A 230686-nucleotide genomic window follows, 5' to 3' on the forward strand; every position below is an offset into this window, starting at 1 on the left:
CGTAGTACTCCAGGGCGCTGCCGATCCAGGCGGCCGTGGCGGCCTTCTTGGGCTGGCCGGGCGGCGCGGCGGCGTGGTCGGGAACTGACACGGGTGCTCCTTCGAGGGGACTCCAACGTAAGCGGAGTGAGCGGAGAGGGGGAGGGAGGAGCCGGAGCCCTGGGGTGACGGGTCGGCCGCGCCGGGTGCCGCCCCGTACAAGACGGGCGTCGCGGTCCGGTTAATTAACCCACTGGATAGTTAGTAGCGGTTGCCCAGGGATGTTGCGCTCACGTTTCCCCGCTGTCAAGAGGTCGCGCGGAGCGGTTGCCGAGAACGGGAGGGGAGCGGCAGGGGATCGGGAGAGGATCGGGCGAGGATTCGGCGGGGTTCCGGCCGGTCTCAGTCCGTCGCCCGGTCCGCCGTGAGGTACGCGATGACCATGTCGCCCAGCATCTGGCGGTAGTGCTCCCGCTGGTCCGGGGCGACCAGGTCGCGGCCGAACAGCACACCGAACGTGTGCCGGTTGGCGACCCGGAAGAAGCAGAACGAGCTGATCATCGCGTGCAGGTCCACGGCGTCGACATCGGCCGTGAACAGGCCCGAGGCGCGGCCCGCCTCCAGGATGCGGCGGATCACGTCCAGCGCGGGCGAGCCGATCTTGGCCAGTACCTCGGAGGCCGCGATGTGCTCCGCCTCGTGGATGTTCTCGATGCTCACCAGGCGGATGAAGTCGGGGTGCGCCTCATGGTGGTCGAACGTCAGCTCGCACAGCCGGCGGATCGCCGCCACCGGGTCCAGATGCTCGACGTCCAGTTCCTGCTCGGCCTCCCGAATCACCGAGTACGCGCGCTCCAGCACGGCCGTGAACAGCTGTTCCTTGCCGCCGAAGTAGTAGTAGATCATCCGCTTGGTGGTGCGGGTGCGGGCGGCGATCTCGTCGACCCGGGCCCCGGCGAACCCGGAGCGGGCGAACTCCCTGGTGGCGACGTCGAGGATCTCCGCCTTGGTGCGGACGGCGTCGCGGACCCGTCCGTTCCCGTTCCCGCTCGCGTTCCCGTGCGCACGGGCCGGTTCTTCGACGCTGGTCATCGGGTTCCTCGGGATGGGTTCGGGCATGGGTGTCGGTGCCCGCGATTGTAGAAGCTCTTCCGTCCGAGGAGTCGGGGGAGGCTTCCTGAGGCCCTTCCCAAGGGCCCGGCTTTCCTGCTATGAGTAACTCACTAGTTCGTACATTACTGTGATCGTTGAGCGCTCAGGAGGCCCGTCGTGCCCAAGGACTCATATCTCGTCGGGCTCATCGGCTCCGGAATCGGGCCCTCGCTCAGCCCCGCGCTGCATGAGCGGGAGGCCGATCGGCAGGGCCTGCGCTATCTGTACCGGCTGATCGACCTCGACACCCTCGGGGCCGGGCCGGAGGCCGTCGGCGATCTGGTGCGCGCCGCCCGTGACCTGGGCTTCGACGGGCTGAACATCACCCATCCCTGCAAGCAGCTCGTCATCGACCACCTCGACGGACTCGCGCCGCAGGCCGCCGCGCTCGGCGCGGTCAACACCGTCGTCTTCGAGGAGGACGGTCGGGCCGTCGGCCACAACACCGACGTCACCGGGTTCGCCGCGTCCTTCGCCCGGGGGCTGCCGGACGCTCCGCTGGAGAAGGTGGTGCAGCTCGGGGCCGGGGGAGCGGGGGCGGCGGTCGCCCACGCCATGCTCACGCTGGGGGCCGAGCGGATCACCGTGGTCGACGCGGTGCCGGAGCGGGCGGGCGGCTTGGCCGCCGGGCTCAACCGGCATTTCGGCGCGGGGCGTGCTGTTGCCGCGACGCCGGACTCTCTTCCGGGACTGCTGGCCGAGGCCGACGGCGTCGTCCACGCCACGCCTACCGGGATGGCGGCGCATCCGGGGTTGCCGTTTGCCGCGGAGCTGTTGCATGGCGGGTTGTGGGTGGCCGAGGTGGTGTATCGGCCGTTGGAGACGGAGTTGTTGCGGGTGGCTCGGGCGGTCGGCTGTGCCACGTTGGATGGGGGTGGGATGGCTGTGTTCCAGGCTGTGGATGCGTTTCGGTTGTTCACCGGGTGTGAGCCGGATGTTGCGGCGATGTTGGCGGATATTGGTGAGTTGGCTGGGGTGGTGGGGGTGCGGAACTAGGCGCCGTGGGGGGTGCGCGGTTTGTCGGCTGCGGCGCCGTCGTGGCTGGTCGCGCAGTTCCCCGCGCCCCTTTGATGAGGGCTTCGCCCCATCAAAGGGCCGCCCCCCGGTAGTACCTGGTAGCCCCATAGATCCGTAGGAGAAAGTCATGCGTACCTCCATCGCCACCGTCTCCCTCAGTGGGTCTCTCACCGAGAAGCTCAGTGCTGCCGCTCGGGCCGGCTTCGACGGGGTAGAGATCTTTGAGAATGATCTGTTGGCCAGTCCGCTCTCGCCGGAGGACATTCGTGCTCGGTGTGCGGATCTGGGGCTGAGTATCGATCTGTATCAGCCGATGCGGGACATCGAGGCCGTGCCGGCGGAGGAGTTCGCGCGCAATCTGCGGCGGGCCCGGCACAAGTTCGAGCTGATGCGGCGGCTGGGGGCCGACACCGTGCTGGTGTGTTCCAGCGTGCATCCGCTCGCCGAGGACGATGACGCCCTGGCCGCCTACCACTTGCGGCAACTCGCCGATCTGGCCCAGGACTTCGGGATCAGGGTGGCGTACGAGGCGTTGGCCTGGGGGCGGCATGTCAGTACGTACCGGCATGCCTGGCGGATCGTCGAGGCGGCCGATCATCCGGCGCTCGGGACGTGCCTCGACAGTTTTCACATCCTCGCCCGGGGGTCCGATCCGAAGGGGATCGAGGACATTCCGGGGGAGAAGATCTTCTTTCTGCAGCTGGCCGACGCGCCGTTGATGGCCATGGATGTGCTGCAGTGGAGTCGGCACTACCGGTGTTTCCCCGGGCAGGGCGGCTTCGATGTCGCGGGGCTGGTGAAGCATGTGATCGCCGCCGGGTACGACGGGCCGCTCTCCCTGGAGGTCTTCAACGATGTGTTCCGGCAGGCCGAGGCGGGGCCCACCGCCGTCGACGCGCATCGGTCGCTGCTGACGCTTCAGGAGGCCGCCGGGATCGCCGCTCTGCCGGAGGCGGTCGTGCCCACGGGTGTCGCCTTCGCCGAGGTGGTGACGCCGGACGCCGAACCGGTGGGCGCGCTGCTCGGGGCGCTCGGGTTCACCCGGGCCGCCCGGCACCGCGGCAAGCCGGTGGACCTGTGGCAGCAGGGCGACGCCCGGGTGCTGGTCAACACCGGTCCGGCCGCCCGGCGCGACGGCACCCAACTCGCCGCGATCGGGCTGGAGTCCCCGGACCCGGCCGGCGCCGCCCGCCGCGCCGAGGCCCTGCTCGCCCCGGTGCTGCCCCGCCGGCGCGGCCCCGAGGACGTCGCCCTCGACGCCGTGGCCGCCCCCGACGGCACCGAACTCTTCTTCTGCGCCCCCACCGACACCTCCAACGCGCCTGGCGCCTCCTACCGGCCCGCCCCTCCCCCCGTCGACAGCTCGAACGCGCCCGGCGCCTCCGCCGGCCCACGGCCTCCCCACTGGACCCATGACTTCCAGCCACTGAGCCACGCCGAACCCGGCCGGGGGCATGTCCACCGCGTCGACCATCTCGCCCTCACCCAGCCCTGGCACCAGTTCGACGAGGCGGCGCTCTTCCACCGCACGGTGCTCGGGCTCGACGCCCGGGAGAGCGTGGATGTCGCCGACCCCTACGGACTGTTCCGCAGCCGCCCCGTGTGCAACGCCGACGGCAGTGTCCGTATCGCCCTCAGCGTGGGGCCCGCCCCGACCGACGACATCGCACGCTCCCAGCACATCGCGTTCGCCACGGACGACGTGGTCGCCGCCGCGCGTGCCTTCCGTGACGCCGGGGGCCGTCTGCTCGCCGTGCCCGCGAACTACTACGACGACCTCGCCGCCCGATTCGAGTTCGACGACGGCGAGTTGGACACCTACCGCGAACTCGGCGTCCTCTACGACCGTGACGCCGACGGCGCGTTCCGCCACTGCTACACCGAGACCGTGGGGCGGGTGTTCTTCGAGCTGGTGCAGAGGGACGGCGGCTACCGGGGCTACGGGGCCCAGAACGCGCCCGTGCGCCTCGCCGCCCAGCATGGGCGACGACCGCTCAGGTGACACGACTTCCCGTACGGCGGACGACGGACCGCCGACGCACGGTCACTGACGGCTGACCGTGCGCGTCACACCCGTGACCACCGTCGTCGCCAGAATCCAGCCGGTGATGACGAGGACGTACGACAGCCACTGCGCCCAGCCCTCGGGCGCGTAGGCGCGCTCCTGGCCGAAGTCGATGACGGGCAGCAGCAGATCGAGGGTGTAGAAGACGGGGTTGAAGTCCGGGGCCTCGTCGGCCTTGAGCGGGCTCGGCTCGTGCAGGGCGTAGGCGAGTGAGCCGATCACCATCAGGGAGAGCAGCCACACAGCGGCGCGCAGGGGGCGGAAGCCGTAGCCGACGGTGGCGTCCTGGACATAGCCCCAGATCCGGCCGTACCAGGCGAGGGTGGTCCGGTGGCGGCGCTGCTTGGCGAGTTGGACGCGGCGGGCCTCGGCGTCGTCGCCCGTGCGGCGGTACGCCTCGGTCAACTGCTCGTAGGAGTAGGGGACATAGCCGTCGCCGTCGCGCTCCACCATGGGCAGCCGGGCGTCGGCCGGCTCATGGGGCATGAGCGTGGTGTAGGTGAGGTTGTTCAGGAGGACCTTGTCGGGCAGGACGTCCGGCTCGACGAACAGGACCTCTATCTGTGAGCGGCGCAGATTGAGAGTGCCGTCGATCTTCGGGCCCGCGCGCAGCCAGAGTTCACCGATCGTGCCACTGCTCACCCGCAGGGCCGTGCCACCGGGGTGGGAGAACTGGGCGTACGACATCTCCAGCCGGCCCTCGACACGCGCGCCGCGCAGATCGATCCGGCCCCGGGTCCTCGCGTGCCGCATCAGGACGTCGGAACCCGCGCTCAGCCGCTCGGCCTTGAGCACCGTGCCGCCGGGACGGCTGAGGTGGGCGTGCGCGAGGTCGATCATGCCGTTGACGGTGGCGTCGTTCAGCCGTATCTCGCCCCGCGCGCGCAGCCCGGGGGCGCACAGGTCGTCGTTGATCTCGGCCTGGTTGAGCTGGAGCACGGCCTCGCCGTCGGGCGACTCGTCGAAGTACGCCCGTTGGAGATACAGGGCCCCGGAGATCTGCGCCCCGCCCAGCCGCAGCGGGCCCCGGAACCGGCACTCGGTCATCCTGAGACTGCCGTCGATCCGGATGCGCGGCAGCCGCAGGCCGGGGAAGACCGAGTTGTTGAGCTTGACGTAGTGGAGCTGGGCGCCCGACCAGTCGGGGACGGTGTCGAAGTGGCAGTGGCTCAGCCGGATGACACAGTCGGTCGTCGCGTACCGCAGGTCCAGCGCTCCGGTGACACGGGCGCCGGAGACCTTCAACGCGGCGATCTCGCCCTCTTCCTGAGGCTCCGTCAGCAGCAGCGCACGCAGCACACTCGCCCGTACCGTGCGCTCCGGACCCCAGGTGTGCCCCTCGGTCGCCTCCTCGTCCGCGGCGGTACGGAAGTCCACGGCGACACCCTTGGGGAACGCCTCCCACACGCGCCGCTCGGCCTCGGTCAGCTCGTCGATGATCATCACTGGGGAGTCTCACCCGGAACGGTGTAGCGGTCAACCGTCCGGGTGAGCCCCCGAGTTGCCGGAGGCCATCGCCCTGGTGACCCCGGCCCTTCCCCGTGACTAGTGACCCCAGACCTCCGCGTGGGCGCGATGGGCGTCCGTCAGGCCGTTCACGAAGAACTTCTCGTAGTACTCGTCGTCCACATGGTGGACCTGGAGCCAGACGCCGGGGACATGGATGGCGTCGGTGTGGGCCGGGAAGCGGCCGTGGGTGCGCAGGATGTACTCACAGATGTCCTGGGCGCAGTCGATGACCCGCTGGTCGTACTCGCTGGCCTCCGTGAGGTACCGCTGGCCGTAGTCCTCCCGGTAGATCCGCGCGAACACATCCCGGTCGGTGTAGACACCGCCCCGGCCGAACTTCTTCTCGATGGTCCTGTCCACCACCTCCGACATGCTCCTGTGGACGGGCGGGCACGCGGCGGCGATGAGGTCCTCGCCGGTGTCGGGCGCCCGCAGCCGCACCGGGTGCGAGCGTATGTTCGTGTACTTCGGCAGCGGGATGTGCCAGCGCACGATGTCGGCGAGGCGCCAGCGCGGGGTGACGAACTCGAAGCCGAGCATCCTGCCGTACTTCCGGGAGAACTTGGGGTCGCCGAGGGCGATCTGCGGGTTGATGGTGGCGTGAATCCAGGCGCCCAGGCCCATCGCCTCGGCGGTGAGCATCAGGTTCTGCAGCAGCAGATCGGCCTCGATCTGGGTGCGCATGGGGCCGAGGGCGCCGAGCGGCAGCTTGATGTCCTTGTTGAGGAAGCCGTTCCGCACCCACTTCCTCACCCCCGCGGAGCGGTAGAAGTTGCGGTCGTCCACGAAGGTGGGACGGGCCCCGTCCGGCTGCGTCAGCAGATACATCAGCGCGTTGACGTACTGGTGGGAGAGGTCCACCACCGGGAACAGCAGCGTCGTCCCGGGGAGGTTGGACAGGAAGCGGTTGGAGTCGAGGTACGCCGGGAAGTCCCGGCTGCCCGGTACGTCCAGCCGGTGGTCCAGAACCTTCACCTTGGCCGCCTGCGCCCGCGCCAGCAGGGTCTCGGCGTCGAACGGCTCGTGCGGCGCCGGCTCCAGCTTCCGCAGGAAGTAGGTGCCCGAGTCGTTGACCAGGAAGAAGTGGGTGCCCTGGGCGTTGTCGGGGCTCCCGGCGGTGCGGCCCGTCATCGTCAGGTTCGGCTTGGACATGATGGGCGTGCCGTTGGTCGGGTCCTCGAAGGGCCGGTCCGGCATGGTCAGCCCCGTGGAGCCGGTGATCGCGATCAGCACCGCCTCCTCCAACTCGCTGAGGGGCCGCGCCTTCTGGGCGGACTTGTAGGTCATGGTCCCGGCGGACACCAGGGCACCCCGGCTCACCCGGTGCGTACGCCGCCGCCACACCGTACGCAGCAAGGGGCGCGCGAAGAGATCGGCGAGCCCGGAGTGAGCGGAAGTGGCCGTACCGGCGAGGCCCGACGGCTGGTCGGGTCCGGCGAGGGCCGGGTGCTGCTCGGGTGCGGCCGTGCCGAGCGGCTCCTCGGCCGCGGGCACGCCGGACGTGTTGTCGGTGAAGGTCATGCTGTTCCCCCGTTGTGTTCCGGGCCCGGGGTGTCCCCCACCCCGGGCCGTCTGTCACGGCGTCATGGTGAACCGCCGCTGTCGCTCGTGCCGTTGGTGTCGTCGGCCCTGCCGGTGCGGCCCGTGCCGTTGGTGTCGCTCGGCGGCCGTACCGTCCGCCACGGTGCGAAGGCGCTCGCCCCGCGTGGCAGCAGCGGCGCCAGCTCCGGGCAGTGCCGCAGGACGACGGAGTTCATCCCGTTCCTCTCGACCCAGTCGATACCGAGCGGGGTGTAGATCTCCGGCCGGTAGTCCACGGTCAGGAAGCGGTCGCTCTGCAGCCGCCGGCTGGCCATCAGGACGAAGATCCGGAACGCGGTGTCGCTGAACCCGAAGCCCTCCGGCGGGTTCTCCGCGAACAGCCCCACCACGGTGTCGATCTCGTCGACATCGCGATAGACGTCCTTCAACCGGGCCAGCGTCTCCGCGTTCCCCGTCAGCTCCTCGAAGGACCTGATGCGCGGCATGTGCAGCCCCGCCCGGAAGTCGTTGTAGCGCGGCACCCCGCGCCGTCGCGTCCGTACCAGGTCGACCACCGACAGATCGACGATCTCCCCGTCGCGCTCGAACCGCTGGAGCGAGCGCGGGAAGTTGTGCAGGGTGATCGCGCCCGGGTGGGCGATCCCGAACGAGTACAGCGAGTTGGCCAGCCCCGTCTTGCGGATCTGCGTCTCCGCCGCCCCGCCCTGGATGTCGAGGAAGTCCACCGTCTCCAGCCGCCGCCCGAACTGGTGCTCGCGCAACTCGTAGTCGTCCGGGATCAGCGGATGCATCCGGTACACGGTCACGAAGTCCTCGGTGAGCGAGTACGGCGCCGCGTGATGGTCCGGCAGGGTCTTCGGGATACCCGTGAGCGAGTGCGACTCGAACAGCCACAGGCCCAGCTCGTTGAGCCAACTCTTCGGCGGCCCCTGCCAGTTGGTCTTCAGGGCGATGTCGATGGCCTTGGTGGCGAGGATCGCCGGGGTCCACTCCACGGTGTGGATCTTCGCGATCAGCGCGGAGACCACCAGCCGTGCCGTGTGGTAGATCCGCTCCTCGCTCATCGTCGGATACTCGGCGCGCAGCGCCTTGCAGACGGCGTTGTGCTCGCGGGCGAACAGCGTGTGCATCGCGCTGAGCCCCATCCACCAGCTCTCGTTGAACCCGGTGAGCGGAATCCCGTTGCCGCTCATCGGCAAGTGGCCGTCCTCCAGACGCAGTTCGGCACCCCCGTCCGGCGCCCGCAGAAAACGCGCGGTCTGCTCGTCGGCGCCGTACACCTCGGAGCCGTCCCACCAGTGCGAGGCGCTGTTGGCGAACAGGATCGGCGGCTGCCCCGGCCGCTCGATGCCCTCGTTCTCCGCGAACCGCATCACGCGCTCGGTCGGCCCGCCCGGTACGTTCTGCCAGTTCTCGTCGAAGCCGGGCGGCAGCGGCACCTCCACACTGCGCTCACCGGGCTTGTACCGCCGGTGGTTCACCCAGTCGTGCACCTGGAACTGAATCCACGCCGCCGCGAGCACGTTCAGCGAGGTCGCCGGCACGAAGCTCTCGCGGTACAGCAGCTGCCGGCTGACGGTCACCGGATTCGGCGTGTCGAAGAGGTCGGGCCGGTGGTCGGGCTTGAGGTTCCGCCCGAAGGCCGCCCCGACCGCCCCCATCGCCGGCTCCGACAGATCGTTGTACGTCCCGTCGTACGACCGCTCCGTGCGCAGCCGCTCCGGGATCGGCTCGGGTACGGGCTGGGCCCTGGGGGGTGCCTCGCGCACCTCGGTGTCGATCAGGTTGAGCCGCCTCAGCACCCGCCGCAGGAACACCAGGTTCAGCAGGCTCAGCGACACCGGCAGCCGATGCCAGGGGACGTACCGGTTGAGCAGCGCGAAGAGGGCACCGGCGAAGCGGCCGAGGACCTTGTTGCGCAAGGGTTCCTCGGTGACGAAGCGAAGTCCCAGCCGATGGGCGCCGCTCGCCTGGTACCCGGACTTCCGCGCCCGGTTGATGTTCCCCAGTGGCCGGAACTCATCGGTCGTGTACCACGGGTTGAAGACGAGTTCCTCGATCCGCCGCGCCGCCGCGAGCGCCTCGGCACCGTCCAGCTCCTGGCGCGGGAGGGTGAGCCGCGCGACGGGTACCGCCGGCGCCACCTCGTCCCGCCACTCCACCGCCGCGTCCTCCACCGGCGTACGCCGCTCGTCCACGAACCGCTGTACGCACAGGTCGTACGCCACGTCGGCCCGCGCGAGCCGCCGCGCGAACTCCCGGTGCAGGAAGTCGGGGTCACGTCGGTCCGGGGCGGGCGCGGACGGTGTGCCGGGAGCGGGCCGCAGTACGTAGCGCACGGGCCCGGCGTCTCCCCACAGAAGGGCGCCGCGACTCCAATAGGTCTCCGTGGCAAGGGAGTTGACCGTACGCCGGGTGGCGTCCCGGACGTTCCGCCGCATCCGGGCGGCGGTCTTGAAACCCACGGCCAACGGCAGTTTCACCAACAGTCCGAACGCCTTCTGCCAGCGGCTGCGCGCCCCCGCCATGGCCTTGGCGAACGCCACGAACTCCCGCGCGTCACTCGCGTGCGACACCGGATGACTGGTGGCCAGCAGATCATGGCTCTCGTCCGCCGACACCCGCACCCGTACGGCCGCGCCCCGCAGGTCGGGGGAGCCGTCGCCCTGGCGGATACCGCTGGCGTTGGAGAGCCGGACCGTCGCCGGGTACTCGGCGCCGGGCTGGGCGAAACCGACCCGCAGGGCCTCGGGCAGATCGTCGTGGAACCGCAGCTTCGCGTTCTCGACCGCCACCGGGGCCTTCGCGTGGAACGTCCGCGCGAGCGAGCCGCCCCCGGCCCGCCGGTTCCTGATCTGGACGTCCATCAACTCACGCGCCAACCGCGCGAAGACAAGCCGCTCGGCCTCCGGGCTGCCGCCCTCATACCGTTCGAATCGCTGATTGTGCTGCCCGGTCTCGGCCATCGGTTGTTTCCTTCGTACGGACGCTGATGGACATGCGTACGGGATGCATACGGGACAGGGGCCGCACGCTACCGGCGACAGGGTTCCGGCCACAGCGACAGTTCACGCCATGTACACATCTGACAATAATGCGGATGACTTTCGCATTCTGGCACGTCGTCCGGTGGCGCGATTCCCACCGCTGCGCCACATGAGTGGCGGCGTTCCGGCGTTCCGGCGATACGGGCGAACGACGCCGGGGGTGTGCCCGTCGCGGGCTCGGCGCTAGCGTGATCGGCGTGACGGCGGACAGCGCGAGTGGGAGCAGGGGCGGGGCCGGAGAAGCCGAACAGGCCGACGAAGCGGCGGCCGGAGGCCGTGGCGAGGCGCTGGTCGGTGGCGAGGCGCTGGTCGGTGGTGTGGCGAACAGCGGGGCGGTGTTCCGACGGGGCACGGTGGTCGACCGCCCGGCACCACGGTCCGCACCCGCCCTCCACACCCACCTCCGCGCACTGCGACGCCATGGCTTCGACGGGGCGCCGCTGCCCGTGGAACTCACTCCGGACGGCCGTGAGCGGCTGACGTACCTCCCCGGCGAAGTGGCCCTGCCGCCCTTCCCGCGCTGGGTGTTGACGGACGAGGCGCTCATGTCGGTGGGCCGGCTGCTGCGGCGGCTGCACGACGCGAGCGCGGCCGCCCCACCGGACCCGAGGGCCGACTGGCCGAGCGACATGGCCGACCCGGAGGGCGGCCCGATCCTCTGCCACAACGACGTCTGCCCCGAGAACGTCGTCTTCCGTGACGGCCGCGCCACCGCCCTCATCGACTTCGACCTCGCCGCCCCGGGCCGCCCGATCTGGGACCTGGCGATGACGGCCCGCTACTGGGTCCCGATGCTCGACCCCGAATCGGCGGCGCCGCTCTATCCGAGCGACGCCCTGGACGCGCCCCGGCGCCTACGCGTCCTCGCCGACGGCTACGGACTCCCCTCCCGGGAACGCGCCGAACTCCCCGAGGCCGTGGAGCGGGCCACGGCGGTCTGCCGCGCCTTCGTCGAGACACGTGTGGCCCAGAAGGACCCCACCTTCGTGAAACTGTTCTCCGACCGTGGCGGCCGAGCCCGCTGGGACCGCGTCCAGACGTGGCTGACCACCCACCGCGACGACTTCACGGCCGCCCTCGGACAAAGACAGTGACCCTCGCCCGGCCCCTACTGCTTGGTCGACTCCACCGCATGCCCCCCGAACTGGTTGCGCAGGGCGGCGATCATCTTCATCTGGGGGGAGTCGTCCTGGCGGGAGGCGAAGCGGGCGAAGAGGGACGCGGTGATCGTGGGCAGGGGGACGGCGTTGTCGACGGCCGCCTCGACCGTCCAGCGGCCCTCACCGGAGTCCTGGGCATAGCCCTTCAGCTTGTCCAGGTGCTCGTCCTCGTCCAGCGCGTTGACGGCGAGGTCGAGAAGCCAGGAGCGGATGACGGTCCCCTCCTGCCAGGAGCGGAACACCTCCCGCACGCTCTCCACCGAGTCGACCTTCTCCAGCAGCTCCCAGCCCTCGGCGTACGCCTGCATCATGGCGTACTCGATGCCGTTGTGGACCATCTTCGAGAAGTGCCCGGCGCCCACCTTCCCGGCGTGGACGTATCCGTACGGCCCCTCCGGCTTGAGCGCCTCGAAGATCGGGTGGAGCCGGTCCACATGCTCCTTGTCGCCGCCGACCATGAGCGCGTAACCGTTCTCCAGGCCCCACACACCACCGGAGACACCGGCGTCGACGAAGCCGACGCCCTTCGCAGCCAACTGCTCCGCGTGCTCCTCGTCGTCCGTCCAGCGGGAGTTGCCGCCGTCGACGACCGTGTCGCCGGACGAGAGCAGGTCACCGAGTTCGTCGATGACGGACTGGGTGGCGGCACCGGCCGGGACCATCACCCACACCGTGCGCGGGGCTTCGAGGCCCTGGACCAGTTCGGCCAGGCTGCCCACGTCGGAGACCTCGGGGTTGCGGTCGTAGCCGATGACGGTGTGGCCCGCGCGGCGAATCCGCTCGCGCATGTTGCCACCCATCTTGCCGAGACCGATGAGTCCGAGCTGCATGTCAGTTCACTGCTCCCTTGGAGTCGAAAGCGTCATGGCCGTTGTGCCCGCCGCGCAGCGCCACCGCGTACATCTCGTCCGCGTCCAGCCGGCGCAGCTCCTCGGCGATCAGCTCCGAGGTGGGGCGGACCTTCAGAGCCAGCGTCCGGGACGGCTGACCCGGGAGGGTGAGCGTGGCGAGGGGCCCCTCGGGGCGGTCGATGACGACCTCGCCCTTGGCCGTGCCGAGGCGTACACCCGTCACCACCGGCCCGGCGGTGGTGATCCGCTCCACGGTGACGCGCAGCCGCGCCTCCAGCCAGCGGGCCAGCAGTTCGGCGCTCGGGTTCTCCGCCTCGCTCTCCACGGCCGCCGAGGTGATGGTCTCCTTGGCCTGGTCGAGGGCGGCGGCCAGCATCGAACGCCAGGGCGTCAGCCGGGTCCAGGCGAGGTCGGTGTCACCCGGCGTGTACGACTTCACCCGCTGCTCCAGCGAGGTCAGCGGCGCCTCAACCGCGTACATGTCGGTGATCCGGCGCTGGGCGAGCGCCCCCAGCGGGTCCTTGGAGGGGATTTCCGGCGCGTTCACCGGCCACCACACCACCACCGGCGCGTCCGGCAGCAGCAGCGGCAGGACCACCGAGTCCGCGTGGCCGGAGACCTCGCCGTACGTCCTGAGGATCACCGTCTCGCCGGTGCCCGCGTCCGCGCCGACCCGTACCTCGGCGTCCAGATGCGACTTGGTGCGGTCCTTCGGGGTGCGGGCGTGCCGCTTGATGACGACCAGGGTGCGCGAGGGGTGCTCGTGCGAGGCATCCTCGGCGGCCTTGATCGAGTCGTAGGCGTTCTCCTCGTCCGTGACGATGACCATCGTCAGGACCATGCCCACGGCCGGTGTGCCGATGGCCCGGCGGCCCTGCACCAGGGCCTTGTTGATCTTGCTTGCCGTGGTGTCGGTCAGGTCGATCTTCATGGCCTGCGCCAGCTCCGTCCGTCTCGTGCGAGCATCTCGTCGGCTTCCTCGGGGCCCCAACTGCCCGAGTCGTACTGCGCGGGCCTGCCGTTCTCGGCCCAGTACTCCTCGATCGGGTCCAGGATTCTCCAGGACTCCTCCACCTCCTGATGACGGGGGAAGAGATTGGCGTCACCGAGCAGCACATCAAGGATCAGCCGTTCGTACGCCTCCGGGCTGGACTCCGTGAACGACTCGCCGTACGCGAAGTCCATGGTGACGTCCCGGATCTCCATCGAGGTACCCGGCACCTTCGAGCCGAAGCGCACGGTCATCCCCTCGTCGGGCTGCACCCGGATGACGACCGCGTTCTGGCCGAGTTCCTCGGTGGCGGTGGAGTCGAACGGGGAGTGCGGAGCACGTTGGAAGACCACCGCGATCTCCGTGACCCGGCGGCCGAGACGCTTGCCGGTGCGCAGATAGAAGGGGACGCCCGCCCAGCGGCGGTTGTCCACGCCCAGCTTGATCGCCGCGTAGGTGTCGGTCGTCGAGGACGCGTCGATGCCCTCCTCCTCCAGATAGCCCCGCACCCGCTCGCCGCCCTGCCAGCCGGCCGCGTACTGACCGCGCACGGTGTGCCTGCCCAGCTCCTCCGGCAGCCGAACGGCCCTGAGCACCTTCAGCTTCTCGGTGAGCAGCGACTCGGCGTCGAAGGCGGCCGGTTCCTCCATCGCGGTCAGCGCCATCAGTTGCAGAAGGTGGTTCTGGATGACGTCACGGGCCGAGCCGATGCCGTCGTAGTAGCCCGCGCGACCGCCGATGCCGATGTCCTCGGCCATGGTGATCTGTACATGGTCGACGAAGGACCGGTTCCAGATGGGCTCGTACATCTGGTTGGCGAAGCGGAGCGCCAGGATGTTCTGGACGGTCTCCTTGCCCAGGTAGTGGTCGATACGGAAGACCTGCTCCGGGTCGAAGACCTCGTGGACGACCTGGTTGAGGTCCATCGCGGACGCCAGGTCGTGTCCGAAGGGTTTCTCGATCACCGCGCGCCGCCAGGAACCCTCCGGCGGGTCCGCGAGACCGTGCTTCTTCAACTGCCGGACGACCAGCGGGAAGAACTTCGGCGGCACCGAGAGGTAGAACGCGAAGTTGCCGCTCGTACCCCGCGAGGCGTTCAACTCCTCGACGGCCTTGTGGAGTTTCCGGAACGCCTCGTCGTCGCCGAAGTCACCCGGGATGAACCGCATCCCCTCGGCGAGCTGCTGCCACACCTCCTCGCGGAACTCGGTACGCGCGTGCTCACGGACCGAGTCGTGCACGATCTGCGCGAAGTCCTCGTCCTCCCAGTCCCGTCGGGCGAACCCGAGGAGCGAGAAGCCCGGCGGCAGCAGACCCCGGTTGGCCAGGTCGTACACGGCCGGCATCAGCTTCTTGCGGGACAGGTCGCCGGTAACCCCGAAGATGACCAGCCCGGAGGGGCCCGCGATCCGGGGGAGCCGTCGGTCACCGGGGTCGCGCAGCGGGTTGTCCCAGTCGGAGACGTCCTCGCTGGTCAGGAGCTTCTGGGGCTCTGAGGTCGTTGTCGTTTCAGTGGTCACGGTGATCATCTTCCTTCAGCCGCTGGCGTCAACCACGGACGACGGCCGGTGATTCCCCCGCGCCGGTGACGACACGATGACCGTTCGAGAGCACGGCGGAGGGGCCCCACGCGGATGCGCGGAGCCCCTCTTCGTACGGGTGACGGGGCCGTCGCCGTGGACGGCCGGTCAGGGCGACGGCTCAGCGGCCGAAGTTGAACCAGTTCACGTTCACGAAGTCCTGGGACTGGCCGCTGGTGAAGGTCAGATAGACGTCATGCGTGCCGGTGACGCCGCTGATGTTCGCCGGGACCGTTCTCCAGGACTGCCAGCCGCCGGTGTTGGCGATGGCGAAGCTGCCGACGGGGGTGTTGGAGCGGCTGTCGAGGCGGACCTCGACCAGGCCGCTGACGCCGGTGTTCGCGCCGCTCGCGACGCGGGCGACGAACTGGGTGGCCGCCGTGGTACCGAAGGCGACGTCCTCGAAGAGGGCCCAGTCACCGTTGGCGAGGGAACCGATGTTCTGGCCGCCCCCGGTGTCGGTGGTCGTCTCGGTGCTGACACCGCTCTGGCTGTTGTACGACTCGGCCTCGATCGCGCTGTACGCGTCACGCGTGCCGGTCGGCGGGGGAGTGGTGCCGCTACCGGTGGACAGGACCTGGACATAGTCGACGAGCATGGGCACACCGGACTGGGTGCCACTGTCGAGGCCGCCGCCGAACGCGTCCGGGAAGGCGCCGCCCATGGCCACGTTCAGGATGATGAAGAACCCGTGGTTGGTGGCGTTGGACCAGGTCGTCGCGTCCATCTGGCTCGCGTTGACCGAGTGGAACTGGGTGCCGTCGACAAGGAAGCGGATCGTCTCCGGGGTCACCGAGCGGTCCCACTCCATGGTGTAGGTGTGGAAGGCCGACTGGCAGGTCGAGCCGGGACAGGCGGTGTAGCTGCCGAGGCCCGTCGTCTCGTTGCACGGGCCGCCGGGGTTGACGCCGCAGTGCATGGTGGCCCAGACGCGGTTGAGGCCCTGGACGTTCTCCATGATGTCCAGCTCGCCGACGCTCGGCCAGTTCTGGTAGTTGCCCCGGTAGGGGGCGCCCAGCATCCAGAACGCCGGCCAGTAGCCCTCGGCGGCCGTGCCGGTGACGTTCGGCATCTGGATACGGCCCTCGACGCGCAGCTTGCCGCCCGCCGGGGGCTGGAAGTCGGTGCGGTTGGTCTCGATACGGCCCGACGTCCAGTTGCCCGCCGAGTCCCGCAGCGGGGTGATCCGCAGATTGCCGTTGCCGTCCAGCGAGACGTTACTGGTGCTGTTCGTCATCGTCTCGACCTCGCCGGTGCCCCAGTTCGCGGGGCCGCCCGGATACGAGGTGCCGGTGGCGTACTGCCAGTTGGAGGTGTTGACGCCGGTGCCGGCCGTGCCGTCGAAGTCGTCGACGAAGACCTGCGTCCAGCCGGTGGGCGGGGTGGGCGCGGCCCCCTGCGCGGCGCTCGCCCCCGCCGCGGCCAGCGCCAACGCGCTGACGAGGGCGAGGAGTACGCGCCGGAGCGGACGGCGACGACGACCGTCGACGGGTATGCCGGAGGGTTCACTCATAGCGGCCTCTTCAGGTGTACGGAGTGAAGTGCGCGGGTGGGGGGCGCTCTGAGGGGGAGTCCGTCCTGAGAGCGCTCTCACGGAACGGTGTGCGTGACAATGTGCGCCCCGGCGCTGGGGTCGTCAAGAGTTAAAGCGGAGAAAGTCCGGGCGGGAGGGGTGAGTTCACGATGTGAAGACGCCTAGGGGCGGGGCGTCGCACTCGGCTCGTCCGGGCTCACGGAGAACACCGTGTCGCCGGCCATCGCCACGATCGCGTCCTCGACCAGCAGCACACTCGGCGGGACCTGGGTCGCGAGGGAACCGGGGTCGCCCACGGACTCCGTACGCCACAACTCGTCGCCCGTGGCGGAGTCCAGGGCCAGCAGCCGACCGAAGCGGTTGGCGAAGTACACCCGGTCGTGCTCCGTCGACACCGCGGGCACCGACAGGCTCTCGATGTCGGACGACGTCTCCCACCGCTCCTCCCCGTCGGTCGCCGACACGGCCGTCACGCTCCCGTCGGCCCGTACGAAGTAGACGACGTCGCCGACGAGCGAGATGGAGCCGCGCAGCTCCCGCTCCAGCGGAATCCGGGTGATCTTCCCGCTGTCGGGGTCCACCCGCAGCAGCGCGTCGTAGGGCCGCTCGTAGCCGCCCTCGAACACGTTCTCGGTGATCGCCGCCCCGAGGAAGAGGGGGTGATCGTCGAGGATTCCGAGGGAGAGGGACTTCGAGGGCAGGGTGGCGACCTCGCGCGCGGTGCCGTCGGCGGGGTCGAGTCGTACGAGGGTGACGGGTGCGAGGGAGGTCAGTTCGTCGCCCTGGTAGCACAGCCCGTACGGCACTCCGTCCAGGACGAGGGGTGTGCAGTCCTTTCCGTCCGGCATGGGCGTCCGCCACAGCCGCTCGCCCGACGCGGAGTAGGCCACGAACCGTGTGTTGCCCGGGCCCACGGCCAGCACACCGCCGTCGAAGAGATGGGCCGACCGGGTCGCGGACACGGATCTCGCCCAGCTCCGCTTCCCGGTCGCCGAGTCCAGGGCCGTCAGCAGGCGGCTGGAGGCGAGGTCATCGGGCTCCTCGAAGGCGTAGACCAGCCCGTCCCGGGCGCCGACCGGGCGCGAGGTCTGCGGCTGGGTTCCGTGCCACCAGCGCACGGTGCCGGTGGCGGCGTCCACCTTGGCGACGACGAAGCCCGTACCGCCGCAGTACAGATCGGTCCCGTCCGCTACGCACCCCGGTTCCATGTAACCGCTGGAGGTGGAGTCCAGGGGGGTGTCGAGGTCGTGCCTCAGCGCCGTCCGCCACGGGAGCCAGCCGGTGGGCAGGGACAGCCCGGGTGTGCCCCTGTCGAGGTCGCGGGACGCCGTGGACTCGGGCTCGGCGGAGGCGAACAGCAGGGCGCCGGTGAGCGCGGTGACGGTCAGGGCGGCGCCGAGGCCGATGAGGACCAACTGCCGCTTGGTGCGGCGCCGTTTGGCCGTCCGGTTCGATGCCGCACCGGCGGGGATGGGGGTGGGGGCGGGTGCGCGCAGGGAGGCGTTGTCGTAGGAGTCGGGCAACTCCCAGAGCAGGTGGTGCAGTTCGGTGAGGTCGGGGCGGGCCGCCGGGTCCTTCTGCAGACAGCGCTCGGCGACGGCCCGCAGCGGCTGGGGAACCGCGTCCAGCTCCGGCGCCTCGTACATCACCTGATAGCCCGCCATGTACGGGCTCTCCGCCTCGAACGGGCTGTTGCCGCTGACCGCGAACACCAGCAGCGAGCCCAGCGAGAACACGTCCGAGGCGCCGGTCACGTCACGGGGCGAGCGCAGTTGCTCCGGCGACATGAAGGGCGGGGTGCCGACGACCCGGCCGGTCCGGGTCAGCTGCTGGTTGTCGGCGGCGCGCGAGATGCCGAAGTCGATGACGCGCGGACCGTCCTCGGCGATCAGCACGTTCGCCGGTTTGAGGTCCCGGTGGACGACGCCCGCCGGTGGGGGTGCCCCCGCGCGAGCGAAGCCGAGCGTGGGGGAGGATGTCCCGCAGCGCCTCGGTCAGGCCGAGCGCCAGGGAGCGCAGCCGGGCCGCGTCCAACGGCCCTTCCTTGCGGACGAGTTCGAAGAGCGTGGGCCCGGGCACGTACAGGGTCGCCATCCACGGCCGTTCGGCCTCCGTGTCGGCGTCGACGACGGGCGCGGTGAACGCCCCGCTGACCCTGCGCGCCGCCGCGACCTCCTGCCGGAACCGCGAACGGAACTCCTCGTCCTCGCTGTACTGCGCGTGCACCAGCTTCACCGCGACCAGCCGCCCCGACGCGGACCGGCCGAGAAAGACGACACCCATACCGCCGGACCCGAGCCGGTCCAGCAGTTCGTACCCGCCCATGACGGTGGGGTCGTCGTCCCTCAGTGGCATTTCCCACCATGCTCATTCGTAGCTCAGACGTACGGCAGCTGCGGCACGTCAGCCTAGGCGATGCGAATGTGTGCGCGGTGACAAGGGGCGGGCGCCGGCCGGAACGGAACGGGGGAGTCCGGTGCGGCGGTCCGGGGGTCAGCCGGTGAGAGCGCTCCCCGCCTTCCAGTCCGCCCAGGAAAGGTTCCAGCCGTTGAGCCCGTTGGCGGGGTCCACGGTCTCCTCGCCGGAGTTCTTGACGACGACCACGTCCCCGAGCATCGAGCTGTCGTAGAACTGGTAGCCCGCGACCGAGCTGTCGTTCGCGCCTTTGCTGTCGTGCAGACCGACACAGCCGTGGCTGACGTTGGAGCCGCCGAAGACGGACTCGGCGGCCCAGTAGTTGCCGTGGACGAAGGTGCCGGAGGTGGTGAGACGCTGGGCGTGCGGTACGTCCTTGATGTCGTACTCGTCGCCGAGCCCGACCGTGGACGACTCCATCCGGGTCTCCTTGAACCGCTCGCTGATCACCATGATCCCGGACCAGGTGGTGTGCTCGGCGTCGCCGCCGGTGACGGGGTAGGTGGCGAGGGTCGCCCCGTCCCGTACGACGGTCATCTGTTTCGTCGCCAGGTCGACGGTGCTGATCTGCTCGCGGCCGATGTGGAAGGTGACGTCCTTGGACTGCGTCCCGTAGACGCCGTCCGCGCCCTCGACGTCCTTCAGCCGCAGCCCGAGCGTGATCGTCGTACCGGCCGCCCAGTAGGTCTCCGGCCGGAAGTCCAGCCGGGTGTCACCGAACCAGTGGCCGACCACCTCCACGGCGGGCTCGGCGGTCACCGTGATCGCCTTCTCCACGGCGGCCTTGTCGGTGACGGCCTGGGTGAAGTTGATCGAGACGGGCATGCCGACGCCGGAGGTGGAGCCGGCCTCCGGAGTGAAGTAGCCGACGAACGTGGCGGCCGGGGCGGCGGTGGTGAACGTCGCGGTCTCGGCGTCGCCGCCCTCGGGGGTGGCCGTGACGGTGTAGGTGGTGCCCGAGGAGGGGTGGGCGGAGGACGTCCACTTGGTGCCGGCGTCGTCGAGGGCGCCGGCGAGTTCGGTGCCGTCGGCGGCCGTGACCTTCACGCTCGCCAGCGTGCCGTTGGTCACCGTCACCTCGACCGGTTCGGTGAACGCCGCGTCCCGCGTACCGTCGGCGGGCGACACGGTGACCGCCGCCTCGGCCGCCTTGGCCGACGCGCTCGCCCCCGCGTCCCCGCTACGCGCCGAGGCGTCCGCCGACCCGCTGCACCCGGACAGCACGGCGACGGCGGGCACGGCCCCGAGCGCGGCCAGCACCCCGCGCCGCGACCACCGGCCGGACGACCCGGCCGCCTCGGCCCGCGCCGGAGCCTCCGGCCCGCGCGCCCCCTCCGGTGTCACCGACCTCGGTGACTCCTCCGGCCGCCGTCCGAAACGGTTTGATATCTGCGGGACGTCCACTGCGCGCCTTTCCTCTGTGATCAGGTCGATGTGTCTGCATCGTGCGCCGCGTTCCTGGGGCTGAGCTATGAGAAGGGGGTCCGTCGGCTGAGATTGCGCGGGCCCGATATTCGGTGGTCCCCGCCCGAGCCGACCCCGTAGCTTCGTCCCCATGGCGGACATTCACGGCACATGCGCGGAGCGCTTCGCCCCGGTGCGCGAAGCGCTCATCGCCTCGCTGGGCGGCAAGGACGTCGGCGCCTCGGTGGCGGTCTTCGTGGACGGGGAGCCGGTGGTCGACCTGTGGGGCGGGTACGCCGACGCGGACCGCACGACCCCCTGGGAGCGGGACACCATCTCCAACGTCTGGTCCACCACCAAGCCGATGGCCGCGCTCTGCGCACTGGTCCTGGCCGACCGGGGCGACCTCGACCTGGACGCCCCGGTGGCCGCGTACTGGCCCGAGTTCGCGGCGGCCGGCAAGGAGGGCGTACTCGTTCGCCATGTGCTGTCGCACACATCCGGACTGCATGTGTTCGACGCGCCGACGACGATCGACGACCTCTACGACTGGCCGACGATCACCGCCCGGCTCGCCGCGCAGACCCCGGCCTGGGAGCCGGGCACCGAGGGCGGCTATCACGCGGTGACGCAGGGCTATCTGATCGGCGAGATCGTGCGCCGTGTCACCGGACGCAGCCTGGGCGCCTTCTTCGCCGAGGAGATCGCGGGCCCGCTGGGCGCCGACTTCCACATCGGTCTCGCCGAAGAGCACGACCACCGGGTCGCGCCGATCATCCCGCCGCCCTCCTCCCCGCCTCGGGGGGACCGCAGGCCCAACCCGGCCATCTCGGGAGAGACGGCCAACACCCTCGCCTGGCGGCGCGCGGAGATCCCGGCCGCGAACGGTCACGGCAACGCCCGCTCGGTCGCCGCCGTCCAGTCGGTGCTTGCCTGCGGCGGCGCGGCACGCGGCGTACGACTGCTGTCGGAGAAGGGGTGCGAGCGGGCACTGGAGGAGCAGTTCCTCGGCACCGACCGCGTCCTCGGCGTACCGATGCGCTACGGCATGGGCTATGGCCTGCACACCGGCCAACTCCCCCACCCCCGCACCTGCTTCTGGGGTGGCTGGGGCGGCTCGATCGTCCTCGTCGACTTCGACGCCCGGATGAGCATGGCCTACACGATGAACCAGATGATCGACGAGGGCGGTCTCGGCGACGACCGGTCCTTCCTGCTCCTGGCGGCCCTCTACCAGAACCTCTGAGGCGACTGAGGCACCTGAGGCACCATCGGGCGGCTCCTCACGGGGCCGCCCGTTCGTGTGCCAGTGCGATGGGGTGAACCCCGATTTCTGATGTGTCGTAGGCGGCTGGCAAGATCGATTCAACCGCGGGGAACCAGAACGCCGAATTCCCCCTCTCTAGGGTCGGGGGGCACGCAGTTGATCACCGCGGCCCCTCATGACCAGCCGCAACAAGGTGTTCATGCCCTGTGCATGGTTGTGCCCCGTGGGCCCCATTCACCATCGGAGCACGACCGACCGCCGACGATCACCAGGAGTCCGTATGCCCAGCCGCCGTCGCTTTCTCGCCGGGACCGCCGCCGTCGGCGTGACCGGGGCGGCGACCGGATGTGTCGCCCACGAGGCACGCAAGGCGGCCGAACAGACCACGATGGAAGCGAGCCATCGTCCGGAGGTGTCGATCGTGCCGGCAGCCCAGGCCCCGGCCCAGCGGCTGAACTTCGTGGTGGTCCTCGCCGACGACCTCGGCTACGGCGAACTCGGCTCCTACGGCCAGAAGTTGATCAGCACCCCGCGCCTTGACGCCCTCGCCGCCGAGGGGCTGCGCTTCACCGACGCCTACTCGCCCGCCCCGGTCTGCGCCCCCGCCCGCTGCTCCCTGCTCACCGGCCTGCACAGCGGCCACGCCACCGTCCGTACCAACCCCTGGGGTCCCGGCGGCCAGAGCGGCCTCACCGAGGACGACTTCACCTTCGCCGAGGCCCTGCGCGCCCTCGGCTACCGCACCGGACTCATCGGCAAGTGGGGCTTCGGCCCCGAGCAGCCCAACCAGCCGAGCCATCCCAACGCCCGGGGCTTCGAGGAGTTCTACGGCTATCTGACGCACAAGCACGCCCACCAGTACTACCCGACGTACCTGTGGGACAACGACAGGAAGGAGCACATCCCCGAGAACGAGGGCGGCGCCAGGCACGTCTACGCGCCCGACCTCATCGAGGACCGCGCCCTCGGCTTCGTCGACGCCCACAAGGACGAGCCGTTCCTGCTGTTCCTCGCCCCGACCGTGCCGCACGCCCCCAGCCAGGACCCGGACCTCGGCCAGTACGCCGACAGGCCCTGGCCCCACCCCGACCAGGCGCACGCCGCCCAGGTCACCGGTCTGGACACCCTGGTCGGCAATGTCGTGGACCGGCTCAAGGCGCACGGCATCCACCGACGCACCGTCGTCCTCGTCACCAGCGACAACGGCCCCCACGAGGAGGGCGGTACGAACCCCGACCTCTTCGACGCGAACGGCCCGCTGCGCGGCTACAAGCGCAACCTCTACGAGGGCGGCATCCGCGTCCCGCTCATCGCCTGGTCCCCGCAGCGCGTCCCGGTCGGCACCACCGACCGGCCGACCCCGCTGATCGACCTGCTGCCCACGCTCGCCGAACTCGCGGGCGCTCCCGCCCCGTCCGACATCGACGGCCTCTCCGTGGCGCCCCTCCTGCGCGGCGCCCAGGGCCGCGCCGCCGAGCACGACCACCTGTACTTCTACCGCAACCACAACGGCGTCACCCCGCGTGCCGACCGCGTCGACCAGGGCCGGGCGAAGCGGGCCGCCGAGGCGCTGCGGCGCGGCGACATGAAGGCGGTCCGGTTCGCGCCGGGGCAGAACCGTGACGTGCCCGACAACCAGTGGCAGGTCGAGTTGTACGACCTCTCCCGGGACCCCGGCGAGAGCAACGACCTCGCGGCCGCGCGGCCCCGGCAGGCCGACGCGCTGGTGGCCCTGATGGGCATCTCGTGGGTGGAGAACTACCGGCGCAGGCCGTTCGGGGTGGACCTCCAAGTGACCCGGAAGAACGGCAAGTTCCTGGTGACGGCCACCTTCGCCAATGGCTCCGCCCGCCCGTGGACGGCCGCCCGGGTCGTCCTCACCGCCCCGAACCACTGGCAGGTACGGTCCCTCGGCCCGACGGCCACGGACCGTATCCGCTCCGGCGGCCGCCTGGTCACCCGCTGGGAGGTCACCCCGTCCGCCGACGCCACCCAGGGCTGGCTCACGGCCCGGGGCACCGCCACGCACACGGGTTCGACTGTGACGTACGCGTCGCAGAGGCTGGCGAAGAAGTAGCCGAGCGGCTCGGGAGGCCCGCGCGCCGGTGAAGTGGGGTCCGCCCCCGGCCCGCGTGTCCTTGGCCGGCGGCCGAGCAGCGGCACCGCGAGCCTCGGCCACCAACGCCACCGCTCATGTCCCCACGCTCAGCAGGCCGACGAGCCCCGCCCCGGGATCGCAGACCCTCGCCCCGGGATCGCCGAGCCCCGGCCGGGCTCGTCCGGCTGCCAGCCAAGGGCCCGGGAGATTCCGCGCGCGGCCACCCGTACCGCCGGTGTCAACACCGGGACCTGGGCGTTCAGTCGGGGCACCACCACCGAGACGGCGGCGACCACCGCACCGCCGGGCCCGCGTACCGGCGCCGCCACTGATAGGGCGTCCTCGGTGACCTGACGGCTGCTCACGGCCACGCCTGTACGCCGTACTTCGGCGAGCTCGCGCCGCAGCCGGGCGCCGTCGGTGATGGTGTACGGGGTGAAGGAGGCCAACTCGCCCCGGCAGTACTCCTCCTGCGACGCGGCATCACCGTGTGCGAGGAGTGCCAGACCGACCCCGGTGGCGTGCAGCGGCCAGCGGGCGCCCACCCGGATGTGGACGCCGACCGCCGAGCGCCCGGAGAGCCATTCGATGTAGACGACCTCGTCGCCGTCGCGCACCGCCAGCTGCACGTTCTCGTGCGTGGCCTCGTAGAGGTCCTCCAGGTAGGGCAGGGCGATCTGGCGGAGCGGGAGTCCGCGCGGGGCGAGCGCCGCGATCTCCCAGAGTCTGAGCCCCACGTGGTAGACGCCGGAGGCGTCCCGCTCCAGGGCGCCCCACTCGGTGAGCGCGCCGACCAGGCGGTGGGCCGTGGTGAGGGTGAGCCCGGCGCGGCGGCTGATGTCGGTGAGGGAGAGCGCGGGGTGGTCGTGGTCGAAGGCGGCCAGCACGGCGAGCAGCCGGTCGGGGGCCGAGCGGGCGTTCCCGGGCAGCGGCGGCGCGGCGTCGGCGGTCATCGGCATGGCGTCACCCCAGTCCGGCCTCGGCGACCTTCTGCAGCAGCGCGTGGAGCGTCTCGCGCTCGGTGGCGTCGAGGGGCCCCAGCAGTTCGTCGGTGACGCGCTGCCCGGCCGCGTCGGTGTCCCGCAGGAAGGAGCGGCCGTCCTCGGTGAGCACGATGATCCGGCTGCGGCGGTCGTCGGGGGAGGGACGGCGCTCGGCGAAGCCCAGCTTCTCCAGGTCGTCCACCAGGCCGACGATCGCGCTCGGGTCGTAGCCGAGGGACGCGCTCAGCTCCCGCTGGAGGGCGCCCGGCGTGGTGGCGAGGAGGCGGAGCAGGGCGTAGTGGCGCAGTCTGAGGCCCGACTCCTGGAGCGAGGCGTTGAACAACTGCCCGGAGCGCAGGCCCAGGCGGTACAGCAGATAGCCCGTGTCCGCGTGCAGCCCCCGCATCCACGGCTCACGCGCGTCGATCGAGGCGGAGTTCTGCGTCTGCTGGCCGGCGATGGCGGGCTCCCTGGTCTCTCGGGCCTGTTCTTTCGGATCAGGCCTGGCCGGGCCCCGAAGGGGGCGGCGCGTACGTACAGGCCCAGCATGCAGCAAAGCCCGAGTTCCAACAACTATTGACGTCAACAACTATTGCTCTTAACTTCGATTTCGAAGCCGCACTCCCATTCCGAAGACACGCGGACCCGAAGAACCGAAGGGACCCACTCGTGCCCAGCATCGATCTCACCGGCAAGGTCGCCGTCGTCACCGGCAGCGGTCGTGGCCTCGGACTGGCCTACGCCCAGGCGCTGGCCGCCGCCGGTGCCTCCGTGGTCGTCAACGACATCGACGAGGCCGTGGCCGAAGCGGCCGTGAAGTCCATCACCGAGGCGGGCGGCAGGGCCGTCGCCGAGGTCGTCGCGGTCGGCACCACCGAGGCCGCCGACCGGCTGGTGGGCCGCGCGGTGGAGGAGTTCGGGCGGCTGGACATCCTGGTCACCAACGCGGGCATCCTGCGCGACAAGGTGCTGTGGAAGATGTCCGACGACGACTTCGACGCGGTGATCACCACCCACCTCAAGGGCACCTTCACCTGCGCCCGGGCCGCCGCGATCCGCATGCGCGAGCAGGGCGAGGGCGGCTCGCTGATCCTCGTCGGCTCCCCGGCCGGCCAGCGCGGCAACTTCGGTCAGACCAACTACGCCGCCGCCAAGGCCGGTATCGCCGCCTTCGCCCGCACCTGGTCCATGGAGCTGGGCCGCGCCGGGATCACCGTCAACGCGATCATCCCGGTGGCCGCCACCGCCATGACCGAGACCATCCCGGTCTTCGCCCCGTACGTGGAGGCGCTGCGCGAGGGCAGGCCGTTCCCCGACTTCCTGCGCAAGGGCGAGGGCTTCGGCACCCCCGAGGACTGCGCGGCCCTGATCCCGTTCCTCGCCTCCGACGCCGCCCGAGGCGTCACCGGCCAGGCCATCGGCATCGGCGGCGACAAGGTGGCACTCTGGTCGCATCCGCAGGAGATCAGGACGGCGTACGCCAACGGCGGCTGGACCCCCGAGGCGCTCGCCGACGTCTGGCCGACCTCGCTGGGCGCCGAGCCCGAGACCGTGGGCATCCCCGCCCCGAAGATCCCGGAGGCGTGATGACCACCGCCAGGTACGAGCCCGCGATGAACGTCGAGGACCTCGTCGCGATCGACGTCCACACCCACGCCGAGGTCTCCTCCAAGGGCCATGCCTCGCTGGACGACGACCTCCACGACGCCTCCTCCGCCTACTTCAAGGTCGAGGGCAACCGGAAGCCGACCCTGGAGGAGACGGCCGCGTACTACCGCGAGCGGAGGATGGCCGCCGTGATCTTCACGGTGGACTCCGAGTCCGCGACCGGCACCGAGCCCGTCCCCAACGAGGAGGTCGCCGAGGCCGCCGCCGCCAACGCCGACGTCCTCATCCCCTTCGCGTCCATCGACCCCTTCCGGGGCAAGGCCGGTGTGAAGCGGGCCCGGCGGCTGGTCGAGGAGTACGGGGTGCGGGGCTTCAAGTTCCACCCCAGCGTCCAGGGCTTCTTCCCCAACGACCGCTCGGTGGCGTACGCCCTCTACGAGGTCATCGAGGAGACCGGCGCGATCGCCCTCTTCCACACCGGCCAGACGGGCATCGGCGCCGGCGTCCCCGGCGGGGGCGGCATCCGCCTCAAGTACTCGAACCCACTCCATGTGGACGACGTGGCGGCCGACTTCCCCCATCTGAAGATCATCCTGGCGCATCCGTCCTTCCCCTGGCAGGACGAGGCGCTGGCGGTGGCCACCCACAAGCCCGGCGTCCACATCGATCTGTCCGGCTGGTCGCCCAAGTACTTCCCGCCGCAGCTCGTGCAGTACGCCAACACCCTGCTCAAGGACAAGGTCCTGTTCGGCTCCGACTACCCGGTGCTGACCCCGGACCGCTGGCTCGCCGACTTCGAGAAGCTGACCATCAAGGACGAGGTCAAGCCGAAGATCCTCAAGGAGAACGCCGCCCGGCTGCTCGGCCTGACGAAGCCATGACGACACTGTGAGGGACACACCCCATGTGCAATGAGGGACAGGGGCACGGACATGCGCAATGAGGGACTGGGATCATGGCCCGCCCGCCGGGCCCGCAAGACCCCCGGACGTACCGCCCTGATCCACGGCGACACGAGCATCACCTACGGCGAGCTGTACGAGCGCACCACACGCCTCGCCCACGCCCTGCGCGCCTTTGGCGTACGTCGCGGCGACCGCATCGCCTACCTGGGGCCCAACCACCCCTCGTACCTGGAGACGCTGTTCGCCGCCGGCACCCTCGGCGCCGTCTTCGTCCCGCTCAACACCCGCCTCGCCGGACCCGAGATCGCCTACCAGCTCGCCGACTCCGGAGCCAAGGCCCTCGTCTACGGGCCCGGGTTCACCGGGCTCGTCGCGGGACTCCCGGGCGACACCGACGTCCGTACGTACGTCGAGGTCGGCGCCGAATACGAGGCGCTGCTCGCCGAGGCCGAGAACGAGCCGATCGACCAGCCCGTCGGACCCGACGACACCTGCATCATCATGTACACCTCGGGCACGACCGGCCGCCCCAAGGGCGCGATGCTCACCCACGGCAACATCATCTGGAACGCCGTCAACGTGCTGGTCGACCAGGACATCGTCACCGACGAACGCGCCCTGGTCTCGGCCCCGTTGTTCCACACCGCCGGGCTGAACATGCTCACCCTGCCCGTGCTCCTCAAGGGCGGACTGTGCGTCCTGGTCGAGGCGTTCGCCCCGGAGGCCACCTTCGACCTGATCGAACGGCATCGGATCACCTTCATGTTCGGGGTGCCGACGATGTTCGACCAGGTGGCACGGCACCCGCGCTGGGCCGGGGCGGACCTCTCCTCGCTCCGGATGCTCTCGTGCGGCGGCTCGCCCGTGCCCACCCCGCTCATCGCCGAGTACCAGGAGCGCGGCCTCACCTTCCTCCAGGGCTACGGCATGACGGAGGCGGCCCCCGGCACGCTCTTCCTCGACGCGGAGCACGCCGTGAGCAAGGCCGGCTCGGCGGGCGTACCGCACTTCTTCAGCGATGTGCGGGTCGTACGGCCGGACATGACACCCGTGGATGTGGACGAGCCCGGTGAGATCGTGGTCCGGGGGCCGCATGTCATGCCCGGGTACTGGGGGCTGCCGGAGGAGACCGCCGCCGTGTTCGCCGACGGGTGGTTCCGCAGCGGGGACGCGGCCCGGGTCGACGAGGACGGGTACGTCTTCATCGTCGACCGCATCAAGGACATGATCATCTCCGGTGGGGAGAACATCTATCCCGCCGAGATCGAGGACCAGCTCCTCGCCCACCCGGACATCGTCGAGTGCGCGGTCATCGGCGTGCCGGACGAGAAGTGGGGCGAGGTGCCGCGCGCGGTCGTCGTTCCCCGTGAGGGCACTTCGCCGGACCCCGACGAGGTGCTGGCCTCGTTGGCCGGGCGACTCGCCAAGTACAAGATCCCGAAGTCGGTGGTGCTGGCGGACGAACTGCCGCGCACCGCCTCCGGAAAGCTCCTCAAGGCCCGGGTGCGCAAGCGCTACGGCACCGATTCCTAGTGAAGGACAGTCATATGAGCATCACCGTCAATGGCATCGATGAGCTGAAGAAGCTCGCCGGTAGTGATCTGGGCGCCAGTGAGTGGATCGAGGTCACCCAGGAGCGGATCAATACGTTCGCCGATGCCACGGGGGACCACCAGTGGATTCATGTCGACCCCGAGAAGGCGGCCGCAGGCCCCTTTGGGGCGCCTATCGCCCATGGGTATCTGACGCTTTCGTTGTTCATTCCGCTGTTCACCGAGTTGTTGGATGTCGAGGGGGTCTCGACCAAGGTCAACTACGGGCTGAACAAGGTGCGTTTCCCGTCGCCGGTGAAGGTGGGGTCGAAGATTCGGCTGGTGGGAAAGCTGGCCTCTGTCGAGGACGTGCCGGGTGGGGTGCAGATCACTGTTGACGGGACCATTGAGATCGAGGGTGGGGCTAAGCCTGCGGCTGTGCTTCAGAGTTTGTCTCGGTTTTATGCCTGAGCGCCGTAGGGGCTGAGGAGCGCGGGGGACTGCTGCGCCGTCGTGGCTGGTCGCGCAGTTCCCCGCGCCCCTTAAGCCCTGCTGCTGCTCAACTCACGTCCACGAACAGCGGGTTCGTGTAGAACCAGGTGTCCTCCCATGGGTCCCCGTCACCCGGCGCATGAGGGATCGGGCCGTGCGGGTCAATCGCCGCACCCAAATACCCCGCCCCGTTCCTCTTGCCGTCGCTGCCCCGCAAGCGGAGGTAGAAGGACTCGTCGCCCGCCGTGATCGGGATGCTCAAGGTGTACGTGCCCTTGCGGCCCGTCACGTCCTTCGTGTGGACGACCTTCGTGTCCGGGGCCTTCCAGGCGTCGCGGTCGGTCGCCGGGCCGTGTACCGCGCCCCGGATGACGTCCACGTGGGCCAACTCCGGGAGGATTCCCTGGGCGTTGGGGCGGGTCGCGGAGGTGACCGTGATGTTCAGGGTGAGGCGCTCGCCCTTGCGGACCCGGAGGCGGCCGCCCAGGGTGACGCCCCGGCCGTGGTCGTGGGCGCGCTTCACTCGGACGTCGAGGCCGTCCAGGAGATGGCCGTGGTCCAGCCAGACGCGGCCCGCGCGCAGGCCCGCCATGACCGAGCGGTAGCCGTAGCGGGTGACGCCCACGTGGGTGCGGCTGAACTGGCCGGGCCAGAAGTCGCTGCCGGGCTGCGGGGTGGTGGTGTTCACCGGGTCGGGCAGCTTGCCGGTGGTGTCGAAGTTCTGGCCGGTGGGCCAGTCGCCGTTCTTCCAGGTGTCGAAGACGATGCGGTGGGCGTCCGAGTTGGTGGTGATCGAGAACAGCCTGCCCTCGGCCAGGAGGGAGTCCCACAGGCCGCCGACCGTCGCCGTCGACCAGTCGAAGCCGCCGTACGTCAGATACGCCTCCGCCGGGTAGCCGGGCCAGGACTGGGCCGACGGCTTGTTCTCGTACTCGCCGCGGATCGAGGTCGTGCCGCGCCAGCCGGGGATCGCCGCGCCCTGGGCGCCGGGCGCGCCCTCCATGCCGATCATGATCTCGGGGGCGGCGTCCCGCCAGTTCCGCATCTCGTGCGGGGAGTCGATGCCCAGGCGCAGCGGGTGGTTGGCGAGGACGAGGACGTCGTCGACGTAGCCCGTGCGGCGCTGCTCGGCCAGCCACTGGATCGCCTTGACGGCGTGCGCCTCGTTGCGGGCCCGGTCCGCGTCGGCGGGGCCGCCCTTGTCGTAGCCGAGCAGCTTGCCGTCGTAGGCGCGCTCGAACCGGGTGAGGACGTCGACCTCGTTCGGGCCGGGCGCGGTGAAGACCGTGCAGTGCTCGGCGGCCGGGATGTACCACTCCAGGCCCTGGAAGATCAGCTGACGGGGGTTCTCGGCGCGGGCCTTGAGGATCTCCTCGTGCTCCAGCGCGGCACCGAAGTCGGCGTGCCCGAAGTTGGAGTGCTCGGTGAACACCATCCAGTCCAGGCCGTACTTGGCGCCCGCCGCGGCCAGCTGCGAGAACGTGTACTTGGCGTCGTGGCTGTAGACGGTGTGGATGTGGTGGTCGCCGACGAGGTAGGCGAGCTTGGGGTCCTCGCCGCCGTGGGGGCGGGAGCCGGCGCTCGCGGGAGTCGCGAGGGAGCCCAGGGCGAAGGCGGTGCCGAAGAGGCCCGCACCGCGCAGGAGGCCACGGCGGGACAGACCCTGCGGGTCCAGTTCGTCGGCGGGGACGGACGGGTCGGCCCAGACGGGCAGTTGCTGCTCGGATGTCTCGTACATCTCAGGCATCGTGGGAGGAAGCCCCTTCCGGGATCTCAGTGGTTCATGAACGACGTGACGGGCAGCGCGCGTTCGACGATGCGGACGTCGCCGAGCCGGCCGTGGAGGATCTGGTCGATCTCGCCGCCGTACTCGTAGCCGCCGAGCAGCCAGGGCAGGCCCACGGACGTGAGGCCGACGGCCGTGGCCCTGGGGTTGCGGACGACCGGGCAGCCCTGGACGTAGAGCGTGGTGTGCTCGCCGTCGTTGACGACGGCCACGTGCCACCAGGTCTCCAGCGGGGTCTCCTGGCCCCAGTTGGTGGCGATGCCCTGCTGGTTGAGCGGGCGCACGGCCCACTGCGGCTCACGGTCGTTCGACAGGGAGAGCGTGGCCAGCGGCTCGTCGGGGTCGTCCTGCGTCTTGCCCGCCGCACCGCCCGTGCCGGTACGGCCGAGGATGCCCGCCCAGGCGTGGTTCGACGGGTTCCAGTCGGCGGGGAGCCGGTAGAACGCCTCGATGGTGTAACCGTTCCCGAACGTCGCCGAGTTCAGCGGCGCCCCGTCCACCGTCCGCAGATACGCCCCCTTCAGCGGGGGCTTGCCTCCGTGGAACTCCAGGCTGCCGTGGCCCGGCTGGTCCGGGTGATGGTCGGCGGAGTAGGTGAGCGTGCCGCCGCCGACCGTGACCAGGGAGAGGTCGTTGCCGTGCCCGGAGCGGTCCTTGACCGTACCGCCGACGGCGGCCCCGTCCTGCTGCCCGTCGAACCGCCAGTACGCCACGGTCCCCGGCACCAGCAGCTTCGACACCGGCCGCGACGGACGCACCGGCACCGGGGCGAAGCCCGCGAAGCGCCGCTCGAAGTCGATGTCGACGGAGAACCGGTCGACGTCACCGGAGAGTTCGATCTCCTGCCGTTCCAGCTCGTTGACGCCCTTCGCCGCCCGGCCCAGAATCCACGGGGAGATCGTCTCCACGTCGATGGTGTTCCGGTCGAGGTCGAAGCGGTAGAGGCGGATCATCGCGGCACCGCCGAAGTACCGGTTCTGGTAGTTCGTGAGGTGCAGATGGACCTCGTTGCCCGCCTTGTTCTCACGGACGGCGCGGCCCGCCGGCCAGTAGTGGCCGTTGAGGGTGAGGAAGATCTGGTCGTGGTCCGCGATCAGCTGGTCCCACAGCTTCTGGCCGTAGGTGGACAGGGTGTCGTCCTCGGCGACCAGTTCGTGGGTGGTGAGGACGACCGGCGTCTTCGGATGCTGGGCCAGGACCTCCTCGGCCCAGGCGAAGCCCTTCGCCGACAGCCGCCAGTCCAGGGCCAGCACCATCCACTCCCGGCCGCCCGCCTGGAAGAGGTGGAAGGAGTTGTAGCCGTCCGGGGAGGAACCCCCGTAGGTCTTCCGGCCCTTGAAGCGGTCGGGGCCGAAGACGTCCAGGTACGGGGTGGAGCCGCGCTGGTCGTCGGTGGAGGACCGTACGTCGTGGTTGCCCGCGAGGACGCTGTAGCCGACGCCCCGCCGGTCGAGCAGCCGGAACGCCTCGCCGATCGCCGCGCACTCCTCCTCGGCGCCGTTCTGCGTGAGATCGCCCAGATGGGAGAGGAAGACGATGTTCTCCTCCCGCCCGTGCTCCAGCAGATAGCGCAGCGACGCCTCTACGGGCGCCTTGTCGATGCTCGGCCCGTCGAACAGGTACTGCGTGTCGGGCATCACCGCCAGTGTGAACCGGCGGCTGTCCGGGTCCGGCCGCCACCGCGCGGTGGTCGCGGACTCGGCGGGGGTCGCGGCCTGCGCGGTGCCCGCCGACAGGGCGGTGGCGGCCGTGGCCACCGCACCCATCAGCGCGGTGGCCCGCAGGAACTGGCGTCTGCCCGCCCCTGCCTGGGCGGCCTCGCCCTGCTCGTGCTCATGCTCATGCGAAGTGCACACGTGTGCTCCGTGGAAGTTCCGGGGTCATGAGTGGTACAGCGGGAGGGGGGTGGGGTCAGAGGGCGCGCAGGGTCCAGGACCAGCGGTGGACTCCGGGCGGGACGAGATATCCGGGCGAGGTGTCGGGGCCGCACGACGCCGTGCCCACACCTCGGTGCGCCGCGTCGATGTGCACCACACAGCCCGGCCGGGGCGTCAGTTCGTCATGGTGCGCCACGGCCGCCAGATCCTCGGCGCGATACCGGGTGACCGACACCTGCCGGGGCCGGTCCAGCCGTACCGTCAGCGCGTGATCGTCGCCGGAGAGCGTTCCGGAAGGCTCTCCGGAAGGCGTTCCGGAGAGCGTGAAGTGCCGTACGCCGTGCCGGCCCCCGCTCTCCTGCGGGCGCAGATACGGGGTGAACAGGTCGTCGACGGACGCCGAGTGGTGGCCGACGGGCGCCCCGGCGGCACGGTCCGGGTAGCTCTCCCAGGGGCCCTGCCCGTACCAGGCCAGACGGTCGAACCCGGCGGCCGTCTCGAACACCGTGCCGACGCGGGCCACATCCGTCAGCCCCTCGGGCAGTACGGCCGTCTCGTCGACGAGGACGCGGCCGTCGGCCAGCGCCGTGAACGTCTGCTCGTGTTCGACCGGCCCCGCGCCCGTCGCCCAGCGCGCACGCACCCGGACCGTCGAACCCTCGCGCTCCACGGAGACCGTCTCGCGCTTCGGCCGGTCCAGCCCCAGCTCGCTCCAGCGCCCGGCCATACCGCCGAGGACGTCGTTGTCGGTGGGGGCCCGCCACAGGCTCAGCATGGGCGGGGAGGTGAGCAGGGGGTGCCGGAGCAGTCCGTCGTCGTCCGTCTCCGGGGGCGTTAGCCGGCCAAGGGACTCCTCGGAGCCCACCACCGGCTCGCCCGCCTCCGCTTCGTACCAGAGCACCCGCGGGACGCACACCTCGGTGCCGCGCGGCGCCCAGGGCTCGTCGGCGGCCGTGGTCACCCGCAGGGTCAGCCAGATCTCGCCGGCCCCGGCCGGCACCTCGGGCCGGTCGATCACGGCCGAGCCGCCGGGCGGAACGGCGGGCAGCCGGGCCGGGACCGTCCAGGTGCCGCCGTCGGCCGCCGCGAACTCCCATTCGGCCGCCAGCCAGGAAAGATCCCGGAAGTGCTGCCTGTTGTGGACGCGCAGCACCCGCCAGGTGCCCTCGCCCTCGACGGAGAGCCGCACGGGCGCGGCGATCTCCCGGTGCTCGAACATCACCGGCTTCGGAGTGCGGTCGGGGAAGACCACCCCGTCGGCGATGAACGCGCCGTCGTGGATCGTCTCGCCGAAGTCGCCGCCGTACGCCCAGCGCAGTCCGGGTGCGGCGACACCGTTGTCGTACAGCCCGGCGCCCCCACGCCCGGCCGGTCGTCCGTCGTTCACACGCTGGAGGATGCCGTGGTCCCAGAACTCCCAGATGAACCCGCCCTGAAGACCTGGGGTTGCCTCGATGGCCGCCCACGTGTCGGCGAGCGTGCCGTTGCTGTTGCCCATGGCGTGCGAGTACTCGCACTGGATCAGGGGCCGGGTCTGCTCGCCGGAGAGCGCGTGGGCGACGCAGTCCTCGATGGGCGCGTACATCGGGCACGCGATGTCGGAGGCGTCGTCCGTGGCCGCCCAGTCCAGCTTCGCGGCGCCCTCGTACTGCACGGGCCGCGTCGGATCGTGGCGGCGCAGCCAGCCCGCCGCCGCGTCGTGATTCGCCCCGTAGTCGGACTCGTTGCCCAGCGACCAGACGATCACCGAGGGGTGGTTCTTGTCCCGCAGGGCCATACGGGAGACCCGGTCCACGAAGGCGTTGAGGTAACGGGGGTCGTCGGCGATCTCGTGGGCGTGGTCGTGTGACTCGATGTTCGCCTCGTCCACGACATAGAAGCCCAGCTCGTCGGCGAGGTCGTACAGCGCCGGGTCGCTCGGGTAGTGGGAGGCGCGGATCGCGTTGAAGCCGAAGCGCTTGAGGACGACCAGGTCGGCGCGTGTGTCGTCGTACGAGACGGTACGGCCGGTCAGCGGGTGGAACTCGTGCCGGTTGACGCCCCGGATGTAGACGCGCTCCCCGTTGATCAGCAGGTCCCGGCCCCGGATCTCCACGTCCCGGAAGCCGATCCGGTGGTGGGAGGTGTCCGCCACCGTGCCGTCGGCGCGGTGCAGCCGGACGGTGAGGCCGTACAGCTCGGGTGTCTCGGCGCTCCAGGGCCGTACACCGGGGACGGCCGCGCCCATCCGGGCCTCGCCGAGGAAGTCGGAGACCCGCTCGTCGGCGGCGTTGATCCGGTCGAACTCGGTGTCCTGGCCGAGCGTCAGGCCGTCGAGTTCCCCGCTGATGTACCACCCGGCGGGCAGCGCGCCACGTGAGTCCCGCACCCGGCAGTCCACGCGCAGCTCCCCGTCGCGCCGGGCCCGTACGGTGACGTCCGCGAGATGGAGCGGGTCGGTGGCGTACAGCAGGATCGAGCGGGTGATGCCGCCGAGCCACCACTGGTCCTGGTCCTCGATGTGGGAGGCGTCGGACCACTTGACGACCGTGAGCCGTACGGTCGCTTGCGCGCCGGGGCGGACATGGCCCGTCAGGTCGAAGTCGGCGGCGAGGTGGGAGTCCTTGGAGACGCCGACCGGGCGGCCGTCCACATGGACGAGGAGCACGCTCTCCGCCGCGCCGACCTGGAGGATGATCCGGTGGTCGGTCCAGTCGGCGGGGATGTCGATCTCCCGCTCGTACACACCGGTCGGGTTGGCGGCGGGGGAGTCCGGGGGGAACTGGGGGCACGGCATACGGACGTTGGTGTACTGCGGGGGGTCCTCCGCCGCCTCCAGGGCCCAGGAGCCGGGGAGCGGGGACCAGGACCAGGTGGGGCCGGGGGCGGTGTCGGGGGAGGGGAGCAGTTGGAAGCGCCACCGGCCGTCGAGGGAGAGGGACTGAGCGCGGCGGTCGACCGCGTTCATGGGCAGCCGCCCCCAGGAGGTCACCTCGGGGGACTCCCAGGGGCGGAGGGCGATCAGGGGGTCGAGTGCGTCGGTCATGACCGTTCCGGGGTCGGTGGTGACAAAGGGGATGCGGGTGCTGACGAGGGGGAGGGGGTGGGCCGGGGCAGGACACGGCCCCGCAGGCCCCAGGCGGGGTCGACGGGGATGCCGAGACGGTTCAGGACGGTGGGGGCGATGTCGATGAGGCGGGGCGTGTCCAGCCGGGTGCCACCGGACGAACCGCCGGGCGTCCCGGGCTCGGCCAGCACGACGAACACCTCGCGCTCGGCCCGGGTGTCGCCGCCGTGGCCGCCGGCGTCGAGATGGCCGTGGTCCGTGGTGACCAGGACAGTCCAGTGCTCGTCGGCGCGGGCGGGGTCGGAGCGCTGGGCCTCGACGGCCGTCAACAGGCGTGCGAGATGGGCGTCCTGGGCGAGCAGGGCGCGGTCGTAGGCGGGGCTGAGGGGGCCGGTGGCGTGGCCGGCCTCGTCGGTGGCGCCGAAGTACACGAACAGCACGTCCGGGTCGTCCTCGGTGAGCAGGCGCACGGCGGTGTCGGCGACGCGGCGGTCCGCGCTCTCGTAGCCGTCGCTCTCGCCGTCGTGGTGCACGCGCGAACCGATCGCGGGGCCGAGGGTGCCACGGTGGACCAGCTCCGGCCACGACACCACGGCGGCGGTGCGCAGTCCGGGGCGCGCGGTGGCGGCCCGGGTGAGGAAGTCGGGGTAGCGGGCGTAGTCGGCGCCGAGGAAGTCGTTGCCGGTGACGCCGTGCCGGTCGGGCCACACCCCGGTCAGCACGCTCGACCAACCGGGGCCCGAATCGGTGTACGCCATGCTGGTGGACGGCCCGTTCTCGGCCTGGCCGTCCACCTCGCCGTACGGCAGCAGGCTGGTGCCATGGGCGCCCGCCGCCATCAGACCGTGCAGCACGGGTGCCGTGGACGGCGACCGCGTCAGTCGGTCGTGGCGCACCCCGTCCATCCCGACCACGAGCACCCTGCCGCGCCCTCCGCCGGTGGCGTCCACCACGGCGAACCCCTCTCCTCATACGGGCTCAGGTGCCCTGGACCGCGCCCTCGGTGGCGCCCGCGATGAAGCCGCGCGCGAAGATGCTGAAGACGATGACCAGCGGCAGGGACGCCATCAGCACACCGGCCATGACCATGCTGTAGTCGGTGTTGTGGCCGACGTTGAGCTGGGCCAGCTCCACCTGGAGCGTGACGTGGGCGGGATCGGTGAGCACGATCAGCGGCCAGACGTAGTCGTTCCAGGCGTTGACGAAGGCGTAGATGGCGAGGAACGACAGCGCGGGCTTGATCATCGGCAGGGCGACGTTCCAGTACTGGCGGAAGAACCCGGCGCCGTCGATGCGTGCCGCGTCGAGGAGTTCGTCGGGCACACCGTTCTCGATGTACTGGCGCAGCCAGAAGATGCCGAAGGCGTTGGACAGGGCGGGCCAGACCAGCGCCTTGAGCATGCCGACCCAGCCGAGTTCGGACATCAGGATGAACTGCGGCAGGACGGCCAGCTGGAGCGGCAGCATCATGAACACCAGCAGCGTGCCGAAGAGCACCCTGCGCCCGGGGAAGTCGAACTTGGCGAAGGCGAAGGCCGCCAGCGAGTCGACGAACAGCACCAGGACTGTGGTGACGCTCGCGATGATGACCGTGTTGAGCATCGACCCGAAGAAGTCGATGGTGTCGAGCACGTTGCGGATGTTCTCCAGCAGATGCGAGCCGAACGTCAGCTTCGGCGGGCTCTGGTAGATGTCCTTGGTGGTGTTGGTCGCCATCACGATCGTCCACACGAACGGGAAGACCGAGATCAGGACGGCCAGCACGAGGAAGACATGCGCGGTCAGGCCCTTGGGGCGCCGCAGCCGCCGCCTCGCGCCCGCACCCGTGCCCTTGCCCGTGGCCGGCGATGGGGTGGCGGCTGTCGTCATGACTTCCTCCCTCGTTGCACGATGCGCCAGTTGACGACGACGAGCACGATGATCAGTACGAAGAAGGCCCACACGATGGCCGCGCCATAGCCGTAGTCGTTGTCGAGGAAGGCCGACTGGTAGAAGTACAGCAGCGTGGTCAGGCCCGCCTGGCCGGGGCCGCCGAGGTTGGCGTTGGCGGCGTTGCTGGCGAAGAGCACCTGGGGTTCGCTGAAGCTCTGCAGACCGTTGATGGTCGAGATGACGACGGTGAACAGGATGATCGGCCGCATGATCGGAATGGTGATCTTGAAGAAGGTGCGGATGGGGCCGGCGCCGTCCATCTTGGCCGCCTCATAGATCGACTGGGGGATCGCCTGGAGGCCGGCCAGATAGATGATCATGTTGTAGCCGGTCCACATCCAGGTCATCAGCGCCGCGATCACCACCTTGATCAGCCAGGGATTGCTCAGCCAGGGGACGGGGTCGATGCCGACCGTGCCCAGGATCGCGTTGACCAGACCGAAGTTGTTGCTGAACACCGCGCCGAAGAAGATCGCCACGGCGACGATCGAGGTGACGTTCGGTACGTACAGGGCGATGCGGTAGAAGCCCTTGAAGCGGCGCACCGAGTGCAGCAGCGTCGCCAGCACGAGGGCGCCGAACAGCGTGGGCACCGTGGACAGCACCCAGATCACCAGGGTGTTGCGGATCGACAGCCAGAAGACCGGGTCGTTCCAGAGGAACTCGTACTGCTCCAGACCCACGAACTGCTTGGTGCCCAGACCGTCGTAGCGCTGGAAGGACAGATACAGCGAGTAGAAGACCGGGACGAAGGAGAAGGCGGCGAAGACCAGATAGAAGGGCGAGATCGCCAGGTACTGCCGCCAGTACGACAGCACACCGCGACGCCTGGGCCGAACGGCGCCCGCGGGCGGGGTGCGCCGCGGGCGGAAACGGGCCGGGCCGGGCCCGCCACGGCGCTCGCGCACCGTGGCGGTACCGGTGACCGGAGGTGACGACACCTCAGTTCACCCCCTGTCGCCGGGCTATCTGCTTGGCCTGGTCGACCGCGTCGTTCCAGGCGTCGTCGGGCTTCTTGCCCTTCGCCTCGACGCTGGTCAGCTCGGCCATGAAGGGAGCCATGACGGCGGAGTCGGCGGGTGCCTCGTAGCTCACCGGGATGGCCTCGGCGGCCGGGCCGAAGACCTCGATGATCTTCTGTCCACCGAAGAACTCGTCCCCGCCCGTCATGGCGTCCATCTCGTACGTCGCCGGGGAGGCGGGGAAGATCGCGGCGTCGGTGAAGCTCTTGGCGTTGTTCTCCGGGCTGAGTATCCAGCTGATGATCTTGAACGCCTCTTCGGGGTTCCGGCACTGCGAGGGCAGGGCCAGATAGGAGCCGCCCTGGTTGGCCGGGCCGCCGGGCGTGGCGCAGACCCGCCACTGGCCCTTGGTGCCCGGAGCGGCCGACTCGATGTCCAGGGCGTGCCAGGCGGCGCCGAGTTCGGTGGCCAGGTTCTTGCCGATGGCGGCGTTCCACGTCTGGTCGTTGATCTTGGCGTCGATGCCGAGTGTGTAGGGGCGGATCGCCGTTTCCCACGCGGTGCGGATGTGGTCCTGGTCGCCGATGAAGTGGTTGTCCTCGTCGATGAACCGCTTGGTGCCCTGGCCGACCGCGATGTTGAACACCGAGCTGATGTTGTTGACCAGGAAGACGCCGGACTGCGCCTTCTTCAGCTCGGTGCCGAGCGCGAAGTAGTCGTCCCAGGTCTTGGCCTCGGCCGCGACCTTCGCCGGGTCGGTGGGCAGCCCGGCCTTGTCGAAGAGGTCCGCGCGGTAGAAGAGCGCGGTGGGGCCGATGTCGATCGGGAACCCGATCTGCTTGCCGTCCTTGGTCTGGGCGAGCTTGGTCTTCCACTCCAGGTACTGCGACGAGAGCTTCTTGAAGCCCAGGTCGTTCAGGTCGAGGAAGCGGTCGGCGTTGGGCAGGAAGGACGCGATGTCCTCGCCCTTGATGCCGGTGATGTCCGGCACGGAGGAGCCGCCGGCCGCGAGGGTGGTGGTGAGCTTCTGCTTGAAGTCGCCGCCGATGGAGGCGGTGGTCAGCTTGATCGTGCTGCTGAAGTGGGTCTTCGACTCGGCGACCACCTTGTCGCTGAGGGCGCCGCCCCAGTACCACATGGTCAGGTTCTTGCCGTTCTTGGTACCGCCGGATTCCGAGCCGCCGCCACAGGCGACGGTCAGGCCGGAGGCTGCCGCGGTGAAGACGGCGGCCTGGAGGAAGCCTCTACGAGAAAGGTCCACGGGTCACTCCTGTTGTTCCTGTTCGTGGTACGGAGGGGCGTGTTGCTGGGGGGCTCGGTGGGGCTTTTCTGGGGGGCTCAGGGGAGCGGTGCGGGCGGGGTGACCGGGGCGTGGCGCACCGGGGGCCCGACCTCCGCCGGGATGCGGTCGGCGAGGAAGCCGTAGGCCTTCCTCAGCTCGGGGTCGGTGACGGACCGCCACCACTGCCGGACGCCGTACCAGCCGGGAGCCGCGAGGGCCCCGCCATGATGACCGACGGACAATCCGGCGGAAAGCACCGCGAAGCGCAGCCTCTCCGGCAGGGGCCAGCCGTCGAGGGAGGCCGCGACGAAGCTCGCGCCGAAGACGTCCCCGGCACCCGTCGCGTCCAGGACGTCGACGTCGAGGGCCGGGACCTCCGCGTACTCCCCGGTCGTCTGGTCCACCGCGATCGCGCCCTCGCCGCCACGGGTCACCACCGCCACCGGAACCAGCTCGCTCAGCGTGCCGAGCGCGGCCACCGCGCTGTCGGTGCGCGTGTACGCCATCGCCTCGGTCTCGTTGGGGAGGAAGGCATGGCACAGGGCCAACTGGTCGAGCAGGTCGCGCGACCACTCCTGGGCGGGGTCCCAGCCGACGTCCGCGTAGATGTGCGTCCCGTTCGCGGCGGCCTTGGCGAGCCACTCGCGCGGCTCGGCCTCGATGTGCACGAGCGCCGTGCGCGCCTCGGGGAGCGCGCGCATCAGTTCGTCCTGGGAGTACGGCGGTTCCTGGCCGTGGGTCACCAGGGCGCGGTCGTTGCCGTGCGCAAGGGAGACGGTGACCGGGGTGTGCCAGCCGCCTGCGGTGCGGGAGAGCGAGAGGTCCACTCCCTCCTGCCCGGCGAGGACCTCACGGCAGTACGCGCCGTAGTAGTCGTCGCCGAAGACCGTGGCCAGAGAGGTGCGCAGGCCGAAACGGGCGGCGGCCACCGCCAGGTTGGCGATACCGCCCGGACCGCAGCCCATGCCGTCGGTCCAGATCTCCTCGCCGGGTGTCGGCGGCCTTCCCAGCCCCGTGAGCACGAGGTCGTAGAAGAGCAGCCCGGTCAGCAGCACATCGGGCCGGTCGTCGTCCACGTGTGCACCTCTCGTCAGAACTCTTCAAATTCAATGCCGGGAATCGTGCGCCGATCCGAGAGATTGGTCAATACCCGAGCAGAAGTGAGCATGGAAATGATTGAGGATGACGAGTACTGTTCAGCGCGTGCTGGCAGAGAGACGACACCAACTCATCCTGCGGGCCCTGCGATCAGGCGGCCCCGCGGCCGTCACCGACCTGTCCGAACAGCTCGGTGTGAGCCCCGCCACCATCCGGCGCGACCTCGTCAAGCTGGAGGAGGAGGGGCTGCTCACCCGTGTGCACGGCGGCGCCGTCGTCGACGAGGGCGACCAGCCCTTCGCCGAGGTCGCCGAGGTCCGCGTGGCCGAGAAGGACGCGATAGCGGCGAAGGCCGCCTCCATGGTCCGCGACGGCCAGTCCGTCCTGCTCGACATCGGGACCACCGCCTTCCGCCTGGCCCGGCAGCTGCACGGCCGCCGGCTCACCGTGATCACCAGCAATCTGGTGGTCTACGAGGAGTTGGCGGACGACGAGGGCATCGAACTGGTCCTGCTCGGCGGCATGCTCCGCCGCGAGTACCGGTCCCTGGTCGGCTTCCTCACCGAGGACAACCTCCGTCAACTCCACGCCGACTGGCTCTTCCTCGGCACCAGCGGGGTACGGCCCGGCGGCCAGGTGATGGACACCACGGTCGTCGAGGTCCCCGTCAAGCGCGCGATGATCAGGGCGAGCGACAAGGTCGTCCTGCTCGCCGACTCCGCCAAGTTCCCCGGCACCGGCATGGCAAGGGTCTGCGGTCCCAGGGAACTCGACGTGGTCGTGACCAACGCGCCCGTGGACCAGGCGACATGTTCCTCGTTGGAGGAGGCGGGGGTCGAGGTCGTGACGACGTGAACCGCGGCGACGACCGGGCCCGCGCCCTCACCGGGATGGCACGTGTCCGCGAGGGCGCGGACCACGCCGGTGCAAGGGACGGCCCCTCGGGCGAGGGAACGGACCGCGCCCGTCACGGCATGGCCCGCACACGTGCCGGGATGGCCCGCACGACATGCACGATTCGCAAAGGTGGTAGCTGAGTGAAGCTGACGATTCTGGGCGGCGGAGGATTCCGGGTGCCCCTCGTGTACGGGGCGCTCCTCGGGGACCGCGCCGAGGGCCGGGTCACCCGTGTCGTCCTGCACGACCTGGACGCCGAGCGGCTCTCCGCCGTCACCCGCGTCCTCGCCGAGCAGGCCGCCGATGTCCCCGACGCCCCCGAGGTGACCGCCACCACCGATCTCGACGAGGCCCTCACCGGCGCGGACTTCGTCTTCTCCGCGATCCGCGTCGGCGGCCTCCAGGGCCGGGCGGACGACGAGCGCGTGGCCCTCGCCGAAGGCGTCCTCGGCCAGGAGACCGTCGGCGCCGGCGGTATCGCCTACGGCCTGCGCACCGTCCCCGTGGCCGTCGACATCGCGCGGCGGGTGGCCCGGCTCGCCCCCGACGCCTGGGTCATCAACTTCACCAACCCGGCCGGACTCGTCACCGAGGCCATGTCCCGCCACCTCGGCGACCGCGTCATCGGCATCTGCGACTCACCCGTCGGCCTCGGCCGCCGTATCGCCCGCGTCCTCGGCGTCACCAACCCCGCCGAGGCCTGGATCGACTACGTCGGCCTCAACCACCTCGGCTGGGTCCGGGGTCTGCGTGTCGCCGGCCGCGACGAACTCCCGCGCCTGCTCGCCGACCGCGACCTCCTCGGCTCCTTCGAGGAGGGCAAGCTCTTCGGCGTCGACTGGCTCCAGTCCCTCGGCGCCATCCCCAACGAATACCTGCACTACTACTACTTCAACCGCGAGGCCGTACGCGCCTACCAGCAGGCCGAGAAGACCCGCGGCGCGTTCCTCAAGGACCAGCAGGCCCACTTCTACGAGGAGATGCGGCGCCCCGACGCCCACGCCCTGAAGGCCTGGGACCGCACCCGCGCCGAGCGCGAGGCCACCTACATGTCGGAGAACCGGGAGACCGCCGGCGCCGGTGAACGCGACGAGGACGATCTCTCCGGCGGCTACGAGAAGGTCGCCCTCGCCCTGATGCGGGCCATCGCCCGCGACGAGCGCACCACCCTGATCCTCAACGTCCGCAACCAGAACACCCTCTCCGTCCTGGACACCGACGCCGTCATCGAGGTGCCCTGCCTGGTCGACGCCAACGGCGCCCACCCGGTCTCCGTCGCCCCGCTGCCCGACCACGCCACCGGGCTGGTCTGCGCGGTCAAGGCCGTCGAGCGTGAGGTGCTGGCCGCCGCCGAGTCGGGCTCCCGTACGACGGCGGTCAAGGCATTCGCCCTGCACCCGCTGGTCGACTCGGTCAACGTGGCCCGGCGGCTGGTGGAGGGATACACGGCCGTACACCCCGGACTCGGCTATCTGAGATAAGGCCCACGTTTCCGAAATGGCCTCCCGGGGCTGACCTGGGCAGCCTCCTCATGCTTGTCTGAAGCCGCACCCCACTCTTAGGAGACCCACGGCCATGCACGACGAACGCCGCCGCATCGAGGAACGCGTCGAGCGCGTCCACACCCAGCGCATCAAGCCCGCGATCTACGCGGCCTCCGTACCCTTCGAGGTCGAGGCCTGGCAGGCACCCGGAGAGCCGGTCCCCTTCGAGGAGGCCGCGGCCGCCTCGTACACCCCGTTCGCCATGGACACCCCCTGGGGTCCGCCCTGGGGGACGACCTGGTTCCGGATGCGCGGCCAGGTACCCGCGGAGTGGGCCGGCCGCCGGGTCGAGGCGGTCATCGACCTCGGCTTCGTCGGCGACTGGCCCGGCAACCAGGCCGAGGCCCTCGTCCACCTCACCGACGGCACCCCGCTCAAGGCCGTCAACCCGCTCAACCATTACGTCTCCATCGGCAACCCGGTGCGCGGCGGCGAGACCATCGACTACCTGGTCGAGGCGGCCTCCAACCCCGACATCCTCGCCGACAACTTCTCCAAGATCACCCCTATGGGTGACATCCTCACCGCCGGTGACAAGCCCCTCTACACCTTCCGGCGCGCCGACATCGCCATCCTCGACGAGGAGGTCTTCCACCTCGACCTGGACCTCCAGGTGCTGCGCGAGCTGATGGTCCACCTCGGCGAGCACGAGCCCCGCCGCCACGAGATCCTGCACGCCCTGGACCGCGCCATGGACGCCGTCGACCTCGACGACGTCTCCGGCAGCGCCACCGCCGTCCGCGAGATCCTCGCCCCGGTCCTCGCCAAGCCCGCCCACGCGAGCGCGCACACGGTCTCGGGCGTCGGCCATGCCCACATCGACTCGGCGTGGCTGTGGCCGATCCGCGAGACCAAGCGCAAGACGTCCCGCACGTTCTCGAACGTGACATCGTTGGCGGACGAGTACGAGGACTTCATCTTCGCCTGCTCCCAGGCCGTGCAGTACGAGTGGGTGCGCGACAACTACCCGCTGGTGTGGGAGCGCATCAAGAAGGCCGTCGACAAGGGCCAGTGGGTACCGGTCGGCGGTATGTGGGTCGAGTCCGACGGCAATCTGCCGGGCGGTGAGGCCATCGCCCGCCAGCTGATCCACGGCAAGCGGTTCTTCATCGAGCACTTCGGCATCGAGACCAAGGGCGTCTGGCTGCCGGACTCCTTCGGCTACAACGCCGCCTACCCGCAGCTCGCCAAGCTGGCCGGCAACGAGTGGTTCCTCACCCAGAAGATCTCCTGGAACCAGACCAACAAGTTCCCCCACCACACCTTCTGGTGGGAGGGCATCGACGGCACCCGCATCTTCACCCACTTCCCGCCCGTCGACACCTACAACGCCCGCTTCAGCGGCGAGGAGATGGACCGCGCCGTCCGCAACTACCAGGAGAAGGGCGCCGGCACCCGCTCCCTGGCCCCCTTCGGCTGGGGCGACGGCGGAGGCGGCCCCACCCGCGAGATCATGGAACGGGCCCGCCGCCTCGCCGACCTCGAAGGCTCGGCGAAGGTCGTCGTGGAACACCCCGACGAGTTCTTCGCCAAGGCCCGCGCCGAGTACGAGGACGCCCCCGTCTGGAACGGCGAGCTGTACCTCGAACTCCACCGCGCCACCTACACCTCCCAGGCCCGCACCAAGCAGGGCAACCGCCGCAGCGAACACAGGCTCCGCGAGGCGGAGCTGTGGGCGACCACGGCAGCCCTCCACGCGCCGGACTACGCGTACCCGTACGAAAAGCTGGACCGCCTCTGGAAGACGGTCCTCCTCCACCAGTTCCACGACATCCTGCCCGGTTCCTCGATCGCCTGGGTCCACCGCGAGGCAGAGGCGGAGTACGCGAGGGTGGCGAAGGAACTGGAGGAACTGACGACGGAGGCGGTGGCAGCGCTGGCAGCCGCAGGCGCGGCCGCTGCCGCAGATACCGCCGCTGGCACCACTGTGCCCACCCGTTCCGCAGGGCGGAACGGGTGGGCACAGCCTGCAGCGCCGGGAGCCCATGTCTTCAACACCAGCCCCAGCGACCGTACGGAGGTCGTACGCACACCGGATGGCGCCCTCGCCTACACCAAGGCCCCCGCGAACGGCATCGCCCCCCTCACCCCCACCGACCCCCCACACCCCGTAACGGTCTCAGGCCGAGTCCTCGACAACGGCCTGGTCCGAGTCGAGATCGCCGCAGACGGCACCCTCGCCTCCGTACGCGACCTCAAGGCAGACCGCGAAGTCCTCGGCGACAAGGGCAACCTCCTCCGCCTCCACACCGACCTCCCCAACTACTGGGACGCCTGGGACGTCGACAAGCACTACAAGAACCGCTACACGGACCTGCTGGAGACGGACTCCGTCACCGTGGTCGAAGAGGACCCCCTCCTCGGCGCCATCCGCGTAGAGCGATCGTTCGGCAAGGGCTCCCGCATCACCCAGACCATCACCCTCCGCGCCGGCAGCCCGCGTATCGACTTCGAGACGGACATCGACTGGCACGAGGCTGAGAAGTTCCTCAAGGCCGGCTTCCCCATCGACGTCCGCGCCGCGCACTCCTCCGCCGAGATCCAGTTCGGCCACATCCAGCGCCCCACCCACACCAACACCAGCTGGGAGTCGGCCCGCTTCGAGGTCTCCGGCCACCGCTGGGTCCACGTCGGCGAGCCCGGCTACGGCGTCGCCGTCATCAACGACTCGACATACGGCCACGACGTCTCCCGTACGGTCCGTGAGGACGGCGGTACGACCACCACGGTCCGCCTCAGCCTGGTCCGCGCCCCGCGCATCCCGGACCCGGAGGCCGACCAGGGCAAGCACCGTCTGACGTACTCCCTCCTCCCGGGCGCGACCATCGACGACGCGGTGGCCGAGGGCTACGCCCTCAACCTGCCGCTGCGTGTGGCGGACGCGGCGGGAGCGCCGGAACCGGTCGTCTCGGTGGACGGCGAGGGCGTGACGGTCGAGGCGGTCAAGCTCGCCGACGACGCCTCCGGCGATGTCGTGGTCCGTCTCTACGAGTCGCGCGGCGGCCGGGCCCGGGGCACGCTCCGCACCGGCTTCCCGCTCGCCGGGGCCCACATCACCGACCTGTTGGAACGCCCGCTGGAGGAGACGGCCACGGACGGCGACGGCGTCCCGGTCACTTTGCGCCCCTTCGAGGTGAAGACGGTGCGACTGGCGGTCGGGTTGCCTGGGAAGTAGCGGCCACCGCGTTCCCATCAAGAATTAAGAAACGCGTAAAATCGCAGGTCGCGGCGGGTGCATTGCCCGTCGCGACCGTCTTTCGTCGTCTCGGGGACATCTACAGTTCTCCTATCGACCGTGTGATACGGGACAACGCGAGTGAGAGTTATGAGGTGTCATCGTGCGAGACCCGCGAATGTCAGCGATCGGCAAGGGGCTGAGGCGCCGCGGCAGACTGATCGCCGAGGCGGTGAGCCCGCCGAAGAAGCCCCTGAACGCCGTACCGGCGCCCCGTCGTGAGGCCCCGGCCGCCGCCCAGGAACCCAAGTACGAGGCCCCGCTGGCCCCCCGGCTGGTGGACTCGCCGGTGTTCGTGCTCTCCTCGGTGCGCTCCGGCTCGACGCTGCTGAGGGTCATCCTCAACAGCCACAGCCAGATCCGCGCCCCGCACGAGATGCATCTGCGCACGGTCCACGTGCATCTCGCCCGTGACTTCACCGCGCCCGCGATGCAGGCGCTGGAACTGGACAAGAAGGAGCTGGAGCACGTCCTCTGGGACCGCATCCTCCACCTGGAACTGTCCCGCAGCGGCAAGAAGATCATCGTCGACAAGACCCCGCCGAACACGCTGATCTGGCCGCGGCTGGAGCGATGTTGGCCGAACGCCCGCTACATCCTGCTGCTGCGCCACCCCGGTGCGATCGTCCAGTCCCTGACGAGCCGCCGCACCGACCCCGACCACGAGGCCATCCGCGCCGAGGTCCTCTCCTACACCGAGAAGCTCGAAGAGGCCCGCCAGAACCTCCCGGTCCACATCATCAAGTACGAGGAGCTCACCGCCGAGCCGGAGAAGATCACCCAGGGCATCTGCGACTACCTGGACATCCCCTGGGAGTCGGCCATGCTCGACTACGGCACCAAGGACCACGGCACCTTCCGCCCCCAGCTCGGCGACTGGTCCTCCACCATCAAGTCCGGCCGCATCCAGCAGGCCCGCCAGGCCGACCCCAGCGCCGAACTCCCGGACCGCCTGAAGGAACTGGCGAAGGCCTGGGGCTACGACGCGTAGGTCCACCCGGAGCGGTGCCGCTGTCAGGGAGAGCGCGGAGAGCGCGGAGAGCGCTGGGTGGCGAAGGCGTGGAGGAGGCGGTGGTAGCGGTACCGGCCGGGCTCGGGTGAGTCCAGCAGGGCGGCGTCCACCAGTGTCTCCAGCAGGCTCTCCGCCGTCGCCTCGTCCACCCCGAGTACGGCGGCGGCACGGGCCGGGCCGATGGTGTGGCCACCGGCTGCGGCGAGCAGCCGGAACGCCCGGCCCTGCGCCGGCGACAGCCGCCGGCACCCCGCCTCGAAGACGCTCTCCACGGCCAGGTCTCCGACGCGCAGTTCGGCCAGCAGCCGCCGTTCGTCGGTGAGCCGCGAGGCCAGCGCCTCGAAGGTCCAGCCGGGACGCTCCTCCAGCCGGCCGGCCGCGATCCGTACGGCCAGCGGCAGCGCCCCGCAGGCCGTCACCAGCCGCAGGGCGGCGGCACGCTCCCGGGCGAGCCGGTCGTGACCGAGGGCCGTGCCGAGCAGCGCGAGCGCCTCGTCCGGTGCGAAGACCTCCAGACGGAGGTGGTCGGTCAACGGCAGCCCGGCCAACGGCGATCGGCCGGTGACGACCACCCCGCAACCGGCCGAACCGGGCAGGAGATCCCTGACCTGGGTGGCGCCGCGCACATCGTCGAGAACGAGCAGCATCCGTCTGCCGCCGAGCAGGGACCGCAGGAGGCCGCTGCGCTCCGCCGGGGACCGGGGAACCGAGTCGCCGGGCACGCCCAGAGCGACCAGGAACGCGGCGAGGACCCTCCCGGGCTGCCGGGGTTCGGGCGCGGTGCCGCCGAGGTCCGCGTACAACTGCCCGTCGGGATACGCCGACCGGACATGATGGGCGAGCCGCAACGCCAGCGCCGTCTTGCCGACGCCGCCCATACCGGTCACGGCCACGATCGCGGCCGTCCGCCGCCCCACCGCCGTCAACCGCTGCCCGAGCCGCGCCAACTCGGCGGTACGCCCACTGAAATCGGGCAGATCGGGCGGCAACTGCCCCGGCACGGGAAGCGACACCCCCACCTTCGGCCGAGCCTCGACTCCCAACACGGTCCACCCCCACCCACCCCCCACCCGCCTTCCACCCCCGACCGACGCTCTGCCGCCCGCCGAGCCGTCGTCCCGTGCCCACTGGCCGTCCGCCGCCCGTTCCTTGTCCCGGGTTGGCGTTCTTCGGTCTGCCGGGTTGTCGTCCTGTGCCTGCTGGTTGTCCGCCGCCCGTCTCCTGTCCCGGGTTGGCGTTCTGCCGCCCGCCGAGCCGTCGTCCCGCGCCGTCCGGCCGTCCGCTGCCCATTCCCCGTGCCCGGTCGGTGTTCTTCCGCCCGCCGAGCCGTCGTCCCGTGCCCAGCGGTCGTCACCCGCACGCCTTCCCGGGGCCGTCGATGTCCCACACCGTGCCGATGCCTCGCCACCGACAGGTGGTGCCGAGCCTCCCGCTCGTCCTTCACCGTGAGCGGTGATGGTGCCGCCGACCGACGGCGCTCCCACGCTGCCGTCGCCGACCGGGCTCCGTCGGGCTTCGTCCGTCGTCGGCCTCCCACCGCCTCCGAGTTCTCGGCCGTCGGTGTCCGTCGGTCTCCTGCCACCGGTCCCCCCTCCTCCCCGCGCCCCCCTCTCCTCATACGTCCCGCGGTCGCCCTCCAGGATCATGCGGTGTACGGCGTTGAGGGCCGCGCCGGGGTCGATGCCCTGCTCCCGGGCCAGGCGGGTGCGGTAGGTGGTGAAGACCGTGAGGGCGTCGGCCTGTCTGCCGGCGGCGTGGAGGGCGCGCATCAACAGGCCGTAGGGGCGTTCGCGGAGCGGATGCGCGGCGGTGAGTTCGGTGAGCCCGGGGATGGCGAAGTGGTGGCGGCCCAGGGCGAGTTCGTGGTCGTAGCGTTCCTCCAGGGCCGCCGTGCGCAGCTCCTCCAGACGGTCCCGCTGGCGTTGGGCGAAGGGGCCGGGGACGCCGGTGAGGGAGTCGCCGCGCCACAGGGACAGGGCGGCGGTGAGCAGTTCACCGGCCTGTTCCCGGTGGCCCCGGTCGCGCGCCCGGGCCGCCTGGTCGATCAGCGACTCGGCCTGCCGGGCGTCGAGCGCGGCCGTGGGTGCCGCCAGCCGGTAGCCGTTCCCGGCGGAGACCAGCACGGTCGGCGCCGAGGGGACCCTCTCCAGCAGGCGGCGCAACTGCCAGGCGTAGGTGCGGATCGTGGTGATCGCCTTCGCCGGTGGCGCGTCCCCCCACAGGGCGTCGACCAGTTGCGCGGCCGACACCGTATGGCCCAGCCGGAGCAACAGCACGGCCAGCATGGCCTGTTGCTGGGGCGGACCCACCCTGATCTCGGTGTCGCCCCGCAGAACACGTACCGTGCCCAGCACGAGGAAGCGTAACCGGTCCGGCATCCGTCGCTCGTCTCCTTCACCCCGCCCGGCGGATCACCGGACAACTGACGCGGGAACCAAGGCAGTTGGTGCCGTCGAAACGCACCCACACTCTTGAGCACGGTGTTGCGGCGGGTCCGGTTGCCTGCGGGTTGATCCGACATGGATCGCGTATTGATCGCCACCGCTTAGCGTCTGGCACACAGCCATGCGCACCGAACGGAAGGCGGATCGATGCGAAACAGGACGGCTCTGCTGGCCGCTGCCGCGGCCCTCGCGGCGACCACGCTCGTCGGTACCACCGCGACCGGCGCCACCGCCCAGGGTCCCGAGAGGAATGTCGTACCGATCTCCGAGGTCGTGCCCGAGGCGGACCTCGCGAAGATGACCGAGCAGCGGCCCCTAGTGGAAGCGGCCGACAAGATCAGATGGGCCCAGGAGCGCGGCGGGTTCGCCGGCTTCACGGGGATCGGTCTGGAGGAGGACGGGGTCGCGCTGTGGTGGAAGGGCGAGCTTCCCGCCAAGGTCGAGAAGGCGATCGCCGAGGCCCGGGAGACCGCGCCCGTACGGGTCGTCGAGGCGACGTACTCCCTGAGTGAGCTGAAGGCCGCCTCCGCGCGCCTGCAGACGAAGCTGGCCGAGGAGCCGTCGCTGGGCCACACCGTGAACATCCCCACCGACGGCAGCGGCCTCCTCCTGGCGACGGACGAGGCGGGCGGCGACCAGCGTGCCGCCGCCGCGTCGCAGACGGCGTCCGAGGTGGCCGGGGTACCGGTCCGCACGGTCGAGGAGCCGCGTCTCGAACCCGTCTCCCGCGACAACGACTGGTCCCCGTGGTGGGGCGGCGCCCGCATCTGGCAGCCCAGCGCCGGCTGCACCTCCGGCTTCGGCGTCACCGACAACACCGGAGCGGAGTACCTCCTGACGGCCGGCCACTGCGGCAACTTCGGCGACCCCTTCACCAGCGGGGGCGGCACCTACATCGGCACCCCGTCGAAGATCGACAAACCGCATGACGTGATGCTCATCCAGACCAACGACGTCACCAACTTCATCTACACCGGCACCCCGACCGACAACGTGGGCGTACGGGTCGACGGCTGGGACTGGGTCTACCCGGGCGAGTACCTCTGCCAGTCCGGCGCCACCAGCGCCGGTGTCGTCGGCGGCGCGATCTGCAACATCAAGGTCCTGTTCTTCTACAACGACTCCGAGGACCTGGTCGAGGCCGAGCAGATGGACGGCCAGCAGTCCGCCCGGCCCGGTGACAGCGGCGGCCCGATCTACACCGGCTCCGCCAGCGGCGGCGCGATAGCCAAGGGCACCACGACCCGCTCCGCCGGCGCCCGCCTCGGCTTCCAGGACTTCGGCACCGCCTGGCGCGACTTCGGCGTCTGGATCGCCTCCTGATCCGACAGTCGGATCAGCTGAGGCGCATCTGAAGGCGCATCTGAAGGCGTACCTGGAGGCGCGTCTTGGGGCGCACCTTCGAGCGCACCTGAGATCCGAGGGTGGCTGCCGGACCCGGCAGCCGCCCTTCGCTCACATCGCCCACATCGCTCACACCGCCAGGGGCCGATCGGCGGCGGACGTGCACACCGCCGATGCCGCCGGGGCGAGTGGGGGAGCGTCCGCGGGCCCGACAGCGACGGGACGCGCCTCCACCGGCGCCTCCGCAGCCTCCGGTACGGCCATCGCCACCGGCACCTCGGCGACGACGGGCGCCTTCGCGGCCACCGCCACCTCCGTCAGGTCCCCCACTTGGTGCGGCAACGACACCGGTCGTACGGCGCGCGGCCCCGACACCACCGTGTAGTCGTGCCCGAGCCGCTCCGGCTCGATGTCACCGGTCTCCTCGCCCAGAGCCAACCGCACGGCCGCCCAAGGGGCGTTGACCCCGCACAGGGTCAGCTGATGCAGACCGCCGGCCGGACGGGTGTTGACGTCCATGAGGACCGGGTCCTCGCCGAACATCCGGAATTGAATGTTCGTCAGATAGTGCAGTCCGAAGGACTCGGCGATCCGGCGGGCGGGCTCGATCCACGCGGGGTGGAGGGTGAAGCCCCGGCGGCGGCCGTTCTTGGTGCGGCCCACCGCCATCCGGACCCGGCCGTCCGGGCCGGTCAGACAGTCGACGGACACCTCGGGCTGCTCCAGTCGGGGCATCACCAGCCAGTCGACCGGCTCATCGGCCGCCCGCAGCGCGCCGACGACCATGTCGAGGGGGACATACGGGCTCGGGAAGCCGTTGAGGTGAACGAGCGAGAAGGGGGCGCGCGTCACGACGCGGAAGCCCACACCGCCCGCCCCGGCCGCCGGCTTGAAGCACGCCTTGTGCCCGGCGTCCTCCAACTCCTCGACGGCGGCGATCAGTTGATCGACATTCGTCACCCGGAACCACGGCGGCACCGGCACCCCGTGCGCCTGCACGGCCTCGTACGCGGTGACCTTGTCCTCGAAGACCTCGATCGCCTCGGCCGGCGGCGCCAGCAGGGCCGTACCGAGGGCCGTGAACTCCTCGCGGTGCGCGGCGATCGCGGCCTGGTACAGCCGGGGCACGAAGACATCGATACGGCGCTTGGCGCACTGGTCCAGCGCGTACTCCACATACGCGGCGGGGGAGAGCCCCTCGGGCTCCAGATCGGCGGTGTCGGCGGCGGCCAGGACGGGGGAGTCGGCGTCGCCATGGGTGGCATGGATGTCCACATGTCGGCCGTGCGGATTACTCCGCAGCTGATCCATGAAGAAGACGTTCTCCGCGTACGTGCGGTTGAGCCAGACGCGTACGCGAGAGACCATGCAGGCCGCCTTTCTACGGTTCACGGGCACGGCGGAGCAGGCCGTGCCCGGCCAGGGGAGGTGGAGGTACGCCGAACCGCCGTACGCGAAGGAGGGGGCGTGGCGGTGGTGTTGGGGCCGATCATAAGGCCACCGGGGCCCATGTTTTTGTCACGCGCAGGTTAATCCTCGCGCGGCGGGGCGCACGGGGAGCGCGGTCGGGGGGCGCACCGGGGAGGTGGTGAAGGCCTCGGCAGGTCACTCTTGTCCGCCGGCGCGCACATGTGTTCTTGTTTTCCATGAGCGTTCCGGAGGGGAGTGAGGGTGGAGTCGACGGTCGGCCGACAGGGGAATCTGCTGGCCATCAGCGATCTGCACATCGGCTATCCCGAGAACCGCGCCCTGGTCGAGAAGATGCGCCCCGAGTCCGACGCCGACTGGCTGCTCGTCGCCGGTGACGTCGCCGAGACCGTCGCCGACATCCGCTGGGCCCTCGGCACCCTCGCCGACCGTTTCGCCAAGGTGATCTGGGTGCCGGGCAACCACGAGCTGTGGACCCACCCGAGGGAGACCGTCCCGCTGCGCGGCGTCCCGCGCTACGAGTACCTGGTCGAGGTCTGTCGCGAACTGGGCGTGCTCACCCCGGAGGACCCGTACCCCGTGTGGGAGGGCCCGGGCGGCCCGGTCGTCGTAGCCCCGCTGTTCCTGTTGTACGACTACTCGTTCCTGCCCAAGGGCTGCGTCACGAAGGAACAGGGGCTGGAGTACGCGTACGGCACGGGCGTGGTGTGCACCGACGAGCGGGTGCTGTACCCCGACCCGTACGACAGCCGCGACGACTGGTGCCGCGCCCGGGTCGCCGAGACCGAGCGCCGGCTCGCCGGACTCCCGGACGACCTGCCGACGGTGCTGGTCAACCACTACCCCCTCGACCGGCATCCGACCGACGTCCTGACCTACCCCGAGTTCGCCATGTGGTGCGGCACGGAACTGACCGCCGACTGGCATCGGCGCTTCCGTGTCGAGGTGATGGTCTACGGCCATCTGCACATCCCCCGGACCACGTGGCTGGACGGGGTCCGCTTCGAAGAGGTGTCCGTGGGTTACCCCCGCGAGTGGCGTCCGCGCCCGGGCCCGCCGGGACGGCTGCGCCGCATTCTGCCGATGGAGGTAGGAGCCGGTGATCGAGGAACTGCTCCCGGAGTCGGTCGTGGCCGTGGAGGCGCACACCGATGACATGACCGGCGCCGAGGGGATCGAACTGTTCCCCGAGGAGGAGGCGGTCGTGGCGCGCGCGGTGGCCAAGCGCCGCCGGGAGTTCACCGTCGTACGCGCCTGCGCCCGACGCGCCATGGAGAAGCTCGGCGTCGCCGCCCGGCCGATCCTGCCCGGGGAACGCGGAGCACCGGGCTGGCCACCGGGGCTGGCCGGCAGCATGACCCACTGCGAGGGGTACGCCGCCGCCGCGCTGGTCCGGGCCGGCGATCTCGCCTCGCTCGGCATCGACGCCGAACCGCACAGCGTCCTGCCCGAAGGGGTCCTCGAAACGATCGCCCTGCCCTCGGAGGAGGCCAGGCTGCGCGGTCTGACCGCCGGGCATCCGGCGGTGCACTGGGACCGGCTGCTGTTCAGCGCCAAGGAGTCCGTGTACAAGGCGTGGTTCCCGCTCACCGGCAAATGGCTCGACTTCGCGGAGGCCGACATCGAGGTGTCCGTCGACCCCGACGGCCGACAGGGCGGGCTGCGGGCCGAACTCCTCGTCCCCGGACCGGTGGTGAGGGGCGAGAGGATCTCCGTGTTCCAGGGACGCTGGATCGTCCGCGGGGGACTTGTGGCGACGGCGGTCACGATTCCCTTTTCCGCGGTGACCGAATCGGCGATCGAATCGGCCACCGAATCGGCCACCGAGGTGGCGACCGAAGACGGGGGCGCCAGATGAATTCCCTGACCTATGTGGATCTGCATCGGCAGGTCTCGGCGGAGATAGACGCGGAGATACGGGCGGCCCTGGAGCATCTGGGTCCCGAGTCACCGGCGGTGCGAGCGGCGATATCCGGACTGCTCGACCACCAGCAGATGAAATACCCCTTGTCGGTCCTTCCCCTGCTGGTGCACGCGGCCGAGAAGGGCACTCCCGGACCGGCGATGCCACTGGCCGCCGTGCATCTGCTGTGGTGGACCTCCGCCTGTTATCTCGACGATCTGGCCGACGGCCACGGTGCGTCGAGCCCCGCAGGACTCGACCCGGGCGAGGCCCTGTTGGCGTCCATCGTCGCCAACCAGGCCCTGCCGATCAGAGTGATACAGGCCCAAGCCCTCCCGGACGCGGTGCGGGTCGCGCTGACCGGAGAGATCGTCAACTGCTCGATCGACGCCGCGGAAGGGCAGTTGAGCGATTTGCGCGGCGATACGGAGAACGCCACCCGGGACACCGTTCTCGCGGCCTATCGCGGGAAATCCGGCGCCCCTTACCGAATGATCACGGCCATGGCGGCGATCCTCTCCGGAGCCGACCGCGAACGCGTCGAACTGTGGCGGATGTTCGGTGACGTGTTCGGCATTCTCTGGCAGCTTTTCAACGACCAGGAGGACATTCTCTCCGGTCGCAACGAGGACCTGCTGAACGGCACGGTGACCTATCTCCTCGCCTGCGCCCTCGACGAATCCGCACCCGCATCCAGAGCCAGAATCGTGAAACTCGGCGCGGCCGCCCGGAATTCCGAGGACGCCCGCACGGAACTCGCCGCACACCTGCTTTCCCCAGCCGTCCTCGGACGCTTCGAGAAGGACCTGACCGGCTTCCGTGACGAGGCCCACCGCCTCCTCGACACGCTGGGCGGCGACGCGATGTATGTGCCGGCGCTGCGGCACCTCGTCGACCAGTCCGCCGGGATGTATCTGACACCGATCAGGTGACAGCCCCCGGCGGACCGACGCTTCAGGGCACCCTCGGAACTCCGGTGTCCCTCGGAACGGCGGGCACCCTTAGAACTCCGGGCGCCCTCAGAATTCCGGGCGCCCTCAGAATTCCGGGCGCCCTCAGAATTCCGGGCGCCCTCAGAATTCCGGGCGCCCTCAGAATTCCGGGCACCAGCTCCTCAACAGCCGGAAGAACTCCTCCTCGTTCCCCGCGAGTCCGGCCGCCGCCAGCGCCTGCTCCGCCTCGGCGAGCACGGCGGTCGGCACCACGGGTGGCCGGCCGCCCTCCGGCGGCCCGTCGAAGGCCGCCCGCACGGTCCCCAGCAGCCGCAGATAGGCCTGTACGGCGGAGCGCTCACGGTCGGTCAGTACGGCGGTCGGCATCGAACGACTCTCCCCGGTTCGGCGATTCGGTGCGCGCCACGGAAGTGGCACGACACCAGCTTGCCGTCCGCCACTGACAATCCCGTTGTCCCGCAAGCGGGTTCGCCCGGCCGGCGGACGGCCGGCAACCCCCGGGGAGCGGGTGCCGAGCCGGGTACGGCGGCTACTCGGTGGTGCGGCCCAGCACCGTCCGGCGTTCCTGGTCCGTCAGTGGTGGCCCGGTCAACGGCGGCTTGACCGGGCCGCGCAGCACCGCCAGGACGACCTCCGGTCTGACGAGCGCGGTGATCGGGGCGCAGAGGGTGACCACGTCGAGATACGCGCTGAAGACGAGGGGCCGTCCCAGCGCGGTGCGCGCCAGCCGCTCGACATAGCGGCCGAGGAGTCTTTGAACGGCGCCCGGCTGCTTCCCGATCGCCTCGGGATAGCGGATGTCGACACCGGTGGCCAACCGCCAGGCGACCCCCACCGGCGCCGCCACGTCCCGCTGCACACGGCGTGCCAGCCCCGGTGCCGTGACGCCGTGCGCCGTGACCCGCTCGCGCAGGGCGAGGGCGCACTGTGCGGCGACGGACATGCCGAAGCCGTAGAGCGGGTTGTAGGTGGCGACCGCGTCGCCGACCGCGACGAACCCCTCGGGCCAGGCCGACACCTTCTCGAAGAAGCGCCGGCGGTTGCTGGTGCTGCGGGTGAGCACGACGTCCGTCAGCGGCTCCGCCCGGGACACCAGCTCGCCGATGACGGGGTGCCGCATCGCGCGGGCGAACGACGCGAACTCCTCGTTGGCGGCCGTCGGTTGGCCCCCTCGGGTGCCGGACAGCGTCACCAGCCAGCGTCCGCCCTCGATCGGTACGAGGGTCGCGAACCGTCCCGGCACCGCGTCCGCCGCGTTCGCCTGGACGTTGACCACCGGGTACTCCTCGGTGCCCTCGGGCGCCCGGAAGATACGGGTGGCGTAGACGAGACCGGAGTCGACCTCGTCGATCGGGGCCGGCGGCACCCCCAGCGCGTCGAGCCAGACGGTGCCCCGGGAACCCCGGCCCGCGGCGTCCACGACCAGGTCGGCGGTCAGCACCCGCTCCTCGCCCTCGGCCGAGCGGACCCTCACCCCCGTCACCCGGGAGGCGTCGCCCTCCAGGCCCAGGATCTCGGTGCGTTCCAGGACGGTGACGCGGGGGCCGGCGAGCAGCTGGGCGCGGACGACGGACTCCAGCAGGTCCCGGCTGCACGCGATCATGAACTGCATTTCGGGCCAACGACGCACCCAGCCCTGCGCGGACAGCGAGACCAGACCGGTCGGCAGCGGAATACGCCGGGCACCGGCGGCCAGCCAGGCCTCCGTGACGCCGGGCAGCAACTCCTCCATCGCCCGCGCCCCACCGGACCACAGCAGATGCGCGTGCTGCGCCTGCGGCACGCCCTTGCGGGGCTCGGGCCCCTCGGGCAGGGCGTCCCGTTCGACGAGGGTCACCTCGGCGTGCTCCCGCAGCGCGGCAGCGGCCAACAGCCCACCCAGCCCCGCCCCGAGCACAACGGCCCGCCGGCCCGCGGAGACCGACGGTCCGCGCGCGCCGCCATGGGATGCGCCGCTGTCGCGCGCGGCGTCATGGGATGCGCCGCTGCCGCCTGCGCCGCCGGTCGGTTGGCCGCCGTCGCTCTCCGGCGGGCCGGAGTCGGCTGATCCGCTGTCCGACCGGCGGCTGCGGCCCGCGTCGTTGTCGGGTCGGCGGCTGTCGGCCGTGTCTCCGCCTGCCGTGTCTCCTTCGGCGGTGCCTCCTTCGGCGGTGCCCTCGTCCGACCGGTGGCTGCGGTCGGCGTCGTTGTCGGGTCGGCCGCTGTCGGCCGTGTCTCCGCCTGCCGTGTCTCCGCCGGCGGTGCCTCCTTCGGCGGTGCTCTCGTCCGACCGGTGGCTGCGGTCGGCGTCGTTGTCGGGTCGGCGGCTGTCGGCCGTGTCTCCGCCGGCGGTGCCTCCTTCGGCCGTGTCTCCTTCGGCGGTGCCCTCGTCCGACCGGTGGCTGCGGTCGGCGTCGCTGTCCGGTCGGCGGCTGTCGGCCGTGCCTCCGCCTGCCGTGCCTCCGTCGGGTCGGCCGCCGTCGCCTGTGCCGTTATCGGGTTCTCTCATGGCAGTCGCTCTCTGACCTGGTCGCGGTGGCCCATTCGCGGGCGGCCGCTACGACGGGGGACTGGCGCAGGGCGATGGACATCCGTACGAGGTCGCGGGGGTTCTCGGCGGGTGCGGTCGGGGCGTCGGCCGCCGCCGAGTCGAGGACCCGGCCCTCGGGGTCGTCCGCCCTTGCCCGTACCGCCGCAGTCACCATCGCCGCGTCGGCCTCGGCCCGTGCCTGCACCGGTTCGGAACCGGCGGCGACGGCCGCGTCGTAGGCCTTGGCGCGCACATCGGAGTCGAAGTACGGGTAGAGGCTGAGCATGCCGTCGTGGATGGCGGACTCCCGCTGGGTCATCTGCAACTGGGCGGGCGCCCACCAGGAGATCCGTACATCATGGCTCGCATGGCCCCACACGGGCCTCAGCTCCCGCCACAGCGGGCCGAGGGTGCGGTAGGTGGACCAGGTGGTCCAGGCGTCGCCGATGCGCTGTCCGGCCCACGGCAGACAGAGGCCGAGCGCGCTGATCTGGGCGCCGACGGAGGCCATCGCGGGGGCGACGTGCGTGCTCAGATCGTCCAGGTTCCCGCCCTGCCAGCGGGCGGCCAGCGCGATGAACTTGGCCCCGGCGAAGGTGAGGTTGACCAGATAACCGAACGCGATGATCAGCAGTCCGGCGCGCAGCCAGCCGCGCACCTGCAGCGCCCAGCGCCAGCACATCACGTTCATCACGACACAGGCGACGGTGTAGGCGAGGAGGTACAGCACGATCATCTCCCGCAGGAACGGGGAGTCGGCGTAGTACGTGTCGAAGTCCCGCACCCGCTGCGCCGGCGCGTCCCCGAGCACGAACAGCACCACGATCGTCGCGCACACCACCCCGTACCCGGCGATCCACCGCCGCGCCAGCCGTCGGGTCGACCCGGGAGGGCCGCCGCGCCAGTTGATGATCAGCACCAGACAGGAGCTGCTGAAGGCGCTCATCAGGACGTAGACCAGGGTCGCCGAGAAGTTGGTGATGCCGGTGACCCGGTTGACCAGGACGATGGTCGGCGGCGCGGCGAAGCAGAACGACAGCGACGCCAGCGCCATCAGCGCGCACACCGACCTCAGCAGGGGGTCGCGCCAGTGGCGCAGCAGCGCCGGGGTCTTCAGGGCGAGCGCCACCGCCATCGCGACGGCCGGTACGTAATAGCTGATCCCGTCCATTCCCGACGGCTCAGCCCCGAGGCCCGCGGTACCCCAGCGAGGCCCCGATACGACCCGCCAGATGTTCGCGTCCCATGGGCCCGCGCTGCGCCGAACCGGCGAGCCAGGTGCGGCACTTGCTGGCCAGCAGCAGCCCGAAGCTCTCCGCGTCCTGCTCGTCCGCGAGGTCGAACCGGGTCCGGGCGGCGACCTTCAGGACGGTCGCTCCGAGGTCGGCGTCGGCGCTCAATAAACGCGCGGCGACGGCGGCGCCCACATCGCCCTCGGCTCCCGGCACATGCTGACCGTGGTGCCCCGCCTGCATGTGCCACAGCTCATGGCCGAGGATCACCAACTGGTGGTCGGGCGCGGTGCGCTCCTCGATGACGACGAGGTCCTGCTCGGCCATGTCCAGCCACAGCCCGCTGGCCGTACCGGGTGGGAAGGCGGCCGTACGGTACTGGACGGGGCGGCCCCGGCGTCTGCTCATCGCGTCGCACAGCGCGCCGTAGAGGTCGGCGGGGTCCGCCGGGGCCGGGAGTGTCAGCTCGCCGACCAACTCGCCGCACAGACGGCGCATTTCCTTTCCGATGCCCACAGATCTCCCCCGGTCAGGACTCGGGCCGCTTGACGCTCTCCAGCAGCATGTCCAGCCACTCCGCGACCTTGTCGCGGTGCTGGTCGGTGGGCAACTGGGCTGCCCGCCAGGCGATGGAGCGGACCCCGTGGTTCTGCAGCAGCCGCCGCAGCGGGTCGTCGGCGGCCTCGGCGGCCGCCCGCTCACGGTCGGCGAGCTGCTGGAGGAGGTCCTGCTCGGTGCGCATCAGGGCGCTCGCCAGTGCCTCGGGGTCCTCGGCGGTCAGGAAGCCCGCGTGCACTCTGAAGAAGCGCTGGATGGCGTCGCAGTGCTCCATGGTGGGGCGTCGGTCGCCGTTGATGAGGGCCCCCGCCTGCTGGCGCGACATCCCCGCGCCGTCGGCGATCTCCTGCTGGGTGTATTTGCGGCCGTTCGGCTTGAGTCGGGTGCGGCGCAGCAGGTCGAGGCGCTGCAGGAAGCGGGTCTGGATGTCCGGCTCTCCGGCGCGCTGCCCGCTGAGCAGGGCCTTCACCACCGGCTCCGGCACACCGGACGCGATCGAGAGCCGTCTGGTGTCGAAGACCACCGTGTGCGCCACGCCGAGCCTGTCGGTGAGCGCGGTGACACGGGCCACGACGGCCGGCAGCAGAACCGTCGCCGCGGCGTCCGGAACCTCGAAGCCATCCGTCACCGACAGATCTCCTACGTCTCTCTCAGGCCAATTTCGCGGTACTGCGGAATCCGTGGAACCAAGCCTGGCGCGAGACCCTGGTCCCGGCAAGTACACCGTGAACTGCGGGGAGAGTAACGGGTCGGCCGAACCCACATCCAGGTCTCGCCACAACTGTGGCGAGATTCAGCCGTCAACCGGCGTCGAATGCCACGATAGTTGACACGACTGAGTGCAGGGCAGGAGGATCAAGGCGCCGCGTGAAGGCCGCATAGGCAAGAGGGGTGACCTCCCGATGGCATCTCAGGCAGGAGGGCAGCGGTCGGTACCGCGGCCCGTCCCCGACAGTCTCGAAGCCCAGGAAGCACAGGCGTATCTCCAGGACTACGCCGCGCTGCTGGAGTCCGTCCCCTTCCCGTCCGTCGTGCTCGACCACCGCTGGGACGTCGTCCTCGCCAACTCCGCGTTCCGGTCGCTCTTCCACGCCGTGGGACCGCATCCGACGGCCATGCCGGGCGACAACTTCCTCCGCTTCGTGCTGTTCCACCCCGACGCGGCCACCGTCCTCGGTGAGCACGAGTCCAGTTGGTGTCTGCCGATGCTCGCCCACTTCTCCGCCGCCGTGGAGCGCCACGCCCAGGACCGGGGGCTGCAGTCCATCCGCCGGGACATCGCCCAGGACCCCATCATGGACGCCGCCTACCGCCACGGCCTGCCGCACTGGCTGCGCGAGGTAGGCCCCTCCGCCGTCCGCCACGACGGGGTCGTCCGCCCCCTGATCCACCCCGATCCGCGCTGGGGCGCCACCGACTGCCGCGTCGTCGACGAGACCCCGGACACCCTGCGCGACCTGGGCTACACCCGGATGACCCTGGTCCTGCGGGAATCGGCCCGTTCGACCGACGCCCCGCGCCGCGCCCGCCGTACGCGCAGAACCACGTCGACCCATTTGAGCGTGGTGCCGTAGCCCCGACTCCGAGCCCTTCGATCTGCTGAGCCCTTCGATCTGCTGAGTCCTTCGAGCGCGAGGTCCGTCGTTCGCGGACTCCGAGCCCTTCGACCGCGAGTTCCGCCGTCCGTGGACGGGCGCCGAACCCGCGAGCCGCCGGGCCGTGAAGCCGTCGATTGCAAGGCCCCCCAGTGGTGAGGCCGCCCCGCCTCCGGCACCGCCGGCGTTCAGGTCGCCGACGGCGCCGGAGGCTGTCGCCCAGGGCCGGTCTCAGTCCCGCTTGTCGATCGACACCCCTGGCTTCCCCGGACCACCCCGCTTCGCCGCCTGGATCTGCTCGTACACATGGGTGCGCAACTCGGCGAAGCGCGGGGCCACCCGGGTGTGGAGCTGGTCGCGGTCGGCGGGGAGGTCGATCTTGAGCTGCTCCTGCACGACCGTGGGGGAGGCGGAGAGCACCAGGACGCGTTCGCCCAGGTAGACGGCCTCGTCGATGTCATGGGTGACGAAGAGGATGGTGATGCCCCGCTGCCGCCACAGCCCCCGGACCAGGTCCTCCAGATCGGCGCGGGTCTGGGCGTCGACCGCCGCGAACGGCTCGTCCATCAGCAGCACGTCCGGTTCGTAGGCGAGGGCACGGGCGATGGCCACCCGCTGCTGCATCCCACCGGAGAGCTGCCAGGGGTACGCGCCCGCCGCGTCGGAGAGCCCGACCGAGGCGAGGGCGTCGGTCACCAGCCCGAATCGCTGCGGCCTGGTCAACCGCTTGTGCTTCAGCGGCAGTTCCACATTGTCCCGAACCCGCATCCACGGGAACAGGCTCCGCCCGTACTCCTGGAAGACCACCGCCATCCCCGGCGGCGGCCCGCTCACCGGCCGCCCCTCCAGCCGGACTTCACCGGCGGTGGGTTCGAGCAGCCCGGCCACGCACTTCAGCAGTGTCGTCTTGCCGCAGCCCGACGGCCCCACCAGACACACCAGTTCACCGGCGTCCACGGTGAAGGTGAGGTCCCGTACCGCCTCCACCCGGCGGCCGGACCCCTCGTAGACCTTGTTCAGGCCCGACACCTGAAGCAATCCGCGCATCGGCTGCCGCCCCTTCTGAAGTTTCACCTACGACCGCCGGGAGGAGGCGCGCAGACCGTGGTACCAGCCGAGCACACGCCGCTCGACCAGCCGGAAGACGACCGAGAGAAGGAACCCGAGCAGACCGAGGACGAGGATGCCGGTCCACATGTCGGGGATCGCGAAACCGCGCTGGAACTGCACGATGGTGAAGCCCAGTCCGTTGCTGGCCGCGAACATCTCGCTGATGACCATGAGGATGATGCCGATCGACAGCGCCTGGCGCAGCCCCGCGAAGATCTGCGGGCTCGCCGAACGCAGCACGACATCGCGCAGCCGGGCCACGCCCGTGATGCCGTAGGAGCGGGCCGTCTCGGCCATCACCGAGTCCACCGCGCGGACGCCCTCGACCGTGTTGAGCAGGATCGGCCAGACACAGCCGCTGGCGATCACCGCGATCTTCATCGTGTCGCCGATCCCCGCGAACAGCATGATCACCGGGACCAGCACCGGCGGCGGCACCGCCCGCAGGAACTCCAGCACCGGCTCGCACACCGCCCGCACCCGCCGGTAGGAGCCGATGACCGTACCGAGCGCCACCCCGACGACCGCCGCCGAGCCGTAACCCGCCAACAGCCGCAGCACACTGGGCAGGACGTCGGCCCGCAGCCGCTCGGCGGTCCACACGTCGGGGAAGGTGGTGAGGATCGTGCGCAGCGGCGGCCAGTACACATCGGTGCTGTCGTCCGACGCCAGCCACCACACGGCGACCAGCACCAGCGGCAGCGCCACGACGAACACCAGCCGCAAGACGGCGCGTTTCACACCGCCACCTCCCCGCGCACCGACTGATGCCAGGCCAGCGCCCGCCGCTCCACCGTCCGCGCGCACACATTGATCAGCAGCCCCAGCACCCCGGTGACCACCACCAGCGCGTACATCTCCGGCACCGCCTGCGAGGCCTGGGCGACGGCGATCCGGGCGCCGAGCCCCGGGGCCCCGATGACGAGTTCGGCGGTCACGGCCAGGATGAGCGCGACGGCCGCGGCGAGGCGGATTCCGGTCATGACGTACGGCAGCGCCGTGGGCCACAGCACATACCGGACCCGGGCCAACGGGCCGAGGCCGTAGGAGCGGGCGGTCTCCTCGGCGACCGGGTCGACGTCCTGGACGCCGTACAGGGTCTGGATGAGGATCTGCCAGAACGAGGCGTAGACGACCAGGAGGAGGACCGACTGGAGTTCCGTGCCGAACAGGAGTACGGCGAGGGGGATCAGGGCGACGGACGGGATCGGGCGGAGGAACTCGATCGTGGAGGCCGTGGCCTCGCGCAGATACGGGACGACCGCGATGACGACTCCGGTCAGGATTCCGGCCGTCACGGCGATCAGCAGGCCGACCGCCCAGCCGGTGAGGGTGTCACCGAGGGCGGTCCAGAAGGCCTCGTCGGACAGTTCGTCGACCAGGGCACCGAGGACACGGCTGACCGGTGGGAAGTAGGCGTCCTTGACGAGACCGAGTCGCGGGACGACCTCCCACAGGGCGAGGAATCCCGCGAACCCGGCGGCGCCGAGCACGACTTGGGGCGGGGCCGACCTGTTCACGGCAGCAGCTTGTCCAGATCCGGCGTGGACTTGAACAGCCCGTCCTCCTCGCCGAGCTTCATCAGCGCCTCGATCGAGGCGCGGTTGGGCTCGGTGGGCCACTTCGGGAGGGTCACCTGCTCCAGCGTCGCCGCGGGGATCTTGGTGTACGTGGTGATGATCTCGCGGGCCTCGTCCGGGTGGTCGTTCGCGTAGGCCAGGGACTGGGCCGTGGCCTCCTGGAACTTCTTCACCAGCTCCGGGTTCTCCTGCGCGTACCGCGTGGAGGTGAAGTACATCGCGACGGTGAGGTCCTTCGCGACATCGACGAGGGGCGAGGCGATCACGGTGCCGCCCTGGCTCCTGACGGTGGCGAGCGCGGGCTCGACCACCATGGCCGCGTCCACCTGCCCGCCGTCGAGGGCGGCCGGCATCTGGTCGAAGGCCAGCTCGACGAAGTTCACCCTGTCCGGGTCGCCGCCCGCCTTGCGCACCGACTCGCGCACCGCCGTCTCGTTGATGTTCTTGAGCGTGTTGATGGCGACCTTCTTGCCCTCCAACTCCTTCGCCGACTTGATGGCGCTGCCCTTCTTCACGGTGAGGGCGCCGAAGTCCTCGCCCTCGACACCGGTGGAGTTGATGCCGTTGGCGACGGCCTCCACGGGCACGTTGTTCGTCTGGGCGATCATCAGCGATGTCACATTGCTGAAGCCGAACTGGAACTGCCCGCTGGCGACGCCCGGCACGATCGCCGCGCCGCCCTGAGCGGCCGTCAGTTCCAGCTCGATGCCCCGCTCCTTGAAGAAGCCCTTCTTCTCCCCGAGGTAGAGCGGGGCGACATCGACGATCGGGATGATGCCGACCTTGAGCGTGGTGGTGCCGCCGGACGCGCCGTCCCCGGTGTCCGACCCGGAGGAGTCGGACGAACCGCAGGCCGTCGCGGCGACGATCAAGGTACCGGCCGTGAGGCCGATGAGCAGACGACGCATGACTCCCCCTGTAGGGACCGTTTCGAGAGGCTGTGCGCACACCGCACAGAAGTGCTCAGCGGGAACGTAGAACGCCATCGGTGACGGGTCAATGCCCCAGATGCGCAAGGTAGTTGACAGTTGTAGAGGTGTGTTCACAGCGTGCGCACAGCGCACCATCGTGCGTACCGAGGGCATTGCCGCCATACTGAGCGCACTGCCCCGCGCGTCTTCCCGCGCCTTCGTGCGTCCTGTGTTCGTGGTCCTCGTGGAGGCGACGATGCCAGAACGAGCCCGGTTCGGCTCAGTCCGCGAACCCCACTTCGTCCGCTCCTTCGAGCGCGGTCTCGCCGTGATCCGCGCGTTCGACGCCGAGCACCCCTCGCTGACGCTCAGCGAGGTCGCCCGCACCTGCGAACTGACCCGCGCCGCCGCCCGCCGCTTTCTGCTCACCCTCGTCGACCTCGGGTACGTCCACACCGACGGCCGGCTCTTCCGGCTCACCCCGCGCGTGCTCGAACTCGGCTACGCGTATCTGTCGAGTTTCACCCTGCCCGACCTGGCCGAGCCGCACCTTGAGCGGCTGGTCGCACAGGTCGGGGAGTCGTCGTCGCTGTGCGTCCTCGACGACGACGCGATCGTGTACGTGGCCCGCGTCCCCACCAGCCGCATCATGACCGCGACGATCACCGTCGGCACCCGCTTCCCGGCGCATGTCACCTCGGTCGGCCGGGTGATCCTCGCCCATCTGCCGGACGAGGAGATCGAGGCCCGCCTCGCCCGCGCCGACCTCAGGCCCCTCACCGACCGCACGATCGTCTCCGCCGGCCAACTCCGCGCCGAGCTACGGCGGGTACGGCGCCAGGGGTACGCCGTCGTCGACCAGGAACTGGAGAAGGGGCTCAGGTCGGTCGCCGCCCCGGTACGCGACCGGGACGGCGAGGTGGTGGCCGCCGTGAACATCCCCGTCCACGCCGGCCGCAACTCCGTGGAGTCCGTACGCCGTGACCTGCTGCCGCATCTGCTGGCCACGGTCGCCCTGATAGAGGCCGACCTCGCCGCTACAGGTCGAGGACGAGCCGGGGCCCTCGGCAGCGGGAGACACAGATGAGCATGGTCTCCCCGGACTCGCGTTCCTCGTCGGTCAGCACCGAGTCCCGATGGTCCGGGGTGCCGTCGAGGACATCCGTCTCACAGGTCCCGCAGGTCCCCTCCTCGCAGGAGGAGAGCACATCGGCCCCGGCCGCCCGCACGGCGTCGAGCACCGAGACCCCGACGGGAACGGTGAGGGTCTTGCCCGACTGCTCCAACACCACCTCGAACTCGCTGTCGGGGCCGGTCTCCTGCTCCTTCGGCTGGAACCGCTCCACCCTCAGCGACCGCCCCGGACACCGCTGTTCGACCGCGTCCAGCAGCGGCCCGGGGCCACAGCAGTAGACGAGGGTGCCCTCGGGGAGGTCGTCAAGCACCGAGCCGAGGTCCAGCAGCCCGGTCTCGTCCTGCGGGGCGACGGTGACCTTGTCGCCGTAGGACCACAACTCGCCCTGGAACGCCATGGACCGACGACTGCGCCCGCCGTAGAGCAACGACCACTCGGCACCCGCGGCCTCCGCGGCGGCGAGCATCGGCAGGATGGGAGTGACCCCGATGCCACCGGCGATGAACTGATAGCGCGGGGCAGACTCCAGGGCGAAGTTGTTGCGCGGGCCGCGCACCCGGACCTTGTCGCCCTGGCTCAACTCCGTGTGCACATACGCCGATCCGCCGCGCCCATCGGGCTCGCGCAGCACACCGATCCGCCAGGAGTGCCGGTCCGCCGGGTCACCGCACAGCGAGTACTGCCGCTCCAGGCCGGGGCCGAGCAGCACATCGATGTGCGCGCCCGGCTCCCAGAGCGGAAGCTCCTCGCCCACCGGGTGGCGAAGGGTGAGGGCGAGTACGCCGTCGGCGGCGAACTCCCGCTCCTCGACGACGAGTTCGGCTTCATAGGGGGATGAGGTCATGAGTCGTTTCCTCGCGGCTCGTGGCCCTGTGGGTGGGCGAGCATCCATTCCCACATCTCGATCGGGTCATGCGCGGTGTGCTCGCGGCCACAGTGGCAGGTGCCGTGCAGGACGTCCGTGCCCGGCAGCCAGTCGATGCGGTAGATCTCGCCGGTCCTGAACGGTGCGCTCACTGGACCTTCTCCACGGGCTTGGCGCCCTCCTCGACCAGCCGGGCGAGGATACGGCGGGCGGCCAGACCACCGGTGTCGATGTTGATGCTCAGCTCCTGGTAGCCGGTGCGCTCGGTGCCGAGGGTCTCCTGGAGCAGGTTGAGGGCGTCGACGTCCTGCATGACCACCGTGTGGTTGTTCTTCCGCAGGAACTCGGTGACCTCGTCGTCCTCGATCGCCCAGTCCCGCGAGACCATCCAGAAGTCGTACACCTTGCCGTCGGCGGACGGAGTGATGGCGTAGGTGACCTCGGTGTGGAAGCCGCCCGGGTCGCTGCCGTCCGCCTCCGGCACCACACCGACCGGGGCGACCCGGCTGTGCAGCAGATACAGGCAGGGGGCGTGGTACTCGATGTCCTGCCAGCGGGTGATCCGGCCCGTGATACCGGTCGACTTGGCGTAGAACGGCGGGCACTCGGCGTCGTCCATGTGCCGGCTGACCCGGACGATACCGGCGCCCTCGTCGACCTCCGTGGTGATCGGCGTCTCGGCGACCTCGGGGGTGCCGATGTAGCCGCCGTGCAGGTAGGTCTCGTGGGAGAGATCGAGGAGGTTGTCGACGAGGAGACCGTAGTCGGCGTCGATGGGCTCCATACCGCGCACGGTCACCCAGCCGGGGGAGTCGAGGTGCCTGGCGCGCGGGATGGTCTGCGGGTCGGCGAGCGCCGGGTCGCCGATCCACACCCAGATCAGGGAGTCCTGCTCGACCACCGGGTACGAGGACACACGCGCCGTGCGCGGCACCCGCTTCTGCCCCGGCACATACACACAGGCGCCCGTCGTGTCGTACGTGAAGCCGTGGTAGCCGCAGACGACCCGGTCGCCGTCGAGGCGGGTCGGCGCCTTCGACAGCGGATACCGGCGGTGCACACACCGGTCGTGCAGCGCGACCGGCGTCCCGTCCTCCTCGGTCCGGTAGAACACGAGCGGCTCACCGAGGATCGTCCGCCCGAGCAACTCCCGCCCCACTTCATTGGCGTAGGCGGCGACGTACCACTGGTTCCTGGCGAAGGCGGTCATGTGCGGCATCGTTGCGGCTCCCGTCTGTCTGCGTTGGCGACATCTTCCGAAAGGGCGTCACGGGGGCGCAATACGGCTTCCGCCTCACGGAAGGTCCGATGTAAACGGCCTGGTCAGAGGCTTGATTCGCCAATGGCTCGGGGAGGGGGCGAATGCCTCGGGGGCGGAAAACGGCCCCGCCCACGCGCGGTCCATCCGGTCGACGCGTGGGCGGTGCTGTGGCTCATGCCCGGCCGGCCGGCGCGATCAGGCGAGCGTGGTGACGTCGTCGATCGGGCTGACCAGGGTGTCGCGGATGGGCGAGCGGTTCTCTACGAGGGTGACGAGTTCCTCCAGCTGCTCGCGGGGGTGTCCGGGGCGTCGATGCGCGGGCGGACACGCACCTGCCGCAGTCCCGGACGGACCGAGGGGCCGATGGACACGGCGGTGTCGGAGCCCAGAAGGGCGACGGGCTCGTCGCTGCTCATCGTGTACTGGGCGACACGCTGTCGTCGCGCTCACCGCCCGCTATCAGCGCGCCGGTCTGCGCGGTGAGCCGGCAGCCGCCCTGCCAGGAACCGGTGACCGAGAACTTGGCCTCGCCGAGCGCGGGGTCGGCCCGGACGGCTTCCCCGGTGGCCCGCAGGGGGCCTGGCTGACAGTCAGTTGCGGCCGGCCATGACGCCGCCGTCGATGTCCCAGACGGCGCCGGTGACCCAGTCCGTCTGGTTCGACAGGAGGAAGGCGACGGTGGCGGCGATGTCGTCGGGGGTGCCGGTGCGGCCGAGCGGGTGGAAGCCGTTGAAGCCGTCGAGGGCGGAGTCGACGTCCGACTTGGGGATGAACTCCTCGTAGATCGGAGTGCGAACGACCGCCGGGGCGACCGCGTTGACGCGGATGCCGTGCGAGGCGAGCTCCATCGCGAGGTGCTGGGTGAGCGAGTGCAGACCGGCCTTGGCCATCGAGTACGCCGACGAGGGCGTGGCGGCGATGGCCTGGTGCGCCCACATGGAGCCGATGTTGACGATGGAGCCCTTGGCGCCGCGGTCGATCATGTTGCCGACGACGGTCTGGGTGAGGAAGAAGAAGGCGCGGTTGATGGCCTGGTAGCGGTCGTAGTCCGCGCCGGTGTGCTCCAGGAAGGACTTCGGGGCGAAGACACCGGCCGCGTTGACCAGGAGGGTGGCGTCGGCGTGGTCCTGGGTGAGCGTCTCGCGCAGGCGGTCGAGGGCGGCGGGGTCGGTCAGATCGGCCGCGAGGCCGACGGCCTTGCCGTGGGTGGCGTGGGTGGACAGTGCGGCGGCCGCCTCGTCGGCGCCTGCCTGCGAGCGGCCGGTGACGACGGCGGTGCCGCCGGCGTCGAGGACATGGCGGGCGACGGCGTAGCCCATGCCGCTGGTGCCGCCGATGACGACGACCTTCTGGCCGGTGAAGTCGAGGGAGGTGGTGCCGGACATTTCGTGCTCCTGTGTGTGGTGGTCAGGCGTAGGGGGTGAGGACGAGGCAGCCGTCGACACGGCTGAGGCCGCGTCCGTCGGAGGCGGGGTCGGGCGGCGGCGCGTGGCCGAGGTTCGCGGCACGGACTTCGCTGATCCACTGGTCGTGCTGGTCCACCCGCAGGGTGAACTGAAGATATGCCATGGTTATGTCTCGCTCGATCGGCAGAGGTGGGGCTGTGCGGTAGGTTCCGCGATGTGCCTGCCAAGTTAGGCATTCCTTGCGGCGCCCGGTAGGGGATCTGGTTGAATCAGGCTATAAGCGATGCGTATGGTTACCACTGGTCGGCCGGGTGGCCGCAGGAGAGGTGATTCGGCCTGCCGAGTGGCTCCCACCCCCGCCCTCGCGCCTACCCTGGAGATGTGGCTCGGTCCAACGACGAGGTCGCCGCGCTGTTCCAGGAATACGCGGATCTGATCTCGATCACCGGAGGAGACGCGTACCGGACACGCGTCTACGAGAAGGCCGCCCGGTCGATCGGCGGCTACCACGCCGATGTCTCCACACTCGACGCCAAGGACCTCCAACGGATTCCGCAGGTCGGCAAGTCGATCGCCGGCAAGGTCCTGGAGTACTTCGCCACCGGCAGGGTGTCCGCCGTCGACGAACTGCGGGCGAGAATCCCCGCCGGTGTCCGACGGCTCACGGCCATCCCCACGCTCGGCCCGAAGAAGGCCCTGACGCTCTACGAGGAACTGGGCATCACCACCGTCGACGAACTGGTCGACGCCATCCGCGCCGAGCGACTGAGCGACCTGAAGGGCTTCGGCCCCAGGACGGAGGAGAACATCCTCCACGGCATCGAACTGCTGCGGTCCTCCGGGGACCGGGTGCTGCTCGACGCCGCCACGGACATCGCCGAGAACATCGTCGCCGCGCTCTCCGAGGTGCGCGGCTGCCGGCGCTGCGTCTACGCCGGGTCACTGCGCCGGATGCGCGAGACGGTCGGCGACCTCGACATCCTCGCCGCCGCGAAACGCTCCGGGCCCGTCATGCGGGCGTTCACCGAACTCCCGCACGTCACCGAGGTCATCGCCCACGGCGAGACCAAGACCTCGATCCGCACGGACAAGGGCCTGTCGGTCGATCTGCGCGTCGTCCCCCCGGACTCCTGGGGAGCTGCCCTGCTGTACTTCACCGGCTCGAAGGCGCACAACATCCGCATCCGCGAACTGGCCGTGCGCAAGGGCTTCAAGCTCTCCGAATACGGACTGTTCGACGTCGAGAGCGGCGAGAAGATCGTCTCCGAGACGGAGGAAGAGGTGTACGCCCGCCTCGGCCTGCCATGGATCGCGCCGACCCTGAGGGAGGACCGCGGCGAGATCGAGGCCGCCCTGGACGACGAACTGCCCGACCTGGTGACAGAGAAGGACATCCGGGGCGACCTCCACACCCACACCGACCTCACCGACGGCCTCGCCCCGCTGGAGGAGATGATCGAGGCCGCCGCCGACCGCGGTTACGCCTACTACGCGATCACCGACCACGGCCCGAACCTGTACATGCAGCGGATGACCGACGAGCGGATGCTGGCCCAGCGCGACCGCGTACGCGCACTCGACGGGGCGTACAGCACCCGCGGCAGGCGCGGCGGGATGCGGTTGCTGCACGGGGCGGAGCTGAACATCGACCTCGACGGCGGCGTGGACTGGCCCGAGGAGTTCCTCGACGGCTTCGACCTGTGCGTGGCCTCGGTCCACTCGCACTTCAACCAGGACCGCGCGGCCCTCACCCGCCGACTCGTACGGGCCTGCGAGAACCCGTACGTCAACATCATCGGCCACCCCACCACCCGCCTCATCGGCAAACGGCCCGGCATCGACGCCGACCTCGACGAGGTCTTCGCCGCCTGCGCGCGCACCGGCACGGCACTGGAGATCAACGCCCATCCGGACCGACTCGACCTGCGCGACGAGGACATCCTGCGCGCCGGGCGGCACGGCGTGAAGTTCGCGATCGACAGCGACTCCCACGCCACGATCCATCTGACCGACATGCGCTACGGCGTCGCCACGGCACAACGGGGCTGGCTCACCAAGCACGACGTGATCAACACCTGGCCGGAGACCCGCCTGCGCCGCTTCCTCCGCAAGGGCAAGTGAAGGGCGCTTCTTTTCCGGTCCATGGGGAGCCCGACCGGTGCTGTTCGTACGGCGGACTCCCCTGTGTCACAACCGCGCCACGACCTCTTCCCCGACATTCGCTGCGCTAGGACCATTCCCTGCGCGCAGGTCACTTCCACCGCACACGTCAGGACAAGAGGTCACTCACCCATGCCTGAAGTCAATCGGCGCCGATTCCTCCAACTCGCGGGCGGCACCGCCGCGTTCACCGCGCTGTCGAGCAGCATCGAGCGCGCCGCGGCACTGCCCGCGCACCACCGGACCGGCACCATCGAGGACGTCGAGCACATCGTCGTCCTCATGCAGGAGAACCGGTCCTTCGACCACTACTTCGGCGCGCTCAGAGGCGTCCGGGGCTTCGGCGACCCGCACCCGGTCACCCTGGACAACGGCAAACCGGTGTGGCACCAGGCCGACGCCACCGGCAAGGACCTCCTGCCCTTCCACCCCGAGGCCGACGACCTCGGCATGCAGTTCCTGGAGGGCCTGCCGCACAGCTGGCCCGACGGACAGGCCGCCTACAACGGCGGCAAGTACGACACGTGGGTGCCCGCGAAGGGCACCACGACCATGACGTACCTCACCCGCGAGGACATCCCCTTCCACTACGCCCTCGCCGACACCTTCACCGTCTGCGACGCCTACTACTGCTCGTTCATCGGCTCCACCGACCCCAACCGCTACTACATGTGGACCGGCCACACCGGCAACGACGGCAAGGGCGGCGGCCCGGTCCTCGGCAACGACGAACTGGGCTACGACTGGACGACCTACCCCGAGCGCCTGGAAGAGGCCGGGATCTCCTGGAAGATCTACCAGGACATCGGCGACGGACTGGACGCGGCGGGCAGTTGGGGCTGGATATCCGACGCCTACCGGGGCAACTACGGCGACAACTCGCTCCTCTACTTCAACAAGTACCGGAACGCCCGGCCCGGCGACCCCTGGTACGACAAGGCCCGCACCGGTACCAACGCCAAGGCGGGCGACGGATACTTCGACATCCTCAAGGCCGACGTCAAGGCGGGCACGCTGCCGCAGATCTCCTGGATCGCCGCCCCCGAGGCGTTCTCCGAGCACTCCAACTGGCCCTCGAACTACGGCGCCTGGTACATCTCCCAGGTCCTCGACGCGCTCACCTCCAACCCGGCGGTCTGGGCGAAGACGGCCCTGTTCATCACCTACGACGAGAACGACGGCTTCTTCGACCACCTCGTCCCGCCGCTGCCGCCCCGCGACGCCGCCCACGGCAGGTCCACGGTGGATGTGTCCCTGGACCTCTACCCGGGCGACGCCAACCGCGTCGCCGGACCGTACGGCCTCGGCCCGCGCGTACCGATGCTCGTCGTCTCCCCGTGGAGCAAGGGCGGTTACGTCTGCTCCGAGACCCTCGACCACACCTCGATCCTGCGGTTCATGGAGCGCCGGTTCGGGGTGAAGGAGCCCAATATCTCGCCGTGGCGGCGGGCCATCTGCGGCGACCTCACCTCCGCGTTCGACTTCTCCCGCAAGGACAGCAGGCCCGCCGCGCTGCCGGACACCGACGAGTACGAGCCGCAGGACCGGGAGCGGCACCCCGACTACCGGCCGACGGTGCCGGCGGACCCGAGCATGCCGACGCAGGAACGGGGACTGCGGCGCGCCCGGCCGCTGAAGTACGCGCCGAAGGTGGACGGTTCGGCGGACACCGCCGCCGGGACCTTCAGTCTGACGTTCGCCTCGGGTGCCGAGGCGGGTGCCGCGTTCCTGGTCACGTCCGGGAACCGTACGGACGGTCCGTGGACCTACACGACGGAGGCGGGCAGGACGGTCTCGGACACGTGGGACTCGGCGTCGTCGGGCGGCACGTACGACCTCACGGTGCATGGCCCCAACGGCTTTCTGCGTGTCTTCAAGGGGCCGGGTGGGAAGGCGGGGCCCGAGGTGACCGCGCGGCATGTCGGCGACGATGTGCGGCTGTCGCTGGCGAACGGGGGTACGGGGGCGGTCACCCTGAGGCTGACCGACGCCTATGGGGGCCGCACCCGTACGTTCAAGGTGCGCGCCGGTGACACGGTGCGCCATACCGTGGACCTCGGTTCCAGCCGCCGCTGGTACGACCTGACGGTCACGGTCGATGGCGACGAGACCTTCGTACGTCGCTTCGCGGGGCATGTGGAGAACGGCCGAGTCGGTGTGAGCGACCCGGCGTTCGGCGCCCAATAGCTCGGGGGGAACTGTGATCGAGCGACTGCGACACCACCGTGGTTGCTCGCGCAGTTCCCCGCGCCCCTTACGGGGCGCGGGCCTGCTTACTTGTTCGCGCAGCTGCGGGCAGGCGTGCCGCTAGGGGCGGCACCCATCCCAAAGAGAGCGGCACCCTGCGAGCGCCGGTGAGCGAAACCCCGGCCCGGCCCACATCAAAGGGGGGTCAGGTGTCCAGGTGTGGGGGCGCCCGGTTGGCGTGGGAGCAGCGACGGCTCGGTGGGGGCGTGGGCGGGCTCCAGGGCCAGTACCGCCGCCACCGGGTGCTCCTCGTCGACCTCCTCCACAACCGGCGCCGCCACAGGAACCCGCGTGAGCAACACCACCCCCCGCCCCGCCACAACCGCTCCGGCCACCGCCAGCAATACCCCGGCCACCCCACCCCGCAACCCCTCACCCAACAGCGACAGCCCGATCACGGCGGCAGCCATGGGGTTGGACAACGTCACCATGGCCAACGGGGCGCCAAGACCCCCCTGGTACGCGGTCTGGGAGAGGAACAACCCGCCCACGGCGAACGCGGCGACGAGCACGGCGACCACCACCACCTGAACGCTCAAGCGCGAGCCCGAGCCGTCCGTTGCGGCCACGGTGACCGTCTGGGTGAGCGCGGAGGCCACCCCCGACGCCATCCCCGACGCGGTGGCATGGCGCAACCCCGGCTTGGTCCCGGGACGGGACAACACCCCCACCAGGGCCGCCGTCACCCCGGCCACCCCCAGCGCCTCCGGCACGCTCAGTACGTCGTCCGGCGCCGGCCCCGACGCGGCGACGAGTATCGCGGCGAGCCCCACCAGGGTGAGAGCCGTACCGCGCCACTCCACCGCGCTCACCCGCCGCCCGGCGACCCGCGCGCCCAGCGGAACGGCGGCCACCAGCGTGAGCGCCCCGAGCGGCTGGACCACGGTGAGCGGCCCGTACCTGAGGGCCACGACGTGGAGGAGTGCGGCACCGGCGTTGAGTGCCACCGAACTCCACCACGCGCCGCTGGCCAGCATGCGCCGTACGCCGGTGCCGCCCCTGCGGGAGGCGAGCCGTTCCTGGGCGACGGCCGCGGCGGCGTAGGCGACGGCGGAGACGAGCGAGAGGGCGACGGCGACCAGCGTGACGTTCATCGGCCCGCTCCGATTTTCGATCCGAGGCCCGCTCCTACCAGGGCGGGTTCCTCGATGGGAGCCAGTTCCCGGGGGCGCCCGGCGGCCGTCGCGGTCGTGGTCGACCGGTGCGGTACCTCGATGACCACCAGGGCGACGGACAGCAGCGCGCCCGCGACGATCGCGTCCAGCCAGTAGTGGTTCGCGGTGCCGACGATCACCAGCAGGGTCACCAGCGGGTGCAGCAGCCAGAGCCAGCGCCAGCGGGAGCGGGTCGCGGCGATCAGTCCGACGGCGACCATCAGGGCCCAGCCGAAGTGCAGGGACGGCATCGCGGCGAACTGGTTCGCCAGGGAGTCGGTCGCCGGGGTCGACGAGTACACCGTCGGCCCGTACACCTGCCCCGTGTCGACGAGCCCGGTGATCTCCAGCAGCCGCGGCGGGGCCAGCGGGAACGCCAGGTGCAGCAGCAGGGCGGCGGCGGTGAGGGCGGCCAGGACCCGGCGTGCCCATAGGTAGTGCGCCGGTCGCCGCAGATAGAGCCAGATCAGGAAGGCCGCGGTCGCCGGGAAGTGGACGGTCGCGTAGTAGACGTTCGCGAGGTGGATCAGGGTGTCGCCGTGCAGCAGCGCCGACTGCACGGAACCCTCGCCGGGCAGGCCCAGGGCGCGTTCCCAGTCCCACACCTGGTGCGCGTTGCTGAAGGCCTCGGCGGTGTGGCCGCCCGCCAGCAACCGGCCGAACTTGTAGAGGAGGAAGAGCCCTGCGACGAGCAGAAGCTCACGGACGAGGGGCGGTCGCGGTATCGCGGCGGCCCGCTCTTCTCCAGGCTGGGTGCGGCATTCCATCCCCCGGCCCTTTCCTTGACGCGCTGTCGTTGCCGGCGGCGCTGCTTTCCATGGCGGTACAGCGGTACAGCCCTTCGATACATGCGCTACGGCACCGCGTGCGATACGCACTCGTTCCGATACGTTGATGTACCGATACGGGAGTGTACCGATACGGCGCTGTACCGAAACGGCGGGGTACCGAAACGATTAGGTATCGATACGGCACTGTACCGATACGGCCGCGTTCCGGTACAGTGGCGTATCGACGGCCGACGAAGCCCATCGGGTGTCGTGTCGAACGAATCCGCACGATCCGCATGATCCGCACGAAAACGATCCATACGCAGTCGAGCGAAGGAGACCGGAGTCATGACGTCGCAGGCCGCGGACGGGCCGGAGACGGCCGTCGCCTCGCGCCGCTCCAAACTCACGCCGGAGCGTGAGCAGGAGTTCTTCGACGCCGTGCTCGAACAGGTCCGGGAGTGCGGCTACGACTCGGTCACCATGGAGGGCGTCGCCGCCAGCACCCGCTGCAGCAAGTCCACGCTCTACCGGCAGTGGAAGACCAAGCCCCAGTTCGTGGCGGCCGCCCTGCGCGCCCGCCGCAGCGCCCGCTTCTGCGGGATCGACACCGGCACCCTCGCCGGCGATCTGCGCGAGGTGGCCCGGCGCGCGGGCGAGGGCTATGCCCTGGAGGGCCGGATCTTCCAGGCGCTCGGCCATGCCGCCGTCCAGGACGAGGAGTTGCGGACGGCACTGCGGGACGCGCTCGTCGAGCCCGAGATCGAGGCGCTCAGGGCGATGATCCGCCGCGCCGTCGACCGGGGCGAGGTACCGGCCGACCACCCGGCGCTGGAGTTCGTCCCGGCGCAGATCTTCGGTGTGCTGCGGGCCCGCCCGGTGCTGGAGGGACGGGACGCGGACGAGACGTACATCATCAAGTTCATGGAGGCGGCCGTGCTCCCGTCGCTCGGCCTGACCTAGAGACCCGGGCCGCCGTCCGTGGAATTCCCGGACGACGACCTGGACGCGCCGCACCGTGGGGACGGGGGCGGCGCGCACCCCCCGGCCGGGTGGGTTCCTCTGGAGCGGAGAGGAGCCCACCCGGCCGCCTGGTTCACACCACCCCGTTCATGCCGCCGGGTTCAGGCCGCCCGGTCACACCGTCCGGCTCACGCCCGGCCGTTCACACTTCCTGGCCGCTGCCGCCGCCGCTGATGGACGACTTCTTGATGCCCTTGGTGATCTCGTCGATGACCGACTGCTTCGGCGCCTCGTCACTGACGTCGATGCCGAACCGCACCACGACGAGCTGCGAGGAGTCGGCGGGCGACGGGAAGACCAGCGACTCGACATAGCCGTCGTCGCCCTTGCCGGTGACCACCTTCCAGCGGACCAGATAGCCCTTCTCGCCGGCCACGGTCACCGCCTCGGAGGCCAGCTCCTCGTGCGAGCTGATCTTGCCGTAGCCCTCGGTGCCGTAGGCGTCCTCGGCGTTGCCGGCGATGTCCTCCTTCGCCGCCGCCTCGGGGGTGGTCGCCTTGATGCCCAGCTCCGACGCGGGCATCGAATAGGCGCCGCCACGCGTGCAGTTCTTCGTCGGGTCCGCCGGGCACTCGTACGACGCCTCCGTCGTCACCTGCGCGCCCACCACGAGCGGCGAGGTGACCCAGCCCTCGGGCACCGGGATGCTGATGCCGCTGGCCAGGTCGGTGGCGTACCCCTCCTCCAACTGCGGTGGCTGCCCCGACCCGTCCGGCGACGGCGTCTGTCCACCCGAACCACCCGAACCACCCGAACCACCGAAACCGCCCGAGCCTCCGGGACCGCCCTGGCCACCGGAGTTGCCGCCGGGACCGCCCTGACCGCCGTTCGTGCCGCCCTGGCCGTTCTGCCCGCCGGACCCCTGCGAGGTCGCGCTACCGCTGCTGCCTTCGTCGCCGGTGAGGGCGTACACGCCGACGCCGATGCACGCGAGGACCGCCGCCGCCACGGCGACGGCTATGCCGGTGCGCAGGCCGCGCTTCGGCTCTGCCCCCGGGTACCCGGGATATCCGGGGGCGCCCGGAGCCCCCGCATACGCCCCGGGCCCCGGCGGAAAGCCCGGCGGCGGACCGAACGCCCCGGCCGAGCCCGTGGGCCGGACCTGGTCCGTCCACGCCTTGCCGTCCCACCAGCGCTCGGTCGGCGGCGCGTCATTCGTCTGCCCGGGGTCGGGGTACCAGCCGGGAGGAGTCACCTGCGTCATGGAACAACCGTATGAGGCCGGAGTGAAAAGCGGATGAGAGAGGGTCGGGTTTCCTGGCGAAGGGCGCGGATCTGGCGCCAGGGCTACGTCCCGACCGTGGGCGGGGACGTCCCGACCGCAGACGAAGATGTCCCGACCGTGGGCGGTGATGTCTCGACCACCAGCCGAACCGGCGGCCGCGCACCGTGCGGTGGCCGCGGCGGCAGCCCCGCCCGTCCCGGTGTGACCGACCCCAGCACACGCGCGTGCCGGGCGCCCGTGCTCGCCGGATCGGTGCCCGGCAGCCCGTGCGCGGTCAGAAAGCCCAGCACGGCGAAGGCGTACGCCTCCTTCGCGCCCGCCGGCAGCCCCAACTCGTCCGAGACCCGCAGCCCCGCACCGGTCAGCTCGGCGCCCAGCATCCGCATCAACGTCGGGTTGCGGGTGCCGCCACCGGAGGCGATGACCTCCGTGGCCCCCACGGCGCGGGCGGCGTCCGCGACCGTGCGTGCGGTGAGCCGGGTGAGCGTCGCGACGACATCTTCCGGGCCCAGCCCCGTGAACCCGGCCAGCGCCTCGTGCAGATACCCGAGGTGGAACAGTTCCTTGCCCGTCGTCTTCGGCGCGGGCAGCGCGTAGTACGGCTCGGCCAGCAACCGGCGCAGCAACGCCTCGTGGACCGTGCCGCGCGCGGCCAGGGCGCCGTCCACGTCGTACGACCGCCGCCCGGCCGTGAACTCCCGTACGGCCGCGTCGATCAGCGCACAGGACGGCCCGGTGTCGAACGCGGTGCCGTCGGGTGCGGTGAGGTTGGCGATTCCGCCGAGGTTCAGCGCCACCGGGGTGCCGGGGCGGCCGCGCAGCCACAGCAGGTCGAACAGGCTCACCAGCGGCGCCCCCTGACCGCCGGCGGCGATGTCACGGGGCCGGAAGTCCGCCACCACCGGCAGCCCCGTCGCCTCCGCGATCCACGCGGGCTGCCCCAGTTGGAGGGTGCCGTACACGCGGCCGTTCTCCACCCAGTGGTGCACCGTCTGCCCGTGCGAGGCCACCAACTCGGCCCGCCCGCCGCACAGTTCACCATTCGCCTCGACCGCGACCGCCGCGAAGGCCCGCCCGACGAGGGTGTCGAGACGGCACACCTCGGCGACGGTCGTCGTACCCGGCGGAAGGACCCCGGTCAACGCCTCGTACACCTCGTCGTCGTACGGTCGACCGACCATCCCCAGCGGCCTCAGCGTGAGCGTGTCCCCGATGAGGTCGAGGTCGGCCGCCGCCGCGTCGATCGCGTCGTACGACGTACCGGACATCAGCCCGATGACCCGCATGAATCATCGACTCCCTTGCGCTGTGGGCGACTTGGACCCGGATGGCTGCCGAGACGCCAGCAGGGCGAGGGCGCTGACCGCGCAGGTCGCCGCCGCGTAGTACGCGGGGATGTCCACGCTTCCCGTCCGCTGGATCGTCTCGGTGATGATCAGGCCCGCGCAGCCGGAGAACACGGCATTGGACAGGGCGTAGGCCAGGCCGAGGCCCGTGTGGCGGACGCTCGTCGGGAACATCTCGGAGAGCATGGCCGGGCCCGGTCCCGCCATCAGACCGACGACGGCACCCGCCGCGCACACCGCCACGCCCTTTACCGCGTTCGAAGTACCGCCGTCCTGAAGGAGGTTGAGCAGTGGCACCGCGAGGGCGGTCACCAGGAGGGCGCCGGTGAGCATGACCGGCCGGCGTCCGATCCGGTCGCTGAGCCACCCCGCCGGGAGGATGGTGGACGCGAAGCCGAGATTGGCCAGGACGGTCGCCACCAGGGCCTGTTGGAAGGTGGCGTTCAGACTGCTCTGGAGATAGGAGGGCAGCACCACGAGGAAGGTGTAACCGGCCGCCGCCCAGCCCATGATCCGGCCCGCGCCGAGCGCGATGGCACGGGCGACCTCACCGGCCGGCGGCATGGCCGCGGCCCCTTCGCGCCGGAACGCGGGCGTCTCGTCCAGGCGCAGCCGCAACCACAGCGCACCCACCCCCAGCGCAAGCGTCGACAGGAACGGCACCCGCCACCCCCAGGACTCCAACGCGGCCGGAGAGAGGACCGTCGCCATCAGGGCCGCCGCCCCGGCCCCGCCCAGCAGCCCCACCGCCACCGTGAACGACTGCCACGACCCGTACAGCCCCCGCCGCCCCCGAGGCGCGAACTCGGTCATCACCGCCACCGCGCCCCCGAACTCCCCACCGGCGGACAGCCCTTGGACCACCCGCAGAAGGGTCAGCAGCCAGGGCGCGAGCGCCCCGATCTCGGCGTACGTCGGCAGCGCGCCGATCGCCGCCGTCGACAGCGTCATCAGGACGATCACCAGGATCAGCACCGGCCGCCGCCCGATCCGGTCACCGAGCCGGCCGAACAACGCGGCACCCACCGGCCGGAAGAAGAACGCCAGCGCGAACGACGCATACGTCCTCACCAGCCCCTCGATCTCACCGCCGCCCTCCGGGGTGAAGAACCGCGCCGCGATGATCGTCGCGAAGTGGCCGTAGACCCCGAACTCGTACCACTCGATGAAATTGCCGACCGACCCGGCCCACAGCGCCCGGCGCGACCGCTCCGGACGGAAAGAGCGCGCATCGTGACCGGTTCCGGGCACTGCCATTCGGTCTCCTGGGTCGGTGCGGGGCGGCCGGGGACGGAAAACCGCCTCGGATCAAGGGCAGTTGACTGCGGGTCATGTCCAACACGGCAGGTGGGCGGCCGAACGCGTCGTCCACGCGCCCGCCGATGTCACCCGACACGGCAATACCTACCCGGACCAGCCTCCACATCGGCAGCCGGAGGGCTACGCTCAATGACCTGTACGTCGTTTGGGCGACCTGGGGAGGTAGCGGGATGACGGAGGCACGGCCTGAAACGGCCGCCTCGGCTTCCCTGTGGGAGCGCGACGCGGAACTCGCCGCGATCACACAGGCGATCGACGAACTCCGCGTCGACAAGGCGTCACCGGGCAGGATTCTCGTCTTCACCGGAGAGGCGGGCATCGGCAAGACCACCGTCCTCACCGAGGCCCGCCGTATCGCCGACGAGCGAGGCTGCACCGCCTGGTACGCCCGTGGCGGCGAGACCGTCACCTCCGTCCCCTTCCACGTCGTACGACAACTGCTGCAACCCGCGCTGCTGTCCCTGATGGACGACGAGCAGCGCGACTACCTGGGCGACTGGTACGACATCGCCGGACCCGCCCTCGGCCTCACCAACCCCGGCGACTCCCTGCCCGAGCCGCAGCATGTGCGCGACGGGATCGTCGCCGCCGTCAGCCGGCTGGTACGGCGGAGCTGGCCCCTCGTCCTGCTCATCGACGACGCCCACTGGGCCGACCAGGAGACCCTGCGCTGGCTGTCCGCGCTCACCGAGCGGCTGGCCGAGATGTGTGTCCTCGTCGTGATCGCCCGCCGCCCCGGCGAGGCCTCGGCGGAAGGTGCCCGCATCCTCCGGGAGGTCGCGTCCAAGGCCGAACCCGTCACCACGATCACCGGGCTCAGCCCCCAGGCCACCGCCGGGCTGACCCGCGCCAGGCTCGGCGACCACGCCGACGACGCGTTCTGCCGCGAGGTCTGGGCCGTCACCAACGGCAACCCCTACGACACCGTCGAACTGCTCGCCAAGGTCAAGGACAGCGAGCTGAGCCCGGTCGAGGACTCCGCGGCCAAACTGCGCCCCCTGAACAAGGCGGCCCGCGGCGACGGCCTGGTCCACCGGCTGGAGAAACTCGGCGTCGAAGCCATCCGGTTCGCCTGGGCGGCCGCCATCCTCCACACCAACATCACGGTCGAGAACGCGGCCCGGCTCGCCGGACTCACCCCGGACACGGCGGCCGACTGCGCCGATCGCCTCATCCAGGCCCGTATCCTCACCGCCTCCGACCCGGCCGGCCGCCAACTCAAGGACGGCGAGCTGGTGTTCGTCCACCCGCTGATCGCCACCGCCGTGTACGAGAACATCCTGCCCGCGACGCGCATCGCGTACCACGGCGTCGCCGCGACCGTGGTCACCGAGTCCGGCCGAGGGCCCGCCGCGGCCTCCCGCCATCTCATCGAGGTCCACCCCGAGGGCAACCCCGAACTCGTCGAACAGCTCCGGGCCGCCGCCACCGAACACCTCGCCGTCGGCGCACCCGAAGCGGCCTGCCGCTGCCTGGAGCGAGCCCTCAAGGAACCACCGGAGGACGATGTCCGCGTCCGAGTCCTCTACGAACTGGGCTGCGCCACCCTCCTCACCTCCCCCTCCACCACCATCGACTACCTCCGCTCGGCCCTGGCGGCACCGGGCCTGGACCACAAGGAGCGCGTCAACGCGATCTTCCGGCTCTCTCAGGCGCTGGTGCACAACAACCAGCTGGGGGAGGCCGTGCGGACCGTCGAGACGGAGGCCCTCCGGCTGGAGGAGGGCCCCGCCCGGATGCGACTCCAGGCCGCCCGCTACATGTGGGAGGGCGTCCACGCCGGCGAGGAACTCCCGCCGACCCACTCCCAGGAACTCGCCGCGCTCGCCGAGACCTGTGAGGGCCGGGACAACTCCGAACGCGCACTGCTCATCCTGCGCGGCTTCGACGCGATGGCCCGCGGTGAGAACGCCGAGGTGGTCGTCGAACACTGTGACCGCGCCCTCGTCAACAGCCGACTCGCACCCGGACTGGGCTGGCTCGACTGCGAGTGGGGCTTCGAACTGCTGCTGATGCTGACCAGCTCCTACGCCTTCGCGGACCGTCTCGACCGGGCCGAGAGCTTCATTGCGGAAGCCCTGCGCACCTATGAGTCGGCCGGCTGGGGCGGTGCCCATCTGGCCCTGGCCCACGCCTATGTCGGTCTCACCCACCGCAGGCGGGGCCGCCTCAGGGAGGCCGAGGAATCCCTGCGCACCTCACTGGAGTACGCCGAGAAGGTCGGGCCCGGACTGCCCGTGCACTGGACCTCGACCTGCAACCTCGTCGAGACACTGCTCGCCCGCGGCCATATCGAGGAGGCGTGGGACATCGCCGAGCGGAACGGATTCGCGCCGCCCTATCCGGCGCCCATCGTGCTGCCCGACCCCCGCTCGGTACGCGGCCGGCTGCTCCTCGCCGTCGGCCGTATCGAGGAGGGCATCAATGAACTGGAGGCCGCGGAGAAGGCGGCGGACGCCCGGGGCCACCACAACACGCTCCTCGTCCCCTGGGGCGGCGACCTCGCCCGGGCCCTCGCCAACGAGGACCCCAGGCGTGCCGCCGATCTCGCCGGGACCCTCCGCCGACGCGCCGAACGCTTCGGCACGGACACCGCCATCGGCGAGGCCCTGCGGGTCGAGGCCGCCCTCGCGACCGGCAAGCAGGCCGTCACCCTCTACCGCAAGGCCGTCACCTATCTGGCCGCCTCACCGTCCGCCTACGAACACGCCGCGGCCCGCATCGAATACGGCATCGCCCTCCGCTCGTCCGCTGAGATCGAACAGGGCCTCGACCTGGCGGAATCCTGCGGCGCCGACGGCTTGGTCCGCCAGGCCCGAAGGGCACTCGCCGGGGGTGTCTAGGGGCGGACCGGGGGTGTCGTGACCGGTTCCGGGCCAGCGGCGTGGGGCCGTCGGTCGAGGTCCGGCACCGCCGACCGGGGCCCCGGGGGTGTCGTGACCGTGGGGCGAGGGGCGGCCCGGGTGTCGTGACCGGGGCCTAGGTCCTGTCGTCAAATTCCCGTCGTCGCCCGGAGGGCGGCCTCGCGGCGTCAGGTCCGTGCTCTCGGCGTGCCGGGCGGAGGACCCCGTCGATGGACCGGACGCACTTGGGCTTTCGCCCGGTGCGGCGAGTGGGGGCACCTCCCACGCCCTTAAGGCAGTGGGGGAGCGTGCATGGCGTCGCGGGGCAGACGGGAATTTGACGACAGGGCCTAGGGGAGGCGCCGGGGTGTCGTGACCGTGCTCTGGGGCCGTCTGTCGGGGCTCCGGGGCTGTTGATCGGGGCCTGGGGCCGTTCGGCCGTGGCCCGGGACTCCCGGCGGGGCTCCGGGGGCGTTGATCGGGTCCTGGGTTCTGGGTCCTGGGTTCTGTGGCCTGGGGGCGTAGACCGTGCCCAGGCCGCTGATCTGGCCCTGGGGCCGTTGATCGGGGCACGGGGCCGTTCGGTCGGGCCTGGGGCCGCCAGCCATGGCCCAGGACCCCCGACCGGGCCCCGGGCCGTCCCGGCGGACGCCGCTGCTCAGGCCTCGCCCGGCTCCTCCTCCGCCAGGACCCGCTGGGCGGTGGCGAAGGCCGAGTTGGCGGCGGGGACACCGCAGTAGATGGCGGTCTGGAGGAGGACGGCGCCGATGTCCTCCGGGGTGAGGCCGTTGCGGCGGGCCGCTCGGACGTGCATGGCGAGTTCGTCGTAGTGGCCGTGGGCGACCAGCGCGGTGAGGGTGATCATGCTGCGCTCGCGGCGCGTGAGCGTGGGATCGGTCCAGATCTCCCCCCAGGCATAGCGCGAGATGAAGTCCTGGAAGCGGGCCGTGAACGGTGATTGGCGGGCCTGGGCGCGGTCCACGTGGGCGTCGCCGAGGACCTGGCGGCGCACCTCCATCCCCCGCCGCGCATACCCGTCGAGGTGCGCGCGGAGCGCGGACAGCACCGCCTCCGGACGCTCCGCCGGCGCGAGGTGCGAGGCCCCCGCGATCTCCGTCAGCGAGGCCCCGGGGATCGCGTCCGCCAGCTCCCGCAGATGCGCGGGCGGCGTCGCGGGGTCCTCGCGGCCGGCCACCAGCAATGTCGGCGCGGTGATGCCCGAGAGGCGGTCGCGGATGTCGAAGGCGGCCAGCGCGTCGCAGCAGGCCGCATACGCCGCCGGGTCCGCGCTCCGATGGTCCTCGACCAGCTCCGGCACCGTGAACCCCGGTGTGAACCAACGGGATTCGGCCGTCTCGGCGACACCCGCCAGCCCCTCCCTCCGCACCCGCTCGGCCCGCTCCGCCCACGGCTTGGCACCGTTGAAGTGCGCCGAGGAGCAGATCACCGCCAGGGATGCCACCCGCTCCGGGTGGGTCGCGGCCAGCTGCAGCCCCACCGCACCGCCGAGCGACACCCCCGCGTACGCGAACCGCTCGATGCCGAGCGAGTCCGCCAACGCCAGGACCAGGTCGGCCAGTTGGGCAACCGTCGCGCCGGGGCCGATCAGATCGGCGGGGGAGTCGCCGTGCCCCGGCAGGTCCCAGCGGACCACCCGGTGGGTGATCGACAGCTCGGGCGCCACCTTCTCCCACAGCTTGGTGGACGTCCCCAGCGAGGGGCCCAGCAGCAGCGGGGGAGCGGAAGTCGGGCCCTCCGCACGGTGGTTGAGCAGCTTGTCGGTCAACGTCGCTCCAGAGCACGGTCGGTGAGGTCTCCGGCGGAGCCGGTGTAACGGGCGGGGTCGGTGAGGTCCGCGAGCAGGGCGGGCGGCAGATCCTTCAACTCCGCCTCCTCGCCCAGCAGTTCGGCCAGCGTGCGGCCCTCCGCATGGACGCGCCGGGCCGTCCGGGTGAGCAGTTCCTTGGCGCGGGCCCGGCCGATCAGCGCGGCCAGCTCGGCGGCCAGTCGCTCGGAGACGATCAGACCGTGGGTGAGGTCGAGGTGGCTGCGCATGGTGTCGGCGTGCACCCGCAGCCCCTCGGTCAGCTCCACCGCGTCCCGCGCCGCGCCGCCGACCAGCCGCAGCAGATCCCTGAGCGGTTCCCACTCCGCGTGCCAGCCCCCGGCAGGCCGCTCGTCCTCCGCCACCAGCGCGCCGTACAGCGTCGCCGCCAACTGCGGTGCCCGCCGAGCGGCCGCCACGATCAGCGTGGACCGTACGGGGTTCGCCTTGTGCGGCATCGCGGACGAACCGCCGCCACCGCCCTCGGCCAGCTCCGCGATCTCGGTCCGGGCCAGGGTGAGTACGTCCACCGCCGTCTTCCCGAGGGCGCCCGCCGCGAAGGCCAGCGCACCGGCGAGGTCCGCGATCGGTGTACGCAGGGTGTGCCAGGGCAACTCGGGTTCGCGCAGGCCGAGTTCACGGGCGTAGGCGGCGATGAGGGCGCGGGTGTCGACCGGGGCCTGTCCATCGGTCGTACCGAACACCGTGAACGCCGCCAACGTCCCCGCCGCGCCCCCCAGTTGGGCGGGCAGGCTCGCTCGTACGGCCGTCAGTCGGTCCCTGGCGTCGAGGATCAGGGAGCGCCAGCCCGCCGCCTTCAACCCGAAGGTCGTGGGCACGGCGTGCTGGGTGAGGGTGCGGCCGGGCATCGCGGTGTCCCGGTGCTCGGCGGCGATCCCGGCCAGCGCCGTAGCCGTACGGTCGAGGTCGGCCTCGATCACGGCGAGGGTGCGCGAGGCGACCAGCATCGTCGCGGTGTCCATGATGTCCTGGCTGGTCGCGCCCCGGTGGACGTATGGGCCCGACTCCCCGCCGACCGCCTTGGTGAGGTCCCCGACCAGCGGGATCACCGGGTTGCCGCCGCTTCGGGCGCGCTCGGCGAGGGAGCGTACGTCGAAGCGGCCGGCATCGGCGGCCTCGGTCACCGCCGACGCGGCCTCGGCCGGGGCCAGCCCGAGGGCGGCCTGAGCACGGGTCAGCGCGGCCTCGGCGTCCAGAAGCGCCTGGAGGTAGGCCGTGTCGCCGGTGGCGGAGGCCGCCGGGGAGCCGGTCCACCCGGGGGCGAGCAGACCGGCATCAGGGTCGGGAAACGTCACTGGAACTCCAGGAAGACCGTCTCGCCCTCGCCTTGAAGGCGGATGTCGAAACGGTAGGTGCTGTTCCCCTGGTCCTCGGCGATCAGCGTGCCCCGGCGTGCCTCGTCCACCCCGGCGAGCAGCGGGTCGGCGGCGAGGGCCGCGTCGTCGCCCGGGAGGTAGATCCGGGTGAACAGGTGCACGAGCAGACCGCGTGCGAAGACGCACACGCTGATGTAGGGCGCGTTCCGGCCGCGTGCGCCGGGCCGCAGTGTGTGCGCCGTCCAGTGCCCGCCGGCATCGGTCTGGATGCGCCCCCAGCCGGTGAACTCCACGCCGTTGCGGCCCGCGAAGCCGCCGGAGGCCGCGTCACGGCGCATCGAGCCGTCGACCCGGGGCACCTGGCCGTCCGGGTCCGGGCCCCACAGCTCCACGAAGGCGTCCGGCAGCGGGTTGCCCTCGCCGTCGAGGACGCGGCCGTGGAGGGCGATGGTGTCGGGGTGGCCGACGGGGGCGATGTCCCCGCCGCCGGGGAACGGCAGGGCGTGGCCGTAGAAGGGGCCGACCGTGTGCGACGGGGTCGGGAGCACCGTCTCGGGGCGGCTGGTGTCGATCTTCGTCATGGCGGGTCAGCGTCCTTCTTCGATCCAGGTGGCCTGCGGCCCGTCGAGCACGATGTCCCAGTGGTAGCCCATCGAGAACTCCGGCACGGACAGGCTGTGGTCATAGGTGGCGACCAGCCGCTGCCGGGCCGCGTCGTCCGTGACCGACTGGATGATCGGGTCGTACGGGAACAGCGGGTCGCTCGGGAAGTACATCTGCGTCACGAGCCGCTGGGTGAACGCGGTGCCGAAGATCGAGAAGTGGATGTGCGCCGGCCGCCACGCGTTGACGTGCTGACGCCAGGGGTACGGGCCCGGCTGGATCGTCGTGAAGTGGTAGGTGCCGTCGGCGTCGGTGAGCGTACGGCCGACACCGGTGAAGTTCGGGTCCAGCGGGGCGTCGTGCTGCTCGCGCTGGTGGGCGTAGCGACCGGCGGAGTTGGCCTGCCAGATCTCGACCAGCTGGCCCCGGATCGGGCGCCCGTCGCGGTCGAGGAGCCGGCCGGAGACGGTGATCCGCTCACCGATGGGCTCGCCGTTGTGCTGCCGGGTCAGATCGTTGTCGATCTCGGTGATGTCCCGCTCCCCGAACGCGGGGGAGTGCAGCTCCACCAGCTCCGGGTCCTTGGAGACGTCGATCGAGATCGGCGGCTGCTTGGGGTGCCGCAACACCGAGGAACGGTACGGGGCGTAGTCACGGCGCGGCTGGTGCTCGACGGGGGCACCGTCGGCGATCCGCTTCTCGTAGGCGGCGTGCTCGGCGGCGATTTCCTGGTCGATGTCGTGCTGGGTGAGAGTCATGTGGATTCCTTAGCGTTCAAGGACGAGAGCGAGGCCCTGGCCGACCCCGATGCACAGCGTGGCGACGCCGACGCCCGAGCCCTTGCGGGCCAGCTGGTGGGCGACCGTGCCCGCGAGGCGGGCGCCCGAGCAGCCGAGGGGGTGGCCGAGGGCGATCGCGCCGCCCTGAGGGTTGAGGATCGCCGGGTCGAACTCGGGCCACTCGGCGACACAGCCGAGCACCTGCGCGGCGAACGCCTCGTTCAGCTCCAGGACGTCCAGGTCGGCGAAGGACTTGCCCGCCTTGGCGAGCGCCCGGTTGACGGCCTCGACGGGGGCGAGCCCGAAGTAGTCGGGGTCGTTGGCGTGGACCCCGCTCGCCGAGACCCGGGCGAGCGGCTCGCGTCCGGTGGCCCTCAGGCCCTCCTCGTCCACCAGCAGCAGCGCGGCGGCACCGTCGTTGAGCGGCGAGGCGTTGCCCGCCGTGACGGTCCCCTCGGAGGTGCGGAACGACGGCTTCAGCTTGGCCATCGCCGCGAGGGAGGCATCCGCCCGTACGCATTCGTCGGCGCCGAAGACCACCGGGTCGCCCTTGCGCTGCGGGATCGACACCGGCGCCAGCTCGGCGTCGAACAGTCCGGCCTGCTGCGCCTTGGCGGCCTTCTGGTGGGAGGCCAGCGCGAACTCGTCCTGCTGCTCCCGCGTGATCTTGTGCTTGTCGGCGATCCGCTCGGCCGACTCACCCAGCGGGATGGTCCACTGCGGCTCCATACGCGGGTTGACCATGCGCCAGCCCAGCGTGGTCGAGTACAGCTCGGTGTTCGTGGCGGGGAAGGCCCGGTCGTTCTTGGGCAGGACGTACGGGGCACGGGTCATGGACTCCACACCACCGGCCACGGCGATGGAGGCATCCCCGAGCGCGATGGCGCGGGCCGCCTGGATGGTCGCCTCCAGACCGGAGGCGCACAGCCGGTTGACGGTCACGCCGGGTACGGAGGTGGGCAGCCCGGCGAGCAGCGCGGCCATCCGGCCGACGTTGCGGTTCTCCTCGCCGGCGCCGTTGGCGTTGCCGAAGTACACGTCCTCGACACGGGCGGGGTCGAGGTCCGGGGTACGGGCGAGCAGTTCGCGGATGGCGTGCGCGGCGAGGTCGTCGGGGCGGACACCGGACAGACCGCCGTTGTAGCGGCCGATCGGGGTGCGGACCGCGTCGACGATGTACACGTCCTTCAGGCCATTGCCGTGGGTCATGACTGGATCTCCTCGGGGATGCGGACCTTGGCGGCGGTCTTCTCGACGATCTCCTCGACGGTGACCCCGGGCGCGGTCTCCACCAGCACCAGACCCTCGGCCGTCACATCCAGCACGCCCAGATCGGTGATGATCCGGTTCACGCACGCCTTGCCGGTGAGCGGCAGCGCGCACTGCTCCAGGATCTTCGCCGAGCCGTCCTTGGCGGTGTGGGTCATCACCACGATGACCGTACGGGCGCCGTGGACCAGGTCCATCGCCCCGCCGATCCCGGTGATCATCTTGCCGGGGATGGCCCAGTTGGCCAGGTCACCGGTCTCGGAGACCTGCATGGCGCCCAGCACGGCGACATCGATGTGGCCGCCGCGGATCATCGAGAACGACAGCGCCGAGTCGAAGAAGGACGCGCCCGGAAGGACCGTGACGGTCTCCTTGCCGGCGTTGATCAGATCGGGGTCGACCCGGTCATCGGTCGGGTACGGGCCGGTGCCCAGGATTCCGTTCTCGGATTCCAGGATGACCTCGACGCCCTCGGGGAGGTAGTTGGGGATCAGCGTCGGCAGTCCGATGCCGAGGTTGACGTACTGGCCGTCCTTAAGTTCGCGCGCGGCGCGGGCGGCCATCTGCTCTCGGGTCCAGGCCATCACTCGCTCACCGTTCCCTGCGCCGGGGCCACGGACACCGTGCGCTGCTCGATCTTCTTGTCCGCCGCCTGCTCGGGGGTCAGGGCGATCACCCGCTGTACGAAGATCCCGGGCAGATGCACCGCGTCGGGGTCGATCTCGCCGGGCTCCACCAGTTCCTCCACCTCGGCGATGGTCACCTTGCCCGCCATGGCGGAGAGGGGGTTGAAGTTGCGGGAGGACTTGTTGAAGACCAGGTTGCCGTGCCGGTCGCCCTTGGCGGCGCGGACGAGCGCGTAGTCGGTGCGGATGCCCCGCTCCAGTACGTACTCGACGCCGTCGAACTCCCGGACCTCCTTCGGCGGTGAGGCGAGGGCGACGCCGCCGTTGCCGTCGTAGCGCCACGGCAGTCCGCCCTCGGCGACCTGGGTGCCCACTCCGGCCGGGGTGAAGAAGGCCGGGATGCCGGCGCCACCGGCGCGCAGCCGCTCGGCCAGTGTCCCCTGCGGGATCATCTCGACCTCCAGCTCACCGGCCAGATACTGTCGGGCGAACTCCTTGTTCGCCCCGATGTACGACCCGGTCACACGCGAGATCCGGCCCGCTGCGAGGAGGATCGCCAGCCCGGATTCCATCGCGCCGCAGTTGTTCGACACCACACCCAGACCCGAGACCCCGCGCTCGTACAGCGCCCCGATGAGCACGTTCGGCACACCGCTCAGCCCGAAGCCGCCGACGGCGAGTGTCGCGCCGTCCGGCACATCGGCCACTGCCTCCAGGGCTGTGGCGACCACCTTGTCCATCCGTGAAGCCCCATCCTCGTCCGAGCGGATTACTCAGGGCACTGAGTAATTTGGTGAAGTTTCCTTCACGCTGCCACTCGACGGGTTCGGCGTCAAGGCCTTGGGAAAGGTGAGGTCAGGTGCGTGTGCGGCTGTGGACATACGGTGGAGGGCGGTTGGGTATTGTTCAGTGCACCAACGAATTGCCGTCCATCTCATCTTTCGTCGAGCGGTTTCCGTCGAGCAGTTTCTGTCGAGCAGTCGAGGAGCGCATATGGCCGCGGTGGACCTCTCCGCCCACCCCGGGCACCTGGCCCGACGGCTCCAGCAGGCCCACTATCTGCTGTGGAACGTCATGGTCTCCGAGGAGATCACCTCACCCCAGTTCGCCGTCCTCAACACCCTCGTCGACGAACCGGGTCTCGACCAGCGCACCGTGGGGGAACGGGTCGGGCTGGACCGCTCCACCATGTCCGAGGTCATCAGCCGACTGGGGCGGCGCGGCCTCCTCGACAAGGTGCGGGACCCGCAGGACGGCCGCCGGTTCCTGCTGCGGCTCACGGAGGACGGGGTGCGGACGCATCGCAGGCTGACCGTGCGGACGGCTCGGATGAACCAGGTGTTCCTGGCGCCGCTGAGCGAGGCGGAGCGGGAGGTGTTCTTCGACCTCATACGGCGGGTTGCCGATGCGACGGAGACGCTCCGCTAGGCGCTCCGCTGGAAGTGCCGGGTGGGGCAGTCTTTCTCCGCGGCGCCGTCGTGGCTGGTCGCGCAGTTCCCCGCGCCCCTTAAAGTCGCGGCGTTGCGGGTGACCGGCGTCTATTTGCTCGCGTAGACCACCCAGACCTGGCCCTTCGCGAAGTTCAGCGGCTTGCCGTCCGTTGTGGTGAAGGTCGTGCCCTCTGTGGCCGTGTCGCGTTGCCAGTTCGCCTCGTAGGAGCGGCCGTCGCGCAGGACCTCCGCCTGGCCCGAGCCGACCGTCTCCGTGTACGGGGTGGTGTTGCCGAGGAAGTCGTGGAAGAGGGAGTCCCGGATCGTCACGTGCTGCACCACCACCGTCGCCGGTGCCACCCGCTCGTCGTCGGTCGTCACCGTGGGGGTGCCGTCCATCGACACCAGCCAGCGGTCGCGGTCCTCGGACCAGGTGAAGGTGAAGCGGGCAGCGGGGTAGCGGACGGTGAGGGAGTTCTTCGGGGTGCCGCCGTCGGGGGCCTCGCCGTAGCGGAAACCGGTGGTCAGGGCCGCCTTGCCCGGTGGGGAGTCGATCAGCCGGTCGGGGCGCAGGAAGAGGTTGTGCGGGGCGGGTCTGTCGGCGTCGCGGAAGTACGCGTCGGCTGCGTCCTCGGGGGTCTCCGGGTGCAGCGACGCCCGGTCGATCAGAGGAAGCAGCTTGCTCTGCGCGCCGGAGAAGGCCAGCGTCGGTTCGTCGAACTGGCGCAGAAGCTCCAGGTCGGACTCCCGGGCGCTGCGCACGGGGCCGATCTCCTCGGGGAACCGTGTCGCGTAGACGGCCATCAGCCGGCTCAGACCGCCCTCGACCTGCTCCGCGTAGACGATGTCGGCGGCGTCGAGACCCGTCTGCGGGCGGGCCGCGCCCACGTTGTCGATCTTCACGGCCAGCACCGAGCCCTCGGGGGCCGTGCTGACGTGGTCGTCCCGCTGTCCCTCGTCCGGCGCCCGGCCGTCGTCGCCTCCGGTGCAGCCCGCCACCAGGACGCCCGCGGTCAACGCGGCGAGCACCATCCCCGCAGCTCCGCGACGCCCCGGCCGCCGCACGTTTCGTCGTATGCCCACTGTGGCCACCCTGGTCCCGAGTTGTCTTTGATTGTGCGCTTAAAAGTTCATAGATGGCCATAGCTGATTGTTCATGGCCGGTCCACTTCTGCTGCGCCGATCAGGTCGGCCGAACCGTCCGGGTTCGTGGGCAGTGCCCGGGGTACTCGGGCCGCACTTGCCGGGACTGTGCGAGGGACGGAGTGGCGCGATGAAGGCAGTGACGTGGCAGGGCAGGCGGGACGTCCGTGTGGAGACCGTGCCCGATCCGGCGGTCCAGGAGCCCACGGACGCGGTCATCCGGATCACATCCAGTGGCCTGTGCGGCTCCGACCTGCATCTCTACGAGGTGCTCACCCCGTTCATGACACCGGGCGACATCCTCGGCCATGAGCCCATGGGCATCGTCGAGGAAGTCGGCGCCGCGGTGCCCGACCTCGCGGTGGGGGACAGGGTCGTGGTGCCGTTCCAGATCGCCTGCGGCAACTGCTGGATGTGCCTCACCGGGCTGCCCACCCAGTGCGAGACCACCCAAGTCACCGGCGAGGGCATGGGCGCGGCGCTCTTCGGCTACACCCGGCTCTACGGCGCCGTCCCGGGCGCCCAGGCCGAGTATCTGCGCGTACCGCAGGCACAGTTCGGGCCGATCAAGGTCCCGGAGGGCCCGCCCGACGACCGGTTCGTCTACCTCTCCGACGTCCTGCCCACCGCCTGGCAGGCTGTCGAGTACGCGGACATCCCGTCCGGCGGCAGCGTCGCCGTACTGGGGCTGGGGCCCATCGGCGACATGGCCTGCCGGATCGCCCAAGTACGCGGCGCCGAGCAGGTGTTCGGTATCGACCTGGTGCCCGAGCGACTGCGCCGGGCACGCGAACGGGACGTCGAGGCGTACGACCTGCGGCACTTCGACAGTCAGAAGGAACTCGTCGCCGCGCTGCGCGACCGCACCGCCGGGCGCGGCCCCGACGCCGTGATCGACGCCGTCGGCACCGAGGCCCACGGCAGTGCCGCCGCCCGGCTCGCCCAGGCCGCGGCCGGACTGCTGCCCCGCGCCCTCGGCGCCCGCTTCGCGGAACACCTCAGCGTCGACCGGCTGGCCGCCCTCCACACCGCCATCGACCTCGTACGTCGCGGCGGCACCATCTCCATCACCGGCGTCTACGGCGGCACCGCCGACCCACTGCCGCTGCTCACGATGTTCGACAAGCAGATCCGGCTGTGCATGGGCCAGGCCAACGTCCGCACCTGGAGCGACGACATCCTGCCGCTCCTCACCGACTCCGACCCCCTCGGTGTCGACTCCTTCGCCACCCATCGACTGCCGCTGAGCGAGGCGCCGCGCGCCTATGAGATGTTCCAGCGGAAGGAGGACGGCGCGGTGAAGGTGATCTTCGAGCCCTGAGGGAAGGGATGGGAGTGGGCTGGGGGCGGGGCGAGCCTGAGAGGCGCAGAGCAGGGTCGGCGCTCAGGCGCCCAGGATCTCCGTCAGGTCGTAGTTCACCGGCTCTTCCAGCTGGGCGTAGGTGCAGCTCTCGGGGGTGCGGTCCGGGCGCCAGCGGCGGAAGCGGGCCGTGTGGCGGAAGCGGACGCCGTTCTCCATGTGGTCGTAGGCCACCTCGGCGACCCGCTCGGGCCTCAGCGGCACCCAGGAGAAGTCCTTCTTCGTCGACCAGCGGCTCGGTGCCCCCGGCAGCCGCGCCGTCTCATGCGCCGCCTCGTCCGACCAGGCCGCCCACGGATGCTCCCCGACCTCCTCCAGCCGCAGCGGCTCCAACTCCTCCACCAGCTCCGCCCGCCGCTTCATCGGAAACGCGGCGCACACGCCCACATGCTGGAGGGTGCCCCCGGCGTCGTAGAGGCCGAGCAGCAGTGATCCGATGATCGGCCCGCTCTTGTGGAAGCGGTACCCGGCGACCACCACATCCGCCGTCCGCTCGTGCTTGACCTTGAACATGGCCCGCTCGTCCTGCCGGTAGTGCACAGTGAGCGGCTTGGCGATCACCCCGTCGAGCCCGGCCCCCTCGTACTCCTCGAACCATCGCTCCGCCAGCTCCCGGTCCAAGGTCGCCGGCGCGAGATGGACGGGCGCCGTGACCTCGGCCAGGGCCAGTTCCAGCAGGGCCCGGCGGTCGGTGAGCGGGACGTTCAGGAGGGACTCGTCATTGAGGGCGAGCAGATCGAACGCGACGAAGGAGGCGGGCGTCGTCTCGGCCAGCATCCGGACACGGGAGTCCGCCGGGTGGATGCGCTCGGTGAGGGCGTCGAAGTCCAGCCGCCCCTCCCGGGCGATCACGATCTCGCCGTCCACCACACAACGCACCGGCAACCGCTCCCGGAACGCCACCACCAACTCGGGAAAGTACCTGGTCAGCGTCTTCCCCGTACGGCTGCCGATCTCCACCTCGGCACCGTCGCGGAACACGATCGCCCGGAACCCGTCCCACTTCGCCTCGTAGTGCATGTTCGGCGGGATCTTCGCCACGGACTTGGCGAGCATCGGTTTCACGGGCGGCATCACCGGGAGATCCATGCCTTCGATTCTGGGCCCGCACGGAGAGATTCGCCCGGTATGCGGCATTCAACCGTTCCGCCTACCGTGGCCGCATGGGTGATGCGGTGGAACTGGAGACGGGCGGCCGGACGGTACGGCTGTCCAGCCCCGACAAGGTGTTCTTTCCGGAACGTGGCTTCACCAAGCTGGATCTGGCCCGGTACTACCTGGCCGTCGGTCCCGGCATCCTCCGGGCCCTGCGCGACCGGCCCACCACCTTGGAGCGCTATCCCGACGGCGTCGGCGGCGAGTCCTTCTTCCAGAAGCGCGCCCCCAAGAACATGCCCGACTGGATTCCGACCGCCCACATCACCTTCCCCAGCGGTCGCAGCGCCGACGAGATGTGCCCCACCGAGGAGGCCGCCGTGCTGTGGGCCGCGCAGTTCGGCACGCTCACCTTCCATCCATGGCCGGTCCGCCGCGACGACGTCGACCGGCCCGACGAACTCCGTATCGACCTCGACCCCCAGCCCGGCACCGACTACGCCGACGCCGTCCGCGCCGCCCATGAGCTGCGGTCGGTCCTGCACGACTACGGGGATCTGCGGGGCTGGCCGAAGACCTCCGGCGGCCGGGGGTTGCATGTGTTTGTGCCGATCGCACCTCACTGGACATTTGTCCAGGTCAGACGTGCCGCCATCGCCGTGGCACGGGAGTTGGAGCGACGGATGCCGGACCAGGTGACCACCGCCTGGTGGAAGGAGGAGCGGGGCGAGAAGATCTTCGTCGACTACAACCAGACCGCCCGCGACCGCACCATCGCCTCCGCCTACTCCGTACGACCCCGGCCGCACGCCCCCGTCTCGGCGCCCCTGACCTGGGACGAGGTGGGGGTCGCCGTGCCGCGGGACTTCGATCTCGCGACCATGCCCGGGCGCTTCGCGGAGCGGGGGGATGTGCACGCGGGCATGGATGACCATGCGTACTCCTTGGAGGCGTTGTTGGAGTTGGCGGCGCGGGATGAGCATGATCATGGGTTGGGGGATCTGCCGTATCCGCCGGAGTATCCGAAGATGCCGGGGGAGCCGAAACGGGTTCAGCCCAGTAGGGCTAAGAAGGCGTAGCCGTTGCGCCTATTGGGGTGCCTGGGGTTGTTTTCGGGCGGGTGCGGCGTCGTTGTGGCTGGTCGCGCAGTTCCCCGCGCCCCTTTTGGGCCTGCGGCCCTCAAAGCTCGGGCCTTCGGCCCAATCGCCCCTTCGGCGGTGCAGCGCGGCCTCGCCGGTCAGCCTGCCAGCGCTGCTGCTATTCGGCGGCAATCCTCCAGCAGTCTCTCGTCCGACCTGATGTCGTAACGGGTGTTCGTGGCTGAGTGGGGCGTTTCGTTCTCGTGGGTGGTGCGGTGGCGGCGGGGGGAGGCCAGCTCCGCCTGGATCAGAGGGAGTGCCGGTGCCGCCGCTTCGCCCATCTCGGCCAGGCAGGCCGCTATGGCCGGGCGGTGGAAGGGGCGGGCGGTCCACTCGTGGAGCAAGGTCGGCAGTACCTCCTCGGCGTTTCCGGTCACCCTCCACAGGGCTGTCGCCGCGTCGGCGCTCTCCTTCCGGGCGCGCAGAAGCGGTGCGAGGGGCGTCGCCGCCGGGCCCAGTGAACCGATCACCCTCAGGGCGGCGTCGCGCTCGTACCAGTGGTCGGACTCGGTGGCGGCGCGGAGCGTGGGGAGTACCGCTTCGGCGTCTCCGGTCACCGCCCAGAGGGCAGTGGCCGCCTCCACCCGGTTGCCCTCAAGGGCGCCTCCGTCCGACACCAACCCCCGTAGCAGCGGGGCTGCTTCGCTCGCGGCTCGGCCGTACCCGGCCAGTGCCCGCAGCGCGGACGACTGGGTCGCCTTGTCGTCGACAGAGTTCCGAAGAGCGGTGAGTATCAGAGGCAGGGAATCGGGGTGTGCGAGGACGCCCACTCCCTTGAGGAGTCGGTGCAGGGTGACCCCGCGTCCCTTCGGACCCAGCTCGACGATCCGGTCATGCAGGACCGGGCCGAGTTCGTCGGTCGCCGCCGGGCCGAATGCCTCCAGCCATCGTTCTATGTTCTCCGGGGGCTCGTAGCGGCCGAGTACCGACTTCAGGGAGTTCAGGACCCGTTCGTCGCCCTGGAGGGTCAGCACCTCAAGGGCCTTGCCGACCCCCGTCTGGTCCCAGCGCACGACGGTGTCGCTCTCCTGCCGATCGCTGTTCCCCCACTCCACGATGAACGCCACCACATCGTCGGCCGCCGCGTATGCGACGGGGGCGAGGTGGATCAGCTCGCTCAACGCGGCCTTGTTCAGGCGGAGATCGGTCTCCTCCAGTTGTCGGGCCAGCGCCAGTACCGGCTCGTCGTCCGGCACCCGCCAGCCCGTCATCAGCGCTCCGGCCATCCATACCGCCGCCATCCGCTGACCCCAGTCGGGGCTTTCCAACTGGCCCAGAAGCAGGGCGTATCGCAGGTCCGTGCGATCACCCAGCGCGTGGTGCAGCTCCACCAGGAGGTCGTCGGCCACGTCGGCGTCGATACTCGCCCGCTGCTTGGCCTCCAGCTCGTGGAGGTGCGACACCAGAGTGTTGGTGCTCGGGCGTTCGGGCTCCGACTCCGGCCGTTCCTCGGGCGCGGACCCACCGGCCGTCTTCCGCTCGTACGCCAGCCGCATCACGGCGAGCGTGAACTCGACCGTGTCCTCGGGGAGCAACTCCGGTGCGCAGCAAGCCAGTTGGACCAGGGCGGCCAGACGCACCTCGGCCTCCGGCTCGCCGGACACCACCACCAGGTCGCGCAGCACCCGACCCGCCTCGGCGCCCAGCGTCTCCGCGTGCCCGACGCCCAGCTTGCCGATCGCCGCTGCCAGCGCACGCAGAGCCTCGGACTCGCGCTCCACCGACAGCCGTTCCCGCAGCGCCCCGAACGCCCGCACGGGATCGGGGTGGACATGTGCCAGCGCCGCCGCGGCAGCCGCCCGCACCTCCACGTCGACGTCGGTCAGCAACCCGGTGAACGCGTCGGCGCGCTCGCGGACCCCCGCCCACGCGTCCAGGAAGGGCCGGACGAACGCCGCGTCCTCCTCCTCGTCCTCGAAGAGGCCGCCGATCTCCTCCGGATCGGGCTCCTTCTCGCCCGAGATGCTGCACAGCAGACACACGATCGCGGCCCGGTCGGCGAGGCCCTCCGTCGACGCCAGCTCGAAGAGAAACGGTATGCACGCGACCGTGCTGTCGTACACATCCCCCTGGTGGTGCACCGCCCCGTACATCCCGTCCAGCGCGATGTCCCGCTCGGCGGGGTCGTCCGACGCCAGACCCCGCAGCAGGTCCGGCACATCGGTCGCCGACTCCGTGTACGCGTGCCCCATCGACGCCCAGTCGACGTCGTCGATCCCCGTGAGCACTCCAGCCTCCCCGTCGCACAGCGGTGGCGTACGGCAGCCACCGATCACAGCATGCCGTACGCCACTGACAACGGGCCGAGCCGGGCGGACCCCGGCCACAACTCCCTTCCCGACTACAACTCCATGATCCGAATGTCCCGGTACGAGACGACATCCGTCGTGCCGTGGACCTGGAGGCCGACATAGCCGGAGGCGAAGCGGCGGCCGTCCGTGCCCGGGTCGTCCGAGCGGGGCGGGGTGAAGTCCTGGCCGCCGATGTTGTCGAACTCGTTGATCAGCACACCGTTGCGGTACACCGAGTAGTGCTGGTCGACCACGCGGATCTCGTAGTCGTTCCAGGTGCCCTTCTGGGTGACGCCCGCACCGGCGAGCCCGACCCGGTCGAAGCCGTACACGGAGCCCGTCTTGTACATGTCGCCGTCGGGCCGGTCGAGGACCTGCACCTCATGGCCGAACTTGATGGCCACCCACTCCGGCCGCGACTCCTCGGGGTGGTCGTGGACCCAGGGGAAGCGGACGAACAGACCGGAGTTGGCGTTGCCCGTGCCCGGTGCGTCGTCGCGCCACTGGAGGCGCAGCGAGAAGTCGCCGTACTTCCGCTCGGGGAACCACAGCATGCCGAGCCCGGCCTTCGCCGTACCGGAGGTGATCGAGCCGTCGGAGTTGAGGCCGAACGAACCGCCGCCCACGTGCTGCCACTTGGCGAACGACTCGGCCGTACCGTCCATGATCGTGCGGTAGCCCTCGGTCTGGCCGGGTTTGCCGATGCCGGACTCGCCGGCCGCCTCCGTGATGGCGTCGAACTCGCGCTGATCGACGACACCCTCCGTGAAGAGGGCGTCCAGGACGGCGTCCACGTGCTTCAGGAACAGCGCGTGGGACGTCCACTCCTTCTCGTCCTCGATCAACTCGTTGATCCGGCACCGGTTGTTGGTGACCCGGTTGGGCACACCCGAGTCGACCGTACCGACGTACACGGTCAACCTCTCGTCGTACTCGGCGCAGTTGGGCGCCGGGACGCCGCCGCCCGAGACGACCGTGAAGCTCACCGAGCGTGCCGCGGCCGTGTTGCCCGCCTTGTCGCTCGCCCGGTAGGTCACCGTGTGGGTCCCCGCGCGGTCGACCACCACCGGGGCGGTGTAGGCCAGGTACGGGCCGCCGTCGAGCGAGTACTCGATCGCGGCGACACCCGAGCCGCCGTGGTCCGTGGCGCTGACCGTGACCTCGGCGCTGTTGAGGTACGCCCCGGCGGAGTTCCGGTCGCCCTCTACGGTCGCTCCCGTCACCGGCGGGGTCGTGTCTTCGGCCGGCGGGGCGACGACCGTGAAGCCGACGCTCTTCTCGGCCGCCACGTTACCTGCCTTGTCCGTCGCCCGGTAGCGCACCTTGTGCGTACCGACCTCGTGGACCATCACCGGCGCGGTGTACGGCTGCCAGGCGCCCGAGTCGCCGAGCGCGTACTCGATGGTGTTGACGCCCGAGCCGGTGTCCGAGGCGGTGACGGTGACGGTCGCCATGGAGATGTACTCGCCCTGGGTGTTCCGCTCACCGGCCACCGTCGCGGAGGTCTCCGGGGCGGTCGTGTCGTCCGTCGGCGGGGCGACCACCGTGAACTCGACGCTCTTCTCGGCCGCCGTGTTGCCCGCCTTGTCGACCGCCCGGTAGCGCACCTTGTGGGTGCCCACCTGGTCGAACACGACGGGTGTGGTGTACGGGAGCCAGGCGCCGGTGTCACCGACGGCGTACTCGACGCGCTCCACACCTGAGCCGCCGGTGTCGGTCGCCCCGATCGTCACGGAGGCCGAACCGACGTACGCGCCCGCCGAGTTCTGCGTACCGGCGACCGACGCCGAGGTCTCCGGCGCGGTGGTGTCGTCGCCGGTGCCCTCGGTGACCACGAGGATGCCCTGCATCTGGCCGTGGCCGGGGATGGTGCAGTAGTAGCGGTAGCGGCCGGGGGTGAGGGTGACCTCGGCGGTCCACTTGCCGCCCTGGTCGTCGCCCGGGTTGGCGAGGATGTTGAGCGGGACGTCGTTGTTGTACTCGGGGTCCGAGACGTCGAACGTCAGCGTGTGGGGCATGCCCATGGTGTTGCCGGTCGCCGTGCTGTTCTCGAACACGATGGTCGTCGCCCCCGCCACCGCGGTCTGCGGGGCGGTCGTGTACTTGGTGATGTCGTCACCGGCCGTCCACGTCAGCACCTGCGCGGCGAGCACGTCACCGACCGGCTTCGGGCGGCCGGAGGCCGGGGTCGAGGCAAGCCCGACCACCATCAGCAGAGCCGCCAACAGGGCCGCCCACAGGCGCGGTTCGCGCGCCGCCCACCAGCGTCTTTCGCACATGGCCAACCGTCTTTCGCGCATCACTCCGCCCTCCGCGCCAGCTCGTCGGCGGCCGGAGTGGGCCCGCCACCCGTGTAAGTGACCCGCCACAGCGCCGACTTGGCGTCCGAGGTGAAGAAGCCGCGCCCGTAGTCGAGGACGTACAGCGCGCCGTCCGGTCCGAACTTCCAGTCCATGAGGTTCCTGATGCCGTCGTTGCCGACCGGCACGATCCTCTTCAGCGACTCCGCGTGGATCGGAAGCCCGCCGCTGCCCTGGTTCTTCGGATCGGTGAGCACCGCGTGCCGGGGCTGGTCGGCGTCGTAGAAGTCGCCGACGAACCACTTGCCGTCCCAGTACGCGGGCCACTGCCCGGAGGCGGTCACCGAGGCGTCGTAGCGGTAGACGGGCCCGTTCATCGTGGCCTGTCCGCCGCCCTTCAGCCACGGCAGCAGGTATGTGGCCTCCTCGACCTTGTAGGAGGGGACACCGGCGGCGTCACGCGGATAGTCGGGGGCGCCTCCTTGCGGTGAGTACCAGATGTTGTTGCCGGTCACCGGGGGGAGGCTGACGAGCCCGTCGTTGTTCGGGGACTCGTTCTTCGGGTGGTCGCAGTCGTACCAGCCCAGTGGCTTCGACGGGTCCGGCAGATTGCGGTCGCGATAGGGCTGCTTGTTGCCCATGCAGTACGGCCAACCCCGGTTGCCCGCCTCGGTGATGGCGGCGAAGGTGTCGTACTTCGCCGGGCCCCAGGTCGTGGAGGGCGCCGAGGCGTCCGGGCCGACCCAGCCCGCGTAGAGGACGTCGGTCTGCTTGTCGACGAAGATACGGGCGGGGTTCCTGACGCCCATCACATAGATCTCGCCCCGGGTCTTGCCGCCGCCCTCGTCGGTCTCCTTGCCGGTGAAGAGATTGCCCTCGGGCAGGGTGTACGTGCCGTCGGGCTCCGGGTGGATGCGGAGGATCTTGCCGTTGAGGTTGTTGGTGTTGCCGGCGGTGCGGCGCGCGTCCGCGAAGGAGACGCCCTTGTAGTTGGGCTCGGGGTTGTTGCCGGAGTAACCGTCGCTGAAGCCACTGGAGTTGTTGTCGCCGGTCGCGATGTACAGGTTGCCCTGGGAGTCCCAGGTCATCCCGCCGCCCGCGTGGCAGCAGCTGTGGATCTGCACCGGCCACTTGAGCAGTACTTTCTCACTGCTCAGATCCAGCTTGTCGGTGGCGAGGTCGAGGGTGAAGCGGGAGACGCGACGCTCGGCCATCCGGGTGTCCCGGTTGATCTGCGCATGGGGTGTGTAGTGCAGATACACCCAGCCGTTCTGCTGGAAGGCGGGGTCCAGCTCGATGCCCAGCAGACCCTCCTCGACCTTGATCAGCTCACCGCCGCCGCCCTTGTTGCCGAAGACGGTCAGCGCGCCCGCCAGGGTGACCTTCTTGGTCTTCGGGTCATAGACGTGGATCTCGCCCTTGCCCTTGCCGATGTCCGGGTTGCTCCAGTCGGTGATCACGGGCTGCGAGGAGTCCGCGCCGCCCCGGCCGATGTAGAACACCCGTCCGTCGGGGGCGGTGACCAGGCCGTGCGGCTCGCCGATCTGGTCGTTCTGCCCCGGCTGGTTGGGCTGGGTCAGCCGCTCCGCCTTGTAGTTGGCGTCGATCGTCGCCTTGCAGTCGGCCCGCGTCAGCCGCGAGGTCCACAGCAGGGCACCGCGCAGATGCGTACGGAAGTCCGTCTCGTCGTACGCCGACACGGTCCCGCCCATACCGGTGTAGAAGGACCGGCCGCCGTCGTAGTCACGGCACCAACTCACCGGATGGTCCCAGCCGCCCGCGCCCGTACCCGGCTGGTACGTCGACTCGCGCACCCGCGCCACGGTGTGCACGGCACCGGAGGGGTTCTTCACCCAGTTGAACCACTTGTCCGGCCGCTTCCACTGCACCGGCAGATCCTTGGTGGCCGGATGTTCGCGGTCACCGACCTCGACGGTCGCCCGCTGTACGGTCGTCGGGCTCGACGCGGCCGGACGGGCACCGATCAGCCCGCCGAACCAATCCGAGTACGGCTCGGCCTTCGCCGCGTCATGGACGCCGACGAAACCGCCGCCCGCCTCCATGTACGCCTCAAGCCCCGCCTCCTGCTCGGGATCGAGGACATCGCCGCCGCCGGTGAGGAAGACGACCGCGTTGAAGCCACTGAGCCGGGCTTCGTCGGTGAACACGGAGGCGTCGTCGGTGGCCGTCACCTCGAAACGCTCGGCGGAGGGCCCCGAGAGCCCGATCCGCTCGATCGCCTCGATACCGGCGTTCACCACCGGCGACTCCTCCCCGGCCGCCGCCGAGCCGTGGAAGATCAGCACCTGAGGACCGGAGCCGCCGGGCGGCGATGTGATCGACATCGTTGTCAGAGCGGGGTCGGGAAAGGGGCGCGCCTGAGCGGCGGGCCCCGTCAGCAGCCCACCGGCGACGACCGAGGCCGCCATCGTGGCCACCCACAGTCGTCGTCTCGTCCGTCTACCCGTGATTCGTCGTCTGGCGCTCAACCCTCGTAAGCGCATGGGCACCTCCTGAGGACCTGTCACAGCAACAACCTCAAGGAAGCTAGACCCCTTTTCCCCACGCGCCAATACCTATGACCGCGATGGGACGAACTTTGTCCTTGGTGTGGATAAACGGCCGAGGTGCCGCTACCGTCACACAGGTTCATCACAGAGCCGACAGAGCCATACGTGCCACAAGTGAGTCTCCGCAAATCGCGTATCGGGGTGGGGAGTTCCGCATGGACGCCTTGGACAGACGAGGATTCAACCGGCGGGTGCTGCTGGGTGGCGCGGTCGCCGCGACATCGTTGTCCGTGACCATGGACGCCGTGACCGCCCCCGAGGCGGCGAGCGCGGAGGGACTGGTGCGGACCGCTCCGGCGGGCGGAGCGGTCCGGCACATCAAGCTGTACGCCGAGAAACTGGCGGACGGTCAGATGGGCTACGGCTTCGAGAAGGGCAAGGCGTCCATCCCGGGCCCGCTGATCGAACTCAACGAGGGCGACACCCTGCACATCGAGTTCGAGAACACCATGGACATCCCGGTGAGCCTGCATGTCCACGGCCTGGACTACGAGATCTCCAGCGACGGCACCAAGCTCAACAAGAGCGACGTCGAGCCCGGCGGCACCCGCACCTACACCTGGCGCACCCATGCCCCTGGCACCCGCAAGGACGGCACGTGGCGCCCCGGCAGTGCCGGTTACTGGCACTACCACGACCATGTCGTCGGCACCGAACACGGCACCGGCGGCATCCGCAAGGGCCTCTACGGCCCGGTGATCGTCCGCCGCCAGGGCGATGTCCTCCCCGACAAGACCGTCACCGTCGTCTTCAACGACATGCTGATCAACAACAAACCGGCCCACTCGGGACCCGACTTCGACGCCACCGTGGGCGACCGCGTCGAGTTCGTCGTGATCACGCACGGCGAGTACTACCACACGTTCCATCTGCACGGTCACCGCTGGGCCGACAACCGCACCGGCACCCTCACCGGCCCCGACGACCCCAGCCAGGTCATCGACAACAAGATCTGCGGCCCCGCCGACTCCTTCGGCTTCCAGATCATCGCCGGGGAGGGCGTCGGCGCCGGCGCCTGGATGTACCACTGCCATGTCCAGAGCCACTCCGACATGGGCATGGTCGGCCTGTTCCTGGTCCGCAAGACGGACGGCACGATCCCGGGGTACGAGCCGGAGGGGCACGAGCATTAGGCGGGGAGCAGGGCGTACGCCGGCTGGGGATGCGTGAGGTACGGAGGTGAGGTGACGGCCGGCCTGGACTTCCTGATCCGGGAGCGCTCTCAGAACACCCCCACTCAGGGACCCCGCCCCTGGTTATGCTGACTCGGAACCCCTTTTGAGCAGTCCAGGAGTCCCGAAGTGACCGAGACAGCGCCACGTCCGACGTTGGAGGCCGTGGCCGCGCGGGCCGGGGTGTCACGGGCGACCGTGTCCCGGGTCGTCAACGGGGGCGAGGGCGTACGGGAGCCGCTGGCGGAGCGGGTGCGCAGGGCCGTCGAGGAACTCGGGTACGTACCGAACCAGGCCGCCCGGAGCCTGGTCACCCGACGGCACGACGCCGTGGCCGTGGTGATCGCCGAACCGGAGACCAGGGTCTTCGCCGACCCCTTCTTCGCCCTCCAACTCCGGGGCATCAGCAAGGAGTTGACCACTCATGACTCCCAGCTGGTGCTGTTGCTCACCGAAGGCCCCGAGGACTACGCGCGCGTGGGGCGCTATCTCGCGGGCGGACACGTCGACGGCGCCCTCGTCTTCTCGCTCCACCTGGACGACCCGCTCCCGGGGCTGATCCAGAGCGCCGGCGTCCCGACCGTGTTCGGCGGTCGGCCCGGCTGGCCGGACGGCATCCGCAGCAGCGCGCCCACCGTGTACGTCGACAGCGACAACCGGGGCGGCGCCCGCGACGCCGTACGCCATCTCGTCGGCCTCGGCCGGACCCGCGTCGCCCATATCGCCGGCCCCCTCGACCAGACCTCGGCGGTGGACCGGCTCGACGGCTTCCGGGACGTCATGGTCGATGCCGACCCCGGGCTGATCGTCGAGGGCGACTTCACCCCGGCCGGCGGCGAGCGCGCCATGCGTGAACTCCTCGACCGCTGCCCCGAGGTGGACGCCGTCTTCGCCGCCAACGACCTCTCCGCCTCCGGCGCCCTGCGCGTCCTGCGCGAACGGGGGCGGCGGGTGCCCGAGGACGTCGCCGTGGTCGGGTTCGACGACATGCTTCCGGTGGCCGAGGGCGCCGAGCCGCCACTGACGACGGTCCGTCAGGACATAGAGGAGATGGGCCGGTTGATGGCGCGACTGCTCCTGCGCGGCCTTGAGCGCGGGGGCCGGGAGGTGGGGCCGGGCGCCGCCCCGTCGACGACCGTGGGCGACGCGCCGTCCAGCATCGTCCTGCCGACCACCCTGGTACGGCGCGCCTCGGCATGAGCATTCACTCGGGCGACACGATCCGAACGGCAGACCCTGTGTTCACGCCCCCACCGTCACCGTGAACCGGCGAGGATTGCCGTCGTACGCCGCGCCCGACACGTCCGGCTGCCCGTCCGGCCGTACGTCGTCGTACGGAAACGCGTACCCGATGGGCGAGTTGACGTGCACCACACGTGACCAGTGGTTGGTGACGTCGCCCTGGTAGTAGTCGGCGGCCGTCGTCCCGTTCGGCTGGGTGGGGTGGGTGAGCATGAGGGAGCGGTTGAAGCCGGCGGCGAGTCGGGCGAGGAGGGCCTTCTTGTCGTCCGGGTCTTTGGGGTTGTTGGCGAACGGGCCGTGGTTGCAGGTGAAGACGTCCTTCGAGGTCGGTCTGGCGAAGGAGTGGCCGCCCGTGAAGGTGAGGGTGTCCCCGCTCACCCGGCCGGTGAGGACGCCCCGGCCGCCCTGGAGGTCGATCCGTAGATCCGTGGTGCGGTACTTCTCCCATGCCTGGGCGATGTAGGAGTCCCAGTAGGTGCGGAACGGCATCTCGTCGGGGCGGTCGAAGTAGGGCGCCATCAGGTTCTGTGGGGAGATGACACGCAGTACGCGACCGTCACCGGCCCGGATGACGAGCCGGTCCCAGGGCTGCCCGTCCCGCGCGGCCTGCGCCACCAGGTCCGAGGCGATCCTGTCGACCGCGCCCTCGGGCAGCGGGGCGACGGTGTGGGTGGCGTCGCCCTCCAGGGTCAGCCCGATCGGGAGTGCCGTCACCAGGTCGACATAGCTGATGTTGGCGAACAACTGCGCCGGATTGAAGGTGAACTCGCAGAACGACCAGGTCCTGCCGTAGTTGGGATCGGCGGGCGTGGCGAACGCGGGCTCGACCAGCGCGGGGCCGGGGTTCAGAAAGAAGTCGAGGGCGCTGTCCCGTACGAAGTAGACACGGGCGCCGTACATCTGGGGAAGCGTCAGCACGGTGGGTGCCGAGCCCGCCGCGCCGAGCGGGATCGCACAGTCCACCGGCAACGGGGTCTGGGGAGCGGCCGGAGAGGTCGGCCGATAGACACCGCCGTCGGCCCGCAGCAGCACCCAGGCGCCGGTCGACTGCTCGTGCCCGGTGACATACGCCCGTACCGTGCCCGGCAACGAGGCGTTCCGTAGCGCGAGTTCGCAGGTGGCGGGGGCGGCGGCCGCGGCCGGGGGGCTGAGAGCGCTCCCCAGGGCGGGGGCGCTCGCGGCGGTGGCGAGGGCGGTGCCGGTGAGGAAGGTACGTCGCGAGATCACGGATGGGCCTCCTGGGATGTGGGGGAGTGGAGGCACAGGGGTGGGGCCCCTGCTGTGGTGCACCCACTGTTCCCAGGGGGGAGTTGAGGCGTCAAGACCCATGACACCCTTGACTGAGAGCGCTCTCAGGGCGGGGTGATCGACAGCGGCCGGTGGCCGACCGCCCGCCCGACCGCCCGGTTCCGCACGGGCGGTCATGCGTGCCGTCATCAGCCCTGCGGGGGAACACTCTTGATCACCGCGAAGCGGGTGCCGTACGGATCGGTGAGCTTGGCGAAGCGGCCGCCGGTACGGCCGGAGCCCGCCTCGGCCGGGTCCTCGTCGAGCGGGACGAGCCCGGTGGACATGTCCTGCTCCTCGGTCCGCGCCGGGTTCACACAGGTGTAACTGCCGCTGTCCATGCGGTGGGGCTGCCAGAGGCGGAAGGGGACGCCCTTCGAGTCGGCGAGGATCGCCATGCGGCCCTCTTCGGCCACGTCCATCGGCTGCGGCAGCACCGAGCCGTGCGCGTGCTCCGCCGCCTTGGCCGTGGCGTCCGCGTCCGGCGTCCGGAAGTAGACGTTCCAGGACGGCGGGCCCTGCTCCGGTGGGTTCCGCAGGGCGCCCGCGACGGTTTTGCCGTCGAGTTGGAAGAAGCCGTAGCCGCCCATCCCGGGGCCGGCCGACTTCAGGCGTCGGCCGAAGCCTCTCCGAGGGTTTGAGGGATGTGGGTGCTCTGCCGGGTTTTGCACTGTGCCCGCGCTTGGGCTCGGCGCGTGGGGGTGTGTTTTCGGGTGCGGGCTCGTTGTGGCTGGCCGCTCCCCCACGCTCGGCTTCTCCCCCAGTGCCTTAAGGGCCTGGGAGGTACCCCCAGCGCGGGGGGACCCCCATCGCGGCGGAGCCGCAAATCGATCCAGCCCCGCGCCCCTGAAGGAGCGCAGCCCCCGGGGACGCACCCCACGCCCTCCACCGGGCGCGCCGCCATGCCACGAGCCCTCTGCGGCGGGACCATGGAACGCTCCTGGCGGCCGCGTTGATGTGGCGTTGAGCAAACGTTTTTCGCCGCCCGGCAGCATCCTCGGTATGCACAACACGACGATGACCCCGGTCGACACCGCCTGGCAGGAGCGGGCGCTGTGTGCGCAGACGGGGGCCGAATTCTTCTTTCCCGAGCCGGGCAGCTCGGTGCGTGAGGCGAAGCGCATCTGCGGGATGTGCGAGATGCGCTCCGCCTGCCTCGACTACGCCCTGACCCACGACGAACGCTTCGGCGTCTGGGGCGGCCTCTCCGAGAAGGAGCGCCTGCGCCTGCGGCGGGCCGACCAGAGCTGAGGGGGGGGAGCGCTGCGGACAGCGCGCCCCCCCTCACGTACGAGCCTGATCGTCAGGCGGAGGCCCGTGCCGCCATACGGGCCTTGCGGGCCGCCAGCTTCTCGTCGAACTTGCGTGCCTCGGAGTCCAGGCCGTTCATGTAGAGGCCGAGTTCCTCCTGGGCCTTCTGCCCGTCGGGGCCGAGGCCGTCGATCTCCATGATCTTCAGGAAGCGGAGGACGGGCGCGAGGACGTCGTCGTGGTGGATGCGCAGGTTGTAGACCTCGCCGATGGCCATCTGCGCGGCTGCGCGCTCGAAGCCGGGCATGCCGTGGCCGGGCATACGGAAGTTGACGACGACATCGCGGACGGCCTGCATGGTGAGGTCGGGGGCGAACTCGAACGCGGCCTTCAGCAGGTTCCGGTAGAAGACCATGTGGAGGTTCTCGTCGGTCGCGATACGCGCCAGCATGCGGTCGCAGACGGGGTCACCGGAGTGGTGGCCGGTGTTGCGGTGCGAGACACGGGTGGCGAGCTCCTGGAAGGCGACGTACGCGACCGTGTGGAGCATCGAGTGCCGGTTGTCCGACTCGAAGCCCTCGCTCATATGGGCCATCCGGAACTGCTCCAGCTTGTCCGGGTCCACCGCGCGCGAGGCGAGCAGATAGTCGCGCATCACGATGCCGTGCCGGCCCTCCTCCGCCGTCCAGCGGTGCACCCAGGTGCCCCAGGCGCCGTCCCGGCCGAAGAGGGTGGCGATCTCGTGGTGGTAGCTGGGCAGGTTGTCCTCGGTGAGCAGGTTCACCACCAGGGCGATCCGGCCGACCTCGGAGACCTTGGACTGCCCCTTCTCCCAGGCCTCGCCGTCCTCGAAGAAACCGGGGAAGTTGCGGCCGTCGCTCCACGGCACGTACTCGTGCGGCATCCAGTCCTTGGTGACCTTCAGATGCCGGTTGAGTTCCTTCTCGACGACTTCCTCCAGCGCGTACAGCAGCCGCGCATCGGTCCAGTCGGAGGACGAGCTGCCGAGAAGGGGGGAAGTGATCGACACAGAGGCTCCAGAAGGACGTACAAAGGACGTACAAGGGGACGACACGGACGAACAAGTGCGCGGCCACGGGCGGGTGACCGGAACCTACGGCATCGTAGGCTACGAAGCCGTAGGTTACGAGACCGTAGGTTAAGTGTGCTGTAAAGATCGCTGATCAACCGGGCCCGGCGAGTCTCGAAGGGCACGTGAAAAGGCCCCGGGACCGCAGGTCTCAGGGCCACCAGGGTGATTCGGCCACCCGTCAGGCGTACAGCTCCCGGAGTCGGACAGAGAGGCAAGTCACACAGCCCTCCAGCTTCTCGAACTCGCTGATGTCGACCACGACCGGCTCATAGCCGAGGTCGGAGAAGAGTTCGGCGGTCTTCGGGGCGCTCGCCGACATCAGCAGCTTGGCCCCGCCGAGCAGGACGACATGGGCCCCGGCCTCCTCCGGCACCGGCAGAAAGCGGTCGAACAGCGACGGCGCGTCCATATTGCGGATGTGCCCGACGACCGTGCCGTCGGGCAGCGCCGTGACCGCCGACTTCAGATGCAGCACCTTGCTCACGGGCACGGAGACGACCCGCGCCCCGAGCGGCTCGAACGCGGCCCGCAACTGCTGGATGCCGGCGGCGTTGGTGCGCCCGCCCCGGCCCACGAACACCGTGTCACCGACCTTGAGGACATCGCCGCCCTCCAGGGTGCCCGGCTCCCAGACCCAGTTCACCGAGCAGCCGAGCGCCGCCACGGCCTCCTCGATCCCCTCGGTCTCGTCCCGCCGGGACGCGGCGCCGGGGCGGGCGATCAGCGCCACGTTCCTGTACATGACCACGGTGTCCTCGACGAACACCGAGTCCGGGCAGTCGTCGGCCGGCTCCACCTCGATGGTCTCCCAGCCGTGGTCGCGCAGGGCCTCGCCGTACGCCTCCCACTGCTCCACGGCGAGGTCGACGTCCACCTCGGTGCGTTCGATGTGCGTGACGAGGCCTTCGGCCAGGCGGGGGCTCGGGCGGCGGACGAGGGCCTTCTTGCTGGGCACGTGGATGACTCCGAATCGAACGAGGGTGTTCCGGCGCCCGTGGAGCGACGCCGGTCCGCCATCATGCAGGCCCGGTCCACGGGCGCAAAACCCCCGGGGCCAGGCTGTGGCCCTCCTGAAATACTCGGGAGTAGCCGTGCCCTCGGTCGCCGATCGAGTTGATCTTGGCGAGCGGGACCACCGGGTCCGGACTCAGTCGGTCACGCCCACCTGTCCGGGCTCAGTCGGCCACCCCCACCTCCTCCGGTGTGGTCGGCCGCAGCTCCCCCTCCTCCATGAGCACCCACCGGGTGATCCCGAGGGACTGGAGGAACGGCAGATCGTGGCTGGCGACGATCAGGGCGCCCTCGAACGACTCCAGGGCCGTGGTCAACTGCCGCACGCTCGCCATGTCGAGGTTGTTCGTCGGCTCGTCCAGCATCAGCAGCTGCGGGGCGGGCTCGGCGAGCATCAGGGCGGCGAGAGCGGCCCGGAAGCGTTCCCCGCCGGAGAGCGTCGCCGCCGGCTGGTCGGCCCGCGCGCCCCGGAACAGGAAGCGGGCGAGCCGGGCCCGGACCCGGTTGTTGGTGGCGCCCGGCGCGAACCGGGCCACGTTCTCCGCGACCGTCAGCTCCTCGTCCAGGACATCGAGCCGCTGCGGCAGGAACCGCATCGGCACATGCGCCCGCACCTCGCCGGCCACCGGCTCCAGCTCGCCCGCGATCGTCCTGAGCAGCGTGGTCTTGCCCGCGCCGTTGCGCCCGATCAGCGCGATCCGCTCGGGCCCGCGCACATCGAGGTCGCCGCGCACCCGGGAGCCGTAGCGCAGTTCGAGATCCAGGAGCGTGAGGACCGAACGGCCCGGCGGTACGGCCGTGTACGGCAGGTCGATCCGGATCTCGTCGTCGTCCCGTACGGCCTCCACCGCCTCGTCGAGCCGTTCCTTGGCGTCGGCGAGCCGTTCCTCGTGCAGGAGGCGGTGCTTGCCCGCCGACACCTGGGCCGAGCGCTTCTTGAGCTTCATCACGGCCCGTGGCTCGCGCTTGTTCTCGTACATCTTGTTGGCGTACCGCGTGCGCTTGGCCAACTTCGCGTGGGCGTCGACGAGTTCACGCTTCTGTTTCTTCAGATCGGCCTCGGCGACCCGCAGCATCCGTTCGGCCGCCTCCTGTTCGGTGGCGAGGGCCGCCTCGTAGGCGGAGTGGTTGCCGCCGTACCAGGTGACCTCTCCGGAGTGCAGATCGGCGATCTGGTCGACCAGTTCGAGGAGTTCACGGTCGTGGCTGACGATGACCATGACCCCGGACCAGGACGCGACGGCGTCGTAGAGGCGGCGGCGCGCGTAGAGGTCGAGGTTGTTGGTGGGCTCGTCGAGGAGGAGGACGTCGGGGCGGCGCAGCAGCAGGGCGGCCAGTCGCAGCAGTACGGACTCGCCGCCCGAGACCTCGCCGATGGTGCGGTCCAGGTCGACATGGCCGAGGCCGAGTTGACCGAGGGTCGCCAGGGCGCGTTCCTCGACGTCCCAGTCGTCGCCGACCACCGCGAAGTGCTCCTCGGCCACATCGCCCGCCTCGATGGCGTGCAGCGCGGCCCGGGCGGCGGCGATTCCGAGCGCCTCGTCGACGCGCAGACCGGTGTCGAGCGTGACGTTCTGCGGGAGATAACCGACCTCACCCGCGACCTTGATCATGCCGTCGCCGGGGGTCAGTTCACCGGCGATCAGCTTCAACAGGGTTGATTTTCCCGCCCCGTTGGCGCCGACGAGCCCGGTGCGGCCGGGGCCGAACGCGATCTGCAACTCGTCGAAGACGGGCGTGCCGTCGGGCCAGCCGAAGGACAGGGAGGTACAGGTGAGGGACAGGGGAGTTGACATGAGGAACCTCGCGAATGCGGGAAGCGGCCGGGGGCAACGCGTATGAGGCACCGCGAGAGACGACGACACGACCAGGGCGGAACGCGAGGGCGAAAGAGAGAGGCCCGCTGCCGGGGGACGGCTCGTACGCCGAGGTCGCACGCGACGCACACACCAGAACCGGCCGGGAAACGGCACGGATGTGTGACGCGGTGGCTCAGGACCTCAGACGAGCAACGTCCTTCTCCAATCGACGGCAACAGGACCGTGGAACAAGGTAGGAGGGACCTTCGGGGCTGTCAAAGGATTAAACCGGCGCCGGGGAGCGCGCGGGGGACGAGCCTCGGGCCGACCGCCCCTGAGCGGTGGGGGCGGCAGCGGGAGAGCCTAACAGGCGTCCCGTATCAGCTCGGCCAGATCGTGGTCCAGGTCGAACTGGTGGTGCTCCAGACCGAGGGGCACCAGTTCGATCGAACGGTTCAGAAAGCGCCGTACCTCATTCGACTGGACATGCACCACGGCGGTGCCCTCCGGTGCGTGGAACTCCAGCACCAGCCGGTCGTAGCCGTACGGACGCACCCGTACGTCTCCCTGGCCGACGGCCTCGTCCAGGCCGGTCACGAGGAGTTCGCGGGCGAAGGTCCAGCACACTTCGACGCCCTCAAGGGTGGCCGGGGCGGGGAAGGTCATGCGGACGGCGAAGGGGTCGCTCCGGTCGTAGTGGAGCGTGGCGGGAATGCTCGGCATCCGCGGCGCGGCGGCGACGAGACGGGCCTCTACGGGCTGCTCGATGACGGTGGACAACGCCTTGCTCCCTTGTTACGGGTGGACGGACTCCGGACGACTGGGGCCGGGCACTGGGAGAGACGTCGGATCGGGCCGAAGAGTGCACATGGGCTTCGAGTGACCTCTGTCACCGAGTTCATGCACGGGTGTGATCCCTCGCTCGTCCCTTGGTTCCGGGATATCGGAGAGGACACCGCGAGGGGCCCGCCGGTTCCGCGCCAGGGCCCGTCGGGCGGGGGCCCGAGCGGTGCACGGGGGCAGGGCCCGGAGCAGTCGCTCACCGCCCGGCGCACGGGAAGCGCAGGTCGGGGCGGGGAGGCACACGACGCGCACGGAGTGGTCGCGCGGGAAGTGGGTACTCGGGGCTGGTCGTGAAGGGAGTGATCGGACATGCCCCGTGGGTCGAGCCCCAAGCGGGAACGCCAGTACGAGCACATCAAGGAGAGCGCCCGGGACCGCGGTGAGAGCGAGTCCCGCGCCAAGGAGATCGCCGCCCGCACCGTCAACAAGGAACGGGCCCGGTCCGGCGAGTCGAGGACCGCCAGCCGTACGTCCACCCAGGACATGTCCTCGGGCAGGCGCGGCGGACAGCGCTCCGGCAAGGGATCGCAGGGACCGACGTACGACCAGCTCTACGAGGAGGCCAAGCGGCGCAACATCCACGGCCGCTCGGACATGAACAAGAACCAGCTCAAGCGGGCTCTCGGCGACAAGTAGCCATGGGGAGGCCGCCATTGGCCACACCGTGCCGCCCCCGCCCCCGCGCGGTGTCGGTGCGGAGTCCGGGCCCTGAGGTCGGTGCGGAGTCCGTGCCCTGCGGAGCGTGTGCGGGCCGGGGATGCGTAGGCTCGTCGGCACCATGACGACCGTACGCATCCCGGCGGGCTGGCCCGCCACCGAGGACGAAGCCCTTGCCGTGCAGGACGAGTTGCGGGGAAGGGTGGTCCTGGACGAGACGGGGCCGCCGCCCGGCAGCGGACACGTCACCGGTGTGGACGTCGCGTACGACGACGAGCGGGACGTGGTCGCGGCGGCGGCCGTGGTGCTGGACTCGGCCACCCTGGATGTGGTCGCCGAGTCCACCGCGCTTGGCCGGGTCTCGTTCCCGTACGTCCCCGGACTGCTCGCCTTCCGGGAGATCCCGACCGTGCTGGCCGCCCTCGACGCGCTGCCGTGCGACCCCGGCCTGGTCGTCTGCGACGGCTACGGGCTCGCCCACCCGCGCCGCTTCGGCCTCGCCAGCCACCTCGGCGTCCTCACCGGGCTCCCCACGATCGGCGTCGCCAAGAACCCCTTCACCTTCACCCACGACGACCCGGACACCCCGCGCGGCAGCGCCTCCCCGCTCCTGGCCGGCACGGACGAGGTGGGCCGCGCGCTGCGCACCCGCGCCGGGGTGAAGCCGGTCTTCGTCTCGGTCGGCCACCGGGTGACCCTCGACAACGCCTGCGCCCACACCCTCGCCCTGACCCCGCACTACCGCCTCCCGGAGTCCACCCGCCGCGCGGACACCCTCTGCCGCCGGGCCCTGCGGGAGTCGGCCGACTGAGCCGGGGTGAGCGCTCACGGGTGCGGGAGGGTGCGGCCTTGGTGCGTCGGCCGTCGGGCATTCAGGACTTCGGTCCGCGCCCTCGCGGCGCAGCGAGGTGATCAGCTCGCTGAACTGACGCGGGCTCAGCCCGGTGAACGGGGCTGTCCAGGATGGCTCCGACGCCGTGATCACACCAGTCATCCCGAGATGATCTCTTGTGGCGGAGTGGCGCTGCGCGACGTCCCGCAGAATCCGATGGCGTGAAGGAGCGCTGACGTCAAGAATCGCCAGATGCATGATGTCCAGCTGCACGACGGGATCATCGCTCTGTCCCGGCTGTGCCTGGACGATGCGGAGACATCTCGCAGGAGGAGATGAGCCGCTGGTCGTCGGCTCAACGGCGGTGCCGGCAGGCGCGAGGGCGTCGAGTCCTGCATCCGGCACTGTCGGGAACAGTGGGACACGGCCGGGCCCCTCCGCGCTCTCGGCATCCGGTAGCGCCGGAGAACACCACATCTGCCACGGTCGCCCAGTGGGCGGGTTTTACCCCCGGCAAGCACGCGCAGGGCGAGGGCGGAACACGGCTCGGCTGGTACATCCGGGAGTTGCGCATGGATACCCGGTGATGACCCCACGGCTGGACGGAAGACAGGAGAACAATCATGGTTTTCGCGGAGGTGCCGTTGACGGCGGCGGCACGCAGAGCTTGCGGAGTCAGTGGACCGGCCTCGCGTCTTTACGGCGGTGAGGAGTCCGCCGCCTGGCGAGTCGGCGACAACGTGATCCGCGTCGGCCCAACCGAGAAGGACCCGGCGGAGGCTGAGTGGTGCCACCGCGTCGCCGCGGCGGCGCGAGCCGGCGGCTGTGCCGAGGCGGTGGCACCGCTGGCGCTGCCGGGCCGAGGTGGGGCGACGGTGGTACGGATCGAGGGGCGAGTGGTGTCGCTGTGGCCCTATGTCGATGGGGTCTGGGCCTCGAAGGAGGTAGCGGAGTCGGCTCCGGCGGCGCGGCTGCTGGCCCGGCTGCACCGGGCGCTGGCCGGGGCCGAACTGCCGCCTCGGCCGCGGCCATGCTTCTCGCAGACCGGGCTGGACGGCCGGGCCGCCTACGACGATCCGCGACTGCACGACCCGCAGCTGGACAAGTGGCTTGCGGACTTCTCTGCACGAGCCCGGCTGCGGCACCCGCTGCACGGCGACTACTACCACGGCAACCTGCTCGCCTCGCACGACGACCCGACACGGCTGATCGCCGTTGTCGACTGGGACGAGGCGCTGGTGGCCCCGCCGGAGGTGGAAGTCGCCAGTGCCGCAATGGAGTTCACAGATGACTTCTGCAAGGACATCGCGGACGCACGCCTCTTCGCCAACACCTACCTGCAGGCCGGAGGCACCGCCGAGAACCTCAACGACGAGGCGCTGGTGCAGCTGATGCGACACCGGCTGCGGCGCGAGAGCGTCCACTTCACGCTGGCGGCGGCGCGAGGCATGGAGCACGGCGAGGAGGACCTCGACTACCACCGGCGGCGGCTGGAGGCATTCGCCCGGCTTCGACCATGAACAGGTGCGGTCCACATCTGTCCTCGGTCAAGTTCTGCGGCATTCCCTCGGGAAGACCATCCACCCCATAGCAGCGCGTCCGGACGCCCAGCTCACCGAGGTTGCGCGTCGTGCGTTCTGCGGTGGCGGCCGCGGTGGTCCCGGTACGAGCGGATGTGCCAGGCGGTGCGTGGCAGTGCGGGCTCCGGTGGCCACCGCCCGAGGCCAGCCGGATCATCGCACGTTGGTGGTGACTACTCTCGTGTGCAGCGGGTGAACGGAAGGGGAGGACGGCGTCAATGGTGAGTCTGCCCGGACGGGTCGCTCAAGTCATGGCCTGGTGGCGGGAAACCCCCATGGCGGTTCGGCGAGCAACGTACGCCTGTGTTCCGCTGGGCTTCGCTGGCGTGGGGCTCGGGGTCTACGGCGACGCACATCAGTGGTGGGCCGACCGCAGCTTCCTTACGAACCTGGCATCAAGCCTGACCAGTCCGCTGTTCGTCGTTCCGACAGCTTTGATTCTCCTGTCGCGCCTGAGCTTGATACAGGCAGACGCAGCAGGGACACGTAGGTTTCGAGTCGGTGGCCGCCGGGGTCACGGCCCGGATCTGCGCCGAGTTGTACGAGCAGGTGCGGTTGCGGGAGGACAAGAACCCACGGTCGGTGACGGCGGTGGTCGACTCCCAAACCGTCAAGGCCGACGCCACCGCCCCGAAGACGGCGTCCAGGTATAACGCGGGGGAAAGGCGATGGGCGCGAGCGCCACCTCACCGTGGACACGCGAGGGCTGCCGGTGATGATGATGGCCACCCCTGCCGACATCCACGACGCGCACGCAACACGCGACTTCCTCTTCCGACTTTGTCTGGCTCACCCCGAGGTCGCCCTCGTGTGGGCCGACTCCGCCACCGGCGGGGAACTCGTCACCTGGGCCAAGGACCGCCTCCGCCTCACCCTCAAAACCGTCAACAGGCCCAAACCCAAAGGTTTCGTCATGCTGCCCAAGAGGTCGGTGGTGGAGCGATCGATCACTTGGATCATGAGGGCTCGCCGCAACTGCCGGGACTCCGAGGCTCTGCCTCAACACGCCGAAGCTCACCTGGCCCGGACCGTCATGACTTTCATGACGCGTCGGCTGACGAAGCCGGTTGCCGACCGGCGTGAGCCCAAACTCCCGCCACCCCCACCATCCCCGCCCCTGCGTATCCGCCTGCGCCCCTGGACCGTCCCTTGCCCCCGTACCCCGGTGACCGAGTCGGCTCACCGGGCTGCGCTGAATGTCGCTCGCGCACCGGCATTCCTCGCGCACTCCACTCGCTCAGCCCCGCCGCCGCTCAGGGTTCACCCGCTGGAAGTCTCACTCGCTTCCTCGTCGTGACCGGCGGCAACCTCGTCCCGGCTCTGGGAGCCCCGCCGGCTGCGGCTTCTCCTGTTCGCCACCGCCGACCAGTTCATCACCACCGGCCAGTTCATCACCACCGGCCGATGCCGCTACCTCCGCCTCGCCAGGCATTGGCCCTGGACCGACGTGATCACCGCTGCCCTGGACCGGCTCCACGCCCTCCCGGACCCCCGGCTGACCAGTAGCTTCCCACCGTCCCGACAACAACATCACCCGCCCTGGGCAGTGGAAACCGGCGCCCACTCGACGCGACAACCGGGTCGTCGGTCTGCCCACAACCAGCCCCGGAAAGCAAAAAGGTCCACCGACGCCGTCGGCGGACCCTCGCGAAAGATCGCGGCTAACGCGTATTCAGCAGTCGGACTCCGACCAGCGGTTGTCGTTCCGCAATCGCTGATCGTCAAGGACCAGCTCACGAATCGCCTCCGGGAGCTGCCCACGCTGCCACTGACACTCGCGTCACCCCCCGCAGCTACCGCCTCGTCGCTCTCTCCCCGTCCCAGTGGCGTGTGGAGCCGAACCAGGCGCATCGTGCTCCCGAGCAGGCTACGCCGGGAGTACGTCGAACGGGAGGCCAAGCAGCTCTCTCTCCCTCATGGAACTGTGCCGCATCTCACCTGCCGTCGGCCTCTTGACCACCAGGGGACCCGGGACATAGCGTTCCGACACCCAACCAAATTGAAACGATTCAACCCGTTTGGTCCATCACGATCCTTGGGACGCACTGATGCACGAACCGATCTCGCAGCGCGGCGGGGTGTCGCGGCGCACAGTACTGGCCGCCGCACTGACGGCGGGAACCGTGGCAGCCATCGGCGCCGTGGCGCCGGGCGTGGCCGCACTCCCCGGCACCGGAGGCGGCGAGCCGACCGCCGACTGGTTCGCCCGTCCGCCCCGCTCCGTGCGCCCCAAGTTCCGCTGGTGGTGGCCGGACGGCCTGGTCGACCCGGACGAGATCGCCCGGGAGATCGACCAGATCGCGGACGCGGGCTTCGGCGGCGCCGAGATCGCCGCCGTACACCACAGCATCAAGGACAAGTCGGTTCTCGACACCGCCCACCACGGGTGGGGGAGCAGACCCTGGCGGGACGGCGTCGAGGCGGCCCTGCGCCGCGCGGCGAGACGCGGCCTGACCGTCGACCTCACCCTCGGCCCCAGCTGGCCCGCCGCCGTCCCCGGCGTCGCCCCCGACGACGAGGCGGCCGCCAAGGAACTCGTCCTCGGCCGGGCCTCGCTGAGCGGTGGCGCCACCTACCAGGGCCCGGTCCCGCCGCCCCTGCACGAGGCGGCCTCCGGCGTCACCCGGCAGGACCTCGTCGCCGTACAGGCCGCCCGTGTCGAGCCCGCCAACTCCACCCGCAAGGAGACGGGACTCGACCTCTCCAGCGTCCTCGACCTCACCGCGACCGTCCGTGACGGTGCCGTGTCGTGGACGGCGCCCGAGGGCGGCGACTGGGTGCTGATCTCCTACTGGCAGCGCGGCTCGGCCCAGCAGCCCGAGTCCGGCCCGCACTCCGCACCGGCCGCCCATGTCGTCGACCACTTCAGCGCGGCGGGCACCGCCGCCGTCACCGGTTACTGGGAGGACCACCTGCTGACGCCGTCCCTGCGGAGCCTGCTGAAGGCCGCGGGCGGCGCCTTCTTCGAGGACTCCATAGAGCTGGAGACCGACGGCCTGACCTGGACACCGGGACTGCCGGAGGCCTTCGAACAGCACACAGGGCGTCCCCTGCTGCCGTATCTCCCGGCGATTGCGCTGAACAAGAGCAACCAGGTCTTCGCCTTCGATCCGCAGCTGACCCGGCAGATCAGACACGACTTCTGGGAGACCGTGTCCGGCCTGTTCAACCGCCACCACGTACGCGCCCTGCGCGAGTGGGCGCGCTCCCTCGGCATGTCCCTGCGCGCCCAGCCGTACGGCCTTCAGACCGACGCCATCGCCTCGGCCGCGCTGCTCGACATCGCGGAGGGCGAGTCCCTCGGCTTCAAGAACCTCGACGACTACCGCTCCCTGGCCGGTGGCCGGGACATGGCCGGGCACACCGTGCTGTCCTGCGAGGCGGGCGCGTACAACGGCTCCGCGTACAGCACGACCTGGGACCGCTTCCTGCGCACCATGGGCGGCGCCTACGCGGCCGGCGTCAACCAGACAGTCGTGCACGGCTTCTCCTACGCGACCGCCCCCACGGCCGAGTGGCCCGGGTTCGCGGCCTTCAGCCCGTACAACGGGGCCGCCGGCTACGGCGAGTCGTGGGGCCCTCGGCAGCCCACCTGGCGGCACGCCGAGGACATCGCCGACTACCTCGGACGCGTGCACCTGGTGCTCCAGGCCGGCACCGCGAGGGCCGACGTCGCCGTCTTCCGGCAGACCGGCTACACGGCCACGGGCATCGGCGCGTCCTGGTTCACCTCGACCGGCGTCCCGCTCGGCTGGACCCACCAGTTCCTCAGCGGCCCGCTGCTGGACCTGCCGAACGCGACGGTGTCGCGCGGCCGCCTCGCCCCGGACGGCCCCGCGTACAAGGCGCTGTTCGTCGAAGGCGACTTCTTCTACGGCTCCACGCCCACACTGGCCCTGACCGACGCCCTCAAGATCCTCAAGCTGGCCGAGGCGGGACTGCCCGTGGTCCTGCTCGGCGCCTTCGACCAGGCGGTGACCCCGGGAGTGCCGGCGCGGGACGAGACGGACCGCCTGCGCGCGACCCTGACCCGGCTGCTGGCCCTGCCCAACGTCGTCCGCGTCACCGACAAGACGGCCGTCGGCGACGCCCTCGCCGGACTCGGCGTCACCCCGGACGTGCGCCACGCGACCGCGTCCACACTGCTCAACGCCCACCGCGTCACCGAGGACGCCGACTTCTACTACCTGTGCAACGGCAAGCACGCCGAGACCGTCAAACCCCCCGTGGCACCGATCGACCACGACATCACCCTGCGCCGCACCGGAGGCGGCGGCGCCACGGTGCCGTACCTGCTCGACCCCTGGACGGGAGCGGCCGTACGGCTCGCCCAGTACACCGAGGACGGCGACGAGTTCACCCTCCGTGTCACACTCCAGCCCGGCCAGGCCGTGATCGTCGCCCTGGGCCGCCCCGGCCTGTTCGCGGACCGCCACGGCAGCAGCCCGCACGCCGTCACCACGGACGCCGACCAGGTGCTGTTCGCCCGCGGCGGCCTGACCGTGCGGGCGAGCACCGCGGGTACGTACACCACGCGCCTGTCCCAGGGCCGCACGGTCACCACCACCGTCCCGGCCGTGCCCGGACCGATCACGCCGAGCCGCTGGGACGTCGAGGTCGAGGACTGGTTCCCGGGAGCCGGGCCGACGCGCACCGAACGCGTCCACCGCGCCCTGACCCTCGACGCCCTCCTGCCCTGGTCCCAGATCCCCGAACTGGCCGACTCCGCCGGCATCGGCCGCTACCGCACCACCATCGCGCTCCCGGACGACTGGGATTCCTCCCACGGCGCGTTTTTGGAACTCGGCCAGATCAGCGACACCTTCCGGGTGACCGTCAACGGCACGCGCCTGGCCACGGTCGACCGCCTCCATCCCGTGGCCGACGTCGGCTCACTGCTGCGGCCCGGTGACAACCTGATAGAGGTAGAGGTGGCGACACCGCTCATCAACCGCCTCAGGGTCGCCCGGCCGACGGTGTTCGGCACGACCGCACGCCAGGCCTACGGGCTCGTCGGTCCCGTACGGCTGGTGCCCTACCGGCAGAAGCTCGTGGAGTGACGGGCCGACCGTCGCCGGGGTCGTGGTTGCCGTGCTCAGCCTGGTGATCATTGCTGTGCAGTCGGCCCACGGGTGGTGACTTCTCGCAGGAGCCCTGCCTGAGGGCTCCTGCGGCGTTCACGAACGGCCTGTTGTGCGCCGAAGTAAGGGCGGAAGCCGCCAGTAGTTGATCTTCAGCCCTTGCGTTGTGCGGCTGGGTCGCGCTGGGCGACTTGTGCGGCGACGGCGTCCACGCCCGGCCGGGCGTACCGTTCCAGGGAACGCACGGAGGTGTGGCGGGAGCGGGCCGGCAGCCTTGGCGTTGAGGTGCCGTCCTCCGCGTCGTGCGTCAACGCACTGTGGCGGAGCCGATGGAGTGTCCACCCTTCCAACTCGTCAAAGGTGACGGCGGTGTTCGCGGTCGGCGGTGCGATCGGCCTGATCGGGCTGGCCTCACGGGTGTTCGCGGTCGCCGACTTCACCCCGCCGATCATGATGCTCGTCGGCCTCGGCGTGGGCGTCGACTACGCCCTGCTGATCTTCTACCGCTACCGGCAGGAGCTGATCGAGGGCGCCGACCGGCAGCATGCGGTGCGTGCGGCGCTCGGCGTCGCCGGGCGGACCGTGTGCTTCGCCGGGTGCACCGTGGTCGTCGCCCTGCTCGGGCTCGTGGCGCTGGGACTCGGCTCCCTTCAGGGCGTCGCGCCGGCCGTGGCGCTGACCGTGCTGGTCACCATGGCCGCCTCGCTGACCCTGCTGCCCGCCCTGCTCGCACTGTTCGGCGCCCGTATCGCACGGCAGGTCCTGAAGCGCGCCGGGAAGGACCGCGCCCGGGGCCGCGTGAGGGCGAGCGGTGGCGGCCGCTGGCCTCGGCCGTGCAACGCCGTCCGCTGCCCGCCCTGTCCGCACCCGCCTCGGGATGCGCCTGGGCATCGCCGACGCGGGCAACGACGGTCCCGCCACGACCAGCCGCCAGGCATACGACCTGCTCGCCGAGGGCTTCGGCCCGGGCTTCAACGGCCCCCTCGTCGTCGTCGGCCGGGGCGACGATGCCGCCGCCGAGCGACTGCGCGCCACCCTTGCCGGGACCGACGGCATCGCGGCCGTCTCCCCGCCGCTGCCCTCCCGCGACGGCACCCTGTCCACGGTCATCGCGAACCCCACCACCGCACCCCAGGACGAGGCCACCGCCGGTCTGGTCCACACCCTGCGCGACGATGTCCTGCCCCGGCTGGGCGCCGAGACCGGCGCCGAGTACCTGGTCGGCGGGGCCCCGGCGGCCACCCAGGACCTCTCCGACGCGGTCGCCGCCCGCATGCCGCTGTTCGTGACCATCGTCGTCGGGCTGTCGGCCCTGCTGCTGTTGGCCGTCTTCCGCTCGCTCCTCATCCCGCTCAAGGCCGCCCTGCTCAACCTGCTGTCCGTCGCCGCCGCGCTCGGCACGATCACGCTGGTCTTCCAGCACGGCTGGTGGACCGAGGACCCGGTGCTCGCGGCCTCGCGGTGGCCGTCCTCCTGGACGCCCTGGTCATCCGCTGCCTGATCGTGCCGGCCGTCATACGACTCCTGGGGCGGTGGGCGTGGTGGCTGCCGGGGCCGCTGGCGCGACTGCTGCCGAGGGTGACCCTGGAGCGGCCTTCATCCTGACGGCGCCCTTCACTGTGGCGTCCGTGCTTTGTACTCAAGTAGTAACTAAGTATCAGTACGGATGGCGATGTGTCGTCATGATCGGCAAGGCTGTTCCGCATGACGACACACCACGCCTCCGAGTACGCCGCCGACTCCACGTACGCCGGCGAGTCCGCCCAGTCCGTCGAGCCCGCAGTGACGGCGGGCATGCTGCTCGCCGTGATCGCCGGCCTGGCCTGGACCGTGGGGATGATCTACACACTGACGGGCTGGGCGCAGTAGCTCCCGCCTATTGGGCAGCCGCCACCCGGAAGGTGATCCCCGCCGTGCGCAGCCGTTCGATCAGGGCGTCGCCCATCGCGACCGCCGTCGTGACCTGACCGGCCGTCGCCGGAAGGTCGTCGAAGGCCAGACAGAGCGCGGACTCGGCGAACATCTTCGCCGTCTCGCCGTAGCCCGGGTCGCCGCCCGCGACCTCGGTGAAGACCCGCCGCCCACCGCCCTCGCCGACGAACCGCACCGAGAACCAGCTCTTCTCCCGCCTCTGAGCGCTCGGCCCCTCACCGGGCTTGAGCCGGTCGCCCAACCAGCGCCGCGCGGGCGGCACTTGAGCGGCGGCGAACACCGCGCCGACGAACGCCACCCCGCCCACCGCGAACGGCAGGGTCTTCACGGCCGCGTAGTGGCGGTAGCGGAAGTCCGGCCCGTACCGGTGGAGCGTGCGCGCCGAGCGCCGCACCATCTGCGCGTCGATGGTCGGCAACGGCACCGCCCACGCGCCGACCTCCTTCGCGAACCGGGGCGCGCTCACCGGCGCGTACGCCCTGCGGCCCACCGTGCGCGGCTCGTGGCGCTTGCGGTCCTGCGCCGCGGCGGCGGTCTGCCGGACCCGTGAGAAGCCCGTGAGCGCCGAGTTGAACGTACCGCCGGAGAACATCCCCGAGGCCCGTACATACCCGTCCACGGTGATCGGCACGTCCTCCGGGAGCTGTTGCACCGTGAAGTAGGCGCCCAGGTCGTGCGGTATCGAGTCGAAGCCCGCCGCGTGCACCAGGCGCGCGCCGGTCTCGCGCGCGCGTGCGTCGTGCCGTACGAACATCAGGTCCACGAACTCCGGCTCACCGCTCAGGTCCAGATAGTCGGTGCCCGCGTCGGCGCAGGCGGCCACCAGCTCCTCGCCGTAGGTGATGTACGGGCCGACGGTGGTGGCCACCACGCGCGCGTGGAGGGCGAGTTCGCGCAGGGACTTCGGGTCGGACACGTCCGCTGTCAGGACGCCGATCTCCGCGCCGCCGGGCAGCCGCTCGCGCAGCGCCGCCAGCTTCTCCTCGCTGCGCCCGGCGATCGCCCAGCGCAGGCCCTTCGGCGCGTGCGCGGCGAGATACTCCGCGGTGAGCTCTCCGACGAACCCCGTTGCTCCGTAGAGCACGATGTCGTACGCCCGATCCGCCGTGTCCCGCTTGCTCATGGCACCCCTCAGTACTCGCCCACGACCCCGTCCACGCGCCGTTGTCGGTGGCTGAGGCTAGCGTGAGGAACGAGCAGCCGAACGCGCGGGATACGGAGGTGGCCGTGGTCGTACGCGAGAGCGCCCAGAAAAAGTGGGAGAAGGTGCGCGAGTTCGCCCCGGGGACTCCCGGCGCGGCCGAGGGCACCCACGCCCACGCGCCGACCCGGGTGATCGCCCCCAAGAGGCTGATAGCCGAGCCGGGCGCTTGACGAGCCCGGTGGCGAGAGCCTGGTGAGGGCGGGCTGACGTGGCCGCGCCCTTGGGTCACAATGACTAAGCGTTTGCTCATTCAGGGTCTGTGGGCCCTGGACGTCGTTTCTCACATCACTGGTGTTACATCATCGGTGTCGCAGAGCTTGGGGGCTCGATGGCAGTGGCGAAGACGCCCGTGCACGGTCCGCTCGCCGGTGTGCGCGTGGTCGAACTCGCGGGCATCGGCCCCGGACCCTTCGCCGCCATGCTCCTCGGCGACCTCGGCGCCGATGTCGTCCGCGTCGACCGTCCGGGCGGCGCGGGCCTCGCCGTCAACCCCCTGTACGACGTCACCAACCGCAACAAGCGCTCGGTGATCGTCGACCTGAAGTCCCCCGAGGGCCCGGACCTCGTCCTCGACCTGGTGGAACGCGCCGACGTCCTCATCGAGGGCTACCGCCCCGGCGTCGCCGAGCGCCTCGGAGTCGGCCCCGAGACCTGCCACGCCCGCAACCCCGGGCTCGTCTACGGCCGGATGACCGGGTGGGGCCAGCAGGGCCCCCTCGCCCCGCGCGCCGGGCACGACATCGCGTACATCGCCCTGACCGGCACCCTCGGCATGATCGGCACCCCCGGCACCCCGCCCCCGGCCCCCGCCAACCTCCTCGGAGACTACGCCGGAGGCTCGCTCTACCTGGTCGTCGGCGTCCTCGCCGCCCTCCACCACGCCCGCGCCACCGGCGCCGGACAGGTCGTCGACGCGGCCATCGTCGACGGCACCGCCCACCTCTCCACGATGATCCACGGCATGCTCGCCGCCGGCGGCTGGCAGGACCGCCGCGCCGCCAACCTCCTCGACGGCGGCTGCCCCTTCTACGGCACCTATGAGACCGCCGACGGCCGGTACGTCGCCGTGGGCGCGTTGGAGCAGCAGTTCTACGCGGAGTTCATCGAACTCCTCGGCATCAAGGACCGGGCACCGGCCCGCAAGGACACGGCCGCCTGGGCCGAACTGCGCGAGACGGTCGCGGCCCGCTTCCGGACCCGTACGAGGGACGAGTGGACGGCCGTCTTCGAGGGCTCCGACGCCTGTGTCGCCCCGGTCCTGTCCCTGCGCGAGGCCCCGCACCACCCGCATCTCGCGGCCCGGGGCACCTTCACCGACTTCGGCGGCATCACCCAGCCCGCCCCCGCACCCCGCTTCTCCGCCACCCACACCCACATCCGCGGCGGCCCCGCCCAGCCGGGCGCCGACACGGCGGACGTGGCCGACGACTGGGGCATACCGGGCCTCCTGGGCGACACGGCCGCGGAGACGGTCCCTCCGAACGGCGGCCCCCGGGAGGCCGTTGCCCGGACCAGCGCTTCCCAGGAGCCCGTCGCCCCGACCGGAGCCCCCTCCGAGCACACCGACTGACACCGGCCCGTCCGGCCCGGACACCCATCCGGCCGTCGGCCCCACCCCGACCCTCACCCTCCCGCACTCGAAAGGCCAGCCCGTGAGCACCGAAGCGTATGTGTACGACGCGATCCGCACCCCGCGCGGTCGCGGCAAGGCGAACGGCGCCCTGCACGGCAGCAAGCCCATCGACCTGGTCGTCGGGCTGATCCACGAGATCCGGCGCCGCTTCCCGGGCCTCGACCCGGCCGCCGTCGACGACATCGTGCTCGGTGTCGTGGGCCCGGTCGGCGACCAGGGCTCCGACATCGCCCGTATCGCCGCCATCGCCGCCGGGCTGCCGGACACGGTGGCCGGCGTCCAGGAGAACCGCTTCTGTGCCTCCGGCCTGGAGGCGGTCAACCTGGCCGCCGCGAAGGTCCGTTCGGGCTGGGAGGACCTGGTGCTCGCGGGCGGCGTCGAGTCGATGTCCCGGGTGCCGATGGCCTCGGACGGCGGCGCCTGGTTCAACGACCCGATGACCAACCTGGCCGTCAACTTCGTACCGCAGGGCATCGGCGCCGACCTGATCGCCACGATCGAGGGATTCTCACGGCGAGATGTCGACGAGTACGCGGCGCTGTCCCAGGAGCGGGCGGCGGCGGCCTGGAAGGACGGCCGGTTCGACAGCTCCGTCGTCCCCGTCAAGGACGGCGCGGGCCTGGTGATCCTCGACCACGACGAGCACATGCGGCCCGGCACCACCGCCGACTCCCTCGCCAAGCTGAAGCCGTCTTTCGCGGACATCGGCGAACTGGGCGGCTTCGACGCGGTGGCGCTGCAGGAGTACCACTGGGTCGAGGAGATCGACCACGTCCACCACGCGGGCAACTCCTCCGGCATCGTGGACGGCGCCTCCCTCGTCGCCATCGGCTCCCGGGAGATCGGCGAGCGCTACGGCCTGCGCCCCCGCGCCCGCATCGTCTCGGCGGCGGTCTCCGGCTCCGAGCCCACCATCATGCTCACCGGCCCCGCCCCCGCCACCCGCAAGGCCCTCGCCAAGGCCGGCCTCACCATCGACGACATCGACCTGATCGAGATCAACGAGGCCTTCGCCGCCGTCGTCCTGCGCTTCGTGAAGGACATGGGGATCTCGCTGGACAAGGTCAACGTCAACGGCGGCGCCATCGCCCTCGGCCACCCGCTGGGCGCCACCGGAGCGATGATCCTCGGCACCCTCGTCGACGAACTGGAGCGCCGGAACAAGCGCTACGGCCTCGCCACCCTCTGCGTGGGCGGCGGCATGGGCGTGGCGACGATCGTCGAGCGCGTCTGACATCCCTGCGGAACCACGAGACTTCCACGGCACAGCTACGGAGACCCCGCAATGACCGAGAGCACCACCATCCGCTGGGAACAGGACCGCACCGGCCTCGTCACCCTCGTCCTCGACGACCCCAACCAGTCCGCGAACACCATGAACCAGGCGTTCCGTGAGTCCCTCGCGGTGATCACCGACCGCCTGGAGGCCGAGAAGGACACCGTACGGGGCGTCATCATCACCTCCGCCAAGAAGACCTTCTTCGCCGGCGGCGACCTCCGCGACCTCATCCGGGTCACGCCCGACACCGCTCGTGAACTCCTCGACGGCGGCCTGGAGATCAAGCGCAACCTGCGCCGTATCGAGACCCTGGGCAAGCCGGTCGTCGCCGCGATGAACGGCGCGGCCCTCGGCGGCGGCTACGAACTCTCCCTCGCCTGCCACCACCGCATCGCCCTGGACGCCCCCGGCGCCAAGATCGGCTGCCCCGAGGTCACCCTCGGCCTGCTCCCCGGAGGCGGCGGCGTCGTCCGCACGGTCCGGCTGATGGGCATCGCCGACGCCCTGCTGAAGGTGCTGCTCCAGGGCACCCAGTACACCCCGCAGCGCGCCCTGGAGAACGGCCTCATCCATGAAGTGGCCGCAAACCAGGACGAGTTGATGGCGAAGGCCCGCGCCTTCATCGACGCCAACCCCGAGTCCCAGCAGCCCTGGGACCGGCCCGGCTACCGCATCCCGGGCGGTACGCCCGCCAACCCGAAGTTCGCGGCGAACCTGCCCGCCTTCCCCGCCACCCTGCGCAAGCAGACGGGCGGTGCCCCCTACCCTGCGCCGCGCCGCATCCTCGCCGCCGCCGTCGAGGGCGCCCAGGTCGACTTCGACACCGCCCAGCTCATCGAGGCCCGCTACTTCGTCGAACTGGCGGCGGGGCAGACCTCGAAGAACATGATCCAGGCGTTCTTCTTCGACCTCCAGGCGGTCAACTCCGGCGTGAACCGCCCCAAGGGCATCGAGGCACGCCAGGTCCGCAAGGTCGCCGTGCTCGGCGCCGGAATGATGGGCGCGGGCATCGCGTACTCGTGCGCCCGCGCGGGCATCGACGTCGTCCTGAAGGACGTCACCGCGGAGGCCGCCGCGCGGGGCAAGGGCCACTCGGAGAAGCTCTGCGCCAAGGCCGTGGCGAAGGGCCGTACGACGCTGGAGAAGGCCGACGCCCTCCTGGCCCGCATCACCCCCACCGCCGATGTGAGCGACCTGGCGGGCTGCGACGCCGTGATCGAGGCGGTCTTCGAGGACACCGCCCTCAAGCACAAGGTCTTCCAGGAGATCGAGAGCGTGGTGGCGCCGGACGCCCTGCTGTGCTCCAACACCTCCACCCTCCCCATCACCGCCCTGGCCGAAGGTGTGGAACGCCAGTCGGACTTCATCGGCCTGCACTTCTTCTCACCGGTCGACAAGATGCCGCTCGTCGAGATCATCAAGGGCGAGCGCACCGGCGACGAGGCGCTGGCCCGCGCGTTCGATCTGGTCCGCCAGATCAAGAAGACCCCGATCGTCGTCAACGACTCCCGGGGGTTCTTCACCTCCCGGGTCATCGGCCACTTCATCAACGAGGGTGTGGCGATGGTGGGCGAGGGCATCGAGCCCGCGTCGATCGAACAGGCGGCTGCCCAGGCGGGCTACCCGGCGAAGGTCCTCTCCCTGATGGACGAACTCACCCTCACCCTCCCCCGCAAGATCCGGGCCGAGTCCCGGCGGGCGGTGGAGGAAGCGGGCGGTGTGTGGACCGAGCACCCCGCCGAGCGGGTCATCGACCGCATGGTGGACGAGTTCGCCCGCCCGGGCCGCAGCGGCGGAGCGGGCTTCTACGACTACGCCCCCGACGGCCGCCGTGCCAAGCTCTGGCCCGGCCTGCGCGAACACTTCACCCGGCCCGGCCACCGCATCCCCTTCGAGGACATGCAGGAACGCATGCTCTTCTCCGAGGCCCTCGACACCGTCCGCCTCCTGGAGGAGGGCGTCCTCACCTCGGTGGCCGACGCCAACATCGGCTCCATCTTCGGCATCGGCTTCCCCGGTTGGACGGGGGGTGTGCTGCAGTACATCAACGGCTACGAGGGCGGCCTGCCGGGTTTCGTGGCCCGATCCCGCGAACTGGCCACCCGCTATGGCGACCGTTTCACACCACCGGGGCTGCTGGTGCAAAAGGCGGAGAGGGGAGAGCGGTTCTCTGACGCCGGTTAGCGAATGGCCGGGCGCGGGAGAGCTCGGGGGGCGGGGGCGTGTGGCGGCTGCGGGTGGGTGGGGGCTGGTCGCGCAGTTCCCCGCGCCCCTTAAAAGCACGGCCCTGCGGCCCGGCAAGACGGCCCTGCGGCCCTGAATGCACGGGCCTGTGGCCCGGCAAGACAGCCCTGCGGCCTGAAAGCCCGGGTCGGCGGCTCTGCGGCACGGCCCTGCGGCCTGAAAGCACGGCCCTGCGGCCCGGCGATGGCCCTGCGGCCCTGAATGCACGGCCCTGCGGCCCGGCAAGACAGCCCTGCGGCCTGAAAGCACGGGCCGGCGGCTCTGCGGCACGGCCCGGCGGGCCTGCGATACCGGTCTGTGGGCCGATGAAAAATGCGGGGCGCAGCCCCCGCATTTTTCAGGGGCGCGGGGAACTGCGCGACCAGCCCCCACCCACCCGCACCCGAAGAACCGACCCCCGCCCCCCGATCCCCGGCGGGGTCGAAGGGGCGCAGCCCCTGGGGACGGGAAGGATAAGGGCGGCGGGGGCGAGGCAAAAAACCGCCCGCACCCGGCGACGTATCGCTCAGCGACACGCCCACCTTGCCGCCCCCACCCCCCACCCCGGACGCTGACCGGGACCGAGCCCCCCGGCCGCCACCCCCGCCCCACCCGGCGACCGGACCGCCACCCCCCTGCCACGAGGAGCCCCCATGGGACCCCGCCCCGCCCCGGCCCTCCTGGACATCCTCCGCAGCGAGGGTGTGGACCGCGTCTTCGGCAACCCCGGCACCACCGAACTCCCGTTCCTGGCCGCCCTGGCAGCAACGGCGGACACCCCAGAAACCTCCGAAACCCCCACCACCCGCCAGACCCGCCAGACCCGCCAGACCCCCCACACCCCCACCACCCCGGAGTACATCCTCGGCGTACACGAGGGCGCGGTCGTAGCCATGGCCGACGGCTACGCCCGCTCCACCCACCGCCCCGCCTTCGTGAGCCTGCACATCGCGGCCGGCCTCGCCAACGGCCTGATAGGCCTGCTCAACGCGCGCCGCTCCCGCACCCCCCTGGTCGTGATGGCCGGCCAACAGGACCGCCGCCACCTCCAACAGGACCCGATGCTCTCCGGCGACCTCCTGGGCCTCGCCGCCCCGGCGGCGAAGGCGACGTTCGACGTCCAGCACGCCGCCGACCTCCCCCTCGCCCTGCGCCGGGCGTTCGCCCTCGCCGTACGCCCCCCGGCGGGCCCGGTGTTCCTGTCCGTCCCGATGGACCTGCTGGCCGAGGACACCGAGGTCGACGTCCCCGCCCGCACCCCGCCCCCGACCCCCGGCCCGGCGGCCGGCCTGGACCGCGCGGCCGTACTCCTCGGCCGCGCGACCCGCCCCGTGATCGTCGCCGGAGACGGGGTCGGCCGGGAGGAGGACGCGTTCGCGGCGCTCATCCGCACCGCCGAGACGATCGGCGCACCCGTCCACCACCAGCCCATGGCGGACTGTCTGAACTTCCCGACCACACACCCCCTCTACGCGGGCACGCTGCCACCGCGCCACGACGCGATCCGCGAGGCGCTCAGGCCCTACGACACCGTGCTCGTGGTCGGGACACACGCCTTCACCCCGCACCACTACACCCCGGGCCCGCCGCTGCCGCCCGGCATCAAGGTCGTCCAACTCGACACCGACCCCGACGAGATCGGCCGCAACTTCCCCGCCGACGTGGGACTCGTCGGCGGCCTCGCCCCGTCCCTGCGCCGCCTTACCGAACTGCTGCGGGACCGGGTGCCCCCGCATCTCGCCAAGACCCGCGTGCTCCGGGCGGGCGAGCGCCACCAGGCCGAGCGGGACCGCACCGAGACCGACGCCCTCGACGCCTACTCCTCCCAGCCGCTCGCCCCCTGGGCCGCCGCCCACGCCGTGGCCCGGGGGCTGCCGCCGGACGCCACGGTCGTCGAGGAGGCCATCACGGTGGGCCTGCTGCTGCGGCGGCTGATCCGCCTCGACCGCCCCGGCAGCTACACCCACACCGTCGGCGGCGGCCTCGGCTGGGGCATCGGCGCCGCCGTCGGCAGATCCCTCGCCGAACCCGGCCGACCGGTCGTCGCGGTACTCGGCGACGGCTGCACCCTCTTCGGACTCCAGGGCCTGTGGAGCGCGGCCCGCCAGAACACCCCCGCGCTGTTCGTGGTCATGAGCAACGGCGCCTACCGCACCGTCCAGGACACCTACACCGCCATCGGCGGCCGAGGAACCTGCCCCGGCACCGAGCTGGGCCCCCTCGACTTCACGAAGGCCGCCGACTTCTTCGGCGTCGAGTCCGTCCGGGCGCGAAGCGCCGACCACCTACGCGAACTGGTCGCCGGAGCAGGGGAGTTGACCAGCCCACTCCTGGTGGACGTACCACTGCACCCGTAGCCGGCGTGAGGCAGACACCGACAGCCGATGTGAACCACGCACCGGCAACCGCTGTGAAGCACGCACGGGCGGCGGACGTGAATCACACCCCGGTAACCGATGTGACTCACAGGTACGCACACCTTGTCACCCGCACTGTCCGGCCCGACCATCGGTGCATGACGGACGGCCCGGTTCCGAAGTCGGTGCTCGCTCGTGGCGCGGCGCTGCTGCGCGCCTGCGGGGAGAGCGACGGCCCGCTCGCTCTCGCCGAACTCGCCCTGTGCACCGGCCTGCCCAAACCCACCGCACACCGCCTGCTCAACGAGATGGTCCGCCTCGGTCTCGTGGAACGCACCCCCGACGGACGCTACCGGATCGGGCTCGCCCTCTTCGTGCTCGGTCAATCGGCGCCCGACGTACGGGAGTTGAGGGACGCGGCACTGCCGTACCTCGGTGATCTGCACGAGGCGACCCATGAGAACGTGCACCTCGCCGTGCCGGACGGGGCGGACACGCTGTTCCTGCAGAAGATCACCAGCCGCCGGGCGACCCCGATCGTGTCCCGCACCGGCGGCCGGCTGCCCGCGCACTGCACCGCCACCGGCAAGGTGTTCCTCGCCCACGACCCCCGGCCACCCCACCTCACCCTGCTCCGTCTGACCCCCCGTACCCTCGTCCTGCCGGGCCAGCTCGCCCGCGACCTCGCCCGCACCCGCGCCCGCGGCTATGGCGTCAACCTGGAAGAGGCCGAGATCGGCATCTCCGCGATCGCGGCCCCCGTCTACTCCCGCGAACCGCGCGAACCCCGCGACGGAACCGCCTCCGCCCCCCGCCCGATAGCCGCCATCTCCGTCACCGGAGGCACCCGCCGCCTGGACGTCGACCGCATCGGCCCCCGAGTCTGCGCGGCGGCCCAGGCTCTGACCCGAGCCTTGTCGGCCTGACCGACTGCCCCACTCGTCCCGCCTCTTTCCCTACCCTGACCGGCTGCCGAGCCTTGCCGGCCGGACCACTTGACCGGTCCCCCCACTCATCCGGTTCCCGGACGCGCTCCCCGAGCGACGGTGCGACGGTGCCTACCCCTTCGGCAGGCCATCCCCCCGCTGCACCGCCACCGCCAACCCATGCTCGGTCAGCCGCTCCCCGCTCACCTCGCCCGCGATCCGCCCCCGCGCGAACACCAGCACCCGGTCGCACACCTCCGTCAGCTCGGCGAGGTCGGTCGAGGCGATCAGAACGGCCGCGCCGTCGCCCGCCAACTCACCGATGATCCGATGCATCTCGGCCCGTACGCCGATGTCGACGCCCCGCGTGGGATCGTCCAGTACGACGACGCGCGGCTCGGTCGCCAGCCATTTGGCGAAGACGACCTTCTGCTGGTTGCCACCGGACAGCCGGGCCACGACGTCATGCGGACCACCCCGTAGCCGTAGCCGCCGTGTCAACTCATCGGTCCGCCGGACGAGTTCGGCCCGCTTCGGCATCACCCCGCCCCGCCCCAGCCCCAGCCAGCTCACGGCGGTCGCGTTCTCCCAGACCGTCCGCTCGGTCATCAGCCCGTACCGCTTACGGTCGCTCGGCACGAACGCGACACCCGCCCGTACCGCCTCCCGCAGCGAGCGCGGCACCCCGCGCCCACCGATGTCGACCCGGCCCGCCGACACCGCAGTACGACCGCACACCACCTCCAGCGCGGTCAGATGCCCCGCCCCCTGGAGCCCGGCCACCCCCACCACCTCACCGGCCCGCACGGCGAGGTCGACATCGGCGAGCCGTCCCGGAACGCTCACCCCGGCCAGCACCACCGGCGGCGCCCCCTCGGCACCCGTCTCCGCCTTCGAAAGCACCCCCTCGTCCCGGGCCCGGCGCGACGCCTCCGGCGGGCGACCGCCCAGCATCGCCGTCACCAGCTCCGGCACATCCGTCTCCGCACGCCGTACTCCCGGCACCGCGACCCGCCCGTCCCGCAGCACGGTGACCCGCTGGGCGAGCCGCATCACCTCCTCCAGGAAGTGGGTGACGTAGAGGACGGCGATGCCCTGACCGGTGAGTGTGCGCAGCACCCGTTCGAGCCGGTCCACGGCGGCGGCCGGCAGCGCGGACGTCGGCTCGTCCAGCACCAGCACCTTCGGCCGCCACAGCAGCGCCCGCGCGATCTCCGTCAACTGCTGGTCGGCGAGCGGCAGTTCACCGAGCCGTACGGACGGGTCGACGTCCAGGCCGAGTTCGGTGAGGACCGGACCGGCGGCGCGGTCCATCGCGCCCCGGTCGAGCAGACCGAAGCGGCGGGGAGGGCGGTGCGGGAAGAGGTTCTCGCGCACGGTCAGATCCGGGAACAGGCTCAGCTCCTGGGACACGACGGCGATCCGGGCGCCCTTCGCCAGCCGCACCGCCCCCGCGTCCGGCGCCAGCACACCCGACAGAATCCGCACCAGTGTCGACTTGCCCGCCCCGTTCTCCCCGACCAGCGCATGCACCTCCCCGCCCCGCAGCCGTATGCCCACCCCGGCCAACGCCCGTACCCCGCCGTACGACTTGACCAGCCCTTGCGCCACCAGCACATCCCCGAAGCCACCGGGTTCGCCCGTCCCGCCAGGCCGCTCGACCCTGCCGCCGTCGCCGTGCTCGCCCCGCCCGTCGTACGTCATCTCAGCGCGCGTCCTTCAGGGGGCGCATCTGCGCCTCCTGGTCGCCGAGGAGTTTGTCGATGGTCGGCTTGTACCAGTCGTACGCGGCCTCGGCGGACTTCTGGCGGGCGATGATCTCGTCGATGTTGGAGGAGTCGACGACGCCGCCGGGGGAGAGGAACCAGCCGTCGGGGAGCTCGCCGTCGTGTCCGCGGACCGACTCGATGAGGATCGCGGTGGAGAGATAGCCCTTGAGGAAGTGCTGGGGGTCGATGGTGACGAAGTTGGAGCCGTCCTTGACCGCGTCGAGGGTCTTGGGGTCCACGTCGAAGCCGGCCGAGAGCCATGTGCCGTCACTCGACTTCTTGATCTTCGCGAGGTTGTAGCTGTCGGCGTCGCCGACGCCGAGGAAGGCGAGGGCGTCGGGGTGCGCGTTCACCTGCGAGGACCAGGCGTTGTGGTTCTGGCCGGGGTCGCTGTACGTCTGGAAGGGGCCGAGCACCTTCACGTCCGGCGCCTCCTTCGCGAAGGTGTCGGCGATGCCCTTGGCCCGGTTGTCGAGAACGGGTGTGCCGGGGTTGGGCACGCCGATGACGATCTCGCCCTTCGGGTCGTCGCCGAGCCGCTTCAGCGCCTCCTTCGCCATCAGCTCGCCCAGCGCGTAGTTGTCGTTGCCGACGTAGAAGCCGACCTTGCTGCCGTCGGTGGGGGAGGTGTCGAGGGCGACGATGGGGATGCCCTGGTCCACGGCGCGGGCGGCGGGGCGGGTGAACAGCGGCGGGTCCAGGTTCTCCAGGACGATGCCGTCCTTGGCGCGGGTGGTGAGGTTCTGGAAGAGCTGCACCTCGGCGGGGCCGTCGGTGTTGGGCGGGCCGACCGCCTTGAAGTCGACGTCCCCGGCGTGCTCGGCCGCGCTCTCGGCACCGAGGACCATCTCATGGGCGAAGTTCAGACTGATGTTGGCCACGGCGATGCCCATGTTCAACTCGCCGCCTCCGCCTCCGGCGCCACCGCTCTCGCCGCACCCGGCGGCACCCAGCAGAACCAGGACGCCGAGGGCGGCGGCCACCGTACGGACTCGGGGGTGCATCAGGGGCCTCCAAGGGGGAGCGGCTCACAGGGCATCGGCGTTGCTGTGTGTTCACTCGCGTCGGCGTCGGCGCCCCGTGCGGCGCAGCGCGCTGTCGGCGGCCACGGCGACGAGGATGACGCCGCCGGTGGCGAACGACGTCCAGTTGATGGGTACTTCGAAGAACACCAGCCCGGCGGCCACGACGGAGAGGATCATCGCCCCGGCGACCGCCCCGACCACCGAGCCCCGGCCGCCCGCCAGCGGGGTGCCGCCGATGATGCACGCGGCGATCGCCTGCAACTCGTAGCCCTGCCCGAGCGTCGGATCGCCGGCACCGTAGAAGGCCAGCGCCAGCACGGCCGCGCAGGCGGTGGTCAGCCCGGAGAGCCCGAGTGCCTGAACCCGCGTTCGGACCACGGGAATTCCGCTGAACTCGGCGGCGTCCGGATTGGAGCCGATGGCCCGCACCCGCGCGCCGAAGCGGGTGCGGGCCAGCACCACCGCGAGCACCACGATCACGGCCAGCAGCACCCACAGCGCGAAGGGCATCCCTCCCGCGTCACCGCCCGCGAGTGTGAAGAACGAGTCGTCCAGCGGCAGATCGGTGATCTGCTTGCCGTCGGCCAGCGCCAGCCCGACTCCCCGGTACAGCATCAGCGTGCCCAGCGTCACGATGAACGACGGCAGCCCGAGCAAGGTCGTCACCAGCGCGTTGAACACCCCGAGCACGATCCCGGTGAGCAGTACCAGCGGTACCGCCAGCCAGGGCGCGAGTCCGTCCCGGATCAGCAGCGCCCCCACGACCAGGCACATCGCGTAGCTGCCGCCCACCGACAGATCCACCTCACGCATGGCCAGCGCGAACACCATGCCGCACGCCATCAGCGAGATGTAGACCGAGTTGTGGGCCGTGGAGAGCAGATTGCCGGAGTCGAGGAAGTCGGGATACGGAATGCCGATGCCCGCGACCAGCAGCCCCAGCACCAGCAGCACACCCAGCTCGTCGCGCACGATCCGCCGGGGCAGCCGGGAAGGCGGCCTGAAGGGTAGCCGGAAGGGCAACCGGAATGGCAGCCTCAGCCCCCTCGCTCCCCGCCCCTGACCACGGGCGCGCCCGGTATCGTCCACGACACCCTCGGTCTCGGTCATCGGCGCGGCTCCCGTCAGGCGGTTCGCACCGCAGCGTCGGCCCCGGCGGCGCACGCGGCAACCGGCCCGTTCCAGCGAGTGAAATGCGCCCTTGCCGACCGCCTGACCCCTCGTCAACACTCGCCCCATGGAGACACGGACCGCCCTGGTGACCGGAGCGGCACAGGGCCTCGGACAGGAGTTCGCCGTAGCGCTCGCGGGCCGCGGCTACCGGGTCGCCGGTATCGACCTCGCCCCGCAACCGGAGACCGCCGCCAAGATCCTCGACTATGTCGAGATCACCGCGGACGTCACCGACGAGGACCAGGCCGGCGAGGCGATCGAACGGGTCGTCGACCACTTCGGCGCCCTGCACATCCTGGTCAACAACGCCGGTGTCTACCCCCAGGCACCCTTCGAGGACATCACTCCGAACGAGTGGCGCCGCGTCATGCGCGTCAACCTGGAGGCCCCGTTCCTGATCACCCGGGCCGCCCTCCCGCACCTCAAGGCCGCGGGCTGGGGCCGCGTCGTCAACATCGCCTCCGCCGCCGTACTCACCGCCCCGCCCACGATGGTCCCGTACGTCGCCTCCAAGATGGGCCTCATCGGCTTCACCCGTTCCCTCGCCTCGGCCCTCGGCCCCCACGGCATCACGGTCAACGCGATCGCCCCCAGCATGGTCCGCACCACCACCGCCGAACGCACGGTCGGCGCCGACGGCGGCTTCGAGTACGTACGCGCCCAACAGGCCGTCCCCTGGACCCAGGAACCGGCCGACCTGGTCTCGACCCTGCTGTACGTGGTGGACGAGGGCAGCGGGTTCCTCACGGGCCAGACGCTCAATGTGGGAGGGGGATCGGCGTACCTGTGAGGCGTCCGGGGCCTCTCGCGGACCTCCGTCTCCGGGCCCGTTGTCAGTGGTGGCCCGTACGGTTGGGGCATGTCGGGGATCACTTACGTCCGGGGGGACGCCACGGTGCCGTTGGGCAAGGGCGTCAAGGTCATCGCGCATGTCGGCAACGACATGGGCGGCTGGGGCAAGGGCTTCGTACTGGCCCTGTCCCGTCGCTGGCCGGAGCCGGAGGCGGCGTACCGGGCCTGGCACCGGGACCGCGCGCACAACGACTTCGGACTCGGCGCCGCCCAGTTCGTCCAGGTCGGCCCCCACACCTGGGTCGCCAACCTGATAGGCCAGCGCGGCACCCGCACGGGCAGCAAGGGCGTCCCCGTCCGCTACGAGGCCATCGACGCGTCCCTCGCCCTGCTCGCCGACAAGGCGCTGGAGCTGGACGCCTCGGTCCACATGCCCCGCATCGGCTGCGGCCTGGCCGGCGGCAGGTGGTCGCGGGTCGAGCCCCTCGTACTGAACCGGCTGATTCGGCGAGGCATATCCGTGACGGTCTACGACCACGGGGACTGACCGGGACCGATGGGGACGGAGTGACGTCCATCGAGGTGAACGGCGATCGACTATCGGCCAACTCTGGCGCAGATGTGCGATGCCTCGCGCGGGTGACCGGGTAAGTCACCGGCATGGACCTCATCCCGATGGACATCGGCCCGCTGAACCCGAAGGTTCCGGAACTCGTCGTCGGCGTAGTGCTGTTCGCGCTCGTGTTCCTCTTCTTCGTCCGTCTGCTGCCCCGTCTGCAGCGCACCCTGGACGAACGCGAGGCCCGCACCAAGGGAGCCGAGGCCCAGGCCGAAGCGGTACGGGCGGAGGCGGCGGCCAAACAGGCCGAGGTGGCGGCGGCCCTGGCCGACGCCCGCCACGAAGCGGCCCGCATCCGCCAGCAGGCCTTCGAACAGGGCGCCGCCCTCATCGCCGAGGCCCGAGCGGCAGCCCTACGCGAACAACAGCGCATCCTCAGCGACGGCCACGCCCAAATCATCACGGACCGCACCACTGCCGAGGCCGAACTCCGCACCTACGCAGCAGAGTTGGCCTCGAACTTGGCCGGCAAGGTCATCGGCGAGCCGATCGAGGCAGGGGCACACCCGCGCCCTTGACGGGGCGAAGCCCCCGTCAAAGGGGCGCGGGGCTGTGTCCATATGCGGCTCCGCCGCGTGGGCGCGACCAGCCACGACGGCCCCGCAGCCAACAACCAACCGAACCCCCCGAGCTATTAGTGCTCATGCCCTCGCTCATGAACGGAGTTCGTCGCCACAATCTTCTTCCAGGACTTAGGCGCCTTGGGCGAACCCCCGCCCCCAGCCACCGCTGCCGCAGGCATTTTCGGCTTCACCGGCTCGAACAACCACGTCTCGAACACCCCCTCCAGTGACCGCCCGGAAACCCCCTCGGCATAGGCGACGAAGTCGCCCACCGTCGCGTTCCCATGCGCGTACTCCGCCGGCCACCCCTTCAGAATCTCGAAGAACGCCTCGTCCCCGATCTCGTTCCGCAACGCCTGGAGAGCCAACGCTCCCCGGTCGTACACGGCGAGATGGAACTGGTTCTCCGGCCCGGGATTCCCCGGCTTCACGGTCCAGAACGGATCGTCGGCCGGATGCGACGCGTACACATAGTCGGCGATCTCCTGAGCGGTCCCCTCGTTCTCATGCTCGGACCACAGCCACTGCGCATACCGGGCGAACCCCTCGTTGATCCAGATGTCCCTCCACCCGGCGACCGAGACGAGATCCCCGTACCACTGATGGGCCAGCTCATGGACGACCACGGAGACGTTCGACCCGTTCCCGAACTGCCGCGGACTGTAGAACGGCCGGGTCTGCGTCTCCAGCGCGTACCCCACCTGGGGTGTGTTCGGCACATACCCCCCAAGGCTGTTGTACGGATACGGCCCGAAGTACTCGGTCAGCCACTCCGCGATCTCGCCCGTACGTTCGACGCTGGCCCGGGCGGCGCCATAGGCGTCGCCGAGGTCCTTGCTGTACGCGTTGATGATCGGGATGCCGTTGTCGGTGCGCCCGGTGGTGACGTCGAACTTGCCGATGGCGAGCGTGGCGAGATAGGTGACCTGCGGTTTGTTGGAGCGCCAGTTGTAGCGGGTCCAGCCCGCGCGTGAACTGGTCGACTGCAGCGTGCCGTTGGAGATCGCCTGGTTGCCGTCGGGGACGAGGACCGACACGTCGTACGTGGCCTTGTCCAGCGGATGGTCGTTGCTCGGGAACCACCACCAGGCCGCCTCGGGCTCGCCCGCCGCGACACCGCCGTCCGGGGTGCGCAGCCAGCTGGTGAAGCCGTACGCCTGCTTTGCCGACGGCACCCCCGCGTAGCGCACCACGACGGTGATCTCGGTGCCCTTGGGCAGTGGGTTCCTCGGGGTGATCTCCAGCTCGTGCTGACCGGAGGTGGCGAAGGCCGCCTCGGCGCCGTTGACCCGTACCTCGCTGACGTCGAGCAGGAAGTCCAGGTTGAAGCGGGACAGATTCTCGGTGGTCCTGGCCAGCAGCGTCGCCGTGCCTTCGAGCCGGTCCGTGTCCGGCTGGTACTTGAGCCGGAGGTCGTAGTGGGAGACGTCGTAACCGCCGTTGCCGTAGGCCGGGTAGTAGGGGTCGCCGATCCCCGGCGCACCGGGCTCGTAGTCGGCCGCCGAGGCCGGGACCGCCAGCAGCAGGGCGGCCGCGAACGCGCCCGGGGCGATGAGTCTGCGGTGCACGAATCACTCCAAGTCGTCGGAGAACGGTTCCGCGCGAAACTGTGCGGAGCCTATTCAGTACCTGTGCCCCCTGCCGTGTCCATGGCCGCCCCTGTCACACGATCGCCATTCGGCCGACATGTGCCACCCCGGCTCACGCCCCTTTCGAGCCACACGATGGCCGAAGCCTCGCGCGCCCCAACAGGCGCCCTTTTGCACGGGAGTTGACCGCAGTACCGTCCGCGCATGCCGATACCTGTGCGACGCATGTGCTGCACGACCTGGAGAACGCTCGCGACGGCGGCCACGACCGCCGCCCTCACGGCCGGCTTCCTCACCCCGGCCGTCGCCGACTCCGCGACCCCCCGCAAGAGCGAGCCCGTCTACTCGTACGACAACGCCATCCGCGAAGCCGTCTGGGTGGACACCGGACTCGACGGCGACCGCGACGGAAAGGCCGACCGGGTCGCCGTCGACATCGTCCGCCCGAGTGAACCCGACCGCCGGGGCCGCGAGATCCCCGTGATCATGGACGCCAGCCCCTACTACTCCTGCTGTGGACGGGGCAACGAGTCACAGCGCAAGACGTACGACGCGGCGGGCAATGTCGTCCAGATGCCGCTGTTCTACGACAACTACTTCGTGCCGCGCGGCTACGCCTTCGTCGCCGTCGACCTGGCCGGAACCAATCGCTCCGACGGCTGTGTCGACGTCGGCGGCCGCTCCGACATCCAGTCCGCCAAGGCGGTCGTCGACTGGCTGGGCGGCCGGGGCACCGCCTACACCACCCGCACGGGCGCCACGAAGGCCGAGGCCGACTGGACCAACGGCAGGACCGGCATGATCGGCAAGAGTTACGACGGCACCGTCGCCAACGGAGTGGCCGCGACCGGCGTCGAGGGCCTGGAGACCATCGTCCCGATCGGCGCCATCTCCTCCTGGTACGACTACTACTTCGCCCAGGGCGCCCCGCTCTACGACTCCGGCCCCGAGTGGCTCTCCGACTATGTCGAGAGCCCCGACGCCCGCGCCAAGTGCGGCCATATCCAGCAGCAACTCGTCGACGGCGCCCCGCGCACCGGCGACTGGACCCCGCTGTGGACGGAGCGCGACCACGTCAAGGACGTCCGGAAGATCGACGCCAGCGTTTTCGTGATCCACGGTCAGCAGGACCTCAATGTCCGGCCCAAGCACTTCGGCCAGTGGTGGGACGCTCTCGCCGAGCACGGAGTCGAGCGCAAGATCTGGCTCTCCCAGACCGGCCATGTGGACCCCTTCGACTTCCGCCGCGCCGAGTGGGTCGACACCCTGCACCGCTGGTTCGACCATGAACTCCTCGGCTACGACAACGGCATCGACGACGAGCCCATGGCCGACATCGAACGCCACCCCGACCAGTGGGAGACATCGAACGTCTGGCCGCCCCGGGGCACCGGGACCACGACCCTCCGCCCGGCCGAGGGCACCCAGCCGGGCGTGGGCACCCTCGGCCTGCGCCAGCGGTCCGGCACCGAGACCTTCACCGACAACCCGGCGCTTAGCGAGACCGACTGGGCGGCGTATGTCGACCGGTCCACCCCGGAGAAGGCCGGCTTCGTCACCCCGACCCTCACCCGGGACGTCCGTGTGTCCGGCTCCTCCAAGGTGACCGTCACCGCCACCCCGACCACCTCCACGGCCCATCTCTCGGCCGTCCTGGTCGACCTCGGCCCGGACACCATCCGCGACTACGCCGGCGTCGGCGAAGGCATCACCACCCTCACCGAGCGCACCTGCTGGGGCCCGAGCACCACCGGGGACAGCTCCTGCTTCCGGGAGACCAGGGCGAAGACCGCCGACGTCGACTACACGATCGTCAGCCGGGGCTGGGCCGACCTCGGCAACCACTCCTCCACCACGGGAGCCCCGTTGACCCCCGGCACCCCGTACACGATCACCCTCGATCTGCACGCCACCGACCATGTCGTCCCGGCGGGCCACCGTCTCGCCCTGATCATCGCGGGCACCGACAAAGACCTCATCGACCCGCCGTCGACGACCCCCACCCTGACGCTCGACCTCAAGCGCACCTCCGCCCGGGTACCGCTGGTCGGCGGCGCCGGCGCCTTTGCTCAGGCCACCGCGGGCGCCATGGGCAAGGCACCCGAGCCGTCCGTCCTCGACGGCGTACGCGACCCGAGCCGGGCAGCCCGAGTACCGGGCGAGGCCGTCAGCGCCTCCGGTGGTGACGAATGAAGGCCGCCAGTGCGGCGACGCTGATCGCAACCGCCGCCCTCGCCGCGCCCCTCCTGACGACCCCCGCGTACGCGGCGGGGGATCAGCCGACCTCCGCGTACACGGCCGCTGACGCCACCACTCCGCCGCGCACTGGGTTCGAACAGACCGACGGTGCCCGCTGGACGACGCAGGCCGAGGAGCAGGACTTCCTCGCCGCGGTGGACCGGGGGAGCGAGCGTGTGTCGATCACCCGCATCGGCACCACGAAGCAGGACCGCCCGCTCCGGCTCGTACGCATCGGCACCCGCCCCACCTCGCGCACGGTCCTCCTCGTCTGCAGTCAGCACGGCGACGAGCCCTCCGGCCGTGAGGCATGCCTCACCACGATCCGCGACCTCGCCCACACCGAGGACCGGCGGACCGAGCGGCTGCTGAGGGACACCACGATCCTCGTCCTGCCCACCGCCAACCCGGACGGCCGGGCCGCGAACACCCGGGGCAACGGCGACGGCATCGACATCAACCGCGACCACCTGGCCCTGAAGACCGCCGAGGCCCGCGCACTCGCCGCCGTCCTGCGCGACCGCGAGCCGGACGTCGTCTACGACCTGCACGAATACGGGGCCACACCCCAGTACTACGACAAGGACCTGTTCGACCTCTGGCCGCGCAACCTCAACACCGACGCGGCCGTGCACACCGAGGCGACCAGGCTGTCCCAGGAGTACGTACGCCCGGCCGCGCGGACGGCGGGCTACTCGACCGGCACCTACGGCATCTGGACCGACCCCGTCACCGGCGATCCGATCCGCCAGGTCGCGGGAGACGGTCAGGAACGCATCCTGCGGAACATGACCGGCGTCAAACACGCGGTCGGTTTGCTGATCGAGAGCCGGGTGGAGCCTCTGACGGACGGCACCACGGAGCAGGCCAACCATGTGCGCCGGGTGAATTCCCAGCTCACCGCATTGAAGGGCTTGTTCCGTTTCGCCGGGGAACGCGGCCCGCAGGTCGACGCGGCGACCGGTGCGGCCCGACGCGCCGGACTGCGCGACACCGGCCCGGTCTACCTCGGCGGCGCCGACAACGACCCGGCCGAGCCCACCGAGGTGATCCAGGACCCACCGTGCGGTTACCGACTAACTGAACAGCAGTACGAAGACATCGCGGACGAACTCCGACTGCACGGCGTCCGCACCCGCCCCACCAGCGACGACGACGGCGTTCTCGTACCGCTGCGACAGCAAATGCGGGCCCTGGTGCCCCTGCTCCTCGACGAGCGGGCGCCGTATCGGCTGACGGAGGGGGAGCCCGACTCGACCTGCTGAAAAAGTCGGGATCGGCGTGACATGCGGTACGGCTCAGTGGGCAGGAGCAGCTAGTTCCAGCCACCTGCGGAAAGGTTCCACTTGTGACGCCCGACAACCCCACCACCCACCACGGGGGAGGCGCGCTTCCGGGATCGGAGGCGGGTCTCCCCGGCGGCGGGCGGCCCCGGACGGACCGTGTCGTGTTCGGGGTCACGGCCGCGCTCACCCTGGCCTTCGTGCTCTGGGGCGCCATCGCCACCGACTCGCTCGAAGACGCCTCCGGCAAGCTGCTGAGCGGTCTGATCCACAACGGCGGCTGGGCCTTCATGCTGGCCGCCTCCTGCTTCGTGATCTTCGCCCTCTGGCTCGCGCTCAGCCGCTACGGCCGCATCCACCTCGGCGTCGACGGCGAGAAGCCCGAGTTCCGCACGGTCTCCTGGGTCGCCATGATGTTCAGCGCGGGCATGGGCATCGGCCTGATGTTCTACGGCGTCAGCGAGCCCCTCGCGCACTACACCGCGCCCCCGCCCGGCACCGACCCCCAGGGCCCCGGCGAGCGCATGGAGACCGCGATGGCCACCACGCTCTTCCACTGGACGCTGCACCCCTGGGCGATCTACGCCGTGGTGGGCCTCGCCATCGCCTACAGCACCTTCCGCAAACGCCGACGCCAGACCATCAGCGCCGTCTTCACCCCGCTGATCGGCGAGAAACACGCGAACGGCACCGGCGGCCGGATCATCGACATCCTCGCGATCGTCGCCACCATCTTCGGCTCCGCCGCCTCTCTCGGCCTGGGCGCGCTCCAGATCGGCTCCGGCGTACGGGAGTTGGGCTGGATGGAGAAGGTGAGCACCGGACTGCTCGTCGCCATCATCGCCGTACTGACCCTGGCGTTCGTGGCCTCCGCGGTCTCCGGTGTGGAGAAGGGCATCCAGTGGCTGTCCAACATCAACATGGTGCTGGCCCTGCTGCTCGCCGTCTTCGTCTTCGTCGCGGGCCCGACGATCCTGATCCTCGACCTCCTGCCGACCTCGGTCTTCTCCTACCTGGGCGATCTGCCCCAACTCGCGGGCCGCACCGAGGCGTCGGGCGGCGACGGCGTGGCCGACTGGCTCAGCGGCTGGACCGTCTTCTACTGGGCGTGGTGGATCTCCTGGACGCCGTTCGTCGGTATGTTCATCGCCCGCATCAGCCGGGGCCGCACCATCCGCCAGTTCGTCGGCGGGGTCATCCTCGTCCCCAGCACGGTCAGCCTCGTCTGGTTCGCCGTCTTCGGCGGCACGTCGATGCGGCTCCAGCGACAGGACCGACTCGGCGACGAGTCCACCCCCGAGGGCCAGCTCTTCGCCGTCCTCCACGAGTTCCCCATCGCCACCGTCAGCAGCCTGCTCGTGATGATCCTCGTCGGCATCTTCTTCGTCTCCGGCGCCGACGCCGCCTCCATCGTCATGGGCACGCTCTCACAACGCGGCGCCCTCGAACCCGGCCGCTTCGTTGTCGTCTTCTGGGGCGTGGTCACCGGGGCCGTCGCCGCGATCATGCTCCTGGTGGGCAGCGGCCAGGGCGACGCCCTCAACGGCCTCCAGAACCTTACGATCCTGGCCGCCGCCCCCTTCGTCCTCGTCATGATCGGCATGTGCGTCGCCCTGATGCGCGACCTCCGCCGCGACCCGATCGTCGTCCGCGAGGAAATGGCCTCGGCAGCCGTCGAACTGGCCGTGGTCCAGGGCCACCAACGCTACGACGGCGAATTCGAGCTGAGAGTCGGCCCGGGCCAGGGCACGGAGGTGGAGGGCGACCCGATCGGGCATCGGGTGGAGTAGGGGGCTGGACGGGGGGCGCACTTCTGATCGGGGGTGTTCACCTGCGATGCGGGTGTGGGGTGCTGAGTTTGGGACGTGGGGCTGAGTTTGGGGTGCGGGGCTGAGTTTGGGACGTGGGTCCCGCCCCTTGATGGGCCGAAGGCCCAAGAGGGGCGCGGGGCTGTGTCAATATGCGGCTCCGCCGCGTGGGCGCGACCAGCCCCCACAACCCGCAGCCCGCGAACCGGCCGTTCAACCCCACCCCTACCCGCCAACCAACCCCGCAACTTCAGACGCACACCCCCAAGCAACAGTCACCCCCGCCCCACCATGCCCATAGTTGTGCACCAACACCCGCCCCCCTGCCAGAGGCACTTTCTCCAACCGCACCCCCGCCCGAGCCGGCCGCAGCCCAACCCGATGCTCAAGCACCCGCGCCCCCGCGATCTCCGGCCGGAGCACCGCACACCGCCGCACGATCTCCTCGGCGATCACAGGATCGGGCGTCAACGACCACACGTCGTCCTCCGCCGTACCTCCGAGAATCAACCCACCCGGCTGCGGTATGAAGTACGTACTCTTCGCACCCGGCCCGTCCACCGACGTGAGCCAGGTGGTGACTCCGGGGTTCTCCACGACGACCAGCTGCCCACGAATCGGCCGTACCGACGCATCCGGTACCAGGTTCCGGGAGCCGAGCCCCGTGCAGTTGACGACGACCCGCGCGGGGACCTCGGCGAGGTCGAGGACCGTACGTTCCTCGACCACCCCGCCCGCCGCGGCGAACCGCTCGCGCAGCCACCGCAGATGGACCGGCATGTCTATCACCGGCAGCCGCGCCCACAGCCCGGTCCCGGCGTACTCCTCGGCCGTCGCCGCCCGCAGCCCCGCTACTCGTGACGCCCAGTCACCGAGCCCGTCCAACGTCGTCCCGCCGTGTACGCCCTCGACCATGCGTACGCCCGTGTCGTCCGGACGCGCCGCCAACTCCTTGTACACGGTGAGTGATTCGAGCGCCCACTCGCCGACGAGCGCCTCCGGTTCGATGCGGTACGGCCACCACAGTCCGCCCGCGACGGCGGACGTCGTGCGCTCCGCCGGCTCCCGTGTCCAGATCCGTACCCGTCTGCCGCGCTCCGCGAGGACGACGGCCGTCGTCAACCCGACGACTCCGCCACCGACCACGATCACATCGCTGTTCGATTCATCGGTCACGAAGGGACGTTAGCGGAATATGTCATGCCGTGCTCACAAGTCTGAATTTGTGGGGATACTCACAGCATGTCTGCCGAGTACGCGACCTTCGGCCTGGCACCGGCGATGCGAGCCGGTGGCGTCCTCGCCAACGGCGCCTACCAAGCGCACCGGGACTTCGTGGACTTCATCGTCGACGGACACCCGCTGCTGTTCCAGCTCTCCGACCTCGACGCCGTCTCCCCCCTCGCCTCCGACGTCCCGCCGTCGATCTTCAGCGCCCAGGTCCGCAGCCTGCTGCTGGAGGCCGAGGCACCGCTGAGCGGCGATCGCTACGTCATCTACGGCTGCCCGGAATGCGCCGACCTCGCCTGCGGTGCCGTGACCGCGGTGATAGAGCGGGACGGCGACGACTATGTGTGGCGTGACTTCGCCTGGCAGACGGAGGAGGAGCCCGACCTCCGGCTGAACGGCTACACGGGCATCGGCCCCTTCCGCTTCCACGGCCCCGAGTACCGGAGCGCGTTGCAGTCCCTGCTGCGGGAGTCCGCCGACGAGACGTCGACCCGCCGCCGGGTCCTCCTCATCGGTGCCCGGGTCGCGGTCCTCGCCAAACTCGCCGCCGCGCTACGGGCGATCGGGATCGGCGCGGACATGGCGCAGGACGCCGACGGGGTGCCCGTGGAGGAGCTGCGCGGCTACGGCGCGGTCGCCTTCGGTCAGGCCGTCGGCCGGGCCGACCGGGAGTCCGTACGGCGGGCCTTCGACCGGGCGGGGGTCGATGTCGCGTACGTCGACGGGCTCGCCCCGATCATCCCCCTCCTCGTCGCCCAGATCGAGAACGCGCTCGACCGCAGTCCGGCGCGGCAGCGTCGGCTGACCCGGCTCGTCGCCTCCGGCGGTCAGGCGGGCATCGAGATCACCTCGACGTGCCGCGTCGAGTTGACCGCGTATCGGCTCGACCGGCTCTCCCGGGCGCACACGTACAGATTCTTCGACGGGATTCTTCCGGCCGGGCGGCATCGGATCGGGATGGACGCGAAGGCTGTGAAGGGGGAGTCGTTCATTGTGGCCAGGACGTCCGGAACGGTGCTTGTTGAGCCGATGGCCTAAGGGGGTGGGTTGGCTGGCTGTAGGGCGGCTGCGGGTTGTGGGGGCTGGTCGCGCGGTTCCCCGCGCCCCTAAGGGCGCGGCCCTGCCTCGGCGGTCATTAGGATCTCCCCTTGTGAGCGCCACCCTCGTAGTCAAGAATCTCTCTGCCGGGCACGGTGACCGGTCGTTGTTCTCCTCGCTGGACCTCGTCGTCGCCCCCGGGGATGTGATCGGGCTGGTCGGGGCCAATGGGGCCGGCAAGTCGACCTTGCTGCGGTTGTTGGCGGGGTTGTTGCCGCCGGAGCGGGGGGAGCTGCGGTTGTCGCCGCCCACCGCGAGCGTGGGGCATCTGCCGCAGGAGCCCGAGCGACGGGAGGGGGAGTCCGTACGGGAGTTCCTGGCCCGGCGTACCGGGGTGGCGGCGGCGCAGGTCGCGATGGACGAGGCCACGCAGGCGCTCGTGGACGGGGCGCCGGGCGCGGACGACGCGTACTCGGTGAGCCTGGAGCGGTGGCTCGACCTCGGTGGCGCCGATCTGGACGAGCGGGCGGCGGAGGTCGCCGACTCCCTGGGGCTCGGGGTCGATCTGGACCAGCCGATGACGGGCCTCTCCGGCGGCCAGGCGGCCCGCGCGGGGCTCGCCTCACTCCTGCTCTCCCGTTATGACGTGTTCCTGCTCGACGAGCCCACCAACGACCTCGATCTGGACGGCCTGGAGCGGCTGGAGCGGTTCGTGTCCGGGCTGCGGGCCGGGACCGTCGTCGTCAGCCATGACCGTGAGTTCCTCACCCGTACGGTCACCAAGGTCCTCGAACTCGACCTCGCGCAGAACCGGATCAACCTCTACGGCGGTGGCTACGAGGCCTACTTGGAGGAGCGGGCGACGGCGCGGCGGCACGCGCGGGAGGACTACGAGGAGTACGCGGACAAGCGGAGCGCACTCCAGGACCGGGCCCAGATACAGCGTTCCTGGATGGACAAGGGTGTCAAGAACGCCCGGCGCAAGGCGGCCAACGACAACGACAAGATCGGCCGCAAGTTCCGCAGCGAGGCGAGCGAGAAGCAGGCCGCCAAGGCGCGGCAGACCCAGCGCATGATCGAGCGCCTGGAGGTGGTCGAGGAGCCGCGCAAGGAGTGGGATCTGCGGATGGAGATCGCGGCGGCCCCGCGCTCCGGCGCGGTCGTCGCCACCCTGCGGGACGCCGAGGTGCGGCGGGGCGACTTCGTCTTCGGCCCGGTGTCGCTGCAGATCGACTGGGCGGACCGGATCGCCATCACCGGCGCGAACGGCGCGGGCAAGTCCACCCTGCTGGGCGCCCTGCTCGGCCGTATCGCTCTCGACACGGGCCACTCCTCACTCGGCTCCGGTGTCCTCGTCGGTGAGGTCGACCAGGCACGGGGGCTCTTCCATGGCCCCGAGTCCCTCCTCGACGCCTTCTGCGCGGCCGTCCCCGACACCGAACCGGTCGAAGTACGCACCCTCCTGGCCAAGTTCGGCCTCAAAACGGATCACGTCCTACGGCCCGCGATCACCCTCTCCCCGGGAGAACGCACCCGTGCCGCCCTCGCCCTCCTCCAGGGACGCGGCACCAACCTCCTCGTCCTCGACGAGCCCACCAACCACCTCGATCTCCCCGCCATCGAGCAACTGGAGTCCGCACTCGACTCCTACGAGGGCACACTGCTCCTCGTCACCCACGACCGCCGCATGCTGGACGCGGTCCATGTGACCCGCCGCTTCGAGGTGGACGCGGGCAAGGTGACCGAGGGCTGATCCCGCCCGCCGACGGTGGTTTCCCCCTTGCGGGGCATATGACCGGTTGACGCCTTGTGAGGGCCCGGCGGCCCCGCGACTGTCATGAGATATCGCCCGTCCCGGTGACCGACCACCATCGGAAGACCTCATGCTTCGAGTGCACTTCACCGCTGACGACCTCGCGCGCGTGCGTATCGCCGCCGCGCCCGACCCCCTCTGGGAGATCACCAACAGCTTCCAGACGCTGATCACGCGGGAGAACGGCTTTGCCTTCGGCGAATGGCGGCGCCTGATCCGCCCGCGTCTTCCTCCGGCCGCCCGTGCCCTCGCCCCATTGCTTCCCCCACGCGGCTACTCACCGGACTTCCTGACCCCCGACCTCGACGGCGCCCAGGACCTGGGAAGCGCCGTCGACACGGTACTCAGCACCCCCAGATCACTGCTGCGCGGCGATCTCACCCGGCTCGCCACCTCCCAAGGGCGCTCACGCCCCCTCCCGGCCGGCCACCGAGCCCTGGCCGACGGCGAACCCGAGGCCCTGCGCCGACTCGGCCGCGCCCTGCACGCCTACCACCGGCACGCGCTCGCCCCCTTCTGGCCCCACGTCCTGGCTCAGGTGGACGCCGACCGTGCCGTACGCACCCGCGCGGTGCTCGCGGGCGGCACCGAAGGACTGCTGGCCGGCTTCAGCCCCGTACTGCGCTGGCGGCCGCCCGTGCTGGAGGCCGACTACCCGGTGGACCGCGAACTCCGCCTGGAGGGCCGGGGGTTGCTGCTCCAGCCCTCCTTCTTCTGCTTCCGAAGACCCGTCACCCTCGCCTCCCCGGACCTCACCCCGATCCTCGTCTACCCCATCCAGCACACCCTCGGCTGGGCCCGGGCGGGCGGCGGCGCGGAGCGGGGCGCGGCGCTGGGTGCCCTGGTGGGCCGTACCCGGGCCGCCATCCTCGAAGACATCGTGACCGGCCGGACGACCGGGGAACTCGCACAGCGGTTCGGTATCTCGGGGGCCGCGGCCAGCCAGCACACCGCCGTCCTGCGCCGTGCCGGTCTGTTGCTGAGCGTGCGCCACCGCAGGCATGTCCTGCACACCGTCACACCGGCCGGGCTCGCCCTTCTGCGGAGCCCGTCGAGTGCGGCGCTCGACGTTTAAGGCACAACTTCAAGGTGTGGTGAGCCCTCGGCGGACGGCGACAGCATGGGTGCCCGACGCACTTTCGTCACTGTCCGACCACCGCACTCCAGGAGGGTTCATGAAGCGCATCCGCCGGCTCGGTGTCGTTCTCGCCGCGGCCTCTTCCCTGCTCGGCGTCGGCCTTGCCACCGCCCCCACCGCGTCGGCCGCGCCGTCCGACTGCCCGCGCTCCTACGTCTGCGTATGGGACAACATGGCCGCCGACGGCCTCCCGCGCTGGAAGTCGCAGGGCAACCTCTACAACATGTATCTGGCCAGTTCCGGAACGGTCATCAACAACGGTGTCGCCTGGCCCGGCGCTGATCACATCTATGTCAATTTCACCCGGCAGAGCGACGGCCGGGTGTTCAACATATGTCTGCACTACCCGCCGGACACCAACCGCCTCAGCATCGCCGCGGCGGGCACCATCAACTCGGCGACGTGGGGCGGCGAATGCCCCTGACCGGATGACCGGTCCCGGCTGCGTGGTCGCCGACCACGGCCGCGTCCCTTCCGTGCAACCGGGCGGCACCGAGACACCGACCTGGCCGGTGTCTCGGTGCCGCCCGGTTCACGCCCTTCGCGTCAGGCTGGGGGAGCCTGAAGCGTGCCTCTCGCGTCAGCGGCGCTTCTGGTCCAGCAACCCCGCACGGCGCAGGGCGTCCGCCATCGCGCTGTTCGCCGGGGCGGGGGCACCGGAACCCTGGCGCGAGCCGCCGCCCCCGCCCCCGCGGCCCTGACGCTGCTGCTGAGGACCACGGCCCCCGCCCCCGCGCTGCGGCCGGGAACCCCCGCCACCCTGCTGACCGCCCTGCGGCGCGGCCTCGTCGTCCAGCCGCAGCGTCAGCGAGATCCGCTTGCGCGGGATGTCGACGTCGAGGACCTTCACCTTGACGATGTCACCGGGCTTGACGACATCACGCGGGTCCTTGACGAACGTCTTCGACATGGCCGACACATGGACGAGCCCGTCCTGATGGACACCGACGTCCACGAAGGCGCCGAAGGCCGCCACATTCGTCACCACGCCCTCCAGGACCATCCCGGAGGCCAGGTCGGAGATCTTCTCGACGCCCTCCTTGAAGGTGGCCGTCCTGAACGCGGGCCGGGGGTCGCGCCCCGGCTTCTCCAGCTCCTTCAGGATGTCCGTCACGGTCGGCAGACCGAACGTCTCGTCCACGAAGTCACCCGGCTTCAGCGACCGCAGCACGGCCGTGTTGCCGATCAGCGCCGCGACCTCGTCGCCCGCCGTCTTCACCATCCGCCGCACCACCGGGTACGCCTCGGGGTGCACGCTGGACGCGTCCAGCGGGTCGTCGCCGCCCCGGATGCGCAGGAAGCCCGCGCACTGCTCGTACGCCTTCGGACCGAGCCGCGCCACGTTCTTCAGCTGGGAGCGGGAGCTGAACGGCCCATTGGCGTCCCGGTGGGCCACGATGTTCTCGGCGAGCCCGGAGGTGATGCCGGAGACCCGGGCGAGCAGCGGAGCCGACGCCGTGTTGACGTCGACACCGACGCCGTTCACACAGTCCTCGACCACCGCGTCCAGCGAGCGCGACAGCTTCACCTCGGACAGATCGTGCTGGTACTGGCCGACGCCGATCGACTTCGGGTCGATCTTCACCAGCTCGGCCAGCGGGTCCTGGAGCCGGCGCGCGATCGACACGGCACCGCGCAGCGACACATCCATACCCGGCAGCTCCTGCGAGGCGAACGCCGACGCCGAGTACACCGAAGCGCCCGCCTCCGACACCATCACCTTGGTGAGCTTCAACTCCGGGTGCCTGCCGATCAGTTCACCGGCGAGCTTGTCGGTCTCACGGGACGCCGTGCCGTTGCCGATCGCGACCAGCTCGACCGCGTGCTCCTTGGCCAGCCGCGCCAGCCTGGCGATCGCCTCGTCCCACTTGTTGGCCGGGACATGCGGGTAGATCACATCCGTCGCGACGACCTTGCCGGTGGCGTCGACCACGGCGACCTTCACACCCGTACGGAAACCGGGGTCGAGGCCCAGCGTCGCGCGCGTACCGGCGGGGGCGGCCAGCAGCAGATCGCGCAGGTTCGCCGCGAACACGTTCACCGCCTCGTCCTCGGCGGCCGTGCGCAGCCGCAGCCGCAGATCGATGCCGAGGTGCACGAGGATGCGGGTGCGCCAGGCCCAACGGACCGTGTCCGTCAGCCACTTGTCGGCGGGCCGCCCGCGCTCGGCGATCCCGAACTTCGAGGCCACGATCCCCTCGTACGACGAAGGACCGGGCTGCTCGGAGGGCTCCTCCGGCTCCAGGACGAGGTCCAGGACCTCTTCCTTCTCGCCGCGCAGCATCGCCAGGATGCGGTGCGAGGGCAGCTCCGTGAACGGCTCGGCGAAGTCGAAGTAGTCGGCGAACTTGGCGCCCGCCTCCTCCTTGCCGTCCTTCACCTTCGTGGCCAGACGGCCACGCACCCACATGCGCTCACGCAACTCGCCGATCAGGTCGGCGTCCTCCGAGAACCGCTCGGTGAGGATCGCCCGGGCGCCGTCGAGGGCGGCCTGCGGGTCGGCGACGCCCTTGTCGGCGTCGACGAAGGCCGCAGCGGCGGCCAGCGGCTCGACCGTCGGGTCACCGAGCAGCCCCTCGGCGAGCGGTTCGAGTCCGGCCTCGCGGGCGATCTGGGCCTTGGTCCTGCGCTTCGGCTTGAACGGCAGATAGATGTCCTCAAGCCGCGCCTTGGTCTCGGCACCGCGGATCTGGGCCTCCAGCTCCGCGGTGAGCTTGCCCTGTTCGCGCACCGAGTCCAGGATCGCCGTCCGCCGCTCCTCCAGCTCCCGCAGGTAGCGCAGCCGCTCCTCGATCGTGCGCAGCTGCGCGTCGTCGAGCATCTCGGTCGCTTCCTTGCGGTAGCGGGCGATGAAGGGCACGGTCGAACCGCCGTCGAGCAGTTCGACCGCGGCCTTCACCTGCCGCTCCCGTACGCCGAGCTCCTCGGCGATCCTGCCTTCGATGGACCCTACGTTGATGGACCCGATGGACCCGGGTGTCGTCACGATCCCGTACCGCCTTCTCCACTGAGGTTGCGCCGCAATTGTGACAGGCACCACCGACAGCGGGGCATCAGGGCGGCGATCCGGGTCCGACACACGCGGTGGCGCACCGGCCGTGACCCCGGTGGGCTGGGCCGTGGACGGGCGTCACACGGTGTCGGGGTGCTCAGAGCCTGTGTCATATCCCCGGCCGGGCGCGCGACGCCTGGCACGCACTCCCCCACGCTCGGCTTCGCTCGCGCGGGGGACCCCCATGCCGCGTTGCCGAAACGCCCTAGTAGCTCCTCCCCCACGCTCGAACAACCTCGCGTCGGGGGACCCCCATGACGCCGCGCGCTGATCCGACCGGGGATATGACACAGGCTCTCAGGCCCGGCGCGCTCGCCCAGCCCGGCGGCCGGACTCCGACGCTCCACCGAACAGCCTTGCCAGTGCCCGGAACGGCAGCGTCACCACCGTGGCGATGGCCCCTCCGATCTGCCGCAGCACATCAGCGATCGCTCGGAACACGTCCTTCTCCTTTCGCTCCCGCCCGACTCCCGCCCGACTTTCCTCTCCCGCCCGACAGGGCCAGGAAGGACCGGGTACCGCGCCCCACCCGGTTCATGCGGCCCCCGCCACCGCTGTCAGCGCTTGCCGATCATCCCCGCCGGAAAGGCGCCCCTGCCCAGCATCCCGGTCACCGGCCCCGCCAGCAGCCCGGTGAGCCGTTCCGTCCCGGCCGCGCCCAGATGTTCGTACGGCGCCCGGTCCAGGCGATCGGTCGCGGCCTCGATCTCCTCCCGCAGCGCGATCCCCGCCTCCGTCAGCTCCCCCTCGCCGTCGAGCAGTCCCCGCTCCCGGAGCCGCTCGCTCGCCGCGTCCCACTCCTCCCGCGTCCAGCCCCGCGTCCTGAGCATCCACTTCGGCGACATGCCCTTACCGGTCGCGCTATGGCTGACCAGCGCCTCGACCGGATCGAGACCGGCGTCGAGGAGTACGGCCAGATGCCCGTCCCCCCGGTGCTCCCGCAGCAGTGTGGCCGCGTGCCAGAGCGCGAGATGAGGGCGCTCGGGTATGGACAGATCGGCGTGCGCGGCATACAGGGGGCGCGCGATCCGTACACATGCCTCGGCCGCCCGCAACGCCAGTTCCGCCGCCTCGGCCACCTCCTTCGCCCCGATCAGCTCCTCCCCGAGCAGCCGCCGCAGTGTGGCGTCCGCCGCCCGCTCGCGCGCCGCCAGCACCACGGTCGGCGACACGGTCTCCCACACCGCCGGCACATGCTTGGCCACCAGCTCATGCCGGAAGTTGAAGAACGCCGCCGTCACCACACCCGCGCCGACCGTCCCCATGGCCGCCGCCCGCACCGCGAAGTACGCCGCATGGGGGTCCTCGACCCCCACGGCGGCCAACTCGCGGGCGAGATCGGGCGAGAAGTAGTGCGCGGAGTGGAGCGGATTGAGCAGATCGTGACAGCGGCGACCGGCGCGGTCGGGAAGGGAAGAGGTCATGCCGGGCACGTTACCGACCGGTTGGTTCGTATGACAGGGACGGAGTGTCCCAGTGGCAGAAAAGGTGGGGAACTCGTCATTGCGGCCATCATCCGCCCCACCAAGAATCGAAGGCATGCGAACCGTCCTGGTCGTCCTCTTCGACGGCGTGCAGAGCCTCGACGTCTCCGGCCCGCTGGAGGTCTTCGCCGGCGCGGAGGCCCACGCCCCCGGCACCTACACCATCCGCACGGCGTCCCCGGACGGCACCCCCGTACGCACCTCCAGCGGCCTCACCCTGGTCCCGGACCACGCCCTCGCCTCGGCGCCCGCCCCGCACACCCTGCTCGTCCCGGGCGGCCAGGGCACCCGTGACCCCGCCCCGGACCTGGTCGCCTGGCTGCGCGAGAACGGCCCGCGCGCGGAGCGCCTCGTCTCGGTCTGCACCGGCGCCGTCCTGCTCGCCGAAGCGGGCCTCCTGGACGGACGCAGGGCCACCACCCACTGGTCCTACTGCGACAAACTCGCCCGCGACCACCCCACGGTCGACGTCGACCCCGACCCCATCTACATCCGCGACGGACACATCGCCACCTCGGCCGGTGTCACCTCCGGCATCGATCTCGCCCTGGCCCTCGTCGAGGAGGACCTGAGCCGCGCGATCGCCCTCTCCATCGCCCGCCACCTCGTCGTCTTCCTGCGCAGACCGGGCAACCAGGCCCAGTTCAGCGCCCAACTCGCCGCCCAGACCGCCCGCCGGGAACCGCTGCGCGAAGTGCAGCAGTGGATATCCGAGCACCCCGCCGACGACCTGAGCGTCGAGACCCTGGCCGCCCGCGCCCGCCTCTCGCCCCGCCACTTCGCCCGCGCCTTCCAGACCGAGACGGGCATGACCCCGGGCCGCTACGTCGACCGCGTCCGTCTGGAACACGCCCGCCGCCTCCTCGAAGACACCTCCGACGGCGTCGCGGGGATCTCCCGCGCCTGCGGCTACGGCACCCCCGAGGCCATGCGCCGAGCCTTCGTGAAGACCCTCGGCACCTCCCCGGCGGAATACCGCCGCCGCTTCCGCCCGGCGTCCACACCCACGGGCTGAACACCACCCTTCGAACATCCATCCGCTCAACGCCCCACCCGCTGAAGGGAATCGCCATGCAGATCGCCATCGTCCTCTTCGACCGCTTCACCGCCCTCGACGCCGTCGGCCCCTACGAGACCCTCGGCCGGCTCCCCGACGCGGAGCTGGTCTTCGTCGCCGAGGAGACCGGCCCCGTCCGCGCCGACACCGGCGCCCTCGCGATCACCGCCGACAGGACGCTCGCCGAGGTGCCGAGCCCGGACATCGTCGTCGTACCCGGCGGCCCCGGCCAGTCGGAGCACATGGAGAACGAGACCCTCCTCGACTGGCTGCGCACCGCCGACCGTACGAGCACCTGGACGACCTCCGTGTGCACCGGCTCCCTGCTTCTGGGCAGCGCCGGGCTTCTCGAAGGCCGCCGGGCCACCTCGCACTGGCTGGCGCTGGACCATCTGAAGCGGTACGGCGCCGAGCCGACGGGGGAGCGGGTCGTGATCGACGGCAAGTACGTCACCGCGGCCGGGGTCTCCTCCGGCATCGACATGGGCCTCACCCTGATCGGGAGGATCGCGGGCGACGAACACGCCCAGGCCGTCCAGCTGTTGACCGAGTACGACCCCCAGCCGCCCTACGACGCCGGCGCCCCGCACAAGGCCCCCGCCCACCTCGTCGAGGAGTTCCGCACCAAGAGCCGCTTCGCCTGATGTGACCCACCCGGCCCCCGGCGACGCTCACACGGCCACACCGCTCACACGGATCACACGCTCACACGGCTCACACGGTCCACGTGAACCGCGGCTGCCGACGCTCCAGGAACGCGGCGACACCCTCGGCGGTGTCGCCGCTCCCGCGTGCCTGCTCGGCCCAGTACGCGTCCCGGTCCGTACGCCCGTTCGCGAACTCCTTCGCCGCCGCCTGCGTCAACCGCGAACGCGAGACCAGTACCCGGGTGAACTCCAGCACCCGCTTGCTCAGTTCGCCCTCCGGCAGCACCTCGTCCACGAACCCGGTCCGCAGCGCCCGTTCCGCGTCGATCAACTCGCCCGAGAACAGCAGGTACTTGGCCGTACCGGGCCCGACCAGCGCCACCAACCGCCGGGTGGAGGAGGCCGGATAGACGATGCCCAGCTTGGCGGGGGTGATCCCGAACAGCGAACCCTCCTCCGCGAACCGCAGATCACAGGCCGCCGCCAACTGCGAGCCGCCGCCCACACAGTGCCCCCGGATCGCCGCGAGCGTCGGCTTCGGGAACGCCGCCAGCGCCTCCTCGGCGAGCAGCGCCAGCCCCTGCGCCTCACCCGGCGACTCCCGCAACGTGGAGATGTCGGCCCCCGCGCAGAACGTCCCGCCCTCCCCGGTGAGCACCAGCGCCCGCACGGCGGGGTCGGCGGCCATCTGTTCGAGCAGTGGCGGCAGCGCCCGCCACATCGCCGCCGTCATGGCGTTGCGCTTGGCCGGATGGTGGATGACGACGGTGGCGACTCCATCGGTGACGGAGTGCGGCAGATGAGGCTCCATGAACACCGGATGCTAGGCGCTCCGCCTGTTGGGCCGAGGAAGAAACCGGCGTTCGGCTGCGGCTGCGTCGTGGCTGGTCGCGCAGTTCCCCGCGCCCCTTTCGGGGCGCGGCCATACGATCAACAAGGGGCCCGAAATCCGAGGAGGCCCCGCATGCTTGGTTTGAAGCACGTCAAGGACACGCAGCCCAAGGACACGCACGCCAGGGGCAGCGCCGCCGCCACGCCCCTGACCCCCGAGACCGCCAAGCTCAGTCGTGGTTTCGGGTGGCTCGCCGCGCTCGGGGTGTTGTTGGTGATCGCGGGGCTGGTCGGGCTGGTTTATGTCGGTGTCGCCACCCTGACCTCGATGATCCTTTTCGGGTGGCTGTTGCTGATCGGTGGCGCGGTGGGCCTGCTGCACGCGGTCCAGGCGCGTGGTACCAACTTCTTCTGGCTCGGTGTCGTGGTCGCCGCCCTGAACATCGCGGCCGGGGTGGTCGTCATCAAGACCCCGGAGGCGGCGGCCGAGGCGCTCACCATGTTCGCCGCGCTGCTGTTCCTCACCGGCGGGCTCTTCCGGCTGGTCGGCAGTCTCGTCGTACGCGGCCCCCAGTTCGGCTGGACGCTGCTGCAGGGCGCCTTCGACCTGCTCCTCGGCATTCTGGTCCTCGCGACCTGGCCGAGCAGCAGCAAGTACGTCATCGGTACCTTCTTCTCCCTCGCCCTGCTCTTCGACGGCCTCGGTCTGATCGCCACCGGGTTCGGTGGCCGTCGGGTCGTCGGTATGGTCTCCGAGCGGATCACGGAGAGTGATCACTGAGGTGAGGGAGGGGAGGGGACGGCGTCAACCGTGTACAACCCGAAGAGTTCCGAAAGCGGTTCCCCATGAAAAAGAGGCGTCGATCGGTTTACTGAATCGGGCGCATACGGTCGGAAAGTCAACGAAACGCGACGAGTTGTGTGCAGTGGTCCGTAGGGAGCGCTGAGTTACCAACACTCGACATGTGGTGACAATCGAGCGCAAGGGTGGCGACCGGACCATGGACGACCAGGGGCGCGGGGGCGACCCACGCCCGGGAGGCGGCGGGCACCACGTACCCGCCGACCCGAGGCCGCCGGAACCGCTGCCGTACGAAGGGGTCTGGCGGTTCACCGCCGCCGCCGTCGAGGTCTCGGTGCCGCAGGCGCGGCGGGCCGTCCGGGACCTGCTCGTCCGACAGGGTGTGCCCCTCTCGGACGAGCTGGTCCAGGGACTGCTGCTGATCGTCTCCGAGCTGGTGACGAACGCCGTGAAGCACGCGGCGTTGCTGTCGCCCACGCTGGCCGTCGAGGTCGCGGTCGGCGCGGAGTGGGTGCGGGTCGCGGTGGAGGACAACCACCCCTACCGCCCCACCGCCCTGGAGACCGACCACGGCCGGCTCGGCGGCCGGGGGCTGCTGCTGGTGCGCGAGATCACTCTGGAGGCGGGCGGTGTGTGCGATGTGGAGCACACCGCGACCGGCGGCAAGGTGATCTGGGCCGCCCTGCCGCTCAAACCCGCCCACCAGCTCTAGACACCGGGCCGGACGCCGAGGCGCCCCGCGATCACCAGCCCGCGGCCTCGCCCGTCAGCTCCTTGATCGCCGGGCGGGCCGTGTCCAGGACCGACATGAACCAGGCCGAGAACGTGTCCTTGGCGTGCCGCTCGGCCAGCTCGGCCGGGGTCACGAACGCGGTGTCCCCGATCTCCTCCGGGTCCGGCCGCAGCGGCGCCCGCACCAGCCCGACGAACACATGGTTGAACTCCTGCTCCACCAGGCCCGAGGCCGGGTCGGGGTGGTTGTAGCGGACCGTCCCCGCCTCGCCGAGCAGCGCGGGGGAGACCCCCAGCTCCTCGTACGTCCGCCGCGCCGCCGCCGCGAACGGGGACTCGCCCGGATAGGGGTGGCCGCAGCAGGTGTTCGACCAGACACCGGGGGAGTGGTACTTGCCGAGGGCGCGCTGCTGGAGCAGCAGCCGGCCGTGCTCGTCGAACAGGAAGACGGAGAACGCCCGGTGGAGCTGCCCGGGTGGCTGATGCGCCGCGAGCTTCTCGGCGGTGCCGATCGTCGTGCCGTTCTCGTCGACCAGCTCCAGCAGGATCACTTCCGAGGTGCTGTTCGATGAACCGTGCATCGTGGTGGCAGGTGTGATCGGCATGCCCATCCTTCGCTTCGCTCTTCGAGTCCCAAGTCTGCCGTAGGGTTCCGGCACCCCTGGTACTTCGCGCCAACCCGCAAGTCCTACCCCCGTGCCCCGGGGATGGACACCCGCCGCCCCGAACCCCGACCGCGAAACGGCCGGATAGCTGATCATCTCGTGTGCCACGGCCCGTCAACCGCCGGGTATCACCCCGGCGGCAGCGGCGCGAGGCGGTCAGTGGCAGAGCTTGGCCTCGTGCTCGGCATGGCCGCCGGGCTCCAGCTGGAACGTGCAGTGCTCGACGTCGAAGTGGTCGCCGATGCAGCCCTGGAGGTCGTGGAGCATCTTCTCGTTGCCGATGGAGTCCAGGGTGTCCGAGGCGACGACGACATGGGCGGAGAGCACGGGCATCCCGGAGGTGATGGTCCAGGCGTGCAGATCGTGGACGTCCTCGACACCCGGCAGCGCGAGGATGTGGGCGCGCACCTCGACCATGTCAACGTTCTTGGGCGCCGACTCCAGCAGGACGTCCAGGGTCTCCCGCAGCAGTTTCAGCGTGCGCGGCACGATCATCAGGGCGATGAGCAGCGAGGCGACCGGGTCGGCGGCCTGCCAGCCGGTCAGCAGGATGACCGTCGCCGAGATGATCACCGCCAGCGAGCCGAGCGCGTCCGCGGCCACCTCCAGGAAGGCACCCCGGACGTTCAGGCTCTCCTTCTGGCCGCGCATCAGCAGGCTCAGCGAGATGACGTTCGCCACCAGACCGATCGAGCCGAACAGCACCGCGAGGCCCCCCTCGGTCCCGGCGGGCGTGATGAACCGCTGGATCGCCTCGTACAGCACGAAGCCGCCGACCCCGAGCAGCAGCAGACAGTTGGCGAGCGCCGCGAGTATCTCGGCACGGGCGTAGCCGAACGTGCGGTTGCCGACCGCCGGGCGGTTGGCGAAGTGGATCGCGAGCAGCGCCATGGCGAGCCCCACGGCGTCCGTCGCCATGTGCGCGGCGTCCGCGATGAGCGCGAGCGAATCCGCGAGAACACCGCCGACGATCTCGACCGCCATGACGGTGAGCGTGATCGACAGCGCGATCCGCAGCCGACCGCGGTACGCGGCGGCCGCCGTCCCCGTGGTCGGCACGCCGTGCGCATGGCCGTGATCGTGCCCAGCCCCCATGGAATCCGCCCTTCCGAAGCGTCCGCAGTGTCCGTGTGTTCGACTCTCGATCACAGTGAACTACGGGTGGGGGGTATCGGGCAACGCGGCACTGAACACCGTTGTCATATGCTCTGACCTGCGGAAACGATACGCAGGTCAGAGCGTCGTACGGTGCGGTGGGGCGCTCAGAGGCCGTGGTGCAGCCGCCAGCCGGCCCACGCCGACTCGACCATCTCGCGTACCCCGCGCCGGGCCGTCCAGCCCAACTCCCGCTCCGCCAGCGCCGCCGACGCGACCGCGCGCGGGGAGTCGCCGGGGCGGCGGGCGTCGACCACGGCGGGCCGGCCGTCGCCGGTGACCTCGCCGATGAGGGTCACGAGTTCGCGGACCGAAACACCCTCGCCCCGGCCGATGTTCACGGTCAGATCGCCGGTCGTGGAGTCGGCGACGAGATGCCGGGCCGCCGCGAGGTGGGCCTCGGCGAGGTCGGCGACATGGATGTAGTCCCGCACGCAGGTGCCGTCCGGTGTCGGATAGTCGTCGCCGAAGATGCGCGGGGCCTCGTCGCGGGTGAGCCGGTCGAAGACCATCGGGATCACATTGAAGACCCCGGTGTCGGCCAGCGCCGGTTCGGCGGCCCCCGCCACGTTGAAATAACGCAGACAGACGGTGGAGATTCCGTGTGCCCTGCCCGCCGCCCGGACCAGCCACTCACCGGCGAGCTTGGTCTCGCCGTACGGGCTCATCGGCGCGCAGGGCGTGTCCTCCGTGATGAGGTCCACGTCCGGGTTGCCGTAGACGGCGGCGGAGGAGGAGAACACGAACCGCTCGACCCCCGCGCCCGCCGCCGCGTCCAGCAGCGCGGCCAGCCCGCCGACGTTCTCCTGGTAGTAGCGGGTCGGCTGCGCCACGGACTCCCCGACCTGCTTACGGGCGGCGAGATGGACGACACCGGTCACCGCGTGCTCGCCGAGCACGTGTTTGAGGAGAGCGCCGTCCGAGGCCGAGCCACGGATGAGGGGGATGCCCTCGGGGAGGCGCCCACGGACCCCGGTCGAGAGGTCGTCCAGCGCCACGACCCGCTCCCCGGCGTCGGTCATGACCTTCGCCACGTGTGCGCCGATGTACCCCGCCCCGCCTGTGATCAGCCATGTCATGGGATCAGCCTATGCACGCGGCTCCCCGCACCCGTTCAGGGGTGTCCGCTGTCGCCCATAAACCGATAAATGCACCGGCGTTTGTGGCATGGAGCCCATATCCCCGATGATGATCAGCGGTGCTGACGCAGCAGGTCCAGCTGATCGCGCCGTTAACAGGCAGTGAACAACCGCCGCTCTTCATCCGATAACCTCTGCCGACACGCCGCCGGGCCGACGCCGGCCGGGGCGGCCTTCGCACACGTACATGTCCGGCGCGATCGCGCCGGCGCCCCAGGGAGTGAGTTCGTCTGTCGACCGCCATCCTCACCGGTCAGCCGGTCCCCGGATCGTCGCTGGAGGGCGATCTGCGGTCGCTCGGCTTCGACGTGCGGGTCGCCTCCGACGCCGGTGACACCGAGACGCTCCTCGCGGCCGTACCCGCCGGTCAACGGGTCGCCATCGTCGACGCCCGCTTCGTGGGCCACCTCCACGCGCTGCGCCTCGGGCTCACCGACCCCCGCTTCGACGCCGCCGCCCTGCCCGGCGCCGTCACCGTCCAGCCCGCCGCCCGCCCCGCGCTGACCCGGGCGCTGGCCCGCGAGAACTCCTCGGTCGGCGGCGGCGCCGCCGTCGGGGGCGCCCCCACGCGAGCGAAGCCGAGCCCGGGGGACGTCGACGACCTCGCCGACCGGATCGCCACCGCCCTCGACGCGGACGGCCTCCCCCCGCACCGGCCCGAACTCGGCACCCTGGTCGCCGTCGTACCCACCGACCCGCAGACCCGCAACGAGGCCCGCCAGGCGGTCGCCGCCGTCGACGACGAGGCCGTACGACTGCGTACGGCGGTGAAGTCCCGCGACGGCTTCTTCACCACCCACTTCATCAGCCCGTACTCCCGCTATATCGCCCGCTGGTGCGCCCGGCGCGGCCTGACCCCGAATCAGGTCACCACCGCCTCCCTGCTCACCGCCCTCATCGCGGCGGGCTGCGCGGCCACCGGCACCCGGGTCGGCTTCATCGCCGCCGGCATCCTGCTGATCCTCTCCTTCGTCCTCGACTGCGCCGACGGCCAGTTGGCCCGCTACTCGCTGCGGTACTCCACGCTCGGCGCCTGGCTCGACGCCACCTTCGACCGGGCCAAGGAGTACGCCTACTACGCGGGCCTCGCGCTCGGCGCCGCCCGGGGCGGGGACGACGTATGGGCCCTCGCCCTGGGCGCGATGGTCCTGCAGACCTGCCGTCACGTCGTCGACTTCTCCTTCAACGAGGCGAATCACGACGCCACCGCCAACACCAGCCCCACCGCCGCCCTCTCCGACAGACTCGACAGCGTCGGCTGGACGGTGTGGGTACGCCGGATGATCGTGCTCCCGATCGGCGAACGCTGGGCCATGATCGCGGTGCTCACGGCGGCCACCACTCCCCGTATCACCTTCTACGCGCTGCTCATCGGGTGCGCGTTCGCTGCGACTTACACCACAGCGGGCCGTGTACTGCGGTCGCTGACACGCAAGGCCCGGCGCACCGACCGGGCGGCGAAGGCGCTGGCCGACCTCACCGACTCCGGCCCACTGGCCGAACTGCTGCGCCGGGTGGTACCCGGCTCCCTCGGGAGGGCCATCGTGCCCTTGACCCTCTGCGCCGGGGGCCTCGTGGTCCTCGCCGTCTGGCTTGCCCCGTACGGCAGTTGGTGGCCCGTCCTGGCCGCCGGAGCGTATGTGCTCCTGTCGTCCGTCGCCCTGACGAAGCCTCTCAAGGGCGCCCTCGACTGGCTCGTTCCCCCCTTCTTCCGCGCCGCCGAATACGGCACCGTTCTGGTCCTCGCGGCCAAAGCCGATGTGAACGGAGCCCTTCCGGCGGCTTTCGGGCTGGTGGCGGCCGTCGCCTACCATCACTACGACACGGTGTACCGCATCCGCGGCGACGCCGGGGCGCCGCCGCACTGGCTGGTGTGGGCGATCGGCGGGCACGAAGGCAGGACGCTGCTGATCACCGTCCTGGCCGCGCTGCTGGCGCCCGCAGAGTTCAAGGCCGCGCTCACGGCTCTCGCCGTGGCCGTGGCAGTGCTGGTGCTCTTCGAGAGCATCCGCTTCTGGGTGACCGCCCACAAAACCGGCGCACCCGCCGTACACGATGAAGGAGAACCCGCATGATCGGCCTCGTGCTGGCGGCCGGCGCCGGACGGCGTCTGCGCCCCTACACCGACACCCTGCCCAAGGCACTGGTGCCGGTCGGCCCCGAAGGCGACGAGGAGAGCCTCACGGTTCTCGACCTCACCCTCGGCAACTTCGCCGAGATCGGTCTGACCGAGGTCGCGATCATCGTCGGGTACCGCAAGGAGGCCGTCTACGAGCGCCGAGAGGCGCTGGAGGCCAAGTACGGCCTGAAGATCACCCTCATCGACAACGACAAGGCCGAGGAGTGGAACAACGCCTACTCCCTGTGGTGCGGCCGTGACGCCATCAAGCACTCGGTGATCCTCGCCAACGGCGACACCGTGCACCCGGTCTCCGTCGAGAAGACCCTGCTCGCCGCGCGCGGCGGCGACAAGAAGATCATCCTCGCCCTGGACACGGTGAAGTCCCTCGCCGACGAGGAGATGAAGGTCGTCGTCGGCCCCGAGGGCGGCATGACGAAGATCACCAAGCTGATGGACCCGGCCGAGGCGACCGGCGAGTACATCGGCGTCACCCTCATCGAGGGCGAGGCCGCCGACGAGCTGGCCGACGCCCTGAAGACGGTCTTCGGGACGGACCCCCAGCAGTTCTACGAGCACGGCTACCAGGAGCTCGTCAACCGCGGTTTCCGCATCGACGTCGCACCCATCGGTGACGTCAAGTGGGTCGAGATCGACAACCACGACGACCTCGCCAAGGGACGTGAGATCGCGTGCCAGTACTGACGAGGCTCATCCCCTCGCCGGTCGTCGTGGACATCCGTCCCGGCGCCCTCGATGACCTGGCGACGATCCTGTCGGACCAGCGCATCGCCCCGTCGGGCCGGATGGCCTTCGCGATCAGCCCCGGCTCCGGTGCCGCCCTGCGCGACCGGTTCGCCCCGGCGCTGCCGGAGGCCGACTGGTTCTGCGACGCCGACGGCACCATCGACGGCGCCGTACGCCTCGCCGACTCGATCAAGAAGGGCGGTCACTACGACGCCGTGATCGGGCTCGGCGGCGGCAAGGTCATCGACTGCGCCAAGTACGCCGCCGCCCGCGTCGGTCTGCCCTTGGTGGCCGTCGCGACGAACCTGGCCAACGACGGTCTGTGCTCCCCGGTCGCCACCCTCGACAACGACGCGGGCCGCGGCTCCTACGGGGTGCCGAACCCGATCGGCATCGTGATCGACCTCGACGTCATCCGTGAGGCACCGGTGCGCTTCGTGCGGGCCGGCATCGGCGATGTGATCTGCAAGATCTCCGCCGTGGCCGACTGGGAGCTGTCCAGCCGCGAGACCGGCGAGAAGGTCGACGGCCTCGCCGCCGCCATGGCCCGCCAGGCCGCCGAGGCCGTGCTGCGCCACCCCGGTGGCATCGGCGACGACGACTTCCTGACCACCCTGTCCGAGTCCCTGGTGCTGTGCGGGATCTCCATGTCCGTGGCCGGCGACAGCCGTCCCGCCTCGGGCGCCTGCCACGAGATCAGCCACGCCTTCGACCTGAAGTACCCCAAGCGCAACGCCCTCCACGGCGAGCAGTGCGGACTCGGCGGCGCGTTCGCCACCTATCTGCGCGGCCACCACGAGGTCGCGGGCCAGATGGCGGAGGTTCTTCGGCACCACGGGCTGCCCGTCCTCCCGGACGAGATCGGCTTCTCGATGGACGAGTTCGTCAAGGTCGTCGAGTTCGCCCCGCAGACCAGGCCCGGTCGCTACACGATCCTCGAACACCTCGAACTGAGCACCGAACAGATCAAGGACGCCTACGCCGACTATGCCAAAGCCATCGGTAGCTGAACTCCGCCCGGTCGTTCACCCCCCGGGTGTGAAGGACCGGCGGAGCGGTGAGCACTGGGCCGGCCGGCTCTACATGCGCGAGATCTCCCTGCGCATCGACCGGCACCTGGTCAACACCCGGGTCACGCCCAACCAGCTGACCTACCTGATGACCGTCTTCGGCGTCCTCGCTGCCCCGGCCCTGCTGGTGCCGGGCATCCCGGGCGCCGTCCTCGGCGTGCTCATGGTGCAGCTGTATCTGCTGTTCGACTGCGTCGACGGCGAGCTCGCCCGCTGGCGGAAGCAGTACTCGATGACCGGCGTCTACGTCGACCGCGTCGGCGCTTACCTGTGCGACGCGGCCGTCCTCGTCGGCTTCGGGCTGCGCGCCGCCGACCTGTGGGGCACCGGCCGTATCGACTGGCTGTGGGCCTTCCTCGGCACCCTCGCCGCGCTCGGCGCCATCCTGATCAAGGCGGAGACCGACCTCGTCGGCGTCGCCCGGCACCAGACCGGCAAGCCGCCGGTCCAGGAGTCGGCGTCCGTGCCGCGCTCGTCCGGGGTGGCGTTCGCCCGCCGGGCCGCCGCCGCGCTGAAGTTCCACCGGCTGATCCTCGGCGTCGAGGCGTCCCTGCTGATCCTGGTCCTCGCGGTCGTGGACCAGGCCCGGGGCGATCTGTTCTGGTCCCGGCTCGGGGTCGCCGTACTCGCCGGGATCGCCCTGCTGCAGACGCTGCTGCACCTGGTGTCCATCCTCGCCTCCAGCAGGCTGAAGTGAGCGGCTCGGACATGGGCGGCCCCAGCGGCTCCGACATGGCCCGCTCGGCAGCGACCGGCTCGGTGGCGGGCGGTTCGGCGGCGGACGGCGCCCTGAAGGTCGGCGCGGTGATCATCACCATGGGCAACCGCCCCGACGAACTCCGCGCCCTCCTCGACTCGGTCGCCAAGCAGGACGGCGACCGGGTCGAGGTGGTCGTCGTCGGCAACGGCTCACCCGTCCCCGACGTCCCCGAGGGCGTGAAGACGGTCGAACTGCCCGAGAACCTCGGCATCCCCGGCGGCCGCAACGTCGGCATCGAGGCCTTCGGCCCCAGCGGCCGGGACGTCGACATCCTGCTCTTCCTCGACGACGACGGTCTGCTCGGCCGCCACGACACCGCCGAACTGTGCCGCGAGGCATTCACCGAAGACTCCAGGCTCGGCATCATCAGCTTCCGCATCGCCGACCCCGACACCGGCGAGACCCAGCGCCGCCATGTCCCCCGGCTGCGCGCCTCCGACCCGATGCGCTCCTCCCGGGTCACCACGTTCCTCGGCGGCGCCAACGCCGTACGCACCCGTGTCTTCGCCGAAGTCGGCTCACTGCCCGACGAGTTCTTCTACGCCCATGAGGAGACCGACCTCGCCTGGCGGGCCCTCGACGCCGGCTGGCTGATCGACTACCGGTCCGACATGGTGCTGTACCACCCCACGACCGCCCCCTCCCGGCACGCGGTCTACCACCGCATGGTCGCCCGCAACCGCGTCTGGCTCGCCCGCCGCAACCTCCCCACCCCCCTCGTCCCCGTCTACCTGGGCGTCTGGCTGCTCCTCACCCTGCTGCGCAAGCCCTCGGCGCCCGCCCTCAAAGCATGGATGGCCGGTTTCCGGGAGGGCTGGACGAGCCCCTGCGGCCCCCGGCGGCCCATGAAGTGGCGTACGGTGTGGCGCCTGACGAGACTGGGCCGACCTCCCGTCATCTGACAAGGCCGACCTCCCGTCATCTGACAAGCTCGAAATCTGAGAGCATTCGGCCGTACCCGGTCCGGGTTTTCCGCCTCGGCCCGAGCAGGCTGCGCACTTTGAGGACGAAAGTTTCCATTTGTGAGTGAGACAACGCATGACGGCAGGGTTGTGGTGAGCGACCGTCCGTCGCCCGACGACGGGCTCTCCGCCGCCGACCTGGCCGCCAAGTACGGGCTCGCGGTGAGCGGCGCCCGGCCCGGACTCGCCGAGTACGTCCGCCAGATGTGGGGGCGGCGCCACTTCATCCTCGCCTTCTCCCAGGCCAAGCTCACCGCACAGTACAGCCAGGCCAAGCTCGGCCAGCTGTGGCAGGTGGCCACCCCGCTGCTGAACGCGCTGGTGTACTTCCTGATCTTCGGCCTGATCCTCAACGCCGACCGGGGCATGTCACGCGAGGTCTACATCCCCTTCCTGGTCACCGGCGTCTTCGTCTTCACCTTCACCCAGAGTTCGGTGATGGCCGGCGTCCGCGCGATCTCCGGCAACCTCGGCCTCGTCCGCGCCCTGCACTTCCCACGCGCCTCGCTGCCCATCTCCTTCGCGCTCCAGCAGCTCCAGCAACTGCTGTTCTCGATGATCGTGCTGGTCGCCGTCGCGATCGGCTTCGGCAGCTACCCGGGCCTGTCCTGGCTGCTGATCGTCCCGGTCCTCATCCTGCAGTTCGGCTTCAACACCGGCCTCGCGCTGATCATGGCCCGCATGGGCGCCAAGACCCCGGACCTCGCCCAGCTGATGCCCTTCGTGATGCGTACGTGGATGTACGCGTCCGGTGTGATGTTCTCCATCCCGGTGATGCTCGCCGAGCACCCGAAGTGGATCGCCGACATCCTCCAGTGGAACCCGGCCGCCATCTACATGGACCTGATGCGCTTCGCACTGATCGACGACTACGGCTCCGAGAACCTGCCCCCGCACGTCTGGGCGGTCGCCGGAGGCTGGGCCCTGCTCGTCGCGCTCGGCGGCTTCGTCTACTTCTGGAAGGCCGAGGAGAGGTACGGCCGTGGCTGAGACCCGAGTACCCACCGTCATCGCGGACGAGCTGCACATCGTCTACCGCGTCAACGGTGCCAGGACCGGCAAGGGCAGCGCCACCGCCGCGCTCAGCCGCATCCTGAAGCGAGGCTCCGACGACACGGCGCGGGGTGTACGCAAGGTGCACGCCGTCCGGGGTGTCTCCTTCGTCGCCTACCGGGGCGAGGCCATCGGCCTGATCGGCTCCAACGGCTCCGGCAAGTCCACCCTGCTGCGCGCCATCGCCGGACTGCTGCCCGCCGAGAGCGGCAAGGTCTACACCGACGGCCAGCCCTCCCTCCTCGGTGTCAACGCCGCCCTGATGAACGACCTCACAGGCGAACGGAACGTCATCTTGGGCGGGCTCGCCATGGGGATGTCCCGCGAGCAGATCCGCGGGCGCTACCAGGAGATCGTCGACTTCTCCGGCATCAACGAGAAGGGCGACTTCATCACCCTGCCGATGCGCACCTACTCCTCCGGTATGGCGGCCCGACTGCGGTTCTCCATCGCGGCGGCCAAGGACCACGACGTCCTCATGATCGACGAGGCCCTCGCCACCGGAGACGCCTCCTTCCGCAAGCGCTCCGAGGCCCGTATCCGCGAACTCCGCAAGAACGCGGGCACGGTCTTCCTCGTCAGCCACAGCAACAAGTCGATCCGCGACACCTGTGACCGCGTCCTGTGGCTGGAGCGCGGCGAACTGCGCATGGACGGCCCCACCGAAGAGGTCATGAGGGAATACGAGAAGTTCACCGGCAAGTAAAGGGCGAAGCGTTCCCGGGCCCCGTCGGAACCCTCCGGTGGGGCCCGGCGTCTGCAAAGGAAACGTAAGGAAACGCCAACTTCCGCTTCAGGTGGGAGTCTTGGGACCAATCGGTGTGCTCTTGTGATGTGCGGGATACCCCGGCGGAGCGCGAGGCGCTGTACAACGTAGGCTGTAACGGTGCCCAATCGCGGCAAGTGGGTCCATAATGCGCGACACCCGGCAACAGCCCCAGACGCGGACCTCTGGGCGGCGTGTCCGAAATAGTGGGTATTGGGTCGGCAGTGTAGAACGGGAGATATGACGGCCATGGCTCTGGAAACTCCCCAGCTCAACGACGCTTCCGCCGTCCCCGCGCCGGGTGACGAGCGGTGATCGCAACCGGGACGGCGCGCACCGGTGACCCCGAGCGCGACACCCTCGACAAGGCCGCGGCCGAGAACTTCCCCGTCGCGCCGTTCTTCCTGCCCCGCCCCTGGCGCGACGACCTCATGGCGATCTACGGCTTCGCCCGCCTCGTCGACGACATCGGCGACGGCGACCTCGCCCCCGGCGGCGCCGACGCCCGCCTCCTCGGCCTCACCCCGCGGGACGCCGACGACCGGCTCCTCCTCCTCGACGCCTTCGAGACGGACCTCCGCAAGGTCTTCGACGCCACCCCCGGCCACCCGCTGCTGCGCCGCCTCCGGCCCACGGTCCGCCGTCACGCCCTCACCCCCGAGCCGTTCCTGGCCCTGATCGCCGCCAACCGCCAGGACCAACTGGTCGGACGGTACGAGACCTACGAGGACCTGCTCGCCTACTGCGCGCTGTCCGCCAACCCCGTCGGCCATCTCGTCCTCGCCGTCACCGGCACCACCACCCCCGAGCGCGTCCGCCACTCCGACGCGATCTGCACGGCGCTGCAGATCGTCGAGCACCTCCAGGACGTCGCCGAGGACCTCGGCCGCAACCGCGTCTATCTGCCCGCCGAGGACATGAAGCGCTTCCACGTCCAGGAGAAGGATCTCGCCGCGCCCACGGCAGGCGCATCGGTGCGCGCACTGATCGCGTACGAGGCCCAACGCGCCCGGAACCTCCTGGATGAGGGCGCCCCGCTGGTGGGTAGCGTCCACGGCAGGCTGAGGCTGCTCCTCGCGGGGTTCGTGGCGGGAGGAAGGGCGGCCGTCCACGCGATCGCCGCCGCCCGATTCGACGTACTGTCCGGCCCGACCGTGCCCGGCAAGCTCCGGCTGCTGCGCGAGGTGGGCGCGACCCTGCGAGGAGAGGGGTGATCGAGGCCGTGGAGTCGGAACCACGCACGTCCGCACCGGTACTCGCCGCCTACAGCTACTGCGAGGCCGTCACCGGACGCCAGGCCCGCAACTTCGCCTACGGCATCAGACTTCTGCCGACGCCCAAGCGACGCGCCATGTCCGCGCTGTACGCCTTCTCCCGGCGCGTCGACGACATCGGTGACGGCGCGCTCGCCACCGAGGTCAAGACGGCCCGGCTGGAGGAGACCCGGGCACTGCTCGCCCGCATCAGGGACGGCGCCGTCGAGGAGGACGACACCGACCCCGTCGCGGTGGCCCTCTCCCATGCCGGGGCCGCCTTCCCGATCCCGCTCGCCGCCCTCGACGAACTCATCGACGGCGTCCTGATGGACGTACGCGGCGAGACCTACGAGACCTGGGACGACCTCAAGGCCTACTGCCGCTGTGTCGCCGGCACCATCGGACGGCTCTCGCTCGGCGTCTTCGGCACCGAACCGGGGGCGCGCGGCGCGGAGCGCGCACCGGAGTACGCGGACACCCTCGGGCTCGCGCTCCAACTCACCAACATCCTCAGGGACGTTCGCGAGGACGCCCACGGCGGGCGGACCTATCTGCCCTCCGACGACCTCGCGAAATTCGGCTGCTCGGGCGGGTTCGCCGGGCCCCTCCCGCCCGCCGACTCCGACTTCGCGGGTCTGGTGCACTTCGAGGTGCGCCGGGCCCGCGCCCTCTTCGCCGAGGGCTATGGACTGCTGCCGATGCTCGACCGGCGCAGCGGCGCCTGTGTCGCCGCCATGGCCGGCATCTACCGCCGGCTCCTCGACCGCATCGAGCGCGAACCCGAGGCCGTACTGCGCGGCCGGGTCTCGCTGCCCGGCCGGGAGAAGGCCTATGTCGCCGTACGCGGACTGTCCGGACTGGACGCCCGGCATGTGTCGCGCCGTTCCCCGAGGAGGCGTGCCTGATGGACAATCCGGTCCAAGGTGAATCCAACGGGGAGAAGTGGTACGCAACCCTCCGCGTCGAGGCCGCGTCCCTGACTGCGACGGTCCGGCGCGGACCGCACCACCATCCCGGCGGACCGGCAGGGGAGGGGGCACGATGACCGACGGCGCACAGTCCGAGGGGCTGCCCGACGGGCACCGTACGGGCCGCCCCGGGAGCACGGCCGTGGTGGTCGGCGGGGGCCTCGCGGGCATCACCGCGGCGCTCGCCCTGGCCGACGCCGGCGTCAGGGTCACGCTTCTCGAAGGGCGGCCACGGCTCGGCGGGCTCGCCTTCTCCTTCCAGCGGGGCGAGTTGACCGTCGACAACGGCCAGCATGTGTATCTGCGCTGCTGCACCGCCTACCGCTGGTTCCTCGACCGTATCGACGCGGCTTCGCTGGCCCCCTTGCAGAACCGTCTCGACGTGCCGGTCCTCGACGCCGGGGGCAGGCCCGGACGCAGGCTCGGCAGACTGCGGCGGGACGCGCTGCCCGTCCCTCTGCATCTCGGGCGCAGCCTCGCCACCTACACCCATCTGTCGCTCGCCGAGCGCGCCAAGGTGGGGCGGGCCGCGCTGGCGCTCAAGGCGCTCGATCTCGACGATCCGGCGCTGGACGAACGGGACTTCGGCGGCTGGCTCGCCGAGCACGGTCAGTCGGCGCGTGCCGTCGAGGCGCTGTGGGACCTCGTCGGGGTCGCCACCCTCAACGCGGTCGCCCAGGACGCCTCGCTCGGGCTCGCCGCGATGGTGTTCAAGACGGGTCTGCTGTCCGACCCGGGCGCGGCCGACATCGGCTGGGCCCAAGTCCCGCTCGGTGAACTGCACGACCGGCCGGCCCGCAAGGCACTCGACTCGGCGGGCGTCCGTACCGCACTCCGTACCCGCGTCACCTCCATCTCCCCCTCGGAGAACGGCCGTTGGCAGGTCGAGGTGCCCGGCGAGACCCTCGACGCCGACACGGTCGTCCTCGCCGTACCGCAGCGCGAGACGCACGACCTGCTGCCGGACGGGGCATTGGACGCCCCGGAGCGGCTGCTTCAGATCGATACGGCGCCGATCCTCAACGTCCATGTCGTATACGACCGCAAGGTGCTGAGCAGGCCGTTCTTCGCGGCGCTCGGCTCACCCGTGCAGTGGGTCTTCGACCGGACCGGCGCATCGGGGCTGCGCGAGGGCCAGTATCTGGCGCTGTCGCAGTCGGCCGCGCGGGACGAGATCGACGCGCCCGTCGCCGAACTGCGCGCCCGGTATCTGCCGGAGCTGGAGCGGCTGCTGCCCGGCACGCGCCGCGCCAACGTGGAGGACTTCTTCGTGACCCGGGAGCGCACCGCGACCTTCGCTCCCACCCCCGGCGTCGGACGGCTCAGGCCCGGCGCCCGCACCAAGGCACCCGGCCTGTATCTGGCCGGAGCGTGGACCGCCACCGGGTGGCCCGCGACCATGGAGAGTGCGGTCCGCAGCGGAATGAGTGCGGCGGATGCCGCCCTCACCGCTCTGGGCCGGCCCCGAGACCACCTCTTCGCCTACGAGGAGGCAGCGTGACGCTCCAAGCGCACATGAACGGTTCCCGCACTCTCGGCACCGCAACTAGAGGAGAGACTGTGCCCACTGTGCCCCCGGCCGCGACGGCAGCCGACGCGGTGGACGTGACCGCGCTGTTGGAGCGCGGGCGGACCCTGGCCACCCCCGTACTGAGGGCGGCCATCGAGCGGCTCGCGCCGCCCATGAACACCGTCGCCGCCTACCACTTCGGCTGGATCGACACCCACGGCAAACCGGCCGACGGCGACGGCGGCAAGGCGGTGCGCCCCGCGCTCGCCGTACTGTCCGCCGAGGTCACCGGCGCCGCCCCCGAGGTCGGCATCCCCGGCGCGGTCGCGGTGGAACTGGTGCACAACTTCTCGCTGCTGCACGACGATCTGATGGACGGCGACGAACAGCGCCGCCACCGCGACACCGTGTGGAAGGCGTACGACCCCGCCCAGGCCATCCTCGTCGGCGACGCCCTCATGGCCCTCGCCAACGAGATCCTCCTCGAACTCGGCACCGCCGAGGCGGCCCGCGCCACCCGCCGTATCACCGCGGCGACCCGGGCCCTCATCGACGGCCAGGCCCAGGACATCTCCTTCGAGCACCGCGAGCGGGTCACCGTCGAGGAGTGCCTGGAGATGGAGGGCAACAAGACCGGCGCCCTCCTCGCCTGCGCCTGCTCCATCGGCGCCGTCCTCGGCGGCGCCGACGACCGCACCGCCGACACCCTGGAGAAGTACGGCTACCACCTCGGCCTCGCCTTCCAGGCCGTCGACGACCTGCTGGGCATCTGGGGCGACCCGGACGCCACCGGCAAGCAGACGTGGAGCGATCTGCGTCAGCGCAAGAAGTCCCTGCCGGTCGTCGCCGCGCTCGCCGCCGGGGGCCCGGCCTCCGAACGGCTCGGCGAGATGCTCGCCGCCGACGCCAAGAGCGTCGACTTCGAGAATTTCTCGGAGGAGGAGTTCGCCGCCCGCGCCGCCCTCATCGAGGAGGCCGGCGGCCGGGAGTGGACGGCCGAGGAGGCCCGCCGCCAGCACGCGATCGCCATCGAGGCACTGGACTCGATCCGGATGCCCGAGTACGTGCGCGACCGGTTCGCGGCGCTCGCCGACTTCGTCGTCGTACGGAAGAGATGATCGCCATCGACCGAAAGCCGACCGCCATCGGTCGAATAGGCCTCGCGTAGTCGCCGGCCGGTGCGCCCCGGTCCCCGGTATTCGCCGGAGCGGGCAGACACCTCCTGTCGGATGCACACCGGCCGACGGCTGACCCACCGCAGAGAGATCCGTCCACTGCACGAAGGGGAAGCCATGACAGCGACGACCGACGGAAGCACCGGGGCACTGCCGCCCCGGGCCACCGCGGCCAGCGACCACACCGACCACGTCACCCCTTCGGCGGCAGGGGGCCGGGACGCCGCCGCGCACGCCATGCGGCGGGCCACCGACTTCCTGCTGGCCCGCCAGGACGCCCAGGGCTGGTGGAAGGGCGACCTGGAGACCAACGTCACCATGGACGCCGAGGATCTGCTGCTCCGTCAGTTCCTGGGCATCCGCGACGACAGGACCACCCGCGCCGCCGCCCTCTTCATCAGAGGGGAACAGCGCGACGACGGCACCTGGGCCACCTTCTACGGCGGCCCGCCCGAACTCTCCACCACCATCGAGGCGTATGTCGCGCTCAGGCTCGCCGGGGACGATCCGACCGAGCCGCACATGGCGAAGGCGTCCGCGTACATCAGGCAGCGTGGGGGCATCGCCGCCGCCCGGGTCTTCACCCGGATCTGGCTGGCCCTGTTCGGCTGGTGGAAGTGGGACGACCTGCCGGACATGCCACCGGAGTTGATCTGGTTTCCCAAGTGGATGCCGCTGAACATCTACGACTTCGGCTGCTGGGCCCGCCAGACCATCGTGCCGCTGACCATCGTCTCCGCGAAGCGCCCGGTACGGCCCGCCCCGTTTTCGCTGGATGAGCTGCACACCGACCCGGGCCGCCCGAACCCGCCCAAGCCCCTTGACCCGCCGGGGACCTGGGAGGGCGCCTTCCAGCGGCTCGACAAGGTGCTGCACGGCTACCGCAAGGTGGCCCTGAAGAGGCTGCGCAAGGCGGCCATGGACAGCGCCGCCCGCTGGATCATCGAGCGGCAGGAGAACGACGGCTGCTGGGGCGGCATCCAGCCCCCGGCCGTGTACTCGGTCATCGCGCTGCATCTGCTCGGCTACGACCTCCAACACCCGGTGATGCGGGCCGGGCTGGAGTCCCTGGACCGGTTCGCGGTGTGGCGCGAGGACGGCGCCCGGATGATCGAGGCCTGCCAGTCGCCGGTGTGGGACACCTGCCTCGCCACCATCGCCCTAGCCGACGCGGGCCTGCCCGCCGACCACCCCCAACTCGTCAAGGCCGCCGACTGGATGCTCGGCGAGGAGATCGACCGGCGCGGCGACTGGGCGGTCAGGCGTCCCCAACTGCCGCCGGGCGGCTGGGCGTTCGAGTTCCACAACGACAACTACCCCGACATCGACGACACCGCCGAGGTCGTCCTCGCCCTGCGCCGGGTCCGGCACCACGATCCGGAGCGGGTGGAGAGGGCGATCGGGCGGGGCGTGCGCTGGAGCCTCGGGATGCAGTCGAGGAACGGCGCGTGGGGCGCCTTCGACGTCGACAACACCAGCCCGTTCCCCAACCGGCTGCCGTTCTGCGACTTCGGCGAGGTCATCGACCCGCCGAGCGCCGATGTCACCGCCCATGTGGTGGAGATGCTCGCCGTCGAGGGACTCTCCCGCGACCCCCGCACCCGGCGCGGCATCGAGTGGCTGCTCGGCGAACAGGAGTCCAACGGCTCGTGGTTCGGCCGCTGGGGCGTCAACTATGTCTACGGCACCGGGTCGGTCGTACCCGCGCTGGTGGCCGCCGGGCTGCCCACCTCGCACCCCGCGATCCGCCGGGCCGTGGCCTGGCTGGAGACCGTGCAGAACGACGACGGCGGCTGGGGCGAGGATCTGCGCTCCTACCCCGACGCCGCCGAATGGGGCGGCAAGGGCGCCTCCACCGCCTCCCAGACCGCCTGGGCCCTGATCGCCCTGCTCGCGGCGGGCGAGCACGACGCCAAGGCCACCGAACGCGGCATCGAGTGGCTGGCCCGGACCCAACGCGACGACGGCGGCTGGGACGAGCCCCACTTCACGGGGACCGGCTTCCCCTGGGACTTCTCCATCAACTACCACCTCTACCGGCAGGTGTTCCCGCTCACCGCCCTCGGCCGGTACGTCAACGGCGAGCCGGCCGTGCTGAAGACCAAGGCGCGCTGATGGACCGGCCCTCCGCCCCGGCCTCGGCCCCGCTGCTGATCGCCTGCGCGCTCGGCATCGAACGGCTCGCCCTGCGCGGCGGCGTCCGAGCCTTCGGGGGCGACAGGGGTGGGGTCCGAGCGCCCGGCGGTGACCGGGGCGGCGTCCGAGCCTTCGGCGGTGATCGGGGCGGCGCCCGGCGTTCCGATGGTGGTCGGGGCGGCGCCGGAGGCCCCGTCACCGTTCTGCGTACCGGCATGGGCCCCAAGGCAGCCGAGCGGGCCGTCACCCGGCGGCTCGCCGATCCCGACTACGCCGACGCGGCCGTGCTGGCCACCGGGTTCTGCGCCGGGCTCGCCCCCGGAACACACCCCGGGGACCTGGTCGTCGCCGAGGCGACCTGGGGCCCCGACGGTGCCGTCACCCCCTGTGTGGGCACCGAACGGCTGGTCAAGGAGCTGTCGCGGGCCGTGCCGGGGCGCACGATCCACACCGGCCCGCTGATCGGCTCCGACCACGTCGTACGCGGTCAGGAACGGGCGGACCTGTTCGCGACCGGCGCGATCGCGGTCGACATGGAGTCGGCGGTCACGCTCCACTGCGCCGTGAGATCCGGCGCACGCCCGGTTGCGGCCGTACGGGTGGTCGTGGACGCTCCAGAACATGAACTGGTCCGGATCGGCACACTGCGCGGTGGAATATCAGCCTTCCGCGTCCTTCGTGCCGTTCTCCCCGCTTACCACGAATGGCACCGTTCTTTGCTGCTCCCCAGGAGGTGAGCCAGATGGCCATGCCGCTCCGCCAGTCCATCAAGGTGGCGACCTATCTCGTTGCACAGAAGCTCCGCAAGCGCGACAAGTTCCCTCTGATCGTCGAACTGGAACCCCTCTACGCCTGCAATCTGAAGTGCGAGGGCTGCGGCAAGATCCAGCACCCGGCGGGGGTGCTCAAGCAGCGGATGCCGGTGGCTCAGGCGGTGGGCGCGGTGCTGGAGTCCGGGGCGCCGATGGTGTCCATCGCGGGCGGCGAGCCCCTGATGCACCCTCATATCGACGAGATCGTCCGGCAGTTGGTGGCCCGCCGGAAGTTCGTGTTCCTGTGCACCAACGCGCTGCTGATGCGCAAGAAGATGGACCAGTTCAAGCCCTCCCCGTACTTCGCGTTCGCCGTGCACATCGACGGGCTGCGGGAGCGGCACGATGAATCCGTCGCCAAGGAAGGGGTGTTCGACGAGGCGGTGGAGGCCATCAAGGAGGCCAAGCGACGCGGCTTCCGCGTCACCACGAACTCCACCTTCTTCAACACCGACACCCCGCAGACCATCATCGAGGTCCTCGACTTCCTCAACGACGACCTCAAGGTCGACGAGATGATGATCTCGCCCGCCTACGCCTACGAGAAGGCCCCCGACCAGGAGCACTTCCTCGGAGTCGAGCAGACCCGCGAACTGTTCAGGAAGGCCTTCGCGGGCGGCAACCGGGGCCGCTGGCGACTGAATCACTCGCCCCTGTTCCTCGACTTCCTGGAGGGCAAGGTCGACTTCCCGTGCACGGCCTGGGCGATCCCCAACTACTCGCTCTTCGGCTGGCAGCGGCCCTGCTATCTGATGAGCGACGGATATGTGCCGACGTACCGGGAGCTGATCGAGGGCACCGACTGGGACGCGTACGGCCGCGGCAAGGACCCGCGGTGTGCCAACTGCATGGCGCACTGCGGGTACGAGCCGACCGCCGTTCTCGCCACCGTCGGTTCGCTGAAGGAGTCCCTGCGGGCCATGCGCGAGACGGTCTCCGGGAACAGCGGGAGCGAAGGGAACGCCGGGACCAACGGGCACCAGCGGAATCAGGGGTGAGGTCATGACCGCCGTCTCTCTGGGCGTACCCCAGATGCCCGCGAGGCCCGTCGCCGAGCGTCGGCGCTCCCGGCAGATCCAGGTCGGCCCGGTGGCCGTCGGGGGCGGGGCGCCGGTGTCGGTGCAGTCCATGACGACCACCCGTACGTCGGACGTCGGCGCCACCTTGCAGCAGATCGCCGAACTCACCGCGTCCGGCTGCCAGATCGTCCGGGTCGCCTGCCCCACGCAGGACGACGCGGACGCGCTGGCCACCATCGCGCGCAAGTCGCAGATCCCGGTGATCGCGGACATCCACTTTCAGCCGAAGTACGTCTTCGCCGCGATCGAGGCGGGCTGCGCGGCCGTCCGCGTCAACCCCGGGAACATCAAGCAGTTCGACGACAAGGTCAGGGAGATCGCTCGGACCGCCAAGGACCACGGCACTCCGATCCGGATCGGCGTCAACGCCGGCTCGCTCGACAAACGGCTGTTGCGGAAGTACGGGAAGGCCACCCCGGAAGCCCTGGTCGAGTCGGCCCTCTGGGAGGCGTCGCTCTTCGAGGAGCACGACTTCCGGGACATCAAGATCTCGGTCAAGCACAACGACCCGGTGGTGATGATCGAGGCGTATCGGCAGCTGGCGGACCGGTGCGACTATCCGCTGCACCTCGGCGTCACGGAGGCCGGGCCCGCGTTCCAGGGGACGATCAAGTCCGCCGTGGCCTTCGGGGCGTTGCTCAGCGAGGGCATCGGGGACACCATCCGGGTGTCGCTGTCCGCCCCGCCCGCCGAGGAGGTCAAGGTCGGCATCCAGATCCTTGAGTCGCTGAATCTGCGGCAACGGCGGCTGGAAATCGTGTCGTGTCCGTCGTGCGGGCGGGCACAGGTGGATGTGTACCGGTTGGCGGACGAGGTGACCGCGGGGCTGGAGGGCATGGAGGTGCCGTTGCGGGTGGCGGTCATGGGCTGTGTGGTCAATGGGCCGGGTGAGGCGCGCGAGGCGGATCTGGGGGTCGCTTCCGGCAACGGCAAGGGGCAGATCTTCGTGAAGGGCGAGGTCATCAAGACCGTGCCCGAGTCGAAGATCGTCGAGACGTTGATCGCCGAGGCGATGAAGATCGCCGAGCAGATGGAGCAGGACGGCGTCGCGTCGGGGGAACCGGCGGTCACCGTGAGTTGACGACACGGGCTGACCGCATTTCCCGGGGGTTGCGTTCGATGTGCGGCTACCGCCGCGTGGCCCCCGGACCCCCAGCAGACTGCATTTTCCCGGGGGATAACCCCCGGACCCCCAGCAGAAAAGCAAGGCGGCCGACGTGACCGGCGCGGGCATCGCAAGGCAAACCTGAGTAAGCACGGATCGAGAGGGGGCCCGACGTGACGATTCTGGAGAACATCCGGCAACCGCGCGACCTGAAGGCGCTGACCGAGGCGGATCTCGGTGAACTGGCCGAAGAGATCCGGGAGTTCCTGGTGCACGCGGTCGCCAGGACCGGCGGTCACCTGGGGCCCAATCTGGGGGTGGTGGAACTCTCCATCGCGCTCCATCGGGTCTTCGCATCACCCGTCGACCGCATCGTGTGGGACACCGGTCATCAGAGCTATGTCCACAAGCTCCTGACCGGACGTCAGGACTTCTCCAAGCTGCGCGGCAAGGGCGGCCTGTCCGGCTATCCCTCCCGCGCCGAGTCCGAGCACGACATCGTCGAGAACAGCCATGCCTCCACCGCCCTGGGCTGGGCGGACGGCCTCGCCAAGGCCCGCCAGGTGCGGGGGGAGAGCGGGCACGACATCGCCGTCATCGGGGACGGCGCCCTCACCGGCGGAATGGCCTGGGAGGCGCTCAACAACATCGCCGCCGCCAAGGACCGCCCGCTGATCATCGTCGTCAACGACAACGAACGGTCGTACGCCCCGACCATCGGCGGCCTCGCCAACCATCTCGCGACCCTGCGGACCACCGACGGCTACGAGCAGTTCCTGGCCTGGGGCAAGGAGGTGCTGCTGCGCACACCGGTCGTCGGCAGCCCCGTGTACGAGGCGCTGCACGGGGCGAAGAAGGGCTTCAAGGACGCCTTCGCACCGCAGGGCATGTTCGAGGATCTGGGGCTCAAGTACGTCGGGCCGATCGACGGCCATGACATCAAGGCGGTCGAGTCGGCGCTGCGCCGTGCCAAACGCTTCCATGGGCCGGTCCTCGTCCACTGCCTCACCGAGAAGGGCCGGGGGTACGAGCCCGCCCTCGCCCATGAGGAGGACCACTTCCACACGGTCGGGGTGATGGATCCGCTCACCTGCGAGCCCCTGAAACCCTCCGGCGGGCCCTCCTGGACGTCCGTCTTCGGCGACGAGATCGTGCGGATCGCCGAGGAGCGCGAGGATGTCGTGGCCATCACGGCGGCCATGCTGCACCCGGTGGGGCTCGGCAATTTCGCGGAGAGGTTCCCCGACCGGGTGTGGGACGTGGGTATCGCCGAGCAGCACGCGGCCGTGTCGGCGGCCGGGCTCGCGACGGGTGGGCTGCATCCGGTGGTGGCCGTCTACGCCACCTTCCTCAACCGGGCCTTCGACCAGCTGCTGATGGATGTCGCCCTGCACCGCTGCGGGGTGACCTTCGTGCTGGACCGGGCGGGGGTGACGGGGGTCGACGGGGCCTCGCACAACGGTATGTGGGACATGTCGATCCTCCAGGTCGTGCCCGGACTGCGGATCGCCGCGCCGCGCGATGCCGAGCAGTTGCGCGCTCAGCTGCGGGAGGCGGTGATGGTGGACGACGCGCCGACGCTGATCCGGTTCCCGAAGGAGTCGGTGGGGCCGGAGATCCCGTCGCTGGAGCGGGTGGGTGGCCTGGATGTGCTGCATCGGTCCGCTGCCGGGGAAGGGGACCGGGACGGGTGCGTGGGCGAGGACGGTCCGCAGGTGCTGCTGGTCGCCGTCGGGGTGATGGCGCCGGTGTGTCTGCAGGCCGCCGAGCTGCTTGAGGCGCGGGGCATCGGCTGCACGGTGGTGGACCCCCGGTGGGTCAAGCCGGTCGATCCGGCGCTGCCCTGGCTCGCCGACGAACACCGGCTGGTGGCCGTCGTCGAGGACAACAGCCGGGCGGGCGGGGTCGGTTCGGCGATCGCGCTGGCGCTCGGGGACGCCGATGTCGACGTACCCGTACGGCGGTTCGGGATTCCGGAGCAGTTCCTCGCACATGCCAAGCGGGGGGAGGTGCTGGCGGAGATCGGGCTGACGCCGGCGGAGATCGCGGGGCGGATCAGTGCGTGTCTGGCGGTCAAGGGGGAGTTGCCGGAGGGTGCGAAGGGGGCGCCGGCCCCGGCCGGGCTGCCGAAGCAGAAGGGGGAGATGGGGGAGATGGGGTCGGCCGAGGGGGACCTGGCCAAGGGCGTGTCTTCCGAGGAGAAACCGTAGATGACCAGTGCCGAACCGGCCGCCGGAACCCAGGAGTTCGACCTCGGCAGGCTGCTGGCCGAGCGTGGCGCCGAGCGGTACGAACTGCATGCCCGGCACCTCAATCACCAACTGCCGCGCATGCTGCACACCATCGGCTTCGACAAGGTCTACGAGCGGGCCGAGGGCGCGTACTTCTGGGACGCCGACGGCAACGACTACCTGGACATGCTCGCCGGGTTCGGGGTGATGGCGCTCGGCCGCCACCACCCCGTGGTCCGCAAGGCGCTGCACGACGTGCTGGACGCCGGGCTCGCCGACCTCACCCGCTTCGACTGCCAGCCGCTGCCCGGACTGCTGGCGGAGAAGCTGCTCGCCCACAGCCCGCACCTGGACCGGGTGTTCTTCGGCAACAGCGGAACCGAGGCCGTCGAGACCGCGCTGAAGTTCGCCCGGTACGCCACCGGCAGACCGCGTGTCCTGTACTGCGACCACGCCTTCCACGGGCTCACCACCGGGTCGCTGTCGGTGAACGGCGAGGACGGCTTCCGGGCCGGGTTCGCGCCGCTGCTGCCCGACACGGCCGTACCCCTCGGTGATCTGGGCGCGCTGGCACGGGAGGTGAAGAAGGGCGATGTCGCCGCGCTGATCGTCGAGCCCATCCAGGGCAAGGGGGTGCACGAGGCGCCGCCCGGATATCTGCGGGCCGCACAGGAGCTGCTGCACCGGCACAGGGCGCTGCTGATCGTCGACGAGGTGCAGACCGGACTCGGACGCACCGGGGACTTCTACGCCTACCAGCACGAGGACGGTGTCGAGCCGGACCTGGTGTGTGTCGCCAAGGCGCTCTCCGGCGGCTATGTGCCGGTCGGCGCCACCCTCGGCAAGGAGTGGATCTTCAAGAAGGTCTACTCGTCGATGGACCGTGTCCTCGTCCACTCCGCGAGCTTCGGCTCCAACGCCCAGGCCATGGCCGCCGGGCTCGCGGCCTTGTCCGTCATGGAGAACGAGGGGATCGTGGCCAATGCCCGGGCCACGGGAGACCTGCTGAAGTCCCGGCTCGCCGCGCTCGTCGACAAGTACGAGCTGCTCAGCGATGTCCGTGGACGAGGGCTGATGATCGGTATCGAGTTCGGCCGGCCCAAGTCGCTCAAGCTGCGGGGACGTTGGACCATGCTCCAGGCGGCGCGCAAGGGGCTGTTCGCACAGATGGTCGTCGTGCCGCTGCTGCGACGCCATCGCATCCTCACCCAGGTCTCCGGGGACCATCTGGAGGTCATCAAGCTGATTCCGCCGCTGGTGGTGGGAGAGCGGGAGGTGGATCGCTTCGTGGCCGCGTTCACCGAGGTGATGGACGACGCGCACACTGGGGGTGGGCTGATGTGGGACTTCGGCAAGACACTGATGAAACAGGCGGTGGCCAACCGCTGAGGTGAGTTTGCGTCGGGCGGCCGCCGCAGGTTTGCCTCTGAGGCAAGAAATTTGCCGGAGAGGCAAGGCTGCGGCTGAATGGAGGGCATGAGCCCTGCCGAGGGTACGCACCCTCCTGAGCCGGCGGACCGTGAACTGCCCGCCGTCGCCCCGCAACTACGCGCCCTGCGCCGCCGGGCCTCCCTCACCCTGGAGGCCGCGGCCCGGGCCGCCGGGCTGTCGCCCGCCCATCTGTCCCGGCTGGAGACCGGGCAACGCCAGCCGTCGCTGCCGATGCTGCTCACGCTGGCCCGCGTCTTCGGTACGACCGTCTCCGAGCTGCTCGGTGAGACCGCCGCCGAGCGGGACGCCGTGCTGCGGGCCGACGACATGGAGCCCACCAGGGCCGGGGGCTGGACGTACTGGCAGGCGGGGGCGCCCGGGCGGGGTATGCAGGCGCTGCGAGTGCATGTGCCGTACGGCTCGCAGGGCGACATCGTGCGGGTGCACCCCGGTGAGGAGTGGCTGTACGTCCTCCGAGGGCGGCTGCGGCTGAGGCTCGGGGACACCGCGCACGCGCTCGCGCCCGGGGACAGCGCGCACTACGACTCGCTGACCCCGCACCGTATCGCCGCCGCCGACCACGACGGCGCCGATCTGCTGTTCGTCCACACGCTGCTGCAGAGCCCGACCACCGCGCTGTGCCTCGGGCCGATCACCCCCGGAGAAATGCCATGACCGACATGGAGGAGAAGTTCCCCCGCGCCCTGTGGGTGCGGCTGATCATCTACATCGCGGTGGGTCATGTCTTCGCCGCGTTCATCTACTTTCTGTTCGAGGTGGGGGCGAAGCAGTAGGGGCGCGGCCGGGGGCGGAGGCGGCAGGTGAGGTCGGGTGGCGGCCGCTCGGCCGGTGAGGAGGCTTCCGCGGAGCGCTGTCCGTCGAGAGGCCGCTGTCAGTCGAGCAGGCGTTCGCGGAGGCGGTCGCGGGTCTCCGGAGTCACGTTCAGGCCCTCCGCCATATAGGTGTCCAGGTCGCCCCAGGTCTCCTCGACCGTCTCGAAAGCGGCCCGGAGGTATTCGGCGCGGGCGTCGAAGAGGGGGCTCAGGAGTTCCATCACCTCGGGGGAGTAGGCGCTCGCGGAGCTGCTGCTGCGGTGGACCTTGTAGCGGCGGTGCTTGGCGTTGGACTCCAGGTAGTCGGTGAGGATGGCCTCGCGCTCGACGCCCAGGGCGAGGAGGGTGACGGCTATGGACAGGCCCGCGCGGTCCTTGCCCGCTGCGCAGTGCATCAGGGCGGGCACGCTGTCCTCGGCGAGCGCGTGCAGGACATGGGAGTGCTCGGCCGTGCGGTTCTTGATGATCGTGCGGTAGGAGGCGGTCATCCGGCCGGCCGCCTTGCCGTCGCCGAGCAGCTCGCGCAGCTGGTCCAGGTCGCCGTCGCGGACCATCTTCCAGAACTCGGCGCCGTCGGCCGGGTCGGACAGCGGCAGATTCACATTCCGTACGCCGGGCAGCGCGACGTCCGGGCCCTCCAGCTTCTGGTCGGCGGCGTTACGGAAGTCGAAGATCGTGTGCAGGCCCAGAGAGGCCAGGAACGCGGCATCCTCGTCGGTCGCGTGGGCGAGATGGCCGCTGCGGAACAGCACTCCGTGGCGCACCCGGCGACCGTCCACGGTCGGCAGACCGCCCACATCGCGGAAGTTGCGCACTCCGGTCAGCTCGGGCTCGGTCGACGGGATCTGCTGCGTCACGGGGGCTCCTCCCATCCGGCCGTCGGCGCCGATCGTCGACGGGCGCGCACTCGGCGTCGAGGCATCGCGACATCGTGGGCGTACGACAGCGAGGCGCGCACTCGACGATACGACACGGGTGGCCGCGCCCATGAGTTGTCCACAGGCGGCGGGTGGGCCGTCCGTCCTCGCCGGCCAGCCTCGTCATGTGCCGGTCAGGAGTTGTCCACAGGCGGGCAGGGCGCCGCCCGCCACCTGCGATGATGTTGAAGCCCGATTGCACCTGTTCGAATCTGTGGGGACCTGATGTTGGAAATCGGCGCTGACGGCCGTACCTGGCTTCTTACGGGGCCGAGGAGCGGTTACGCCCTGCGGCTCACCGAGGCTGACGAGCTGCTGCATCTGCACTGGGGCCCGCGGATCGCCCTGGCCGACGCGGAGGAACTGGCCGCACGCCAGGAGCTGCCGTACTGGCCGTTCGAGGCCCCGGTCGACGGACACGAGGAGTACCCCGTCGAGGGCGGCCCCCGCTTCACCCGCCCGGCCCTGTCCGTGCGCACCGACGAGCGGCGCGGCACGGAGTGGACCTTCGAGACGTACGAGGCGGACGGTGACGAGCTGCGGCTGCGGTTCAGCGACGACGGCCTCCGGATCACGCTGCACTACCGGATGCGCGACGACGTTCTGGAGCGCTGGGTCACCTTCGTCAACGAGGGGCCGGACGCCGAGCTGCTGCGGGCCGACTCGGCGACCTGGACACTGCCGCCGCGCGAGGAGAACTGGCGGCTCTCCCAGCTGCACGGCCGCTGGGCGGCCGAGTCCCGGCTGGTGCGCGGTGAGCTGACCTACGGGGAGAAGGTCATCGGCAGTCGCCGAGGCCACACCGGGCATCAGCATCTGCCCTGGGTCGCCCTTGACATCGATGCCACCGAGGAGCGCGGCGAGGTCTACGGCTGCGCCCTGGGTTGGTCCGGGTCCTGGCGGATCGCCGTGGCCCAACTCCCGGACGCGCGCGTGCAGATCACCGGCGGCGCCGGGTACGACGACTCTGGTCTGCTGCGGCTGGCGACCGGCGAGACGTTCACGACGCCCGTCTTCGCCGGACTGTGGAGCGACGGCGGCCTCGGCGGGGCCAGCCGCGCCTGGCACGCGTACCAGCGGGCGTATGTCATCCCGGACACGGAGCGGGACCGGCCGGTGCTCTTCAACTCCTGGGAGGCCACCGAGTTCGACATCTCCGAGGAGCAGCAGGGGGCGCTCGCGCGGCGGGCGGCGGCCATGGGGGTCGAGCTGTTCGTGGTCGACGACGGCTGGTTCGGGACCCGGACCAGCGACCGTGCCGGGCTCGGGGACTGGGCGCCCAACCCGGACCGCTTCCCGAAGGGGCTGAAGCCGCTCGCCGACTATGTGCACGCCCTCGGGATGCAGTTCGGCATCTGGGTCGAGCCCGAGATGGTCAACCCGGACAGCGAGCTGTACCGGGCGCACCCCGACTGGGCGCAGTTCCAGCCGGGACGAAAGCGGACGGAACTACGCAATCAGCTCGTACTGAACCTCGCGCGCGAGGATGTCCAGGAGTACCTCTGGGAGCAGTTGAACGGGCTGCTCTCCAGCGCCCCCGTCGACTACGTCAAGTGGGACTTCAACCGCTGCTTCACCGACGCCGGCTGGCCGGGTGAGCCGTACCCGCAGAAGCTCTGGGTCGAGCACGTCCACGCCTTCTACGCCCTGCTGGACCGGCTGCGGGCCGCGCACCCGGGGGTCGCCTTCGAGTCCTGCTCGGGCGGCGGTGGCCGGATCGACCTCGGGGTGATGTCACGGACGGACCAGGTGTGGACCTCCGACAACACCGACCCCCTCGATCGGCTCGCCATCCAGCACGGGTTCAGTCAGATCCATCCGGCCCGGGTGATGGCGGCCTGGGTCACCGACAGCCCGAACAACCAGCTCAACGGCCGGGTCAGCTCGCTGCGGTTCCGCTTCGTCAGCGCCATGGCGGGCGTCCTCGGGGTGGGTGGAGACCTCACCGAGTGGAGCGAGGAGGAGCTGGCCGAGGCGCGGAGCTGGGTGGAGCTGTACAAGGAGATCCGGCCGGTCGTGCAGCGCGGTGACCTCTACCGGCTGAGGGCGCCCAGCGGTGGGCTGAGCGCCGTGCAGTACGTCCACGGTGACGAGGTCGTCGTTCTCGCCTGGCTTCAGGCGCAGCACTACGGCGAGCCGATCGCCCCGCTCCGGCTGCGCGGACTCGACCCGACAGAAACGTACGAGTGCCGTGAAACGGGCGAAACGTACCGGGGTGCCGTGCTGTTGCATCACGGGTTGCGGACCGGGCTGCGCGGTGACTTCGATGCGACGGTTATCCGGCTGCGTCGCAGTTGAGCGATCTGTCCGAAATGAAGCATTGATTCCAACAAGCCCTGGAATAAAACCTACTGGCTCGTAGGTGCGTGAGCAGCGTCATATTCGTGACCGTGCGTTGCCGTCATGTCCACGTAATTCGGGCGGTTTTCCAGGGCGGTTGGAAAACGATTAGGAGCGCTCTTTTACGGAGCGTGATGGTGAATTAGCGGAAGGATCAGGGAGGAAGACGCACAGCAAATCCCAATGGTTGTCTCCAACGCCGCAAGTCGCTTACGTTCGGGCTCAATCCGGACGGACGCCCAATCCTGCCGCCGACCGGAGCCGCGTACCGACCCGTCCATGGCAGGAGCGGGGGACCCACAGGTAGTACCGCCTGTTCCGGTCTCCGGAACAGGCTTGGGGTAAAGCCGTGCGCACGCACGGCCGGGCATCTCCAGTCCGCACCCGACAGCTCACCTCGCAGGCGCCGGAGAGGAATTCGCCCATGCCCGCAAAGGGTAAGCACCGCCGCCCGAAGACCCAGCGATTCACCCGCTCGATCGCTGCCGCCGGAACCGGCGGAGCCGCGCTCGCACTGCCCTTGATGGGTGCGGCCGGCGCTCACGCGGCGACCCCGGCCGCCGCCGTTTCCGGAGTTTCCGAGAAGGCGTCCGCCGCCGCCGACAAGGCCGTCGCCGAGCAGAGCGCGCGACTCGACCAGGCCGAGAAGGCCGCGCAGGCCGAGAAGACCGCCGCCAAGAAGGCGAAGCAGGCGGCGACCACGACCTACACGGTGAAGGTCGGCGACTACCTCTCAAGGATCGCGGACGAGCAGGACGTCGACGGGGGCTGGAAGCAGCTCTACGCAGACAACCGCTCCGTGATCGGCTCCGACCCGTCGCTCATCCACCCCGGTCTCAAGCTCACGATCGGGGGCAAGGCCGCGGCGAGCGAGACGGAGCAGTCGTCGACCAAGACGCAGTCCGCGCTCACCTCCGAGCCCGTCAAGTCCTCGGAGGAGGACACGTCCTCTTCGTCGTCCGAGGCCGCGACCTCGCAGTCCGCCGCGGACGAGGCCGAGGCGTCGGCCTCCACCGGTTCGGCCGATCAGTCCGCCGAGTCCAGCGGGTCCGGGTACACGCTGCCGATCCAGGGCGCGACCGTCGGCACCGCCTACAAGACCGCCGGAAGCATGTGGTCCAGCGGCTACCACACCGGTGTCGACTTCGTGGCCCCGACCGGTACCAGCCTCAAGGCCATCGGCGCGGGCACCGTCGTCTCGGCCGGGTGGGGCGGCGCGTACGGCAACCAGGTCGTCATCCAGCTCGCCGACGGCTACTACGCCCAGTACGCCCACCTCTCCTCGATCTCCGTCTCGGCCGGGCAGTCCGTGAGCTCCGGTCAGCAGATAGGTCTCTCCGGCGCGACCGGCAATGTCACCGGGCCGCATCTGCACTTCGAGATCCGTACGACCCCCAACTACGGCTCGGACATCGACCCGTTGGCGTATCTGCGGTCGAAGGGCGTCAGCGTCTGATCGCTCGCCCGTCATGTCCGACCCGTCACTGGGTCCGGGACGGCGGGCACCACTCCTGAAGGCCGGACCCTCGATCCCCGGGGTCCGGCCTTCGGCGTGTGAGGGGGGCGCGGTCGTGAGTGCCTTGTTGCGGTCGTGTGGCGTGGCCGGTCGCGGTATCGACAGGTGGGCGGCTGTGGGGCCAGAGTGACTGCCGAAGCGCGCTGCAACCGCTTTCTCGCTGCTCGGCTCCGCGCCTTCGGGACTCGGGTGCGGCACGTCGACATGTCGAGGATGGAGACAAGGCGTCATGGCTACTCGTAGGGCTTTCGGAGTTCTCGCCGCCGGTGCCGCCCTCGGTGCGCTGGGGCCGGGTGGGGTGGCGCATGCCGGTGAACGTGCGCGGCGGAAGGGGCGGTTGATCGCTGCGGACGGCTTTCGGTGCGGGCTCGGGCAGTGGGCCGTCGAACTCCAGGACGGCGGTACGGTCACCGCCGAGCGCGGCGTGCTGGAGATCGATGTGCCGGCCGGGGCGACCGTCTGGTTCAGGCGGAGACTCGAAGGGCCGTATGTGATCGAGTACACCGCCACTCCGGTCGCCGAGGGTGGCGTCAACGACCGGGTCTCGGATCTCAACAACTTCTGGAACGCCGTCGATGTGCGGTCACCCGACGACCTCTTCGCCACTCCGCGTGGGGGCGCGCTCGACGAGTACGACTATTTGAAGACCTACTACGTGGGGTACGGCGCCAACACGAACACGACGACGAGGCTGCGACGGTATGTGGGCCAGGCCGGCGTTCGGCCGCTGATCCATGACTACAGCGAGCCGTTGTTGGCGCCCAACTCGCCTCATCGGGTGCGGGTTGTCTCCGACGGATCGACCGTGCGGTGGTGGAACAACGGGCGGCTGGTGTTCGACTACGTCGATCCGGAGCCGTACACGAGTGGGCACTTCGCGTTTCGGACCACGTGGAGTCACTTCCGGATCGAAGGGTTTCGGGTGTGGCGGTACACGGGGTGAGGCCGAGGGGAGCGGTGTGGTGGACTGCGGTTATTCCGGGTTGACCAACACTTGACACGTGGTCTATCTCACCGGTCGTCAACCCCTTATTACGGTCGCGTAGGTCACATCCGAAGGGGAATCATGGGGCGATGTGGCAGACGATTCGAAGAATGACAGCAGATCGATGATCGGGTCGTACGTGGCGGTGGGGGACAGCTTCACCGAGGGCGTCGGCGACCCCGGCCCCGATGGGGCGTTCGTCGGATGGGCCGACCGGTTCGCGGTGCTGCTCGCGGACCGGCTGCCCGAGGGCGACTTCGCGTACGACAATCTCGCCGTGCGGGGGAAGCTCCTCGACCAGATCGTCGAGGACCAGGTGCCGAGGGCGTTGGACCTCGCCCCGGATCTGATCTCGTTCTGTGCGGGGGGCAACGACATTCTGCGGCCCGGTACCGATCCCGACGAGGTCGCCGAGCGGTTCGAGCGGGCCGTGGCGCGGCTCGCGTCGGGGATCGAGACCGTGATGGTGACGACCGGGTTCGATACGCGGGATGTGCCTGTGCTCAGGCATCTGCGCGGGAAGATCGCCACGTACAACGGGCATGTGCGGGCCATCGCGGATCGGTACGGGTGTCCTGTGCTGGATCTGTGGTCGCTCAAGACCGTGCGGGACCGGCGGGCCTGGGACGACGATCGGCTGCATCTGTCGGCCGAGGGCCATACGCGGGTCGCGCTGCGGGCCGGGCAGGTGCTGGGAGTCGAGGTGCCGGCCGATCCTGAGCAGCCGTGGCCGCCGATGCCGGTGCGGGGGGCGTTCGAGGTGCGGCGCGACGACATTCACTGGGCTCGGGAGTATCTCGTGCCGTGGATCGGGCGGCGGTTGCGGGGGGAGTCCTCCGGGGACCATGTGTCGGCGAAGGGGCATCTGTCGCCGGACGACATCAAGATGCGGATCGAGTCCGTGGCCTGAGTCGGGGCGGTTGCCGGTGTGTTGGGGGTCGGGCCGGGTTGGGGTGCGGTCGCGTCCGGGCGGGTGGGGTGCGTTGGGGTCGGGGCCGGGCCGGTGCGTCAGCCCGTCGCACGGTTGCCCTACGGCCCGGGGGTCATGATTCGGCGGGACTTCTCTGGGCCGCTGTGAGCGACGGGCTTGACACCGCCATCTGCCCGGCCCCGGCCCCGGCCCTGGCTCCCGCCCCGGCCCCGGCCTCTGCCGTCCGTCCGTCGGTCGTGGTCCGCCGTTCAGCCCCGCTCTGTGGCTACTCCTTTGCGGGGGTGTGGGGCAGGCCCAGTTCTCGGGACAGGGCCTCGTCGGTCCAGTCCTGGGCCCTGGTGCGGGAGATGGTGCCGTCGTAGGTCGTCATCTGTACGGCCAGGCCGTCCAGGAGGGCGGTGAGGCGGAGGGCCGTCGCGGAGGGGGCGGGGCAGTGGAACTCGCCTGCTGCCACTCCTTCTTCGATGACCTCGGTGATCGCGGCCTTCCACTGTCGGTCCAGGTCGCGGGTCACCTCGCGGAGTGCGGGGTCGCGCAGGGAGACCGCCCAGCCCTCGATCCACAGGCGCCAGCCCTTGGCCTGGCCCGTCGGGGCGTACCAGCGGACGGCCGCCCGCAGGCGGCGCAGGGCCGTGGTGCGGCGGGTCAGGAGTCTGTGGAGGTGGGCCAAGTCGTCCTCGGCCGCGTGGCGGAAGGCCTCGGCGACCAGCTTCTCCTTGGTCGAGAAGTGGTAGAGGACCAGGGCGCTGCTCACGCCCAGCACGGCTGCCACATCGGCGATCCTCACCGCCGCCACGCCGCGTGCCTCGATCTGTTCGATGGCCGCCCGCAGCAACTCCTCCCGCCGCTCGGCCACGCTCAACCGCACCCTGCCCACGTGTCAACCCTACCCACGGCCGGTGGGGGGTGCCGGTGCTCGGCGGTCCTCACCACCGGCTTCCGGCCACGGGGGATCGGGGCGTTGGAGGGTGGTTGTCCGCGGTGGCGTGCCGGGGCTCAGCGGTGCCAGCCGAAGTGGGTCGTGATGTGGGGGAGGCGGTCGGCGGCCATGGCGTGGGCGGCGGCCCTGGGGGTGGTGGCGTCGGATTCGGCTCGGGTCAGGGTGTGCGACACGAGGGCGCGCATGGCCCGGCGGACCTGGGCGAAGGCGCCGTCGGCGGTGGGCGTGATGTCGCCGAAGAGGGTCCACCACCACCAGGCGTTCGTGGCCGAGTTGACGACCACGTCCGGGAGGATCGTCACCCCACGGGCCGTGAGCAGGGCCTCGGCCTCGGGGAGGACCGGCATATTGGCGGCCTCGGCGATGAGGTGCGCGGTGATGTGCCGCTGATTGGCCGGGCCGATCGCGTAGGAGACGGCCGCGGGGATCAGGACCTCCGCCTCGGTGGCGGCCCAGGTCTCACCGGGGGCCTCCCGGTCCTCGGGGCGCAGCGCCGCGCGGTCCACCGTGCCGTGGGTGTCCCGGGCCCCGAGCAGACGTTCGATGTCCAGGCCGTCGGGATTCGTGATCAGGCCTTTGACGTCCGCCACCGCGACGATCGTCAGGCCCGCCCGGGCCAGGAAGCGGGCCGTGGCGCCGCCCATCGTGCCCAGGCCCTGGACGGCCACCCTTGTTCCGGCGTGGGTCCGGCCCGCCCGGTCCAGGGCCGTGAGCACCGACTCGGCCACGCCGAGCCCGCCCACCAACTCGTCCAGACCTATGCCGTCCACCTCCACCGCGAAGGCGTCCGCGAGGCGCCGGCGGGCCGCGTGCTCGTCGTCGAGGAGGGGGTACACCGCCTGGATCGTGGAGACCAGGCCCGCCTCGGCCGCCGCCCGGTCCACCAGGTCCTGGGTCAGGCCCAGATCCTCGCCCGTCGTCCAGCAGGATTCGATGTACGGACGCATCGCGCGCAGATAGCGGACCAGGACGTCGTACGCCTCCGGGGAGCGGGGGTCGCAGTCGATGCCGCCCTTGGCTCCGCCCAGGGGGACATAGCGGGCCTCGGGGTCGTAGTGCAGTGCCTCCTTCATGGTCATGCCACGAGCCAGACCGGCCACCTCGTCGAGGGTGCAGCCGGGGCGCATCCGTAGTCCGCCGCTCGCCACACCCCGGACCAGGCGGTCCACGACCAGAAAGCCCCGGCGGCCCGTGACGTGGTCGGTCCAGGTGAGGGACAGGAACGGGGTGGGCACGGGGTGGCCTCCAGGGGAGGGAGAAAGAGGGAATGAGGAGCGGGAACAAAATTGTTCTACTGAATCGTTGGTCAGTATGTCATCGCGCCGGGCGGGGTGGGACCGGCGCTGTCAGAGGGGCGGACCATAATGGAAAGCACTCGCGAATCATCAGGAGGTGCCGTGTCCGGTTCCCGTTCCTTGAGCTCGGGGCTGCGCGGATTGCAGCCCGCCGCCTTCGGCGCGGACCCGAGTGGTGCGCGGATGGAGCGGATTCGTAGATCCCCGCATTTCGCGAACGGGGTCTTCGTCAATCCCAAGGGCGCCCAGGTGCGTCCGTCGGGTGGTGTTGCGCTGGAGATGGCGAAGAGCCAGTTCCGCAAGGAGGAGCGGCTGCTGCGGGCTCCGGCCGGTCTCATCCCCGTGCATTCCACGACGCTGGCCGATCTCGCCAAGCCCCCCGCGAGCGGGCTGCGGATCACTTGGATGGGGCATTCCAGTGTGCTCGCCGAGATCGACGGGCAGCGGGTGCTCTTCGATCCCGTATGGGGTGAGCGGTGCTCGCCCTTCACCTTCGCCGGGCCCAAGCGGCTGCATCCCGTGCCGTTGCCGCTGGCCGCGCTCGGGCCGGTCGACGTCATCGTCATCTCGCACGACCACTACGACCACCTCGACATGCCCACGATCAAGGCGCTGGCCGGTACGGACACGGTGTTCGCGGTCCCCCTCGGCGTCGGCGCCCACCTGGAGCACTGGGGCGTCTCCGAAAGCCGGCTCCGCGAGCTGGACTGGCACGAGGCGACCAAGGTCGGCGGCCTCACCCTCACCGCCACCCCCGCCCGGCACTTCTGCGGCCGGGGCCTGCGCAACACCCAGCACACACTCTGGGCCTCCTGGGCCGTCGCCGGTGAGGGGCACCGGGTCTACCACAGCGGGGACACCGGATATTTCGAGGGCTTCAAGGACATCGGCGCCGAGCATGGTCCGTTCGACATCAACATGATCCAGATCGGCGCCTACAGCGACTTCTGGCCCGACATCCACATGACACCCGAAGAGGGCCTGCAGACCCATCTCGATCTTCAGGGCGGACAGCCGACCGGTGTCCTGCTGCCCATCCACTGGGCCACCTTCAACCTCGCTCAGCACCCTTGGGCCGAGCCCGGCGAGCGGTCCATGTGGGCGGCGCACGAGGCGGGGGTCACCCTGGCCTCGCCCCGGCCCGGGGAGCCCTTCGAGCCGAAGAGCACACCACCGGTGGACCCCTGGTGGCGTGCCGTGGCCCAGCAGCCGGTGGGTGGCTGGGCCACCTGGCCTCCGGTGGGCGAGCCGGAGCGGCTGGACCTGGTCGTGGAGAACTGAGGACACTTCCCCGCGCGGACGGTGAACGGCGCCGTTGGGGGATGGTGAACGGCAGCGTCAACCCCGCAAGAATTCTCCCGACAGGGTGATTTTTCGATTGACGGTGAGGGCCGGAGAGTGAATCGCTCCCCGGCCCTCACCGTCTTTTTGTGCCCCCTTCTGACCATCTCCGATCGAAATCCAGTGCCAAAGACGAGGCAAGAACAATCCTGCAAGAACACGCGTCCGAAGAATTCCCGGTCTGCTGTACGAGGCCCATACCAGAGCCGCGCGCTTTACGGATGTCTTTGTCAACTGCGCTCCGCACATGATGCGTTGGCGACTACTGTGAGTTGCCGTCGGACGACGCAGGGCCGAATTCTTCGACTCTCCCGATCGACATGCGCTGACGCGTGCCCGAGTCGCCCGGCCGCGGCATCCCCCACACCCCAGACGGACCAGTACGAGGACGCTGATGTCTCACCTTCGCGCACCGGCCGCCCGCCCAGACCGCCGTGAGGGCGGTCGACACGGGCGGTCGGCCACCCGCGCCGTCCCCTCACTGCCCGAGATCCACATACGGCCACAACTGCTGCGTCTTGCGGTCCTGCCCCCCACCGCCGTGGCCCTCAGCGCCTGCGCCGCAGTCCTCTTCACGGTCCGCTCCACCGGCGCCCGACCCGGTATGACGCTGTGGGCGGTCCTCGCCGGAGCCGCCGCGGTGGCCCTCGCCGGCATCCTCATCGCCGCCGTCGCCGCGGGCCGCACCGCCAAGTCCGTACGCGAACGCCTCGCCGCCCTCAGCCGGATCAGCACCAAGGGCGAGGAGGACCTGCGCGAACTGGTCGAGGCGCTCCGGCGCGGTGAGCAGCCGCCCGCGCGCGGCCCCCGCGACAAGGCCGTCGCCGACGCCGACGACTTCGAGCAGCTCACCACCGACCTCACGCGCGCCCACGACAGCGCCCTCACCGCCGTCGTCCAGGCCTCCCAGCTCTCCAGCCAGGCCGGCAGCGAGCAGAAACTCGAAGTCTTCGTGAACCTCGCCCGCCGTCTGCAGTCCCTCGTGCAGCGCGAGATCTCCATCCTCGACGACCTGGAGAACGAGATCGAGGACCCCGACCTCCTCAAGGGCCTCTTCCACGTCGACCACCTCGCCACCCGCATCCGCCGCCACGCCGAGAACCTCGCCGTCCTCGGCGGCGCTGTCTCCCGCCGGCAGTGGAGCAATCCCATCTCCATGACCGAGGTGCTGCGCTCCGCGGTCGCCGAGGTCGAGCAGTACTCCCGGGTCAAGCTGGTGCCCCCGATCGACGGCACCCTGCGCGGCCACGCCGTCGCCGACGTCATCCACCTGCTCGCCGAACTCGTCGAGAACGCCACGGTTTTCTCCGCCCCCCACACCCAAGTGCTGCTCCGCGCCAACCTCGTCACCTCCGGGCTCGCCGTCGAGGTCGAGGACCGAGGCCTCGGTATGCCCGTCGACGAGCAGAACAAGATGAACGCCCTGCTCGCCGACCCCGACCAGGTGAATGTCGCGAGCCTCCTCCAGGACGGCCGCATCGGCCTCTTCGTGGTCTCCCAACTCGCCCGCCGCCATGGCATCCAGGTCCGCCTCCAGACCAACATCTACGGCGGCATCCAGGCCGCGTTCGTCGTCCCGCAGGGTCTCCTGGGCAACGAGCCCGACACCTCCGACGATCTCCCGCAGACCCACGGCCGGGCCCAGACGCGGGGCCAGGCCCCGGTCCAGGCCCCGGCCCAGGAGAGCGCCGGTGTGCGCCGGCCGGGTGCCGCGCCCCGGCACGCCCAGCCGGCAACGTCCCAGCGGACGTCGGTGGTGGGCACGCCGGACCGGTCCGCCTCCGGTACACCGGACCGGTCGGCCTCCGGTGCGGCGACGGACCGTGGGGCGAGCAGGTTCTCGGACCTCGGCGTGGGCAGGGCCGCGGACGCCTCGGCGGCGAGAGCGTCGGGTTCCAGGGCGGGCCGGTCACTGGACGGTGGCGTCGGCAGGCCGTCGGACGGCGGGGCGGGCAGGGCATCGGACGGCGGGCCGGGGAGGGCAGCGGACGGCGGGCCGGTGACAAGGCCGTTCCGGCCGACCGCCGTGTACGGCACGCCCACCAACTCCGCCCAGCCCGGCCACCCGTCGTCGGCTCAGCCCGGCCACCCGGACACCGCCCAGCCCGGCCACCCGGACACCGGCCTGCCGGGCCCCTCGCCGTCGGCCCAGCCCGGCCACCCCTCATCACACTCGTCGCACTCGGCCTCCGCGCAGAACGCGCAGTCCGCGCAGAACGCGCAGTCCGCGCAGAACGCCCAGTCCGCCCAGCACATGCACTCCGAGCCCGGTGGGCCCAGCGGCCCCGGCACTCCCGGCACCCCCGGCCAGCCCCGTCCCTCCGTGCCCCGGCAGCAGGGGCCGGCCCGGGGGAGTGGTCAGCAGAGCCCCGGCAGAGGGAGCGGCGGTCTGACTCCGCTGCCCGTGCGCGGGGTTCATGAGGACCGGCCCAACCCGGCCGAGGCGATGCCCGGTGTCCGGCCCGAGGACCGGCGGACCGTCGCCGAGAACTCCACGAAGCCCCCGACCCCCCGCGTCGGCGGCACGATCCGCGGCACCATGGGCAAGCCCCAACTGCCCCGCCGCCGCGCCCAGCAGCACATCGTGCCCCAGCTGCGCGGCGGGCCGGCCCCCGTGCCGCGGCAGGACCCCGACCACTACATCGGCCACGACCCCGGCCTGATGGCGGCCTTCCAGCGCGGTATCGGACTCGCCGAGGCCCGCCAGATGGAGACCTCCGACTGGGACACCTCCACCCTGGACACACCCTCCTTCGACACCGCCTCATCGTTCGACACCACCCCCTCCTTCGACACCACCCCCGTCGACCTGGCGCCCCCGGACGCCGCCTCCCGCCTCGACCTGGGCCCCGCGAACCCGACGCCCCACCTCGACCTCGGCCCCCTCGACCCCACGTCCCACCTGGGCCTCGGCCCCATCGACCCCGCGTCCCCCCTCGGCGGACCCACCCGGGGCGCCGCCCCCATAGCCGTACCGCCGTCGAACCTCGACGCGCCCCATGACCTGACGTCCCGCCCCGACGGGAGCACACCGGCCGGATGACCACGCACCTCACCCCTCCCAGCGCCGCCCCCACCGCCACCCCCACGGACGTTCCCACCGCCGTTCCCACCGCCGTTCCCACCCCGTCCGCTCCCGCTGACCTGCGTACCCCAAGGAGTCGATCCACCATGGCGAGCGATGCGCCGACCGGCCATGTATCCGATCTCGACTGGCTGATGAGCGGTCTCGTGCAGCGCGTACCGCACACCACGAGCGCGGTGCTGCTGTCCTGCGACGGGCTGGTGAAGTCGGTCCACGGCCTCGACCCGGACAGCGCCGACCACATGGCGGCCCTGGCCTCCGGGCTGTACTCCCTGGGCCGCAGCGCGGGCGTCCGCTTCGGCGACGGCGGCGACGTACGCCAGGTCGTCGTCGAACTCGACTCCTCCCTGCTGTTCGTCTCCACCGCGGGCTCCGGCACCTGCCTCGCCGTGCTCGCCGGACGCGAGGCCGACGCCGCCGTCCTCGGCTACGAGATGGCGATGCTGGTCAAGAGCGTCCGCCCGTACCTGGTCACCCAGCCCCGTCAAGCCGTCGAACCCTCCGCGATGAGGCCTTGAGCGTGCCCGCGGCCGGCGACGGACCCCTGTACGACGACGCCGCCGGGCGTCTCGTCCGGCCCTACACCGTCATCAACGGCCGGACCCGGCCGACCACCGCGCTCGATCTCCTCTCACAGGTGATGGCCACCGGGGCGACCCCCCTCGGCTATCTCGGCCCCGAGCACGCACAGGCACTCGACCTGTGCCGGGCACCCGTCTCGGTCGCCGAGGTCGCCGCCCACCTCAAGCTGCCGGCGGCGGTCACCAAGGTGCTGCTGTCCGACCTGGTCGACTGCGGGGCTCTGACCACGAAGCCCCCGGCCTTCCACCACAACCCGACAGACCGGTCTCTTCTGGAGGCAGTGCTCGATGGACTACGACGACAGCTCTGACCCCTTCCCCACCGCACTGAAGATCTTGGTGGCGGGAGGGTTCGGGGTAGGCAAGACGACCTTCGTCGGCGCGGTGAGCGAGATCGCGCCGCTGAGCACGGAGGAACTGCTCACCACCGTGAGCGCCGCGACCGACAGCCTCGATGGCATCGAGAACAAGGTCGAGACGACCGTGGCCATGGACTTCGGCCGTATCACCCTCGACAAGAAGCATGTTCTCTATTTGTTCGGCACCCCCGGACAGCAGCGTTTCTGGTTCATGTGGGACGAACTCTCCGAGGGCGCGCTCGGCGCGGTCATCCTCGCCGACACCCGCCGCCTGGAGGACTGTTTCGCCGCCGTCGACTTCTTCGAGCAGCGAGGCCTCGGTTTCATCGTCGCCGTCAACGAGTTCGACGGCTCCTACCGCTACGACCCCGACGAGGTACGCGCCGCCCTCGACCTGGACCCGGCCGTCCCCGTCGTCTGCTGCGACGCCCGGATCTCCAGCTCGGGCGTCCAGACCCTGCTCACCCTCGTCCGCCACCTCCTGGACCACACCCCCGCACAGCTCCCCAGCCACGGAGCCCACACATGACGCACCGCCGTCTTCTGCTCACCCCCGACGACCGGGACGCCCCCGAGCGCGTACGGCGACTGCGGCTGCTCGGCGTGGGGGACCACCCCGACCCCGCCTTCGACGCCTTCGCCGGCCGGCTCGCCGAGGTCGCCTCGGTGCCGTACGCGATGGTCAACTTCATCGACGAGCACGGCCAGTTCTTCGCGGGCCTGCACCAGCCGCCCGGGGCGCGAGGTGTCGCCGGAGCGCTCGGTGGTGACCGTCACCTCGGACGTGACCACGGCTTCTGCCCTCATGTGGTGGTCCGGCGCAAGGCGTTGGTCCTCGACGACGTCCGCGACTACCCGCGATTCGCCGGAAACCCCGTCGTCGACGACCACGGTGTCCGCTCCTACCTCGGCGCCCCCCTGATCGACCGCACGGGCATCGCCCTCGGCACGGTCTGCGTCCTCGACCTCGAACCGAGGCCGTGGGGGAGGGCCGGTCTCGACACCATCAAGGCGATGGCGGCGGAGCTGACGGCCCAGATCGAGAGCCGTGAGGCGTTCCCCTGATCCCGGCGGCGGAGAGGGACTTGCCCCCGGGTGCGGATGGCACTTCATGGCGGATGGGCCGCATGGGTGGCGGACTACGGCATGGCGGGTGATGTGCCGCAGGGGGGCGCACTCCCCGGTGGTGCCGGAACACCGGCGCATGCGCGGGCGTGAAGGAAAGCTGCGGTTCCGTTTAAGAAATCCTCGATGGACCGGGGCGTCGCCGTACGGCAGATTGCTGAGCGTCACCACCCCTCTCCCCGGACCCCGGCTTCTTCGCCATGCCCCGCTCCGGGACCTCACCCACGGGAGCCGTACGTTGAAGGCGCTGGTCAAGGAGAAGGCGGAGCCCGGTCTGTGGCTCGTGGACGTCCCGGAGCCGGAGATCGGCCCCGGCGACGTACTGATCAAGGTGCTCCGCACCGGCATCTGCGGCACCGATCTCCATATCCGCGCCTGGGACGGCTGGGCCCGGCAGACCATCGATACCCCGCTCGTGGTCGGACACGAGTTCGTGGGCGAGGTCGTGGAGACCGGACGGGACGTCAGCGACATCGGCGTCGGCGACCGGGTCAGCGGCGAGGGCCATCTGGTGTGCGGCAAGTGCCGCAACTGCCTCGCCGGACGCCGCCATCTGTGCCGGGCCACCGTCGGCCTCGGGGTGGGCCGCGACGGCGCGTTCGCCCAGTACGTGGCGCTGCCCGCCTCCAACGTCTGGGTGCACCGCGTCCCCGTGGACCTCGATGTCGCGGCCATCTTCGACCCGTTCGGCAACGCCGTGCACACCGCGCTGTCCTTCCCGCTGGTCGGCGAGGACGTACTGATCACCGGGGCCGGGCCCATCGGGCTGATGGCGGCGGCGGTGGCCCGGCACGCCGGCGCCCGCCACGTGATGGTCACCGATGTGAGCGAGGAACGGCTGGAGCTGGCCCGCAAGATCGGTGCGAGCCTCGCGCTGAACGTGTCGGAGGCCCGGATCGCCGACGGACAGCGGGAGTTGGGCCTGCGCGAGGGCTTCGACATCGGCCTGGAGATGTCCGGCAACCCCGCCGCCCTGCGCGACATGCTCGCCAATATGACCCACGGCGGCCGGATCGCCATGCTCGGGCTGCCGTCCGAGGAGTTCGCCGTCGACTGGTCCCGGATCGTCACCTCGATGATCACCCTCAAGGGCGTCTACGGCCGCGAGATGTTCGAGACCTGGTACGCCATGTCCGTCCTCCTGGAGGGCGGCCTCGACCTCGCCCCCGTGATCACCGGCCGCTACGGCTACCGCGATCACGAGGCGGCCTTCACCGACGCGGCGAGCGGCCACGGCGGCAAGGTCATCCTCGACTGGACCGAATGACTCCCCAGGACCGCGTAAGTCACCCGTACTCCAGGACCGCGTAAGTCACCCGTACTTCAAGGAGCTTCCCGATGTTCGACTCCGTGCGCGACGACCTCCGCGCCACCCTCGACGAGATCCGCGCCGCCGGACTGCACAAGCCCGAGCGCGTCATCGGCACCCCGCAGTCCGCGACCGTCAACGTCACGGCGGGCGGCCGTCCCGGCGAGGTCCTCAACTTCTGCGCCAACAACTACCTCGGCCTCGCCGACCATCCCGAGGTGATCGCCGCCGCCCACCGGGCCCTCGACCGCTGGGGCTACGGCATGGCCTCGGTCCGCTTCATCTGCGGAACGCAGGAGGTCCACAAGGAGTTGGAGGCCAGGCTGTCGGCGTTCCTCGGCCAGGAGGACACGATCCTGTACTCCTCCTGCTTCGACGCGAACGGAGGTGTCTTCGAGACGCTCCTCGGCCCCGAGGACGCGGTGATCTCGGACGCGCTGAACCACGCCTCGATCATCGACGGCATCCGTCTGACCAAGGCCCGCCGCTTCCGCTACGCCAACCGCGATCTCGCCGATCTGGAAACGCGGTTGAAGGAGGCGCAGTCCGCGAGGCGGCGCCTGATCGTCACGGACGGCGTCTTCTCCATGGACGGCTATGTGGCGCCGCTGGCCGACATCTGCGACCTCGCCGACCGCTACGACGCCATGGTCATGGTCGACGACTCCCACGCCGTCGGCTTCACCGGCCCCGGCGGTCGCGGCACCCCCGAACTGCACGGCGTCATGGACCGCGTCGACATCGTCACCGGCACCCTCGGCAAGGCCCTCGGCGGGGCCTCCGGCGGCTATGTCGCCGCCCGCGCCGAGATCGTCGCCCTCCTGCGCCAGCGCTCCCGCCCCTACCTCTTCTCCAACACCCTCGCCCCGGTGATCGCGGCGGCGTCGCTCAAGGTCCTGGATCTGCTGGAGGGGGCGGGGGATCTGCGCGAGAGGCTGGCCGCCAACACGGCGCTCTTCCGCGACCGGATGACCGAGGAGGGCTTCGACATCCTCCCCGGCGACCACCCCATCGCCCCCGTGATGATCGGCGACGCGGCGAAGGCGGCGTGTCTGGCGGAGCTGCTCCTCGACCGGGGCGTCTATGTCATCGGCTTCTCCTACCCGGTCGTCCCCCAGGGACAGGCCCGCATCCGCGTCCAGCTCTCCGCCGCCCACTCCACGGAGGACGTCAACCGGGCGGTGGACGCGTTCGTGTCGGCGCGGGCAGAGCTGGAGGCGGAACTCGCGGTGGCGGAGGCGCCGGTGGCCTGAGCGGGCCCGGCGCCCGTCAAAGCGGGCATTTGAGAGAATCGACGCATGATCGAGGCACGGCGGCTCCACATCCTCCGTGCGGTGGCCGACCACCGCACGGTCACGGCGGCTGCCGCCGCGCTCTATCTCACCCCGTCCGCCGTCTCCCAGCAGCTGACCGCCCTGGAACAGGAGACGGGCCACCGTCTCGTCGAACGCGGCGCGAAGGGCGTACGACTGACCCCGGCCGGCGAGATCCTGCTTGGCCACACCCATGTGGTCCTCGCCCAACTGGAGCGTGCGGCGGCCGAGTTGGCGGCGTACGACTCGGGTCGGGCCGGTACGGTCACCGTCGCCTCCTTCGCGACCGGTATCGCCCTGGTCGTCGCCCCCGCCGTGGCCCGCCTCGCCGCCACGGCGCCCGGCATACGGCTCCGGGTCCAGGACGCCGAGGGCGATGCCAGCCTCCCGATGGTCCTCGACCGACAGATCGACATCGCGGTGGCCGTCGAGTACCGAGGAGCGCCCCCGGCCGACGACCCCCGTCTCACCTATGTGCCCCTCTACGCCGAGCCCTTCGACGCGGTGGTCCCGGTCACCCACCGGCTCGCCGACGCCGAAGAGATCCCTCTCGCGGAGTTGGCCAAGGACCCGTGGATCGGCCCCTACCCCGGTAACCCCTGCCATGATGTCGTCGTCCTGGCCTGCGAGAACGCCGGCTTCCAGCCCCGTCTCGAACACTCCTCGGACGACTTCCGCGCGGTGGTGGCCCTCGCCTCGGCCGACGCGGGCGTCGCCCTCGTCCCGAGGTCCGCGCTCCGTGGGATGGACCTCACCGGCGTCGTCGTACGCCCGGTCGACGGCGTGGCGCCCACACGCCGGGTCTTCGCGGCCATACGGCGGGGCGCGGAGGAGCATCCGCTGATCCGCCCCGTGCTGGAGGCACTCGGGGAGGCGGCGCGGGCGTGAACCCCCCGTAACCCGCCTGTCTCATATCAGGGATAGCCTCTCGAATATGAGACACGACCCGGCGGGAGGCACACCCGCCGCGCCCACCACACCCGCCGCGCCGGCCGTGCCCGCGAAGGCCGCCATGGATTCCGTGGACGTCCGTCTCGCCGCCCGGCTCACCGAGTTGCGCGCCGAACAGGGCTGGTCCCTGGACGAGTTGGCGGACCGCAGCGGAGTGAGCCGGTCGACGCTGTCCCGCGCGGAGCGGGCCGAGACCAGCCCCACCGCCGCGATCCTGAACCGTCTGTGCCAGGTCTACGGCCGCACGATGTCCCAGCTCCTCAGCGAGGTGGAAACCGACCCCGTCACGGTCGTACGCGCCGCCGACCAGACCGTCTGGGAGGACAGCGCCTCCGGCTTCGTACGACGATCCGTGTCCCCGCCGACGGCCGGACTGCGCGGCGAACTGATCGAGGGCCGTCTGCGCGCGGGCTCCGACATCGTCTACGACGGGCCGTCCGTGCCCGGCCTCGAACAGCACATCTGGGTTCTCGCCGGGGCACTACGGGTGACCGACCGGGGTGTCGAGCACGAGCTGGCGGTCGGGGACTGTCTGCGGATGCGGGTGTGGGGGCCGACGCGGTTCCGGTGCGCGGGGCCGGAGGCGGTGCGGTACGCGTTGATGGTGGTGGAGCCGTGACAGGGATGACACCGGGAGGAACGACCGTGATCGAGAAGCTTGATGGCGCTCAACTGCTCGCTGAGGTGGAGGAGTTGGCGGATCTGCTGACCGACACCGTGAACGGCGGGGCCTCCATCGGCTTCCTCGCCCCGCTCGACCGCGCTACGGCCGTCGAGTGGTGGCGCGGCCGTGCCGAGGCCGTCACCGCCGGTGGACTCGCCGTATGGGTGGCGCGGGACGGCGACCGGGTGGTGGGCACCGTCAGCCTCGACTTCCCGGACAAGCCCAACAGCCGGCACCGGGCCGAACTGGTCAAACTGATGGTCCACCCGGACGGCCGCGGCCAGGGCCTCGGCCGCGCCCTGCTCACGACCGCCGAGCGGGCCGCCGTGGCCGCCGGTGTCACCCTCCTCCACCTGGACACGGAGACCGACAGCCCGGCCGAACGCCTCTACGGCAAGGCCGGCTGGACCCGTATCGGCGTCATCCCCGACTACGCGGCGGACCCGCACGGCACGCTCCGGCCGACGTCGATCTACTTCAAGCACGTGGGCGGCGGCAACGGCACGGGTGAGGCGACGGAAGAAGGGGCGGTGCCGTCGGTCGGGGTCACGGCCGGGTGATTGTCAGTGCCGCCCGCTACGGTGCGTCCCATGTCCGATGCTGAAGACGTACGACGGGTCGCCCTCTCCCTGCCCGACACCACGGAGAAGGTCGCCTGGAGCATGCCCACGTTCCGGGTCGCGGGGAAGATGTTCGCCACTCTGCCCGAGGACGAGACGTCCATGGCCGTGCGCTGCCCCAAGGAGGAGCGCGACGAACTGGTCCTGGCCGAGCCCGGGAAGTTCTGGATCGCCGACCACGAGGCGGGGTTCGCCTGGGTGAGGGTACGGCTCTCGGCGCTGGAGGACGAGCCCGAGCTGCGGGACATCCTCGCCGACTCCTGGCGCCAGGCGGCCCCGGCCCGACTGCTGGAGGCGTACCCGGAGTTGGGACTGCCGACCGCCGACTGACCAGGCCCGCACTAAACGGGTGCGCGACCATCATCCCGAGTGCGGTATTGTTTCCATGCGCGTCCAACCAGGGGAAACCCCAGGTCAGACGGGCAACGGGACGTGGCGCAGCTTGGTAGCGCACTTGACTGGGGGTCAAGGGGTCGCAGGTTCAAATCCTGTCGTCCCGACTTTACGAAGTCGCAGGTCAGGGGCAGTTTCAGAGGAGATCTGAAACTGCCCCTCGATCTTTCTCGGGGACCGGTCGGGGACCGCCGCCGGGGGTCGGCCCCGGGCGGCTGTGCCGTGTCGTCGGGGCCGGGGGTGTGGCACGCGCGCGGTAGACCAGGTACGGCCGTACGAGGTAGCCGACCGGTGCGCTCCAGACGTGGACCAGCCGGGTGAACGGCCAGACCGCGAAGAGGACACAGGCGGTCAGGGCGTGCAGTTGGAACAGCCACGGTGCCCCGGCGATCGCCTCCGGCTGGGGTCGCAGGATGAACAGACCCCGGAACCACACGGAGACCGTGGAGCGGTAGTCGTAACCCGCGCCGAACACGTTGTGGGCGACGGTGGCGGTGATGCCGAGCAGGACGGTGGCGGACAGCAAGGGAAAGAGGAACTTGTCGCTGCGGTCTGTGGCGAGGCGAATCCTGCGGGTCAGCAGACGCCGGGCGCACAGCATTCCGAGCCCCCCGACCATCGCCGCGCCCGCCACCGAGCCCGCCCAGACGGCGGTGGTGTGATAGGCGTGCTCGGAGATCCCGGCGCCCTCCGTCCAGGACGCCGGTACCGCGAGTCCGGCCACATGGCCCGCGATGACCATGAAGGCACCCAGGTGGAACAGCGGGCTGCCCCAGCGCAGCCAGCGGTGTTCGAGGAGCTGACTGGTGTGGGTGGTCCAGCCGAACTGGTCGTGCCGGTACCGCCAGACATGACCGAGGGCGAACACCGCGAGGCAGATATAGGGGACAGCCACCCAGAGGAGCAGGTCGGCGCCGCTCGCTGGGGCGGCTGCGGTGTCCGGGGCGTTCATCGGTGGCCTTCCTGGGGCGAGGGAGCAGGCATGAGGGTGGGGGATGTCCGCGCGGGCGGTACGAAGGTGCCGGGTGGCGCGAACTCACCGGCCCCGTACGTCCCGTAGGGGTCGAGGCCGACGTCCTCGTCGGGCGGTCCCTGTGCGGCCAGTTCGGCCACAGCCTTCAGGTCGGCCTCCGTTGGCGGCGGCAGGAGGGTGAGCAGAGCGGCGAGAACATGGCGGTAGGGGGAGCCGGCGTCGGTCAGGGCGAGGTGGATCAGCTCCAGGCCCCGCCGGTGCCGGCGTAGCGGTGCCTCGCCCGTCCGGGTTCCGGCGAGGGCGGCGAACTCCAGGACCACGGGGAGGTGGTCGGGGAGCTCGCCGGTTGCGGCCTCCCAGCCGGACGCCCGGTACCGCTGGTTCAGGGTGAGCAGGGCCATGCCCCGGCGGCGGGTGTCGCCGTGCAGGTAGTAGGTGAGGTGGAGGCCGCTCTTGCGGCGCAGGTCGAACATCTCCACGTAGTGGCGTTGCAGCCCGTCCGGTTCCCGGTCGGTGAACCACGTGGTGAAAGCGGTCAGGTGGTCGGCGGCGGGGGAGGGCGGCAGGTCCACGACGGCCGCCGTCAACTCGGCCCGGGCGCTCGTGAGTTCGCAGTCCGGGTACTGCAGCAGCAGGGAGCACAGCCGCAGCACCAGGGCACGGGCCTCGGCCTCCTCGCGGGTGCGGCGGGACGGGCGGCGCACGGCGGCCCGGACGCGGGTGCGGACGATGGCGGGGATCGTCGCCGGCAGCGGGCTCACGGGCGGCCTCCGGTGGTGTCTCGGCGCGGGGTGAGCAGGCCGAGCAGCACACGGCGGCCGGACCGCTCCTCTCCCGAGGACTCGACCGGACAGCGGTTCTCCATCGCGCTCAGCGCGGCGGCGTCCTCCTTGTGGGCGGCGGGGACGACATACCGGTCGGTGTACTTGGCCACGGCGAGCAGCCGGTGCAGGTTCTCCGCCTCCCGAGGGGTGAGGCCGACGGCCTTGAGCACCGCCTCGTCTCCCGTCTCGCCGAGCGTGCGTTCGCGCATGTACGAGCGCAGTGCCGTGAGTTTCATCAGCACTCCGGCGACGACCTCCGCGTCCCCGGCGGTGAACAGCTCCGCCAGGTACTCCAGCGGAATGCGCAACCGGGTCACGGCGGCGAAGACATGGTCGGGGTCGTCCTGGTCGCCGCCGGCCGCGTCGACGGCGTCGAGGACCGGGGAGAGCGGGGGGACGTACCAGACCATGGGCAGGGTGCGGTACTCCGGGTGCAGGGGCAATGCGACCTTGTAGCGGGACACCAGGTCGTACACGGGGGACCGGCTGGCAGCCTCCAGCCAGTCGTCGGGGATGCCGGATTCCCTAGCGGCCGCCCGGACTTCGGGGTCGTGCGGGTCGAGGAACACCCCGCGCTGGGCGTCCAGCAGGTCCTTCTCGTCGGGGGTGGCGGCGGCCTCGCCGACACGGTCGGCGTCGTAGAGGAGCAGGCCGAGGTAGCGCAGACGGCCGACGCAGGTCTCGGAGCAGACGGTGGGCCGGCCGGCCTCGACGCGAGGGAAGCAGAAGGTGCACTTCTCGGCCTTGCCGGTGGCGTGGTTGACGTACACCTTCTTGTACGGGCACGCCGTCACGCACATCCGCCAGCCCCGGCAGCGGTCCTGGTCGACGAGGACGATGCCGTCCTCGACCCGCTTGTACAGGGCGCCGGACGGACAGGCCGACACACAGGCCGGGTTGAGGCAGTGCTCGCACAGCCGGGGCAGGTGGAAGAGGAAGGTCTGCTCGAACTCGAACTTGACCTTCCGCGCCCACTCACCGGTCAGGTTCGGGTCGGCGCCCGCGTGCTCGGGGGCGCCGCCGAGGCCGTCCTCCCAGTTGGCGCCCCAGGTGATGGCGGTGGGCTTGCCGGTGAGGACCGAGCGGGGGCGGGCGACCGGCAGGTCCGGGCCGGCCGGGGCGCTGACGAGGTTGTCGTAGTCGTAGGTGACGGGCTCGTAGTAGTCCTCGATGGTGGGCAGGTCGGGGTTGGAGAACAGGGAGAGGAGTCGCCTGACGCGTCCGCCGGAGCGCAGGACCAGCCGCCCGCGCCGGTCGAGCGTCCAGCCGCCCTTCCACTGTTCCTGGTCCTCGTAGCGGCGCGGGTAGCCGACGCCGGGCTTGGTCTCGACGTTGTTGAACCAGGCGTACTCGACACCCGGCCGGTTGCTCCAGGTCTGCTTGCAGGTGACCGAGCAGGTGTGGCAGCCGATGCACTTGTCGAGGTTCATCACCATCGCGATCTGGGCCATCACCCTTCCAACAGCGGCTTCGCCACGGGTCATGTCAGTACTCCACATCCTGCGAGCGACGGCGGATGACCGTGACCTCGTCGCGCTGGTTGCCGGTCGGGCCGTAGTAGTTGAAGGCATAGGTGAACTGGGCGTAGCCGCCCGCGAGATGGGTGGGCTTGACCAGGAGCCGGGTCAGGGAGTTGTGGATGCCGCCGCGCCTGCCGCTGACCTCGGTCCTGGGGACGTTCACCGTGCGGTCCTTGGCGTGGTACATGTACACCGTGCCCTCCGGCATACGGTGGGTGACCACGGCCCGGGCGGCTACGACACCGTTGCGGTTGTACGCCTCGATCCACTCGTTGTCCTTGACGCCGATCTTCTCGGCGTCGGCGGTGGACATCCAGATCACCGGGCCGCCCCGGGACAGGGCGAGCATATGGGCGTTGTCCTGGTACGCGGAGTGGATGGACCACTTGGAGTGCGGGGTGAGGTAGCGGACCGTCACCTCGGCGCGCTCGCCGCCCAGTTCCTCGTCGCCGTAGTGCCTGCGGGTGTTCAACGGGGGCCGGTACACGGGCAGTTGCTCGCCCATCTCCGCGATCCAGTCGTGCTGGACGAAGAAGTGCTGGCGTCCGGTGAGGGTGTGCCAGGGCTTGAAGTGCTCGACGTTGATGACGAACGGGGAGTAACGGCGCCCGCCGGTCTCGCTGCCCGACCACTCGTACGACGTCAGCACCGCGCGGGGCTGGACGCGGGTGTCGGCGAACGTGATCCGCTCGGCCTCGCGCTCGGCCGCCAGCTCCACCAGGCCCTCGCCGCCGGTGCGTTCCTCAAGCCGCCGGAACCCCTCGGTGGCCAGACGGCCGTTGGTGGTGCCGGACAGGGCGAGGATCGCCTCGCACATGTCGGAGGCGGTGGCGAGGGAGGGGCGTCCGGCGGCGATGCCGTCCGTGACGGTGCCGTTGCGGTGCCGCAGGTCCGCCACCTCCTGGTCCGGGCGGACGGTGACGCCCTTGGTCGTGGTGCCCAGGGTGTCCAGCAGCGGGCCGACGGCACGCATCTTCTGGGCCACGGCGGTGTAGTCCCGCTCGATGGTGACCAGCCTCGGCATGGTCCGCCCGGGGATCGGCTCGCACTCACCGGTCTTCCAGTCCCGTACGGCCCCGCCGGGCTGGGCGAGTTCGTCGGGGGTGTCGTGCAGCAGCGGCACCGCGAGGACGTCGATACGGGTGCCCAGGTGCTCGGCGGCCAGCTCGCTGAAGCGGTCGGCGATCGTCAGGAACGTGTCGTAGTCGGTGCGGGCCTGCCAGGGCGGGGCGATGGCCGGGGTGAAGGCGTGCACGAAGGGGTGCATGTCGGTCGACGACAGATCGTCCTTCTCGTACCAGGTGGCCGCGGGCAGGACCACATCGGCGAGCAGCCCGGTGGACGTCATCCGGAAGTCCATCGTCACCAGCAGGTCGAGCTTGCCCTCGGGGGCCTCCTCCCGCCACACCACGTCCTTGGGGCGCCCCTCGGGCGGGGTCTGCTCGGAGCGGACCGCCGCGTCCGTGCCCAGCAGATGGCGCAGGAAGTACTCGTTGCCCTTGCCGGAGGAACCGAGCAGATTGGCCCGCCAGACCGTCAGGACGCGGGGGAAGCTGGCGGGGTCGTCGGGGTCCTCGGCGGCGAACTTCAGCCGCCCGGACCTGAGTTCGCCGACGATGTGCTCGGCGGGTGTACGGCCCTCAGCCGCGGCCTCGTCGGTCAGGTCGAGCGGATTGCGGTTGAAGCCGGGGTGTCCCGGCGTCCATCCCATCCGGATCGCCTGGGCCAGACAGTCGGCGGTGGCACGGCCCGCGAACCGGCCCTCGCCCAGCGGGGACGCCAACTCGTCCGGCCCGAAGGCCTCGTAGCGCCACTGGTCGGTGTTGAGATACCAGTACGAGGTGCCCGCCATATGCCGGGTGGGCCGCTGCCAGTCGAAGGCGAAGGCCAGGTGCTGCAGTCCCGTGATCGGGCGGATCTTCTCCTGCCCCACATAGTGCGCCCAGCCGCCGCCGTTGACGCCCTGGCAGCCGGTCATCATGACCAGGGCGAGGAAGGCCCGGTAGATGGTGTCGGAGTGGAACCAGTGGTTGGTGCCGGCGCCGAGGGCGATCATCGAACGGCCCTGTGTCCGCTCGGCGTTGCGGGCGAACTCCCTGGCGATCCGGGCCGCCTGCTCGGCGGGCACGGAGGTGACGGTCTCCTGCCAGGCGGGCGTGCACGGCTGCGCCGCGTCCTCGTACGACGACGGCCAGCTCCCCGGGAGCCCCGGCCGCTCCACCCCGTACTGCGCCAGCAGCAGATCGAAGACCGTGGTGACCAGCCGCCCGCCGATCCGGCGCACCGGGACCCCGCGCACCATGGTCGAGCCGCCCTCCGTCGGGCCCTCGTCGAAGCGGGGCAGGGTGATTTCGGCCATCCGCTCGGCCCGTTCGAGCAGGCTCAGCTCGGGGACCGCGTCGCCCAGGTCGAGGTTCCAGCGGCCTCGCCCGGCCTCTCCCCACCGAAAGCCGAGCGAGCCGCCGGGGACCACCGGTTCACCGGTGGCCCGGTCCAGGAGTACGGTCTTGAAGTCGGCATGCTCCTCGTCACGGCCGAGGTCGGCGGCGGTCAGGAACCCGTCCGGGACAAGACCGTGCCGCTCGTGCTCGCGCAGGGTCACCAGGAACGGGGCGTCCGTGTAAGTCGTCAAGTAGTCCCGGAAATAGGGAACTTCACGGTCCACGAGGAACTCGCGCAGGATCACATGGCCCATGGCCATCGCCAGCGCGCCGTCCGTGCCCGGGTGCGGGGCCAGCCACTCGTCGGCGTGCTTGACGTTGTCGGCGTAGTCCGGGCTGACCGCGACGATCTTGGTGCCGTTGTAGCGGGTCTCGGTGAGGAAGTGCGCGTCCGGGGTGCGGGTGACGGGGATGTTCGACCCCCACATGATCAGATAGCCGGCGTTCCACCAGTCGGCGGCCTCCGGGACGTCCGTCTGGTCGCCGAAGACCTGCGGTGAGGCGATCGGCAGGTCCGCGTACCAGTCGTAGAAGGACAGGAGAATGCCGCCGATGAGCGACATGAAGCGGGCGCCGGCGGCGAAGGAGGCCATGGACATCGCGGGGATGGGGGAGAAGCCGGCGACACGGTCGGGGCCGTACGTCCTGATGGTGTGGACGTGGGCGGCGGCGATCAGCTCGCTCACCTCGTCCCAGTCGGCCCGCACCAGGCCGCCCTTGCCACGAGCCCGTTTGTAGGCGCGTGCCTTGGCCGGGTCGCCGGTGATCTCGGCCCAGGCCGCCACCGGGTCGCCGAGCCGCCGCCGGGCCTCCCGCCACAGCTTCAGCAACTCCCCGCGCACATACGGGTACCGGACGCGGCTGGGCGAGTACGTGTACCAGGAGAACGAGGCCCCACGGGGGCAGCCGCGCGGCTCGTACTCGGGGCAGTCCGCGCCGATCGACGGGTAGTCGGTGGCCTGGTGCTCCCAGGTGATGATGCCGTCCTTGACGTACACCATCCACGAGCAGGAGCCGGTGCAGTTCACCCCGTGCGTCGAGCGCACCACCCTGTCGTGGGCCCAGCGGTCCCGGTAGAAGCCCTCCCAGCGGGGGTCGGCCCCGCCGAACACGGCACGCCCGTCGACCGACACCTCACGGCGGGTCAGCAGCCTCCGGGCGGCCAGCGGCCAGCCCTCACCGGTGCCGGACGCTCGGCGCCGCCCTGCGTTCTGCTCGTTGTCCATGGCCAGGGACGCTAGGCGCGGCGGACCCCGGCGCGCCTTGGGTCGCCGGTCCCCGGCGGATGCCCTTTCGGCCCCAACATGCCGTCCGGAACAGGGCCGAACGGCCCCGTGACACACCGGACATCACCGTGCCGGCCGCCCGGACACGGGACCCGGGGGCCGTCCGGCCGTCGGCAGGGACCGATGGCCCATGTCCACGAGGTGTGCCCGTACGGACAGTTGACGCGGGCTCTCCGCTCCGCGGGCACGCCGTCCACGGTTCCGGTGCGAGCCCGGTATCCCGCACACGTGTGAAGGGGAAGGGACGGACGACATGGTCCAGACGCGGACGACAGAGAACGAGGGGCCGACGGGGCCTGCCGTACCCGGCCGTGCGTGGCTGATGCTGGCCCTCGCCACCGCCGGCTTCGCCGTGAACTTCTGGGCCTGGGCCCTGCTGAGCCCGCTCGGCCCCCGGTTCAAGGACAGCCTGGGGCTCAGCTCCTTCCAGCAGTCGCTGCTCGTGGCCGTACCCGTCGTGGTCGGCTCGCTGGGGCGCGTCCCGGTGGGTGCCCTGACCGACCGGTTCGGGGGACGCGTGATGTTCCCGCTCGTCTCGGCGGCCACCGTCCTTCCGGTGCTCCACCTGGGCCTGGTGGGCCACTCGTCGCTCGGCGCACTGCTGGTCGGCGGATTCTTCCTCGGTGTCGGCGGCACCGCGTTCGCCGTGGGAGTGCCCTTCGTCGGCGCCTGGTTCCCGCCCGAGCGGCGAGGGCTCGCCATCGGGGTCTTCGGCATGGGCATGGGCGGCACCGCGATCAGCGCCCTGACCACGGTGAAGCTGGTCGACGCCTATGGGATGGCCGACCCGTTCCTGCTCACCGCCGCCGTACTGGTGGCCTACGCGGTCCTGGCCGCGCTGCTCCTGCGCGACGCCCCCGGACGCACCGTGCCCACCGAGCCGCTCGCCCGACGGCTGGCCGACACCCTTCGCCTCGGCATCACCTGGCAGGCGTCCGCCCTGTACGCCGTGGCCTTCGGCGGCTATGTCGCCTTCTCCGTCTACCTGCCCACCTACCTCAAGACCGGCTACGGCCTCACCCAGGCCGACGCCGCCAACCGGATGGCCGGCTTCGTGCTCCTCGCGGTGGCGATGCGGCCCATCGGCGGATGGCTGTCGGACTGCCTCGGACCGGTACGGGTCCTGGCCGTGGCGCTCGGCGCGGTCCTCGCCGGAGCCACCGTCCAGGCGCTCACCCCGGCCCTCGCGCCCGTGGGCACGATCGCCTTCCTGACCATGGCCGCCGCGCTGGGCGCGGGCAGCGGAGCGGTGTTCGCCCTGGTGGCCCTCATGGCACCCGCGAACAAGGTCGGCTCGGTCACCGGGGTCGTCGGCGCCGCGGGCGGCCTCGGCGGATTCGTACCGCCGCTGGTGATGGGCTCGCTGTACGGCGCCTACGGCTCGTACGCCGCCGGTCTCGTCCTGCTGGGGCTCGTCGCCGCGGCGGCCCTGACCTTCACCGAGACCGGCGTCCGGCACGCCCTGACCCGCGGCACGGCCACGGCCCGGTCCCACTGACCGGCGCGCGACCGATCGCACCCGCCCCCGTCGTCCCGCACGACTGACGCCCTACCCGGGGTCGCCGTGCCCTGGCTGGGTTGGGCCCGCGGGCCGTGCGAGCATGACCTGCTGCTCAGAGACTCGCCGCGTGATCCGGGACGTAGGTCCGCAGATCGCGCGGCGGGCGCTCGTAGCCGGTCGACGGCGGGCGCTCCGGCAGTTCGAGCACCGGGGGCGGGACCTCGTGGTAGCGCACGGAGTCCAGCAGATGGGCGATCATGTTCAGCCGGGCCCGGCGCTTGTCGTCGCTCTCCACGACGTACCACGGCGCCTCGGAGATGTCGGTGTGCACCATCATCTCGTCCTTGGCGCGCGAGTACGCCTCCCAGCGGGCCAGCGACTCCAGGTCCATCGGCGACAGCTTCCAGCGCCGCAGCGGGTCCTCCAGACGGCGCCGGAAGCGTTCCTGCTGTTCGGTGTCGCTCACCGAGAACCAGTACTTGCGCAGCAGGACCCCGTCCTCGATCAGCATCCGCTCGAAAAGGGGGCACTGACGGAGGAAGAGCTGGTACTCCTCCTCGGTGCAGAAGCCCATGACGTGCTCGACACCGGCCCGGTTGTACCAGGACCGGTCGAACAGCACGATCTCGCCGGCGGCCGGCAGCTGCTCCACGTACCGCTGGAAGTACCACTGGGTGCGTTCGCGCTCCGTCGGCTTGGGGAGCGCCGCGATCCGGGCGACGCGGGGGTTCAGGTGCTCGGCGACGCGCTTGATGGTGCCGCCCTTGCCCGCCGCGTCCCGCCCTTCGAAGATCACGACCAGCCGGGCGCCCTCGGCCCGCACCCACTCCTGGAGTTTCACCAACTCCGTCTGCAGACGCAGCAGTTCCTTCTCGTACGCCGCGCGCGGCACCTTCGTCGCCTTCTTGCCGGCCATGCCGCCTCCACCACCCGACAACCTCCGTCGATGGGTTCCGGAGGCACCCATGACCAAGGTCGAACACCAGAACGTCACCGTACTTTCCGACGAGGAACCACGCACCCTGGATGTACCGCTCGGTCCCGTGCGGCGCGGCAGTCGCCGGAACGCGCTGTCGTCCACGCCGGATCGTGAAGCGGGTCGTCCCGTCGTGAAGGAGGGCACATGGCCATCGGGTCCCTGGAACCGCTCGCTCCCGTTCTGCGGGAGATCCGGGCGGTCGTGTTCGACACCGACGGAGTGATCACCGACTCGGCGCGGGTGCACGCCGCGGCCTGGAAGACCGCCTTCGACGCCTTCCTGCGCGACCACCCGCCCGATGATCCCCGGCAGGGGCGTCCCTTCGACGCCCGAGACGACTATCTGCGTTTCGTGGACGGCAGGTCGCGCCTCGACGGTGCCGCCGCCTTCCTCGCGTCGCGTGGCATCGAGCCGGCGGCCCGGACGGTACGCGCCGTGGCGGCGGACAAGGAAAGGCTGTTCACCCGACGGCTCGGCGAAGAGGGCGTCGACGCCTACCCGGGGACGGTACGGCTGGTCCGTGCCGTGCGGGCGGCGCGCGTCCCCGTCGCGGCCGTGTCCGCCTCCCGGCACGCCCGTGAGCTGCTGACCGGTGCCGGGGTCGTGGATCTCTTCGACGTCCTGGTCGACGGGGGAGAGGCGGCCCGGCTGGGCCTGGCCGGCAAGCCGTGTCCCGACCTGTTCCTGGAGGCGGCTCGCCGTCTCGGCGTTCCCCCGGACCGTGCGGCGGTCGTCGAGGACGCCGTGCCGGGAGTCGAGGCGGGCCGGCGCGGCGGCTTCCTCCTGGTCGTCGGAGTGGACCGCGCCCAGGGGCCGTCCACCGGTGAGCGACTGCTCCGGCACGGCGCCGACATCGTGGTCGGCGACCTCGGGGAACTCCTCGACGACGGGCGTCGGCGCTGAGAAGGGCAGTCGGGGAACGGCGGTCACATGGGCCGGGCAGGTGCTGTCCCCGGGCCGACCTGGACCACCTCGGGGGCGGAGGGGCCGTTCCGGTAGGGGCCGCCACGAGCGGGCCGTGGGGGCGTGCCGCCGGGTGGGCCGTGAGGGGGCGCGAGCTGCTGAGCGGGCCATGGGGGGCGAGCCGCCGGGTGAGCCCCCTTGCCCCCTCCGGCACCGGGCCGGGGCCGAGTGGCCCATGCGCGGTGCGGTGGGGAGAGCCAAGCTGGAGCTGCGGGGCCATCCCGGCACCGCACCCGCCTCCGGGCGTACCGGCCCGTATGTGAGCCACCGGTCCACGGACCCGGCGGAGACGAAGAAAGGCAGGGATCGTCATGAAGGGCTTGGTCTTCCACGGCCCCGGACAGTCGTCCTGGCAGGAGGTGCCCGACCCGGGGATCAAGGACCCCACCGACGCGATCGTCCGCGTCGTCACGGTCACGATCTGCGGGACGGACCTGCACATCCTCGAGGGCGACGTGCCCGAGGTACGCCCGGGCACGGTCCTCGGGCACGAGGCCGTCGGCGAGGTCGTCGAGGTCGGCAGCGACGTACGGACCGTACGCCCGGGCGACCGGGTGCTCGTCTCCTGCATCACCGCCTGCGGCCGCTGCCGCTACTGCCGGGAGGGGGCCTACGGCCAGTGCCGGGGCGGCGGAGGCTGGATTCTCGGCCATCTGATCGACGGAACCCAGGCCGAGTACGTCCGCGTCCCGTACGCCGATCTCTCCGTCCACCCGCTGCCGAGCGGCCTGGACGCCGAGGACGCGGTGCTGCTCGCGGACATCTTCCCCACCTCCTACGAGGTGGGCGTGGTCAACGGGCGCGTCCGCCCCGGCGACACCGTCGCCATCGTCGGCGCCGGCCCCATCGGCCTCGCGGCCGTCGCCACCGCCAGGCTGTTCTCGCCCGAGCGGATCGTCGCCGTGGACCTGGCCCCGTCCCGGCTGGAGGCCGCCCGGCACCTCGGGGCGGACGCCGTGGCCGATGCCCGGGAGACTCCGGAGCAACTGGTCGCCGACCTCACCGACGGGCTCGGCGCGGACGTCGTGATCGAGGCCGTCGGCGTACCGGAGAGCTTCGAACTCTGCACCCGCATGGTGCGCCCCGGCGGACACGTGGCCAACGTCGGCGTGCACGGCAAACCGGCGACGCTGCACCTCGAAGACCTGTGGATCAAGAACGTGACCATCACCACGGGCCTGGTGGACACCCACTCCACACCCACCCTGCTGCGCATGGCGGCCGCCGGAAGGCTGCCCACCTCGTCCCTGGTCACGCACACCTTCCCGCTGGACGAGATGGAGGAGGCGTACGACGTCTTCTCCCGCGCGGCCGACACCGGCGCGCTCAAGGTCGTGCTCGGCGGGCCCCGGCACGATGTCGTCGCCGTTCCGGCGGCCTGACGCGATAGGCGGCGAAGTGATCGTTTCGCTGGCCCGGGTGCGGCGAGGCCCCGGGTGCGGCGGGGCCTCGGGTCCGACGACGGGTGTCGGCCGACGCGGTCCGCGTCGGATGCCGGTCCCGCGTTGTTCCTTGCGTCCTGCGCGTCCTGCGCGTCCTGCGCGTCCCGAGTGTCCCGTGCGTCCCGAATGTCCCGGCCGTCGTCAGGCGTCCGCGTCGACGGCCGTGAGGCGGATGCCCGTGACCAGGTCCGGGCGGATACGGACCGCGTGGTCCATGGTCCCGCTCACCCAGGGACGCAGCATCGCCCGATAGCGGGCCAGCTCCTCGGGGTCGGTGACCGGGCGGGCGTAGCCGGTGACGACCACACTCCAGCCGAGGTGGGTGTCGGGGTCGATGGAGTCGGCCTCGTAGGCCACCACGACGCCCTGGTCGTCCGCCTCCTGGGCATGTGCGGTCAGCGCGGTGGCCTCATGGGTGCGGATGACGATGTGGCCGGCGTCCAGCACATGGTTGACGGGGCGGACGGTCGGCAGCGCGTGCCGGGTGAAGACGATCCGCCCGAGGGACACACTGCCGAGCAGCCGCAGGGCCTCGTCGGTGTCGAGGTCGACCGACCGCCGGGGCTCGGCGGGTCCGTTGGGGTTGCTGATCGGCATCGTGATCTTTCGGGCGGGTAGGGGTGCCGGGTGCTGGCGGGTGCTGCCGGGTGCTTGCCGGGGGCTGGCTCGGGCGCCTCCATGGAACGGTGGCCGTCCCGGGCCGCGGTAGGGCCGTTCGGCCCCGGTCGTCCATGAGAGCGGCCCTGGGTGCGCCGGCACGGCGTCATGACCACCATGCACGGCCGCACCGACGACCGGGCCCTCCCGGGGAGCGTGTCCCCCGTCTGCCGCCATGCCCGTGTGGAACGCGACTCGGTGGCTCTAGGCTCGACAGAACGATGGGACGCCCACGGGGCTTAGCGCGGCCCCGCCGCCGAGGCGGGCCCCCGGTGGAGCCCGACGTGCCGGAGGACCGGATGCGCGACTGGATCTGGGAGTACCAGGGCTACGACCCGGAGCGGGAGGGGCTTCGGGAAGCGCTGTGCACCCTCGGCAACGGATACTTCGCGACCCGTGGCGCGCTGCCCGAGTGCGGCGCCGACTCCGTGCACTACCCGGGCACCTACGCGGCCGGCTGCTACAACCGGCTCGCCTCCGAGGTGGCGGGCCACCGGGTCGAGAACGAGGACATGGTCAACCTGCCCAACTGGCTGCCGCTGCGCTTCCGCCCCACCGGCGGGGAGTGGCTGTCCCCGGACCGCCACCGGCTTCTCGACCACCGTCTGGGCCTGGACCCGTGGACCGGCCTCCTGGAGCGCCGCTCCACGTATGCCGACGGCACCGGCCGCCGGCTGAGGGTGCGGCAGCTGCGGCTGGTGCACATGGCGGAGCCCCATCTCGCCGCGCTGCGCACGGAGTTCACCGCCGAGGACTTCTCGGGCGAACTGGAGGTGGAGGCCGCGCTGGACGGCCGGGTGCGCAACACCGGAGTGGCGCGCTACCGGGATCTGGAAGCCAGGCACCTCGTACACGTCCACACCGGCTCGACGGACGCCGACACGGTGTGGCTGCGCTGCCGCACCAGCGCCTCGGACATCCGCATCGGCATGGCGTCACGGACCGTCGGCGCCACCGGGGAGAAACCCGAGGCCCACCACGAGGGGCGGCGCGCGGTCCAGAGGCTCCGCCTCGCGCTCGTGCCCGGCCGTACCGTCACCGTGGACAAGACAGTCGCCCTGTTCACCTCCCGCGACCCGGCGATCGACGATCCGCTGCGGGCCGCCGTGGACCGGGTCGGCCACGCCCCCGGCTTCGAGGCGCTGCGGGAGTCCCACCTCACCGCGTGGGACCTGCTGTGGCGCCGGGCCGACCTGGAGGTGCCCGGCGAGGCCGGCCGCGTCCTGCGGCTGCATCTGTTCCATGTCCTGCAGACGCTCTCCCCGCACACCGCCGACCTGGATGTCGGCGTCCCCGCGCGCGGGCTGCACGGCGAGGCCTACCGCGGACACGTCTTCTGGGACGAACTGTTCGTCCTGCCCTATCTGAACCTGCACTTCCCCGAGGTCTCCCGGGCGCTGCTGACCTACCGTCACCGCCGTTTGGACAGGGCCCGGGCCGCCGCCCGGGATGTCGGGCGGACCGGGGCCATGTACCCCTGGCAGAGCGCGAGCGACGGGCGTGAGGAGACCCAGCGGCTGCACCTCAACCCGCGCTCCGGGCGCTGGCTGCCCGACCACTCGCACCTCCAGCACCACGTGGGATCGGCCATCGCCTGCAACGTGTGGCGGTACTACGAGGCCAGTGGCGACGCCGAGTTCCTGCACACCAAGGGCGCCGAGATGCTGCTGCAGATCGCCCGTTTCTGGGCGGATTCGGCGACCTGGGACGAGAGCCTCGGCCACTACCGCATCCGTGGTGTGGTCGGACCCGACGAGTACCACGACGCCTATCCCGGGGCCGACCGGCCGGGACTCGACGACAACGCCTACACCAACGTCACCGCCGCCTGGGTTCTCACCCGCGCGTGTGAACTGCTTCGGACGCTCCCGTGGCCGCGCCGCCGCGAACTCGCCGACCGCACCGGCTTCGACGGCGGCGAACTCGAACTCTGGGAGGACGTCTCCCGCTCCCTCCACGTGCCGTTCCACGACGGCGTCATCAGCCAGTTCGAGGGGTACGGCGAACTCGCCGAACTCGACTGGGCGGCGTACACGGCGAAGTACGGCGACATCCGGCGGCTGGACCGGCTCCTGGAGGCCGAGGGCGACACCGTCAACCGGTACAAGGCGTCCAAACAGGCCGACGCGCTGATGCTCGGCCATCTCTTCTCCCCCACCGAACTGCGCGCGCTCTTCGACCGGCTGGGATACCGGCTGGACGACGAAATCTGGCATCGCACCGTGGACTACTACCTGGCCCGTACGTCCCACGGCTCCACGCTCAGCGCCCTCGTACACGGCTGGGTACTCGCCAGGGCGCGGCGTGCCGAGGCGTGGACCTTCGTCCAGGAGGCGCTGGCCGGGGACATCGCCGACCTGCAGGGCGGCACCACCGCCGAGGGCATCCACCTGGGCGCCATGGCGGGCACCCTCGACCTCGTGCAGCGCGGTCTGACAGGACTGGAGACACGCGGCGACACCCTCAGACTCGACCCCGTGCCGATCCCCGAGCTGTCCGAGTACGGGTTCTCCATCCGCTACCGGGGCCACTGGGGCGTACGCCTGCGGCTCCGGTCCGGTCAGCTGCACATCACCGTGCCCGACTCCGACCGAGCCCCGATCGTGGTGGCCCTCGCCGACCGCGCCGTCTCCGTGGCACCGGGGGAGTCCCGCACGCTCGCCCTCTCGGACTGAACCGGGGCCATCGCGCGCCCGGCCCACTCGGGCCGGGCGCGAGGTCGTCGCGGTGGACGACTCCTTCGAGGCGGCGGAGAAGGCGGGACTCAGGTCCGGACCTCCTGACGGTCTGAACCTCCTCAGAGTTCGACCAGTACCTTGCCCCGGGTGCCCTCCCGGTTCAGATAGAGGCTTCGGTAGGCGTGCGGGATCGTGTCGAAGCCCTGGTGGACCGTCTGGTGGTAGTGGATCTCGCCGTCGCGGACCAGGCCGCCCAGCTCCCGGTGCATCTGCGCCAGCAGCGGTTCGGTGAACCATTCCTGGGCGAAGATCCCGCGGATCGTGGTGCGCGGAAACATGATGTACGGCAGCAGCCGGGGTCCGGTGAGTTCACCGTTCACCGTGGTCGCCCACTGCCAGCAGACCGCCACCCGGCTGTCCACGTTGAGCATGGTGAACACCGCGTCGGTGACGGTCCCGCCCAGGTTGTCGAAGTAGCGGTCGATGCCGTCGGGGGCGGCGAGCAGCAGTGCCTGGCGGACCTTCCCGGCGTCGTCGGCCCGGTCGTAGAGCACTACCTCGTCGAAGCCCAGCTCGCGCAGATACTCGGCCTTGCCCGGCGAACCCGTGGTGCCGATCACCCGCCCCGCGCCCGCGCGCCTGGCCAGCTGGCCCACCAGCGTGCCGATCGAGCCCGACGCGCCGCTGATCACCACGGTGTCCCCGGGCCGCACGCTCAGGAACCGGGTGAGGGTGCCCCAGGCGGTCATCCCGGGTGCTCCCATGATGCCCAGCGCGGTGGTGAGCGGCAGCCGCTCGTCGTACCAGGACGGGTCGAGCCTGCGGTAGGCGGGGAAGACCATCGGGAACGTGCCGGTCCGCCACGCCTCCTCGGCTCCGTTGTGGACGACATGGCTGCGCCAGCCGCCGAAGCCCTGCACCAGATCGCCGACCCGGAACGCGGCCTCCGGGCCCGCCTCCAGCACCTCCATGATCGAGTCGGCGCCCATGTGGTGGCCGATCGGCGTCTCCAGCGCCATCCCGTTCTGGTACGGGTCGACCGAGACATAGCGGGTGCGGAACAGCATCTCGTCGGGGCGGAGGTCGATCTCGACGTCCTCCTCCACCTTCCGGTAGATCCGGTCGACGTCCGGTACTCCGCCCAGGTGCTCGGCGACGACCCACTTCTCGATCCTCATGTCAGGGCTCCCGTCTCCATGTCCGCCGCGGTGTTGTCCTCGTCCAGGGGCCGGGTCCGCCCCCGTGGCCCGCCGACCGGGATGACCACATGGGTCGGCGGGGGCGCGCTGTGATCGATCTCGGCGGTGAACTCCACGCCGTCGTCCCGGCAGATGAACTGCATGACATGACGGCCGGCGGCGGCCGCGCGGATCAGGCCGCCGATGGTCGCCCAGACCCCGGAGAGATAGAAGTCCGACAGCCCGGGCAGCACCGGGCCGCTGCGCTTGATCTCCTCCTCCACCGTCTCCGCGCCCTCCACGAACGGGTTCCAGCCGGGGAAGGTGCCGTCGTAGACGCCGGTGTAGCGGACCTGGGTGAGCGGGGTCGACACATCGGCGATGGCCACCGCGTCCTTGAAGCCCGGGAACCGCTCGTCCAGGAAGGAGACGATGCCGTGGCGGACCCGCCGCTTGGCGGCCTGGTACTCCTTGCCGTGCTTGACCGGCAGGGTGTGCAGCTCCTGGCCGCGCCGCATCCGCGAGGACTGCTCCGGACCCTGGTGCAGCTCCCGCCAGGGGGCGATGTCCGAGAAGTACGTCGCGAACACCACGGTGGACTCGCGCGGCGCCAGCTCCGGGTAGTGGCGGGTGCGGAACTGCACGTTCATGGACGGGCAGCGAATCCCGGTCAGCTCGCTCGCCTGCCGTTCCGTCAGCAGATACGTGGTACAGGGGTCGCCCTCCGGGAAGGGCTTGCGCAGACCCAGGAAGAGGGAGACGTACCCGGGCGACAGCTGACCGGGCTCGTCGATCAGCGAGGTGTAGAGCCTGCGATAGGTGTCGTTGAGGTACTGGCCCTTGAGCAGCTTCATCACCGTGGTGTGGCCGTCGGCCGCCGAGACCACGATGTCGGCGCGGAACTCCCGGCCGTCGCTGAGCCGTACGCCCACCGCGCGGTCCCGCTCGACCAGGATCTCCTCGACCTTGGCGTTGTAGGTGATCTCACCGCCGAGCCGCCGGTAGCGCTCCTCCACCGAACGGGCCAGCCCCAGCGAACCGCCCTCGGGCACCCCGGCCGCCTGGTTGGCGTGCGAGGCCAGCTGGAAGTAGAACGGCAGCACCGGGAAGGCCGGATGCTTCTCGTAGAGGATGAAGTTGAACGCCTCGCGCAGCAGCGGATCGCGGAACCGCTGCGCGTAGTCGGTCATCAGTACGGTGATCGACTTGCGGATGGTGTTGAAGTACGGCGTGAAGGACGCCATCATCCGCCAGCGCTCCAGGCGGCCCATCAGCCCGACCGGTTTGAGGAACGGATAGACCGTCAGCGCCTTGCGGAAGGTGCGGATGCCGTCGCAGAACTCCCGGATCGGCGCGGCGTCGGCCGGGGAGAGCGAGAGCAGATGCGCCTGGAGCCGGTCCGGGTCGGAGTAGAAGTGGACCGCCCGGCCGTCCCGGGCCCGGACGATGTTGAAGACGTCGAAGTGCCGCATCTCCTTGCCCTGGAGCGCGCCCAGTTCGAGCCAGATCTGGTACATCTCGCTGCCGCCCGGACCGTTGCCGAGCAGCCAGCTGACGCACCAGTCGAAGGTGAAGTCGCTGCGGTCCCAGCCGGTGCATGAACCGCCGGGGATCTCGTGCATCTCGAAGATCCGCGTCCGATAGCCGTTCATCCGGGCGTAGCAGCCGGTGGAGAGACCGCCGAGACCGCCGCCGATGATGATCATCGACTCCCGTCGGCGGCCGTGGCCGGTTCCGGTAATCGGGGTCGGGTCTGTATGTCGTGCCAATGTCCTGGCCTTCCTCGTCGTCCTCGTTTGCGTCCTCGACTGCTTCACCAGGCGACCGGGAGCGCCTGGAGACCGTTGACCATCGCGTCCTGTTTCCAGCGCAGCTCGTGCTCGGGGACGGCCAGCCGCAGCCCGGGCAGCCGGCTCAGCGTCCGCTCGATCGCCACCTGGAGCTCCAGCCGGGCCAGATGGGCGCCCACGCAGTAGTGCACGCCGTGTCCGAAGCCGATGTGCGGGTTGACCGGGCGGTCCAGGACGAGACGCTCGGGCTCCTGGAAGACCTCCGGATCACGGTTGGCGGCGGCGGTGGCGATCATCACCGCCTCGCCGGCCCGGATGGTGACCCCGTTCAGATCGACGTCGGCGGTCGCGTACCGGGGCAGATTGAAGCCGGTGAGCAGCGGCACATAACGCATCAGCTCCTCGACGGCCTTGGGGATCAGCTCCGGCCGCTCCCGCAGCCGGACCAGCTCCTCGGGGTTCACGAGCAGCTGGTGGAAGAAGTTGCCGATCTGGTTGGTGGTGGAGACGAAACCGGCGATCAGCAGATCGCAGGCGATCGACAGCAGCTCCTCCTCGTCGATCAGGCCCTGCTCACGGCAGGCCCGCACCAGAGTGGTCAGCAGGTCGTCGCCCGGCTCGCGGCCCCGCAGCTCCAGCACGGCGACCATGTACTCCATGAACGCCCTGCCCTCGACGGCCAGCACCTCGGCGGGCGTGACCGCGGAGAGGACCGTCTCCGCCCAGTGCCACAGCATCCGGTGGTCCTTCGCCGGGATGCCGAGCACCTCGCAGATGATGGTGGTCGGCATCGGGATGGCGAAGTCCTCGACCAGGTCGGCCGGTTGGCCCGAGGCGACGAGCCCGTCGATCAGCTCGTCGGCAAGCTCCGCGGCCCGCGTCCGCAGCCTCTCGACCCGGCGGGCACTGAACTCCCGGGCCACCAGCTGACGCAGCCGGGTGTGCTCGGGCGGCTCGGTGGAGAACAGCCCGGCGCCGGTACGGGCCACCGGACGCATCCTCGGCTGGTCCCGGCCCATCGAGGCGGCCAGACTGAACCGGGGGTCGGCCAGCACCGCCCGGACGTCCTCGTACCGGGTGATCAGCCAGGCGCCGTCGCCGTACGGCATCCGGATGCGGGCCGGTGGCTGCTCGCGCAACTCGGCGTAGGCGGGCGGGAGTTCGAGGCCGCGTGGTTCGAAGGGATAGGATAGGGGCTGCTGCTGACCGAGCATGGGCGGATTCGTCTCTCCTACGGGGGCGGGGACGGCGGCGGGCCGCTGCCGTGTGTCCGGGCCGGGGCGGTCCGCCCCGGTGGCGGTGTCAGGTCGCATGGGTGTCGGCTCCGGTGAGGATCGAGCGGACGAGACGGGCGTTGTGGGCGATGGACGCGTGGTCGAGCATCTCGGCGTGGGAGCCGAAGCCCTTGAGGACGGTCGTACGGGTGGCCGAGCTGCCGTGCCAGGCGCCCTCGTAGCCGGGCTCGTGGAGCGCCACCTTCTCGGCGTCGGAGATCACGTCGATCGCCGCGGCGACCGTCCCGACGTTGGGTGTCCGGCTGCAGAACAGCAGGTAGTCGCGGGCCTGTTCGCGGGTCTCCTCGGCGACCACGGCCGAGCCGGTGTGCCGTCGCAGATGCTCGGCCAGCTCCTGCTCGAAGACCCGCACGTGTTCGTCGGCGAGGTCGTAGGACCGCGCGATCCGATGCGAGTCGACGATCACCACATGGGCGACCGAACGGCCGCGCCGCTCCAGCTCCTTGGCGACCTCGAAGGCGAGGTTGCCGCCGAGCGAGTAGCCGAGCAGGCTGCAGGGCCCTTCCGGCTGGAGCGACTCGACGAGGTCCGCGTACCGGTCGACCTTGTCGTCCCCGGACACGTAGTTGAAGGCCACCGACCGGTACTCCGGCAGATGGGCCGCGAACTGCCGGTAGACCAGGCCATGGCCACCGGCCGGCGGGAAGCAGAAGAGGGTCCGCTCCCGCTCCCGGTTGAACCAGAGGTACGGCTCGGCGCCCTCGATACGGCCCGTGATGATGTGCTCGACGGTACGGGCCATCCCGTGCAGGGTGGTGACCTCGAACAGCCGGCTGACCGGGATGCTGATGTTGAACTCGGCCCGCAGACCGTGGATCAGCTCGATCAGCCGGATCGAGGAGCCACCGCACTCGAAGAAGTCGTGCTGGAGCCCGGGCTCCCGGATGCCCAGCAGCTTCCGCCAGTGCTCGGCCATCCGGACCTCGTACAGCGTGACCGGTGGCTCGACGGACCGCTCCCCGGCGTCCGCCTCGGGGGCGGGCAGCGCGGCCACGTCCACCTTGCCGTTGACCGTGAGCGGCAGCGCGGGCACTTCCGTGAAGTGCGTCGGGACCATGAAGGTCGGCAGCCGGCCGGCCAGATGGCGGCGGAGCGCCCGCCGGTCGAGGGCCTGCCCGGGGGCCGGTACGCAGTAGGCGCACAGCACCTGCTCGCCGCCCCGGTCGGGCCGGACGGTGACCACCGCCCGCTCCAGCTCGGGCCACTCGGCGAGCCGGCTCTCGATCTCCCCCGGCTCGATCCGATGACCCCGCACCTTGATCTGCGAGTCGGCCCGGCCCAGCAGATGCACCCGGCCCTCCGCGTCCCAGCGGGCGAGATCGCCCGTCCTGTAGAGCCGGACCGGCTCGGTGCCGTCCGCGCCGCCCAGCGGCAGGGTGACGAACCGGCGAGCGGTCTCCTCCTCGTCGCCCGCGTAACCGAGGGCCACACCCGAGCCGCCGATCCACAGCTCACCGGTGACACCGGGCGGCACCGGACGGCCGTGCGGGTCGAGGAGATAGAAGGCGCTGTTCGGGAACGGCCGCCCGATCGGGACCATCCGGCTGGGCTCAAGACCGTCGACCGGCCCCTCGAAGCAGGAGCTGTCGATGGTCGCCTCGGTGAGGCCGTAGGAGTTGACCAGCCGGGTCGACGGACCGCACAGGGCGCGCAGCCGCTCGTACTCCTCCACCTTCCAGACGTCCGAGCCGACCACCAGCAGCCGCATGAAGTCCAGCCGCAGCCCGGAGCGTTCGCACGTCTCGACCAGGACGCGGACCACCGCCGGTACGAACTCGGCGGCGTCCACCCGCTCGGCGCGCATCACCTCGTGCAGCCGGGCGGTGTTGAACAGCAGTTCCCGGCCGACCAGCACCAGCGTCCCGCCCGAGCAGAGCGCGCGGACCACATCACCGGTGAAGACGTCGAAGGAGGGGCCGGCCATCTGGAGGTGGACCCTGGCGTCGGTGTCCAGCCGGTACTCCGTGCGCCAGGCCTGGTAGGCGGAGGCCAGATTGCCGTGACCGACCCGAACGGCCTTGGGGCGGCCGGTGGAGCCGGAGGTGCAGATGACATAGGCCGGGTCGTCCGGGTGTACGGGTACGTCGATGAACGCGTCCTTGTCCGTGAGGCCGAACCCGCCGTCCTCCGCGCCGAGTTCACCAGGCGTGACCACCTGGGCGGACAGTCGCCCGAGCCGGTCCCGGTCGGCGGCGACCGCCAGTCCTGCCCCCGTCCGCTCCACCATGTACGCCAGCCGGTCGGCCGGGTCGCCGGGGTCGAGGGGCAGATAGGCGGCGCCGGTGCGGAGTACCGCGAGCAGGGTGACGATCAGCTCCGGTGACTTCTCCAGGCAGAGGGCCACCACCGTGCCGGGCCCGGCGCCCAGCGCCCGCAGCCGGGCCGCGACCCGCGCCGAGCGCTCGGCCAGCTCGCCGTAACCGATCCGGACGGTGGGGCCGGACTCGGCGGGCATCACCACCGCGACGGCCTCCGGGTCGGTCGCCGCCGCACGCAGGATCAGCTCGTGCACCGGCTCCTCGTGCGCCACCCGGCGGTCCGCGCCGCTCCACTCGCCGAGCACCAGGGCCCGTTCCGCACGGCCGAGCAGCTCCAGCCCGGTCGCCGGCCGCTCGGGTCCGACCGTGGTCAGACCCTCCAGCAGGTTGACGTAGTGCCCGGCCAGCCGGGCCATGGTCTCAGGGTGGAAGAGGTCCGTGTTGTACTTCAGGACGCAGTGGAACCGGTGCTCCGACTCGTCCTCGTACGCGGACAGGGTCAGGTCGAACTGGCCCTCTTCCTCGGGGAGTTCGATGTACTCCAGGCGGTAGCCGTACTTCTCGGTGGCCACCTTGTGGTGGAGCAGGATGAACATCGCCTGGAAGACCGCCGAGCGGCTCGGGTCGTGCCGCAGCCCGAGCTTCTCCACCAGCAGCACGAACGGGTACTCCTGGTGGTCCAGCCCGCCCAGCACCGTGGTGCGCACCCGGTCCAGCAGCTCGGCCACGCTCGGCTCACCGGCCAACGACACATGCAGCGGCAGCGGATTGACGAAGTAGCCGTAGACACCGGCGAACTCCTCGTCCGTACGGCCGGTCACCGGGCTGCCGACGATGATGTCGTCCTGGCCCGCGTAGGCGTGCAGCAGCAGGTAGTAGGCGCTCAGCAGCACCATGAACACGGTGACGTTGTGCTCGCGGGCCAGTGCGTGCACCCGGGCGCTCAGCTCCTCGTTCAGGACGAAGAACTCGGAGGCGCCGTTGTGGGTCTGCACCGAGGGGCGCGGCTTGTCGGTGGGCAGACCGAGGACCGGTACGTCGGCGGGCAGATGCGAACGCCAGTAGTCGAGCATCCTCGGCGCCTCACGCCCGGCGAGGAACTCGTTCTGCCGGTTGAGGAAGTCGAGGTAGCGCGCCCCGACCGGGGGCAGCTCGGGTGCCCGGCCCCGCCGCAGCCCCTCGTAGACCGCGAGCAGTTCCTCGATGAAGGTGAACGTGGAGATCGCGTCCGAGACGATGTGGTGGACGGCCTTCATGATCACCCAGCGGGCCGGGCCGCGCCGGAACAGCCGGAACCGCACCAGCGGGTCGCGCTCCAGGTCGTACGGCCTGCGGTACTCCCGGACGATCATCGTGTGGATCTCGTCCCAGTCCAGGTGCTCGACGTCGACGACCCCGAAGTCCGGCTCCACCTCGGCGGAGATCCGCTGCACCGGCTGCCCGCCGTCGAGTACGAAGTTGGCCCGCAGACCGGGATGCCTCTCGACCATGGTCCGGAAGGCGACGGCCATCAGCTCCGGCTCCAGCTCCACCCGGACCTCGACCGCGCCACCGATGTTGTAGGCGAAGCCGTCCGGGTTGAGCTGCTTGAGGAACCACAGCGCCTTCTGATTCTGCGTCAGCGGGTACGACGACTCGTCCTCGTACCGCTCGACCTCGGCCCCGCCGGTCGGGCCGCCCCGCTCCTCGTCGATCAACTCGGTCAGGGAGTCGTGCAGTTGGGCGACCAGCTCGGCCACCGGTGCGTCGCTGAGGAGGGCCACCACCGGGAGGGTGGTGCCGAGTTCGGTGGTGAGGCGGGCCCGCAGCTCCATCGCGAGCAGCGAGTCCAGACCGAGGCCGCCGAGCCCGCTGTCCGTCTCGATCTGCTCGACCGGCACCTGGAGCACACCGGCGACCACCGAGGTGAACCACTCGCCGAGCAGCGCGGCCCGCTCCTCCTCCCCGGCGGCCCGCAGCATCTCCAGCGGCCCGGTCCGCTCGGCGTCGGGTCCGGCCTCCGGGGCGGTGGCGGCCAGCTCGGCGACCAGCGGCGGCGGAGCCGGATACCAGGACAGGAAGACCGGCCAGTCCACCACCGTGGCGATCAGCAACTGCGCCCGGTCCTGGCCGAGCACCCGCTCCAGTACGGCCATACCGGTCTCCGGGGCCAGTGAACTCATGCCCCGGCTGTTGCGGTAGTGGTCGATCAGGCCCAGCTCCTCGATCATGCCGGTGGCCCAGGGACCCCAGTCGAGGCTCAGCGCGGGCAGACCGAGCGCCCGGCGGTGGTGCGCGAGTGCGTCCAGGAAGGCGTTCCCGGCGGCGTAGTTGGTCTGTCCGGCGGTGGTCAGCAGGGAGGCGATCGAGGCGAACAGCACGAAGTGGTCGAGTGGTTCGCCGGCCAGCTGCCGGTGCAGGGCGAGAGCGCCGAGCACCTTCGGGCCGTACACCGCGTCGAACGTCTCCCGGTCCAACTCGCCCACCAGGGTGTCCCTGACCTGCCCGGCGAGGTGGAAGACGCCACGGATCGGCGGCCGGTCCAGCAGTCGGTACCCGGCCAGCCAGGCCGCCAGCGCGGACTCGTCGGTGATGTCCAGCGACACGGGGACGGGCTCGGCGCCGAGCGCCTCCAACTCACGGAGGAAGGTCACGCGTTGGGCTTCGGGGCTCGTCGGGTCGAGCTCGCGCCAGTGCTCGCGCGGCGGGAGGGGCCCCCGGCCGATGAGGATCAACCGGCGGGCGCCGCGCCGGACCAGGGTGCGGCAGAGCAGCCGGCCGAGCGCGCCGAAGGCACCGGTCACCAGATACGCGGCGTCCGGGCGGAGGCTGGGCGGCAGCGGCCGGCTCAGCCCCTCGGGGCGGCGCAGCCGGCAGGTGAGCCTACGGCCTCCGCGCAGCGCGACCTCGTTCTCGTCGGCGAGCGCGAACTCACGCAGCAGGGCGCTCGCCTCGTCCCCGGTGTCCCCGGCCGGGCCGAGGTCCACCAGCTTGCCGGGGTGACCGGGCAGCTCCTGGTGGCGCAGCACCCGGCCGATGCCCCAGGCGGGGGCACCGAACGGTTCGACCCGCTCGCCGGGGGCGGTGGCCTGCGAGGATCGGGTGACGATGTGCAGCCGGCAGTCCGGCAGTTCGGCCGACAGCAGGCAGGCGAGGGCTACGAGGCTGTAGGCGGCGGTGGGGTCGGCCGTGGCGGCGTGGGTGTGGGCCTGGGCCTGGGCGTCGGTGTCGCGGGGGCCCGCGGCCGTCGGTTCCGGGTGGTCGAGGTTCCAGAGGTGGACGACGGTGGTCGGGTCGGGTGTGCCGGAG

The 230686-nt window shown here is 70.7% G+C and carries 183 protein-coding genes, 1 tRNA gene, 5 pseudogenes and 1 riboswitch (2 of these 190 only partly in view); of the genes and pseudogenes, 98 read left to right on the forward strand and 91 right to left on the reverse strand.

Features of this window, described 5'->3' with window-relative positions:
- Positions 1-91 carry the start of an MFS transporter gene (locus ACWD4G_RS05090; protein WP_451290816.1) on the reverse strand. 1259 nt of this gene lie to the left of the window's left edge, so only the first 91 of its 1350 coding nucleotides appear in the window; its start codon is at positions 89-91; the stop codon falls past the left edge of the window.
- Positions 92-381: 290 nt separating this feature from the next.
- Complete coding sequence (locus tag ACWD4G_RS05095) at positions 382-1071, reverse strand: TetR family transcriptional regulator (protein ID WP_451290817.1); 690 nt, start codon at positions 1069-1071, stop codon at positions 382-384.
- A gap of 177 nt (positions 1072-1248) precedes the next feature.
- On the opposite strand from ACWD4G_RS05095, the gene ACWD4G_RS05100 reads away from it, so the two are divergent.
- Together ACWD4G_RS05100 and ACWD4G_RS05105 are read left to right on the forward strand one after the other, a co-directional pair.
- A complete protein-coding gene (locus tag ACWD4G_RS05100) occupies positions 1249-2127 on the forward strand; it encodes a shikimate dehydrogenase (RefSeq protein ID WP_451290818.1) in 879 nt (292 codons plus the stop codon).
- A gap of 148 nt (positions 2128-2275) precedes the next feature.
- Complete coding sequence (locus ACWD4G_RS05105; protein WP_451290819.1) at positions 2276-4150, forward strand: bifunctional sugar phosphate isomerase/epimerase/4-hydroxyphenylpyruvate dioxygenase family protein; 1875 nt, start codon at positions 2276-2278, stop codon at positions 4148-4150.
- Positions 4151-4192: 42 nt separating this feature from the next.
- Here ACWD4G_RS05105 and ACWD4G_RS05110 read toward each other — a convergent pair whose 3' ends face one another.
- The 3 genes from ACWD4G_RS05110 to ACWD4G_RS05120 all read right to left on the reverse strand — a co-directional run bounded on the left by ACWD4G_RS05110 (position 4193) and on the right by ACWD4G_RS05120 (position 10230).
- The gene (locus ACWD4G_RS05110; RefSeq protein ID WP_451290820.1) at positions 4193-5656 is read right to left on the reverse strand and encodes a membrane-associated oxidoreductase; all 1464 of its coding nucleotides are present in this window, start codon (positions 5654-5656) and stop codon (positions 4193-4195) included.
- Between the two features lie 102 nt (positions 5657-5758).
- Positions 5759-7243, reverse strand: a complete 1485-nt coding sequence (locus ACWD4G_RS05115) for a hypothetical protein (RefSeq protein ID WP_451290821.1) — start codon at positions 7241-7243, stop codon at positions 5759-5761.
- A 62-nt stretch (positions 7244-7305) separates the two neighbouring features.
- Positions 7306-10230 (reverse strand): peroxidase family protein, encoded by a 2925-nt coding sequence (locus ACWD4G_RS05120; RefSeq protein ID WP_451290822.1) that lies wholly within the window; start codon positions 10228-10230, stop codon positions 7306-7308.
- 368 nt (positions 10231-10598) lie between these two features.
- Here ACWD4G_RS05120 and ACWD4G_RS05125 point away from each other — a divergent pair, with 368 nt between their 5' ends.
- Positions 10599-11405 (forward strand): phosphotransferase, encoded by an 807-nt coding sequence (locus tag ACWD4G_RS05125; protein ID WP_451291138.1) that lies wholly within the window; start codon positions 10599-10601, stop codon positions 11403-11405.
- 14 nt (positions 11406-11419) lie between these two features.
- On the opposite strand, the gene gnd is transcribed toward ACWD4G_RS05125, so the two are convergent.
- From gnd to ACWD4G_RS05160, 7 genes and pseudogenes are all read right to left on the reverse strand, one after another.
- Complete coding sequence (gene gnd / locus ACWD4G_RS05130; protein ID WP_451290823.1) at positions 11420-12301, reverse strand: phosphogluconate dehydrogenase (NAD(+)-dependent, decarboxylating); 882 nt, start codon at positions 12299-12301, stop codon at positions 11420-11422.
- 1 nt (position 12302) lies between these two features.
- Complete coding sequence (gene opcA, locus ACWD4G_RS05135) at positions 12303-13253, reverse strand: glucose-6-phosphate dehydrogenase assembly protein OpcA (RefSeq protein WP_451290824.1); 951 nt, start codon at positions 13251-13253, stop codon at positions 12303-12305.
- Positions 13250-14842 (reverse strand): glucose-6-phosphate dehydrogenase, encoded by a 1593-nt coding sequence (zwf, locus tag ACWD4G_RS05140; protein WP_451290825.1) that lies wholly within the window; start codon positions 14840-14842, stop codon positions 13250-13252. The genes opcA and zwf overlap by 4 nt, the downstream gene beginning before the upstream one ends.
- 172 nt (positions 14843-15014) lie before the next feature.
- Entirely contained in the window at positions 15015-16406 is a 1392-nt protein-coding gene (locus ACWD4G_RS05145) for a glycoside hydrolase family 16 protein (RefSeq protein ID WP_451290826.1), read from the reverse strand.
- Positions 16407-16588: 182 nt separating this feature from the next.
- Positions 16589-18322, reverse strand: coding sequence for an outer membrane protein assembly factor BamB family protein (locus tag ACWD4G_RS05150; protein ID WP_451290827.1), 1734 nt, complete (start codon positions 18320-18322; stop codon positions 16589-16591).
- A 145-nt stretch (positions 18323-18467) separates the two neighbouring features.
- Positions 18468-18782, reverse strand: a pseudogene (locus ACWD4G_RS05155) (serine/threonine protein kinase); the annotation flags it as partial.
- A 138-nt stretch (positions 18783-18920) separates the two neighbouring features.
- Entirely contained in the window at positions 18921-20102 is a 1182-nt protein-coding gene (locus ACWD4G_RS05160) for a L,D-transpeptidase (RefSeq protein ID WP_451291139.1), read from the reverse strand.
- A gap of 295 nt (positions 20103-20397) precedes the next feature.
- On the opposite strand from ACWD4G_RS05160, the gene ACWD4G_RS05165 reads away from it, so the two are divergent.
- Together ACWD4G_RS05165 and ACWD4G_RS05170 are read left to right on the forward strand one after the other, a co-directional pair.
- Positions 20398-21492 (forward strand): serine hydrolase domain-containing protein, encoded by a 1095-nt coding sequence (locus ACWD4G_RS05165; RefSeq protein WP_451290828.1) that lies wholly within the window; start codon positions 20398-20400, stop codon positions 21490-21492.
- A 301-nt stretch (positions 21493-21793) separates the two neighbouring features.
- Positions 21794-23590 carry a sulfatase-like hydrolase/transferase gene (locus ACWD4G_RS05170; RefSeq protein ID WP_451290829.1) on the forward strand — a complete coding sequence of 599 codons (1797 nt, stop codon included), beginning with the start codon at positions 21794-21796 and terminating at the stop codon, positions 23588-23590.
- A 128-nt stretch (positions 23591-23718) separates the two neighbouring features.
- On the opposite strand, the gene ACWD4G_RS05175 is transcribed toward ACWD4G_RS05170, so the two are convergent.
- Together ACWD4G_RS05175 and ACWD4G_RS05180 are read right to left on the reverse strand one after the other, a co-directional pair.
- Positions 23719-24570 (reverse strand): IclR family transcriptional regulator, encoded by an 852-nt coding sequence (locus tag ACWD4G_RS05175; RefSeq protein ID WP_451290830.1) that lies wholly within the window; start codon positions 24568-24570, stop codon positions 23719-23721.
- A gap of 4 nt (positions 24571-24574) precedes the next feature.
- Positions 24575-25000, reverse strand: coding sequence for a MarR family winged helix-turn-helix transcriptional regulator (locus ACWD4G_RS05180; RefSeq protein WP_451290831.1), 426 nt, complete (start codon positions 24998-25000; stop codon positions 24575-24577).
- Between the two features lie 263 nt (positions 25001-25263).
- Between ACWD4G_RS05180 and ACWD4G_RS05185 the strand changes: the two genes are divergently transcribed.
- The 4 genes from ACWD4G_RS05185 to ACWD4G_RS05200 are packed head-to-tail and all read left to right on the forward strand — an operon-like array spanning position 25264 to position 29110.
- Positions 25264-26181, forward strand: coding sequence for an SDR family NAD(P)-dependent oxidoreductase (locus tag ACWD4G_RS05185; protein ID WP_451290832.1), 918 nt, complete (start codon positions 25264-25266; stop codon positions 26179-26181).
- 26 nt (positions 26182-26207) lie between these two features.
- On the forward strand, positions 26208-27083 hold the full coding sequence (locus ACWD4G_RS05190) for an amidohydrolase family protein (protein WP_451291140.1): 876 nt from the start codon (positions 26208-26210) through the stop codon (positions 27081-27083).
- A gap of 51 nt (positions 27084-27134) precedes the next feature.
- Entirely contained in the window at positions 27135-28640 is a 1506-nt protein-coding gene (locus tag ACWD4G_RS05195) for an acyl-CoA synthetase (protein ID WP_451290833.1), read from the forward strand.
- Positions 28641-28654: 14 nt separating this feature from the next.
- The gene (locus tag ACWD4G_RS05200; protein WP_451290834.1) at positions 28655-29110 is read left to right on the forward strand and encodes a MaoC family dehydratase; all 456 of its coding nucleotides are present in this window, start codon (positions 28655-28657) and stop codon (positions 29108-29110) included.
- Between the two features lie 88 nt (positions 29111-29198).
- Here ACWD4G_RS05200 and ACWD4G_RS05205 read toward each other — a convergent pair whose 3' ends face one another.
- From ACWD4G_RS05205 to ACWD4G_RS05240, 8 genes are all read right to left on the reverse strand, one after another.
- Complete coding sequence (locus ACWD4G_RS05205; protein WP_451290835.1) at positions 29199-30869, reverse strand: PHP domain-containing protein; 1671 nt, start codon at positions 30867-30869, stop codon at positions 29199-29201.
- 35 nt (positions 30870-30904) lie between these two features.
- Positions 30905-32773, reverse strand: a complete 1869-nt coding sequence (locus tag ACWD4G_RS05210) for a LamG-like jellyroll fold domain-containing protein (RefSeq protein WP_451290836.1) — start codon at positions 32771-32773, stop codon at positions 30905-30907.
- A gap of 55 nt (positions 32774-32828) precedes the next feature.
- Positions 32829-35819 carry a glycoside hydrolase family 2 TIM barrel-domain containing protein gene (locus ACWD4G_RS05215; protein WP_451290837.1) on the reverse strand — a complete coding sequence of 997 codons (2991 nt, stop codon included), beginning with the start codon at positions 35817-35819 and terminating at the stop codon, positions 32829-32831.
- Positions 35816-36745: an alkaline phosphatase family protein gene (locus tag ACWD4G_RS05220; RefSeq protein ID WP_451291141.1), complete on the reverse strand. Its 930-nt coding sequence runs from the start codon at positions 36743-36745 to the stop codon at positions 35816-35818. Before ACWD4G_RS05220 ends, ACWD4G_RS05215 begins: the two co-directional genes overlap by 4 nt.
- 73 nt (positions 36746-36818) lie before the next feature.
- Positions 36819-37709 carry a carbohydrate ABC transporter permease gene (locus tag ACWD4G_RS05225; RefSeq protein ID WP_451290838.1) on the reverse strand — a complete coding sequence of 297 codons (891 nt, stop codon included), beginning with the start codon at positions 37707-37709 and terminating at the stop codon, positions 36819-36821.
- Positions 37706-38590: a carbohydrate ABC transporter permease gene (locus tag ACWD4G_RS05230; RefSeq protein ID WP_451291142.1), complete on the reverse strand. Its 885-nt coding sequence runs from the start codon at positions 38588-38590 to the stop codon at positions 37706-37708. The genes ACWD4G_RS05225 and ACWD4G_RS05230 overlap by 4 nt, the downstream gene beginning before the upstream one ends.
- Before the next feature lie 124 nt (positions 38591-38714).
- Entirely contained in the window at positions 38715-39995 is a 1281-nt protein-coding gene (locus tag ACWD4G_RS05235; RefSeq protein ID WP_451290839.1) for an ABC transporter substrate-binding protein, read from the reverse strand.
- A gap of 77 nt (positions 39996-40072) precedes the next feature.
- Positions 40073-41092: a carbohydrate kinase family protein gene (locus ACWD4G_RS05240; RefSeq protein ID WP_451290840.1), complete on the reverse strand. Its 1020-nt coding sequence runs from the start codon at positions 41090-41092 to the stop codon at positions 40073-40075.
- Between the two features lie 127 nt (positions 41093-41219).
- Between ACWD4G_RS05240 and ACWD4G_RS05245 the strand changes: the two genes are divergently transcribed.
- The 4 genes from ACWD4G_RS05245 to ACWD4G_RS05260 all read left to right on the forward strand — a co-directional run bounded on the left by ACWD4G_RS05245 (position 41220) and on the right by ACWD4G_RS05260 (position 47781).
- The gene (locus ACWD4G_RS05245; RefSeq protein ID WP_451290841.1) at positions 41220-41969 is read left to right on the forward strand and encodes a DeoR/GlpR family DNA-binding transcription regulator; all 750 of its coding nucleotides are present in this window, start codon (positions 41220-41222) and stop codon (positions 41967-41969) included.
- Positions 41970-42151: 182 nt separating this feature from the next.
- Positions 42152-43492 (forward strand): 6-phospho-beta-glucosidase, encoded by a 1341-nt coding sequence (locus ACWD4G_RS05250; protein WP_451290842.1) that lies wholly within the window; start codon positions 42152-42154, stop codon positions 43490-43492.
- Positions 43493-43586: 94 nt separating this feature from the next.
- Positions 43587-46730, forward strand: a complete 3144-nt coding sequence (locus tag ACWD4G_RS05255; protein ID WP_451290843.1) for an alpha-mannosidase — start codon at positions 43587-43589, stop codon at positions 46728-46730.
- Positions 46731-46893: 163 nt separating this feature from the next.
- Positions 46894-47781 carry a sulfotransferase family protein gene (locus ACWD4G_RS05260; protein WP_451290844.1) on the forward strand — a complete coding sequence of 296 codons (888 nt, stop codon included), beginning with the start codon at positions 46894-46896 and terminating at the stop codon, positions 47779-47781.
- A gap of 23 nt (positions 47782-47804) precedes the next feature.
- On the opposite strand, the gene ACWD4G_RS05265 is transcribed toward ACWD4G_RS05260, so the two are convergent.
- The gene (locus ACWD4G_RS05265) at positions 47805-50180 is read right to left on the reverse strand and encodes a BTAD domain-containing putative transcriptional regulator (protein ID WP_451290845.1); all 2376 of its coding nucleotides are present in this window, start codon (positions 50178-50180) and stop codon (positions 47805-47807) included.
- Positions 50181-50393: 213 nt separating this feature from the next.
- Between ACWD4G_RS05265 and ACWD4G_RS05270 the strand changes: the two genes are divergently transcribed.
- Complete coding sequence (locus ACWD4G_RS05270) at positions 50394-51569, forward strand: trypsin-like serine protease (RefSeq protein ID WP_451290846.1); 1176 nt, start codon at positions 50394-50396, stop codon at positions 51567-51569.
- Between the two features lie 150 nt (positions 51570-51719).
- On the opposite strand, the gene ACWD4G_RS05275 is transcribed toward ACWD4G_RS05270, so the two are convergent.
- The gene (locus ACWD4G_RS05275) at positions 51720-52958 is read right to left on the reverse strand and encodes an ATP-grasp domain-containing protein (protein WP_451290847.1); all 1239 of its coding nucleotides are present in this window, start codon (positions 52956-52958) and stop codon (positions 51720-51722) included.
- A gap of 303 nt (positions 52959-53261) precedes the next feature.
- Between ACWD4G_RS05275 and ACWD4G_RS05280 the strand changes: the two genes are divergently transcribed.
- The 3 genes from ACWD4G_RS05280 to ACWD4G_RS05290 are packed head-to-tail and all read left to right on the forward strand — an operon-like array spanning position 53262 to position 55853.
- Positions 53262-54173, forward strand: coding sequence for a metallophosphoesterase family protein (locus tag ACWD4G_RS05280; RefSeq protein ID WP_451290848.1), 912 nt, complete (start codon positions 53262-53264; stop codon positions 54171-54173).
- Positions 54118-54876, forward strand: coding sequence for a 4'-phosphopantetheinyl transferase family protein (locus ACWD4G_RS05285; RefSeq protein WP_451290849.1), 759 nt, complete (start codon positions 54118-54120; stop codon positions 54874-54876). The genes ACWD4G_RS05280 and ACWD4G_RS05285 overlap by 56 nt, the downstream gene beginning before the upstream one ends.
- Positions 54873-55853 (forward strand): polyprenyl synthetase family protein, encoded by a 981-nt coding sequence (locus tag ACWD4G_RS05290; protein WP_451290850.1) that lies wholly within the window; start codon positions 54873-54875, stop codon positions 55851-55853. The genes ACWD4G_RS05285 and ACWD4G_RS05290 overlap by 4 nt, the downstream gene beginning before the upstream one ends.
- A 159-nt stretch (positions 55854-56012) precedes the next feature.
- Here ACWD4G_RS05290 and ACWD4G_RS05295 read toward each other — a convergent pair whose 3' ends face one another.
- The 5 genes from ACWD4G_RS05295 to ACWD4G_RS05315 form a co-directional block, all read right to left on the reverse strand.
- Positions 56013-56240: a hypothetical protein gene (locus tag ACWD4G_RS05295; protein ID WP_451290851.1), complete on the reverse strand. Its 228-nt coding sequence runs from the start codon at positions 56238-56240 to the stop codon at positions 56013-56015.
- 163 nt (positions 56241-56403) lie between these two features.
- The gene (locus ACWD4G_RS05300; RefSeq protein WP_451291143.1) at positions 56404-57771 is read right to left on the reverse strand and encodes an FAD-dependent monooxygenase; all 1368 of its coding nucleotides are present in this window, start codon (positions 57769-57771) and stop codon (positions 56404-56406) included.
- Positions 57772-58345: 574 nt separating this feature from the next.
- A complete protein-coding gene (locus ACWD4G_RS05305; RefSeq protein ID WP_451290852.1) occupies positions 58346-59554 on the reverse strand; it encodes an MAB_1171c family putative transporter in 1209 nt (402 codons plus the stop codon).
- 10 nt (positions 59555-59564) lie between these two features.
- A complete protein-coding gene (locus ACWD4G_RS05310) occupies positions 59565-60113 on the reverse strand; it encodes a toxin-antitoxin system, toxin component (protein WP_451290853.1) in 549 nt (182 codons plus the stop codon).
- Between the two features lie 31 nt (positions 60114-60144).
- Positions 60145-60801, reverse strand: a complete 657-nt coding sequence (locus ACWD4G_RS05315; RefSeq protein ID WP_451290854.1) for a helix-turn-helix domain-containing protein — start codon at positions 60799-60801, stop codon at positions 60145-60147.
- Between the two features lie 274 nt (positions 60802-61075).
- On the opposite strand from ACWD4G_RS05315, the gene ACWD4G_RS05320 reads away from it, so the two are divergent.
- The gene (locus ACWD4G_RS05320) at positions 61076-61747 is read left to right on the forward strand and encodes an MmyB family transcriptional regulator (RefSeq protein WP_451290855.1); all 672 of its coding nucleotides are present in this window, start codon (positions 61076-61078) and stop codon (positions 61745-61747) included.
- Between the two features lie 252 nt (positions 61748-61999).
- On the opposite strand, the gene ACWD4G_RS05325 is transcribed toward ACWD4G_RS05320, so the two are convergent.
- From ACWD4G_RS05325 to ACWD4G_RS05340, 4 genes are read right to left on the reverse strand one after another with little or no spacing between them, the layout of a single operon-like run.
- Positions 62000-62815 carry an ABC transporter ATP-binding protein gene (locus ACWD4G_RS05325; protein WP_451290856.1) on the reverse strand — a complete coding sequence of 272 codons (816 nt, stop codon included), beginning with the start codon at positions 62813-62815 and terminating at the stop codon, positions 62000-62002.
- Between the two features lie 27 nt (positions 62816-62842).
- A complete protein-coding gene (locus tag ACWD4G_RS05330) occupies positions 62843-63619 on the reverse strand; it encodes an ABC transporter permease (protein ID WP_451290857.1) in 777 nt (258 codons plus the stop codon).
- On the reverse strand, positions 63616-64398 hold the full coding sequence (locus ACWD4G_RS05335) for an ABC transporter permease (RefSeq protein ID WP_451290858.1): 783 nt from the start codon (positions 64396-64398) through the stop codon (positions 63616-63618). Before ACWD4G_RS05335 ends, ACWD4G_RS05330 begins: the two co-directional genes overlap by 4 nt.
- Positions 64395-65366, reverse strand: coding sequence for an ABC transporter substrate-binding protein (locus ACWD4G_RS05340; RefSeq protein WP_451290859.1), 972 nt, complete (start codon positions 65364-65366; stop codon positions 64395-64397). The genes ACWD4G_RS05335 and ACWD4G_RS05340 overlap by 4 nt, the downstream gene beginning before the upstream one ends.
- A 259-nt stretch (positions 65367-65625) precedes the next feature.
- Between ACWD4G_RS05340 and ACWD4G_RS05345 the strand changes: the two genes are divergently transcribed.
- Positions 65626-66456 carry an IclR family transcriptional regulator domain-containing protein gene (locus tag ACWD4G_RS05345; RefSeq protein WP_451290860.1) on the forward strand — a complete coding sequence of 277 codons (831 nt, stop codon included), beginning with the start codon at positions 65626-65628 and terminating at the stop codon, positions 66454-66456.
- Here the strand turns inward: ACWD4G_RS05345 and ACWD4G_RS05350 are convergent.
- The 6 genes from ACWD4G_RS05350 to ACWD4G_RS05375 form a co-directional block, all read right to left on the reverse strand.
- Positions 66407-67348 carry a PDR/VanB family oxidoreductase gene (locus ACWD4G_RS05350; protein ID WP_451290861.1) on the reverse strand — a complete coding sequence of 314 codons (942 nt, stop codon included), beginning with the start codon at positions 67346-67348 and terminating at the stop codon, positions 66407-66409. The genes ACWD4G_RS05345 and ACWD4G_RS05350 overlap by 50 nt on opposite strands.
- Positions 67345-67521, reverse strand: coding sequence for a hypothetical protein (locus ACWD4G_RS05355; protein ID WP_451290862.1), 177 nt, complete (start codon positions 67519-67521; stop codon positions 67345-67347). Before ACWD4G_RS05355 ends, ACWD4G_RS05350 begins: the two co-directional genes overlap by 4 nt.
- Positions 67518-68588, reverse strand: coding sequence for a Rieske 2Fe-2S domain-containing protein (locus tag ACWD4G_RS05360; RefSeq protein ID WP_451290863.1), 1071 nt, complete (start codon positions 68586-68588; stop codon positions 67518-67520). The genes ACWD4G_RS05355 and ACWD4G_RS05360 overlap by 4 nt, the downstream gene beginning before the upstream one ends.
- A gap of 302 nt (positions 68589-68890) precedes the next feature.
- Positions 68891-69046 carry a hypothetical protein gene (locus tag ACWD4G_RS05365; protein WP_451290864.1) on the reverse strand — a complete coding sequence of 52 codons (156 nt, stop codon included), beginning with the start codon at positions 69044-69046 and terminating at the stop codon, positions 68891-68893.
- A 174-nt stretch (positions 69047-69220) separates the two neighbouring features.
- Positions 69221-70015: an SDR family NAD(P)-dependent oxidoreductase gene (locus ACWD4G_RS05370; RefSeq protein ID WP_451290865.1), complete on the reverse strand. Its 795-nt coding sequence runs from the start codon at positions 70013-70015 to the stop codon at positions 69221-69223.
- A gap of 22 nt (positions 70016-70037) precedes the next feature.
- Positions 70038-70199 (reverse strand): hypothetical protein, encoded by a 162-nt coding sequence (locus ACWD4G_RS05375; RefSeq protein ID WP_451290866.1) that lies wholly within the window; start codon positions 70197-70199, stop codon positions 70038-70040.
- Between the two features lie 218 nt (positions 70200-70417).
- Between ACWD4G_RS05375 and polX the strand changes: the two genes are divergently transcribed.
- The gene (gene polX, locus ACWD4G_RS05380) at positions 70418-72157 is read left to right on the forward strand and encodes a DNA polymerase/3'-5' exonuclease PolX (RefSeq protein WP_451290867.1); all 1740 of its coding nucleotides are present in this window, start codon (positions 70418-70420) and stop codon (positions 72155-72157) included.
- 171 nt (positions 72158-72328) lie between these two features.
- Entirely contained in the window at positions 72329-74383 is a 2055-nt protein-coding gene (locus ACWD4G_RS05385) for a phosphocholine-specific phospholipase C (protein ID WP_451290868.1), read from the forward strand.
- Positions 74384-74577: 194 nt separating this feature from the next.
- Here ACWD4G_RS05385 and ACWD4G_RS05390 read toward each other — a convergent pair whose 3' ends face one another.
- Both ACWD4G_RS05390 and ACWD4G_RS05395 read right to left on the reverse strand, forming a co-directional pair.
- Entirely contained in the window at positions 74578-75537 is a 960-nt protein-coding gene (locus tag ACWD4G_RS05390; protein WP_451290869.1) for a hypothetical protein, read from the reverse strand.
- Positions 75534-76364 (reverse strand): phosphatase PAP2 family protein, encoded by an 831-nt coding sequence (locus ACWD4G_RS05395; RefSeq protein WP_451290870.1) that lies wholly within the window; start codon positions 76362-76364, stop codon positions 75534-75536. The genes ACWD4G_RS05390 and ACWD4G_RS05395 overlap by 4 nt, the downstream gene beginning before the upstream one ends.
- A 351-nt stretch (positions 76365-76715) precedes the next feature.
- Here ACWD4G_RS05395 and ACWD4G_RS05400 point away from each other — a divergent pair, with 351 nt between their 5' ends.
- Positions 76716-77330: a TetR-like C-terminal domain-containing protein gene (locus tag ACWD4G_RS05400; protein ID WP_451290871.1), complete on the forward strand. Its 615-nt coding sequence runs from the start codon at positions 76716-76718 to the stop codon at positions 77328-77330.
- 202 nt (positions 77331-77532) lie between these two features.
- On the opposite strand, the gene ACWD4G_RS05405 is transcribed toward ACWD4G_RS05400, so the two are convergent.
- The 3 genes from ACWD4G_RS05405 to ACWD4G_RS05415 form a co-directional block, all read right to left on the reverse strand.
- Positions 77533-78594, reverse strand: coding sequence for a DUF2510 domain-containing protein (locus tag ACWD4G_RS05405; RefSeq protein ID WP_451290872.1), 1062 nt, complete (start codon positions 78592-78594; stop codon positions 77533-77535).
- Between the two features lie 83 nt (positions 78595-78677).
- A complete protein-coding gene (locus tag ACWD4G_RS05410; protein ID WP_451290873.1) occupies positions 78678-79901 on the reverse strand; it encodes an anhydro-N-acetylmuramic acid kinase in 1224 nt (407 codons plus the stop codon).
- Positions 79902-79904: 3 nt separating this feature from the next.
- Positions 79905-81218, reverse strand: coding sequence for an MFS transporter (locus ACWD4G_RS05415; RefSeq protein ID WP_451290874.1), 1314 nt, complete (start codon positions 81216-81218; stop codon positions 79905-79907).
- Positions 81219-81451: 233 nt separating this feature from the next.
- On the opposite strand from ACWD4G_RS05415, the gene ACWD4G_RS05420 reads away from it, so the two are divergent.
- Positions 81452-84124 (forward strand): ATP-binding protein, encoded by a 2673-nt coding sequence (locus ACWD4G_RS05420; RefSeq protein WP_451290875.1) that lies wholly within the window; start codon positions 81452-81454, stop codon positions 84122-84124.
- 658 nt (positions 84125-84782) lie between these two features.
- On the opposite strand, the gene pcaDC is transcribed toward ACWD4G_RS05420, so the two are convergent.
- From pcaDC to ACWD4G_RS05455, 7 genes are read right to left on the reverse strand one after another with little or no spacing between them, the layout of a single operon-like run.
- Complete coding sequence (pcaDC, locus tag ACWD4G_RS05425; RefSeq protein ID WP_451290876.1) at positions 84783-85910, reverse strand: bifunctional 3-oxoadipate enol-lactonase/4-carboxymuconolactone decarboxylase PcaDC; 1128 nt, start codon at positions 85908-85910, stop codon at positions 84783-84785.
- Positions 85907-87265, reverse strand: coding sequence for a 3-carboxy-cis,cis-muconate cycloisomerase (gene pcaB / locus ACWD4G_RS05430; protein WP_451290877.1), 1359 nt, complete (start codon positions 87263-87265; stop codon positions 85907-85909). Before pcaB ends, pcaDC begins: the two co-directional genes overlap by 4 nt.
- On the reverse strand, positions 87262-87867 hold the full coding sequence (pcaG, locus tag ACWD4G_RS05435; protein ID WP_451290878.1) for a protocatechuate 3,4-dioxygenase subunit alpha: 606 nt from the start codon (positions 87865-87867) through the stop codon (positions 87262-87264). Before pcaG ends, pcaB begins: the two co-directional genes overlap by 4 nt.
- A gap of 6 nt (positions 87868-87873) precedes the next feature.
- The gene (pcaH, locus tag ACWD4G_RS05440; RefSeq protein ID WP_451290879.1) at positions 87874-88647 is read right to left on the reverse strand and encodes a protocatechuate 3,4-dioxygenase subunit beta; all 774 of its coding nucleotides are present in this window, start codon (positions 88645-88647) and stop codon (positions 87874-87876) included.
- 9 nt (positions 88648-88656) lie between these two features.
- On the reverse strand, positions 88657-89859 hold the full coding sequence (locus ACWD4G_RS05445; protein ID WP_451291144.1) for a thiolase family protein: 1203 nt from the start codon (positions 89857-89859) through the stop codon (positions 88657-88659).
- Positions 89860-89873: 14 nt separating this feature from the next.
- Positions 89874-90521, reverse strand: coding sequence for a CoA transferase subunit B (locus tag ACWD4G_RS05450; RefSeq protein ID WP_451290880.1), 648 nt, complete (start codon positions 90519-90521; stop codon positions 89874-89876).
- The gene (locus ACWD4G_RS05455) at positions 90521-91303 is read right to left on the reverse strand and encodes a CoA transferase subunit A (RefSeq protein WP_451290881.1); all 783 of its coding nucleotides are present in this window, start codon (positions 91301-91303) and stop codon (positions 90521-90523) included. Before ACWD4G_RS05455 ends, ACWD4G_RS05450 begins: the two co-directional genes overlap by 1 nt.
- A 253-nt stretch (positions 91304-91556) precedes the next feature.
- Here ACWD4G_RS05455 and ACWD4G_RS05460 point away from each other — a divergent pair, with 253 nt between their 5' ends.
- Positions 91557-91991 (forward strand): MarR family winged helix-turn-helix transcriptional regulator, encoded by a 435-nt coding sequence (locus ACWD4G_RS05460; RefSeq protein WP_451290882.1) that lies wholly within the window; start codon positions 91557-91559, stop codon positions 91989-91991.
- A gap of 110 nt (positions 91992-92101) precedes the next feature.
- Here the strand turns inward: ACWD4G_RS05460 and ACWD4G_RS05465 are convergent, their stop codons facing one another.
- Complete coding sequence (locus ACWD4G_RS05465; protein ID WP_451290883.1) at positions 92102-93025, reverse strand: DUF3048 domain-containing protein; 924 nt, start codon at positions 93023-93025, stop codon at positions 92102-92104.
- A 241-nt stretch (positions 93026-93266) separates the two neighbouring features.
- Between ACWD4G_RS05465 and ACWD4G_RS05470 the strand changes: the two genes are divergently transcribed.
- Positions 93267-94457 (forward strand): zinc-dependent alcohol dehydrogenase, encoded by a 1191-nt coding sequence (locus tag ACWD4G_RS05470; RefSeq protein ID WP_451290884.1) that lies wholly within the window; start codon positions 93267-93269, stop codon positions 94455-94457.
- A 63-nt stretch (positions 94458-94520) separates the two neighbouring features.
- Here the strand turns inward: ACWD4G_RS05470 and ACWD4G_RS05475 are convergent, their stop codons facing one another.
- The gene (locus ACWD4G_RS05475; protein ID WP_451290885.1) at positions 94521-95585 is read right to left on the reverse strand and encodes an ATP-dependent DNA ligase; all 1065 of its coding nucleotides are present in this window, start codon (positions 95583-95585) and stop codon (positions 94521-94523) included.
- Positions 95586-95659: 74 nt separating this feature from the next.
- On the opposite strand from ACWD4G_RS05475, the gene ligD reads away from it, so the two are divergent.
- The gene (ligD, locus tag ACWD4G_RS05480; RefSeq protein WP_451290886.1) at positions 95660-96670 is read left to right on the forward strand and encodes a non-homologous end-joining DNA ligase; all 1011 of its coding nucleotides are present in this window, start codon (positions 95660-95662) and stop codon (positions 96668-96670) included.
- A gap of 158 nt (positions 96671-96828) precedes the next feature.
- Here ligD and ACWD4G_RS05485 read toward each other — a convergent pair whose 3' ends face one another.
- The 3 genes from ACWD4G_RS05485 to ACWD4G_RS05495 all read right to left on the reverse strand — a co-directional run bounded on the left by ACWD4G_RS05485 (position 96829) and on the right by ACWD4G_RS05495 (position 103825).
- On the reverse strand, positions 96829-98958 hold the full coding sequence (locus tag ACWD4G_RS05485; protein WP_451290887.1) for a HEAT repeat domain-containing protein: 2130 nt from the start codon (positions 98956-98958) through the stop codon (positions 96829-96831).
- 113 nt (positions 98959-99071) lie between these two features.
- Positions 99072-101300, reverse strand: coding sequence for an OmpL47-type beta-barrel domain-containing protein (locus ACWD4G_RS05490; RefSeq protein ID WP_451290888.1), 2229 nt, complete (start codon positions 101298-101300; stop codon positions 99072-99074).
- 20 nt (positions 101301-101320) lie between these two features.
- Entirely contained in the window at positions 101321-103825 is a 2505-nt protein-coding gene (locus ACWD4G_RS05495) for a ThuA domain-containing protein (protein WP_451290889.1), read from the reverse strand.
- Between the two features lie 221 nt (positions 103826-104046).
- Here ACWD4G_RS05495 and ACWD4G_RS05500 point away from each other — a divergent pair, with 221 nt between their 5' ends.
- Positions 104047-105024: a multicopper oxidase domain-containing protein gene (locus tag ACWD4G_RS05500; RefSeq protein WP_451290890.1), complete on the forward strand. Its 978-nt coding sequence runs from the start codon at positions 104047-104049 to the stop codon at positions 105022-105024.
- Positions 105025-105192: 168 nt separating this feature from the next.
- A complete protein-coding gene (locus ACWD4G_RS05505) occupies positions 105193-106263 on the forward strand; it encodes a LacI family DNA-binding transcriptional regulator (protein ID WP_451290891.1) in 1071 nt (356 codons plus the stop codon).
- A 42-nt stretch (positions 106264-106305) separates the two neighbouring features.
- Here the strand turns inward: ACWD4G_RS05505 and ACWD4G_RS05510 are convergent, their stop codons facing one another.
- Positions 106306-107532, reverse strand: coding sequence for a glycoside hydrolase family 64 protein (locus tag ACWD4G_RS05510; protein WP_451290892.1), 1227 nt, complete (start codon positions 107530-107532; stop codon positions 106306-106308).
- 209 nt (positions 107533-107741) lie between these two features.
- Positions 107742-108182 (reverse strand): hypothetical protein, encoded by a 441-nt coding sequence (locus ACWD4G_RS05515; protein ID WP_451290893.1) that lies wholly within the window; start codon positions 108180-108182, stop codon positions 107742-107744.
- 412 nt (positions 108183-108594) lie between these two features.
- Here ACWD4G_RS05515 and ACWD4G_RS05520 point away from each other — a divergent pair, with 412 nt between their 5' ends.
- Entirely contained in the window at positions 108595-108843 is a 249-nt protein-coding gene (locus tag ACWD4G_RS05520) for a WhiB family transcriptional regulator (protein ID WP_451290894.1), read from the forward strand.
- Positions 108844-108895: 52 nt separating this feature from the next.
- Here the strand turns inward: ACWD4G_RS05520 and ACWD4G_RS05525 are convergent, their stop codons facing one another.
- The 4 genes from ACWD4G_RS05525 to ACWD4G_RS05540 form a co-directional block, all read right to left on the reverse strand.
- On the reverse strand, positions 108896-109873 hold the full coding sequence (locus ACWD4G_RS05525; protein ID WP_451290895.1) for an acyl-ACP desaturase: 978 nt from the start codon (positions 109871-109873) through the stop codon (positions 108896-108898).
- 241 nt (positions 109874-110114) lie between these two features.
- A complete protein-coding gene (ddaH, locus tag ACWD4G_RS05530; RefSeq protein ID WP_451290896.1) occupies positions 110115-110891 on the reverse strand; it encodes a dimethylargininase in 777 nt (258 codons plus the stop codon).
- 220 nt (positions 110892-111111) lie between these two features.
- Positions 111112-112743, reverse strand: coding sequence for an ABC-F family ATP-binding cassette domain-containing protein (locus ACWD4G_RS05535; protein ID WP_451290897.1), 1632 nt, complete (start codon positions 112741-112743; stop codon positions 111112-111114).
- A 366-nt stretch (positions 112744-113109) separates the two neighbouring features.
- Positions 113110-113526, reverse strand: coding sequence for an SsgA family sporulation/cell division regulator (locus ACWD4G_RS05540; protein ID WP_451290898.1), 417 nt, complete (start codon positions 113524-113526; stop codon positions 113110-113112).
- Between the two features lie 372 nt (positions 113527-113898).
- Between ACWD4G_RS05540 and ACWD4G_RS05545 the strand changes: the two genes are divergently transcribed.
- Both ACWD4G_RS05545 and ACWD4G_RS05550 read left to right on the forward strand, forming a co-directional pair.
- A complete protein-coding gene (locus tag ACWD4G_RS05545; protein ID WP_451290899.1) occupies positions 113899-114225 on the forward strand; it encodes a plasmid stabilization protein in 327 nt (108 codons plus the stop codon).
- A 142-nt stretch (positions 114226-114367) separates the two neighbouring features.
- Positions 114368-115057, forward strand: coding sequence for an endonuclease V (locus tag ACWD4G_RS05550; RefSeq protein WP_451290900.1), 690 nt, complete (start codon positions 114368-114370; stop codon positions 115055-115057).
- Positions 115058-115129: 72 nt separating this feature from the next.
- On the opposite strand, the pseudogene ACWD4G_RS05555 reads toward ACWD4G_RS05550, so the two are convergent.
- Positions 115130-115240 (reverse strand): annotated as a pseudogene (locus tag ACWD4G_RS05555) (IS5/IS1182 family transposase); the annotation flags it as partial.
- Between the two features lie 461 nt (positions 115241-115701).
- Here ACWD4G_RS05555 and ACWD4G_RS05560 point away from each other — a divergent pair.
- From ACWD4G_RS05560 to ACWD4G_RS05570, 3 genes and pseudogenes are all read left to right on the forward strand, one after another.
- Positions 115702-116598 carry a phosphotransferase gene (locus tag ACWD4G_RS05560; protein WP_451290901.1) on the forward strand — a complete coding sequence of 299 codons (897 nt, stop codon included), beginning with the start codon at positions 115702-115704 and terminating at the stop codon, positions 116596-116598.
- Between the two features lie 709 nt (positions 116599-117307).
- Positions 117308-117955 carry a transposase gene (locus tag ACWD4G_RS05565; protein WP_451291145.1) on the forward strand — a complete coding sequence of 216 codons (648 nt, stop codon included), beginning with the start codon at positions 117308-117310 and terminating at the stop codon, positions 117953-117955.
- A 15-nt stretch (positions 117956-117970) separates the two neighbouring features.
- Positions 117971-118150 (forward strand): annotated as a pseudogene (locus ACWD4G_RS05570) (IS1380 family transposase); the annotation flags it as partial.
- 180 nt (positions 118151-118330) lie between these two features.
- Here the strand turns inward: ACWD4G_RS05570 and ACWD4G_RS05575 are convergent.
- Positions 118331-118435, reverse strand: a pseudogene (locus tag ACWD4G_RS05575) (putative immunity protein); the annotation flags it as partial.
- 271 nt (positions 118436-118706) lie between these two features.
- On the opposite strand from ACWD4G_RS05575, the gene ACWD4G_RS05580 reads away from it, so the two are divergent.
- Positions 118707-121718: a glycosyl hydrolase gene (locus ACWD4G_RS05580; RefSeq protein ID WP_451290902.1), complete on the forward strand. Its 3012-nt coding sequence runs from the start codon at positions 118707-118709 to the stop codon at positions 121716-121718.
- Between the two features lie 173 nt (positions 121719-121891).
- Here ACWD4G_RS05580 and ACWD4G_RS05585 read toward each other — a convergent pair whose 3' ends face one another.
- Positions 121892-122179 (reverse strand): hypothetical protein, encoded by a 288-nt coding sequence (locus tag ACWD4G_RS05585; protein ID WP_451291164.1) that lies wholly within the window; start codon positions 122177-122179, stop codon positions 121892-121894.
- Here ACWD4G_RS05585 and ACWD4G_RS05590 point away from each other — a divergent pair.
- Both ACWD4G_RS05590 and mmpA read left to right on the forward strand, forming a co-directional pair.
- A pseudogene (locus ACWD4G_RS05590) lies at positions 122100-123344 on the forward strand (MMPL family transporter); the annotation flags it as partial. The gene ACWD4G_RS05585 and the pseudogene ACWD4G_RS05590 sit on opposite strands and share 80 nt — an antisense overlap.
- A 99-nt stretch (positions 123345-123443) precedes the next feature.
- Positions 123444-123608: a morphogenic membrane protein MmpA gene (gene mmpA / locus ACWD4G_RS05595; RefSeq protein ID WP_451290903.1), complete on the forward strand. Its 165-nt coding sequence runs from the start codon at positions 123444-123446 to the stop codon at positions 123606-123608.
- 7 nt (positions 123609-123615) lie between these two features.
- Here the strand turns inward: mmpA and ACWD4G_RS05600 are convergent, their stop codons facing one another.
- Positions 123616-124794, reverse strand: a complete 1179-nt coding sequence (locus ACWD4G_RS05600) for a saccharopine dehydrogenase family protein (protein ID WP_451290904.1) — start codon at positions 124792-124794, stop codon at positions 123616-123618.
- Positions 124795-124856: 62 nt separating this feature from the next.
- Here ACWD4G_RS05600 and ACWD4G_RS05605 point away from each other — a divergent pair, with 62 nt between their 5' ends.
- The 6 genes from ACWD4G_RS05605 to ACWD4G_RS05630 all read left to right on the forward strand — a co-directional run bounded on the left by ACWD4G_RS05605 (position 124857) and on the right by ACWD4G_RS05630 (position 133293).
- On the forward strand, positions 124857-125045 hold the full coding sequence (locus ACWD4G_RS05605; RefSeq protein ID WP_451290905.1) for a hypothetical protein: 189 nt from the start codon (positions 124857-124859) through the stop codon (positions 125043-125045).
- Between the two features lie 158 nt (positions 125046-125203).
- Positions 125204-126445 carry a CaiB/BaiF CoA transferase family protein gene (locus tag ACWD4G_RS05610; RefSeq protein WP_451290906.1) on the forward strand — a complete coding sequence of 414 codons (1242 nt, stop codon included), beginning with the start codon at positions 125204-125206 and terminating at the stop codon, positions 126443-126445.
- Between the two features lie 82 nt (positions 126446-126527).
- A complete protein-coding gene (locus ACWD4G_RS05615) occupies positions 126528-127742 on the forward strand; it encodes an acetyl-CoA C-acetyltransferase (protein WP_451290907.1) in 1215 nt (404 codons plus the stop codon).
- 51 nt (positions 127743-127793) lie between these two features.
- Positions 127794-129971, forward strand: a complete 2178-nt coding sequence (locus ACWD4G_RS05620; protein WP_451290908.1) for a 3-hydroxyacyl-CoA dehydrogenase NAD-binding domain-containing protein — start codon at positions 127794-127796, stop codon at positions 129969-129971.
- Between the two features lie 692 nt (positions 129972-130663).
- Positions 130664-132367 (forward strand): thiamine pyrophosphate-binding protein, encoded by a 1704-nt coding sequence (locus tag ACWD4G_RS05625; protein WP_451290909.1) that lies wholly within the window; start codon positions 130664-130666, stop codon positions 132365-132367.
- 158 nt (positions 132368-132525) lie between these two features.
- Positions 132526-133293: an IclR family transcriptional regulator gene (locus tag ACWD4G_RS05630; RefSeq protein ID WP_451290910.1), complete on the forward strand. Its 768-nt coding sequence runs from the start codon at positions 132526-132528 to the stop codon at positions 133291-133293.
- Between the two features lie 132 nt (positions 133294-133425).
- Here the strand turns inward: ACWD4G_RS05630 and ACWD4G_RS05635 are convergent, their stop codons facing one another.
- Genes ACWD4G_RS05635 through ACWD4G_RS05645 form a run of 3 tightly spaced genes read right to left on the reverse strand, consistent with a single transcriptional unit; the run spans position 133426 to position 137059 of the window.
- Positions 133426-134997, reverse strand: a complete 1572-nt coding sequence (locus tag ACWD4G_RS05635) for a sugar ABC transporter ATP-binding protein (protein WP_451290911.1) — start codon at positions 134995-134997, stop codon at positions 133426-133428.
- Between the two features lies 1 nt (position 134998).
- The gene (locus ACWD4G_RS05640; RefSeq protein WP_451290912.1) at positions 134999-136066 is read right to left on the reverse strand and encodes a sugar ABC transporter substrate-binding protein; all 1068 of its coding nucleotides are present in this window, start codon (positions 136064-136066) and stop codon (positions 134999-135001) included.
- Positions 136067-136117: 51 nt separating this feature from the next.
- Entirely contained in the window at positions 136118-137059 is a 942-nt protein-coding gene (locus tag ACWD4G_RS05645) for an ABC transporter permease (protein WP_451290913.1), read from the reverse strand.
- Between the two features lie 265 nt (positions 137060-137324).
- Here ACWD4G_RS05645 and ACWD4G_RS05650 point away from each other — a divergent pair, with 265 nt between their 5' ends.
- From ACWD4G_RS05650 to ACWD4G_RS05660, 3 genes are all read left to right on the forward strand, one after another.
- Positions 137325-138050: an SDR family NAD(P)-dependent oxidoreductase gene (locus ACWD4G_RS05650; protein WP_451290914.1), complete on the forward strand. Its 726-nt coding sequence runs from the start codon at positions 137325-137327 to the stop codon at positions 138048-138050.
- 69 nt (positions 138051-138119) lie between these two features.
- Entirely contained in the window at positions 138120-138599 is a 480-nt protein-coding gene (locus tag ACWD4G_RS05655; RefSeq protein ID WP_451290915.1) for a macro domain-containing protein, read from the forward strand.
- Positions 138600-138712: 113 nt separating this feature from the next.
- On the forward strand, positions 138713-139189 hold the full coding sequence (locus ACWD4G_RS05660) for a F0F1 ATP synthase subunit B family protein (protein ID WP_451290916.1): 477 nt from the start codon (positions 138713-138715) through the stop codon (positions 139187-139189).
- Positions 139190-139305: 116 nt separating this feature from the next.
- Here ACWD4G_RS05660 and ACWD4G_RS05665 read toward each other — a convergent pair whose 3' ends face one another.
- On the reverse strand, positions 139306-140802 hold the full coding sequence (locus tag ACWD4G_RS05665; protein ID WP_451290917.1) for a M1 family metallopeptidase: 1497 nt from the start codon (positions 140800-140802) through the stop codon (positions 139306-139308).
- A 225-nt stretch (positions 140803-141027) separates the two neighbouring features.
- Between ACWD4G_RS05665 and ACWD4G_RS05670 the strand changes: the two genes are divergently transcribed.
- From ACWD4G_RS05670 to ACWD4G_RS05680, 3 genes are all read left to right on the forward strand, one after another.
- Positions 141028-143016, forward strand: a complete 1989-nt coding sequence (locus ACWD4G_RS05670; protein ID WP_451290918.1) for a Xaa-Pro dipeptidyl-peptidase — start codon at positions 141028-141030, stop codon at positions 143014-143016.
- Positions 143013-144326, forward strand: a complete 1314-nt coding sequence (locus ACWD4G_RS05675; protein ID WP_451290919.1) for a M14 family metallopeptidase — start codon at positions 143013-143015, stop codon at positions 144324-144326. Before ACWD4G_RS05670 ends, ACWD4G_RS05675 begins: the two co-directional genes overlap by 4 nt.
- An 83-nt stretch (positions 144327-144409) precedes the next feature.
- Positions 144410-146134, forward strand: coding sequence for a BCCT family transporter (locus tag ACWD4G_RS05680; RefSeq protein WP_451290920.1), 1725 nt, complete (start codon positions 144410-144412; stop codon positions 146132-146134).
- Positions 146135-146377: 243 nt separating this feature from the next.
- Here the strand turns inward: ACWD4G_RS05680 and ACWD4G_RS05685 are convergent, their stop codons facing one another.
- Positions 146378-147328, reverse strand: a complete 951-nt coding sequence (locus ACWD4G_RS05685; protein ID WP_451290921.1) for an NAD(P)/FAD-dependent oxidoreductase — start codon at positions 147326-147328, stop codon at positions 146378-146380.
- Positions 147329-147394: 66 nt separating this feature from the next.
- On the opposite strand from ACWD4G_RS05685, the gene ACWD4G_RS05690 reads away from it, so the two are divergent.
- The 4 genes from ACWD4G_RS05690 to ACWD4G_RS05705 all read left to right on the forward strand — a co-directional run bounded on the left by ACWD4G_RS05690 (position 147395) and on the right by ACWD4G_RS05705 (position 151795).
- Positions 147395-148420 carry an oxidoreductase gene (locus tag ACWD4G_RS05690; RefSeq protein WP_451290922.1) on the forward strand — a complete coding sequence of 342 codons (1026 nt, stop codon included), beginning with the start codon at positions 147395-147397 and terminating at the stop codon, positions 148418-148420.
- Between the two features lie 112 nt (positions 148421-148532).
- Positions 148533-150173, forward strand: coding sequence for an ABC-F family ATP-binding cassette domain-containing protein (locus ACWD4G_RS05695; RefSeq protein ID WP_451290923.1), 1641 nt, complete (start codon positions 148533-148535; stop codon positions 150171-150173).
- A gap of 130 nt (positions 150174-150303) precedes the next feature.
- Entirely contained in the window at positions 150304-151308 is a 1005-nt protein-coding gene (locus ACWD4G_RS05700; protein WP_451290924.1) for an ArsR/SmtB family transcription factor, read from the forward strand.
- Between the two features lie 100 nt (positions 151309-151408).
- The gene (locus ACWD4G_RS05705; protein ID WP_451290925.1) at positions 151409-151795 is read left to right on the forward strand and encodes a peptidase inhibitor family I36 protein; all 387 of its coding nucleotides are present in this window, start codon (positions 151409-151411) and stop codon (positions 151793-151795) included.
- Positions 151796-151951: 156 nt separating this feature from the next.
- On the opposite strand, the gene ACWD4G_RS05710 is transcribed toward ACWD4G_RS05705, so the two are convergent.
- The 3 genes from ACWD4G_RS05710 to ACWD4G_RS05720 form a co-directional block, all read right to left on the reverse strand.
- Positions 151952-154357 (reverse strand): Tex family protein, encoded by a 2406-nt coding sequence (locus tag ACWD4G_RS05710; protein WP_451290926.1) that lies wholly within the window; start codon positions 154355-154357, stop codon positions 151952-151954.
- 363 nt (positions 154358-154720) lie between these two features.
- The gene (locus ACWD4G_RS05715; RefSeq protein WP_451290927.1) at positions 154721-154864 is read right to left on the reverse strand and encodes an LPFR motif small protein; all 144 of its coding nucleotides are present in this window, start codon (positions 154862-154864) and stop codon (positions 154721-154723) included.
- Between the two features lie 116 nt (positions 154865-154980).
- Positions 154981-155847, reverse strand: coding sequence for an SCO6745 family protein (locus ACWD4G_RS05720; RefSeq protein ID WP_451290928.1), 867 nt, complete (start codon positions 155845-155847; stop codon positions 154981-154983).
- Positions 155848-155962: 115 nt separating this feature from the next.
- Between ACWD4G_RS05720 and ACWD4G_RS05725 the strand changes: the two genes are divergently transcribed.
- Both ACWD4G_RS05725 and ACWD4G_RS05730 read left to right on the forward strand, forming a co-directional pair.
- Positions 155963-156922: a GlxA family transcriptional regulator gene (locus tag ACWD4G_RS05725; protein ID WP_451290929.1), complete on the forward strand. Its 960-nt coding sequence runs from the start codon at positions 155963-155965 to the stop codon at positions 156920-156922.
- A gap of 56 nt (positions 156923-156978) precedes the next feature.
- On the forward strand, positions 156979-157608 hold the full coding sequence (locus tag ACWD4G_RS05730; RefSeq protein WP_451290930.1) for a DJ-1/PfpI family protein: 630 nt from the start codon (positions 156979-156981) through the stop codon (positions 157606-157608).
- A gap of 70 nt (positions 157609-157678) precedes the next feature.
- On the opposite strand, the gene ACWD4G_RS05735 is transcribed toward ACWD4G_RS05730, so the two are convergent.
- Complete coding sequence (locus ACWD4G_RS05735; protein WP_451290931.1) at positions 157679-158422, reverse strand: enoyl-CoA hydratase/isomerase family protein; 744 nt, start codon at positions 158420-158422, stop codon at positions 157679-157681.
- Positions 158423-158575: 153 nt separating this feature from the next.
- Between ACWD4G_RS05735 and ACWD4G_RS05740 the strand changes: the two genes are divergently transcribed.
- Both ACWD4G_RS05740 and ACWD4G_RS05745 read left to right on the forward strand, forming a co-directional pair.
- The gene (locus ACWD4G_RS05740) at positions 158576-159223 is read left to right on the forward strand and encodes an HdeD family acid-resistance protein (RefSeq protein ID WP_451290932.1); all 648 of its coding nucleotides are present in this window, start codon (positions 158576-158578) and stop codon (positions 159221-159223) included.
- A 220-nt stretch (positions 159224-159443) separates the two neighbouring features.
- Positions 159444-159956, forward strand: coding sequence for an ATP-binding protein (locus ACWD4G_RS05745; protein WP_451291146.1), 513 nt, complete (start codon positions 159444-159446; stop codon positions 159954-159956).
- 31 nt (positions 159957-159987) lie between these two features.
- On the opposite strand, the gene idi is transcribed toward ACWD4G_RS05745, so the two are convergent.
- The 3 genes from idi to galE all read right to left on the reverse strand — a co-directional run bounded on the left by idi (position 159988) and on the right by galE (position 162875).
- Complete coding sequence (idi, locus tag ACWD4G_RS05750; protein ID WP_451290933.1) at positions 159988-160581, reverse strand: isopentenyl-diphosphate Delta-isomerase; 594 nt, start codon at positions 160579-160581, stop codon at positions 159988-159990.
- A 216-nt stretch (positions 160582-160797) separates the two neighbouring features.
- Positions 160798-161736 carry a cation diffusion facilitator family transporter gene (locus tag ACWD4G_RS05755; RefSeq protein ID WP_451290934.1) on the reverse strand — a complete coding sequence of 313 codons (939 nt, stop codon included), beginning with the start codon at positions 161734-161736 and terminating at the stop codon, positions 160798-160800.
- A gap of 167 nt (positions 161737-161903) precedes the next feature.
- Positions 161904-162875: a UDP-glucose 4-epimerase GalE gene (gene galE / locus ACWD4G_RS05760; RefSeq protein WP_451290935.1), complete on the reverse strand. Its 972-nt coding sequence runs from the start codon at positions 162873-162875 to the stop codon at positions 161904-161906.
- A gap of 290 nt (positions 162876-163165) precedes the next feature.
- On the opposite strand from galE, the gene ACWD4G_RS05765 reads away from it, so the two are divergent.
- From ACWD4G_RS05765 to ACWD4G_RS05860, 20 genes are all read left to right on the forward strand, one after another.
- Positions 163166-165010 (forward strand): DUF5941 domain-containing protein, encoded by a 1845-nt coding sequence (locus tag ACWD4G_RS05765; protein WP_451291147.1) that lies wholly within the window; start codon positions 163166-163168, stop codon positions 165008-165010.
- Positions 165007-165759: a phosphocholine cytidylyltransferase family protein gene (locus tag ACWD4G_RS05770; RefSeq protein ID WP_451290936.1), complete on the forward strand. Its 753-nt coding sequence runs from the start codon at positions 165007-165009 to the stop codon at positions 165757-165759. The genes ACWD4G_RS05765 and ACWD4G_RS05770 overlap by 4 nt, the downstream gene beginning before the upstream one ends.
- A complete protein-coding gene (locus tag ACWD4G_RS05775; protein WP_451290937.1) occupies positions 165747-166811 on the forward strand; it encodes an iron-containing alcohol dehydrogenase family protein in 1065 nt (354 codons plus the stop codon). Before ACWD4G_RS05770 ends, ACWD4G_RS05775 begins: the two co-directional genes overlap by 13 nt.
- A 28-nt stretch (positions 166812-166839) precedes the next feature.
- Positions 166840-167568 (forward strand): CDP-alcohol phosphatidyltransferase family protein, encoded by a 729-nt coding sequence (locus ACWD4G_RS05780; RefSeq protein WP_451290938.1) that lies wholly within the window; start codon positions 166840-166842, stop codon positions 167566-167568.
- A gap of 35 nt (positions 167569-167603) precedes the next feature.
- Positions 167604-168533 carry a glycosyltransferase family 2 protein gene (locus ACWD4G_RS05785; RefSeq protein ID WP_451291148.1) on the forward strand — a complete coding sequence of 310 codons (930 nt, stop codon included), beginning with the start codon at positions 167604-167606 and terminating at the stop codon, positions 168531-168533.
- A 120-nt stretch (positions 168534-168653) separates the two neighbouring features.
- A complete protein-coding gene (locus tag ACWD4G_RS05790; protein ID WP_451290939.1) occupies positions 168654-169583 on the forward strand; it encodes an ABC transporter permease in 930 nt (309 codons plus the stop codon).
- Positions 169576-170352, forward strand: coding sequence for an ABC transporter ATP-binding protein (locus ACWD4G_RS05795; protein ID WP_451290940.1), 777 nt, complete (start codon positions 169576-169578; stop codon positions 170350-170352). Before ACWD4G_RS05790 ends, ACWD4G_RS05795 begins: the two co-directional genes overlap by 8 nt.
- Positions 170353-170723: 371 nt before the next feature.
- Positions 170724-171626: a squalene synthase HpnC gene (gene hpnC / locus ACWD4G_RS05800; protein WP_451290941.1), complete on the forward strand. Its 903-nt coding sequence runs from the start codon at positions 170724-170726 to the stop codon at positions 171624-171626.
- Positions 171623-172573, forward strand: coding sequence for a presqualene diphosphate synthase HpnD (gene hpnD, locus ACWD4G_RS05805; protein WP_451290942.1), 951 nt, complete (start codon positions 171623-171625; stop codon positions 172571-172573). The genes hpnC and hpnD overlap by 4 nt, the downstream gene beginning before the upstream one ends.
- Positions 172573-172713, forward strand: a complete 141-nt coding sequence (locus ACWD4G_RS05810; protein ID WP_451290943.1) for a DUF6380 family protein — start codon at positions 172573-172575, stop codon at positions 172711-172713. Before hpnD ends, ACWD4G_RS05810 begins: the two co-directional genes overlap by 1 nt.
- Complete coding sequence (gene hpnE / locus ACWD4G_RS05815; RefSeq protein ID WP_451290944.1) at positions 172710-174137, forward strand: hydroxysqualene dehydroxylase HpnE; 1428 nt, start codon at positions 172710-172712, stop codon at positions 174135-174137. Before ACWD4G_RS05810 ends, hpnE begins: the two co-directional genes overlap by 4 nt.
- A 14-nt stretch (positions 174138-174151) precedes the next feature.
- On the forward strand, positions 174152-175264 hold the full coding sequence (locus ACWD4G_RS05820; RefSeq protein WP_451291149.1) for a polyprenyl synthetase family protein: 1113 nt from the start codon (positions 174152-174154) through the stop codon (positions 175262-175264).
- Between the two features lie 174 nt (positions 175265-175438).
- The gene (shc, locus tag ACWD4G_RS05825; protein ID WP_451290945.1) at positions 175439-177436 is read left to right on the forward strand and encodes a squalene--hopene cyclase; all 1998 of its coding nucleotides are present in this window, start codon (positions 175439-175441) and stop codon (positions 177434-177436) included.
- The gene (locus tag ACWD4G_RS05830; protein ID WP_451290946.1) at positions 177436-178194 is read left to right on the forward strand and encodes a phosphorylase family protein; all 759 of its coding nucleotides are present in this window, start codon (positions 177436-177438) and stop codon (positions 178192-178194) included. The genes shc and ACWD4G_RS05830 overlap by 1 nt, the downstream gene beginning before the upstream one ends.
- Before the next feature lie 5 nt (positions 178195-178199).
- Positions 178200-179267 (forward strand): adenosyl-hopene transferase HpnH, encoded by a 1068-nt coding sequence (hpnH, locus tag ACWD4G_RS05835; protein ID WP_451290947.1) that lies wholly within the window; start codon positions 178200-178202, stop codon positions 179265-179267.
- 4 nt (positions 179268-179271) lie between these two features.
- Positions 179272-180429 carry a flavodoxin-dependent (E)-4-hydroxy-3-methylbut-2-enyl-diphosphate synthase gene (gene ispG, locus ACWD4G_RS05840; protein WP_451290948.1) on the forward strand — a complete coding sequence of 386 codons (1158 nt, stop codon included), beginning with the start codon at positions 179272-179274 and terminating at the stop codon, positions 180427-180429.
- A gap of 197 nt (positions 180430-180626) precedes the next feature.
- A complete protein-coding gene (gene dxs, locus ACWD4G_RS05845; RefSeq protein WP_451290949.1) occupies positions 180627-182663 on the forward strand; it encodes a 1-deoxy-D-xylulose-5-phosphate synthase in 2037 nt (678 codons plus the stop codon).
- Positions 182664-184073 carry an aspartate aminotransferase family protein gene (locus ACWD4G_RS05850; protein WP_451290950.1) on the forward strand — a complete coding sequence of 470 codons (1410 nt, stop codon included), beginning with the start codon at positions 182664-182666 and terminating at the stop codon, positions 184071-184073. It abuts the gene before it with no gap.
- A gap of 87 nt (positions 184074-184160) precedes the next feature.
- Positions 184161-184790, forward strand: a complete 630-nt coding sequence (locus tag ACWD4G_RS05855; protein WP_451290951.1) for a helix-turn-helix domain-containing protein — start codon at positions 184161-184163, stop codon at positions 184788-184790.
- Positions 184787-184909, forward strand: coding sequence for a DUF6126 family protein (locus ACWD4G_RS05860; RefSeq protein ID WP_451290952.1), 123 nt, complete (start codon positions 184787-184789; stop codon positions 184907-184909). Before ACWD4G_RS05855 ends, ACWD4G_RS05860 begins: the two co-directional genes overlap by 4 nt.
- Positions 184910-185007: 98 nt before the next feature.
- Here the strand turns inward: ACWD4G_RS05860 and ACWD4G_RS05865 are convergent, their stop codons facing one another.
- Complete coding sequence (locus tag ACWD4G_RS05865; RefSeq protein WP_451290953.1) at positions 185008-185805, reverse strand: tyrosine-protein phosphatase; 798 nt, start codon at positions 185803-185805, stop codon at positions 185008-185010.
- Between the two features lie 285 nt (positions 185806-186090).
- Here ACWD4G_RS05865 and ACWD4G_RS05870 point away from each other — a divergent pair, with 285 nt between their 5' ends.
- The 4 genes from ACWD4G_RS05870 (at position 186091) to ACWD4G_RS05885 (ending at position 191616) form a co-directional block, all read left to right on the forward strand.
- Positions 186091-188163: an alpha-galactosidase gene (locus ACWD4G_RS05870; protein ID WP_451290954.1), complete on the forward strand. Its 2073-nt coding sequence runs from the start codon at positions 186091-186093 to the stop codon at positions 188161-188163.
- Positions 188164-188464: 301 nt separating this feature from the next.
- Positions 188465-188624: riboswitch (cyclic di-AMP (ydaO/yuaA leader) on the forward strand.
- A gap of 5 nt (positions 188625-188629) precedes the next feature.
- Positions 188630-189661: a LysM peptidoglycan-binding domain-containing M23 family metallopeptidase gene (locus ACWD4G_RS05875; RefSeq protein ID WP_451290955.1), complete on the forward strand. Its 1032-nt coding sequence runs from the start codon at positions 188630-188632 to the stop codon at positions 189659-189661.
- Between the two features lie 289 nt (positions 189662-189950).
- Positions 189951-190664, forward strand: a complete 714-nt coding sequence (locus ACWD4G_RS05880; protein ID WP_451290956.1) for a DUF6250 domain-containing protein — start codon at positions 189951-189953, stop codon at positions 190662-190664.
- Between the two features lie 166 nt (positions 190665-190830).
- Entirely contained in the window at positions 190831-191616 is a 786-nt protein-coding gene (locus ACWD4G_RS05885) for an SGNH/GDSL hydrolase family protein (RefSeq protein WP_451290957.1), read from the forward strand.
- A gap of 286 nt (positions 191617-191902) precedes the next feature.
- On the opposite strand, the gene ACWD4G_RS05890 is transcribed toward ACWD4G_RS05885, so the two are convergent.
- Together ACWD4G_RS05890 and ACWD4G_RS05895 are read right to left on the reverse strand one after the other, a co-directional pair.
- Positions 191903-192514 carry a TetR/AcrR family transcriptional regulator gene (locus ACWD4G_RS05890; RefSeq protein WP_451290958.1) on the reverse strand — a complete coding sequence of 204 codons (612 nt, stop codon included), beginning with the start codon at positions 192512-192514 and terminating at the stop codon, positions 191903-191905.
- Between the two features lie 119 nt (positions 192515-192633).
- Complete coding sequence (locus ACWD4G_RS05895) at positions 192634-193812, reverse strand: Glu/Leu/Phe/Val dehydrogenase dimerization domain-containing protein (RefSeq protein WP_451290959.1); 1179 nt, start codon at positions 193810-193812, stop codon at positions 192634-192636.
- Positions 193813-193974: 162 nt separating this feature from the next.
- Here ACWD4G_RS05895 and ACWD4G_RS05900 point away from each other — a divergent pair, with 162 nt between their 5' ends.
- From ACWD4G_RS05900 to ACWD4G_RS05960, 13 genes are all read left to right on the forward strand, one after another.
- Complete coding sequence (locus tag ACWD4G_RS05900) at positions 193975-195153, forward strand: MBL fold metallo-hydrolase (protein WP_451290960.1); 1179 nt, start codon at positions 193975-193977, stop codon at positions 195151-195153.
- 454 nt (positions 195154-195607) lie between these two features.
- A complete protein-coding gene (locus tag ACWD4G_RS05905; protein ID WP_451290961.1) occupies positions 195608-198256 on the forward strand; it encodes an ATP-binding protein in 2649 nt (882 codons plus the stop codon).
- Between the two features lie 128 nt (positions 198257-198384).
- Positions 198385-198816 (forward strand): roadblock/LC7 domain-containing protein, encoded by a 432-nt coding sequence (locus ACWD4G_RS05910; protein ID WP_033529559.1) that lies wholly within the window; start codon positions 198385-198387, stop codon positions 198814-198816.
- Positions 198817-198818: 2 nt separating this feature from the next.
- Complete coding sequence (locus ACWD4G_RS05915) at positions 198819-199190, forward strand: DUF742 domain-containing protein (protein WP_451275455.1); 372 nt, start codon at positions 198819-198821, stop codon at positions 199188-199190.
- On the forward strand, positions 199168-199767 hold the full coding sequence (locus ACWD4G_RS05920) for a GTP-binding protein (RefSeq protein ID WP_451290962.1): 600 nt from the start codon (positions 199168-199170) through the stop codon (positions 199765-199767). The genes ACWD4G_RS05915 and ACWD4G_RS05920 overlap by 23 nt, the downstream gene beginning before the upstream one ends.
- Positions 199764-200303: a GAF domain-containing protein gene (locus tag ACWD4G_RS05925; RefSeq protein ID WP_451290963.1), complete on the forward strand. Its 540-nt coding sequence runs from the start codon at positions 199764-199766 to the stop codon at positions 200301-200303. Before ACWD4G_RS05920 ends, ACWD4G_RS05925 begins: the two co-directional genes overlap by 4 nt.
- A 298-nt stretch (positions 200304-200601) precedes the next feature.
- Positions 200602-201630, forward strand: a complete 1029-nt coding sequence (gene tdh, locus ACWD4G_RS05930) for an L-threonine 3-dehydrogenase (RefSeq protein WP_451290964.1) — start codon at positions 200602-200604, stop codon at positions 201628-201630.
- A 71-nt stretch (positions 201631-201701) separates the two neighbouring features.
- Positions 201702-202925, forward strand: coding sequence for a glycine C-acetyltransferase (locus ACWD4G_RS05935; RefSeq protein WP_451290965.1), 1224 nt, complete (start codon positions 201702-201704; stop codon positions 202923-202925).
- Between the two features lie 45 nt (positions 202926-202970).
- Entirely contained in the window at positions 202971-203873 is a 903-nt protein-coding gene (locus tag ACWD4G_RS05940) for a LysR family transcriptional regulator (protein ID WP_451290966.1), read from the forward strand.
- A gap of 124 nt (positions 203874-203997) precedes the next feature.
- Positions 203998-204555, forward strand: coding sequence for a helix-turn-helix domain-containing protein (locus ACWD4G_RS05945; protein ID WP_451291150.1), 558 nt, complete (start codon positions 203998-204000; stop codon positions 204553-204555).
- Positions 204556-204560: 5 nt separating this feature from the next.
- On the forward strand, positions 204561-205160 hold the full coding sequence (locus ACWD4G_RS05950) for an N-acetyltransferase family protein (protein WP_451290967.1): 600 nt from the start codon (positions 204561-204563) through the stop codon (positions 205158-205160).
- Between the two features lie 30 nt (positions 205161-205190).
- Complete coding sequence (locus tag ACWD4G_RS05955) at positions 205191-205550, forward strand: MmcQ/YjbR family DNA-binding protein (RefSeq protein WP_451290968.1); 360 nt, start codon at positions 205191-205193, stop codon at positions 205548-205550.
- Between the two features lie 96 nt (positions 205551-205646).
- Positions 205647-205720, forward strand: a tRNA-Pro gene (locus ACWD4G_RS05960).
- Between the two features lie 29 nt (positions 205721-205749).
- Here ACWD4G_RS05960 and narI read toward each other — a convergent pair.
- Genes narI through ACWD4G_RS05980 form a run of 4 tightly spaced genes read right to left on the reverse strand, consistent with a single transcriptional unit; the run spans position 205750 to position 212597 of the window.
- A complete protein-coding gene (gene narI, locus ACWD4G_RS05965) occupies positions 205750-206565 on the reverse strand; it encodes a respiratory nitrate reductase subunit gamma (RefSeq protein WP_451290969.1) in 816 nt (271 codons plus the stop codon).
- Positions 206562-207347, reverse strand: a complete 786-nt coding sequence (gene narJ / locus ACWD4G_RS05970) for a nitrate reductase molybdenum cofactor assembly chaperone (RefSeq protein ID WP_451290970.1) — start codon at positions 207345-207347, stop codon at positions 206562-206564. The genes narI and narJ overlap by 4 nt, the downstream gene beginning before the upstream one ends.
- Positions 207344-208894 (reverse strand): nitrate reductase subunit beta, encoded by a 1551-nt coding sequence (narH, locus tag ACWD4G_RS05975; protein WP_451290971.1) that lies wholly within the window; start codon positions 208892-208894, stop codon positions 207344-207346. Before narH ends, narJ begins: the two co-directional genes overlap by 4 nt.
- A gap of 1 nt (position 208895) precedes the next feature.
- Complete coding sequence (locus ACWD4G_RS05980; protein WP_451290972.1) at positions 208896-212597, reverse strand: nitrate reductase subunit alpha; 3702 nt, start codon at positions 212595-212597, stop codon at positions 208896-208898.
- A 382-nt stretch (positions 212598-212979) separates the two neighbouring features.
- Here ACWD4G_RS05980 and ACWD4G_RS05985 point away from each other — a divergent pair, with 382 nt between their 5' ends.
- Positions 212980-214155, forward strand: a complete 1176-nt coding sequence (locus ACWD4G_RS05985; RefSeq protein ID WP_451291151.1) for an MFS transporter — start codon at positions 212980-212982, stop codon at positions 214153-214155.
- Positions 214156-214270: 115 nt separating this feature from the next.
- Here ACWD4G_RS05985 and ppk2 read toward each other — a convergent pair whose 3' ends face one another.
- Positions 214271-215074 carry a polyphosphate kinase 2 gene (gene ppk2 / locus ACWD4G_RS05990; RefSeq protein ID WP_451290973.1) on the reverse strand — a complete coding sequence of 268 codons (804 nt, stop codon included), beginning with the start codon at positions 215072-215074 and terminating at the stop codon, positions 214271-214273.
- Positions 215075-215281: 207 nt separating this feature from the next.
- Here ppk2 and ACWD4G_RS05995 point away from each other — a divergent pair, with 207 nt between their 5' ends.
- Both ACWD4G_RS05995 and ACWD4G_RS06000 read left to right on the forward strand, forming a co-directional pair.
- Positions 215282-216040 (forward strand): HAD family hydrolase, encoded by a 759-nt coding sequence (locus tag ACWD4G_RS05995; RefSeq protein ID WP_451290974.1) that lies wholly within the window; start codon positions 215282-215284, stop codon positions 216038-216040.
- Between the two features lie 371 nt (positions 216041-216411).
- Positions 216412-217482 carry a zinc-dependent alcohol dehydrogenase family protein gene (locus ACWD4G_RS06000; protein WP_451290975.1) on the forward strand — a complete coding sequence of 357 codons (1071 nt, stop codon included), beginning with the start codon at positions 216412-216414 and terminating at the stop codon, positions 217480-217482.
- A 201-nt stretch (positions 217483-217683) separates the two neighbouring features.
- Here ACWD4G_RS06000 and ACWD4G_RS06005 read toward each other — a convergent pair whose 3' ends face one another.
- On the reverse strand, positions 217684-218139 hold the full coding sequence (locus ACWD4G_RS06005) for a pyridoxamine 5'-phosphate oxidase family protein (protein ID WP_451290976.1): 456 nt from the start codon (positions 218137-218139) through the stop codon (positions 217684-217686).
- 359 nt (positions 218140-218498) lie between these two features.
- On the opposite strand from ACWD4G_RS06005, the gene ACWD4G_RS06010 reads away from it, so the two are divergent.
- Entirely contained in the window at positions 218499-220874 is a 2376-nt protein-coding gene (locus ACWD4G_RS06010) for a glycoside hydrolase family 65 protein (protein WP_451291152.1), read from the forward strand.
- Between the two features lie 122 nt (positions 220875-220996).
- Here the strand turns inward: ACWD4G_RS06010 and ACWD4G_RS06015 are convergent, their stop codons facing one another.
- The 4 genes from ACWD4G_RS06015 to ACWD4G_RS06030 form a co-directional block, all read right to left on the reverse strand.
- The gene (locus ACWD4G_RS06015; RefSeq protein WP_451290977.1) at positions 220997-222055 is read right to left on the reverse strand and encodes an MDR family NADP-dependent oxidoreductase; all 1059 of its coding nucleotides are present in this window, start codon (positions 222053-222055) and stop codon (positions 220997-220999) included.
- Positions 222052-223761, reverse strand: a complete 1710-nt coding sequence (locus ACWD4G_RS06020; protein ID WP_451290978.1) for a phytoene desaturase family protein — start codon at positions 223759-223761, stop codon at positions 222052-222054. Before ACWD4G_RS06020 ends, ACWD4G_RS06015 begins: the two co-directional genes overlap by 4 nt.
- A 107-nt stretch (positions 223762-223868) precedes the next feature.
- On the reverse strand, positions 223869-225158 hold the full coding sequence (locus ACWD4G_RS06025; protein ID WP_451290979.1) for a cytochrome P450: 1290 nt from the start codon (positions 225156-225158) through the stop codon (positions 223869-223871).
- Positions 225148-230686: the 3' portion of a non-ribosomal peptide synthetase/type I polyketide synthase gene (locus ACWD4G_RS06030; RefSeq protein WP_451290980.1), read on the reverse strand. 4238 nt of this gene lie beyond the right edge of the window; only the last 5539 of its 9777 coding nucleotides appear in the window; its start codon lies off the right edge, out of view — the gene reads right to left on this strand; it ends in the stop codon at positions 225148-225150. The genes ACWD4G_RS06025 and ACWD4G_RS06030 overlap by 11 nt, the downstream gene beginning before the upstream one ends.

The sequence above is a fragment of the Streptomyces sp. NPDC002643 genome (assembly GCF_053592555.1).

Excerpts from the sequence above, each read along its gene's own strand:
- ACWD4G_RS05095 (WP_451290817.1), bottom strand. The coding sequence starts at position 1,071 with ATGACCAGCGTCGAAGAACCGGCCCGTGCGCACGGGAACGCGAGCGGG.
- ACWD4G_RS05105 (WP_451290819.1), top strand. The coding sequence starts at position 2,276 with ATGCGTACCTCCATCGCCACCGTCTCCCTCAGTGGGTCTCTCACCGAG.
- ACWD4G_RS05110 (WP_451290820.1), bottom strand. The coding sequence starts at position 5,656 with ATGATCATCGACGAGCTGACCGAGGCCGAGCGGCGCGTGTGGGAGGCG.
- ACWD4G_RS05115 (WP_451290821.1), bottom strand. The coding sequence starts at position 7,243 with ATGACCTTCACCGACAACACGTCCGGCGTGCCCGCGGCCGAGGAGCCG.
- ACWD4G_RS05120 (WP_451290822.1), bottom strand. The coding sequence starts at position 10,230 with ATGGCCGAGACCGGGCAGCACAATCAGCGATTCGAACGGTATGAGGGC.
- gnd (WP_451290823.1), bottom strand. The coding sequence starts at position 12,301 with ATGCAGCTCGGACTCATCGGTCTCGGCAAGATGGGTGGCAACATGCGC.
- opcA (WP_451290824.1), bottom strand. The coding sequence starts at position 13,253 with ATGAAGATCGACCTGACCGACACCACGGCAAGCAAGATCAACAAGGCC.
- zwf (WP_451290825.1), bottom strand. The coding sequence starts at position 14,842 with ATGATCACCGTGACCACTGAAACGACAACGACCTCAGAGCCCCAGAAG.
- ACWD4G_RS05145 (WP_451290826.1), bottom strand. The coding sequence starts at position 16,406 with ATGAGTGAACCCTCCGGCATACCCGTCGACGGTCGTCGTCGCCGTCCG.
- ACWD4G_RS05165 (WP_451290828.1), top strand. The coding sequence starts at position 20,398 with ATGGCGGACATTCACGGCACATGCGCGGAGCGCTTCGCCCCGGTGCGC.
- ACWD4G_RS05170 (WP_451290829.1), top strand. The coding sequence starts at position 21,794 with ATGCCCAGCCGCCGTCGCTTTCTCGCCGGGACCGCCGCCGTCGGCGTG.
- ACWD4G_RS05175 (WP_451290830.1), bottom strand. The coding sequence starts at position 24,570 with ATGCCGATGACCGCCGACGCCGCGCCGCCGCTGCCCGGGAACGCCCGC.
- ACWD4G_RS05180 (WP_451290831.1), bottom strand. The coding sequence starts at position 25,000 with ATGCGGGGGCTGCACGCGGACACGGGCTATCTGCTGTACCGCCTGGGC.
- ACWD4G_RS05190 (WP_451291140.1), top strand. The coding sequence starts at position 26,208 with ATGAACGTCGAGGACCTCGTCGCGATCGACGTCCACACCCACGCCGAG.
- ACWD4G_RS05195 (WP_451290833.1), top strand. The coding sequence starts at position 27,135 with ATGCGCAATGAGGGACTGGGATCATGGCCCGCCCGCCGGGCCCGCAAG.
- ACWD4G_RS05200 (WP_451290834.1), top strand. The coding sequence starts at position 28,655 with ATGAGCATCACCGTCAATGGCATCGATGAGCTGAAGAAGCTCGCCGGT.
- ACWD4G_RS05205 (WP_451290835.1), bottom strand. The coding sequence starts at position 30,869 with ATGTACGAGACATCCGAGCAGCAACTGCCCGTCTGGGCCGACCCGTCC.
- ACWD4G_RS05215 (WP_451290837.1), bottom strand. The coding sequence starts at position 35,819 with ATGACCGACGCACTCGACCCCCTGATCGCCCTCCGCCCCTGGGAGTCC.
- ACWD4G_RS05220 (WP_451291141.1), bottom strand. The coding sequence starts at position 36,745 with ATGGACGGGGTGCGCCACGACCGACTGACGCGGTCGCCGTCCACGGCA.
- ACWD4G_RS05225 (WP_451290838.1), bottom strand. The coding sequence starts at position 37,709 with ATGACGACAGCCGCCACCCCATCGCCGGCCACGGGCAAGGGCACGGGT.
- ACWD4G_RS05255 (WP_451290843.1), top strand. The coding sequence starts at position 43,587 with ATGCACGACGAACGCCGCCGCATCGAGGAACGCGTCGAGCGCGTCCAC.
- ACWD4G_RS05265 (WP_451290845.1), bottom strand. The coding sequence starts at position 50,180 with ATGCCGGACCGGTTACGCTTCCTCGTGCTGGGCACGGTACGTGTTCTG.
- ACWD4G_RS05270 (WP_451290846.1), top strand. The coding sequence starts at position 50,394 with ATGCGAAACAGGACGGCTCTGCTGGCCGCTGCCGCGGCCCTCGCGGCG.
- ACWD4G_RS05275 (WP_451290847.1), bottom strand. The coding sequence starts at position 52,958 with ATGGTCTCTCGCGTACGCGTCTGGCTCAACCGCACGTACGCGGAGAAC.
- ACWD4G_RS05290 (WP_451290850.1), top strand. The coding sequence starts at position 54,873 with ATGAATTCCCTGACCTATGTGGATCTGCATCGGCAGGTCTCGGCGGAG.
- ACWD4G_RS05295 (WP_451290851.1), bottom strand. The coding sequence starts at position 56,240 with ATGCCGACCGCCGTACTGACCGACCGTGAGCGCTCCGCCGTACAGGCC.
- ACWD4G_RS05305 (WP_451290852.1), bottom strand. The coding sequence starts at position 59,554 with ATGGACGGGATCAGCTATTACGTACCGGCCGTCGCGATGGCGGTGGCG.
- ACWD4G_RS05310 (WP_451290853.1), bottom strand. The coding sequence starts at position 60,113 with ATGCGCCGTCTGTGCGGCGAGTTGGTCGGCGAGCTGACACTCCCGGCC.
- ACWD4G_RS05320 (WP_451290855.1), top strand. The coding sequence starts at position 61,076 with ATGGCATCTCAGGCAGGAGGGCAGCGGTCGGTACCGCGGCCCGTCCCC.
- ACWD4G_RS05325 (WP_451290856.1), bottom strand. The coding sequence starts at position 62,815 with ATGCGCGGATTGCTTCAGGTGTCGGGCCTGAACAAGGTCTACGAGGGG.
- ACWD4G_RS05340 (WP_451290859.1), bottom strand. The coding sequence starts at position 65,366 with ATGCGTCGTCTGCTCATCGGCCTCACGGCCGGTACCTTGATCGTCGCC.
- ACWD4G_RS05345 (WP_451290860.1), top strand. The coding sequence starts at position 65,626 with ATGCCAGAACGAGCCCGGTTCGGCTCAGTCCGCGAACCCCACTTCGTC.
- ACWD4G_RS05350 (WP_451290861.1), bottom strand. The coding sequence starts at position 67,348 with ATGACCTCATCCCCCTATGAAGCCGAACTCGTCGTCGAGGAGCGGGAG.
- ACWD4G_RS05360 (WP_451290863.1), bottom strand. The coding sequence starts at position 68,588 with ATGCCGCACATGACCGCCTTCGCCAGGAACCAGTGGTACGTCGCCGCC.
- ACWD4G_RS05365 (WP_451290864.1), bottom strand. The coding sequence starts at position 69,046 with ATGAGCAGCGACGAGCCCGTCGCCCTTCTGGGCTCCGACACCGCCGTG.
- ACWD4G_RS05370 (WP_451290865.1), bottom strand. The coding sequence starts at position 70,015 with ATGTCCGGCACCACCTCCCTCGACTTCACCGGCCAGAAGGTCGTCGTC.
- ACWD4G_RS05375 (WP_451290866.1), bottom strand. The coding sequence starts at position 70,199 with ATGGCATATCTTCAGTTCACCCTGCGGGTGGACCAGCACGACCAGTGG.
- ACWD4G_RS05385 (WP_451290868.1), top strand. The coding sequence starts at position 72,329 with ATGCCTGAAGTCAATCGGCGCCGATTCCTCCAACTCGCGGGCGGCACC.
- ACWD4G_RS05390 (WP_451290869.1), bottom strand. The coding sequence starts at position 75,537 with ATGAACGTCACGCTGGTCGCCGTCGCCCTCTCGCTCGTCTCCGCCGTC.
- ACWD4G_RS05395 (WP_451290870.1), bottom strand. The coding sequence starts at position 76,364 with ATGGAATGCCGCACCCAGCCTGGAGAAGAGCGGGCCGCCGCGATACCG.
- ACWD4G_RS05400 (WP_451290871.1), top strand. The coding sequence starts at position 76,716 with ATGACGTCGCAGGCCGCGGACGGGCCGGAGACGGCCGTCGCCTCGCGC.
- ACWD4G_RS05405 (WP_451290872.1), bottom strand. The coding sequence starts at position 78,594 with ATGACGCAGGTGACTCCTCCCGGCTGGTACCCCGACCCCGGGCAGACG.
- ACWD4G_RS05410 (WP_451290873.1), bottom strand. The coding sequence starts at position 79,901 with ATGCGGGTCATCGGGCTGATGTCCGGTACGTCGTACGACGCGATCGAC.
- ACWD4G_RS05415 (WP_451290874.1), bottom strand. The coding sequence starts at position 81,218 with ATGGCAGTGCCCGGAACCGGTCACGATGCGCGCTCTTTCCGTCCGGAG.
- ACWD4G_RS05420 (WP_451290875.1), top strand. The coding sequence starts at position 81,452 with ATGACGGAGGCACGGCCTGAAACGGCCGCCTCGGCTTCCCTGTGGGAG.
- pcaG (WP_451290878.1), bottom strand. The coding sequence starts at position 87,867 with ATGACGAAGATCGACACCAGCCGCCCCGAGACGGTGCTCCCGACCCCG.
- pcaH (WP_451290879.1), bottom strand. The coding sequence starts at position 88,647 with ATGACTCTCACCCAGCACGACATCGACCAGGAAATCGCCGCCGAGCAC.
- ACWD4G_RS05450 (WP_451290880.1), bottom strand. The coding sequence starts at position 90,521 with ATGGCCTGGACCCGAGAGCAGATGGCCGCCCGCGCCGCGCGCGAACTT.
- ACWD4G_RS05455 (WP_451290881.1), bottom strand. The coding sequence starts at position 91,303 with ATGGACAAGGTGGTCGCCACAGCCCTGGAGGCAGTGGCCGATGTGCCG.
- ACWD4G_RS05460 (WP_451290882.1), top strand. The coding sequence starts at position 91,557 with ATGGCCGCGGTGGACCTCTCCGCCCACCCCGGGCACCTGGCCCGACGG.
- ACWD4G_RS05465 (WP_451290883.1), bottom strand. The coding sequence starts at position 93,025 with ATGGTGCTCGCCGCGTTGACCGCGGGCGTCCTGGTGGCGGGCTGCACC.
- ACWD4G_RS05470 (WP_451290884.1), top strand. The coding sequence starts at position 93,267 with ATGAAGGCAGTGACGTGGCAGGGCAGGCGGGACGTCCGTGTGGAGACC.
- ACWD4G_RS05475 (WP_451290885.1), bottom strand. The coding sequence starts at position 95,585 with ATGGATCTCCCGGTGATGCCGCCCGTGAAACCGATGCTCGCCAAGTCC.
- ligD (WP_451290886.1), top strand. The coding sequence starts at position 95,660 with ATGGGTGATGCGGTGGAACTGGAGACGGGCGGCCGGACGGTACGGCTG.
- ACWD4G_RS05490 (WP_451290888.1), bottom strand. The coding sequence starts at position 101,300 with ATGTGCGAAAGACGCTGGTGGGCGGCGCGCGAACCGCGCCTGTGGGCG.
- ACWD4G_RS05495 (WP_451290889.1), bottom strand. The coding sequence starts at position 103,825 with ATGCGCTTACGAGGGTTGAGCGCCAGACGACGAATCACGGGTAGACGG.
- ACWD4G_RS05500 (WP_451290890.1), top strand. The coding sequence starts at position 104,047 with ATGGACGCCTTGGACAGACGAGGATTCAACCGGCGGGTGCTGCTGGGT.
- ACWD4G_RS05515 (WP_451290893.1), bottom strand. The coding sequence starts at position 108,182 with ATGGGCGGCTACGGCTTCTTCCAACTCGACGGCAAAACCGTCGCGGGC.
- ACWD4G_RS05520 (WP_451290894.1), top strand. The coding sequence starts at position 108,595 with ATGCACAACACGACGATGACCCCGGTCGACACCGCCTGGCAGGAGCGG.
- ACWD4G_RS05535 (WP_451290897.1), bottom strand. The coding sequence starts at position 112,743 with ATGTCAACTCCCCTGTCCCTCACCTGTACCTCCCTGTCCTTCGGCTGG.
- ACWD4G_RS05545 (WP_451290899.1), top strand. The coding sequence starts at position 113,899 with ATGCCCCGTGGGTCGAGCCCCAAGCGGGAACGCCAGTACGAGCACATC.
- ACWD4G_RS05550 (WP_451290900.1), top strand. The coding sequence starts at position 114,368 with ATGACGACCGTACGCATCCCGGCGGGCTGGCCCGCCACCGAGGACGAA.
- ACWD4G_RS05560 (WP_451290901.1), top strand. The coding sequence starts at position 115,702 with ATGGTTTTCGCGGAGGTGCCGTTGACGGCGGCGGCACGCAGAGCTTGC.
- ACWD4G_RS05580 (WP_451290902.1), top strand. The coding sequence starts at position 118,707 with ATGCACGAACCGATCTCGCAGCGCGGCGGGGTGTCGCGGCGCACAGTA.
- mmpA (WP_451290903.1), top strand. The coding sequence starts at position 123,444 with ATGACGACACACCACGCCTCCGAGTACGCCGCCGACTCCACGTACGCC.
- ACWD4G_RS05600 (WP_451290904.1), bottom strand. The coding sequence starts at position 124,794 with ATGAGCAAGCGGGACACGGCGGATCGGGCGTACGACATCGTGCTCTAC.
- ACWD4G_RS05610 (WP_451290906.1), top strand. The coding sequence starts at position 125,204 with ATGGCAGTGGCGAAGACGCCCGTGCACGGTCCGCTCGCCGGTGTGCGC.
- ACWD4G_RS05620 (WP_451290908.1), top strand. The coding sequence starts at position 127,794 with ATGACCGAGAGCACCACCATCCGCTGGGAACAGGACCGCACCGGCCTC.
- ACWD4G_RS05625 (WP_451290909.1), top strand. The coding sequence starts at position 130,664 with ATGGGACCCCGCCCCGCCCCGGCCCTCCTGGACATCCTCCGCAGCGAG.
- ACWD4G_RS05630 (WP_451290910.1), top strand. The coding sequence starts at position 132,526 with ATGACGGACGGCCCGGTTCCGAAGTCGGTGCTCGCTCGTGGCGCGGCG.
- ACWD4G_RS05635 (WP_451290911.1), bottom strand. The coding sequence starts at position 134,997 with ATGACGTACGACGGGCGGGGCGAGCACGGCGACGGCGGCAGGGTCGAG.
- ACWD4G_RS05640 (WP_451290912.1), bottom strand. The coding sequence starts at position 136,066 with ATGCACCCCCGAGTCCGTACGGTGGCCGCCGCCCTCGGCGTCCTGGTT.
- ACWD4G_RS05650 (WP_451290914.1), top strand. The coding sequence starts at position 137,325 with ATGGAGACACGGACCGCCCTGGTGACCGGAGCGGCACAGGGCCTCGGA.
- ACWD4G_RS05655 (WP_451290915.1), top strand. The coding sequence starts at position 138,120 with ATGTCGGGGATCACTTACGTCCGGGGGGACGCCACGGTGCCGTTGGGC.
- ACWD4G_RS05660 (WP_451290916.1), top strand. The coding sequence starts at position 138,713 with ATGGACCTCATCCCGATGGACATCGGCCCGCTGAACCCGAAGGTTCCG.
- ACWD4G_RS05670 (WP_451290918.1), top strand. The coding sequence starts at position 141,028 with ATGCCGATACCTGTGCGACGCATGTGCTGCACGACCTGGAGAACGCTC.
- ACWD4G_RS05675 (WP_451290919.1), top strand. The coding sequence starts at position 143,013 with ATGAAGGCCGCCAGTGCGGCGACGCTGATCGCAACCGCCGCCCTCGCC.
- ACWD4G_RS05690 (WP_451290922.1), top strand. The coding sequence starts at position 147,395 with ATGTCTGCCGAGTACGCGACCTTCGGCCTGGCACCGGCGATGCGAGCC.
- ACWD4G_RS05700 (WP_451290924.1), top strand. The coding sequence starts at position 150,304 with ATGCTTCGAGTGCACTTCACCGCTGACGACCTCGCGCGCGTGCGTATC.
- ACWD4G_RS05705 (WP_451290925.1), top strand. The coding sequence starts at position 151,409 with ATGAAGCGCATCCGCCGGCTCGGTGTCGTTCTCGCCGCGGCCTCTTCC.
- ACWD4G_RS05720 (WP_451290928.1), bottom strand. The coding sequence starts at position 155,847 with ATGACCTCTTCCCTTCCCGACCGCGCCGGTCGCCGCTGTCACGATCTG.
- ACWD4G_RS05725 (WP_451290929.1), top strand. The coding sequence starts at position 155,963 with ATGCGAACCGTCCTGGTCGTCCTCTTCGACGGCGTGCAGAGCCTCGAC.
- ACWD4G_RS05730 (WP_451290930.1), top strand. The coding sequence starts at position 156,979 with ATGCAGATCGCCATCGTCCTCTTCGACCGCTTCACCGCCCTCGACGCC.
- ACWD4G_RS05735 (WP_451290931.1), bottom strand. The coding sequence starts at position 158,422 with ATGGAGCCTCATCTGCCGCACTCCGTCACCGATGGAGTCGCCACCGTC.
- ACWD4G_RS05740 (WP_451290932.1), top strand. The coding sequence starts at position 158,576 with ATGCTTGGTTTGAAGCACGTCAAGGACACGCAGCCCAAGGACACGCAC.
- ACWD4G_RS05745 (WP_451291146.1), top strand. The coding sequence starts at position 159,444 with ATGGACGACCAGGGGCGCGGGGGCGACCCACGCCCGGGAGGCGGCGGG.
- idi (WP_451290933.1), bottom strand. The coding sequence starts at position 160,581 with ATGCCGATCACACCTGCCACCACGATGCACGGTTCATCGAACAGCACC.
- ACWD4G_RS05755 (WP_451290934.1), bottom strand. The coding sequence starts at position 161,736 with ATGGGGGCTGGGCACGATCACGGCCATGCGCACGGCGTGCCGACCACG.
- galE (WP_451290935.1), bottom strand. The coding sequence starts at position 162,875 with ATGACATGGCTGATCACAGGCGGGGCGGGGTACATCGGCGCACACGTG.
- ACWD4G_RS05770 (WP_451290936.1), top strand. The coding sequence starts at position 165,007 with ATGATCGGCCTCGTGCTGGCGGCCGGCGCCGGACGGCGTCTGCGCCCC.
- ACWD4G_RS05785 (WP_451291148.1), top strand. The coding sequence starts at position 167,604 with ATGGCCCGCTCGGCAGCGACCGGCTCGGTGGCGGGCGGTTCGGCGGCG.
- ACWD4G_RS05810 (WP_451290943.1), top strand. The coding sequence starts at position 172,573 with ATGGACAATCCGGTCCAAGGTGAATCCAACGGGGAGAAGTGGTACGCA.
- hpnE (WP_451290944.1), top strand. The coding sequence starts at position 172,710 with ATGACCGACGGCGCACAGTCCGAGGGGCTGCCCGACGGGCACCGTACG.
- ACWD4G_RS05820 (WP_451291149.1), top strand. The coding sequence starts at position 174,152 with ATGAACGGTTCCCGCACTCTCGGCACCGCAACTAGAGGAGAGACTGTG.
- shc (WP_451290945.1), top strand. The coding sequence starts at position 175,439 with ATGACAGCGACGACCGACGGAAGCACCGGGGCACTGCCGCCCCGGGCC.
- ACWD4G_RS05830 (WP_451290946.1), top strand. The coding sequence starts at position 177,436 with ATGGACCGGCCCTCCGCCCCGGCCTCGGCCCCGCTGCTGATCGCCTGC.
- hpnH (WP_451290947.1), top strand. The coding sequence starts at position 178,200 with ATGGCCATGCCGCTCCGCCAGTCCATCAAGGTGGCGACCTATCTCGTT.
- ispG (WP_451290948.1), top strand. The coding sequence starts at position 179,272 with ATGACCGCCGTCTCTCTGGGCGTACCCCAGATGCCCGCGAGGCCCGTC.
- ACWD4G_RS05850 (WP_451290950.1), top strand. The coding sequence starts at position 182,664 with ATGACCAGTGCCGAACCGGCCGCCGGAACCCAGGAGTTCGACCTCGGC.
- ACWD4G_RS05855 (WP_451290951.1), top strand. The coding sequence starts at position 184,161 with ATGAGCCCTGCCGAGGGTACGCACCCTCCTGAGCCGGCGGACCGTGAA.
- ACWD4G_RS05860 (WP_451290952.1), top strand. The coding sequence starts at position 184,787 with ATGACCGACATGGAGGAGAAGTTCCCCCGCGCCCTGTGGGTGCGGCTG.
- ACWD4G_RS05870 (WP_451290954.1), top strand. The coding sequence starts at position 186,091 with ATGTTGGAAATCGGCGCTGACGGCCGTACCTGGCTTCTTACGGGGCCG.
- ACWD4G_RS05875 (WP_451290955.1), top strand. The coding sequence starts at position 188,630 with ATGCCCGCAAAGGGTAAGCACCGCCGCCCGAAGACCCAGCGATTCACC.
- ACWD4G_RS05880 (WP_451290956.1), top strand. The coding sequence starts at position 189,951 with ATGGCTACTCGTAGGGCTTTCGGAGTTCTCGCCGCCGGTGCCGCCCTC.
- ACWD4G_RS05885 (WP_451290957.1), top strand. The coding sequence starts at position 190,831 with ATGATCGGGTCGTACGTGGCGGTGGGGGACAGCTTCACCGAGGGCGTC.
- ACWD4G_RS05905 (WP_451290961.1), top strand. The coding sequence starts at position 195,608 with ATGTCTCACCTTCGCGCACCGGCCGCCCGCCCAGACCGCCGTGAGGGC.
- ACWD4G_RS05910 (WP_033529559.1), top strand. The coding sequence starts at position 198,385 with ATGGCGAGCGATGCGCCGACCGGCCATGTATCCGATCTCGACTGGCTG.
- ACWD4G_RS05920 (WP_451290962.1), top strand. The coding sequence starts at position 199,168 with ATGGACTACGACGACAGCTCTGACCCCTTCCCCACCGCACTGAAGATC.
- ACWD4G_RS05925 (WP_451290963.1), top strand. The coding sequence starts at position 199,764 with ATGACGCACCGCCGTCTTCTGCTCACCCCCGACGACCGGGACGCCCCC.
- ACWD4G_RS05935 (WP_451290965.1), top strand. The coding sequence starts at position 201,702 with ATGTTCGACTCCGTGCGCGACGACCTCCGCGCCACCCTCGACGAGATC.
- ACWD4G_RS05940 (WP_451290966.1), top strand. The coding sequence starts at position 202,971 with ATGATCGAGGCACGGCGGCTCCACATCCTCCGTGCGGTGGCCGACCAC.
- ACWD4G_RS05945 (WP_451291150.1), top strand. The coding sequence starts at position 203,998 with ATGGATTCCGTGGACGTCCGTCTCGCCGCCCGGCTCACCGAGTTGCGC.
- ACWD4G_RS05950 (WP_451290967.1), top strand. The coding sequence starts at position 204,561 with ATGACACCGGGAGGAACGACCGTGATCGAGAAGCTTGATGGCGCTCAA.
- ACWD4G_RS05955 (WP_451290968.1), top strand. The coding sequence starts at position 205,191 with ATGTCCGATGCTGAAGACGTACGACGGGTCGCCCTCTCCCTGCCCGAC.
- narI (WP_451290969.1), bottom strand. The coding sequence starts at position 206,565 with ATGAACGCCCCGGACACCGCAGCCGCCCCAGCGAGCGGCGCCGACCTG.
- narH (WP_451290971.1), bottom strand. The coding sequence starts at position 208,894 with ATGACCCGTGGCGAAGCCGCTGTTGGAAGGGTGATGGCCCAGATCGCG.
- ACWD4G_RS05980 (WP_451290972.1), bottom strand. The coding sequence starts at position 212,597 with ATGGACAACGAGCAGAACGCAGGGCGGCGCCGAGCGTCCGGCACCGGT.
- ACWD4G_RS05985 (WP_451291151.1), top strand. The coding sequence starts at position 212,980 with ATGCTGGCCCTCGCCACCGCCGGCTTCGCCGTGAACTTCTGGGCCTGG.
- ppk2 (WP_451290973.1), bottom strand. The coding sequence starts at position 215,074 with ATGGCCGGCAAGAAGGCGACGAAGGTGCCGCGCGCGGCGTACGAGAAG.
- ACWD4G_RS05995 (WP_451290974.1), top strand. The coding sequence starts at position 215,282 with ATGGCCATCGGGTCCCTGGAACCGCTCGCTCCCGTTCTGCGGGAGATC.
- ACWD4G_RS06000 (WP_451290975.1), top strand. The coding sequence starts at position 216,412 with ATGAAGGGCTTGGTCTTCCACGGCCCCGGACAGTCGTCCTGGCAGGAG.
- ACWD4G_RS06005 (WP_451290976.1), bottom strand. The coding sequence starts at position 218,139 with ATGCCGATCAGCAACCCCAACGGACCCGCCGAGCCCCGGCGGTCGGTC.
- ACWD4G_RS06010 (WP_451291152.1), top strand. The coding sequence starts at position 218,499 with ATGCGCGACTGGATCTGGGAGTACCAGGGCTACGACCCGGAGCGGGAG.
- ACWD4G_RS06015 (WP_451290977.1), bottom strand. The coding sequence starts at position 222,055 with ATGAGGATCGAGAAGTGGGTCGTCGCCGAGCACCTGGGCGGAGTACCG.
- ACWD4G_RS06020 (WP_451290978.1), bottom strand. The coding sequence starts at position 223,761 with ATGATCATCATCGGCGGCGGTCTCGGCGGTCTCTCCACCGGCTGCTAC.
- ACWD4G_RS06025 (WP_451290979.1), bottom strand. The coding sequence starts at position 225,158 with ATGCGACCTGACACCGCCACCGGGGCGGACCGCCCCGGCCCGGACACA.